The organism is Achromobacter sp. JCM 18799, assembly GCF_055395645.1.
Window position 1 is genome coordinate 1,899,135 of the sequence record NZ_AP043866.1, and the last position, 225,020, is coordinate 2,124,154.

Annotated in this window: 203 protein-coding genes, 1 pseudogene and 2 riboswitches (2 of these 206 cut by a window edge); of the genes and pseudogenes, 91 read left to right on the top strand and 113 right to left on the bottom strand. The window is 66.6% G+C overall.

Going from position 1 to position 225,020, the window contains the following annotated elements; all coding sequences use genetic code 11:
- Nucleotides 1-685, bottom strand: partial view of a GntR family transcriptional regulator gene (locus ACZ5YA_RS09040; protein WP_280016631.1) — the 5' portion only. 17 nt of this gene lie to the left of the window's left edge; 685 of the gene's 702 nt are visible here — the first part of the coding sequence; its start codon is at nt 683-685; its stop codon lies beyond the left edge, outside the window.
- A gap of 129 nt (nt 686-814) precedes the next feature.
- Here ACZ5YA_RS09040 and ACZ5YA_RS09045 point away from each other — a divergent pair, with 129 nt between their 5' ends.
- The 3 genes from ACZ5YA_RS09045 to ACZ5YA_RS09055 are packed head-to-tail and all read left to right on the top strand — an operon-like array spanning nt 815 to nt 3,933.
- Nucleotides 815-1,810 (top strand): Bug family tripartite tricarboxylate transporter substrate binding protein, encoded by a 996-nt coding sequence (locus tag ACZ5YA_RS09045; protein ID WP_118932833.1) that lies wholly within the window; start codon nt 815-817, stop codon nt 1,808-1,810.
- Nucleotides 1,811-1,860: 50 nt separating this feature from the next.
- Nucleotides 1,861-2,661, top strand: a complete 801-nt coding sequence (locus ACZ5YA_RS09050; protein ID WP_464092392.1) for an enoyl-CoA hydratase/isomerase family protein — start codon at nt 1,861-1,863, stop codon at nt 2,659-2,661.
- Between the two features lie 21 nt (nt 2,662-2,682).
- Nucleotides 2,683-3,933: a CaiB/BaiF CoA transferase family protein gene (locus ACZ5YA_RS09055; protein WP_059380468.1), complete on the top strand. Its 1,251-nt coding sequence runs from the start codon at nt 2,683-2,685 to the stop codon at nt 3,931-3,933.
- Between the two features lie 598 nt (nt 3,934-4,531).
- Here ACZ5YA_RS09055 and ACZ5YA_RS09060 read toward each other — a convergent pair.
- From ACZ5YA_RS09060 to clpS, 14 genes are all read right to left on the bottom strand, one after another.
- Complete coding sequence (locus tag ACZ5YA_RS09060; RefSeq protein ID WP_059379867.1) at nt 4,532-5,266, bottom strand: ABC transporter ATP-binding protein; 735 nt, start codon at nt 5,264-5,266, stop codon at nt 4,532-4,534.
- Nucleotides 5,263-6,063 (bottom strand): ABC transporter ATP-binding protein, encoded by an 801-nt coding sequence (locus tag ACZ5YA_RS09065; protein ID WP_059379868.1) that lies wholly within the window; start codon nt 6,061-6,063, stop codon nt 5,263-5,265. Before ACZ5YA_RS09065 ends, ACZ5YA_RS09060 begins: the two co-directional genes overlap by 4 nt.
- The gene (locus ACZ5YA_RS09070) at nt 6,060-7,148 is read right to left on the bottom strand and encodes an ABC transporter permease subunit (RefSeq protein WP_059379869.1); all 1,089 of its coding nucleotides are present in this window, start codon (nt 7,146-7,148) and stop codon (nt 6,060-6,062) included. Before ACZ5YA_RS09070 ends, ACZ5YA_RS09065 begins: the two co-directional genes overlap by 4 nt.
- Entirely contained in the window at nt 7,145-7,996 is an 852-nt protein-coding gene (locus tag ACZ5YA_RS09075) for a branched-chain amino acid ABC transporter permease (protein WP_373429145.1), read from the bottom strand. The genes ACZ5YA_RS09070 and ACZ5YA_RS09075 overlap by 4 nt, the downstream gene beginning before the upstream one ends.
- A 61-nt stretch (nt 7,997-8,057) precedes the next feature.
- On the bottom strand, nt 8,058-9,137 hold the full coding sequence (locus ACZ5YA_RS09080) for an IS630 family transposase (protein WP_005801445.1): 1,080 nt from the start codon (nt 9,135-9,137) through the stop codon (nt 8,058-8,060).
- A gap of 276 nt (nt 9,138-9,413) precedes the next feature.
- A complete protein-coding gene (locus ACZ5YA_RS09085) occupies nt 9,414-10,559 on the bottom strand; it encodes a branched-chain amino acid ABC transporter substrate-binding protein (RefSeq protein ID WP_059379871.1) in 1,146 nt (381 codons plus the stop codon).
- Nucleotides 10,560-10,796: 237 nt separating this feature from the next.
- Nucleotides 10,797-14,618, bottom strand: coding sequence for a trifunctional transcriptional regulator/proline dehydrogenase/L-glutamate gamma-semialdehyde dehydrogenase (gene putA / locus ACZ5YA_RS09090; protein ID WP_464092393.1), 3,822 nt, complete (start codon nt 14,616-14,618; stop codon nt 10,797-10,799).
- Nucleotides 14,619-14,774: 156 nt separating this feature from the next.
- Complete coding sequence (locus ACZ5YA_RS09095; RefSeq protein ID WP_251881662.1) at nt 14,775-15,482, bottom strand: PqiC family protein; 708 nt, start codon at nt 15,480-15,482, stop codon at nt 14,775-14,777.
- 5 nt (nt 15,483-15,487) lie between these two features.
- Nucleotides 15,488-17,152, bottom strand: coding sequence for a PqiB family protein (locus ACZ5YA_RS09100; protein WP_059379874.1), 1,665 nt, complete (start codon nt 17,150-17,152; stop codon nt 15,488-15,490).
- 39 nt (nt 17,153-17,191) lie between these two features.
- The gene (locus ACZ5YA_RS09105) at nt 17,192-18,508 is read right to left on the bottom strand and encodes a paraquat-inducible protein A (RefSeq protein ID WP_059379875.1); all 1,317 of its coding nucleotides are present in this window, start codon (nt 18,506-18,508) and stop codon (nt 17,192-17,194) included.
- A gap of 8 nt (nt 18,509-18,516) precedes the next feature.
- Nucleotides 18,517-20,829 (bottom strand): ATP-dependent Clp protease ATP-binding subunit ClpA, encoded by a 2,313-nt coding sequence (clpA, locus tag ACZ5YA_RS09110; protein ID WP_059379976.1) that lies wholly within the window; start codon nt 20,827-20,829, stop codon nt 18,517-18,519.
- Nucleotides 20,830-20,884: 55 nt separating this feature from the next.
- Nucleotides 20,885-23,107 (bottom strand): penicillin-binding protein 1C, encoded by a 2,223-nt coding sequence (gene pbpC, locus ACZ5YA_RS09115; RefSeq protein WP_118932829.1) that lies wholly within the window; start codon nt 23,105-23,107, stop codon nt 20,885-20,887.
- Complete coding sequence (locus tag ACZ5YA_RS09120; RefSeq protein WP_464092394.1) at nt 23,104-28,299, bottom strand: alpha-2-macroglobulin family protein; 5,196 nt, start codon at nt 28,297-28,299, stop codon at nt 23,104-23,106. Before ACZ5YA_RS09120 ends, pbpC begins: the two co-directional genes overlap by 4 nt.
- A gap of 164 nt (nt 28,300-28,463) precedes the next feature.
- A complete protein-coding gene (clpS, locus tag ACZ5YA_RS09125; protein WP_006383989.1) occupies nt 28,464-28,778 on the bottom strand; it encodes an ATP-dependent Clp protease adapter ClpS in 315 nt (104 codons plus the stop codon).
- 225 nt (nt 28,779-29,003) lie between these two features.
- On the opposite strand from clpS, the gene ACZ5YA_RS09130 reads away from it, so the two are divergent.
- Nucleotides 29,004-29,249 carry a cold-shock protein gene (locus ACZ5YA_RS09130; RefSeq protein WP_006220277.1) on the top strand — a complete coding sequence of 82 codons (246 nt, stop codon included), beginning with the start codon at nt 29,004-29,006 and terminating at the stop codon, nt 29,247-29,249.
- A gap of 92 nt (nt 29,250-29,341) precedes the next feature.
- Nucleotides 29,342-29,857, top strand: a complete 516-nt coding sequence (locus ACZ5YA_RS09135) for a DUF192 domain-containing protein (protein WP_059379877.1) — start codon at nt 29,342-29,344, stop codon at nt 29,855-29,857.
- Nucleotides 29,858-29,944: 87 nt separating this feature from the next.
- Here ACZ5YA_RS09135 and pcaF read toward each other — a convergent pair whose 3' ends face one another.
- The 5 genes from pcaF to xseA all read right to left on the bottom strand — a co-directional run bounded on the left by pcaF (nt 29,945) and on the right by xseA (nt 36,878).
- Nucleotides 29,945-31,150: a 3-oxoadipyl-CoA thiolase gene (pcaF, locus tag ACZ5YA_RS09140; RefSeq protein WP_059379878.1), complete on the bottom strand. Its 1,206-nt coding sequence runs from the start codon at nt 31,148-31,150 to the stop codon at nt 29,945-29,947.
- A 174-nt stretch (nt 31,151-31,324) separates the two neighbouring features.
- Entirely contained in the window at nt 31,325-32,719 is a 1,395-nt protein-coding gene (locus ACZ5YA_RS09145; RefSeq protein ID WP_059379879.1) for a chloride channel protein, read from the bottom strand.
- A gap of 71 nt (nt 32,720-32,790) precedes the next feature.
- Nucleotides 32,791-34,482, bottom strand: a complete 1,692-nt coding sequence (locus ACZ5YA_RS09150; protein ID WP_059379880.1) for a methyl-accepting chemotaxis protein — start codon at nt 34,480-34,482, stop codon at nt 32,791-32,793.
- Nucleotides 34,483-34,765: 283 nt separating this feature from the next.
- Entirely contained in the window at nt 34,766-35,344 is a 579-nt protein-coding gene (sodB, locus tag ACZ5YA_RS09155) for a superoxide dismutase [Fe] (RefSeq protein ID WP_013394768.1), read from the bottom strand.
- Nucleotides 35,345-35,510: 166 nt separating this feature from the next.
- The gene (gene xseA, locus ACZ5YA_RS09160; protein ID WP_464092395.1) at nt 35,511-36,878 is read right to left on the bottom strand and encodes an exodeoxyribonuclease VII large subunit; all 1,368 of its coding nucleotides are present in this window, start codon (nt 36,876-36,878) and stop codon (nt 35,511-35,513) included.
- Between the two features lie 351 nt (nt 36,879-37,229).
- Between xseA and ACZ5YA_RS09165 the strand changes: the two genes are divergently transcribed.
- The 10 genes from ACZ5YA_RS09165 to rpsT all read left to right on the top strand — a co-directional run bounded on the left by ACZ5YA_RS09165 (nt 37,230) and on the right by rpsT (nt 45,356).
- Complete coding sequence (locus ACZ5YA_RS09165) at nt 37,230-37,853, top strand: MotA/TolQ/ExbB proton channel family protein (protein WP_059379882.1); 624 nt, start codon at nt 37,230-37,232, stop codon at nt 37,851-37,853.
- Nucleotides 37,850-38,263, top strand: coding sequence for an ExbD/TolR family protein (locus ACZ5YA_RS09170; protein ID WP_059379883.1), 414 nt, complete (start codon nt 37,850-37,852; stop codon nt 38,261-38,263). The genes ACZ5YA_RS09165 and ACZ5YA_RS09170 overlap by 4 nt, the downstream gene beginning before the upstream one ends.
- Complete coding sequence (gene lpxK / locus ACZ5YA_RS09175; RefSeq protein ID WP_118932826.1) at nt 38,260-39,300, top strand: tetraacyldisaccharide 4'-kinase; 1,041 nt, start codon at nt 38,260-38,262, stop codon at nt 39,298-39,300. The genes ACZ5YA_RS09170 and lpxK overlap by 4 nt, the downstream gene beginning before the upstream one ends.
- 64 nt (nt 39,301-39,364) lie before the next feature.
- The gene (locus ACZ5YA_RS09180; RefSeq protein ID WP_059379885.1) at nt 39,365-39,547 is read left to right on the top strand and encodes a Trm112 family protein; all 183 of its coding nucleotides are present in this window, start codon (nt 39,365-39,367) and stop codon (nt 39,545-39,547) included.
- 10 nt (nt 39,548-39,557) lie between these two features.
- The gene (gene kdsB, locus ACZ5YA_RS09185; protein ID WP_059379886.1) at nt 39,558-40,322 is read left to right on the top strand and encodes a 3-deoxy-manno-octulosonate cytidylyltransferase; all 765 of its coding nucleotides are present in this window, start codon (nt 39,558-39,560) and stop codon (nt 40,320-40,322) included.
- Nucleotides 40,323-40,413: 91 nt separating this feature from the next.
- Entirely contained in the window at nt 40,414-41,070 is a 657-nt protein-coding gene (gene adk / locus ACZ5YA_RS09190) for an adenylate kinase (RefSeq protein ID WP_059379887.1), read from the top strand.
- A gap of 133 nt (nt 41,071-41,203) precedes the next feature.
- The gene (locus ACZ5YA_RS09195) at nt 41,204-41,962 is read left to right on the top strand and encodes a 3-hydroxyacyl-CoA dehydrogenase (protein WP_059379888.1); all 759 of its coding nucleotides are present in this window, start codon (nt 41,204-41,206) and stop codon (nt 41,960-41,962) included.
- 152 nt (nt 41,963-42,114) lie between these two features.
- Entirely contained in the window at nt 42,115-43,674 is a 1,560-nt protein-coding gene (murJ, locus tag ACZ5YA_RS09200) for a murein biosynthesis integral membrane protein MurJ (protein WP_464092396.1), read from the top strand.
- A gap of 191 nt (nt 43,675-43,865) precedes the next feature.
- Nucleotides 43,866-44,834, top strand: a complete 969-nt coding sequence (locus ACZ5YA_RS09205; RefSeq protein WP_059379890.1) for a FecR domain-containing protein — start codon at nt 43,866-43,868, stop codon at nt 44,832-44,834.
- 258 nt (nt 44,835-45,092) lie between these two features.
- Nucleotides 45,093-45,356, top strand: a complete 264-nt coding sequence (gene rpsT, locus ACZ5YA_RS09210) for a 30S ribosomal protein S20 (protein ID WP_006396042.1) — start codon at nt 45,093-45,095, stop codon at nt 45,354-45,356.
- A gap of 150 nt (nt 45,357-45,506) precedes the next feature.
- Here rpsT and ACZ5YA_RS09215 read toward each other — a convergent pair whose 3' ends face one another.
- The gene (locus ACZ5YA_RS09215; protein WP_118932824.1) at nt 45,507-46,415 is read right to left on the bottom strand and encodes a LysR family transcriptional regulator; all 909 of its coding nucleotides are present in this window, start codon (nt 46,413-46,415) and stop codon (nt 45,507-45,509) included.
- Nucleotides 46,416-46,586: 171 nt separating this feature from the next.
- Between ACZ5YA_RS09215 and ACZ5YA_RS09220 the strand changes: the two genes are divergently transcribed.
- The 3 genes from ACZ5YA_RS09220 to ACZ5YA_RS09230 are packed head-to-tail and all read left to right on the top strand — an operon-like array spanning nt 46,587 to nt 50,569.
- Entirely contained in the window at nt 46,587-48,152 is a 1,566-nt protein-coding gene (locus ACZ5YA_RS09220) for a GMC family oxidoreductase (protein ID WP_464092397.1), read from the top strand.
- A 2-nt stretch (nt 48,153-48,154) separates the two neighbouring features.
- Nucleotides 48,155-49,627 carry an aldehyde dehydrogenase family protein gene (locus ACZ5YA_RS09225; RefSeq protein WP_464092398.1) on the top strand — a complete coding sequence of 491 codons (1,473 nt, stop codon included), beginning with the start codon at nt 48,155-48,157 and terminating at the stop codon, nt 49,625-49,627.
- A gap of 42 nt (nt 49,628-49,669) precedes the next feature.
- Nucleotides 49,670-50,569 carry a catalase gene (locus tag ACZ5YA_RS09230; RefSeq protein WP_464092399.1) on the top strand — a complete coding sequence of 300 codons (900 nt, stop codon included), beginning with the start codon at nt 49,670-49,672 and terminating at the stop codon, nt 50,567-50,569.
- Here ACZ5YA_RS09230 and ACZ5YA_RS09235 read toward each other — a convergent pair.
- On the bottom strand, nt 50,527-51,480 hold the full coding sequence (locus ACZ5YA_RS09235) for a LysR family transcriptional regulator (RefSeq protein ID WP_464092400.1): 954 nt from the start codon (nt 51,478-51,480) through the stop codon (nt 50,527-50,529). The two genes, ACZ5YA_RS09230 and ACZ5YA_RS09235, sit on opposite strands and share 43 nt — an antisense overlap.
- A 115-nt stretch (nt 51,481-51,595) precedes the next feature.
- Between ACZ5YA_RS09235 and lysA the strand changes: the two genes are divergently transcribed.
- Nucleotides 51,596-52,831, top strand: coding sequence for a diaminopimelate decarboxylase (gene lysA, locus ACZ5YA_RS09240; RefSeq protein ID WP_059379896.1), 1,236 nt, complete (start codon nt 51,596-51,598; stop codon nt 52,829-52,831).
- Nucleotides 52,832-52,837: 6 nt separating this feature from the next.
- Here the strand turns inward: lysA and garL are convergent, their stop codons facing one another.
- The 6 genes from garL to ACZ5YA_RS09270 all read right to left on the bottom strand — a co-directional run bounded on the left by garL (nt 52,838) and on the right by ACZ5YA_RS09270 (nt 59,454).
- Complete coding sequence (gene garL / locus ACZ5YA_RS09245; RefSeq protein ID WP_041655817.1) at nt 52,838-53,605, bottom strand: 2-dehydro-3-deoxyglucarate aldolase; 768 nt, start codon at nt 53,603-53,605, stop codon at nt 52,838-52,840.
- Between the two features lie 73 nt (nt 53,606-53,678).
- Entirely contained in the window at nt 53,679-54,674 is a 996-nt protein-coding gene (locus ACZ5YA_RS09250; protein WP_118932819.1) for a Bug family tripartite tricarboxylate transporter substrate binding protein, read from the bottom strand.
- A gap of 47 nt (nt 54,675-54,721) precedes the next feature.
- Nucleotides 54,722-56,467 (bottom strand): L-arabinonate dehydratase, encoded by a 1,746-nt coding sequence (araD, locus tag ACZ5YA_RS09255; RefSeq protein ID WP_118932818.1) that lies wholly within the window; start codon nt 56,465-56,467, stop codon nt 54,722-54,724.
- Nucleotides 56,468-56,514: 47 nt separating this feature from the next.
- Nucleotides 56,515-57,555: an Ldh family oxidoreductase gene (locus tag ACZ5YA_RS09260; RefSeq protein WP_251881929.1), complete on the bottom strand. Its 1,041-nt coding sequence runs from the start codon at nt 57,553-57,555 to the stop codon at nt 56,515-56,517.
- Between the two features lie 115 nt (nt 57,556-57,670).
- Nucleotides 57,671-58,444: a FadR/GntR family transcriptional regulator gene (locus ACZ5YA_RS09265; RefSeq protein ID WP_118932816.1), complete on the bottom strand. Its 774-nt coding sequence runs from the start codon at nt 58,442-58,444 to the stop codon at nt 57,671-57,673.
- Nucleotides 58,445-58,524: 80 nt separating this feature from the next.
- Nucleotides 58,525-59,454: a dihydrodipicolinate synthase family protein gene (locus ACZ5YA_RS09270; protein WP_306636803.1), complete on the bottom strand. Its 930-nt coding sequence runs from the start codon at nt 59,452-59,454 to the stop codon at nt 58,525-58,527.
- Nucleotides 59,455-59,678: 224 nt separating this feature from the next.
- Here ACZ5YA_RS09270 and ACZ5YA_RS09275 point away from each other — a divergent pair, with 224 nt between their 5' ends.
- From ACZ5YA_RS09275 to ACZ5YA_RS09285, 3 genes are all read left to right on the top strand, one after another.
- Nucleotides 59,679-60,692 (top strand): Bug family tripartite tricarboxylate transporter substrate binding protein, encoded by a 1,014-nt coding sequence (locus ACZ5YA_RS09275; RefSeq protein WP_059379979.1) that lies wholly within the window; start codon nt 59,679-59,681, stop codon nt 60,690-60,692.
- Between the two features lie 74 nt (nt 60,693-60,766).
- The gene (locus ACZ5YA_RS09280) at nt 60,767-61,753 is read left to right on the top strand and encodes a Bug family tripartite tricarboxylate transporter substrate binding protein (RefSeq protein WP_059379900.1); all 987 of its coding nucleotides are present in this window, start codon (nt 60,767-60,769) and stop codon (nt 61,751-61,753) included.
- A gap of 103 nt (nt 61,754-61,856) precedes the next feature.
- Nucleotides 61,857-62,813 (top strand): 2-hydroxyacid dehydrogenase, encoded by a 957-nt coding sequence (locus tag ACZ5YA_RS09285; protein WP_059379901.1) that lies wholly within the window; start codon nt 61,857-61,859, stop codon nt 62,811-62,813.
- Nucleotides 62,814-62,960: 147 nt separating this feature from the next.
- Here the strand turns inward: ACZ5YA_RS09285 and ACZ5YA_RS09290 are convergent, their stop codons facing one another.
- The 3 genes from ACZ5YA_RS09290 to radA all read right to left on the bottom strand — a co-directional run bounded on the left by ACZ5YA_RS09290 (nt 62,961) and on the right by radA (nt 65,588).
- On the bottom strand, nt 62,961-63,200 hold the full coding sequence (locus tag ACZ5YA_RS09290; protein WP_054452411.1) for a hypothetical protein: 240 nt from the start codon (nt 63,198-63,200) through the stop codon (nt 62,961-62,963).
- A gap of 162 nt (nt 63,201-63,362) precedes the next feature.
- Nucleotides 63,363-64,142, bottom strand: a complete 780-nt coding sequence (locus ACZ5YA_RS09295; protein WP_464092401.1) for a sulfite exporter TauE/SafE family protein — start codon at nt 64,140-64,142, stop codon at nt 63,363-63,365.
- A gap of 84 nt (nt 64,143-64,226) precedes the next feature.
- Nucleotides 64,227-65,588 carry a DNA repair protein RadA gene (radA, locus tag ACZ5YA_RS09300; RefSeq protein ID WP_059379903.1) on the bottom strand — a complete coding sequence of 454 codons (1,362 nt, stop codon included), beginning with the start codon at nt 65,586-65,588 and terminating at the stop codon, nt 64,227-64,229.
- Between the two features lie 415 nt (nt 65,589-66,003).
- Here radA and ACZ5YA_RS09305 point away from each other — a divergent pair, with 415 nt between their 5' ends.
- Nucleotides 66,004-66,636 (top strand): hypothetical protein, encoded by a 633-nt coding sequence (locus tag ACZ5YA_RS09305; protein ID WP_059379904.1) that lies wholly within the window; start codon nt 66,004-66,006, stop codon nt 66,634-66,636.
- 98 nt (nt 66,637-66,734) lie between these two features.
- Nucleotides 66,735-67,199 carry a homoprotocatechuate degradation operon regulator HpaR gene (gene hpaR, locus ACZ5YA_RS09310; RefSeq protein WP_118932812.1) on the top strand — a complete coding sequence of 155 codons (465 nt, stop codon included), beginning with the start codon at nt 66,735-66,737 and terminating at the stop codon, nt 67,197-67,199.
- Here the strand turns inward: hpaR and hpaD are convergent, their stop codons facing one another.
- The gene (hpaD, locus tag ACZ5YA_RS09315) at nt 67,200-68,051 is read right to left on the bottom strand and encodes a 3,4-dihydroxyphenylacetate 2,3-dioxygenase (protein ID WP_464092402.1); all 852 of its coding nucleotides are present in this window, start codon (nt 68,049-68,051) and stop codon (nt 67,200-67,202) included.
- A 37-nt stretch (nt 68,052-68,088) separates the two neighbouring features.
- Nucleotides 68,089-69,555, bottom strand: coding sequence for a 5-carboxymethyl-2-hydroxymuconate semialdehyde dehydrogenase (gene hpaE, locus ACZ5YA_RS09320; protein ID WP_118932811.1), 1,467 nt, complete (start codon nt 69,553-69,555; stop codon nt 68,089-68,091).
- 201 nt (nt 69,556-69,756) lie between these two features.
- Between hpaE and ACZ5YA_RS09325 the strand changes: the two genes are divergently transcribed.
- Genes ACZ5YA_RS09325 through hpaI form a run of 4 tightly spaced genes read left to right on the top strand, consistent with a single transcriptional unit; the run spans nt 69,757 to nt 73,214 of the window.
- Entirely contained in the window at nt 69,757-70,797 is a 1,041-nt protein-coding gene (locus tag ACZ5YA_RS09325; protein WP_464092403.1) for a fumarylacetoacetate hydrolase family protein, read from the top strand.
- Nucleotides 70,798-70,812: 15 nt separating this feature from the next.
- Nucleotides 70,813-71,562 carry a fumarylacetoacetate hydrolase family protein gene (locus ACZ5YA_RS09330; protein WP_118934905.1) on the top strand — a complete coding sequence of 250 codons (750 nt, stop codon included), beginning with the start codon at nt 70,813-70,815 and terminating at the stop codon, nt 71,560-71,562.
- 33 nt (nt 71,563-71,595) lie between these two features.
- Nucleotides 71,596-72,399 carry a 2-oxo-hept-4-ene-1,7-dioate hydratase gene (gene hpaH, locus ACZ5YA_RS09335; protein ID WP_059379909.1) on the top strand — a complete coding sequence of 268 codons (804 nt, stop codon included), beginning with the start codon at nt 71,596-71,598 and terminating at the stop codon, nt 72,397-72,399.
- A 14-nt stretch (nt 72,400-72,413) separates the two neighbouring features.
- Nucleotides 72,414-73,214 (top strand): 4-hydroxy-2-oxoheptanedioate aldolase, encoded by an 801-nt coding sequence (hpaI, locus tag ACZ5YA_RS09340; RefSeq protein ID WP_059379910.1) that lies wholly within the window; start codon nt 72,414-72,416, stop codon nt 73,212-73,214.
- On the opposite strand, the gene ACZ5YA_RS09345 is transcribed toward hpaI, so the two are convergent.
- The 3 genes from ACZ5YA_RS09345 to ACZ5YA_RS09355 all read right to left on the bottom strand — a co-directional run bounded on the left by ACZ5YA_RS09345 (nt 73,208) and on the right by ACZ5YA_RS09355 (nt 75,940).
- Nucleotides 73,208-73,984 carry an alpha/beta fold hydrolase gene (locus ACZ5YA_RS09345; RefSeq protein WP_464092404.1) on the bottom strand — a complete coding sequence of 259 codons (777 nt, stop codon included), beginning with the start codon at nt 73,982-73,984 and terminating at the stop codon, nt 73,208-73,210. The genes hpaI and ACZ5YA_RS09345 overlap by 7 nt on opposite strands.
- A 10-nt stretch (nt 73,985-73,994) precedes the next feature.
- Entirely contained in the window at nt 73,995-74,972 is a 978-nt protein-coding gene (locus tag ACZ5YA_RS09350) for a Bug family tripartite tricarboxylate transporter substrate binding protein (protein WP_464092405.1), read from the bottom strand.
- 74 nt (nt 74,973-75,046) lie between these two features.
- On the bottom strand, nt 75,047-75,940 hold the full coding sequence (locus tag ACZ5YA_RS09355; protein ID WP_013394808.1) for an MBL fold metallo-hydrolase: 894 nt from the start codon (nt 75,938-75,940) through the stop codon (nt 75,047-75,049).
- Between the two features lie 109 nt (nt 75,941-76,049).
- Between ACZ5YA_RS09355 and ACZ5YA_RS09360 the strand changes: the two genes are divergently transcribed.
- The gene (locus ACZ5YA_RS09360; RefSeq protein ID WP_176088235.1) at nt 76,050-77,003 is read left to right on the top strand and encodes a LysR substrate-binding domain-containing protein; all 954 of its coding nucleotides are present in this window, start codon (nt 76,050-76,052) and stop codon (nt 77,001-77,003) included.
- 16 nt (nt 77,004-77,019) lie between these two features.
- On the opposite strand, the gene ACZ5YA_RS09365 is transcribed toward ACZ5YA_RS09360, so the two are convergent.
- Nucleotides 77,020-77,400 (bottom strand): tautomerase family protein, encoded by a 381-nt coding sequence (locus ACZ5YA_RS09365; RefSeq protein WP_059379914.1) that lies wholly within the window; start codon nt 77,398-77,400, stop codon nt 77,020-77,022.
- An 81-nt stretch (nt 77,401-77,481) separates the two neighbouring features.
- Between ACZ5YA_RS09365 and ACZ5YA_RS09370 the strand changes: the two genes are divergently transcribed.
- The gene (locus ACZ5YA_RS09370; RefSeq protein WP_306636787.1) at nt 77,482-78,339 is read left to right on the top strand and encodes a LysR substrate-binding domain-containing protein; all 858 of its coding nucleotides are present in this window, start codon (nt 77,482-77,484) and stop codon (nt 78,337-78,339) included.
- Nucleotides 78,340-78,356: 17 nt separating this feature from the next.
- Here the strand turns inward: ACZ5YA_RS09370 and ACZ5YA_RS09375 are convergent, their stop codons facing one another.
- Nucleotides 78,357-79,076 carry an SDR family oxidoreductase gene (locus ACZ5YA_RS09375; RefSeq protein WP_042794220.1) on the bottom strand — a complete coding sequence of 240 codons (720 nt, stop codon included), beginning with the start codon at nt 79,074-79,076 and terminating at the stop codon, nt 78,357-78,359.
- 154 nt (nt 79,077-79,230) lie between these two features.
- Nucleotides 79,231-80,358, bottom strand: coding sequence for an alanine racemase (gene alr / locus ACZ5YA_RS09380; RefSeq protein WP_118934915.1), 1,128 nt, complete (start codon nt 80,356-80,358; stop codon nt 79,231-79,233).
- 129 nt (nt 80,359-80,487) lie between these two features.
- Here alr and hpnC point away from each other — a divergent pair, with 129 nt between their 5' ends.
- From hpnC to hpnE, 3 genes are read left to right on the top strand one after another with little or no spacing between them, the layout of a single operon-like run.
- Nucleotides 80,488-81,318, top strand: a complete 831-nt coding sequence (gene hpnC / locus ACZ5YA_RS09385) for a squalene synthase HpnC (RefSeq protein ID WP_059379918.1) — start codon at nt 80,488-80,490, stop codon at nt 81,316-81,318.
- A gap of 1 nt (nt 81,319) precedes the next feature.
- Entirely contained in the window at nt 81,320-82,183 is an 864-nt protein-coding gene (hpnD, locus tag ACZ5YA_RS09390; RefSeq protein ID WP_059379919.1) for a presqualene diphosphate synthase HpnD, read from the top strand.
- On the top strand, nt 82,180-83,502 hold the full coding sequence (hpnE, locus tag ACZ5YA_RS09395) for a hydroxysqualene dehydroxylase HpnE (RefSeq protein ID WP_306636785.1): 1,323 nt from the start codon (nt 82,180-82,182) through the stop codon (nt 83,500-83,502). Before hpnD ends, hpnE begins: the two co-directional genes overlap by 4 nt.
- A gap of 16 nt (nt 83,503-83,518) precedes the next feature.
- Here hpnE and crcB read toward each other — a convergent pair.
- Both crcB and ACZ5YA_RS09405 read right to left on the bottom strand, forming a co-directional pair.
- A pseudogene (gene crcB, locus ACZ5YA_RS09400) lies at nt 83,519-83,912 on the bottom strand (fluoride efflux transporter CrcB).
- Between the two features lie 6 nt (nt 83,913-83,918).
- The gene (locus ACZ5YA_RS09405) at nt 83,919-84,473 is read right to left on the bottom strand and encodes an HdeD family acid-resistance protein (RefSeq protein ID WP_054452451.1); all 555 of its coding nucleotides are present in this window, start codon (nt 84,471-84,473) and stop codon (nt 83,919-83,921) included.
- 188 nt (nt 84,474-84,661) lie between these two features.
- Between ACZ5YA_RS09405 and ACZ5YA_RS09410 the strand changes: the two genes are divergently transcribed.
- The 5 genes from ACZ5YA_RS09410 to ACZ5YA_RS09430 are packed head-to-tail and all read left to right on the top strand — an operon-like array spanning nt 84,662 to nt 89,068.
- Entirely contained in the window at nt 84,662-85,288 is a 627-nt protein-coding gene (locus ACZ5YA_RS09410) for a PepSY-associated TM helix domain-containing protein (RefSeq protein WP_059379922.1), read from the top strand.
- A 28-nt stretch (nt 85,289-85,316) separates the two neighbouring features.
- On the top strand, nt 85,317-85,832 hold the full coding sequence (locus tag ACZ5YA_RS09415; protein ID WP_059379923.1) for a DUF2271 domain-containing protein: 516 nt from the start codon (nt 85,317-85,319) through the stop codon (nt 85,830-85,832).
- A gap of 20 nt (nt 85,833-85,852) precedes the next feature.
- Nucleotides 85,853-86,653 carry a DUF4198 domain-containing protein gene (locus ACZ5YA_RS09420; RefSeq protein WP_059379924.1) on the top strand — a complete coding sequence of 267 codons (801 nt, stop codon included), beginning with the start codon at nt 85,853-85,855 and terminating at the stop codon, nt 86,651-86,653.
- 14 nt (nt 86,654-86,667) lie between these two features.
- A complete protein-coding gene (locus ACZ5YA_RS09425) occupies nt 86,668-87,693 on the top strand; it encodes an FAD:protein FMN transferase (protein WP_464092406.1) in 1,026 nt (341 codons plus the stop codon).
- A gap of 4 nt (nt 87,694-87,697) precedes the next feature.
- Nucleotides 87,698-89,068: a sulfite reductase subunit alpha gene (locus tag ACZ5YA_RS09430; RefSeq protein WP_464092407.1), complete on the top strand. Its 1,371-nt coding sequence runs from the start codon at nt 87,698-87,700 to the stop codon at nt 89,066-89,068.
- Between the two features lie 15 nt (nt 89,069-89,083).
- Here the strand turns inward: ACZ5YA_RS09430 and ACZ5YA_RS09435 are convergent, their stop codons facing one another.
- Both ACZ5YA_RS09435 and ACZ5YA_RS09440 read right to left on the bottom strand, forming a co-directional pair.
- Nucleotides 89,084-90,043 (bottom strand): tripartite tricarboxylate transporter substrate binding protein BugE, encoded by a 960-nt coding sequence (locus tag ACZ5YA_RS09435; RefSeq protein WP_165867952.1) that lies wholly within the window; start codon nt 90,041-90,043, stop codon nt 89,084-89,086.
- 32 nt (nt 90,044-90,075) lie between these two features.
- Nucleotides 90,076-91,545, bottom strand: a complete 1,470-nt coding sequence (locus ACZ5YA_RS09440) for an N-acyl-D-amino-acid deacylase family protein (RefSeq protein WP_464092408.1) — start codon at nt 91,543-91,545, stop codon at nt 90,076-90,078.
- Between the two features lie 126 nt (nt 91,546-91,671).
- Between ACZ5YA_RS09440 and ACZ5YA_RS09445 the strand changes: the two genes are divergently transcribed.
- Nucleotides 91,672-92,637, top strand: a complete 966-nt coding sequence (locus tag ACZ5YA_RS09445) for a LysR family transcriptional regulator (RefSeq protein ID WP_059379928.1) — start codon at nt 91,672-91,674, stop codon at nt 92,635-92,637.
- Between the two features lie 16 nt (nt 92,638-92,653).
- Here the strand turns inward: ACZ5YA_RS09445 and ACZ5YA_RS09450 are convergent, their stop codons facing one another.
- The 3 genes from ACZ5YA_RS09450 to ACZ5YA_RS09460 are packed head-to-tail and all read right to left on the bottom strand — an operon-like array spanning nt 92,654 to nt 95,207.
- Nucleotides 92,654-93,097, bottom strand: coding sequence for an SRPBCC family protein (locus ACZ5YA_RS09450; RefSeq protein ID WP_059379929.1), 444 nt, complete (start codon nt 93,095-93,097; stop codon nt 92,654-92,656).
- A 56-nt stretch (nt 93,098-93,153) separates the two neighbouring features.
- Nucleotides 93,154-93,984 (bottom strand): phosphoenolpyruvate hydrolase family protein, encoded by an 831-nt coding sequence (locus ACZ5YA_RS09455; protein ID WP_118934313.1) that lies wholly within the window; start codon nt 93,982-93,984, stop codon nt 93,154-93,156.
- A gap of 11 nt (nt 93,985-93,995) precedes the next feature.
- Entirely contained in the window at nt 93,996-95,207 is a 1,212-nt protein-coding gene (locus ACZ5YA_RS09460; RefSeq protein WP_464092409.1) for a Tm-1-like ATP-binding domain-containing protein, read from the bottom strand.
- A 147-nt stretch (nt 95,208-95,354) separates the two neighbouring features.
- Between ACZ5YA_RS09460 and ACZ5YA_RS09465 the strand changes: the two genes are divergently transcribed.
- A complete protein-coding gene (locus tag ACZ5YA_RS09465) occupies nt 95,355-96,026 on the top strand; it encodes a TetR/AcrR family transcriptional regulator (protein ID WP_464092841.1) in 672 nt (223 codons plus the stop codon).
- An 8-nt stretch (nt 96,027-96,034) separates the two neighbouring features.
- On the opposite strand, the gene ACZ5YA_RS09470 is transcribed toward ACZ5YA_RS09465, so the two are convergent.
- The 6 genes from ACZ5YA_RS09470 to ACZ5YA_RS09495 form a co-directional block, all read right to left on the bottom strand.
- Nucleotides 96,035-96,685 carry a GntR family transcriptional regulator gene (locus ACZ5YA_RS09470; RefSeq protein WP_059379932.1) on the bottom strand — a complete coding sequence of 217 codons (651 nt, stop codon included), beginning with the start codon at nt 96,683-96,685 and terminating at the stop codon, nt 96,035-96,037.
- 73 nt (nt 96,686-96,758) lie between these two features.
- Nucleotides 96,759-97,805, bottom strand: a complete 1,047-nt coding sequence (locus ACZ5YA_RS09475) for a hydroxyacid dehydrogenase (RefSeq protein WP_118934309.1) — start codon at nt 97,803-97,805, stop codon at nt 96,759-96,761.
- The gene (locus ACZ5YA_RS09480) at nt 97,802-98,479 is read right to left on the bottom strand and encodes an RraA family protein (protein WP_464092410.1); all 678 of its coding nucleotides are present in this window, start codon (nt 98,477-98,479) and stop codon (nt 97,802-97,804) included. The genes ACZ5YA_RS09475 and ACZ5YA_RS09480 overlap by 4 nt, the downstream gene beginning before the upstream one ends.
- A 34-nt stretch (nt 98,480-98,513) precedes the next feature.
- Nucleotides 98,514-99,479 carry a Bug family tripartite tricarboxylate transporter substrate binding protein gene (locus tag ACZ5YA_RS09485; protein ID WP_464092411.1) on the bottom strand — a complete coding sequence of 322 codons (966 nt, stop codon included), beginning with the start codon at nt 99,477-99,479 and terminating at the stop codon, nt 98,514-98,516.
- A 66-nt stretch (nt 99,480-99,545) separates the two neighbouring features.
- Nucleotides 99,546-100,421 carry an NAD(P)-dependent oxidoreductase gene (locus ACZ5YA_RS09490; protein ID WP_464092412.1) on the bottom strand — a complete coding sequence of 292 codons (876 nt, stop codon included), beginning with the start codon at nt 100,419-100,421 and terminating at the stop codon, nt 99,546-99,548.
- Between the two features lie 282 nt (nt 100,422-100,703).
- A complete protein-coding gene (locus tag ACZ5YA_RS09495; RefSeq protein WP_118934303.1) occupies nt 100,704-101,522 on the bottom strand; it encodes an IclR family transcriptional regulator domain-containing protein in 819 nt (272 codons plus the stop codon).
- Nucleotides 101,523-101,662: 140 nt separating this feature from the next.
- Here ACZ5YA_RS09495 and ACZ5YA_RS09500 point away from each other — a divergent pair, with 140 nt between their 5' ends.
- From ACZ5YA_RS09500 to ACZ5YA_RS09540, 9 genes are all read left to right on the top strand, one after another.
- Nucleotides 101,663-103,240, top strand: coding sequence for an alkaline phosphatase family protein (locus ACZ5YA_RS09500; RefSeq protein WP_419340544.1), 1,578 nt, complete (start codon nt 101,663-101,665; stop codon nt 103,238-103,240).
- A 49-nt stretch (nt 103,241-103,289) separates the two neighbouring features.
- Nucleotides 103,290-104,258 carry a Bug family tripartite tricarboxylate transporter substrate binding protein gene (locus tag ACZ5YA_RS09505; RefSeq protein ID WP_280015064.1) on the top strand — a complete coding sequence of 323 codons (969 nt, stop codon included), beginning with the start codon at nt 103,290-103,292 and terminating at the stop codon, nt 104,256-104,258.
- 71 nt (nt 104,259-104,329) lie between these two features.
- Nucleotides 104,330-104,824: a cupin domain-containing protein gene (locus tag ACZ5YA_RS09510; protein ID WP_059379938.1), complete on the top strand. Its 495-nt coding sequence runs from the start codon at nt 104,330-104,332 to the stop codon at nt 104,822-104,824.
- A 36-nt stretch (nt 104,825-104,860) separates the two neighbouring features.
- Complete coding sequence (locus ACZ5YA_RS09515; RefSeq protein WP_059379939.1) at nt 104,861-105,880, top strand: hypothetical protein; 1,020 nt, start codon at nt 104,861-104,863, stop codon at nt 105,878-105,880.
- 33 nt (nt 105,881-105,913) lie between these two features.
- The gene (locus ACZ5YA_RS09520) at nt 105,914-107,374 is read left to right on the top strand and encodes an aldehyde dehydrogenase family protein (RefSeq protein WP_464092413.1); all 1,461 of its coding nucleotides are present in this window, start codon (nt 105,914-105,916) and stop codon (nt 107,372-107,374) included.
- A gap of 9 nt (nt 107,375-107,383) precedes the next feature.
- Entirely contained in the window at nt 107,384-108,256 is an 873-nt protein-coding gene (locus tag ACZ5YA_RS09525; RefSeq protein WP_464092414.1) for an intradiol ring-cleavage dioxygenase, read from the top strand.
- A complete protein-coding gene (locus ACZ5YA_RS09530) occupies nt 108,231-108,593 on the top strand; it encodes a Rieske (2Fe-2S) protein (RefSeq protein WP_118934296.1) in 363 nt (120 codons plus the stop codon). The genes ACZ5YA_RS09525 and ACZ5YA_RS09530 overlap by 26 nt, the downstream gene beginning before the upstream one ends.
- A gap of 126 nt (nt 108,594-108,719) precedes the next feature.
- A complete protein-coding gene (locus tag ACZ5YA_RS09535; RefSeq protein ID WP_464092415.1) occupies nt 108,720-109,910 on the top strand; it encodes an NAD(P)/FAD-dependent oxidoreductase in 1,191 nt (396 codons plus the stop codon).
- Nucleotides 109,907-110,335, top strand: a complete 429-nt coding sequence (locus ACZ5YA_RS09540; RefSeq protein ID WP_464092416.1) for a DUF1641 domain-containing protein — start codon at nt 109,907-109,909, stop codon at nt 110,333-110,335. The genes ACZ5YA_RS09535 and ACZ5YA_RS09540 overlap by 4 nt, the downstream gene beginning before the upstream one ends.
- A 93-nt stretch (nt 110,336-110,428) precedes the next feature.
- Here the strand turns inward: ACZ5YA_RS09540 and clpB are convergent, their stop codons facing one another.
- Nucleotides 110,429-113,035 carry an ATP-dependent chaperone ClpB gene (clpB, locus tag ACZ5YA_RS09545; RefSeq protein WP_054452508.1) on the bottom strand — a complete coding sequence of 869 codons (2,607 nt, stop codon included), beginning with the start codon at nt 113,033-113,035 and terminating at the stop codon, nt 110,429-110,431.
- Nucleotides 113,036-113,172: 137 nt separating this feature from the next.
- Between clpB and ACZ5YA_RS09550 the strand changes: the two genes are divergently transcribed.
- From ACZ5YA_RS09550 to ACZ5YA_RS09585, 8 genes are all read left to right on the top strand, one after another.
- Complete coding sequence (locus tag ACZ5YA_RS09550; protein ID WP_059379945.1) at nt 113,173-113,607, top strand: gamma-glutamylcyclotransferase family protein; 435 nt, start codon at nt 113,173-113,175, stop codon at nt 113,605-113,607.
- Between the two features lie 97 nt (nt 113,608-113,704).
- A complete protein-coding gene (locus ACZ5YA_RS09555; protein ID WP_013394848.1) occupies nt 113,705-114,433 on the top strand; it encodes a helix-turn-helix domain-containing protein in 729 nt (242 codons plus the stop codon).
- A gap of 14 nt (nt 114,434-114,447) precedes the next feature.
- Complete coding sequence (locus ACZ5YA_RS09560; RefSeq protein ID WP_464092417.1) at nt 114,448-115,632, top strand: hypothetical protein; 1,185 nt, start codon at nt 114,448-114,450, stop codon at nt 115,630-115,632.
- 162 nt (nt 115,633-115,794) lie between these two features.
- Entirely contained in the window at nt 115,795-117,099 is a 1,305-nt protein-coding gene (locus tag ACZ5YA_RS09565) for an MFS transporter (protein WP_059379946.1), read from the top strand.
- Between the two features lie 61 nt (nt 117,100-117,160).
- Nucleotides 117,161-117,613, top strand: a complete 453-nt coding sequence (locus ACZ5YA_RS09570) for an ArsR/SmtB family transcription factor (protein ID WP_251881735.1) — start codon at nt 117,161-117,163, stop codon at nt 117,611-117,613.
- Nucleotides 117,499-117,963 (top strand): SRPBCC family protein, encoded by a 465-nt coding sequence (locus tag ACZ5YA_RS09575; RefSeq protein ID WP_118934291.1) that lies wholly within the window; start codon nt 117,499-117,501, stop codon nt 117,961-117,963. Before ACZ5YA_RS09570 ends, ACZ5YA_RS09575 begins: the two co-directional genes overlap by 115 nt.
- A gap of 54 nt (nt 117,964-118,017) precedes the next feature.
- The gene (locus tag ACZ5YA_RS09580) at nt 118,018-118,719 is read left to right on the top strand and encodes a DUF899 domain-containing protein (RefSeq protein ID WP_059379949.1); all 702 of its coding nucleotides are present in this window, start codon (nt 118,018-118,020) and stop codon (nt 118,717-118,719) included.
- Entirely contained in the window at nt 118,670-119,155 is a 486-nt protein-coding gene (locus ACZ5YA_RS09585; RefSeq protein ID WP_464092418.1) for a hypothetical protein, read from the top strand. Before ACZ5YA_RS09580 ends, ACZ5YA_RS09585 begins: the two co-directional genes overlap by 50 nt.
- Here ACZ5YA_RS09585 and ACZ5YA_RS09590 read toward each other — a convergent pair.
- From ACZ5YA_RS09590 to ACZ5YA_RS09600, 3 genes are all read right to left on the bottom strand, one after another.
- Nucleotides 119,136-119,471 (bottom strand): 2Fe-2S iron-sulfur cluster-binding protein, encoded by a 336-nt coding sequence (locus ACZ5YA_RS09590; protein ID WP_059379950.1) that lies wholly within the window; start codon nt 119,469-119,471, stop codon nt 119,136-119,138. The two genes, ACZ5YA_RS09585 and ACZ5YA_RS09590, sit on opposite strands and share 20 nt — an antisense overlap.
- A gap of 24 nt (nt 119,472-119,495) precedes the next feature.
- Nucleotides 119,496-120,083, bottom strand: coding sequence for an NUDIX domain-containing protein (locus ACZ5YA_RS09595; RefSeq protein ID WP_059379951.1), 588 nt, complete (start codon nt 120,081-120,083; stop codon nt 119,496-119,498).
- Between the two features lie 93 nt (nt 120,084-120,176).
- On the bottom strand, nt 120,177-121,196 hold the full coding sequence (locus tag ACZ5YA_RS09600; protein ID WP_280015071.1) for a zinc-dependent alcohol dehydrogenase family protein: 1,020 nt from the start codon (nt 121,194-121,196) through the stop codon (nt 120,177-120,179).
- Nucleotides 121,197-121,396: 200 nt separating this feature from the next.
- Between ACZ5YA_RS09600 and ACZ5YA_RS09605 the strand changes: the two genes are divergently transcribed.
- Complete coding sequence (locus tag ACZ5YA_RS09605) at nt 121,397-122,317, top strand: LysR substrate-binding domain-containing protein (protein WP_464092842.1); 921 nt, start codon at nt 121,397-121,399, stop codon at nt 122,315-122,317.
- A gap of 5 nt (nt 122,318-122,322) precedes the next feature.
- On the opposite strand, the gene ACZ5YA_RS09610 is transcribed toward ACZ5YA_RS09605, so the two are convergent.
- The 13 genes from ACZ5YA_RS09610 to ACZ5YA_RS09670 all read right to left on the bottom strand — a co-directional run bounded on the left by ACZ5YA_RS09610 (nt 122,323) and on the right by ACZ5YA_RS09670 (nt 133,035).
- Entirely contained in the window at nt 122,323-123,576 is a 1,254-nt protein-coding gene (locus ACZ5YA_RS09610; RefSeq protein WP_059379952.1) for an Hsp70 family protein, read from the bottom strand.
- A 65-nt stretch (nt 123,577-123,641) separates the two neighbouring features.
- Nucleotides 123,642-124,820 (bottom strand): RhtX/FptX family siderophore transporter, encoded by a 1,179-nt coding sequence (locus ACZ5YA_RS09615; protein ID WP_464092843.1) that lies wholly within the window; start codon nt 124,818-124,820, stop codon nt 123,642-123,644.
- A 20-nt stretch (nt 124,821-124,840) separates the two neighbouring features.
- Entirely contained in the window at nt 124,841-125,275 is a 435-nt protein-coding gene (locus tag ACZ5YA_RS09620; RefSeq protein WP_118934325.1) for a cupin domain-containing protein, read from the bottom strand.
- Nucleotides 125,276-125,331: 56 nt separating this feature from the next.
- Nucleotides 125,332-127,380, bottom strand: a complete 2,049-nt coding sequence (locus tag ACZ5YA_RS09625; RefSeq protein ID WP_464092844.1) for a TonB-dependent siderophore receptor — start codon at nt 127,378-127,380, stop codon at nt 125,332-125,334.
- A 190-nt stretch (nt 127,381-127,570) separates the two neighbouring features.
- The gene (locus ACZ5YA_RS09630) at nt 127,571-128,449 is read right to left on the bottom strand and encodes a helix-turn-helix transcriptional regulator (protein ID WP_306636757.1); all 879 of its coding nucleotides are present in this window, start codon (nt 128,447-128,449) and stop codon (nt 127,571-127,573) included.
- A gap of 101 nt (nt 128,450-128,550) precedes the next feature.
- Nucleotides 128,551-128,880, bottom strand: coding sequence for a hypothetical protein (locus ACZ5YA_RS09635; RefSeq protein WP_059379954.1), 330 nt, complete (start codon nt 128,878-128,880; stop codon nt 128,551-128,553).
- Between the two features lie 179 nt (nt 128,881-129,059).
- Nucleotides 129,060-129,284 (bottom strand): DUF3820 family protein, encoded by a 225-nt coding sequence (locus ACZ5YA_RS09640; RefSeq protein WP_059379955.1) that lies wholly within the window; start codon nt 129,282-129,284, stop codon nt 129,060-129,062.
- Between the two features lie 5 nt (nt 129,285-129,289).
- Nucleotides 129,290-129,841: a cysteine hydrolase family protein gene (locus ACZ5YA_RS09645; RefSeq protein ID WP_464092419.1), complete on the bottom strand. Its 552-nt coding sequence runs from the start codon at nt 129,839-129,841 to the stop codon at nt 129,290-129,292.
- A 23-nt stretch (nt 129,842-129,864) separates the two neighbouring features.
- Complete coding sequence (locus tag ACZ5YA_RS09650) at nt 129,865-130,422, bottom strand: GNAT family N-acetyltransferase (protein ID WP_464092420.1); 558 nt, start codon at nt 130,420-130,422, stop codon at nt 129,865-129,867.
- A complete protein-coding gene (locus tag ACZ5YA_RS09655) occupies nt 130,403-131,332 on the bottom strand; it encodes a sigma-70 family RNA polymerase sigma factor (RefSeq protein WP_464092421.1) in 930 nt (309 codons plus the stop codon). Before ACZ5YA_RS09655 ends, ACZ5YA_RS09650 begins: the two co-directional genes overlap by 20 nt.
- Nucleotides 131,333-131,343: 11 nt before the next feature.
- Nucleotides 131,344-131,790 carry a carboxymuconolactone decarboxylase family protein gene (locus ACZ5YA_RS09660; protein WP_059379958.1) on the bottom strand — a complete coding sequence of 149 codons (447 nt, stop codon included), beginning with the start codon at nt 131,788-131,790 and terminating at the stop codon, nt 131,344-131,346.
- Between the two features lie 112 nt (nt 131,791-131,902).
- Nucleotides 131,903-132,550 (bottom strand): glutathione S-transferase family protein, encoded by a 648-nt coding sequence (locus ACZ5YA_RS09665; protein WP_059379959.1) that lies wholly within the window; start codon nt 132,548-132,550, stop codon nt 131,903-131,905.
- A gap of 11 nt (nt 132,551-132,561) precedes the next feature.
- Nucleotides 132,562-133,035, bottom strand: a complete 474-nt coding sequence (locus ACZ5YA_RS09670) for an OsmC family protein (protein ID WP_118934336.1) — start codon at nt 133,033-133,035, stop codon at nt 132,562-132,564.
- A gap of 162 nt (nt 133,036-133,197) precedes the next feature.
- Between ACZ5YA_RS09670 and ACZ5YA_RS09675 the strand changes: the two genes are divergently transcribed.
- Nucleotides 133,198-133,623, top strand: a complete 426-nt coding sequence (locus ACZ5YA_RS09675; RefSeq protein ID WP_059379961.1) for a copper resistance protein NlpE — start codon at nt 133,198-133,200, stop codon at nt 133,621-133,623.
- A gap of 84 nt (nt 133,624-133,707) precedes the next feature.
- Nucleotides 133,708-134,445, top strand: a complete 738-nt coding sequence (locus tag ACZ5YA_RS09680) for an ABC transporter substrate-binding protein (RefSeq protein WP_118934338.1) — start codon at nt 133,708-133,710, stop codon at nt 134,443-134,445.
- 70 nt (nt 134,446-134,515) lie between these two features.
- Here the strand turns inward: ACZ5YA_RS09680 and ACZ5YA_RS09685 are convergent, their stop codons facing one another.
- The gene (locus ACZ5YA_RS09685) at nt 134,516-134,848 is read right to left on the bottom strand and encodes a zinc ribbon domain-containing protein (RefSeq protein ID WP_118934339.1); all 333 of its coding nucleotides are present in this window, start codon (nt 134,846-134,848) and stop codon (nt 134,516-134,518) included.
- A 10-nt stretch (nt 134,849-134,858) separates the two neighbouring features.
- Entirely contained in the window at nt 134,859-136,088 is a 1,230-nt protein-coding gene (gene fmdA, locus ACZ5YA_RS09690; protein WP_059379964.1) for a formamidase, read from the bottom strand.
- Nucleotides 136,089-136,428: 340 nt separating this feature from the next.
- On the opposite strand from fmdA, the gene ACZ5YA_RS09695 reads away from it, so the two are divergent.
- Nucleotides 136,429-137,517 carry a glycosyltransferase family 9 protein gene (locus ACZ5YA_RS09695; protein WP_464092422.1) on the top strand — a complete coding sequence of 363 codons (1,089 nt, stop codon included), beginning with the start codon at nt 136,429-136,431 and terminating at the stop codon, nt 137,515-137,517.
- A 37-nt stretch (nt 137,518-137,554) separates the two neighbouring features.
- On the top strand, nt 137,555-137,914 hold the full coding sequence (locus ACZ5YA_RS09700) for a hypothetical protein (protein WP_118934343.1): 360 nt from the start codon (nt 137,555-137,557) through the stop codon (nt 137,912-137,914).
- Nucleotides 137,915-137,942: 28 nt separating this feature from the next.
- Here ACZ5YA_RS09700 and ACZ5YA_RS09705 read toward each other — a convergent pair whose 3' ends face one another.
- Nucleotides 137,943-139,427: an aminotransferase class V-fold PLP-dependent enzyme gene (locus ACZ5YA_RS09705; RefSeq protein ID WP_059379967.1), complete on the bottom strand. Its 1,485-nt coding sequence runs from the start codon at nt 139,425-139,427 to the stop codon at nt 137,943-137,945.
- A gap of 108 nt (nt 139,428-139,535) precedes the next feature.
- Here ACZ5YA_RS09705 and ACZ5YA_RS09710 point away from each other — a divergent pair, with 108 nt between their 5' ends.
- Complete coding sequence (locus ACZ5YA_RS09710; protein ID WP_054452588.1) at nt 139,536-140,009, top strand: Lrp/AsnC family transcriptional regulator; 474 nt, start codon at nt 139,536-139,538, stop codon at nt 140,007-140,009.
- Nucleotides 140,010-140,215: 206 nt separating this feature from the next.
- Complete coding sequence (locus ACZ5YA_RS09715; RefSeq protein ID WP_118934345.1) at nt 140,216-141,373, top strand: porin; 1,158 nt, start codon at nt 140,216-140,218, stop codon at nt 141,371-141,373.
- A 145-nt stretch (nt 141,374-141,518) separates the two neighbouring features.
- Here ACZ5YA_RS09715 and ACZ5YA_RS09720 read toward each other — a convergent pair whose 3' ends face one another.
- The 18 genes from ACZ5YA_RS09720 to ACZ5YA_RS09805 all read right to left on the bottom strand — a co-directional run bounded on the left by ACZ5YA_RS09720 (nt 141,519) and on the right by ACZ5YA_RS09805 (nt 170,974).
- On the bottom strand, nt 141,519-141,881 hold the full coding sequence (locus ACZ5YA_RS09720) for a winged helix-turn-helix domain-containing protein (RefSeq protein ID WP_118934348.1): 363 nt from the start codon (nt 141,879-141,881) through the stop codon (nt 141,519-141,521).
- Nucleotides 141,882-141,907: 26 nt separating this feature from the next.
- Entirely contained in the window at nt 141,908-142,216 is a 309-nt protein-coding gene (locus ACZ5YA_RS09725) for a DUF4148 domain-containing protein (RefSeq protein ID WP_306636745.1), read from the bottom strand.
- Between the two features lie 132 nt (nt 142,217-142,348).
- A complete protein-coding gene (locus ACZ5YA_RS09730; protein ID WP_306636743.1) occupies nt 142,349-143,011 on the bottom strand; it encodes a class I SAM-dependent methyltransferase in 663 nt (220 codons plus the stop codon).
- Between the two features lie 326 nt (nt 143,012-143,337).
- Nucleotides 143,338-144,771, bottom strand: a complete 1,434-nt coding sequence (locus ACZ5YA_RS09735; protein WP_464092423.1) for an energy transducer TonB — start codon at nt 144,769-144,771, stop codon at nt 143,338-143,340.
- A gap of 4 nt (nt 144,772-144,775) precedes the next feature.
- Nucleotides 144,776-146,506 carry an Hsp70 family protein gene (locus tag ACZ5YA_RS09740; RefSeq protein WP_464092424.1) on the bottom strand — a complete coding sequence of 577 codons (1,731 nt, stop codon included), beginning with the start codon at nt 146,504-146,506 and terminating at the stop codon, nt 144,776-144,778.
- A 113-nt stretch (nt 146,507-146,619) separates the two neighbouring features.
- Complete coding sequence (locus ACZ5YA_RS09745; RefSeq protein ID WP_118934354.1) at nt 146,620-147,294, bottom strand: class I SAM-dependent methyltransferase; 675 nt, start codon at nt 147,292-147,294, stop codon at nt 146,620-146,622.
- Nucleotides 147,295-148,205: 911 nt separating this feature from the next.
- Nucleotides 148,206-148,985: a hypothetical protein gene (locus ACZ5YA_RS09750; protein WP_124260403.1), complete on the bottom strand. Its 780-nt coding sequence runs from the start codon at nt 148,983-148,985 to the stop codon at nt 148,206-148,208.
- A gap of 288 nt (nt 148,986-149,273) precedes the next feature.
- Nucleotides 149,274-149,648: a hypothetical protein gene (locus tag ACZ5YA_RS09755; protein WP_124260404.1), complete on the bottom strand. Its 375-nt coding sequence runs from the start codon at nt 149,646-149,648 to the stop codon at nt 149,274-149,276.
- Nucleotides 149,649-149,724: 76 nt separating this feature from the next.
- The gene (locus ACZ5YA_RS09760) at nt 149,725-150,273 is read right to left on the bottom strand and encodes a hypothetical protein (protein ID WP_191295330.1); all 549 of its coding nucleotides are present in this window, start codon (nt 150,271-150,273) and stop codon (nt 149,725-149,727) included.
- 100 nt (nt 150,274-150,373) lie between these two features.
- On the bottom strand, nt 150,374-150,940 hold the full coding sequence (locus ACZ5YA_RS09765; RefSeq protein ID WP_118934358.1) for a hypothetical protein: 567 nt from the start codon (nt 150,938-150,940) through the stop codon (nt 150,374-150,376).
- A gap of 442 nt (nt 150,941-151,382) precedes the next feature.
- A complete protein-coding gene (locus ACZ5YA_RS09770; RefSeq protein WP_118934360.1) occupies nt 151,383-151,598 on the bottom strand; it encodes a hypothetical protein in 216 nt (71 codons plus the stop codon).
- A gap of 1 nt (nt 151,599) precedes the next feature.
- Nucleotides 151,600-152,244 carry a hypothetical protein gene (locus ACZ5YA_RS09775; protein WP_464092425.1) on the bottom strand — a complete coding sequence of 215 codons (645 nt, stop codon included), beginning with the start codon at nt 152,242-152,244 and terminating at the stop codon, nt 151,600-151,602.
- Nucleotides 152,245-152,610: 366 nt separating this feature from the next.
- Nucleotides 152,611-153,075, bottom strand: a complete 465-nt coding sequence (locus ACZ5YA_RS09780; protein ID WP_464092426.1) for a hypothetical protein — start codon at nt 153,073-153,075, stop codon at nt 152,611-152,613.
- A 282-nt stretch (nt 153,076-153,357) separates the two neighbouring features.
- A complete protein-coding gene (locus ACZ5YA_RS09785) occupies nt 153,358-153,798 on the bottom strand; it encodes an SMI1/KNR4 family protein (RefSeq protein WP_464092845.1) in 441 nt (146 codons plus the stop codon).
- 246 nt (nt 153,799-154,044) lie between these two features.
- Nucleotides 154,045-154,452 (bottom strand): hypothetical protein, encoded by a 408-nt coding sequence (locus tag ACZ5YA_RS09790; protein ID WP_464092427.1) that lies wholly within the window; start codon nt 154,450-154,452, stop codon nt 154,045-154,047.
- A gap of 345 nt (nt 154,453-154,797) precedes the next feature.
- Nucleotides 154,798-155,202 (bottom strand): hypothetical protein, encoded by a 405-nt coding sequence (locus ACZ5YA_RS09795; protein ID WP_464092428.1) that lies wholly within the window; start codon nt 155,200-155,202, stop codon nt 154,798-154,800.
- Nucleotides 155,203-155,214: 12 nt separating this feature from the next.
- Nucleotides 155,215-169,212: a hemagglutinin repeat-containing protein gene (locus ACZ5YA_RS09800; protein WP_464092429.1), complete on the bottom strand. Its 13,998-nt coding sequence runs from the start codon at nt 169,210-169,212 to the stop codon at nt 155,215-155,217.
- Between the two features lie 55 nt (nt 169,213-169,267).
- The gene (locus ACZ5YA_RS09805; RefSeq protein ID WP_280015090.1) at nt 169,268-170,974 is read right to left on the bottom strand and encodes a ShlB/FhaC/HecB family hemolysin secretion/activation protein; all 1,707 of its coding nucleotides are present in this window, start codon (nt 170,972-170,974) and stop codon (nt 169,268-169,270) included.
- Between the two features lie 445 nt (nt 170,975-171,419).
- Here ACZ5YA_RS09805 and ACZ5YA_RS09810 point away from each other — a divergent pair, with 445 nt between their 5' ends.
- From ACZ5YA_RS09810 to ACZ5YA_RS09840, 7 genes are all read left to right on the top strand, one after another.
- A complete protein-coding gene (locus ACZ5YA_RS09810) occupies nt 171,420-171,932 on the top strand; it encodes a winged helix DNA-binding protein (RefSeq protein ID WP_059372716.1) in 513 nt (170 codons plus the stop codon).
- A 9-nt stretch (nt 171,933-171,941) separates the two neighbouring features.
- Nucleotides 171,942-173,795, top strand: coding sequence for an ABC transporter ATP-binding protein (locus tag ACZ5YA_RS09815; RefSeq protein ID WP_059372713.1), 1,854 nt, complete (start codon nt 171,942-171,944; stop codon nt 173,793-173,795).
- Nucleotides 173,796-173,850: 55 nt separating this feature from the next.
- Nucleotides 173,851-175,383, top strand: coding sequence for an ABC transporter substrate-binding protein (locus ACZ5YA_RS09820; protein WP_251881796.1), 1,533 nt, complete (start codon nt 173,851-173,853; stop codon nt 175,381-175,383).
- 210 nt (nt 175,384-175,593) lie between these two features.
- Nucleotides 175,594-176,517 (top strand): ABC transporter permease, encoded by a 924-nt coding sequence (locus ACZ5YA_RS09825; protein ID WP_054452620.1) that lies wholly within the window; start codon nt 175,594-175,596, stop codon nt 176,515-176,517.
- A 5-nt stretch (nt 176,518-176,522) separates the two neighbouring features.
- Complete coding sequence (locus tag ACZ5YA_RS09830) at nt 176,523-177,392, top strand: ABC transporter permease (RefSeq protein ID WP_118934718.1); 870 nt, start codon at nt 176,523-176,525, stop codon at nt 177,390-177,392.
- A 34-nt stretch (nt 177,393-177,426) separates the two neighbouring features.
- The gene (locus ACZ5YA_RS09835; RefSeq protein WP_464092430.1) at nt 177,427-179,166 is read left to right on the top strand and encodes a M14 family metallopeptidase; all 1,740 of its coding nucleotides are present in this window, start codon (nt 177,427-177,429) and stop codon (nt 179,164-179,166) included.
- A gap of 63 nt (nt 179,167-179,229) precedes the next feature.
- On the top strand, nt 179,230-179,667 hold the full coding sequence (locus ACZ5YA_RS09840; protein WP_059372691.1) for an acetyltransferase: 438 nt from the start codon (nt 179,230-179,232) through the stop codon (nt 179,665-179,667).
- 7 nt (nt 179,668-179,674) lie between these two features.
- Here ACZ5YA_RS09840 and ACZ5YA_RS09845 read toward each other — a convergent pair whose 3' ends face one another.
- The 6 genes from ACZ5YA_RS09845 to ACZ5YA_RS09870 all read right to left on the bottom strand — a co-directional run bounded on the left by ACZ5YA_RS09845 (nt 179,675) and on the right by ACZ5YA_RS09870 (nt 185,054).
- Nucleotides 179,675-179,860 (bottom strand): oxidoreductase-like domain-containing protein, encoded by a 186-nt coding sequence (locus ACZ5YA_RS09845; RefSeq protein ID WP_054452636.1) that lies wholly within the window; start codon nt 179,858-179,860, stop codon nt 179,675-179,677.
- A gap of 9 nt (nt 179,861-179,869) precedes the next feature.
- The gene (locus ACZ5YA_RS09850; protein ID WP_059372686.1) at nt 179,870-180,442 is read right to left on the bottom strand and encodes a GNAT family N-acetyltransferase; all 573 of its coding nucleotides are present in this window, start codon (nt 180,440-180,442) and stop codon (nt 179,870-179,872) included.
- 108 nt (nt 180,443-180,550) lie between these two features.
- Entirely contained in the window at nt 180,551-181,153 is a 603-nt protein-coding gene (locus ACZ5YA_RS09855) for a class I SAM-dependent methyltransferase (protein WP_118934713.1), read from the bottom strand.
- Nucleotides 181,150-182,775: a lytic murein transglycosylase gene (locus ACZ5YA_RS09860; protein WP_187774099.1), complete on the bottom strand. Its 1,626-nt coding sequence runs from the start codon at nt 182,773-182,775 to the stop codon at nt 181,150-181,152. Before ACZ5YA_RS09860 ends, ACZ5YA_RS09855 begins: the two co-directional genes overlap by 4 nt.
- Before the next feature lie 131 nt (nt 182,776-182,906).
- Complete coding sequence (locus ACZ5YA_RS09865) at nt 182,907-184,292, bottom strand: MATE family efflux transporter (RefSeq protein ID WP_223283495.1); 1,386 nt, start codon at nt 184,290-184,292, stop codon at nt 182,907-182,909.
- A 54-nt stretch (nt 184,293-184,346) separates the two neighbouring features.
- Nucleotides 184,347-185,054, bottom strand: coding sequence for a hypothetical protein (locus tag ACZ5YA_RS09870; protein WP_464092431.1), 708 nt, complete (start codon nt 185,052-185,054; stop codon nt 184,347-184,349).
- 177 nt (nt 185,055-185,231) lie between these two features.
- Here ACZ5YA_RS09870 and ACZ5YA_RS09875 point away from each other — a divergent pair, with 177 nt between their 5' ends.
- The 4 genes from ACZ5YA_RS09875 (at nt 185,232) to ACZ5YA_RS09890 (ending at nt 189,616) form a co-directional block, all read left to right on the top strand.
- Nucleotides 185,232-186,167: a LysR family transcriptional regulator gene (locus ACZ5YA_RS09875; protein WP_464092432.1), complete on the top strand. Its 936-nt coding sequence runs from the start codon at nt 185,232-185,234 to the stop codon at nt 186,165-186,167.
- Nucleotides 186,168-186,225: 58 nt separating this feature from the next.
- Complete coding sequence (locus ACZ5YA_RS09880; protein ID WP_059372676.1) at nt 186,226-187,176, top strand: adenosine deaminase; 951 nt, start codon at nt 186,226-186,228, stop codon at nt 187,174-187,176.
- Between the two features lie 147 nt (nt 187,177-187,323).
- Entirely contained in the window at nt 187,324-188,592 is a 1,269-nt protein-coding gene (locus ACZ5YA_RS09885) for a carboxylesterase family protein (protein WP_464092433.1), read from the top strand.
- Nucleotides 188,593-188,665: 73 nt separating this feature from the next.
- On the top strand, nt 188,666-189,616 hold the full coding sequence (locus ACZ5YA_RS09890; protein WP_464092434.1) for a Bug family tripartite tricarboxylate transporter substrate binding protein: 951 nt from the start codon (nt 188,666-188,668) through the stop codon (nt 189,614-189,616).
- Between the two features lie 51 nt (nt 189,617-189,667).
- Here the strand turns inward: ACZ5YA_RS09890 and ACZ5YA_RS09895 are convergent, their stop codons facing one another.
- On the bottom strand, nt 189,668-190,300 hold the full coding sequence (locus tag ACZ5YA_RS09895; RefSeq protein WP_280015096.1) for a TetR/AcrR family transcriptional regulator: 633 nt from the start codon (nt 190,298-190,300) through the stop codon (nt 189,668-189,670).
- Nucleotides 190,301-190,443: 143 nt separating this feature from the next.
- Between ACZ5YA_RS09895 and ACZ5YA_RS09900 the strand changes: the two genes are divergently transcribed.
- The 4 genes from ACZ5YA_RS09900 (at nt 190,444) to ACZ5YA_RS09915 (ending at nt 195,548) form a co-directional block, all read left to right on the top strand.
- Complete coding sequence (locus ACZ5YA_RS09900; protein ID WP_059372665.1) at nt 190,444-191,937, top strand: MFS transporter; 1,494 nt, start codon at nt 190,444-190,446, stop codon at nt 191,935-191,937.
- A 144-nt stretch (nt 191,938-192,081) separates the two neighbouring features.
- On the top strand, nt 192,082-193,470 hold the full coding sequence (locus ACZ5YA_RS09905; protein WP_059372662.1) for an amidohydrolase: 1,389 nt from the start codon (nt 192,082-192,084) through the stop codon (nt 193,468-193,470).
- Between the two features lie 147 nt (nt 193,471-193,617).
- On the top strand, nt 193,618-194,595 hold the full coding sequence (locus tag ACZ5YA_RS09910; protein ID WP_464092435.1) for a Bug family tripartite tricarboxylate transporter substrate binding protein: 978 nt from the start codon (nt 193,618-193,620) through the stop codon (nt 194,593-194,595).
- On the top strand, nt 194,592-195,548 hold the full coding sequence (locus tag ACZ5YA_RS09915) for a BMP family ABC transporter substrate-binding protein (protein ID WP_464092436.1): 957 nt from the start codon (nt 194,592-194,594) through the stop codon (nt 195,546-195,548). Before ACZ5YA_RS09910 ends, ACZ5YA_RS09915 begins: the two co-directional genes overlap by 4 nt.
- On the opposite strand, the gene ACZ5YA_RS09920 is transcribed toward ACZ5YA_RS09915, so the two are convergent.
- Complete coding sequence (locus ACZ5YA_RS09920) at nt 195,521-196,018, bottom strand: GNAT family N-acetyltransferase (protein WP_251881816.1); 498 nt, start codon at nt 196,016-196,018, stop codon at nt 195,521-195,523. The genes ACZ5YA_RS09915 and ACZ5YA_RS09920 overlap by 28 nt on opposite strands.
- 176 nt (nt 196,019-196,194) lie before the next feature.
- On the opposite strand from ACZ5YA_RS09920, the gene ACZ5YA_RS09925 reads away from it, so the two are divergent.
- Nucleotides 196,195-196,998, top strand: coding sequence for an aspartate dehydrogenase (locus ACZ5YA_RS09925; RefSeq protein WP_059372649.1), 804 nt, complete (start codon nt 196,195-196,197; stop codon nt 196,996-196,998).
- A gap of 18 nt (nt 196,999-197,016) precedes the next feature.
- Here ACZ5YA_RS09925 and ACZ5YA_RS09930 read toward each other — a convergent pair whose 3' ends face one another.
- Entirely contained in the window at nt 197,017-198,873 is a 1,857-nt protein-coding gene (locus ACZ5YA_RS09930; RefSeq protein WP_118934603.1) for an ABC transporter ATP-binding protein/permease, read from the bottom strand.
- A gap of 198 nt (nt 198,874-199,071) precedes the next feature.
- Between ACZ5YA_RS09930 and ACZ5YA_RS09935 the strand changes: the two genes are divergently transcribed.
- The gene (locus tag ACZ5YA_RS09935; protein WP_059372645.1) at nt 199,072-199,452 is read left to right on the top strand and encodes an RNA-binding S4 domain-containing protein; all 381 of its coding nucleotides are present in this window, start codon (nt 199,072-199,074) and stop codon (nt 199,450-199,452) included.
- Between the two features lie 54 nt (nt 199,453-199,506).
- On the opposite strand, the gene ACZ5YA_RS09940 is transcribed toward ACZ5YA_RS09935, so the two are convergent.
- Genes ACZ5YA_RS09940 through ACZ5YA_RS09950 form a run of 3 tightly spaced genes read right to left on the bottom strand, consistent with a single transcriptional unit; the run spans nt 199,507 to nt 203,241 of the window.
- Complete coding sequence (locus ACZ5YA_RS09940; protein WP_464092437.1) at nt 199,507-200,940, bottom strand: aldehyde dehydrogenase family protein; 1,434 nt, start codon at nt 200,938-200,940, stop codon at nt 199,507-199,509.
- 4 nt (nt 200,941-200,944) lie between these two features.
- Nucleotides 200,945-202,021, bottom strand: coding sequence for an alcohol dehydrogenase catalytic domain-containing protein (locus ACZ5YA_RS09945; RefSeq protein ID WP_251881825.1), 1,077 nt, complete (start codon nt 202,019-202,021; stop codon nt 200,945-200,947).
- Nucleotides 202,018-203,241, bottom strand: coding sequence for an ABC transporter substrate-binding protein (locus tag ACZ5YA_RS09950; protein ID WP_118934597.1), 1,224 nt, complete (start codon nt 203,239-203,241; stop codon nt 202,018-202,020). The genes ACZ5YA_RS09945 and ACZ5YA_RS09950 overlap by 4 nt, the downstream gene beginning before the upstream one ends.
- Before the next feature lie 181 nt (nt 203,242-203,422).
- On the opposite strand from ACZ5YA_RS09950, the gene ACZ5YA_RS09955 reads away from it, so the two are divergent.
- Genes ACZ5YA_RS09955 through ACZ5YA_RS09965 form a run of 3 tightly spaced genes read left to right on the top strand, consistent with a single transcriptional unit; the run spans nt 203,423 to nt 206,912 of the window.
- A complete protein-coding gene (locus tag ACZ5YA_RS09955) occupies nt 203,423-206,119 on the top strand; it encodes a LuxR C-terminal-related transcriptional regulator (RefSeq protein WP_464092438.1) in 2,697 nt (898 codons plus the stop codon).
- A 57-nt stretch (nt 206,120-206,176) separates the two neighbouring features.
- Nucleotides 206,177-206,539 (top strand): translation initiation factor Sui1, encoded by a 363-nt coding sequence (locus tag ACZ5YA_RS09960; RefSeq protein WP_059372849.1) that lies wholly within the window; start codon nt 206,177-206,179, stop codon nt 206,537-206,539.
- Between the two features lie 19 nt (nt 206,540-206,558).
- A complete protein-coding gene (locus tag ACZ5YA_RS09965; protein ID WP_059372634.1) occupies nt 206,559-206,912 on the top strand; it encodes a DOPA 4,5-dioxygenase family protein in 354 nt (117 codons plus the stop codon).
- Nucleotides 206,913-206,916: 4 nt separating this feature from the next.
- Here the strand turns inward: ACZ5YA_RS09965 and ppk2 are convergent, their stop codons facing one another.
- The gene (gene ppk2 / locus ACZ5YA_RS09970; RefSeq protein ID WP_118934623.1) at nt 206,917-207,915 is read right to left on the bottom strand and encodes a polyphosphate kinase 2; all 999 of its coding nucleotides are present in this window, start codon (nt 207,913-207,915) and stop codon (nt 206,917-206,919) included.
- A 458-nt stretch (nt 207,916-208,373) separates the two neighbouring features.
- On the opposite strand from ppk2, the gene ACZ5YA_RS09975 reads away from it, so the two are divergent.
- On the top strand, nt 208,374-208,835 hold the full coding sequence (locus tag ACZ5YA_RS09975) for a hypothetical protein (protein WP_464092439.1): 462 nt from the start codon (nt 208,374-208,376) through the stop codon (nt 208,833-208,835).
- Here ACZ5YA_RS09975 and ACZ5YA_RS09980 read toward each other — a convergent pair.
- The 7 genes from ACZ5YA_RS09980 to ACZ5YA_RS10010 all read right to left on the bottom strand — a co-directional run bounded on the left by ACZ5YA_RS09980 (nt 208,810) and on the right by ACZ5YA_RS10010 (nt 215,657).
- Nucleotides 208,810-210,000 (bottom strand): trans-sulfuration enzyme family protein, encoded by a 1,191-nt coding sequence (locus ACZ5YA_RS09980; protein WP_059372628.1) that lies wholly within the window; start codon nt 209,998-210,000, stop codon nt 208,810-208,812. The genes ACZ5YA_RS09975 and ACZ5YA_RS09980 overlap by 26 nt on opposite strands.
- A 23-nt stretch (nt 210,001-210,023) precedes the next feature.
- Complete coding sequence (locus ACZ5YA_RS09985; protein WP_054452712.1) at nt 210,024-210,680, bottom strand: methionine ABC transporter permease; 657 nt, start codon at nt 210,678-210,680, stop codon at nt 210,024-210,026.
- Nucleotides 210,661-211,767, bottom strand: a complete 1,107-nt coding sequence (locus tag ACZ5YA_RS09990; RefSeq protein ID WP_464092440.1) for a methionine ABC transporter ATP-binding protein — start codon at nt 211,765-211,767, stop codon at nt 210,661-210,663. Before ACZ5YA_RS09990 ends, ACZ5YA_RS09985 begins: the two co-directional genes overlap by 20 nt.
- Before the next feature lie 15 nt (nt 211,768-211,782).
- The gene (locus ACZ5YA_RS09995; protein WP_464092441.1) at nt 211,783-212,598 is read right to left on the bottom strand and encodes a MetQ/NlpA family ABC transporter substrate-binding protein; all 816 of its coding nucleotides are present in this window, start codon (nt 212,596-212,598) and stop codon (nt 211,783-211,785) included.
- Nucleotides 212,599-212,753: 155 nt separating this feature from the next.
- Nucleotides 212,754-213,179 carry a CopD family protein gene (locus ACZ5YA_RS10000; protein WP_464092442.1) on the bottom strand — a complete coding sequence of 142 codons (426 nt, stop codon included), beginning with the start codon at nt 213,177-213,179 and terminating at the stop codon, nt 212,754-212,756.
- Nucleotides 213,180-213,272: 93 nt separating this feature from the next.
- Complete coding sequence (locus ACZ5YA_RS10005) at nt 213,273-214,133, bottom strand: DUF2242 domain-containing protein (RefSeq protein WP_464092443.1); 861 nt, start codon at nt 214,131-214,133, stop codon at nt 213,273-213,275.
- A gap of 147 nt (nt 214,134-214,280) precedes the next feature.
- Complete coding sequence (locus ACZ5YA_RS10010; protein WP_464092444.1) at nt 214,281-215,657, bottom strand: spinster family MFS transporter; 1,377 nt, start codon at nt 215,655-215,657, stop codon at nt 214,281-214,283.
- A gap of 149 nt (nt 215,658-215,806) precedes the next feature.
- Between ACZ5YA_RS10010 and ACZ5YA_RS10015 the strand changes: the two genes are divergently transcribed.
- From ACZ5YA_RS10015 to ACZ5YA_RS10025, 3 genes are all read left to right on the top strand, one after another.
- Nucleotides 215,807-216,790 carry a cupin domain-containing protein gene (locus tag ACZ5YA_RS10015; RefSeq protein WP_464092445.1) on the top strand — a complete coding sequence of 328 codons (984 nt, stop codon included), beginning with the start codon at nt 215,807-215,809 and terminating at the stop codon, nt 216,788-216,790.
- A gap of 117 nt (nt 216,791-216,907) precedes the next feature.
- Nucleotides 216,908-218,005 carry an NAD/NADP octopine/nopaline dehydrogenase family protein gene (locus ACZ5YA_RS10020; RefSeq protein ID WP_464092446.1) on the top strand — a complete coding sequence of 366 codons (1,098 nt, stop codon included), beginning with the start codon at nt 216,908-216,910 and terminating at the stop codon, nt 218,003-218,005.
- A gap of 7 nt (nt 218,006-218,012) precedes the next feature.
- Nucleotides 218,013-219,017, top strand: a complete 1,005-nt coding sequence (locus tag ACZ5YA_RS10025) for a 3-hydroxybutyryl-CoA dehydrogenase (RefSeq protein ID WP_165867969.1) — start codon at nt 218,013-218,015, stop codon at nt 219,015-219,017.
- Between the two features lie 17 nt (nt 219,018-219,034).
- Here ACZ5YA_RS10025 and ampC read toward each other — a convergent pair whose 3' ends face one another.
- The gene (ampC, locus tag ACZ5YA_RS10030) at nt 219,035-220,195 is read right to left on the bottom strand and encodes a class C beta-lactamase (RefSeq protein ID WP_410469176.1); all 1,161 of its coding nucleotides are present in this window, start codon (nt 220,193-220,195) and stop codon (nt 219,035-219,037) included.
- 128 nt (nt 220,196-220,323) lie between these two features.
- Nucleotides 220,324-220,416, top strand: a riboswitch (glycine riboswitch).
- 1 nt (nt 220,417) lies between these two features.
- Nucleotides 220,418-220,509, top strand: a riboswitch (glycine riboswitch).
- 44 nt (nt 220,510-220,553) lie between these two features.
- Here ampC and ACZ5YA_RS10035 point away from each other — a divergent pair.
- The gene (locus ACZ5YA_RS10035; protein WP_464092447.1) at nt 220,554-221,783 is read left to right on the top strand and encodes a D-amino acid dehydrogenase; all 1,230 of its coding nucleotides are present in this window, start codon (nt 220,554-220,556) and stop codon (nt 221,781-221,783) included.
- 150 nt (nt 221,784-221,933) lie between these two features.
- Nucleotides 221,934-222,116, top strand: a complete 183-nt coding sequence (locus ACZ5YA_RS10040) for a hypothetical protein (protein WP_124260413.1) — start codon at nt 221,934-221,936, stop codon at nt 222,114-222,116.
- 141 nt (nt 222,117-222,257) lie between these two features.
- On the opposite strand, the gene ACZ5YA_RS10045 is transcribed toward ACZ5YA_RS10040, so the two are convergent.
- A complete protein-coding gene (locus ACZ5YA_RS10045) occupies nt 222,258-223,565 on the bottom strand; it encodes a metal-dependent hydrolase family protein (RefSeq protein ID WP_464092448.1) in 1,308 nt (435 codons plus the stop codon).
- A gap of 66 nt (nt 223,566-223,631) precedes the next feature.
- Nucleotides 223,632-224,414, bottom strand: a complete 783-nt coding sequence (locus tag ACZ5YA_RS10050; protein WP_059372587.1) for an alpha/beta fold hydrolase — start codon at nt 224,412-224,414, stop codon at nt 223,632-223,634.
- Between the two features lie 258 nt (nt 224,415-224,672).
- Here ACZ5YA_RS10050 and ACZ5YA_RS10055 point away from each other — a divergent pair, with 258 nt between their 5' ends.
- Nucleotides 224,673-225,020 carry the beginning of a helix-turn-helix domain-containing protein gene (locus tag ACZ5YA_RS10055; protein ID WP_464092449.1) on the top strand. 507 nt of this gene lie beyond the right edge of the window, so the window shows 348 of its 855 coding nt (coding positions 1-348); it begins with the start codon at nt 224,673-224,675; its stop codon lies off the right edge, out of view.

Consider the following 225,020-nt stretch of genomic DNA (forward strand, 5'->3'; position numbering starts at 1 on the left):
CGCCCGCGCGTCCGCGCAAGTTGTAGGTCTTCTTGCTGCCCACATGCTTGCGGATGAGCGACTCCGCAAGCTCGCCGTCGCGCTGCATCAGCGCCTGCACAAAGGCCTCGTGGTCGGCCACCGCCGCCGTCCATTCGTCGATATCGAAATTCGACTTGTAGCGCAGCGCCTGCACCTGCAGGTTCAAGCGATCGTAGGAATGCGTCAGCGCCGGGTTGTGCGCCGCCCGGTTGATGGCGATATGCGTGCCCATGCTGGCCGCGAAATACGCGCGGATGTCGCGCTGTTCATACCCTTGCAGCATCTGCGCGTGCAGTTGCGCGATATGCGCCAGTTCCGCGTCCGTCGCGCGCTCGGCGGCGCTGCGCACCGCCAGCCCCTCCAGCACCGACAGCACGTCGAAGATGTTCTCGACGTCGTCTGTCGACAGCTCGATCACCATCGCGCCGCGCTTGGGCTGCAGGGTCACCAGGCCGTCGGAAGCCAGCATCCGGTAGGCCTCGCGCAGCGGCGTGCGTGAAATCTTGAGCTGATCGCACAGGTCCCGCTCGTTCAGCCAGGTGCCCGGCTTGAAGGTGCCGTCAATGATCAGCTGCCGCAGTTTTTCCGCCACCACGGCCGGCAGCGTCGGGTGATGGATGGCCAAATCGGGGACGGACTGGTCCATAACTTCAGGGTTAGCCATGAGTTGTTGCCACTCGCTAATTCGACTATTTTTGTATCTGGTATACCAAACACCAAAGGCATACCAACCTGACCCCATCATAGAGCAAGCAACACGCGGGCAGGCTGACAACCACCAAAGGAGACCCACATGCACAAGCACGCTCGCGCCTGCGCCGGCGCCCTGGCGCTGACCGCCGGCCTGGCCGCCGCCAGTCCCGCCCTGGCGCAGGACGCATCCAAATGGCCGGAACGGCCGGTACGCCTGATCGTCGGCTTCGTGCCCGGCGGCGGCACCGACGTGTCTGCACGCATCCTGTCCGCCCGCCTTTCGGCGTTGCTGGGCCAGCAGGTCGTGGTCGAGAACAAACCCGGCGCTTCGGGACTGATCGCGGCCGACTTCGTGGCCAAGGCCGATCCGGACGGCTACACCCTGCTGCTCGCCAACATGCAGTCGACCGTCGCCGCGCCCTATGTGGTGCAGTCCAACGTCGACCCGATCAAGGACTTCACGCCGGTGCGCTACATCGGATCGGTACCCAACGTGCTGGTGGTGAATCCGACCAAGCACAGCTACGCCAGCGTGCAGAACCTGGTGGACGACGCTCGCGCCAAACCCAAGCAGCTGACCTACGCGTCTTCCGGCATGGGCAGCCCGCAGCACCTGAGCGCCGCGCGCTTCTCGCAGATCGCGGGCGTCAGCATGGAGCATGTGCCGTACAAGGGCAGCGGCCAGGCCATGACCGATCTGCTGGGCGGCAGCGTGGACATGAACTTCGACACCCTGCCCGGCGCCATCAACCAGATCCAGGCCGGCAAGCTGCGCCCGCTGGCCGTGACCAGCACCGAACGCAGCAAGCGCCTGCCCGACGTGCCGACGCTGGCCGAGTCTGGCATCAAGGGCCTGGACATCGTGCAGTGGTACGCGGTGCTGGCGCCGGCCAAGCTGCCCAAGCCGGTGCTGGACAAGCTCGACCAGGCGCTCAGCCAGACGCTGGCCGATCCCGAGATCAAGGCCAAGCTGGCCGACCAGGGCATGGAACTGGGCGGCGGCCCGGCCACCCCCGCGGCCTTTGCCAGCTATGTGCAGGACGAATGGAGCAAGTACGGCAAGCTCACCGCCAGCCTTGGCCTGACCAAGCAGTAAGCCCGCAGCAACCCGGCGGGGGTGCGCCCCCGCCCACGCAAAGGAACACCATGAGCGCTACCCCCACTTCCGACGCATCCCCCATCCTGTGCCAGCGCGACGGCGACATCGCGACCGTGGTGCTGAACCGCTCTGAAAAGCTCAACGCCTTCACCATAGACAGCTGGCGGCTGCTGGGCGACGCCTTCCTGGAGCTGGACGCCGACGACAGCGTGCGCTGCGTGCTGCTGCGCGGCGCGGGCGAGAAGGCCTTCTCTCCGGGCAACGACATCAGCGAATTCGAGACCGCGCGCAGCAACAAGCGCCAGGCCATCGAATACGGCGCCGTGATGCGCCGGACCATAGAAGCCATCGGCAATTGCCGCCATCCGGTGGTGGCGCAGATACACGGCATCTGCGTGGGCGGCGGACTGGAGATCGCCAGCCTGGCCGATATCCGCATCTGCGGCGAGAGCTCGCGCTTCGGCGTGCCCATCAAGAACCTGGGGCTGGTGATGTCGTACTCGGAACTGGCGCCGCTGGTGCGCCTGGTGGGTCCGACCGCCGCGCTGCAGGTGCTGCTGGAAGGCACCATCTTCGACGCGCAGGAAGCGCTGCGCCTGGGCGTGGTCACGCGCGTGGCGCCCGACAGCCAGGTCGCCTCCGAAGCCCAGGCCGCCGCCCGCCGCATCGCCGACGGCGCGCCGCTGGTGGCGCGCTGGCACAAGAAGTTCATCCGCAACCTGGTGAACGGCAAGGCCTTGACCGACGCCGACCGCGACGAGGCCTTCGACTGTTTCGACACCGAGGATTTCCGCACGGGCTACCAGGCCTTCCTGGCCAAGGCCAAGCCGCAATTCAACGCCCGCTGAACCCCATTGCAAGGAGGACTCATGCATAACGATACCCAGGGCGATACCCCGCGCCCCGCCGGCGCGCTCGCCGGCATGCGCGTGATCGAGCTGTCGCAGATCATGGCCGGCCCGACCTGCGGCATGATGCTGGCCGACATGGGCGCCGACGTCATCAAGGTCGAAAAGATCGACGGCGGCGACGACTCGCGCCAGTACCGCGACCCGCAGATCAACGGCATCTCGGCGCCCTATCTCATGCTCAACCGCAACAAGCGCGCCATCGCGCTGGACTTGAAGCACCCCGAGGGCAAAAAGGTGCTGCTGCGCATGATCCGCGACGCCGACGTGGTGACCGAGAACTTCCGCAAGGGCACCATGGAAAAACTGGGCCTGGGCTACGACCGGCTGCGCCAGGAGAACCCCGGCCTGATCTACTGCGCGGTGTCGGGCTACGGCACCACCGGCCCCTATGCCGACAAGGGCGGCTTCGACCTGGTGGCGCAGGGCTTCTCCGGCCTGATGGCGATCACCGGCGAACCTGGCGGGCCGCCGCTACGCACCGGCAACTCCGTCGCGGACATCAACGCCGGCCTGCTGGCGGCCTTCGGCGTGCTGGCGGCCTATCAGCACAAGCAGCGCACCGGCGAAGGCCAGATCGTCGAAACGTCATTGCTTGAAGCCAGCCTGCAGCAGCTGTACTGGCATGCCGCCATCTACTTCGGCAGCGGCGTGTCGCCCGGCCCCACGGGATCGGCGCACGTGCTGAGCGCGCCCTACCAGGCCTTCCCCACCGCGACCGACTGGATCATCATCGGCGGCGCCAACGAGAAGAACTGGCAGCGCATCGCGCAGGCGCTGGGCAAGCCGGAGTGGGCGGACGATCCGCGCTACGCCCGCAACCGCGACCGCATGAATAACCGCGAAGAGCTGGTGGCGGACATGTCGGCCATCCTGGAGACTCGCAGCGCGCAGGAATGGCTGGACGTTTTCGACGAGGCCGGCGTGCCCGCCGGGCCGGTGCATTCGATCGCGCAGGCGCTGTCGCATCCGCAGACGCTGGCGCGCGGCATGGTGGTGGAACAGGATCACCCGGTGGCCGGCAAGGTGCGCACCGTAGGCATGCCCGTGAAGCTGTCGGCCACGCCCGCGCAGTACCACCGCGCGGCGCCGCGGCTGGGCGAGGACACCATCGCGATTCTGGGAGAGTTCGGCTATGGCCAGCAAGAAATCGACGCCTTGATCGAAGCCGGCGTGGTCACGGCCGTGGACCGGGAACGCGCGCCGGTTTAGAGCATTTTGGGCTGGATTGCTGGCGTTTGGTTTTGTGAGGTGGGGTTCTTGAGTCGCCGGCGTCCGGACTGCGGGATTCCGATGCTCGCCCCGGTGGGGCTGCGCTTCGGATCCCTCCGTCCAGCCACCGGCTTACGGCATCTGCCCATGAACGGGGGCTGAAACCAATGCGTTAGGCGACTGTCAGCCGAGGCGGCCCGGAGCCATCCGAAGCGCAGCCCCATTGGGGCGAGCATCGGAATGGCGCAGGGCTGCCTTGGCGGTTAAAGAACCCTGACATCTGCAAGCTCGAAGCCCTGCCGCTTCGGTTTTGTGAGACGGGGTTCTTGAGTCGCCGGCGTCCGGGCTGCGGGATTCCGATGCTCGCCCCATTGGGGCTGCGCTTCGGATCCCTCCGCCCTGCCACCGGCTCACGGCATCTGCCCGTGAACGGGGCTGAAACCAATGCACTAGGCGACTGTCAGCCGAGGTGGCCCGGAGCCATCCGAAGCGCAGCCCCAATGGGGCGAGCATCGGAATGGCGCAGGGCTGCCTTGGCGGCTAAAGAACCCTGACATCCGCAAACTCAAAGCCCTGCCCCCGGGATCCTGGCCGCGCCCTACTCGGACTCGCCCAGATAGGCCGCACGCACCTTGGGGTCGTGCAGCATGTCGCCGGCGGGACCGGACAGGATGATCTCGCCCGATTCCATCACGTAGCCGCGATGGCTGTTTTCCAGCGCCAGGCGCGCGTTCTGCTCGATCAGCAGGATGGTCACGCCTTCGCTGGCGATGGTGCGCACCACCTCGAAGACCTTCTCCACCATCAGCGGCGCCAGCCCCATCGAGGGCTCGTCCAGCAGCAGCAGCTTGGGGCGCGCGATCATCGCGCGGCCCATCGCCACCATCTGCTGCTCGCCTCCGGACAGCGTGCCGGCCGCCTGCTTGCGGCGCTCGGCCAGGCGCGGGAACAGCGTGAAGACGCGATCGGTGTCCTGGCGGATCTGGGCCGCATCGCGACGGATGTAGGCCCCCATCGCCAGGTTTTCCTCGATGGTGAGCTGGCCGAAGATGCCGCGCCCTTCCGGCACCATGACCAGGCCGCGGCGCACCAGCTCATGCGACTTCTGGCCGCCGACGGACTGGCCGCCGTAGACCACTTCGCCGCCCGCCAGCGGCACCAGTCCGCAAATGGCGCGCAGCGTGGTGCTCTTGCCGGCGCCGTTGGCGCCGATCAGGCAGACCAGCTCGCCTTCGTCCACGCGCAGGTCGATGCCGCGCACCGCGCGGATGCCGCCGTATGAAACCTGCAGGCCCCGCAATTCCAGCAGGGGTTGGGATGCTGCTGCCGTCATGCCGGGCGCTCCTGATGAATCTGCGGATCCTGCGCGGCGCCGGCGCCCAGATACGCTTCGATGACCTTGGGATCGCGCTGCACCTGGGCGGGTTTGCCCATGGACAGCACCTTGCCGTATTCAAGCACCAGCACGCGGTCGCACAGGCCCATGACGAGCTTCATGTCGTGCTCGATCAGCAGCACGGTGATGCCGTCGGCGCGGATCTTCTCGACCAGCTTGCGCAGCACCACGGTTTCCGATGCGTTCATGCCGGCCGCCGGTTCGTCCAGCGCCAGCAGCTTGGGATCGGTGGCCAAGGCCCGCGCGATCTCCAGGCGCCGCTGGTCGCCGTAGGGCAACGAACGCGCCACGTCGTTGGCGCGATGGCCGATGCCGACATAGTCCAGCAGCTCTTGCGCCCGCGCTTCGGTGGCGGCCTCTTCGGCCCGCGTGCCGCGCGTGCGCAGCACGGCGCCGAACACGCCCGACTTGGTGCGCATGTGGCGGCCGATCATCACGTTCTCGATCGCGCTCAGGTTGGCGAACAGGCGGATGTTCTGGAAGGTGCGCGCCAGGCCCGCGTAGGCGACTTCATGCGGCTTCTTGCCGGACATGGATTCGCCATTGAAGGTGCAGCTGCCCTCTTCCGGGATGTACAGGCCGGTGAGCACATTGAACAGCGTGGTCTTGCCCGCGCCGTTCGGGCCGATCAGGCCGTAGATCTCGCCCTGCTCGATGTCGAAGCTGACGTCGGACAGGGCCTGCAGGCCGCCGAAGCGCTTGCCCAGTCCCTGGGCTTGCAGCAGTTTGCTCATGCTCCGCCTCCCTGGGTCTTGGTTGCGAGTTCACGCTTGCGCACCGCCGACGGCCACAGGCCGGCCGGACGGAACAGCATCACGCAGACCATGGCCAGGCCGAACAGCAGCATGCGTATGCCCTCGGGGTCCAGCACCACGGCGCCGAACAGCATGTGTTGCACCGGTTCGACCACCGCGCGCAGGAATTCGGGCAGCGCGGCCAGGATCAAGGCGCCCAGGATGACGCCCGGGATATGGCCCATGCCGCCCAGCACCACCATGCACAGGATGGAGATGGATTCCATCAGCGAGAAGCTCTCGGGGCTGACGAAGCCCTGCATCGAAGCGAACAAGGCGCCCGCCACGCCGCCGAAGGACGCGCCCATCGCGAACGCCAGCAGCTTGATGTTGCGCGTGTTGATGCCCATGGCCTTGGCCGCGATCTCGTCTTCGCGGATCGCTTCCCAGGCGCGGCCGATGCGCGAATTCTGCAGCCGCACGCAGACCACCACGATGATCAGCGTCAGCGCCAGCAGCAGGTAGTAGTACTTCTCCGGTCCGGTCACGCGGATGCCTAGCAGGCTTTCCGTGCGGCCGAAGGCGAACTCGCCCACCTTGAACGTGTCGATGCGGTTGATGCCCTGCGGTCCGTTGGTGATGTTGACCGGCGCATTCAGGTTGTTCAGGAAGATGCGGATGATCTCGCCGAAGCCCAATGTCACGATGGCCAGGTAATCGCCTCGAAGCTTGAGCGTGGGCGCGCCCAGCAGCACGCCGAACAGGCAAGCCACCGCCAGCGCGATCGGCAGGATCGCCCAGAACGGCAGATGCAGGCCGAAATGCGGCGAAGCCAGCAGCGCCCAGGTGTAGGCGCCCACCGCGTAGAACGCGATATAGCCCAGGTCCAGCAGGCCCGCGAAGCCCACCACGATGTTCAGGCCCAGCGACAGCATCACGTACAGCAGGGCGAAGTTCAGGATGCGCACCCAGCTTTGGCCGGCCATGCCGATCACGAAGGGCAGCACCGCCAGCACCACGCCGATCAGCGCGATGCCGATCAGGTTGCGGGTCGAAAACCCGCTGCTTTTCAGGGTTGCGTTCATGCCCGGTCTCCCACGCGTTCGCCCAGCAGGCCGGACGGACGGAAGATCAGCACCAGCACCAGCACGAAGAACGCGAACACGTCCTGATAATGGCTGCCGAGGAAGCCCCCGGTCAGGTCGCCGATGTACCCGGCGCCCAACGACTCGATGATGCCCAGCAACAGGCCGCCCGCCATGGCGCCGACCAGGTTGCCGATACCGCCCAGCACCGCGGCCGTGAAGGCCTTCAGGCCCAGCATGAAGCCCATGGTGTACTGCGACACGCCGTAATAGGTGGCGACCATCATGCCGGCCACCGCGGCCAGCGCCGAGCCGATCAGGAAGGCCGCCGAAATCACGGTGTTGATGTTCACGCCCATCAGCCCGGCCACTTCGCGATTCTGCGCGGTGGCGCGCATCGCCGTGCCCAGGCGGGTCTTGTGCACCACGGCCAGCAGCCCGCCCATGATCAGCGCCGCGATCACCACGATGGCGATCTGCAGCGAGCTGATGCGCGCGCCGGCAATCTCGAACACCTGCGGCGACAGCACCTGCGGGAAGTTCAGGTAGTTGCGGCCCCAGCCCATCATGGCCACGTTCTGCAGGATGATGGACACGCCGATGGCGGTGATCAGCGCTGCCAGGCGCGGCGCGCGGCGCAGCGGCCGGTAGGCCACGCGCTCGGCGGTCCAGCCCACGGCCATGCACAGCGGCACGGACACCAGCAGGCCGACGCCCAGCACCACGAAGGCGGACGTGGAAGGATCGCCGCCCACCAGCGAGATGGCGATGGTGGTCGCCGCCATCGCGCCTATCATGACGACGTCGCCATGGGCGAAGTTGATCAGCCCGATGATGCCGTACACCATGGTGTAGCCCAGGGCGACCAGGGCGTACACGCTGCCTAGTGTGGTGTCTCAAAAGTAATCATCAAATAATGGTACTCGCTGCCCGCGCCACAGATGCCAAGATGGTGTCCGCACTTTTATGCCACACGAACGGCTTGGGATCCTCGTTGTGACGATCAATGTATTCCCGTATGGATTGCTCCAGCTGAGCAACGCTGGTGTGGGCGCTGCGCTTGATCCACTGCTCGCTGATCTGGCTAAAGAAACGCTCGACCAGATTGAGCCAGGACGCTGAGGTGGGCGTGAAGTGAACGTGGTAGCGAGGATGGGCTGCTAGCCAGGCCCGCACTGCCTGCGTCTTGTGCGTGCCGTAGTTGTCCATGATCAGGTGGATGTCTTGTTCGCCAGGCACCGCTGCATCGATGGCTTTGAGGAACTGCAGGAATTCCACACTGCGGTGACGGCGCTTGAGCTGTCCTATGACTTTGCCAGTGGCCACATCCAGCGCTGCAAACAGCGACGTTGTGCCATGGCGCTTGTAATCGTGCGTGCGCGTGCTGGGTTTGCCAAACGTCAGTGGTAACCCTGGTTGGGTGCGATCCAGAGCCTGGATCTGGCTCTTCTCGTCCACGCACAGCACCAAGGCGCGATCGGGTGGTGCCATATACAGCCCCACCACATCCCGTACCTTGTCCACGAAATGGGGATCCGTCGATAGCTTGAAGGTTTCTTGCAGGTGCGGCTTCAGCCCAAAGGCATGCCAGATGCGCTGCACCGTCGCGGGCGATACGCCAGCGTGCCGACTCATCTGGCGCACGCTCCAGTGCGTGGCGTTGTCAGGCTTGCTCTGGCGAACCTTGTCCACAATGAGCTGAACCTGCTCGTCGCCCACACTGCGCGGGCGGCCAGCGCGCGGGGCATCGGTCAAACCCGCCAGACGATACGCCCGGTAGCGCCGCCGCCACTTGGAGACAGTTTGCACCGTCGTGCCCAAGCGTTGGGCAATCATGGTGCCCGACTCCCCATCTGCGCAGCCCAGCACGATTCGCATGCGCAGCTTCTCGTCCTCGGGCGCTTTGCGTACGCGCAGTCGCGCATGCAGCTCTGCGCGCTCGGCATCGGTGATCTGCAGCTTCGTGGCGGGGCGTCCAGGGTGGGCCATCAGCGTAGTCTCCTATAAGGAAGCTGATTCGACCAACACCGGTCAAAATAGTTCTATCTATTTTTGAGACACCACACTAGCGTGACGCCGTTAATCAGTTGTTGAATGAAGATATCCATAGGGGCCGCTGAATAAGCCTGGAAAAATCGCGCGTATCTTGCGGTGACGGCCCTAGGCCTGCCACGGCGCCGCGCGTGGCGCGCGCCTGACGGCGCGCACGCTGCAATACGGGCGGGACGCGGCGCGCAGCCGCCTTCCCGCCCCGGTCCAGCCGCCTTAGTTGGCCTGGCTGACCATCGTCTCAACCATCTCCCACTTGCCGTTCTTGACTTCGTAGATGGTGACCGAGATTTCCTTCAGGTCGCCCTTGGCGTCGTAGGAAATGTGCTCGCTGGTGGCGCCCTTGCGGTTCAGCTTGGCCAGCGCCGGCAGGTACTTCTCGGGCTTGGCGGAGCCGGCCTGCTCGATGGCGGTGATCATGTTCCAGGCGCCGTCATAGGCGTAGGGAGCATAGACGCCGGGGGCCTTCTTGAAGCGGGCCTGATAGCGCTGCTCGAAGTCCTTGCCGGCGGCCATCTTGTCCAGCGGCACGCCGGCCAGCGAGGCGTAGGTGCCGTCGGCGGCGTCGCCGGCCAGCTTGATGAAGGTGTCGCTGCGGGTCATTTCGCCCGAAACCAGCGGCGCCTTCAGGCCCAGGGTGGCCAGCTGGCGCTTCATCGGACCGGATTGCGCGTCCAGGCCGCCGTAGAAGATGGCGTCGGGCGCCGAGCCCTTGATGTTGGTCAGGATGGCGGTGAAGTCGTTGGCCTTGTCGGTGGTGTACTCGCGGCGCACGACCTGGCCGCCTGCGGCCTTGACCGCCTTCTCGACCTCGTCGGCCAGGCCCTGGCCGTAGGCGGTGCGGTCGTCGATGATGGCGACCTTCTTGGCCTTCAGGCTTTCCACCATGAACTTGCCGACCGCGGCGCCCTGCTGGGTGTCGCTGGTCATCATGCGGAAGGTGGTTTCGTAGCCTTGCTTGGTGTACTCCGGCGAGGTCGCCATGGCGATCTGGGGCAGACCGGCTTCATGGTAGACGCGCGAGGCGGGGATGGTGGTGCCCGAGTTGAAGTGGCCCAGGATGCCGACCACGTCCTGGTCGACCAGCTGCTGGGCAACCTGCACGCCCACGCGCGGATCGGCCTGGTCGTCGCGCGACACCAGCACGAACTTGGCGGTTTCGCCGTCGACCTTGATGCCCTTCTTGTTGGCTTCTTCCAGGGCCAGGTTCAGGCCGTTCTGCATGTCCTCGCCATAGTGCGATTGCGGGCCGGTGAGCGGTGCGGCAAAACCGAACTTGACGTCGGCAGCCTGCGCGGAGGCGGCCATGCCGGCGGCGGCGATGCTGGCGGCGAGAAGCTTCAAAGTGGTGCGGAACTTCATGGGTATCCTCCGAGTGTCGGACTTAAGACCTTGTTATACCTGAGCTTTTAGCCAGGCTTTTGGTTTTTCACTACGGCAAGCCCGATGTAGCGGGAGCTTGCGCACGCATATTCTGCAAAATCCGGAAGCCGGGTTGCGACTTCCGGATTTAAGGTGCGACCGGATTTTCGTTCCAGTGCAACCCCGCCCGATATTGGAGATAACCCTTGGATGCCTGAGGGTTGTCCTATATCAGACTCAACCTATGGTCATGAGGCTAGCATTGCCGCCTGCCGCTGCCGTATTGACGCTGACGGAGCGCTCCGCCAGCAGGCGTTCCGGCACGTAGCCGGCGCCCGCCGCGATCGCGTCGGGGGTCAGGCCATGGACCGACAGGATGGCGCCCGGGCGCTGTGCGATGCGCTGGTTCAGCGCCTGCAGCGCGTCGCCATCGCCTTCGAACAGCACCGCCTGATAGTCCGCCTGGTCGACCTCATCGTCGGCCAGGATGCCCGCCTGCTCCTGCTGGCCGGCGTCCAGCGACGCCAGCAGCGCCTGCGCCGCGGGCGTGTCCGCGAACCAGGCATGGTTGCCGGTCAGCTTGGCGACGGACCACTGCGCCCGCGCGCCCGCTTCGGTGGCGGCCACGCAATACACGGCGCCGCGCGGCTCCACCACATAGGTATTGGTCTCGCCGGTCGGCCCAGGCAGCGCAATGCGCTGCGGCAGCGCCGCCGCCGCGTCCAGCGCCGGCGGCAGACCGGCCGGCCGCGTGCCCAGCAGACGGTGCATATAGAGCGGACCGCCGGCCTTGGGGCCGGTGCCGGACAAGCCTTCGCCGCCGAAGGGCTGCACGCCCACCACCGCGCCCACGATATTGCGGTTGACGTAGACATTGCCCGCATGGACCTGGCCGGTCACGTGTGCGATGGTCTCGTCGATGCGGGTGTGCACGCCGAAGGTCAGGCCGTAGCCGGTGCCGTTGATGGCATCCAGCAAGGCGTCGAGCTCATCGCGCTGGTAGCGCACCACGTGCAGCACGGGCCCGAACACTTCGCGCGTCAATTCGCTGACGTGGTCGATTTCGATGATGGTCGGCGGCACGAAGGTGCCGTGGCGGCATTCGCCGTTGAGTTCCACCTGGTCCACGCGATGGCCCGCGGTGCGCATCGTTTCGATGTGCCGCTGGATGCCGTTGCGCGCTTCCGTATCGATCACCGGCCCCACGTCCACCGACAGGCGGTCGGGGTTGCCCACGCTCAGTTCGCGCATCGCGCCGCGCAGCATGGTCAGCACGTGGTCGGCGTTGTCTTCCTGCACGCACAGCACGCGCAGCGCCGAACAGCGCTGCCCCGCCGAATCAAACGCGGAGGTCAGCACGTCGAACACGACCTGTTCGGACAGGGCCGAGGAATCCACCACCATGGCGTTCTGGCCACCCGTTTCGGCGATCAGCGGAATGGTGTGGCCGGCGTCGTCCAGGCGGTCCGCCAGCGTGCGCGCGATGATGCGCGCCACATCGGTGGAGCCGGTGAACATCACGCCGCGCACGCCGGGGCTTGCGACCAGCTGCGCGCCCACGGTTTCGCCGCGGCCCGGCAGCAGCTGCACGGCGCCGGCAGGCACGCCGGCCGCGCGCAGGATGGCCACGGCTTGCGCGGCGATCAGCGGCGTCTGTTCGGCGGGCTTGGCCACCACCGTGTTGCCGGCGGCCAGGGCGGCCGCGACCTGGCCGGTGAAGATGGCCAGCGGGAAGTTCCAGGGGCTGATGCACAGCACCGTGCCCAGCGGCCGGTGCGTGTCGTTGCTGAATTCCGTTTCGGCCTGGTCCGCGTAATAGCGCAGGAAGTCCACGGCCTCGCGCACCTCGGCGATGGCGTTGGGCAATGACTTGCCGGCTTCGCGCACGATCAGGCCCAGCAGGGTCTGCATCTGCTCTTCCAGCAATTGCGCGGCGCGGCGCAGGCACTGGGCGCGTTCGGCCACCGGCGTGGATTGCCAGATGGGAGCGGCATTGGCAGCGGCGCGCAGCGCGATCTCCGCCTCGTCTGCCTGCGCTTCGACCACGTGGCCCACCACGTCGCGCAGATTGGCGGGGTTGCGGACTTCCATGGCGCGCGAGGCATCCCAGGCCCCTTCGCCCTCGCCCAGCATGGGGCCGGCGCGCCACGGCATGGCGGCGCTGGCCAGCAGGGCCGCGGACAGCGAACCCAGCCGATGCTCGTTGCTCAGGTCCAGGCCCGCCGAGTTGGCGCGGGCGCCCTCCTGCGGGTCGCCATAGAGTTCGCGCGGCAGCGGAATCTTCTCGTGCGGCGCGCCCAGCGGCGCGATGCGCGCGGCGGCTTCCACCGGGTCAGCCACCAGTTGCTCGACCGGAATGCTGTCGTCGCCGATCAGGTTCACGAACGAGGTGTTGGCGCCGTTTTCCAGCAGGCGGCGCACCAGGTAGGCCAGCAGCGTTTCATGCGTGCCGACCGGCGCGTAGATGCGGCACGGACGGTTGAGCTTGCCCTGCGACAGCGCGCCCACGACTTCGTCGTACAGCGGCTCGCCCATGCCGTGCAGGCATTGGAACTCGTATTGGCCCGGGTAATAGTTCTGCCCCGCCAATTGGTAGATCGCGGACAGGGTGTAGGCATTGTGCGTGGCGAACTGCGGGAACACCGCTTCCGGCGCGCCCAGCAGCTTGCGGGCGCAGGCCAGGTAGGCCACGTCCGTGTAGACCTTGCGGGTATAGACCGGATAGCCTTCCAGGCCGTCGACCTGGGCGCGCTTGATCTCGCTGTCCCAGTACGCGCCCTTGACCAGGCGCACCATCACGCGATGGCGGCTGCGGCGGGCCAGGTCGATCACGTAGTCGATCACGAAGGGCGCGCGCTTCTGGTAGGCCTGGATGACGAAGCCGATGCCGTTCCAGCCGTCCAGCTCGGGCTCGAAACAGAGCGCCTCCAGCAGGTCCAGCGAGATCTCCAGGCGATCGGCTTCCTCGGCGTCGATGTTCAGGCCGATGTCGTAGCTGCGCGCCAACACGGTCAGTGCCTTCACGCGCGGCAGCAGCTCGGCCATGACGCGTTCGCGCTGGGCGCGCGAATACCGCGGATGCAGCGCCGACAGCTTGATCGAGATGCCCGGGCCTTCATAGATGCCGCGGCCGGCCGCGGCCTTGCCGATGGCATGGATGGCTTGCTCGTACGAGGCGTAATAGCGGTCGGCGTCCTCGGCCGTGGTCGCGGCCTCGCCCAGCATGTCGTAGGAATAGCGAAAGCCGCGGGCTTCCATCTTGCGGTTGTTGGCCAGGGCTTCGGAAATGGTCTGGCCCGACACGAACTGTTCGCCCATCATGCGCATGGCCATGTTCACGCCCTTGCGCACCAAGGGCTCGCCGCCCTTGCCGATCAGCCGGGTCAACGCCTTGGACAGCGACTGTTCGCTGCTCACGGCCACCAGCTTGCCCGTGATCATCAGGCCCCAGGTGGCGGCGTTGACGAACAGGGATTGCGAGCCGCCCATGTGCGACTTCCAGTCGCCGCGAGCCACCTTGTCGCGGATCAGCGCATCGCGCGTGGCGCGGTCGGGAATGCGCAGCAGCGCTTCGGCCAGGCACATCAGCGCCACGCCTTCCTGGCTGGACAGCGAGAACTCCTGGATCAGCCCTTCCACCCCGCCGCCGCTGCGCTTGCCGCGCAGCTTCCGGACCAGATCGGCGGCCATGGCGTGGATCTTTTCCAGATTGGGCATGCGGGCCTGGCCCAGCAGCAGCGGCACGCACTCGGGCTCGGGACGCCGGTAGGCGGCGGTGATGGCCGCGCGCAGCACCGACTGCGGCTGCACGTCCTGGCCGAATTCATAGAACGGCGGCGTGGGCGCGGAATGGCCCTCGCCCGCCTCGTCCTCGCCGCCCGCGTCCATGCCCAGGTGCGACATCTCGGCGGGCAGGTGGCCGCGCTCGATCTTGTCCAGGTAGGAAAGGATCGCCTGCTTGTGCAGCCAGTGCGGCGTGCAGTTGAGCTTTTGCGCGGCGGCCTTCAGCCGGTCGCGGAGCGCGTCGTCGACTTTAACGCCTAGGGTCGTGCTGGCCATAAGAGATTGCTTCCTGTCGCATGGCAAAGGTAGTACCGGGTCCTTGCGGGACCCGGCATGGGTAGGACCGTATGCTAGACAGGTTGCAACTTGCTTTGCACTATGGTTAACCCTAGGTTAACCATTTGAGATCAGGCGGGATTTTTGGCTGGACGATCAATCCTTGAGCGCCGCGCAGCCCAGCATCTGCACCGAGCCCGATCCCGCCGGGGTCTGCCCCCGTATGGCCGAGGCCATGGCGCCGGCCAGGCTGACCACGGCGCGCTGCTGCGCGGCGATCATGGCCGGCACGCCCTCTTCCGTCACCGGTTCCGTCACCACGCTGCGGCAAAGCAGGCCGGAACCCTTCATGTTGACCGGCCGCACGCGCCAGGTCGCATCGAGCTGGGCCATGCGGCCCGGCTCCAGCTCGAACCGCTGCACGTCGGTCTGCACGCGCCAGACCGCGGCGCCCGGCCCGGGCTTGACCAGTTGCACGTCCAGGGCGCCCAGCTCACGCTTCAGCGCGTCCGACAGTGCGCCGCGCAGCTCGTCGCCCAGCGGCGAACTCCAGCGCTCGGAGTACAGCGCCGCCAAGCTGCCCTCGCCGCTGCGCACCATCAGCTGCGGCTGGTCCGCCTGCGTCGAAATGTTGACCGGTTGCACCTCGATCAGGAAGCTGGCGGGCGCCACGCCGGCGGCCGGCGCCTGGGCCGCTGGCGCCTGCAAGGTGTGATAGTGCACGGGCGCAGACGCTCCGCAGCCAGCCAGCGCCGCCGACAAAGCCAGCAAGGACAGGAGCGGACGCAAACGGGGGGCCGCGGATCGCGGCTGCTCGGAACTCGGAGTCGCCTGGCGGGCGCGGGGGAATGGGCGTCTATTCATGGGGTTCAGTTCCTGACAGGACCGGCGCCGGGGATCGGGTCTGGGCCGCGGCCGCGCAACAAGGCCTCGGGGTTGGCTTGCAGGAAGTCGGCCAGGGCGCGCAGCGAACGGGCCGCGCGGCCCAGTTCCTGCATCGCCTTCTCCGTGTTGACCGGCAAGGACGCATCGGAGGCCAGCAGCGCGTTGACCTGCGCCATGGATTCCTTGGCCTGCTTGAGCATGTTCTGCGCTTCAGGCGCGACCTGCTTGTCCAGGCGGTTCATCAGCTTGGAGGTGCTGGCCAGCGTGGTGCGCAGGTCCTCGCCGATCTTGTCGAACGGAATCTTCTCGATCTTGGCGACGATGTTGCTGATCTGCTGCTGCAATTGGTCCAGGTTGCCGGGCACCGTCGGAATCATGGCCGGATCCGAGACCTTGAACTCAACCGGCTTGGCGTTCGGGAAGTCGTCCAGCGCCACGTACAGCTGGCCGGTCAGCAGGTTGGCGGTGCGCAGCTGCGCGCGCAGGCCGTGCTTGATCATGCCGCCCAGCAGGCGGTTGCCGGCAAGGTCGCCATCCTTGGCTGCGCGATCGCGCACTTCTTCGAACACGCGCCCCAGGCGTTCCGGATACAGGGTGGCGTCCACCAGCGAATAGAAGCGCTTGGCGATCGGATCGAAGTCCATGTTGATCTGCGTGACGTTGCCCAGCGTGATGCCGCTGAAATCGATGGGCGCGCCCACCGTCAGGCCGCGGATCGACTGGTCAAAACGCATGCGGATCGGGAAGGCCTCGCCGTCCGGATTGGCCTTGGCGGCCGCCTCGGTCGCGTACAGGTCGAACTGGGCGTCGGCCTGCGCCTGCTTGCCCGAATCGCGCGTGGTCAGGACCGGTTCGAAAGCGACGCCCCCCACCGCCATCGACACCAGCGATTGCGTGCGTACCTTGAGTCCGTCGGCGTTGACGCTGAAGTCGACGCCGCTGGCGTTCCAGAAGCGCGAGCCTTGGGTCACGAACTTGTCGTTGGGCGCGTCCACGAACACCTCGACGTTCACGGCCTTGCCGGTTTCATCCAGCGCGTAGCCGATCACGCGGCCCACGTTGATGCGGCGGAAGTACACGGGCGAGCCGATATCGAGCGAGCCCAGATCAGAGGCCCTGAGCTTGAAACGCTTGCCGGCGCGGTCATGCGTAACCGCCGGCGGAACCTCCAGGCCTTCGAAATGCAGCTTGGTAGCCTTCTTGGAACTGTCCTTGCCTTCGGCCGCGTCCACGCCGATATAGGCGCCGGACAGCAGCGTGCCCAGGCCGGACACGCCGCTCACGTCCAGACGCGGGCGCACCACCCAGAAGTTGGTGCCTTCGCGGGCCAGATCGGAAACATCCTTGGACAGCTCGGCCCGCACCACCACCTTGGTGCGGTCTTCGTTGAAGCCGATGGACTTCACCGCGCCGATGTTCACGTCCTTGTAGCGCAGCTGGGTCTTGCCGACTTCCAGCCCTTCTGCAGTATTGAACGAAATCGAGATGTCGGGCCCCGCCTGCATCCAGGTCCGCACGACCAGCGACAGGCCCATCAGGGCCGCCACGATGGGCACCAGCCAGATCCATGAAATCCGGCTCTTCTTCTTGCGCGAGATCGCGGGTGACGCGAACTTCTCTTCACCGGATCCGGGTGCTTGCTCGGACATCTACTCTTCCTTGTTCGTGGACGGAAGCCGCGGAGCTTCCTAGCCCATTTCCTTGCCGGCAAGAGACGCCGGCTGGCGCCCGCCTTCCACTGGCGGCGATTCTATTTCACTTTGTCCTTCCAGATCCCAACTGCGGCGCAGGTCGAAACTCATGGCAGACAACATGGTCAGGATCACTGTCAGCCCGAACGCCGCCGCACCCGCGCCGGCGCTGATTTCCATCAAGCCCTGGAAATCCGCCAACGCCGCCAGCAATATAACGACAAAAACATCCAGCATCGACCATTGACCGATGAACTCGACCATTTGATACAGGCGCGTGCGCGGGCGCAGGTTGGTGGTGCTGCGCCACTGTTCCGTCAACAGCAACAGCATGAGCGCCAGCAGCTTGGTCAGCGGCACCGCCACGCTGGCGATGAAGACGATCAGCGCAATATCCCAGGAGCCCATATCCCACAGTTCAACCACGCCGCCCAGGATGGTATGGGCGCTGTCGCCTAACACCGACCTGACCTGCATCACCGGCAGCACGTTGGCCGGGATATAGAACACCACGGCTGCCAGCAACAGCGCCCAGGTGCGTGCCAGATGATCGGGCTTGCGGAAATGCACCAGGGCGTCGCAACGCACGCAGTGGTGGTGTTCTTCCGGGTCGGCCGCGCGGGGCAGCGCCTGCACCTGACCACAGACATGACATCCGGTCAGTACCGTGTCCGGCGCAGTCTGGGGTATATGCACCGGCACCACGCCCACACTCTCGGCGTAGCGCCACAGCACATGCGGCGACAGCCGCCCCAGCATCGTCAACAGGATGGTCAGGATGCCGAACGCGACCAGCCCGATGCCTGGAGTCACGGCGGCCATGCCCGCCAGCTTCACCACAGCCACCAGCACGCCCAGGAGGAACACCGGAACCATGCACCAGGGCCGCAGAAAGCCCAACAGGCGCATCGCGGTACGGAAGCCCAGGGGCTCGCGGCCGCGCGAAAGCGGCCCCAACACCCACAGCAACACGGAAAGCTGCAGCATCGGCAACGCGAAGCCCGCCATGCCGGTCATGATGGCGACGACCCAGTGGTCCTGCCGCCAGGTGATGAAAATGGCGTCCAGCAAGGACGCCTGCTGCACCATGCCCTGCACGGACATCGAAGCGACGGGATAGGCGTTGGCCACCCCGAACACGATGAGGGCGGCAATGGCGAGGGCCAGCCAATTGGACAAAGTAAGCCCGCTGTAACGCCACAAGGTGGCGCCGCAGCGGGCGCAATTGGCGGTCTCGCCAGGTTCAAGCTGATGCCGGCGATAGATGCTTGCGCAGTGCTCGCACTCGATCAGCGGCTGGCGGTCCGCGGTCATTGAGTCGCCTAGTCGACCAGTTCGACTTCCTGTTTGTCAGGCGCATCCGACGAGGGCGGCTTGCCGTTCTCGTCGAAGTCCAGCTTGACCTTGCCTTCCTCGTCCAGGTCGACCGTGACCGTGCCGCCATCGACCAGCTTGCCGAACAGCAGCTCGTCGGCCAGCGCACGCCGGATGGTGTCCTGGATGAGGCGCTGCATGGGACGTGCGCCCATGAGCGGATCGAACCCTTCCTTGGCGAGATGCTCGCGCAGACTCGTGGTGAAGATGGCTTCCACGCGACGCTCGTGCAGTTGGTCTTCCAGCTGCATGAGGAACTTGTCCACCACGCGCAGGATGATTTCGCGGTCCAGCGGCGCGAACGGGATGATCGCGTCCAGGCGGTTGCGGAACTCGGGGGTGAACATGCGGCGGATTTCCGCCATTTCGTCACCCACCACGCGCGAATTCGCGAAGCCGATCGACGGACGGTTCAGGGTTTCGGCGCCCGCGTTGGTCGTCATGATGAGAATGACGTTGCGGAAGTCCGCCTTGCGGCCGTTGTTGTCGGTCAGCGTGCCGTGGTCCATGACCTGCAGCAGGATGTTGAACACATCCGGGTGCGCCTTTTCGATTTCATCGAGCAGCAGCACGCAGTGCGGCTGCTTGGTGATGGCCTCGGTCAGCAGGCCGCCCTGGTCGAAACCGACGTAGCCCGGAGGCGCGCCGATCAGGCGCGACACCGCGTGCCGCTCCATGTATTCCGACATGTCGAAACGCAGCAGCTCCACGCCCAGCGTGAAAGCCAGCTGGCGCGCGACCTCGGTCTTGCCCACGCCGGTGGGACCGGAGAACAGGAAGGCGCCGATCGGCTTTTCCGGCTTGCCCAGGCCCGAGCGCGCCATCTTGATGGCGGCAGACAGGGCTTCGATGGCGTTGTCCTGGCCGAAGACCACGGTCTTCAGGTCGCGGTCCAGCGTCGCGAGCTTGCTGCGGTCGTCGTTGGAGACGGACTGCGGCGGAATGCGCGCGATCTTGGACACGATGTTCTCGATGTCCACCTTGCCGATTACCTTCTTTTGGCGCGAGCGCGGCAGCAGGCGCTGCGCGGCGCCGGCCTCGTCGATCACGTCGATGGCCTTGTCCGGCAGATGGCGGTCATTGATGAAGCGCGCCGACAGTTCGGCCGCGGCCGACAGGGCGGCGGACGAGTAGCGCACGCTGTGGTGCTCTTCGAAGCGGCTCTTCAGGCCGCGCAGGATCTGCACGGTCTGTTCGACGCTAGGTTCGGCCACATCGATCTTCTGGAAACGGCGCGACAGCGCGTGGTCTTTTTCAAAGACGCCGCGGTATTCGGTGTAGGTGGTCGCGCCGATGCACTTGAGCTGCCCGGAAGACAAGGCGGGCTTCAAGAGGTTGGACGCGTCCAGCGTGCCGCCCGATGCCGAGCCGGCGCCGATCAGCGTATGGATCTCGTCGATGAACAGGATGGCGTCGGGGTTGCCGCGGATCTGCTTGAGCACGCCCTTCAGGCGCTGCTCGAAATCGCCGCGGTACTTGGTGCCCGCCAGCAAGGCGCCCATGTCCAGCGAAAAGACCTGGGCGGCCTGCAGGATTTCGGGCACTTCGCCGCGCGTGATGCGCCAGGCCAGGCCTTCGGCGATCGCGGTCTTGCCCACGCCGGCCTCGCCGACCAGCAGCGGATTGTTCTTGCGGCGGCGGCACAGCACCTGGATCACGCGCTCGACTTCGTGCTCGCGTCCGATGAGGGGATCGATGCGGCCCGCCAACGCGGCGGCATTCAGGTCGGTGGCGTACTGGTCCAGTGGCGACTGACGCGATTCGCCCTGCTCTTCACCATTGGTCTGCTGCTCTTTCTGCACGGCGGCGGACTCCACCTGGGGCTGTTTGGTAATGCCATGCGACAGAAAATTGACAACGTCCAGCCGCGTCACGCCCTGCTGCTGCAGGTAATACACGGCGTGCGAATCCTTTTCGCCGAAAATGGCCACGAGCACATTGGCGCCGGTAACCGGCTTCTTGCCGGTGCCTCCCGCGGATACATGCATGATGGCGCGCTGGATCACACGCTGGAATCCCAGCGTGGGCTGCGTGTCGACCTCGGCGCCGCTCGGGATCACCGGGGTGTTCTCCGAGACGAACTGGCGCAGATTGCGGCGCAGGTCGTCCAGGTTCGCGGCGCAGGCGCGCAGCACTTCAACGGCCGAAGCGTTGTCGAGCAACGCCAGCAGCAGATGCTCGACGGTAATAAATTCATGCCGGGCCGAACGGGCCTCGACGAAAGCCATATGCAGGCTGACTTCAAGCTCTTGAGAAATCACGCTTCCTCCGTAACGCATCGAAGCGGGCAAATACACGATTCATATTCTATGCCGATCATGGCGTAACGCCAGAGATTTCAAAAACCACTCTGTCGTGACGGCCTTGCGCATCCATGACGGTAAGCGTATACCGGCCGTCCATGGCCAACACTAATTTAAACGGATGACCCGACGCGCCGTGGCCAACCACGCGCCCGTCCAGCATCCACCATACTTCGCCTTCTGTTCCCTGCACATCCACATCCAGCGCCACTTCGCGCCCGCCCGGCACGGGCCGCAGCACCGAGCCGCTGGCCACGCCGCCCAGACGCAGCGGTCCGCGCGAGGCATCGGCGTAGCCGGCAAAGGACGGCGGCGCCGTTTCATTCAGCACCCAGGCCGCGCGCTGCTCCGGACATTCGCCGGACGGCACGCTGCCGAGCTTGTAACCCAGGGGCCAGCATGTCACCGCGGCCTGCACCGTTTCGGGCCTGACGCGGACCTGCTGAGCGCCTTCCGGCAAGGCCGCCACGATATCCTGCAGTAGCGGCGCCGCCACGTTTGCCCCGAAAAATCCGGGGTTGGGCGTACCATCCGGACGGCCGACCCAGACGCCCATCGTCCACCTGTCGGTCACTCCAACGGCCCAGGCGTCGCGGAATCCGAAACTGGTCCCGGTTTTCCAGGCCAGTTGCCGCGCCGGACTGCCCGACTGGTAGAACGGCCGGTCAGGATGGCCGCCGCTCTCCAGAATGTCACGGACGATCCAGGCCGCCCCAGGGCTCATCATACGGGACTCGACCCGCGGCTGCTCCGGCCGCAGCCGGGGCCGCCCGGAGACGCCCCCGCGGGCCAGGGCCCGGTAAGCGCCCACCAGTTCTTCCAATGTGGTGCCGCCCCCGCCCAAAATCAAGCTCAAATTCGGTTCCGCGCCCGCGGGCAAACGTAACCGCACCCCGCCGGCCAGCATGACCGAGGCAAAACTGCTGGGCCCGACGCGATCCAGCAGGTCCACCGCCGGCACGTTGAGCGAACGCTGCAGGGCCTGCGCCACGCTGATCGGGCCGGCGAACGCGGCCTGGAAATTGCCCGGCGCGTAGCCGCCGAACGACATCGGCGCGTCGATCAGCAGGCTTTCGGAGTGGATCAGGCCTTCGTCCAGCGCCTGCGCGTACAGAAAGGGTTTGAGCGTGGAGCCCGGCGAACGCACGCCGCGCACCATATCCACGTGGGCGGCCCGGCTTTCGTCGGAGAAGTCGGCGGAGCCGGCATAGGCCTTGACCTCCAGCGTATCGTTGTCCATCACCAACACGGCCATCGATACCTTGGGCGGCAGGCCGTCCACCCGGTCCTGCAGCATGCGCTCCACCGCCGCCTGCATGTCCGCGTCCAGGGTGGACGTGACCACGGCGGGCCGCTCGCCCGGGCGCCGGCCGGCCTTGCGCTGGCTGCCCGCTTCCTGCAGCAGGCGCTGCGCGGCCAGGGGCGCCAGCCAGCGCGCCCGCAGCGGCGGCGCAACCACGTTCTCGATCTTGGCGTCGGCCACCTCGGCCGGGGTCCAGCGGCCCAGTTCGACCATGCGGTCCAGCACCTTGTCGCGCGCGGCCTGCGCGGCCTCGGGATGACGGTCCGGCCGCAGGCGCGACGGCGCCTGCGGCAAGGCGGTCAGCATCGCCGCCTCCGCCGGGCTCAGGTCGCGCGCCGGCTTGCCCAGCCACAGGCGCGAGCCCATCTCCACGCCTTCGACGATGCCGCCCATGGGCGCGTGGGTCAGGTACAGCGACAGGATCTCGTCCTTGCTGTAGTGCATTTCCAGCTGGATGGCGCGCCAGGCCTGCCGCAGCTTCGCCGACATCGAGCGCGAGGGCTTGCCGGCCAGTTCCGGATCGATCAACCGCGCAACCTGCATGGTCAGGGTGGAGCCGCCCGACACGATACGGCGGTTGGTGGCCCACTGCCAGCCGGCGCGCGCCATCGCCACCGGGTTGACGCCCGGGTGCCAGTAGAACCAGCGGTCCTCGTAGGTCAGCAGCGTTTCCAGATAGCGTTCGGACACCTGGTCGGGTTTGACCGGATAGCGCCAGATGCCGTCGCGGCTGGGATAGTTGCGCAGCGGCGTGCCGTCCGCGGCCACGACCACGGCGGCGCCGCCCGAATCCACGGGCGGCAAGGGATAGAGGCGGTCCAGCGTGAATAACAACGCGGCCAGCGCAAACAACGCGCTGGCCGCGAAGATTCCGCGCCGCCGCCAGCGGCGGGCGCGCGAGGCGCCCGCCACGGGGGTGGCGGCGGGGGTCAAGGACGCTTGGCGCCGCGGTCGCGGATCTCTACCGTGCTCCATTGCTCGCCTACGCCCCGGATTTCAGGCCGGTACATATCTTCGGCCACCGTCGACGGCACCGCGTAGCGGCCCGGCGTCACGACGCGCACCAGATAGAACACGTCCACCTTGCCGCGGCCCAGCGACACCGCGGCCACATAGCGGTCGTCGCGGAACTCGCGGTGCTTGATGTTGGGATCGGACATGGCTTCGGCCACGCGGCGTCCGCCGATCGTCCATTCCTGCATCTCGGGGCTTTGCGACAGGTTCAGGTTTTCGACTTCAAAACCCGCCGGCACGCGGTCCACCAGCAAGCCATCCGGAATGTTCTGGTTGGCGCTGGCCTGCACCCACACCACCAGCATATCGCCGGTCTGCAGGCTGCCGCCATCCCACGGACGGCCGTCCGGACGGTACCAGCCGCGCTTGAGCTGGATCACATCGTTGCGCGGCGCGGGCGCGGTGGTCGGGCTGCCCTGGATGTCGTATTCGACGAACAGGGACTGGTTGCCGGTGTTCAGCAGCTGCGCGCCGGCCAGGTCGGCCGCCGACAGCGACACGGTCTGGTCGCTGGTGCCGCCGGCGAGCGCCTTGGTGGAACCGTTGACGGTCAGCGTGGCGGACCAGGGCGTGGCCTTGTCGCCGCCCAGGGCGCGGGCGGCCAGCAACAGCGACATCTGTTCCTGCGTCGACAGGTACGAACGGTTGCCCAGGCGGCTGGCCAACTGCGTCAGCAGGTTGTCCAGGCGCTCGTGGCGCAGCTCGTACTTGTCGGCGATCGCAAAGGCCAGCGCGTAGTCGCGCACGCCGCTGCCGTAGTCGCCCAGCCATTCGTCGTAATAGCCGGAGTTGCGGCGATTGTTGAGACCGTACTCGCGCGCCACGGCCTGGTCGAGCGCGCTCTTCATGCGCCCTTCATCGCCCATGAGCTTGAACGCAGCCGCCAGCTGGATCAGCGGCAGCGGCGAACGCGCGCGCTCCTGGTAGTTGTCGTACAGCTGGCGCACCGTGGACAGCGGCGCCTTCTTGTCGCGCGCCAGCGCCAGCGCGGCAGTGGCCAGGCCGGCGAAGCGGCGGTGGTCCTCACGCAGGATGTTGGCGTCGCTGGAATCGTAGCGTCCGGATTCGACGCCGCGCTTCAGGTTGGCCGACCAGGTGCCGAATGCGCCGGAACTCTGCTGCACCTGCTCCAGCAGCCACTGGCGCGAACGGTCCAGCGAGGCCTCGGGCACTTCGAAACCGTTGTCGCGGGCGTCCTGCATGAAGCCGACGGCGTAGGCCGTCAGCCACACGTCGCGCGAGGACGAACTGCTCCACAGGTTGTACGAACCGACGGCATTGCGCATGCCCGCCAGGCGGCCGATCGCGCCGGCCACCTTGGCGTCGCGCTCGGCCTTGGTACGCGGCTTGAGGCCGAACTGCTTGGCCGCGGCCTCATCCAGCATGACCCACGGCAGGGTCGCGCTGATGGTCTGCTCGGTGCAGCCGTAGGGATAGTTGAGCAGCCCTTCGACCAGGCGGTTGACGTTAATCGGCGGACGGTTCGAAACCGTCATGCTGACCGTGGTCGAGTCCGGATAGTAGGAAGCGATCCACGACGCCTGCGGCGCGTTGGCTTCGCCCGGATTCAGGCGCAGGCGGCGCACCTGGCGCTCGGCCGCGTAGGCCGGTTGCACCTGCAGCACGGATTCGCGCACGATGCGCACGGGCTTGCCGCCGCCCTGCCCGTCGACGGTCAGGCGCATCAGGCCCAGGCCGTACGAACCGGTGGTGGTGGCGGTGAAGCGCAACGTGGTGCGCTGCTTGTCCTTCAAGGTCACGGTCTTGACGCCGTCGACGATGGCCAGCGGGTCCAGCGCTTCCAGCTTGACCGTCACCTTCTGTTCGGCGCCGCTCAGGTTGGTCACGTCCAGCGCGATCGCTGCCTGGTCGCCCGGAGTAATGAAGCGCGGCGTGTTCAGCTCGGCCACGATGGGCGCCGCCACCACCATTTCGGTGTCGGTGCTGCCGTAGTTGTCGGGCGTGAAGGCCACCGCCATCAGGCGCAGCGTGCCGTTGAAGTCGGGCAGGTCCAGCGGGATGTCCGCCTCGCCCTGCTCGTTCAGCTTGACCGGACCGGAGAACAGGTCCACCAGCTTGACCTTCTTGGGCAGGCTCTTGCTGTCGCCGCGCATGGCGGCGTCGCCGCCCCACTTCAGCTTGCCCTTGGTGCCGTCCATTTTCTCGATCAGCTTGCCGTACATGTCCAGCAATTCGGGCGCGTAGCGGTGCTTGCCGAAGAAGTAGTCCAGCGGGTCGGGCGTCTTGTACTGATTGATGTTGAGGATGCCCACGTCCACCGCCGACAGGGTCACGGTGGCCTGCTTGCCCGAAGCGCCGTCGACCTTGACGCGCACGGTCGCCTTGGTCTCGGGCACCGCCTTGGGCGGCGCCGTCAGCTTCACGTCCAGCTTGCGGTCGGCGCTGGCGATGGGCAGGAAGGTCAGGCCCAGCGCGCGCGCCGGCGTCACGCGGTCGCCCTCGCTGCCGGGACGGAACACGGCGGCTGCAATGTACAGGTCGTGGCGCTTCCAGCTCTTGTCGACCGGAATCTCGACCTGCGTGCCGGTCGCTTTCACGGCCACCCAGGTGGACCACAGCATGCGGTCGCCTTCCACGGTGATGAGCGCCTGGCCGTCATGCGGCGGCGTCAGAGTCAGCTTGACCGTGTCGCCCGGCTTGGCCGGCACGCCTTCGAGCTTCATCTGCACGCGGTCGGGACGATTGCCCATGGCGTCGGAGTCCTGCGCGTTCCAGCCCGCATAGAAGCGGTAGCGCAGGGTCTGGCCGGTTTCGGGATCGGCGATTTCCAGGCGATAGCGGCCCCACTTCACGGGCACGGTCAGCTGGGAGCGGTCGTTCAGCGCGATCTCGCGCGAATCCAGCAATTCCTCGGTTTCGGTGTAGCCGCTGTTCCAGCCGCGCTGGTCGTCGAAACGCCAGTAGTACTGGCGATCTTCACGGTACAGACGCATCTGCGCCTGCGCCAGCGGCGCAATCTTGCCCTGCGCGTCGACGCGCAGCACTTCAAAACCGGCGGGCGCGCCTTCGCGGGCCACGTCGCCGTCGAATTGCGGACGCACGGCGATCAGGCGGTCGGCGGGCCAGACGCTGCGCTCGATCGAACGCACCACCGGACGGCCGCCGGATTCCAGCAGGCTGGCCGACACCCTCACCTTCATCGGCGAACGCGTGCCGCCGGTGCGCGGATCGACCTCGAGCTGGCCGCGGCCCTTGTCGTCCAGGGCCGTTTCGGGCAGTTCCTCGAAATGGCGGCGGGCATCGTCGGCAACGTCGCCGAAGATGAAGCCAGGCCATTGCTGGGGCAGCGCAAAACGGTCGCGCTTGACCTGGAAGCTGGACAGCAGGCGGTTGCCGGCGGCGGGCGCGCCGTAGAGATAATCGCCCTGCACGTCCACGGTCAGCGTTTCCTCCGGCGACAGCACCTCCTGGTCGGAGGTCAGCGCCATCTTCATGCGCTCGGGCAGGAATTCCTCGACCTGGAACTTCCAGGACGCGTCCGGCGCGCGCGACGCGGGGTCCACGCGCAATTCCAGCAGCCACGTGCCGGTCTGCGCGTCCAGCGGCAGATCGATGCTGCGCTCGAGATAGCCGGGCAGATCCTTTTGGGGTTGCCACAAGGTGCTCAGCACCGTACGGCCGTCGGGGCGCTTGATGGTGGCGGTCAGGGGCGACGGCGCCAGCATGCGGCCGTCCAGGTCGCGCGGCAGGACCGAGACGTTGAAGGTTTCGCCGGGGCGGTACAGGTTGCGGCCGGCGTAGACGAACAGGTTGTTGGGGCGGGAAACATGGCCGCCGGTGTCGAATTCGGACAGGTCGAGGGCGGGTTCGCCCAGGGCCAGCACCGTCATTTCCTTGTCGCGCGAGGCGCGGATGACGCGCGCATTGGCGAAACTGCCGTCAAAGCGGACATGGCCCTGGCCGTCGGCCGCGGCCTTGGCCAGCGACTTGCCTGCGCCGTCCACCAGTTCGAACACGGCGCCCGAGATGGCGGTGCCGCTCTTCAGGGATACCGAATAGGCTTCGATGCGGTCGCTGTAGCGGCGCGCGTGCAGGCCGATGTCGCTGACGTAGAAATACGTCACCTGGTACTCGTAGCGGAAACGGCCGGGCTGGCTCATCACCGCGATGTAGATGCCGGGCTCCTGGAGTTCCTTGATGCCTTCGACCGGCAGGAACGTGACATGGCGGCGGTTGGGCTTGTCGTCGGTAACGAAACGGCCTTGATAGACGCTGGTCGTCAGCGAGTTCAGGCGGTCCAGGTCCCAGTTGCTGACCGAGCCCTTCAGGCTGCGGTTGTCGGAATAGCGCCAGTTGTCCTCTTCGTCGCCGCTGTCATCCTCTTCTCCGGAGCCGGTGCTGCGGCCGATGCCCAGCACGGTGTCGAACAGTTCAGGCACGCGCTCAGGCGATACGCGCAGGAACTGCACGTCCACTTCGGAGACGTTCACCGTGGCCACGGGCAGGCCGCCATTCTGGCCGGCCGGCAGCACCACGCCGCGGCTGGCGAAATAGAACGACGGCGGCATGGCCTGCGTGTTCACCTCGCAATTCGACGCTTCCGCCAGCTTGATGCCGCCCGCGCCGGGCAGCCCGGCACGCACGGAGATCGCGTAGGAACGCTGCGGTTGCACGTAGGGGAAATAGACCATGCGGGGGTTGTCGCCCACCACCCAGTTGCCCTTCAGGATCTTGCCCTTGGGCGCCGAGTCGCCCGGCCGGACCGAGGCGGGCTGGTCGCCGTTGCTGGCGGCCGATTCGCTGTCCTTGTCGGAAGCCGAGCCCGTGTCCGTCACTTGCAGATAGCTGTCCAGGTCGGACTTGGCGTCCACCGGCTGCGTGAAGGTCACCGCCAGCGCCAGCGTATCGTTGTACTGGCGCGGCTGGCAGGAAAGCGCGGCAAACGGGTCGGCCGCGCCGACCACCGCGCTGGCGGGCAATGCCGGCTTGGCATCGCCGCCACCCGCCGTGGCCGCAGGCTGCGACACGACGGCTGGCGCCGGATTGGCGGGCTGACGCTCCTTGCCCATCCACCAGCCCACGCCGATGGCGCCGGCCAATACAACGACCCCGGCTGTCGCCAGCCAGGCCTTGCTTATCTTTCCACTCACGGTAAATCTCCCGCTTACTCAAATGCAGACGCACCGCTCCTAAGCGGCGGAGCTGCCGACCTGATCATTCCGCGCGCTTCTCGGGTACGCGGATACTGCCTATCAAAACAAAATAACCGGACAACACAACGCCGCCATGACAGGCGGCGCATTGATTCTGGGGTTCAGACGGGTTCCATCACGCATTGCAGGGGGTGCTGGCGCGCCCGCGCGTATTGGGCCACTTGCGCAATGCGCGTGGCGGCGAGGTCCCGGGGATAAACCCCGCATACACCACGCCCTTCGTGATGCACCTGCAACATGATCCTCGTAGCCTCTTCGTGATTCTTATTGAAGAACTTTTGCAGTACTTTCACGACGAACTCCATTGGGGTGTAGTCGTCGTTCAGCAGCAGGACCTGGTACATCGGAGGCGGCGCGGCGCGCGCCGGAGCCTTCTCGACGGCCAAATCATGCTGGGTATCCAAGGTAGAACTCATAGGGCCGCTATTCTATTTAAACGGGGGACGGCTAGCGTGTAACTTACGGAAAATTACACGTAGAAATGCGTAGTTTCCATACTTGACGCCGCAAAGAAAAGCGGCGCATTATCCACGCATTCTGGGGTTTTCAAAGCACCGAAAATCTGCCAGGAAGCCGGAGGGGGGACAGGGGTCTAGGCCGCGATGCCCTTCGTCAACATACGATTCAATGAGGCAGTCCGCATGTCTGATACGACCGCAACCGCCGTCCAAGGGGACAATCCCAAATCGACGGGCACCGTCAAATGGTTCAACGATGCAAAGGGGTTCGGCTTCATTACGCCCGACGACGGCGGTGAAGATCTGTTCGCCCATTTTTCGTCCATCCAGATGAATGGTTTTAAAACCCTGAAAGAAGGCCAGAAAGTGGCCTTCGAGATTATTCAGGGGCCCAAAGGCAAACAGGCGCTTAATATCACGGCTGCCTGAGTTACCCTTAAAGCGCAACGGTAAGGTTGCGCCATTATTCAGGCGGGGCTTTCGGGCCCCGCCTTGTTATTTTTCATTCATTGCGCCAGGTCATGCCCAAGAACGCCGTTTTAAATCCTGTCAGCCTCACGTTGTTCAAGACAGCGTTCTTCAGAAACCTCCTGCCGAAAGCCCTGGCTCCCGCCCTGGCAGCCATCGCAATGGCGCTGCCCGCAGCGGCCGGCGCGCAGCAGACAGGCCCGCAAGCCCCGCTACCCACCACCCAGCTTTCGGCCGGCATCCATATTATCCGCGCAGAAGTCGCGAACACGGAAGCGACCCGCCGCGACGGCCTGATGTTCCGCAAGGAGCTGCCCGGCAACGACGGCATGCTGTTCGTCTTCGAACAGCCCGACGTGCAGTGCTTCTGGATGCGCAACACCATCCTGCCGCTCTCGATTGCCTTTATCGCCGACGATGGCACGATCGTCAACATTGAGGACATGGCGCCACAGACCGAAGACCCGCACTGCGCCAAGAAGCCCGTGCGCTACGCATTGGAGATGGCTCAGGGCTGGTTCGAACGGCACGGCATCCAGGCCGGCAAGAAACTGGACGGCCTGCCCTGAGGCAAGCCTGCCGGCAGACATGAAAAGGGAGCCTTGCAGGCTCCCTTTTCGTTCCAGCGCGCAGCGTAGCCGCTGCGCGCCAGGCGATTACACGCGTTCGATGATCAGCGCGATGCCCTGGCCCACGCCGATGCACATGGTGCACAGCGCGTAGCGGCCGCCGGTGCGGTGCAGCTGATTGATTGCGGTGGTGGCCAGGCGTGCGCCGCTGGCGCCTAGCGGGTGGCCCAGGGCGATCGCGCCGCCGTTGGGGTTCACGCGCGGGTCGTTGTCGGCGATGCCCAGCTGGCGCAGCACGGCCAGGCCCTGGGCGGCAAACGCCTCGTTCAGTTCGATGACGTCCATTTGCGCAAGCGTGAGGCCGGTCTGGGCCAGCACCTTCAGCGTGGCGGGCGCCGGGCCGATGCCCATGATGCGCGGCGCGACGCCGGCCGTGGCCATGCCGACCACGCGGGCGCGCGGGGTCAGGCCATGGCGGGCGGCGCCCTTTTCGTCGGCCAGCAGCAGCGCTGCGGCGCCGTCGTTGACGCCCGAGGCGTTGCCGGCGGTGACGGTGCCGCCTTCGCGGACCACGCCCTTCAGCTTGGCCAGCGCTTCCAGCGTGGTTTCACGCGGGTGCTCGTCCTTGCTGACGATGATCGGGTCGCCCTTTTTCTGGGCAATCGACACCGGCACGATCTCGGCGTCGAAGAAGCCTTCCTTCTGTGCGCGCGCGGTCTTCTGCTGGCTGGCCAGCGCGAACAGATCTTGGTCTTCGCGGTTGATCTTGAAATCGTCGGCGACGTTCTCGGCCGTTTCGGGCATCGAGTCCACGCCGTATTGCGCCTTCATCAGCTTGTTGATGAAGCGCCAGCCGATGGTGGTGTCATAGATGGCGGCGTTGCGCGAAAACGCGCTGTCGGCCTTGCCCATGACGAAGGGCGCGCGGCTCATGCTTTCCACGCCGCCGGCCAGCATCAGGCCGGCTTCGCCGGCGCGGATGGCGCGGGCGGCGCCGCCGATGGCGTCCAGGCCCGAACCGCACAGGCGGTTGACGGTGGCGCCGGGGACTTCGATCGGCAGGCCGGCCAACAGCGTGGCCATGCGGGCCACGTTGCGGTTGTCTTCGCCCGCCTGGTTGGCGCAACCCATGATGGCGTCGTCCAGTTCTTCCCAGCGCACGCCGGGATTGCGCGCCACCAGCGCCTTGATGGCTACGGCAGCGAGATCATCGGGGCGCACGGAAGCCAGCGCGCCGCCGTAGCGGCCGAAGGGGGTGCGGATCGCATCACAAATGAAAGCATGCACGGTCATGGGAAGCTCGAAGTCAGTGAGAAAAAATCCGGATCGGCCGATCTTAACGCAGCGCTTTCGCGCCAAGTTGGTGCGCACGCGGGATGTCCGCTGCACGGACAGTGTCCAACGGCTGTTCACCACCCCGGTGCGCGCCGCGTGCACCGCGGCAAGGCGCGGACCTGGCCTGCGGACTCACGCCGCAGGCGGCCTGGCGGCACGCCCGGCGTCGACGATGGCCTGCCTGCGGAAACGCCCGGCGGCCATGTGATAGAACGGTTGCGGGCAGAATTGGCGCGACACGCCCGAGGCCAGCAGGGAGCCCACCAGCAGCCAGAACAGCATGGGCTGGCTGCCCGTCATTTCCATGACCACCACGCTGGCGGTCAGTGGCGCCTGGGTCGCGGCGGCCAGGAAGGCGGCCATCGAAATCAGCACCAGCACGCGGTGGTCCACGCCCTCTCCCGCCAATTGCCAGATGTGATGGCCGATGCCCGCCCCGGTGGTCAGGGCCGGCGTGAAGATGCCGCCCGGTATGCCCGCCCAATAGGAGGCGACCGTCGCGGCCAGCTTGGCCAGGCCGAAGCTGGCGGGCGCGGTGTCCTTGCCCGACAACAGATCCGCGGCCACGCCATACCCCGTGCCGTAGACGCTGCCGGCAGTAGCCAGCCCGATCACGGCCAGGATCAGGCCCATGATGAAGGCCGTCCAGATCGGATGCGCGCGGATCCAGGCGCGCCAGGACTGGGGCGCGCTGCCGGCCGCCCCCTTGCCCAGCAGGCGCGCGAATATGCCGCCCAGCGCGCCATTGAGCGCCGCGCAGATGGCCACCCACATCACCATGCCATGGGTCAGCGGCGCGCCGCCGAACACGCCGAAGTACGGGTTGTTGCCCACCACGGCCACGACCAGGAAGCCCGAGGCCAGCACGCCGATCAGCACCAGCCGTTGCCAGCGCAGCACGGTGCCGCGCCCGAGTTCCTCGATGGCGAAAATGACGCCGGCCAGCGGCGCGTTGAAAGCGGCGGCCAGGCCGCCCGCGGCGCCGGCGGCGATCAGTTCATTGGCGTGAAAGCCGCGCAGCTGCACGCCGCGCCGTTTCCAGAAGTCGCCCCAGGCCAGCATCAGCGCGGCGCCAACCTGGACCGACGGCCCTTCGCGGCCGATCGAGGCGCCGGCCAGCATGCCGCCGAACGCGAGAGGAATTTTCCAGAGGGTCTGCCCCAGCGCCACCAGGCTGTTCTGGCTGGCGCCCGGCGGCAGCGACAAGGCGCCGATGACCTGGGGAATGCCGCTGCCGGACGCATTGGGCGCAAAGCGCAGGGTCAGCCAGCGCAAGGCCGCCAGGCTCAGCGGCAGGACCAACAAGGCCAGCCAGCCGTTGTAGGCGACCCACTCGCGGTTCCATTCCAGCGCCTTGTCGGCCAGATAGGCGAAGCCCAGCGACATCAGCGCCACCAGGCCGGCGCCCCCCAGCAGCAGCCCCATCTGCACGCTCTTGCGCGACAGGCGGTTGATCTGGCGCACCTTGCGATGCGCCCATCGGCGCGGGCCGGCCAGCAGCCGGCGTAGGGGGTCGGGCAGGTTCATGGGCGAAGCCGGCGCGGTTGAAAGTGGCTAACCTTACCACTCCCACCTGACCGGCAGCCCACACCGCGGGATCAGAAGGTCGACCAGTCGTCGTCCGAGGCCTGCGCCAGCGCGGGACGCGCCGCGGGCGCGGCCGTCTTGCGCGGCGCCGCGGGCACCGCCTGCACCAGACGGACCTGGGCTTCGCGCGCCGATCCGCCGCCTGCCTCGACCTTGAAGCGGCGCACTTCCTGGGCCAGGCGGGTGGCCTGTTCCTGCATGCTGGCCGCCGCGGCGGCCGCCTCTTCCACCAATGCCGCGTTCTGCTGGGTCACGGTGTCCATCTGCGCCACGGCCTGGTTGACCTGGCCGATGCCGGCGGATTGCTCTTCCGAAGCGCTGGCGATTTCGCGCACCAGCGTGGCGACCTGGCGCACGCTGTCCACCACTTCGCGCATGGTGCGGCCAGCTTCGTCGACCTGGCGCGTGCCGCCCTCGACGCGCGTGACCGACTCATCGATCAAGGCCTTGATCTCCTTCGCGGCCACCGCCGAGCGCTGCGCCAGCGTGCGCACCTCGCCCGCGACCACCGCGAAGCCGCGGCCCTGCTCGCCCGCGCGCGCCGCTTCCACGGCGGCGTTGAGCGCCAGGATGTTGGTCTGGAAGGCGATGCCGTCGATCACGCCCGTGATGTCGGCGATGCGGCGCGAGCTGTCGGAAATCGCGCTCATGGTCTGGACCACGCCCTCCACCACTTCGCCGCCGCGCACGGCCACGCTGGAAGCCTGGTTGACCAGGCGGTCAGCTTCGCTGGCGTTGTTGGCGTTCTGCTGGACGGTGCTCGTCAGTTGCTCCATCGAGGCCGCGGTCTCCTCCAGCGACGAGGCCTGTTCCTCGGTGCGTTGCGACAGATCAGCGTTGCCCTGGGCGATCTGCGAAGACGCCGAGGCGATGCTCTCACAGCCATCGCGCACGTCCTTGACGATGCGCGCGAGGCTCGCGTTCATGGTCTTGAGCGCGCCCATCAGGTCGCCGGTTTCGTCGCGCGTGGCAACCTGGATGTCGGTCGTCAGATCGCCGGCCGCGACCTGGCGCGCGGCCATCACGGCCTGTTCCAGCGGACGCACGATGCCGCGCGTCACCAGCCAGCCCAGCAGCATGCCGATCGCGACGCCGGCCACGGCGAGGACGATCATGACGGCGCGCAGCGTTTCATACAGGTCCGTGCCCGCCTGCACGCTTTGCGCCGCGACGTTTTCCTTGGCCTTCGCCAGGGTCGTCATCAGATCATCCAGCTTTTGCGACGAGGCGATCACGCGCGCCTCGATCGCGGCCACTTGCGGGTCGGCCTGGGTCAGCGGCCGGGCCTGGGCGGCGGCGAAGAAAGCGGCGGATTCGCGCTTCCAGACCTGCTCGGTCTCGGTGAACTGTGCCAGCAGGCGCTTGCCCTCTTCCGAATAGAAGTTGGCGGCGGCCTTTTCGCGCAAGTCGTCCATGGTTGCAACGGCGTCGTCGAACTGCTTGCGCAGCGACTGGCGTTCCTGGTCCGTGGACGCGGCCAGGTAGCCCGTGCGGGCGCGGCCAGCGTAGATCAGATTGATGTTGGCTTCCTTGATGTCCGAGATGCCGCGCAGCTCGGTGTCGTAAAGCCGGTCATTCATTTCATTGATGCGCGCCAGGCCCCAGACCCCAAAGCCTCCTATCGCACCGCCTATCACCGCCACCAGCAAAAACGCGCCCGACAGGCGCGCGCCGATGCGCAAACCCGAAAATAACCGCAACATGCTTCCCTTCCCTGTAAGTACCACGGTTTATCGCGGGCATGCCGCGGCCGTGGACCCCGTGGTTCAGTCGCCGACCGGGGCCAACGATAGTGGTTGGCAAACCTAGGGATTACCCGGAAGAAAAGCCGGTTTGTTCGTTATTTCCCCGCAATGAATTCGACAATCGACAGGGATTTCGCAGGCTGAATTTTTCCTGAACAAAAAAAGAAAACCCCACGCTTGCGCGAGGGGTTGCTCAGCAGGAGCCGCGACGCTGACGCCGCGGCGGGCCTGGCTTTGCCTATCAGGCGAAGTTCTTGGCCGCGAATTCCCAGTTCACCAGCGCCCAGAAGTTTTCCAGGTACTTGGGACGGGCGTTGCGGTAGTCGATGTAGTAGGCGTGTTCCCACACATCACAGGTGAGCAGCGGCTTGTCGGCCGTGGTCAGCGGGGTGGCGGCGTTGCTGGTATTGACGATGTCGACCGAGCCGTCGGCCTTCTTGACCAGCCAGGTCCAGCCCGAACCGAAGTTGCCGGCGGCCGACTTGTTGAAGGCTTCCTTGAAAGCGTCGAAGCTGCCCCACTTGGCGTTGATGGCGTCAGCCAGCTTGCCGGTCGGAGCGCCACCGGCCTTGGGAGCCAGGCTGTTCCAGTAGAACGTGTGGTTCCAGATCTGGGCGGCGTTGTTGAAAATGCCACCCGAGGACTTCTTGACGATGTCTTCCAGCGACAGCGTTTCGAATTCCGTACCCGGGATCAGGTTGTTCAGGTTCGTGACGTAGGTCTGGTGATGCTTGCCGTAGTGGAACTCCAGCGTTTCCTTGGAGATGTGCGGAGCCAGTGCGTCCAGTTCGTAAGGCAGGGGGGGAAGAGTATGTGCCATGTGAGGTTCCTTCTGTTGAGTGCACGATCAAGCCGTTCAATTGTATCGGCAACTACTGAGGATACCGCGTTAACCCCCCGCCCGCGCGGGGTTAAGGGACGCATCTGCTCATTACCTGAAGCATGTGCTCATGGCAGCGGCCTCAAGGGCGCGCGACCGCCCTCTTTCAGGAAGCCTCGCGCGTCTCGCGGCTGCGCGTGACCGCGACTTCGGCGCCGCCTTGCGCGAAGCTCAGGTCCAGCGCCTGCCCCGCCGTCAGCGCGGCCCCGTCCCGCACGATGCGGCCTTGTTCGTCGCGCGCGATGGCGTAGCCGCGGGCCAGCGTGTTGCCCGGATCCAGCGCGCGCAATTGCGCCGTGGCAGACGCCAGCCGGTTGCGCCGCTGCACCAGCAACCGCGCATGCGCCTGGCCAAGCTGGCGCGCCGCGCCCGCCAGGCGGTCGGCGGCGCGGCCGGTATCGGGCACGCGATGCGCCAGGCGCTGCGTCAGCAGGTTGACGCGCGCCGCGCGCCGCTCCTGGGGCCCGGACCAGGCGGTCGCCAAACGGAAGCGCAGGCTGTTCAGGCGCTCGCGCTGATGCTCCAGGCGCTGGGCCGGGGACACCAATTGCGCGGCGGCGCGGTCCAGCCGCTGCGCCGCGCGTTCCAGGCGGCGCTGCTGGCCGCGCGTCATGGCCTCTGCCGCCTGCATGACCCGGCCCAGCAGTTCCGAGCGCGGCACGCAGGCCAGTTCGGCGGCCGCGGTCGGTGTGGGCGCACGCACGTCGGCAACGAAATCGACGATGGTGAAATCCGTTTCGTGCCCCACCCCGCTGATGACGGGAATGGCGCTGGCCGCGACTTCGCGGGCCAAGGCTTCGTCGTTGAAACTCCAAAGATCCTCGATGCTGCCGCCGCCACGCACCAGCAGCAGCGTATCGACCTCGGCGCGCTGGTTGGCCATGCGCACCTGGGCGGCCAGCCGCCCGGCGGCGTCCGCCCCCTGGACCGGCGCCGGGTAGATGAACACGGGCACCTGGGGCGCGCGCCGCGCGAGCGCCGACAGCACGTCCCGCAGCGCCGCGGCATGCAGGGACGTCACCACGCCGATCGCCCGCGGCAGGCGCACGGGTTCGCGCTTGGTGGCCGGATCGAACAGGCCTTCGGAAGCCAGTTGCTCCTTCAGGCGCAAAAACGCCTCGTACAGATTGCCTAGTCCAGCCCGCCGCATGGCGTCAGCCTGCAGCTGATAGTCGCCGCGGGGCTCGTAAAGGGACACGCGGGCCCGGATTTCGACCTGGTCGCCGGCGCGCGGCGTGAAACCCACCGCACTGGCGCGGCTTCTGAACATGACTGCCCGCACCGAGGCCCGGCTGTCCTTGAGCGTGAAGTACCAATGCCCGGAAGCCGCCGCCGTGAAGTTGGAAATCTCTCCGCGCACCCACAGCGCCGGGATGCTGCGCTCCAACAACTGCCCCACAGCTTGATTCAGCTGGGCAACCGTCAGGATATCCCGCGCGAATACGTTGTTTGTGACTGTAGATTCAATTGTCATGGGGCTTTCCGATGCATACCTGTCCACAGGAGCCGCGTAGCGGGCCGCAATCATACCGCGTCCCAGCAGATTTCCCCCAACCGGCCCGAAAGCCAGCAAATTAGAACCAAGTCATTGTTTTTTATAAGAATTTATTGAAATCCAAGCTGCTCGAAATTGAAGCAAACAAGTGCAAGCCCTGTGCCCACAAGCAATTCCGGGAAGTTTTGCACAGAATTATCCACAAGATCTGTGGATAGATTGGGGGTCGTACCGACTTGCCACACCCCCGCCGCACCGTTACAGTTTCGGCTTGATCAGATGCCGGTCCGCGCCGCCTTGCGTACCGGTTCCCCCCGGGAGTTGAACGCTTTGCTTTCCATACTGCGCGAGGCCGGCTGGCCGATCTGGCCCCTGCTGGCGACATCCGTCCTGGGCCTGGCGCTGATCTTCGAGCGCTTCCTCTCCCTGCGCCGCGGCCTGGTCATGCCGCGCGGCCTGAGCGACCAAGTGGCTGAAATGCTGCGCAACCGCCAGGACACGCCCGACGCGATCAACCGCCTCGAGCGCAACTCGCCGCTGGGCCGGATCCTGGCCGAAGTGATGCGTCACCGTCATCTGCCGCGCGAGGAACTGCGCAACGTGGTCGAGGACACCGGCCGCGCCGTGGCCCACGACCTCAGCCGCTACATCTCCGCCATCGGCACCATCGCCGTGGTCGCGCCCCTGATGGGTCTGTTCGGCACCGTGGTCGGCATGATCGAGATCTTCGGCTCCTACACACCCGGCGGCGGCGATCCCGCGCAACTGGCGCGCGGCATCTCGATGGCACTGTACAACACCGGCTTCGGCATCCTCATCGCCATTCCCGCCATGATCGCGCACCGCTATCTGCGCGGCCGCGTGGACGGCTACCTCAGCGCCATGGAGCAGACCGCGTCGCGCCTGGTGCGCGCGGTCGCCCCCGGCTCCGCCACGCGCGAGGGCCGTTCATGAATTTCCGCGGCCCCCGCGGCGAGCGCGATGAGCTGGACATCAACCTGATTCCGCTCATCGACGTGCTGCTGGTCATCCTGATCTTCCTGGCGGCAACCACTTCCTTCGCGCGCTTCACCCAGCTGAAGGTGACGCTGCCCCAGGCCTCGATGGAACAGGACACGCCTCCGGCGCTGGAAGTCGCCGTCAGCCAGGACGGGCGCTACGCGCTCAACGGCACGCTCATCGACGTCTCCACGCCCCCCGAGATCGCCGAGGTCCTGCGCCAGGCCGCGGCCGGCAAGACCGAACCACTGGTCGTCATCAACGCCGACGCCCAGGCCACCCACCAGTCCGTGATCAACGTCATGGAAGCCGCCCGGCTGGCTGGCATCGGCCGCGTCAACTTCGCCGCGCAGACCACCCGGTGACCGCCAAGCGTGCCTCGACGCTGCTGGCGCGCCAATGGCAGCGCGGCGGCTGGCTCTCCAATCTGCTGCTGCCGCTGTCCAGGCTGACCGCCTGGGAAGTGGCGCGCAAGCGCCAGCGCTACCTGGACGGTACCCGCAGCTCGTACCGCGCCCCGGTTCCCGTCGTGGTGATCGGCAATGTCTACGTCGGCGGCACGGGCAAGACCCCCATGGTCATCGCCACCGTCGAAGCGTTGCGGGCCCGCGGCTACACCCCCGGGGTCGTCAGCCGCGGCTACGGCGTCAAGGTCGGCCCGCACGCCCGCGTCGGGCTGGGCGAGCTCGAAGCCGCCCGCTTTGGCGATGAGCCCGCGCTGATCGCCCGCGCCACCGGGGCGCCGGTTTCCGTGCACCCGAAGCGCGCCCTGGCCGCCCAGGCCCTGCTGCAGGCGCACCCCAAAGTGGATGTGATCGTCTCGGACGACGGCCTGCAGCATCTGGCGCTGGCACGCGATGTCGAAATCGTGGTGCAGGACGAGCGCGGCGTGGGCAATGGCCGCCTGCTGCCCGCGGGCCCCTTGCGCGAACCTGCCGAACGGTTGCGGGAGGTCGACGTGGTCGTGACGAACATCGGCACGCCCGACGGCCAGCCGCAAGCCGCTGGCAGCGGCCGGCCGCGGCAAGTCCGCATGTGGCTGGAGCCGGGCGATACGCGCCAGGTCTCGGGCCGCGGCACGCGCCCCCTGGCGGCCTTCGCCGGCCAGCCGCGCATCGCTGCGGCGGCGGGCATCGGCAATCCGGAACGCTTTTTCACCACGCTGCGCGGCGCCGGCATCCAGCTGGAAACCGCGCTCGCCCTGCCCGATCATCACGATTACGCCGAGTCGCCCTTCCAGGCGCTCACGGCCGAGGCCATCCTGGTCACGTCCAAGGACGCGATCAAATGCGCCGCCCTGGACGATCCGCGCCTGTGGGAAGTGCCCGTGCGCGCCGGCTTTTCCGACCCCCAGCTATTCGACTGGCTGGCGCAGGCGCTGCGCCAGCCGGCCCGGGCCTAGCAAACCGTCCGCCTGGTAGCGCCGCGCGGCCCGGCCCCCGGCAAACTGCTTTAGAATTCCGGTCATGGAATCCCGCCTACTCGACATCCTCGTCTGCCCGCTGTGCAAGGGCCGCCTCGAACACGACCGGCAGCAAGCCGAACTGGTTTGCCGTGCCGACCGCCTGGCCTTCCCTGTGCGCGACGGCATCCCCGTCATGCTGGAATCGGAAGCCCGCGCGCTGGACGACGCCCCCGCTGCCCACTGAACCGCCGCGCATGAGCTTCATCGCCCTGATCCCGGCGCGCACCGCCTCGACCCGGTTGCCCGACAAGCCGCTGGCCGACATCGCCGGCAAGCCCATGGTCGTGCGCACCGCCGAACGCGCGGCGCTGTCCGGCGCCTCCCGCGTCTATGTGGCCACCGACGACGTCCGCGTGCAACAGGCTGCGCAGGCGCACGGGCTGCAGGCGCTGATGACCCGCGCCGACCACCCGACCGGCACCGACCGCCTGGCCGAAGCCGTGGAGCAGCTGGGCCTGCCCGACGACGCCATCGTGGTCAATGTGCAGGGCGACGAACCCCTTATCGAACCCGAACTCATCGATGCCGTGGCGGCCAAGCTGCAAGCCAGCCCCGAGGCAGACATCGCGACCTGCGCCTGTCCCCTGGCCAACGCCGAAGCGCTGTTCAACCCCAACGTGGTGAAGCTGGTCTGCGCCGTGAACGACCGCGCGCTGTACTTTTCACGCGCCCCGATCCCCTGGGCCCGCGATGCGCTCGCCTCCGGCGAACGCGTGCTGGCGGAAGGCCTGCCGGCCTGGCACCACATCGGCCTGTACGCGTACCGGGTGTCGTTCCTGCGCCGCTATCCGGCCCTGCCGCAGGGCGCGCTGGAACGTTTCGAATCCCTGGAACAGCTGCGCGCCATGGAACACGGCCACGTCATCGTCGTCCATCGGGCGTCCCACCCTCCTGCCGCAGGCGTAGATACCCCGGCGGATCTGGAACGCGTCCGACAGGTCTACAGCAAGCAGATATAAGGGTTATTTCCTATGGCGCGGCTCCGCATCGGCTGCTGCATTGCGGCATAATTCCCCGGATCACAAAAAATACACCCCTTCAGGAGCACTCATGCGTCTCATCTTGCTCGGACCTCCCGGCGCCGGCAAAGGCACCCAGGCCGCGTTTCTCACCCAACACTTCGGCATCCCCCAGATTTCCACCGGCGACATGCTGCGCGCCGCGGTCAAAGCGGGCACGCCGTTGGGCATTGAAGCCAAAAAGGTCATGGATGCCGGCGGTCTGGTTTCCGACGAGATCATCATCGGCCTGGTGCAGGACCGTCTGAAGCAGCCCGACTGCGCCAACGGCTACCTGTTCGACGGCTTCCCCCGCACCATCCCGCAGGCGGACGCGCTCAAGAGCGCCGGCGTCAAGCTGGATTACGTGGTGGAAATCGAAGTCCCCGAAGAAGACATCATCGAACGCATGAGCGGCCGCCGCGTGCACCAGCCCAGCGGCCGCAGCTACCACGTGCGCTTCAACCCGCCCAAGGTCGAAGGCCGTGACGACGTCACCGGCGAAGAACTGATCCAGCGCGACGACGACCGCGAGGAAACCGTGCGCAACCGTCTGGCCGTGTACCGCGACCAGACCCGCCCCCTGGTCGACTACTACTCGTCCTGGGCGCAGCAGAATCCCGCCGACGCGCCGAAGTACCGCAAGATCTCCGGCGTCGGCGCGGTCGAGGAAATCAAGGCGCGCCTGTTCGCAGCCGTCCAAGGCTGATCGGCGCCTCGATGGCTCACAGGCCTTCGGCGCCGGCACCGGAACGCATCGCGTCCGGCCGGCCCCGAAGGCCTAGTCATATCCGGCGCCTGCCGCGCCGCTTTCATCCCTAGAACTCACTGGTGGTAGACACATGGAAATCGCGAACAAGGTATTCATCGTCACGGGCGGCGCGTCCGGACTGGGCGCCGGCACGGTGCGCATGCTGGTCGAAAATGGCGCCAAGGTCGTCATCGCCGACGTGCAGGACGAACCGGGCTCGGCCCTGGCCAAGGAACTGGGCCAGCGCTATGTCCACTGCGACGTGACCCAGGAAGCCGACGGCAAGAACGCCGTGGCCGCCGCGCTCGAACTGGGCTCGCTGTTCGGCCTGGTGAACTGCGCCGGCGTCGCGCCCGCCGCCAAGATCGTGGGCAAGAACGGCGCGCATCCGCTGGAACTGTTCCAGAAGGTCGTGTCGATCAACCTGATCGGCAGCTTCAACATGATGCGCCTGGCCGCCGAGGCCATGAGCGCCAACGCGCCCGAACCCACCGGCGAACGCGGCGTGCTGATCAACACCGCCTCCGTCGCGGCCTTCGACGGCCAGATCGGCCAGGCCGCCTACGCCGCCTCCAAGGCGGGCGTGGCCGGCATGACCCTGCCCATCGCGCGCGACCTGTCCAAGACCGGCATCCGCTGCATGACCATCGCCCCGGGCATCTTCGGCACGCCCATGATCTTCGGCATGCCGCAGGAAGTGCAGGACTCGCTGGCCGCCAGCATTCCCTTCCCCGCCCGCCTGGGCCGTCCGGAAGACTATGCCAAGCTGGTCCACAGCATCGTCACGAACGACATGCTCAACGGCGAAACCATCCGCCTGGATGGCGCCATCCGCATGCCGCCGAAATAATGCCCCCACGCTTCGCCCGCTACGCGGGCTCTCTGCCCCCCGAGGGGAAAAGACGCTCCGGCCTAGAGAAAAAGCGTCGGGCGAAGCGTTGTCCCACTCAAGGGGCAATGTTGGTCATGGGGCCTATCGGCCCCCTTTTTACGTAGTCATCCATGAGCCTGTTTCGTTCGGCGGCCACGGTCAGTAGCTTCACCCTGCTGTCCCGCATTTCCGGCCTGATCCGCGACATCCTGGTGGCCCGCGCTTTCGGCGCCGGCCCCATCACCGACGCCTTCTGGGTCGCTTTCCGCATTCCCAACCTGCTGCGCCGCCTGTTCGCCGAAGGGGCCTTCGCCCAGGCCTTCGTGCCCATCCTGGGCGCCGCGCGCAACAACCGGTCCGAAGCCGAAGTCCGCACCCTGCTGGACCGCGTGGCGCTGCTGCTGACCGCGGCGCTCATGCTCATCACGCTCATCGGCATCGTCGCCGCGCCCTGGGTGGTATCGGCCATGGCCAGCGGGCTGCGCGGCGCCGCCCGCGACACCGAATTCGGCGCGGCGGTCTGGATGACGCGGGTGATGTTCCCCTACATCTTCTGCATGTCGCTGATCGCCTTCGCCTCGGGCGTGCTCAATACCTGGCGGCGCTTTGCCGTGCCGGCCTTCACGCCGGTGCTGCTCAACCTGGCCATGATCGCCGCCTGCATCTGGCTTGCCCCGCGCATGGACGTGCCGGTCTATGCGCTGGCCATCGGCGTCATGATCGGCGGCGTGGCGCAACTGGCCGTGCAATGGATCGCCCTGGCCCGGCTCGGCCTGACGCCGCGCTTCACCCTGCGGTTCCGCGAGGCCTGGGGCGACCCCACGGTGCAGCGCATCCTCAAGCAGATGGCGCCCGCCACCCTGGGGGTCTCGGTCGCGCAGATCTCGCTCTTGATCAACACCAACATCGCCACCTGGCTCACGCCGGGCAGCGTCACCTGGCTGTCCTTCGCCGACCGCCTGATGGAATTCCCCACGGCGCTGCTGGGCGTGGCGCTGGGCACGGTGCTGCTGCCCAGCCTGTCCGCCGCCCATGCCCGCGACGACCACGGCGGTTACAGCGGGCTGCTGGACTGGGGCCTGCGCCTGGTGCTGCTGCTGGGCCTGCCGGCGGCGGTGGGCATGGCGCTGCTGTCCGATGGCCTGGTCGCTACCCTGTTCCACTACGGCGCCTTCGCCGCCCAGGACGTGAGCCAGACCCGCCTGGCGGTGATTTCCTACTCCGCCGGGCTGATCGGTCTGCTGGCCGTGAAGATCCTGGCGCCCGGCTTCTACGCCAAGCAGGACATCCGCACGCCGGTGAAAATCGCCATCGGCGTGCTGATCATGACGCAACTGATGAACCTGGTGCTGGTGCCGCTGATGGCGCATGCCGGACTGGCCCTGGCGATCGGCCTGGGCGCCTGCCTGAACGCGCTGGCCCTGCTGATCGGACTGCGCCGCCGCGGCGTCTACCAGCCCGGTCCCGGCTGGACCGCGTTCGCGCTGCGCCTCCTGCCCGCCCTGGCGGCGCTGGCGGCCTTTCTCTGGTATGCGGACGGGCGCATCGACTGGATCGCCCTGCAGGCCCATTCCTGGCAGCGGGTGGCCTGGCTGGCCGGCGTGCTGGCAGCCAGCGGCGCGGTCTACTTCGGAATGTTGTTACTGTTTGGCTTCCGCCCTAGGGACTTTGGCCGACGTCCGGCGCGCTAAGTTCGGACAATCTGCCTATATACACGTCAAAAGCCGGTCTAGTACCGGCTTTTTTGCATTAGATTCGTCAAGAATTGACAATCAGCCGGTAATCTTTGGTAAAAAACCTTTATTATTTACAAATTGCCATCGAAAGGATCCCCCTTGAAGCACTGCGGGGACATGAAGTGAAGTACGCCCAAGGACAACCCATGGCGGACCAGGTAATCAATTGGCTGCTGTTATTGCGCTCCGGCAAGGCGACCGCCCAGGACTATAACGACTTCCTGGCGTGGCGCGCTGCCGACCCAGCCCACGAAAATGCCTGGCAGCAGCTGACCGGCTCGCTGGAAGGATCGACGTTCGGCCGGCTTGGCGACGCCTATCCCGCCGGTTACGCCACCGCTGGCCCCGCCATCCCGCCTCTCGCGGCCCCTCTCGGCCCCGCCATTGCGCCCCCTCGCCGCCGTTTCTTGGCCGGCGCGCTGGCGCTCGCCGGCACCGGAGCCTGCGCCGCCTACGTCGGCAATGCCTTCTATCCCCTGGGCAACGTGGCGGCGGATGCCGCCACCGCCACGGGCGAACGCCGCCGCTACGTGCTGTCCGACGGCAGCCAGCTGCTGCTGGACGCCCGCAGCCGCGTCAACCTGGACTTCACGCCTGCCTACCGCCAGGTCCGCCTGCTGGACGGCGCCGTGACGGTGTCCGTGGCGCCCGACGCGCGCCGCCCTTTCCTGGTCCAGACCGCGGAAGGCACGGTCCGCGCACTGGGCACCCGCTACATGGTGCGCCAGCAAGCCCAGCGCACCCTGGTGGTGGTGCATGAGCACGAGGTCGAGGTCGAAACCATGTCCGGCGCCCACGGCACCGTCCGCGCCGGCACCGGCGCCCGGTTCGACGCGGCCCGCATGGATACCCCGCGCGCCGAACTCATGGCCGAGGCCGCCTGGGAAGCCGGTTGGGTCGAAGCCCGCGGCCGCCCGCTGGCCGAAGTGATCGCCGCCCTGCGTCCCTACCGCAGCGGCACGCTGCGCGTGTCCATGGCCGCAGGCGGCCTGCCGGTATCCGGCCACTTCCCGCTGGATGACACCGATGCCGCGCTCGATACGCTGCGCGAAATCATGCCCATCCACGTCCGCCGCTTCACGCCCTGGTTCGTCTCCATCAGCGTCGCCACCTGACAACGCCGGCGTCCGCGCCGTGTCGCCAGAGCGGCTTCGTTGTATACTAAGCACGGTGTTTTTATCCAGTAGGCGCCACGGGTTTTCCTCAAACACATGAGGACCATCCGCAAGGGCTTTCCAGCCCAGGGAATTCCTCCCGCAGCGCCCCCGCCCGGTTGACGGGCGCTCCATCGGCTGATCAAACATTAAAAGCTTGCATTCCCGTAGGGACTTGCTACAATGTTCGACTTTGCCGAATTCAACTTATATAGCAACATGGCCAATACCGCCCAAGCCCGCAAGCGCGCTCGCCAATCCGTTGAGCGCAACAAGCACAATTCCAGCCTGCGCTCGATGCTGCGCACCGCCATCAAGCGCGTTCGCCAATCCATCGCCGCTGGCGACAAGGCTGCGGCTGGCGAAGTGTTCCAGAAGGCCTCCAGCGTGATCGATCGCGTGGCTGACAAGAACATCATCCACAAGAACAAGGCCGCTCGCCACAAGAGCCGCCTGGCTGCCGCCATCAAGGCGCTGGCCTAAGCCATTCTGCCGCCCTGTTTTCAGGGCGTCACGAATACGGCAAATGAAAAAGGATGCCCTTGGGCATCCTTTTTTGCATTTCCGCCCACCGCAAAGCCTCTAGTTTCCTGCGCCCACATCCATTCTTTGGACGCCCCGCTCCCGACGCAGCTACAGCCGCGCCGCGATCCGCTCGGCGAAGAAATCGATGAATGCGCGCACCCGGGCAACCTCTGCCGAACGGGGCGGCCATAGCAGCGAAACGCTGCCCCGGTTTTCCGTGTAGTCCTCGAGCACCGGCCGCAGCCGGCCCGCCGCCACGTCTTCCTTTACCAGGTAACTGGGCACCTGCACGATCCCCAACCCGCCGATCGCCGCGGACGCCAGGGCCTCGCCATCATTCAATATGCTGGACGGCTTGAACGTCCTGCCCGACGGCTCTCCCTTGAAGGCCCAGGTTTCCGTCCTGCCCGTAGTTGGAAACCGATAGTGGATGCAGCAATGCTCACTGAGATCCGCGGGCGTGCGCGGCGTGCCGCGCTGGGCCAGATAAGCAGGCGAAGCGCAAGTCGTGAACGCATGCGGGCCGATGTTGCGGGCCTGCAGTCTTGAATCCTCCAGCTCGCCCAAGCGCAATACGAGGTCGTATCCGTCCTCGATCACGTCGACGATCAGGTCGTCCAGGTTGATGTCCACCATCACCTCGGGAAAGCGCAAGTGGAAGTCGCTGAGCGCCGGCAACACGATCCTGCGGCCCATCACCGTGGGAACGCTAACCTTGAGCCGGCCCCGCGGCGCGTTCTGCACCAGCTGCAATTCCCGCTCCGCCTCCTGGAGATCCTTCAGGATCTTGCTGACATAGCGGTACAGAACCTCGCCTTCGCCCGTCGGCCCCAAAGAGCGGGTACTGCGATGCAACAACCGCACGCCCAGCTTTAGCTCCAGCCTTTCCACCGCCTTGCCCGCCGCTGAAGCGGACAAACCCAGCTTGCGCCCGGCCGCGGCAAAACTGCCGGACTCCACCGTGGCCGCGAAGGCCACCATTCCACTGAACGATTCGATCGAAAAGGTTCCGGACATATGTTCGCGACTCTAAAGACCGACACCCGTCTTCTGCCGGCGGCGGTACCGATGAATGATGCACCCAAATGGATGGCGAGCTGAACGCTGGCTCCAGCTGATCCGATCAGCCGTCGATGCGCTTGAACCTCCGATCCTGACACAAGCTCGGAATTCTTATGGGAGACCACAATGAATACAGGACTACGCCACCCTTTGGAGTCGGAAAATTCAGACTTCGAGCATGCTGCCTTCGACATCATCGTGGTGGGAGGCGGCTCGGCTGGAGCCGTGCTGGCCAGCCGCCTGAGCGAAGATCCGACCCGCCGAGTGCTGCTGATCGAGGCCGGCCGCGCCTATCCGCCCCACGCTTACCCCGACGCCGTCCGCGCCCAGAACATCATCGGCGGCGATGCCAGGCACGACTGGGGATATGCATCCCTGCCAGGCTGGGGCGGAAAATCCTTCCCGGTTCCGCGGGGCAGGGTGCTGGGCGGCTCCTCGGCCGTGAATGCCGGCGTCTGGATGCGGGCGCCCGCAGCCGACTTCGAGCGCTGGACCCGGGCAGGACTGCCACATTGGTCCATCGCCGACGCGCTGCCGTTCTTCCGCGGCAGCGAATGGACCGCCTCGGGCGCGGACCAATGCCACGGCCGCTCCGGCCCGGAACCGGTGCACCAGCTGCACGACGACGAGATCTCCGACATGCAGCACGCGTTCGTGGTGTCGGCCCAGATGGCGGGTCACCCCCGCGTCCAGGATTTCAATGGCGACTCGCCTTTCGGCGTCGGCCCCTACCCGATGAACAACCGCATGGGCCAACGGCTGAACACGGGCATGACCTACCTGTCGGACCTGGTGCGCGCCCGGCCCAACCTGACGATCTACAGTGAAACGCTGGCTGACCGCGTCGATATCAGCGATGGCCGGGCGCGGGGCGTGATCCTGGCCGATGGCGAGCGGATCGAAGCCGGCGAAGTCGTGCTCGCGGCCGGAACGTATGGATCGGCAGCCATCCTGCTTCGCTCCGGCATCGGGCCGGCGGCGGACCTCAAGGCCCTGGACATCCCCGTTATCGCCGATCTGCCGGTCGGCCTGCGGCTGCAGGAGCATCCCTTCTACTACACCGTCTGGGCCGCGCATCCCGAACGGCTGGGGCTTCCCATCCCGCCGGTCGGCGCCATTCTGTGGACCCAGTCATCCGAAGCCGGCCCGGGCGACGGCGACCTGCACGTCAGCGCCGTGCACTACGGCGATCCCGCCGACTCGCCCACCGGCGCGATCTTCATGCTGGCCCTGGCGCTGACCCGTCCCAGCTCCACTGGCACCCTCAAGCTGCGGGACCGCGATCCCCGTACCGCGCCGCTCATCGACCTCAACATCCTCGGGACCGCGCGCGATCGGGAACTGATGGTCGAAGGCATCCAACTGATCCGCCGGATCGCGAGCCAGGGTCCGCTGTCCGAGATCATCGCCCAGGAACTCATACCCGGCCCGGCCGCTGCGGACGGCGCCGCGCTGGAAGCCGCCCTCCCTGCGGCGCTGGACATCTATCACCACCCGACCTCGACCGCCCCCATGGGCGGCGACGGCGATCCCGCCGCGGTAACGGACTATCAGGGGCGCGTGCGCGGCATCGCCGGCCTGCGGGTCGCGGACGCTTCCTGTTTCCCGGACATTCCCTCGGTCGCCACCAATCCCACCGTAGTCATGCTGGCCGAGCGCATCAGCAACTGGATCAAGAACACGGAGACCTGACCATGAACGATGCCGCAAACACCGCCTGGTCCCGCAAGGCCTACAACTGGATCGGAGGCGTCCAGCTCTCCGAAGGCGCCTTGAGGGAATCGATCGACCCTGCCACCTACAACATCATCGGCCACTACCCCGACAATGGCCTGCAAGCGGCAAGTTCGGCCGTCGCGGCCGCCGTGCGCGCCTTCCGCACGACGCCGTGGGCGCATGACCACGAACTGCGCGCCCGCGTCCTGGAGCAACTGGCGCGCGCCTTCGAGCGCAACCGCGACCGGCTGCTGGATATCCTCTCGCTCGAAAACGGCAAGATCAAGGGCGAAGCCGGCTTCGAACTCGACATGATTCCAAGCAAGCTGCGCTACGCGGCCGCCGCCGCCCTGCTCGAAAGCGGCCGGGCGCTGACGCCCAGGCCTGGCAGCATCTCCATGGTCCTGCGCCAACCCATGGGCGTGGCGGCCGTGATCGCGCCCTGGAATTCGCCGGCGGTGCTGACGATACGGTCGCTGGCGCCGGCCCTGGCGGCGGGATGCACGGCGGTCGTCAAGCTGCCCGGCCAAGTGGCGCAGACGGCCAGCTTCATGGCAGAAATCATGTCCGAAGCGGAGGACCTCCCGGACGGCGTGGTCAATCTGTTCTTCGAAAGCGGACCCGAAGGCTCCGCCTATCTCGTGGACTCGCCCGAGGTTCCCGTCATCAGCTTCACCGGCTCCACCCGCACCGGCCGCGCGATCAGCGGCGCCGGCGCCAGGCACTTGAAGCGCTTCGGCATGGAACTCGGCGGCAAGACTCCCATGATCCTGTTCGATGACGCGGACGTGGACGCGGCGTTGCCCGTGCTTGAAAAGGCATTGACTGTCTTCAGCGGCCAGTTCTGCATGACCGGCTCCCGCTTGCTGGTTCAGGACGGCATCTACGCGGCGGTCCGCGACGGACTCGCCAACCGGCTGCGCCAGGTCAAGGTCGGCCCGGCTGCCGATCCGGACAGCGATATGGGTCCGCTGATCGACCGCGCCAGCGTCGAACGCGTCGACCATGCGGTCGTCCTTGCGATGGCAGCGGGCGCCACGGCGGTCGAACGCGGCGGGCCGGTGAACAGCGGCCCGCTGGCCAGCGGCGCCTTCTACCGCCCCACCCTGCTGGAAGTGACCGACAACAGCCTGGCCATCGTCCAGCAAGAAACCTTCGGCCCGGTGCTAACAATCCAGCGCTTTGCCAATGAGGCCGAAGCCATACGCCTGGCCAACGACAGCGAGTACGGCCTGGCCGCCTGCGTCTGGACCCGCGACGTAGAGCGGTCGCTGCGCGTCGCGCAAGCCATCGACGCGGGTTCGGTATGGATCAACGACTGGGCCAAGGTCTACGACGGCACCGAGGAAGGCGGCTTCAAACAGTCCGGACTGGGACGCCTGAACGGCGTGGCCGCGCTGGAAGACTTCATCGAGTACAAGCACATCGCACTCAAATCCGGCCTCGGGTAATGCCGACGAACCGGAACATCCATTAGAAGAAAGGAGGCAACCATGCCGGATTCCACCGCCGCAAAGCTGATCGACGCGCTCCATGCGGGCGCGGAGGTCCCGCCAGGCTGCCGCGTCAATCACGCGCGCGGACTGCTTGTTGAAGGCAGATTCCTTGGCGTGCCCCGGGCAGCGCAATTCTGCGCTTCGCCCATGTTCAACGACGCGGAGCAGCCGCTCCTCGTCCGGTTCTCAGACTCCGGCCCCGACCCGCGGATCCGCCAGGACAGTCCGCAAGCCGAACCGCGCGGCCTGGCCGTGCGTATCGGGCAGGATTCCCAGTTGGTGCTGGTCGGCCACTCGATCGAAGGCTTCCCCGCGCAAGACCCGCAGACGTTTCTTGCATTCATACAGGCCTTGAACACGCAGCACGCGGCCCCTGAATCGCTGCAAGCCCACCTGGCGGCCAATGTGCGGGCGCAACGCTTCGGCCAACTGCAGCAAGACACCCTGCCCACGGGCTACGCCTCCCGCAGCTATCACATGCTTCATTCCTACCGCCTGACCGCCGCGGATGGCGGGACGCGAACTGGCAGGCTGACGATCCGGGGCAGGAACGCCGATGGCGCTCACAAGGCCCTGAACGGTCGGAACTGCATGGACGAGGCCTTGCGCCACGCAATGGAGGCGGGCCCGGTGGCGCTGGAACTGGCGTTCACCCCGGCGCCGGAAGGAGGCGCGACGAACGACCCGTCCGCTGGCTGGCCCGAACACGGCGGCTCGATGCTCCTGGGATACCTGATGCTGGAACGCCTTGCGCCAGATCAGGACGCGCAACGCACCCTGGTGTTCGACCCATCCATCCTGCCTGCAGGCATCGAGTTCGTGGGCGACCCGCTGCTGAAGGCGCGCCTGCTGGCCTACCGGTTGGCGGCAGAGCGACGACTGCGCGGTATTTCCTGATCCAGGCCTGACGCCAGGCGGCTCCGGGCTGCCGCTGCCGCCTCGCGCAATGACGCCATCAGCCCGCCCACCAGCGGATTGCCTGGCCGATGCTCAGGAAACACCACGCTGACCCGGAACGGAAACGAGCGCGCCAAGGGACGGATATGCAGGCCCCGGCCGGCAAAGTCCAGCGCGGTCAGCGGATTCACGATGGCCAGGCCCAAGCCCTGCCGCACGAAGGTGCACACGGACACGGCGGTCGTCGTCTCGACGATGGACCGCCGCAGCACGCCGGCTTCGGCAAAGGCCTCGTCGATCTGGATGCGGTAGGGATCGCTGGAAGACAGGCTGACGAACGCCTGCCCTGCGAAATCCGCCAGTTCTATGCGCTGCCTGCCCAGGAGCGCATGAGCATCGGGCAGCACGCAGACCTCGTCCACTTCCAGCAACAGCTCCACGCGCGTGCCGGCCGGCGCCGCATCGTGTTCGGTCAGGCCCAGGTCGTAGCGCTGGGCGCTCAGCCATTCCTCCAGGAAGGGTGATTCCTGCGTTTCCAGCATCAGGCTCACCCCGGGATGGCGCTCGTGGAAGCGCCGGAATGCATCCGGCAGGATGGAATGGGAAAAGACCGGCAGCGCGATCACCGACAACTGCCCGCCCTGGTAGGCCCGCAGGCGGGCGGCAGCCGAGGCCACCCGCTCCAGGCCCGCGTAGGACTGACGGACCTCGTCGAACAGCGCCAAGCCCGGCATGGTGGGCCGCAGCCGCCCCGCCACGCGGTCGAACAGCGTGAAGCCTATGCCCTGCTCCAGGCGCGCCAGCTCGCGGCTGACGGTCGGCTGGGACGACCCCAGCAGTTCGGCCGCCTTGGTCACGCTGCCGGCGATCATGACCGCGCGGAAGACTTCGATTTGCCGGTGCGTCAGCATCGCCTACTCATATCAAAAATGAATCGATCAAGGAAATTTAAGCATTTTACTGGATGACCAAAGCCGGGCATCATGCCGCCTTGTTTTCACTTCCACCAACAAGGTTTCGCCCGCCATGGCCTTCGATCCGCGCCAACTCACCCAACTCGCCGCCGAGCACGGCACGCCGCTCTGGGTGTACGACGCCGCCGTCATCCGTGAACGCATCGCGCAACTACGCCGCTTCGATACCATCCGCTATGCGCAGAAGGCCTGCTCCAACCTGCACATCCTGCGCCTGATGCGCGCCGAGGGCGCCGTGGTGGACGCCGTCTCGCTGGGCGAGATCGAGCGCAGCCTGGCCGCCGGCTTCCAGCCCCAGGGGGAGCCGGAAGGCATCGTCTTCACCGCGGACCTGATCGACCACGCCACGCTGGCCGCCGTGCTCAAGCACGGCATCACCGTCAACGCCGGTTCCCTGGACATGCTGGCCCGCGTCGGCCAGGCCTCGCCCGGCCATCGCGTCTGGCTGCGCATCAACCCGGGCTTCGGCCACGGCCATAGCAACAAGACCAACACCGGCGGCCCGCAGAGCAAGCACGGCATCTGGATCGGCGACGTGGCCGCAGCCATGGCCATCGTGCGCCGCCACGGCCTGAAGCTGGTCGGCATCCACATGCATATCGGCTCGGGCGTGGACTACGCCCACCTGTCCAGCGTGTGCGACGCCATGGTCGACGTGGTCGCCTCGCTGGACCACGACATCGAAGCCATTTCCGCGGGCGGCGGCCTGTCCATCCCGTACCGCGAAGGCGATGCCCGCATCGACTGCGACCACTACTTTGAACAATGGGACGCGGCGCGCCGCCGCATCGCCGAGCGCCTGGGCCATGAGATCCGCCTGGAAATCGAGCCGGGCCGCTTCCTGGTCGCCGAGGCCGGCGCGCTGGTGTCGGAGGTGCATTCGATCAACCGCCGTCCGGAGCGCGATTTCGTGCTGGTCGACGCCGGCTTCAACGACCTGATGCGTCCGGCCATGTACGGCAGCTATCACCAGATTTCGGTGCACGCGCCCGACGGCAGCCGGCCGCAAGGCGCGGCCGAGACCCGCATCGCCGTGGCCGGCCCGCTGTGCGAATCGGGCGACGTGTTCACCCAGGACGCCGGCGGCGTGGTGTCGGACCAGTTGCTGCCGCAGCCGCGCATCGGCGATTTCCTGGTGTTCCACGACGCGGGCGCCTATGGCTCGTCGATGTCCTCGAACTACAACAGCCGCCCACTGGCGCCGGAAGTGCTGCTGGACAACGGCGCGGCGCGGCTGATCCGCCGCCGCCAGACGATAGGCGAGCTGCTGGCGCTGGAAGAGGCCTGAGCCTCGTCAGGTCGGGAACGCCTCGCGCAAGGCGAAGGTCGCCTGCTTGAACACGCCCAGGTCGGTGCCCACCGCCACGAAGTGCATGCCCATGTCCAGGTAGCGCCGCGCATCCGCATGCACCGGCGCCAGGATGCCCACGGCCTTGCCCTGGGCCGACACCCGCTGGTACAGATGGCGGATGGCCTCCTGGACTTCGGGATGGCCGGGATTGCCGATATGGCCCAGCGCCGCGGCCAGGTCGGACGGTCCGATGAACACGCCGTCCACGCCCTCCACGGAGGCAATCTCGTCCACGGCATCGATGCCCGGGCGGCTTTCTATCTGCAGCAGTACGCAGATGTTGTCGTTGATGGTGTGCAGGTAGTCCGGCACCGTGCCATAACGGTTGCTGCGCTGGGCGCCCGCCACGCCGCGCATGCCCTGCGGCGGATAGCGCGTGGCGGCCACGGCCCGGCGCGCGTCCTCTTCGGATTCGATGAACGGAATCAACAGGTTGTAGAAGCCGATATCCAGCAGCCGCTTGATCTCCACCGGGTCGTTCCACGACGGCCGGCCCACGGCAGCGCTGGCGCTGCCCTGCAGGGCCTGCAGCTGCTGCAGGAACATCGGCACCTCGTTGGGCGAGTGCTCGCCGTCCAGCAGCAGCCAGTCGAAATTGGCCAGCCCCACGAGCTCGGCCGTGATGTGGCTGGACATGCACATCCAGAATCCGATGAGCCGTTCGCGCGCCAGGATGCGTTGCCGGAAACGGTTGGGTAAGGGTGAGTTCATTGCCGTCTTCACTTCATCAAAAAAACAGGTCAGGCCGGGCCCGCAAGCCCGGCCGCGCATTCAATCCACGCATTCAATCCATTTTTGCGCCCGAGGCCTTGGCCGCCTTGCCCCACTTCGCGATCTCGTTATCCACGAACGCCGAGAACGACTTCGGGTCGTCGGCCACCACCACGAACCCCACGCTCTCCAGCTTCTGCCGGATCTCGGGCGAAGACAGCGCCTTCACCGTCGCCTGGTTCAGGCGCTGGATCACGGCGGGCGGCGTCTTCGCCGGCGCCGACAAGCCAAACCAGGACTCGGCCGAAAAACCCGGATAGCCCGATTCCGCCACCGTCGGCGTATCGGGATAGGCGGGATTGCGCTTGGCGCTGGCCACGGCCAATGCGCGCAGCTTGCCCGAAGTGACCTGCGGCAGCAGCGTGTCCTGATTCAGGAACATGACCTGCACGCGGCCCCCGATCATGTCGGTGATGGCGGCAGCGCCGCCCTTGTAAGGCACGTGCACCAGATCGATCTTGGCGTCCTGCTTCAGCATCTCCATGGCCAGATGGCCCGACGAGCCGCTGCCCGAACTCGCATGCGTGTACTTGCCCGGGTTCTCGCGCGCCAGCTTGATGAACTCGGCGAAGGTCTTGCCCGGAAAGTCGTTGTTGGCGACCAGCACATTGGGCCCGGTCGCCAGCAGCGAGATGTGCGCGAAGTCGCTGTCGCGGTAAGGCATGTTCTGGTAGACCGCATAGCTGATGGCGTTGGAGCCCACGCCCGACAGCAGCAGGGTGTAGCCGTCAGGCTCGGCCTTGGCCACCATGTCGGAGCCGATATTGCCATTGGCGCCGCCCTTGTTCTCCACCACCACGGTCTGGCCCAGTTCCTTGGACAGCTCGGCCGCCAGCAGGCGGCCCACCGAATCGGTGCTGCCGCCCGCCGGAAACGGCACCACCAGCTTGATTTGCTTGGCGGGCCAGTCCGCGCCCTGCGCCATCAGCATGCCTGGCAGCACGGCCAGCGCCCCCGCGGCCGCCAGGATGGCCAAGCGTGCGCGCGCCGCCGGTTTCTTCTGTTGCATGGTTGTCTCCTCTGTGGGTTTTTTAGTATGTGCGCCCGGTGTCCGGGTCAGTGGATTTCAGGCTCGCCCGCGGCCGGAGCGCGCGTTTCAGTCTGAAGAAAATCGAAATCGCAGCCCGTGTCGGCCTGGCCGATGTGCTTGAGGTACAGCACGCCGTAGCCGCGCTCGAAACGCGGCGGCGGCGCCTGCCAGGCGGCGCGGCGCGCGGCCAGCTCCTCGTCGGACACCAGCAGCTCCAGGCGCCGCGCCGGCACGTCCAGCGTGATGCGGTCGCCGTCCTGCACCAGCGCCAGCGGGCCGCCCACATAGGCTTCGGGCGCCACGTGCAGCACACAGGCGCCGTAACTGGTGCCGCTCATGCGCGCGTCCGAGATGCGCACCATGTCGCGCACGCCCTGCTTCAGGAGCTTCTGCGGAATCGGCAACTGGCCCCATTCCGGCATGCCGGGCGCGCCCTGCGGCCCCGCGTTCTGCAGCACGATGACGCTGTCGGCGTCCACGTCCAGATCGGGGTCGTCGATGCGCGCGGCCATGTCGTTGTAGTCCTTGAAGACCACCGCCCGGCCCGTGTGCACCTGCAGATGCGCCTCCATCGCGGGCGGCTTGATCACCGCGCCGTCGGGCGCCAGATTGCCGCGCAGCACCGCCAGCCCGTCGCGCTCGATCAGCGCCTGCGCGCGCGGCCGGATCACGTCTTCATTGAAGATGCGCGCGCCCGCGATGTTCTCGCCCAGCGTGCGGCCGTCCACGGTGCGCTGGGTCGTGTCCAGCAGGTCGCCCAGCTGCACCAGCATGGCGCGCAGGCCGCCCGCGTAATAGAAGTCTTCCATCAGGTACTTGCCGGCCGGCCGCAGATTGGCCAGTACCGGCGTGGTGCGCGCCAGGTGATCGAAGCGGTCCAGGTCCAGCCCGAAGCCGCTGCGGCGCGCCATGGCGATCAGGTGCACCACTGAATTGGTCGAGCCGGACAGCGCCAGCACCGTGCGCACGGCGTTGTCGAAAGACGCGGCGGTCAGCAGGTCCGACGGCTTCAGGTCTTCCCACACCATCTCCACGATGCGCTTGCCGGTCAGGCTGGCCATCTGCGCGTGGCGCGAGTCCGGCGCCGGGATCGACGAGGCGCCCGACAGGCACAGGCCCAGCGCTTCGACCGCGCCCGTCATGGTGGACGCCGTGCCCATGGTCATGCAGTGGCCGGGCGAGCGGGCGATGCCGTCCTCCACGCCTTGCCAGTCTTCCTCGGTGATGTTGCCGGCGCGCAGCTCGGCCCAGTACTTCCAGGTGTCCGAGCCCGAGCCCAGGGTGTTGCCGTTCCAGTTGCCGCGCAGCATGGGGCCGGCCGGCATGAAGATGGTGGGCAGGTCCATGGACACCGCGCCCATCAGCAGCGCGGGCGTGGTCTTGTCGCAGCCGCCCATCAACACGCAGCCGTCCGCGGGGTAGGAGCGCAGCAGCTCTTCGGTCTCCATCGCCAGCAGGTTGCGGTAGAGCATGGTGGTCGGCTTCTGGAAGGGTTCCGACAGGCTCATGGCGGGCATTTCCACCGGGAAGCCGCCCGCCTGCCAGATGCCGCGCTTGACCTCTTCCACGCGCTGCTTGAAATGGCTGTGACAGGGGTTGATGTCGCTCCAGGTATTGATGATAGCGATCACCGGCTTGCCGGCGTAGTCCGAGCGGTGATAGCCCATCTGCGCGGTGCGCGAACGGTGGCCGAACGAGCGCAGGTCGCGCACGCCGTACCAGCGGTGGCTGCGCAGTTCTTCGGGTTTCTTGCGCTTGGTTGAATTGCTCATGTCTCTGTTCCTGTGCTCTTGGGCAAGGGTTTATAGGGAAAACGGGATCACGCCGCGTCCAGCAGATAGGGCGTGCCGGCGCGCTCGCAGATGGCGCGCAGGCGTTCGGCCAGCGCGACAGGGATGGGGATGCCCTCGCGCAGCCGGCGCGCGCGCTCGGCGGCCTCGGGCTCGCCCGCCACCAGCACCGGCTCGTCGGGATGGGCGGGCGGCGTATCGTGCATGGCGTCGATCATGTCGTCCATGTCGGACTCGAACGAGCCCGCCGCGCGAAAGGCGTCGGGGTTCAGGGCCAGGAAGAAATGGCCCACGTCGTCGGGTTCGCCGGGACGGCGGGTCGGGGCGCGGCGCGCGGCGAAGGCGCTGCCGCTGAGCGTGCCGCCCAGGATCTGCGCCATCATCGCCAGGCCGTAGCCCTTGTGGCTGCTCATGGCGGCAGTGCCGCCCAGCGGCGTCAGGCCGCCCTCGGGATGCTTGAAGATGAATTGCATGGCGGCCGCCGCATCGGTGACCGCGCCGCCCTGCCCGTCCACCGCCCAGCCCGGCGGCAGCGGCTGGTCAAGGAAGTCGTAGACCTTGACCTTGTTGGCGGCGACGGTGGTGGTCGCCATGTCCAGCAGAAAGGGTTCGTTGTAGGCCGCCGGCGCGCCGAAGGCGATGGGGTTGGTGCCCAGCATGGGCATGGCGCCGCGCGTGGGCACCATGATGACGCCGTTGGCGCTGCTGGTCACCAGTCCGACCACGCCGCGCTCGACCGCGATGCGCGCATAGACCCCGGCCGCGCCGAAGTGATGCGAATTGCAGACCGACACGGCGCCCACGCCGTGCTCCAAAGCCTTGTCCACCGCCAGGTTCATGGCCTGCGCCGCCACCGGATAGCCCAGGCCGCCCATGCCGTCGATCAGCGCGCTGGCGCCGCCGTCGCGCAGGATGCGCGGCCTGGCGTCCAGCCGCAGGGTGCCGGCGCGCAGCTTGTCCTCGTATGCCGGCAGCATGGAGATGCCGTGCGAATCGATGCCCAGCAGGTCGGTGCGCGCCATCAGGCCCGCAGTGACGTGCGCCAGGTCCTGCGCCATGCCCCAGGCCATCAGCACCTGCAGGATCTGCTCGCGGACCTGCTCCACCGGCGCTTGCACCGCGATATTCCCTTGCACTCTGGTCTCCTGTAGTTTTGATTCGATCGCAGCGGGCAGACGGAAGGGATCAATCGCGCTCGCGGTCCACCAGCCGGTGCCGCGCCTGGCCCAGATGGAACTGCATGGCGACGCGGGCTCGCTCGCTGTCCTGTTCGCGAATGGCGTCCAGGATCGCGGCATGCTCGTCCACCACGCGCTGCGCACGCTGGCGCGAGCCGGTGCGGGTCAGGTTCAAGGTGAGCCGCATGAAGCCGCTGATGGATTCGTGGATGCTTTCCAGCACGCCCAGATAGAAGTCGTTGCCGCTGGCTTCGGCGATGCTGGCATGGAAGGCCAGGTCGGCCTCGGCCGACACCTGGCCGCGCGCCAGGCTGTCGGCGAAGGCCGCGTGCGCGTCCGCGATCTTCCTGAGCTGCTCATCGGTGCGGCGCAGCGCCGCCAGGCGCGCGGCGTCGCCCTCCAGCGCCACCCGGACCTCCTGGGCGCGCAGGTAGGCGCTGACGTTCTGCACGTCGTTGAAGGTCTTCAGGCGCGGCGCGGGCGCATGGCTGACAAAGGTGCCCAGCCCCTGGTGCGCGGTGATCAGGCCGTCGGCGCGCAGGCGCAGCAGCGCTTCGCGCACCACCGGACGCGAGACGCCGAAGCGTTCGGAGATTTCGTTCTCGGATGGCAGCTTGTCGCCCACGTTCAGCCCGCCGGAGACGATCTGCTCGAAGATCTGGCCGTACAGCTGATCCGCCAGCCGCACCCGGTGCCCGCGTTCGAGCACCAGCGCGCCCGCGGCATCGTGTTCGGCGGGCGCCTGCGGCGCGGGCGCGGGTGTTGCTTTGGGTCGGGCCACGAAACCTCCTCGATGCTATGGCGCTGCCCGCGATGGCGGGACAGCGCTCATCGTACCGTCAATGCGCGGCGCCAGTGCGCTCACGCGGCGGCCGCCTCCCGGTCCCAGGCCGCCAGGGCGCGCGCCACCGGCGCCACGCGCTCGCGCTCGGCGGCGGAGATGCCGGTCAGCAGGGGCAGCATCGGCCCCATGTCCGCCACGCCCGACAGGGTCACGGCATCGTGCAGCACGCGGATTGGGCTGATGCCGTCGCGGCAGTCTTCCAGGCCCAGGTACTGCTGACGCACGGCCTCGGCTTCGTCATAGCGGCCGTCGCGCAGCAGATGCAACAGGCGCATCGAGCCGCGCGGCGCCACGCAGACCGAGCCGGAGGTGAAGCTCTTCAGGCCGAAATCGCGGTAGTGCACGATGGCCGGGCGTTCGCCGATGCCGCTGACGATCCAGCGCGCATCCACCGCCTGCAGCAGCGACGACAGATAGGCGTCCTGCGACGGATCGTCGCGCACGACGGCGTACTTGAACGCCACGATGCGGCCCTCTTCGATCAGGCGCGCGGCGCTTTCCGGCGCCAGGTAGCCGGACGACTTGATGTAGATCACCGCGGGCTTGCCCAGCGCGTCCGTGAAGCGGCGCACGCCTTCTGCCAGGCCCGCATCCGTATAGGGAAAGGACATGGGCAGCAGCATGGCCGTGGGAAACGCGCGCGTACGCAGGATCGCCGCCTGGTCCATCATCTTGCCGTAGTCGGGCCCCACGGAAGGCAGGATCCACGTATCCGCGCCTGCCAGCCCGGCCAGCATATCGACGATGCGCGCGTATTCGCCCACGCCCACGTTGTAGAAGTTGGCGTTGCCGCCATACATCACGTTGCGCACGCCGCCCGCTTCCAGATGGCCGAGCAGGGCCTTGTTGGCCGCCTCGTTCAGGGAAAGATCGTCGTGGCGCGCCAGCGGCGGCACGGCGATGACCGAACGCTGCAAGTCCTGCGCGGTGACCGGGGAGGTTTTCATGGGCGGGGCTCCTGGCTGATCCTGCTATCGGGTGTGTGGGTTCGAAAAAGTATACTTGGTTGACAAGCACAAGCTCAATACATATATTTGTTTTACAAGTAGTCAGGCAGCAAAACGCAGGGCGCCGCGGGGCGCCATGCGGCTTCAAAGCCTCGGGCCATGCCAGGGGCGGAATACCCCCAGAAACGATGCGCGGCCACGCGCACACCGAGGAGACGAATTCCATGCATGCAGCCCCTGCGCGAGGCCGGTCCGCCTTGGCCGTTCTTTGCACCGCCGCCCTGGCGGCGGCCGCCTTCCTGTCGCCGGCCGCGCCGGCGCGGGCAGACTACCCCGAACGGGACGTCAAGATCATCGTGCCCTTCCCGGCCGGCGGCACCACCGACATCGCGGCCCGCATCGTCGCCGCCGAACTCGGCAAGACCTGGAACAAGGCCGTGGTGGTGGACAACAAGGCAGGCGCGGGCGGCAACGTCGGCACGGCCGAGGCCGCGCGGGCCGCGCCGGACGGCTACACGCTGCTGATGGGCACGGTCAGCACGCACGCGATCAACCAGTCGGTCTATGCCAAGCTGCCCTATGACCCGGTCAAGGACTTTGTGCCGGTGACGCTGGTGATCCCCGTGCCCAACATCCTGGAGCTCAACCCCGCGTTTGCCGACAAGCACGGCATCCGCACGGTGGCCGACCTGATCAAGTACCTCAAGGCCAACCCGGGCAGCGTCAACATGGCGTCCACCGGCAACGGCACTTCCACCCATCTGTCGGGAGAGCTGTTCCAGAACATGACGGGCACGCGCATGACCCACGTGCCCTACAAGGGCAGCAGCCCCGCGCTGACCGACGTGATGGCCGGTTCCGCCGACCTGATCTTCGACAACCTGCCGTCCTCCATGGGGTTCCTCAAGAGCGCCAAGCTGCGCCCGCTGGCCGTCACGACTGCCCAGCGCTCGCCCGCCCTGCCCGACGTCCCCACCATGGCGGAAGCCGGCGTGCAAGGCTATGAGGCGTCCAGCTGGTTCGGCCTGCTGGCGCCGGCCGGCACGCCGCAGGCTGTGGTCGACAAGATCCAGCGCGACGTGGCCGCCGCTCTCAAGCTGGAATCCGTGCGCGCGCAGCTGCAGGCGCAGGGCGCCACCCCATCCGGCAACACCCCGGCCCAGTTCAAACAGTTCATGGCGCAGGAATCCGTCAAGTGGGCGGAGGTCGTGAAGAAATCCGGCGCCAAGGTCGACTGACCTCAAGCCGATCCGGGCCCGTCCGCAACGCGTGGGCGGCGGGCTCTTCATCAGCACGCGAACCAGGAGACACCATGAACAAACTGATGAGCGCCGCGGCCGTCGCAGCCGCCGTCGCCGCAGGCGCCGTGCTGCCCGGGATGCCCGCGGCGCAGGCTGCCGGCTATCCCGACAAACCCGTGACGATGATCGTGCCCTTCGTGCCGGGCGGCTCCTCCGACATCACCGCGCGCTCGGTCACGCCGGGGCTGACGAAAATCCTGGGGCAGACCTTCGTGGTCGAAAACAAGCCGGGCGCCAACAGCGCCATCGGCGCGCAGGCGCTGGCCCGCTCCACGCCCGACGGCTACACCATGATGGTCGGCTCCATCGGCACCTTCGCCATCAACGAGGCGCTCTACAAGAACCTGTCATACAACCCCAGCAAGGACTTCGAGTACCTGACGCAGGCCGTGCGCAATCCCAACGTGCTGGTGGCCGCGCCCGCGTTTCCGGCCAGCACCGTCGCCGAGCTGATCGAGTACGCGAAGAAAAATCCGGGCAAGGTGTCCTATGCCTCGTCGGGCACGGGTTCTTCGGACCATCTGTCCGCCGTGCTGTTCCGCCAGCGCACCCAGAGCACGGGCGTGGACGTGCCCTACCGCGGCGGCGGCGCGGCCATCGCCGACCTGATCGGCGGGCAGGTCAACGTATCGTTCCAGAACCTGGGCGCGGTCCAGACCCACATCAAGGCCGGCAAGCTCAAGGCGCTGGCCATCACCGGCGACGCGCGCGCCGCCGACCTGCCGGACGTCCCCACGCTGGCCGAAGCCGGCATCAAGGACATGGTGGTGTACTCCTGGCAAGGCTTTGCCGTGCCCAAGGGCACGCCCGCGCCCGTCGTCCAGCAATTGTCCAAGGCCTTGCAGACCGCGCTGCGCGATCCCCAGACCGAAAAGACCCTGCAGGGCCTGGGCTTCGAGGTCGTGGCCAACACGCCGCAGCAGTTCACGGCGTTCCAGCAGGCCGAGGTCAAGCGCTGGAAGGACGTCATCCAGAAAGCCAACATCCAGCTCGAGTAAGGCCGCGATCAGGACGCGGGATGCCCCCGTCGGGCATCCTGTCAGCCTGCATCAAGGCCGGATCAAGTAGCATCAACGTTTTGCCACCCACCTGTACGACAACATGACCACCAAGCATCGCATCATCCAGGTCGGCTCGCTGGCCGGTTCCCCCTACGCCAACAAGACGCTCGCCGACCGCTACGACGTCGTCGAACTATGGAAGTACCCGGACCGCAAGGCGGCGCTGGCCGAGCATGGCAAGGGCGTCACCGCCGTCGTCACCTCCGCCACCTATGGCGCCAACGCCGAACTCATCAACGCCCTGCCCGACCTGAAGGCCATCTGCAGCTGGGGCGTGGGCTACGAGACCATCGACGTGCAGGCCGCCAAGCAGCGCGGCGTGCAGGTCAGCAACACGCCTGACGTGCTGACCGATTGCGTCGCCGATCTGGCATGGGGCCTATTGATCGCCGGCGCGCGCCACATGGGCCAGGGCGAGCGCTTCGTGCGCGCAGGCCAGTGGGGCCAGGTGCACGGCGGCATTCCGCTGGGCCAGCGCGTCAGCGGCAAGAAACTGGGCATCGTCGGCCTGGGCCGCATCGGCGAAGCCATCGCCCGCCGCGGCATGGGCTTCGACATGGATGTGCGCTATCACAACCGCCGCAAGCGCGATGACGTGGAATACGGCTACGAGGCCTCGCTCACCGACCTGGCCAAGTGGGCGGACTTCCTCATCGTGGCCACCGTCGGCGGACCCAGCACGCGCCATCTGGTCAACCGCGAAGTGCTGGAAGCGCTGGGCCCCACGGGCATCATCGTCAACATCGCGCGCGGCCCCGTCATCGACGAGACCGCGCTGGTCGCCGCGCTGGAAGCCGGCAAGCTGGGCTGCGCCGCGCTCGACGTGTTCGAACACGAGCCCAAGGTACCCGAAGCGCTGCTCAAGACCGATCGCGCGGTGCTGCTGCCGCACATCGGCAGCGCCACGCTGGAAACCCGCTTGGCCATGGAGAACCTGATGCTGGAAAACCTGCAGGCGTTCTTCGAGACCGGCCGTGTAATCACCCCGGCGGAATAAGCCCGCTCTGCGCTGCGGCCCTGGCCGCGGCGCGCCCATGAAAAAGCCTCTCGGCGCCCATACCGAGAGGCTTTCGACTTTCCGGCCCCCGCGGGAATCGGAAGTCGTTTGCGCAAAGGAACTACCAGGCCGCAAGGCCCTCAGTGCTTACTTCGCTGGTGCCGCAGCGCCGGAATGATCCGTCTTCGCGGCCCCGCCCGATTTGGCCGCCGCCGGCTTGGCGGAGGTCTTGTCGGATTTGTGGTGCTTGTGCTGCGCCTGGGTCTTGGTTTCACCCGTCTTGGACGTGGCATCGGCGCCCGCCGCAAACGCCGAAGGCGCGGCAGCAAGACCGAGGCACAAGGCCGAGGTGGATAGGAACGCAGCAATACGGGAGTGAGTCGTCATTTCATGAACTCCTGAATGTAAAAGGACCGAGGTCCTTTATTCGACACGGGGCGGCAACATCGCCGCTTTACCCGTTCCCGTTTGAACCGGGCCCATCCAGAAGGTTCAGCGCGGAACCAGAAAATTTCGGTCGCTAACGCTTCGAAATATTGTGCGGGCGGTTCAGCTCTCGAATGCCAGCAAGGCCACGGTGGCGAACAGCATCAATGCGAAGCAGGCTCTCAGCTTGCGTTCAGGCAGACGGTACGCGAGCTTCACGCCCACCGGCACGAACAGCAGGCTGCCTATCGCCAGCGGCGCGCCAACCAGCCAATCCGCCTGTCCCGCCCAGGAGTAGGTGATCAACGCGATGAAAGAGCCCGGAATCACCATGCTCAGCGCCAGCGCCTGCGCGGTGGTCTGCGGCAACCTGAACACGGACGTGATGATGGGCACGGCCAGCACCGCGCCGCCCACGCCGAAGAAGCCGCCCAGCGTGCCGCACAGGATGCCCAGCACGCTGGCGCGGCGCGGCGTGAAGACGGGCGGCGCACCCTTGGCCGCCGGCTTGCGCGCCGCAGCGGGACGCGATGCGCGCCAGGTCTGCCACACGTAGAACAGCGCAATGAAGCAAAGGAAAACGGCGAAGCTGCGGCGCAGGATGCCGGAATCTATGCCTAGCGCCAGCTGCGCGCCGACCCAGGTGAACACCACGGCCCCGGCCGCGCCCGCCAGCGCCACGCGCTTGTCGATGCGGGTCTGCTGGTTGTACTTGCGCACCGCCATCATGATGGTGGGCAGGACCATGATGAGCGCCGTGCCCTGCGCCAACTGCTGCGACATGCCCATCAACAGCACCAGCGCGGGAATCGCGATCAGGCCGCCCCCGATGCCCAGCACGCCGCCCATGAAACCGATCAGGCCGCCCGCGGCCAGGCACGCGGCGATAACTAACAGACTCACTTCTTGCTCCAGCAGGCCCGGCCGGTTGCAGGCCGGGCAATCAGAATACCGATATGAAACCGCCGCCGACCGCCGCTGTGGGCGTCAGCGCAACTTGTCCAGCGCGGCGTCCAGCCGGTCCACCGCCCAGATCTCCAGCCCTTCGATGGGCTGGCGCGGCGCGTTGGCCTTGGGGATCAGCGCAATCGAAAAGCCCAGCTTGGCCGCTTCGCGCAAGCGTTCCTGTCCGCGCGGCGCGGGCCGGATCTCGCCCGCCAGGCCGACTTCGCCGAAAGCGATCAGGCCGCGCGGCAGCGGCTTGTCGCGCAGCGAGGACATGATGGCCAGCAGCACCGGCAGGTCGGCCGCGGGTTCCGTGATGCGCACGCCGCCCACCGCGTTGACGAACACGTCCTGGTCAAAGGTGGAAACGCCGGCATGCCGGTGCAGCACCGCCAACAGCATCGCCAGGCGGTTGCCTTCCAGGCCGACTGTGAGCCGGCGCGGGTTGGGCGCATGCGAACTATCCACCAGCGCCTGGATCTCCACCAATAGCGGACGCGTGCCTTCCTGCGTGGCCATCACGCAGGATCCCGCGACCTGCTGTTCATGCTGCGACAGGAACAGCGCGGAGGGATTGGCCACGCCGCGCAGCCCGCGGTCCGTCATGGCGAAGACGCCCAGTTCATTGACCGCGCCGAAACGGTTCTTGAAGGCGCGCACCAGGCGGAACGAGGAGTGCGTGTCGCCCTCGAAATACAGCACGGTGTCCACGATGTGCTCCAGCACCCGCGGCCCGGCCAGCGCGCCGTCCTTGGTGACGTGGCCGATCATGACGATGGCGATGCCCGTCTGCTTGGCCAGGCGCGTGAGCTGGGCCGCGCATTCGCGCACCTGCGACACCGACCCCGGCGCCGCGGTCAGTTCGCCGCTGTACAGGGTCTGGATCGAGTCGATCACCGCCACGGTGGGCTTCTGCTCCGACACCGCCGCCTGGATCGACTCCAGCCGGATCTCGGCCAGCAGATTGACGTTGCCCGTCTGCAGGCCCAGGCGGCGCGCGCGCAGGGCGACCTGTTCGGCGGATTCCTCGCCCGTCACGTACAGCACGTTGGTGACTTCGGACAGCGAAGCCAGCGCCTGCAGCAGCAAGGTGGACTTGCCTATGCCGGGGTCGCCGCCGATCAGCACCACGGCGCCGGCCACCAGGCCGCCGCCCAGCACGCGGTCGAACTCTTCCAGCCCGGTAGGCTGGCGCGGGGTTTCGCGGGCTTCGATTTCAGACAGGCTGCGCACCGGGCTGGCGGCCGCCAGCGGCGCATAACGGTGGGAGGCAGCGGCCGGCGCCGACGACTCCACGGTTTCTTCCAGCGTGTTCCAGGCGTTGCAATGCGGGCATTTGCCCTGCCACTTCGGGGTGGTGCCGCCGCAATCGGAGCACACGTATACGGTTCGGGATTTGGCCATGCGCGAAAGTGTACCGGCAAGGCAGGGAGGCATGCGCGCGCAAACGCGTGCTTTTGTCCTTGCGCGCCCCATGCTGGTGCTGCTATCTGTCATTCTGCTTTCAAAAACAGGGACGCGCTGAAGTTACATGATGCAAACTCAAGAAATTCTCTGGCGGATTTCTCCAAATCGCGCATAATCATCAGGTGCAGCGCATTGACGAACCGCCCGGCCCAGGGCGGCATACCTGCAGCCAGACGCCCCCAGGGGCGCGGCGGCGGGAATCGCGGCGCAATCACCCGCGGCTTTCCAGGAAGCCGCCTAAACCGGAACAGGACCCGAGCTACGACGAGACCGCCGGACCACCGGCGCGGCGTGCGCAGAGGTCAGACGCGGATGCGCCTTGCCACCAGGCGCATCCGCGAGGAGTACGCGCATGAGCATTACCTACCGCCCCCCTTTCGACGAAGACGATGAACGGGATCTGCGCGCCTTGTATCGCAGGCACGGTCCCGGCGCCAATCCCGAATTGGACGCGGCGGTGCGCCGCCGTTGGCATCCCGGCCATAGCTGGCACCCCGCCTGGGGCGCTGCTGCTTGCGCGGCCATGGTCTTCGGCCTGTTCGCCTGGACCGAGATGCGCGAAGCCCAGGACTTTGCCGAGCAGAACACGCCTGTCATCGCCCCCCACGAAATAGGGACAAGCTCGGAACGCGCGCCCGCGCTGCTGTCCACGCCGGCGCAAGCGCCCGCCGAACAGGCCGCGCCCGTCACCGAACGCGTGGCCGCGCCGCCGCAGGAAGCGGCGCCGCAAGCCGCTCCTGCCCAGGAAGCCGCCCCCGTCCAGGAAGCCGCGCCTGCGGAACAGCCGGCCGCCGAACCCGCCGCACCGGAAACGCCCGCCCTCAGCGACCAGGACATCGAAGCCCGCGTGACCCACATCCGGGCGCTGGTGCGCGAGGAACAGCAGGAAGAGGCCGTGCAGGCGCTGCGCGAATTGCAGCAGGCCGCGCCCGACCTGACCCTGCCCGACGACCTGCAGGAACTGGCCCAGCAGAATCCCGCCTGACCGCCGCCTCCCATCGGCGCCGCGCCCGGCGCGGACCGATGGGCGTGCGCGTCCGATTTCGCTGCGGCGCGGCTCGGCTTCTTGCTAACATAGCCGCCATGAGTCCGAGCTTCCACCACCGCAATCTCCCCCATCTGCTGCTCTACGCGCGTGAAACGCTGATGGCGCACTTCCGCCCCATCCTGCACGCGGCGGGCGTCACCGAACAACAATGGCGGGTGCTGCGCACGCTGAGCGAAGTGGGCTCCATGGAACCCAACCAGATCGCCCGCACCTGCCAGATCCTCAGCCCCAGCCTCACGCGCATGCTGGCGGGCATGCAGGAACAGGGCCTGATCAAACGCACGCGCTCCAGCGCCGATCAGCGGCGCCAGGAAATTTCGCTGACGCCCAAGAGCAACAAGCTGATCGACCGCATGCGTCCGCAAGTGGACGCGAAGTACCAGGAAATCGAGGCCCGGATCGGCAAGGAATTGCTCGACCGCCTGTATCGCGACGTCGACACCATGGTCGACCTGATCAAGCGCGAGCCCGCCGACGCGCGCGCCTCCGAAGACGAATGATCAGGCCGGCACCGGGAAGATCGCGTTGATCTGTCCCGTGCCGGAACTGGCGAAGTAGTCGGTCACGATCTCCACCGGCTGGTCATAGCCGTCCCAGCCCAAGAGGCCCAGCAGCATCGCGGTATCGTGCATGCCGCCCTCGCCCACGCACAGGTCGGCGTATTCGGGCAGCATGGCGCAGAAGGTCTTCCAGTCGCCTTGGCGCCACAACTCCACCACGCGCAAGTCCACCTGCCGGAAAAACTCGCGGCTGATCTGGTGCATGGCGGCCTCGGGGCTGCCGTTGTCGTTGAAGCGGTGCGACAGCGAACCGCTGGCCAGCACCGCCACGCGGCTGTCGCTGGCCTCGATGGCCTGGCGCAGCGCCGCGCCGAAGCGGCGGCTCTCGTCCAGCGAGTGCCAGGCGCACCAGGCGGCCACCGACACCACGTTGAAGCGCCCGTCGCCATTCATGTAGCGCATCGGCACCAAGGTGCCGTACTCCAGTTCCAGGCTGTCGATTTCATGCGAACGCGTGCCCACGCCCGCGGCATTGGCGCATTCGGCAATGCGCCGTCCCAGTTGCGGATTGCCGCGGTAGGCGTAGTCCATGTCCTTGATGAAATGCGGCAGCTCGTTGCTGGTGTAGCGGCCCTTGAAGCCGCTGTTGCAGTTCACGTGATAGCCGCCATTGACCAGCCAGTGCACGTCCAGCACCACGATGCTGTCCACGTCCAGGTCGCGGCACCGCTGGCCGATGATGCGGTGTCCCTGGATCGCGGCCTCCCTGCAGCCCTGGTGCTTGCCAGGCAGTTCCGAAAGATACATGGACGGCACATGCGTTACCTTGGCCGCCAGCGCGAGCTTGCCCATGGTGCTAGTCTCCTCGTTCTTGTGGTCCGGGCCGGATTCAAACGCCCCATCTGGGGATGTGGTGGCTGCCCATGGACACGCACACGTTCTTGATCTCGGCAAAGACCTCGTAACTGTATTCGCCGCCTTCGCGTCCCGTGCCCGATTCCTTGGTGCCGCCGAAGGGCTGGCGCAGGTCGCGCACGTTCTGGCTGTTGATGAACACCATGCCGGCTTCGATGCCGCGGGCCAGGCGGTGCGCCCGGCCGATGTCGCGGGTCCAGATGTAGGAGGCCAGGCCATACTTCACGTCGTTGGCCAGCGCCAGGCCCTCGGCCTCGTCCTTGAACGGCAGCAGGCAGGCGACCGGTCCGAAGATCTCTTCCTGCGCGCAGCGCATGCGGTTGTCGACGTCGGCCAGCACCGTGGGGCTGACGAAATTGCCGCCCGCCAGATGGGCCGGCAAGCCTGCGGGCCGGTCCGCGCCGCCCGCGAGTATGCGCGCGCCTTCCTGCTCGGCCAGGCGGATATAGCCCGTGACCTTTTCCCAGTGCTGGCGCGTGATCATCGCGCCCACATGGGTATGGTCATCGGTGGGGTCGCCCACGGCCAGGCGCTGCGTGCGTTCGGCAAACCTGCGCACGAAATCGTCGTAGATGGATTGCTGGATGAAGATGCGCGAACCCGCGGTGCAGCGTTCGCCATTGAGCGAAAAAATGGTGAACAACGCCGCGTCCAGCGCGCGCTCCACGTCCGCGTCGTCGAAGATCAGCACCGGCGACTTGCCGCCCAGTTCCATCGAGTATTTCTTGACGCCGCCGGCGCTGGCCAGGATCTTCTTGCCCGTCACGGTACCGCCCGTGAAGGAAATCGCGCGCACGCCGGGGTGGCGCACCAGCGCGTCGCCGGCGGTGGCGCCATAGCCCTGCACCACGTTCAGCACGCCGGCTGGAATGCCGGCTTCCAGCGCCAGCATGCCCAGCTGGTCCGCCGTCAGCGGCGAAAGCTCGGACATCTTCAGCACCGCGGTGTTGCCCAGCGCCAGGCACGGCGCGGTCTTCCAGGTGGCGGTCATGAACGGCACGTTCCAGGGCGACACCAGCGCGCACACGCCCACCGGCTGGTACAGCGTGTAGTTCAGCATCTGGTCGTCCACCGGGTAGGTGTGGCCGTTCATGCGCGTGCAGACCTCGGCGAAGAAATTGAAGTTTTCCGAGGCGCGCGGGATCAGCTGCTTGCGGGTCTGCGAGATCGGCAGCCCGGTGTCGCGGGTTTCCAGTTCGGCCAGCTGAGGCACGTTCTGGTCTATCAGTTCGCCCAGCCGGCGCATCAGGCGGGCGCGTTCCTTGGCGGGCGTGTTGGCCCATTTGGGAAAGGCCTCGGCCGCGGCCGCAACTGCCGCGTCGACTTCGGCCTGCCCGCCCGCGGCGACCTCGGCGATGGCCTCGCCCGTGGCGGGGTTGCTGGTGATGAAGCGGTCGCTGCTGTCGACCTGCTTGCCATTGATCCAGTGCTTGATGCTCACGCGCGGCTCCTCGTCCCGTCTGCGCCTGATGGTGCGGCGCCAATTTAATTAACAGGTTAACGTTATGCTTGCCTGACCGGGCTGTCAACGTCGGGAAACCCCCAGGCGGAACGGATCCCGACAGCCCTCTGGCCGATTGTTGTCACCGCGGTTTTTCATTAAACTAGTTAACATGATAATTACATCATGCGGAGCAAGGCCATGCCCCATATCTGGATCGAATACTCAGGCAATCTGGCCCTGGATACGCAGGCGCTGATGCGGACCGTGCAGGATGCCGCCGTGGGCGACGGCAGCCTGTTCCCGCTGGCCGGCGCGCGCACCCGCGCGCTGCGCGTGGATGATTGCCTGATCGTCGACGGCCATCCCGACAATGCCTTCGTCCACGTGGTGCTGCGCATCGGCCACGGCCGCAATGCCGAACAAAAAACCGCCCTGGGCGAACGGGTGTTCCAGGCGCTGACCGCCGCACTCGCGCCGCAGATGGCGGTGCGCCCGCTCGGCATCTCGATGCAGATCGAGGAAGCCGACCCGGTGCTGAACTACAAGCTCAACAACTACCGCGAGCACCTGGCCGCGCGCGCGGCCGCGGCCGCGGCGCCGTGGCCGCGGACCGTGGTGGGCGCGGCGCTGAATACGCGCCAGGCGCTGGCCGCGCTGGGCGACGCCGTGGACGCGCCCCCTTACAAAGCCGCGCCGAATGCGCCCGTGCTCTACATCAAGCCGGCCAATACCTACGCCCGCAACGGCGACGTCATCGTCCTGCCCGCCGACGTGGACGAGGTCGAAGTGGGCGCCTGCCTGGGCGTGGTGTTCGCCCGCCGCGCGACCCGCGTGAGCGAAGCCGAGGCGCTGGATTATGTGGCGGGGTACCGCGTGGTGGCGGACCTGTCCGTGCCGCACGCCAGCTACTTCCGCCCCGCGCTCAAGCAGAAATGCCGCGACGGCTTCTGTCCCATCGGCCAGGATCTCGCCCCCGTGGCGGCGGTCTGCGACCCGGACGCGCTGGACATCGAAGTACGCATCGACGGCCAGGTGGCGCAGCGCGCCAGCACCGCCGACCTGATCCGTCCCGTGGCGCGGCTGATCGCCGACGTGACCCAGTTCATGACGCTGGAAGCAGGCGACATCCTGCTGGCCGGCACGCCCCACGGCGCGCCGCGCGCACGCGCCGGGCAGCGTTACGACATCAGCATTTCCCGGGTCGGCACGCTGGGCAATGCGCTGGCCGCCGCCCGATAAGCACAGGAGCCCGCCATGAAACATGCCCGCATCTCCCTGGACGGCGTCATCCATGCCGCCACCGAAGCCGGCCCCGGCCAGGTCCGCCTGGCCGACGGACGCGTGTATGCCGAAGACGCGGTGCAATGGCTGCCGCCCTTCGAGCCGCGCACCACCTTCACGCTGGCCATCAACTACGCCGACCACGCCAAGGAACTGGCGTTCAAGGCGCCGGACGAGCCGCTGGGCTTTCTCAAGGCTGCCAACACCTTCGTGGGCCACCGCGCCCAGACTTTCCGCCCCGCCGACGTCGCCTTCATGCATTACGAATGCGAGCTGGCGGTGGTGATAGGCAAGACCGCCAGCAAGGTCCGCCGCGCCCAGGCCTATGACTGCGTGGCCGGCTACACCGTGGCCAACGACTATGCGCTGCGCGACTACCTGGAAAACTGGTATCGCCCCAATCTGCGCGTCAAGAGCCGCGACACCTGCACGCCGCTCGGCCCCTGGCTGGTGGACCGCGACGACGTGCCCGACCCCATGAACCTGAACCTGCGCACCACCGTCAACGGCGTGGAGACGCAGCGCGGCAATACCCGCGACATGGTGTTCGACGTACCCGCGCTGATCGAGTACTTCAGCAGCTTCATGACGCTCTCGCCCGGCGACCTGATCCTGACCGGCACGCCCGACGGCATCGTCAACGTGCAGCCCGGCGACGAAGTCGTGACCGAGATCGAAGGCGTGGGACGGCTGGTCAACACGCTCGTCCCCTTCCCCCATTGATTCCACTCCAACCCAATTACACCTGGAACTCCGATGCTAGATAAAGATACCGTGCGCGCCATCGCCGCGCGCCTGCACGAAGCCGAACGCACCCGCCAGCAGATCCGCCAGATTTCGCTCGAGTACCCCGACATCACCATTGCCGACGCCTATGCCATCCAGCGCGCCTGGATGGACATCAAGCTGGCCGAAGGCCGCATCAAGCGCGGCCACAAGATCGGCCTGACTTCACGCGCCATGCAGCAGGCCTCGCAGATCGACGAGCCCGACTTCGGCATGCTGCTGGACGACATGTTCTTCAATGACGGCGCGGACATACCCGCGGGCCGCTTCATCCTGCCGCGGCTGGAAGTCGAACTGGCCTTCGTGCTGGGCAAACGCCTGCAAGGCCCCAACGTCACGCTGTTCCAGGTCTATGACGCGGTCGACTACGTGATCCCGGCGCTGGAGATCATCGACGCGCGCTCGCACAGCATCGACCCCGACAGCAAGCGCCCGCGCAAGGTGTTCGACACCATCGCCGACAACGCCGCCAATGCCGGCGTGGTGATGGGCGGACGCCCGGTGAAGATCGGCGAGCTGGACCTGCGCTGGATCGGCGCCATCCTGTCGCGCAACGCCGTCATCGAAGAAACCGGCGTGGCCGCGGGCGTCTTGAACCATCCGGCCAATGGCGTAGTATGGCTGGCGAACAAGCTGGCCGCCCACGACGTGGCGCTGGAAGCGGGAGAGATCATCCTGTCGGGCTCCTTCACCCGGCCGGTGCTGGCCCGCCCTGGCGATACCTTCAACGTCGATTACGGCGTGCTGGGTTCCGTCAACTGCCACTTCATCTGACCACGCCACCATCCATGGACATATTGACCAACACCTTCAAGCAGGCCCTGCGCAGCGGCAAACCCCAGATCGGCCTGTGGGCGGGCCTGGCCAGCGCCTACTCCACCGAGATCATCGCTGGCGCCGGTTTCGACTGGCTGCTGATCGACGGCGAACACGCGCCCAACACCTTGCAGACCACGCTGCAGCAGCTGCAATCGATGGCCGCCTATCCGGTCGCCCCGGTGGTACGGCCGGCCTGGAACGACGCGGTGCAGATCAAGCAGATCCTGGACACCGGCGCGCAGACGCTGCTGGTACCCATGGTGCAATCCGCCGAAGAGGCTGCCGCCGCCGTGGCCGCGGTACGCTATCCGCCGCAAGGCGTGCGCGGCGTGGGCAGCGCGCTGGCCCGCTCGTCGCGCTGGAACCGCATCCCTGACTACCTGCGCCGCGCCAACGACGAGATGTGCGTGCTGGTGCAGATCGAAACCCCGCGCGGCGTGGACGCGCTGGAAGAGATTCTCGCGGTGGACGGCGTCGACGGCGCCTTCATCGGCCCGGCCGACCTGTCGGCCAGCATGGGCTACCTGGGCCAGCCGGAGCATCCGGAAGTGGTCAAGGCGATCGACGACGCGATCCTGCGCATCGTGCGCAGCGGCAAGGCGGCCGGCATCCTGCACAGCGGCGTGGACCGCGCCAAGCACTATCTGTCGCTGGGCGCCACCTTCGTGGCGGTGGGCGTGGACGCCACCTTGCTGGCGCGCGCGGCCGAACAGCTGGCGGGCCAATTCAAGAGCGCGGCCGCGCCCGTGGCGGCCAAGGGTCCCTACTGACCCGCAGGCCGGGACGCGCCGTCCCGGCCCGCCAGAAACTCACGCACGGCGGTGTTGAACAATCGCGGGCGCTCCAGGTGCGCGGCATGCCCGCAGTCCGGCAGCACGCACAGGCTGCCGTGCGTCAAGGCCGCGCGCAAGGCCAGCGCCGATGGCAGCGGATGGCTGCGTTCGTGTTCGCCCGATATGACCAGCACCGGCGCGCGCACCGCCGCCAGCGCCTGCGTGTAGTCCACGCCCGCAACCGCCGCAATCATCGACGCCGCGCCGGCCGCGCTCATGGACATGCCGTCTTGCAGGCAGGCCGCGTAGGCCGGCGCCTGCTCCCCCCGCTGGAACCAGGCGCCCAGCACGCGCCTTGCCGTGGCCCGTGGGCCGTCCGCGCGCAGGCGCGCCAAGGTCTGGTCCATGGGCTCGAAGCGCGCGGCGGCATCGACCCTCAAGCCCGCGCCATACAGCACGGCACGGCCCACGCGCCCCGGAACCGCGCACAGCAACTGCTGCGCGACGAAGCCGCTGAAAGAATGGCCCAACACGTCGAAGCTGCCTATACCCAGCTCGTCCGCCAGCGCGACGAGCGCGTCCGCATAGGCCGGCAATCCCTGCAAGGGAGCCGCTTGCGCGCCGCGCCCGAAGCCCGGCCAATCCACGGCGATCACGTCATGCTCATCGGCCAGCACACCCGCCAGGCCGTACCAGATCGCGGACGATGAACAAAAGCCATGCAGCAGGAACAGCGGGCGGCCTGAACCGCGGCGCGTGTACTCCATGTCCAGCTCCTCAGTTCTCCAGCACCACGCCGGATTCGCGCACCACCGCCTGCCATTGCGGCGCTTCGCTGCGCCACTCGGAGGCGAACGACGCAGGCGTGTCCTGCCCCGGCACGAAGCCCCCCGCCAGGAAGGCCTGGCGGACCTCCGGCAAGGCCAGCACCTCATGCAGGACGCCGGCAAAGCGCGCCACCCGCTCCGGCGGCGTGCCCTTGGGCGCGGCAAAGCCCCACCAGTTGCCCTGCACCACGTCCGGCATGCCAGCCTCGCCCGCGGTAGGCACGTCGGGCAGGCCGGCGAAGCGCTCGGATGCCGCCACCGCCAGGGCCCGCACCTTGCCCTGCGGCACGTAGGCCGCGGCAATGCTGTAGCCGCCGATGTACATCTGGATCTCGTTGGCCAGCAAGGCCTGCACTCCCGGCGAGGAACCGCGGTAGGCAATGTGCGTCATGCCCGCGCCCATGGCATGCGACAGGCGGTAGCCGGAAAGATGCGGCGTGGTGCCCATGCCCGGCGATCCGTAGTTCAGCTTGCCGGCCTGCGCGCGCGCATACTGCGCAAACTGCGCGTAGTCCTGCGCCGGCACCAGCGCGCTGACGTAGACGAAGGCCGGCACGTCCGCCAACTTGCCCACCGGCTCCAGGTCGGCCAGCGGATCGAAGCCCAGCTTGCGGTACAGGAACTGATTGATGACGAAGTTGTTGGTGGCGCCCAGCACCAGCGTGTAGCCGTCGGGCTTGGCGCGCGCCACCTCCAGCGCGCCGATGTTGCCGCCGGCGCCAGTCTTGTAATCGACGATGAGAGGCTGGCCCAGGCGCTTTTCCAGCAGGGGCTGGATCTGGCGCATGGCCACGTCGCCCGCCGCGCCCGGCGCGTACGGCAGGACGATACGGATGGGGTGATCGGGATACTGCGCCCGGGCGGCCAGCGGCGATGCCGCCAGGCCCAAGGCAAGCAAAACGGATACGGCGCAAGTCCGGTACGTCATGGTGTTCTCCCTGGCTGGCGGGCCACGCCCGCGCACGCGCCGGCCCGGCGGCCGGCAGGTATTCCCCGCGGATGCTACAGGTCGATGCGCATCAGGTCGTGCGCCAGCCGCAGCGGGCCCGAGTAGTTCTTGCGGATGTCGGCCACGATCTCGTCCATCAGGTGCGGTCCCATCAGTTCCACCGGCAGATGCTTGGCCGCGGCGCGCTTGATCACCGGGCTGGTCGAATCGAAATGGCCGAAGTGCGTCGCCACCAGGCTCTTGACGCCGGCACGGCTGGCGATGATGCCCAGGTCCGTGGGGCTGGTGTGCGCATAGGTGCCCACCCCTGTCTTGGCGCGATGCGCGATGAACGATTCGGGAAAGGTGCACTCATGAATCAGCAGGTCTGCGTCCTGCGCCAGGCGCACCATGGCTTCACAGGGCGCCGTGTCGCCGCTGAACGCGATGACCTTGCCTTCGGCCTCCACCCGCACGCCGAAGCATTCGCAGACGTCGCGCGGAATGTGCTCCACCCAGTCGACCGAAATGCGCACCCTGCCGTCGTCGAACACCGGGCCAGGGCTGACTTCCCGCACCTCGGGGCGCATGGCTTCCAGATTGGCCTGGCGCACCGGATAGGCGCTGCGCGCCTGGTAGTCGGTGTGGTAGGCGCCGTTCTCGAACAGATGGTCGACGAAATGGCGCGTGCCCTTCGGCCCCAGCACCAGCGGCGCGCCGGTCTTGTTCAGCATCCAGCTGGAAATGACGAAATAGGGATAGTCGCAGATGTGGTCATGGTGCAGGTGCGTCAGGAACACGAAGCCCACCTTCGCAGGATCCACGTTGGCCCGCACCATCTGCCGCGTGGCGCCCTCGCCGCAGTCAAACAGGTAATGGGTATCGTCATCCAGGGTCAGCAGGATGGCAGACTGGCCCCGGTCGGGATCGGGCAGCGCGGCTCCGGTTCCCAGCATCGTGATCTTCATGTTTTCCCCTTTTGCACAGGTCGTTGAACTGCGATCCAGTATAGGTATGGGGTGCATACAATCTAATCAATTATTAGAATGCTGTGATAACCAACAGGAATTCCACAAAATGCCAGCCACGCCCCGCATTCCAGAGCTGCACCACATCGGCGGGCGCCTGCGCATGCGCCACCTGGACCTGCTGCGCGCGCTATACGCGCTGGGCAGCGTGCACAAGGCCGCGGCCGAGCTCGGCATGACGCAGCCCGCGGCCAGCAAGCAGCTGCTGGAACTGGAAGACATGTTCGGCGTGCCGCTGTTCCAGCGCACGCGCCGCGGCATCGTGCCCACGGGATTTGGCCATGCGCTGGCGCGCAAGGCCGATGTGCTCTGGTCCGACCTGTCCGGCGCGCGCAACGAGATCGCGGCGCTGGCGGCCGGCGCCAGCGGCCGCATCCGCGTTGGCGTGCAGCAGGTGGCCCTGCCCGTGCTGGTGCCGCGCGCCTTGCAGCGCCTGCGTGCCGACCATGCCGGCGTCACCGTCATGCTGCAGGAAGGCGCGCACGACGCGCTGCTGGCCGGCCTGGCGCGCGGCGAACTCGATTGCGTGCTGGGCCGCCTGATGCTGGACGCCACGCAACCCGTGTTCCGTACCGAGGTCCTGTACGAAGAACCCATCTGCGTGGTGGCGCGCATCGGCCATCCGCTGGCCAAGTCCACCCGCATCACCGCCGCCGCGCTGGCGCGGCAGGACTGGATCCTGCCGCCGCCCCAGGCGCCGCTGCGCCAGCGCATCGACTCCTACTTCGCCGAACAGGGACTGACGCTGCGCGCACCCATGGCCGAATCGGTATCGCTGCTGGCCAACGAGGTGCTGTTGCGCAGCAGCGACCTGCTTTCGGCCATGCCGCGCGCGGTGGCGCAGCACTACGCCGCGCTGGGCGTGCTGGCCATCCTGAGATTCCGCCCCGACTGGAACCTGCCGCCGGTAGGCGTGGTGCAGCGGGCGCAGGTGGAAGCAGCGCCGGCGCTGCAGCGCTTTCTGGACGCTCTGCGGGTGGAAGCCGGCGCGCTGGGCGCGTAGCGCCCCCTTTCCGGTCTCAAGCGTATTGCGCGAGACCGTGTCCGAAAGACCAGTTCTCTTTCGCCACTTCCACCAGGTTCACGAACACGTCCTCGGGCCGCAGGCCTGGGTCATCGCCCAAGCGCTGCGCGATCCGCTGGAACAGCGCCTTCTTCTGTTCCAGGCTGCGCGTGTTGTTCGCCGTGATCTGGATGTACACGAGGTCGTCGCTGCGCGCCACATCCATGTAGGTCGGGCTGTAGCGGAAGTTCGACGCCTCATGCTCGGACATGGTCATGAATTGGTCGTCTTCGGGAACATTGAACGTTTCGCGCATGGCCAGATAGATATTGTCGAAGATGGCCTGGCGATAGGCTTGCGGCTTGCCAGCGCGCAATGAGACATGGACTAGCGGCATGGTGGTTCTCCGTGGTTGTGCCATGCCATGTTAGCCATTCTGATAAGCTATGGCTCTATATTTCAATGATAAGAATCTGAAATGATTGAACGCCCACTGGACGTCGCTGCCGTAAGGGCTTTTGTCCGCATTGCCGAGCTGGGCAGCTTCACGCGCGCCGCCGAAATCCTGCAGACGACGCAAGCGGCCATCAGCCTGAAACTCAAGCGGCTCGAGGACCGGCTTGGTTTCCGCCTGATCGAACGCACGCCGCGGTACGTGGAGCTTTCGGCGCGGGGCGCCGCCTTTCTTGGACAGGCGCGCGAACTCCTGGCGGCGCACGACCGCGCGCTATCCGCGGCCGCCGAGGGCAGGCAGCGCCTTGCCGTCGGCATCAGCGAACACGTGGCGGGACCGGAACTGCCGGCGCTGATCGCACGCATGAACGCGGCGGATCCCCAGTTGCTGATCGAGATCCGGATTGCCTCGTCCGGCGATCTGCTCCAGAGCTACGACCGGCGCGAACTCGATACGGTGATCGTGCGCCTGCATGCGGGACGCGACGACGGCCAGGTCCTGACCAAGGAAAAATTCGGTTGGTTCGCGGCGCCCGACTGGCAGCACCGGGCGGGCGAACCGCTACCCCTGGCCACCATGGCGCAACCTTGCGGCGTGCGCGCCATCGCCGAACAACTGCTCGACGAATCCGGCATACCGTGGGCGGAAGTCTTTGTGGGCGGCGGCGTGATGGCGGTCGCGTCCGCCGTGATGGCGGGACTCGGCGTTGCGGCGTTGTCTCCGCGCATGCTGCCTTTCGGCGCGGTCGACGCGGGCCCCAGGCTGGGACTGCCTGCCCTGCCGCAACTACCAGTCCTATTGCACACCAGGGTCAGGGATGGCCGCGCGCGCGAGGCGCTGACGGCCCTGGGCGCGGCGTTCCGCAGCGCAGTGAAAGGCTGAAAACAAGGCTTGAAACTTCAGGAACGGCCGCCCAGGCTGCCGCCGCCGTCCACCCCCAACACCTGCCCGGTAATGAAGCCGGCGTCGTCCGACAGCAGGAAGGCGATCGCGGCCGCCACTTCGGCGGGCGTGCCCAAACGCTTCATGGGCACCGAGGCCAGTGCGCGCTTTTCGGCGTCGCTGCCGGCCGGCCGCGTGGCGCGGAACATTTCGGTTTCGATCGGGCCGGGGGCCACCGCATTGGCGGTGACGCCGTATTCGGCCAGTTCCAGCGCCCAGGTGCGCGTGCAGCCCACCAGCGCGCTCTTGGCGGCCGAATAGGCGGTGCGCTCCAGGCCGCCATGGATGGCGCGGCTGACCACGTTGACGATGCGCCCGGCGCGGCGCACCTTCATGGATTCGATGAAGGCCTGGGTGACTTGCACCGCCACGCGCACGTTCAGGTCGAGCACGTTGTACAGCGTGGCCAGGTCGATCTCGCCCAGCGGCTGGGGCGAGACGATGCCCACGTTGTTGACCACGGCATCGACCGGGAATTTCTCGCGGATCTCGCGCAGCACCTCTTCGGTGCGGCCGGCGTCCGCCAGGTCACAGGCATAGAGGTAGCCCGGGAAATCCACGTCGGTGGTGTTGCGCGCGATGCCCACCACATGACATCCCATGTCGGACAGCCGCTGAGTAAGCGCCCAGCCTATGCCTTTGGTGGCGCCCGTGACGAGCACGCATTTGTCCTTCATGGGTTGAAACCTCGCTTCTGTTTTCTTGGTAAAAAACGGGCGCTTGGGCGCCCGGTCTTCCAAGTAGACACCATCCGGCGTCACCTGTCTTGTAAATTGCGTAGCAATTCTTGCCTGCCGGACAGCCTGCCCGGCAGCCAGGAGCCGGCGCGTTTCAGACGTCCCGGGTGACCGGAACGCGTGGCGCCAGGGCGCACAGCAGCTCGTAGCCGATGGTGCCGGCGGCCAGGGCCACCTCGTCCACGGAGGGGCCTTCCTCGCCCCAGAGCGACACGGGCGAGCCAACGCCGGCGGCGGGGACAGGCCCCAGATCGACGATCAGCATGTCCATGGAAACACGGCCCACCAATTGGGTGCGGATGCCGGCCACCACCACCGGTGTGCCGGTGGTCGCGTGGCGCGGATAGCCGTCGGCATAACCGCAGGCCACGATGCCGATGCGCATGGAGCGTTCGGCGCGGAAGATGGCGCCATAGCCGACCGAATCGCCGGCCTTCAGATCCTGCACGGCAATGATTTCCGAGCGCAGCGACATGGCCGGTTTCAGACCGAAGGAAGAGGCTTCGGCGTCCGCGAACGGCGACGCGCCGTACAGGCAAATGCCCGGGCGCACCCAGTGCGCCTGGTTTTCCGAAGCGACCGCGATCTCGGCGAAGCGCAGCGTGGCAGCCGAATTGCAGACGCTGATGGCGCCCGGCATCTTATGCGTCACCGAATTGAACACCGCCAGTTGCTCGTTCACGCCCTGGGGGCCGTCGGCGCAGGCGAAATGGGTCATCTTGCCCACCGAGCCCAGCACGCCCTGCTGCTGCAACAGCATGGCGCGCTCATGCGCCGCGGCGTAGGCTGCGGGGCTGAAGCCCAGGCGGTTCATGCCGCTGTTCAGCTTGAGCATGATGTCGACGCGGCGCGAGAAGCGCGCGCGGGCCAGCATGTCCAGCTGCTCCCGGCTGTGCACCGTGGTGCTCAGGTGGTAGCGGTCGACGATGTCCAGGTCGGAGGGTTCGAAAAAGCCTTCCAGCAGCAGGATGGGGCCGCCCCAGCCCGCCTCGCGGCAGCGCACGGCTTCGTCCAGGTCCAGCATCGCCAAACCTTGCGCCTTGGAAAAGCCGGCCACGGCCTGCTCGATGCCGTGCCCATAGGCATTGGCCTTGATCACTGCCCAGATGGAAGGCGGCAGGCCGGAAGCGGCGGCCGCCGTCTGGTCCAGGTGGCGGCGCACGGCCGCAAGATTGTGCGCAAGCGCGGAAACGGAGACGGTGGCGGATATGGGACGCGGCATGGTGTGGGATCCTGTGGCGCTTAAGTCTAACTGATCCGCGTCCCGCACGGCGTCGCGCCATGCCACCTGGATGCGACTACTCTAAAATGGATCGGTCCAGGCCCCCGGGCCAGATCCGCAAGTCCAAATATGCCCATCGATCACTACGAGAACTTTCCCGTCGCCTCGCTGCTGCTGCCGCGCAGGCTGCGCGGCGCCGTGACCGATATCTACCGTTTCGCCCGCGCAGCGGACGATATCGCCGACGAAGGCAGCGCCACCGACGCGCAACGGCTGAGCCAGCTGGCCGCGTTCCGCGCCGAGCTGCACCGCATCGGCGCCGAACCCGGCGCCACGCCCGCGCCCGGCTCGCCCGAACTGGCCGGCATCTTCGTGCCGCTCGCGGCCACCATCGCGCGCCACCAGTTGCCCATCACGCCGTTCTACGACCTGCTGTCCGCCTTCGAACAGGACATCAGCGTCAAGCGCTACGAAGACTACGCCACGCTGGCGGATTACTGCACCCGCTCCGCCAATCCCGTGGGCAGGCTGATGCTGCATCTGTTCGAAGCCACCAATCCGCACAACGTGACCGAGGCCGACGCCATCTGCACCGGCCTGCAGCTGGTGAATTTCTGGCAGGATGTGCGGGTGGACTGGCACAAGCAGCGCGTCTACCTGCCGCAGGAAGACCTGCGCCGCCATGGCGTGACGGACGAGGACCTGGCCGCCTGCCGGTTGACGCCCGCCTGGCGCGACCTGATGGCCTTCGAAGTCGAACGCGCCCGCGCACTGCTACACTTCGGCGCTCCGCTGGCGCGCCGCCTGCCGGGCCGCATGGGCCTGGAGCTGCGCCTGGTGGTGCAAGGCGGGCTGCGCGTGCTGGAGCGTATCGAGGCGGGCGGCTACGATGTATTCATGAATCGCCCCGAATTGGGCGCCAAAGATTGGGCCATCATGTTGTGGCGCGCAATTACCTGATATGACCCCTGACGAATATTGCCAGGAGAAAGCCGCCAAGAGCGGTTCCAGCTTCTACTACTCGTTCCTCTTCCTGCCGCCCGAGCGGCGGCGCGCCATCACGGCCCTGTACGCGTTCTGCCGCGAAGTGGACGACGTGGTGGACGAGTGCACCGACCCGTCGCTGGCCCGCGTCAAGCTGGCCTGGTGGCGCACGCAGGTCGACCAGATGTACAACGGCAATCCGGACCACCCGGTGACGCGCGCCCTGCAGCCGCACCTGCAAAGCTGTTCGATCACGCGCGAACGCCTGCTGGCCGTCATCGACGGCATGGAAATGGACCTGGACCAGACCCGCTACCTGGACTGGCCGGGCCTGCGCAAGTACTGCTGGCACGCCGCCGGCGTGGTGGGCGAACTGTCGGCCGGCGTCTTCGGCTATTCCGACCCCAAGACCCTGGTCTACGCGGAGAAGCTGGGCCTGGCGTTCCAGATGACCAACATCATCCGCGACGTGGGCGACGACGCCCGCCGCGGCCGCATCTACCTGCCCGTCAACGACATGCAGCAATTCGAGGTCAAGGCCTCGGACATCCTGAACGGCGAATACTCCGACCGCTTCAGCGCGCTGATGAAGTTCCAGGCCGAGCGCGCCCGCGGGCTGTACCGCGAGGCCATGAGCAACCTGCCCGAGGCCGACCGCCGCGCGCAGCGCCCGGGCCTGATGATGGCGGCCATCTACCACGCGCTGCTCGACGAGATCGAACGCGACAACTGGCAGGTGCTGCACCAGCGCATCTCGCTCACCCCTTTGCGCAAGCTGTGGCTCGCCTGGAAGACCTGGGTGGGCGGCGGACGCGGACTGGTCCGCCGGTTGGCGCGGTGAAGGCCGCGGTCATCGGCGCCGGCTGGGCTGGCCTGGCAGCCAGCGTCGCCCTGCGCGAAGCCGGCGCCAAAGTCACCGTCTTCGAAGCCGGCCATACGCCCGGCGGCCGCGCCCGGCGCGTCTTCCACACCGATTTCGACGCGCCGCTGGACAACGGCCAGCACCTGCTGTCGGGCGCCTACAAGCACACGCTGGCGCTGATGCGCCGCGTCGGCCGCAACCCCGACGCCTTGCTGATGCGCCGGCCGCTGCAGTTGGCCAGCCTGGACGGCCGCTTCCGCCTGGCCGCGCCGCGGCTGCCGGCGCCGTTGCACATGGCGGCGGCGATCCTGCGCGCGCGCGGCCTGGCCTGGAAGGACCGCCTGGCGACCCTGCGCCTGATGCGCGGCCTGAAAGCCATGGCCTGGACGCCGCCGCGCGAATGGACCGTCCTGCATCTGCTGCACTACCACGCGCAATCGGATGCGCTGATCCGCCAGGTCTGGGAACCGCTCTGCCTGGCCGCGCTGAACACGCCGACCGCCACGGCCAGCGCCGCGCTGTTTGCGCGCGTGCTGCGCGACAGCCTGACCGGCAACCGCGAAAACAGCGACATGCTGCTGCCCTGCACCGACCTGTCCGCGCTCTGGCCCGACGCCGCCGCGCGCCAGGTGACCATGCGCTACGGCAGCACCGTGCGCCAGCTCCGCCCGTCGGCTGAAGGCATCGACATCAACCAGGAACGGTTCGATGCAGCCGTGCTGGCGGTGCCTCCCACCTTTGCCGCGCGGCTGCTCGACGCGCCGTTGCGGGAAGCCGGCGCCACCGGGCTGCTGGATGCGCTCAAAGCGTTCGAATACATGCCCATCGCCACGCTGAACCTGCGGCTGCAGGATCCCTGGCGCCTGCCCGAACCCATGATGATGCTGCGCGAGGAATCCGCCCGCGACCACTACGGCCAATGGCTGTTCGACCGCGCGCAACTGGCCGGCGACACCAAGGCCGGCGAACTGGCGGTCGTGACCAGCGCGGCCACCGGCCTCGCGGAACGCAACCGCCGGCAGCTCATCGAGGCGCTGATCGACCAGGTGGCCGAACAGGCGGCGCGCCATCCCGCGCGCCTGCCGGCCATGCCGGAGGTGGCGGCCGCCGAACTGTTCATCGAAAAACGCGCGACCTTCGCGGCGGTGCCGGGCCTGACACGGCCGCTGAATACCACGCCCTGGCCCACCCTGGCGCTGGCCGGCGACTGGACCGACACGGGCTATCCGGGCGTGCTGGAAGGCGCGGTGCGCAGTGGCCTGCAGGCCGCTCGCGTGCTGAATCCGGCAGCGGCCTGAACGCCGCCCGCAGGCCTTAGCGCAACAGGCTGGCGGTGGCCAGGCCGGCCGCCGTCAGCAGCAGCGACCCGATCAGGCTGAACCCCGCATAGCCCAGCGCGCTGGCGTAGGCGCCGCGCTCCAGCATGGCCACCGTCTCGGCCGAAAAGGTCGAAAACGTGGTCAAGCCCCCCCATGAAACCCGTGATTGCGCCCAGCCGCACCCAGGCCGGCCATTCCGGATGCCCGGCCACCAGCGCCAACGCCAGCCCAACCAGATAGCCGCCGGCCAGGTTCACCACGAAGGTGCCCCAGGGCCAGGACTCCACGTTGAGCCACATGCTGACCAGCCAGCGGGTCCAGGCGCCGAACATGGCGCCCAGGCCCACGGCCAGGAAATTCAGGGGAATCAGGGTTTGGTATGCGGACATCGGATTTCAGGACGCCTTGTGCTGTTTGAGGCGGAAGGAAAAGACCAGCAGCAGTATGCCGAAAAACACGGCGTAGGCGCCGATGACCCAGACCAGCGCCAGCGCGCCCGCGCCGGGCTGCATGATCAGCATGCCGCCGAACAGGATGGACACCAGGCCCGAGAGGCCCAGCAGCCACTCATTGCGGATGTCCTTGCGGAAACGGATCGCCGCCACGACCTGGAATATGCCGGACACCAGCGCCCAGATCGCAATGATATAGAGCAGGACCAGCGCGGTCAGGCCGGGATAGAGGAAGGTGACGATGCCGGCCGCGATCCCCAGCAGGCCCACGATGATGAGCGCCCACAGGGGTTTGCCGTTGTCGCGGATGCGCACGCCGGCGACCAGGGCCAGCACGCCGTCCACCAGCGCGAAAGCGCCCCACACCAGCACCAGCGCGGACAAGGTGATGGCGGGCATGAGCAAGGCCATGAGCCCGAACAGGATGGCGACCACGCCGCGCAACGCCACCCAACCCCAATGACGACCGATCTGATCCACGACTTGCTGTTCAAGCATGACGACCTCCGGTGTTTGTAACGGGTGGCCTATCTTATCGCCGCTGGCAGACAGGCGCCACGACGCCCCCGCCCTGCCGCGACGCGCGGCCCGAAATCGATTGAAATTTCCTCGGGCGGGCAGACGCAACATTTATAAGAGTCATTCTCATTAAATGTTAGAATCCGCGGGCTTTCACCCTATACCCCATGGACAGTCAACCCACTCCCCGCCGCCGTGCCTATTGGCTCAAGACACTGCACCAATGGCATTGGATCAGCTCGGCGCTGTGCCTGCTGGGCATGCTGTTGTTCGCGGTGACGGGCCTGACCCTGAACAACGCCTCGCACATCGAGGCCCGGGCGGTCGTGACCAGCCGCGAGGCCCGCATGCCGGACGCCGTGCTGCAGCAATTGTCCCCTCCTCCCGCGCAAAAAAAGGCGCCGTTGCCCGCGCCCGTGGCGCAATGGCTGGACCAGACGCTGGACGCCTCCGCCGCCGGCAAACCCGCCGAATGGTCGGCCGACGAGGTCTACCTGTCGCTGCCGCGCGCCGGCGGCGACGCCTGGCTGTCCATCGACCTGGCCAGCGGCGACGTGGAATACGAACGCACCGACCGCGGCTGGATCTCGTACCTGAACGACCTGCACAAGGGCCGCAACACCGGCCTGGCCTGGAGCTGGTTCCTGGACATCTTCGCCGTCGCCTGTCTGGTCTTTTCGCTGACCGGGCTGGTGCTGCTCAAGATGCACGCCGGCAACCGCAGCGCGACCTGGCCCATGGTCGGCCTGGGCGTGGTGATCCCGGTGGTGCTGGCCCTGCTTTTCATACATTGATTCCAACGATCCGCCCCTGGAGATTTCCATGCGCAAGCTGTTGTTGTCGGCCCTGCTGGCCGGCCTGATCGCCCGAACGGCCCAAGCGGCCGACATCGGCCTGTCCATCGAGATCCCGCGCCTGGACGTGGCGGAATACCACCGTCCCTACGTCGCGATCTGGATCGAAAACCCGGATCAGAGCGTCGCGACCGACCTGGCCGTCTGGTACGACGTGGCCAAGAAGAACAACGAAGGCACGGAATGGCTCAAGGACATGCGCCAATGGTGGCGCCGCAGCGGCCGCAATCAGCAGTTCCCGGTGGACGGCGTCAGCGGCGCGACCAAGCCCGTGGGCAAGCACGCGCTGAGCTTTGACGCGGCCAGCAAGCCGCTGTCGGGCCTGAAGCCTGGCCAGTACGCCGTGGTGGTCGAAGCCGCTCGAGAAGTCGGCGGCCGCGAGCTGCTGCGCATTCCCTTCCAATGGCCGCCGCAAAAGGCCGGGCAATTGACCGCGCGCGGCGAACACGAACTGGGCGCCATCGCGCTCGACCTGAAACCTTGAGATCTCCTAGGAGCGCAACGATGAAATCCGCCGCCAAACTGGCCGCCGCCCTGGCGCTGTGCCTGCCCTTCGCCTCCCAGGCGCATGACGTCTGGATGGTGCCGTCCTCGACGGTGCTGTCCGGCGTCGACAGCTGGGTCACCGTCGACGCCGCCGTCGGCAACGACAAGTTCTATTTCAACCACGCCCCGCTGCGCCTGGACGGCCTGGCCGTGACGGCTCCGGACGGCAGCGCCGCCGAAGCCGAAAACGTCAATAAGGGCAAGCTGCGCAGCACCTTCGACCTGCAACTGAAGCAGGCCGGTACCTACCGCGTGGCCGTGGTCAACGACGGCGTGTTCGCGCGCTGGAAGGAAGACGGCAAGAACAAGCGCTACTTCGGCAAGCCCGAAGGCCTGGCGCAGGCCGTGCCGGCCAAGGCCGATGAGCTGGAAGTCTCGCAAAGCCTGGGCCGCGTCGAAACCTTCGTGACTGCCGGCAAGCCCTCGGCCGTCAAGCCGGTCGGCCGCGGCCTGGAACTGGCGCCCGTGACCCACCCGAACGACCTGTTCACCGACGAGCCCGCCACCTTCCAGATGCTGCTGGACGGCAAGCCCGCCGCCGACCTGGAAGTCAACGTGGTGCCCGGCGGCAGCCGCTATCGCGACAAGGTCGGCGAAATCCAGCTGAAGACGGACAAGGATGGCAAGTTCTCCGTGAAGTGGCCGCAGCCCGGCCTGTACTGGATCGAGGCTGGCATGGAAGACGCCAAGGTCAGCGTGCCGCAAGCCAAGAAGCGCCGCCTGTCCTACGCAGGCACGGTCGAAGTGCTGCAGCCCTAAGCCGCCGCAGGCGCATGGCCAACTCTCCTTCCTACGCCCAGCGCGGCGCGCCGGCTGCTGCCGTGCGCGTCGCCTATGGCGCCATGCCCGCAATGCCGGCAGCGCCCGCGGCGCTGGCCGGCGCCACCATGGGCACCACCTGGTCGGCGCGCATGGCGCTGCCGGCCGGGCGCACGGAAGCCGCGGCGCGCCATGCCATCCAGGCGGCACTGGACGAAGTGGTCGCCCAGATGAGCACCTGGGAAGCGGATTCCGACATCACGCGCTACAACCAGGCCGCCGCTGGCTGGCAGGAATTGCCGGCGGGATTCTTCCATGTGCTGAGCCACGCGCTGGCGCTGGCCGGGGACACTGGCGGCGCTTATGACCCCACGGTGGGACCGCTGGTGAACGCCTGGGGGTTCGGTCCGCACCAGCGCGCCTTCGAGCCGCCCGCGCCTGCCGCCATCGAGGCCGCGCGCGCCCGCTGCGGCTGGCGCCGCGTGCAGCTGGACACCGACCGCCGCGCCGCGCTGCAGCCGGGCGGCGCCTATCTGGATCTTTCCTCCATCGCCAAGGGTTACGGCGTGGACCGCGCCGCGACGGCGCTCGATGCGCTGGGCATCACCCAATACCTGGTCGAAGTCGGCGGCGAATTGCGCGCGCGCGGCAAACGGCCCGACGGCCAGCCCTGGCGCGTGGCCATCGAAGTGCCGGACGCCAGCGACGACCATGCGCTGGCGCTGCCGCTGTCCGACCGCAGCATCGCCACCTCGGGCGATTACCGCCGCCACGCGGGCAGCGGCGACGAGCGCTACGCCCACACCATCGATCCGCGCACGGGCATGCCGGTGCGCAACAATCTGGCCTCGGTCACCGTGCTGCATCCCGGATGCATGCAGGCCGACGCGCTCGCCACCGCCCTGACCGTGCTGGGCGCAGACGAGGGCCTGGCCTATGCGCGCCGCCACGATCTGGCGGCCTTGTTCATCCTGCGCGAGCGCGACGCCTGGCGCGTCGTTGCCACGCCCGCATTCCAGGCGCTGGCCGCCATAGCCTGACGACATGCCAGCAACCCGGTTGATCGCGGCAGCATGCGTGGTGGGAGCCTGGTTGCTCCTGTGCCTCTGGGCCCGCCGCCGCGCCAAGCGCCATGAGGCGCAAAGGGCGCTGGCACTGCAAGCCCTGCAAGCGCCCGTCCCCGAAGACACCTTGCTGGTCGCCTACGCCACGCAGACCGGCTACGCCGAATCGCTGGCGGCGCAGACCGCCGAATCCCTGCGCGCGGGCGGCCTCGCCGTGCGCGTGGCGGCGCTGGAACAACTGGACGCCAAGCGTCTGGCGGCGTATCGCCGCATGCTGTTCGTGGTCAGCACCTATGGCGAAGGCGATCCGCCCGACGCCGCCGCGGCCTTCGCCGAACAGATGCAGCTGGCGGCCCCGGCGCTGGCCGGCGCGCACTACGCGGTGCTGGCGCTGGGCGACAGCGAATATGCCCAGTTCTGCGGCTTCGGCCATCGCCTGGACGACTGGCTGCACGCCCAGGGCGCAACGCCGTTGTTCGACCTGGTTGAAGTCGACAACGGCGACCCCGCCGCCCTGCGCCATTGGCAGCATCACCTGGGCCTGCTGGCAGGACGCAGCGACCTGCCCGATTGGCAGGCGCCCGTCTACGAATCGTGGCGCCTGGCCGCGCGCGAACAGCTCAATCCGCACAGCCAGGGCGGCCCCTGCTATCTGCTGACGCTGACGCCGCCAGCCGATGGCGTGCGCGGCTGGCAGGCCGGCGACATCGCCGAGATCGGCCCGCGGCGCGAAGCCGGCGGCCCCTTGCTCGCGCACCGCGAATACTCGATCGCATCGCTGCCGGAAGACGGTTCGATCCAATTGCTGGTGCGCCAGATGCGCGGCGCCGATGGCGCGCTGGGCCTGGGCAGCGGCTGGCTCACCCATATCGCGCAGCCCGGCGACGCGATCGACCTGCGCGTGCGCGTCAACCGCAATTTCCACGCGCCTGCCGACGACCGCCCGCTGCTGCTGGTGGGCAATGGCACCGGCCTGGCCGGCCTGCGCGCGCTGATCAAGGCGCGCCGCGCCGCGGGCCAGCGCCGCAACTGGCTGGTGTTCGGCGAACGCAACGCGGCGCACGACTGGTTCTGCCGGGAAGAGATCGACGCCTGGCGCAATGACGGCACGCTGGAACGCGTAGACGCGGTGTTCTCGCGTGACCAGGCCGAGCGCCGCTACGTGCAGCACCATCTGCGCGAACAAGCTGAAGCCGTGCGCGCCTGGGCCGACGCGGGCGCCGCCATCTACGTCTGCGGCAGCCTGCAAGGCATGGCCGGCGGCGTGGACGCCGCCCTGCAGGACATACTGGGCGCCACGCGCCTGCAGGCCATGCAGCGCGACGGCCGCTACCGCCGCGACGTGTATTGAACGCGTCCGCTGCGTTTACTGCAGCTTGATGTCGGCCTTCTCGATCACGGTCTTCCAGCGGTCGCGCTCGGCGCGGATCTGCTGGCCGAACTCGGCCGGGGTATTGCCCAGCGGAAATGCGCCCGTCTCTTCCATCTTGGCCGCTGTCGCCGGATCGCGCACGGCGCGGGCGAAGGCGTCGGCCAGCTTGTCGCGCACGTCGTCAGGCATGCCGGCAGGTCCCACCACGCCGTACCAGGCCGTCACGTCGTAGTCCTTGTAGCCCTGCTCCGCGAACGTCGGCACGTCCGGCAGACGCGGGTTGCGCTGGGCGCCGGTGATGGCCAGGGCGCGCAGGTGATTGCTCTTCAGGTAGGGCAGCGACGACGGGAAGTTATCGAAGATCACCGGCACCACGCCGCCCACCGTATCGGTCAGCGCGGGCGCCGAACCGCGATAGGAAATGCTGTTCATCTTGCCGCCGATGATCTGCAGGAACCAGATCATGCCCAGGTCGTTCACGCCGCCGGCGCCGGCGTTGGCATAGCCGTCCTTGTTGGGATTGGCGCGCACGTGCTCGACGAACTCGCCCAGCGTCTTGGCCGGGAACTGCGGATTCACGCTGAGGATGTTGGGGCTGGTGACCAGATTGCTGACGGGCGTGAAATCCTTGACCGGATCGTAGGTCAGCTTCGGGAACAGGTGCGGCGCGGTGCCGTGCGTGCTGACGGTGGCCAGGCCCACGGTGTAGCCGTCCGGCTTGGCGCGCGCCGTGGCGGTCATGCCTATGGTGCCGGACGCGCCCGTGCGGTTCTCCACGACGATCTGCTGGCCCAGGATCTCGCCCGCCTTGGCGGCCGCGAGCCGGCCCACGATGTCGGTCGGGCCGCCCGCCGGGAACGGCACGATCAGCGTGATGGGATGGTCGGGAAAAGCCGCGTGGGCGGCGGGCAGCATGGCGGCCAGCGCCAGGGCTACGCAAGTCTTGCGCATCATGGGTATGTCTCCTGTAGGGATGGTTGGAATTCTTATGCGGCCGCGCCGGCGGCGGCTTGCGCCATTGCTTCACGGCGCAGGATCTTGCCAGGCCGCGCCATGCCGGCTTCAGCCGGGTAGACCTGCTGGCCGTTGACCAGCACGTGCTCCACGCCCGCGGAGGCCAGCGTCGGCGCCTCCCAGGTGGCGCGGTCCTCGACCGTGTCGGCGTCGAACACGACGATGTCGGCCCAGGCGCCCTCGCTCAACTGGCCGCGCCCGGCCAGGCCGAACACGCGGGCCGGCAGGGAAGTCATCTTGGCGACGGCGGTCTCCAGCGTCATCAGCTCGGCCTCGCGCACGTAGCGGCCCAGCACGCGCGTGAAGCTGCCCCACAGCCGGGGATGCGGATGGGCGTCGTTGGGCAGGCCGTCCGAACCCACCATGCAGCACTCGTGCTGGAAGATGCGCTGTACCTCGGCCTCGTCCATGGCGAAGTAGATCGCGCCCGCCGGACACAGGCGCTGCGCCGCGGTGGTCTTGTCGCAGCCCCAGCGCGCCGCAATGTCGCTGAGGAATTGGCCGCCGCATTCGGGATGCGGCGTGGACCAGGTGATACGTATGTCCTCGATGGTTTCGGCGCGCTCCGGAATCAGGATGGTGGAGCTGCCGGGGTACGGGTAGATGTCCAGCGCCACCTCCACGCCCTCGCCGCGCGCGCGGTCGATGTTCGCCAGCGTAGCGCGGCTCTTGCCCCAGTTCTGCGGCATCATGCATTTGTGGTGCGACAGCACGGTGGCGCAACCCGTGTTGCGCCCCACCGAGAGCACCTCGTCGACGGCTGCCTCGACCTCGTCGCCCTCGTTGCGGATATGGCTGGTGTGCATGGCGCCACGCGCCGCCGCCACCCGCGCCAGGCCTTCCAGTTCAGCGGGACGCGCCGCGCCGCCAGGCTGGTAGGCCAGGCCGGTGCTGAAGCCCACCGCGCCCGCGGCCAGGGCTTCGTCCAGCATGCGCTGCATGCTTTCCTGCTCCTCGGCCGTAGGCTGCGCCGCCGGGTCGCGCATGGCGGCCAGGCGCAGGTTGGCGTGCCCCACCAGGGCCGCCACGTTGATCATGGGCTGCTGCGCGCGCAGCTCGCCGAAATAGGCCTGCATGTCAGCGAACAAGGGCGTTTCCCCCAGCAGGGCCAGCGCCGCGGCGGTATTGCCCGGCAAGGGCGCCGGCGCGCCGCTCACGCCGCAATTGCCCACCACCACCGACGTGATGCCTTGCGTGGTCTTCCATTCCAGGCCAGGCCGCTCCACGAACATCAGGTCGTCATGGCCGTGCACGTCGATGAAGCCGGGAGCCACGATCTTGCCGCGCGCATCCACCCGGCGCGCGGCCGCCTTGCCCGACAGGTCGCCGATGGCGGCGATGCGCTCGCCCGCCACGCCCACGTCGGCGCGCCGCCTAGGGCCGCCCAGGCCGTCGATGACCCATCCGCCTTCAATGATCAGATCCAGAGGTTCCTGCCGCATGGTGCTCCTGCCTTGAGGGTCTTGTCGGCGGATACGCCAGGCCAGCGGACGCCGAAAGGGTCTAGTATCGTCCGCCCGATCAATCTGGGAAAATTGTTTTTATTGATCTATCTATCGTGATTTGAAATGAATCGTCTACCCAAGCACGTCACCCTGAAGCACCTGACCGCCTTCGTCGCCGTGGCCCAGGAATCCAGCTTCACGCACGCCGCCAAGCGCCTGTTCCAGACGCAGTCGTCGGTGACCAGCCTGGTGCGGCAGCTGGAGGACGCGCTCGCCACGCAGCTCTTCGCGCGCACCAGCCGGCGCGTGCTGCTGACGGCGGCGGGCGAGGAATTCCTGCCGCGCGTCATGCGGCTGCTGGCGGATTTCGATGGCGTGATAGACGACGTGCAACGCTATGGCGCACTGGAACGCGGGCGCGTGGGAGTGGCGGCGGCACCGTCTGCCATCACGCAGATCATCGCGCCCGCCGCCGCGGCCTTTTCCGCCCGCTACCCGGCCGTGCGCCTGTATCTCAGCGACGACAACTCCGGCCGCATCCAGCGCAAGGTCGCCGCGCGCGAAGTGGACTTCGGCCTGACCAGCCGCTGGGCCGACGCGCCCGGCCTGCAGTTCGACGCCCTGCTGGAAGACCGTTTCGGCGTGTTGTACCGGGAAGACGACGCCAGCCTGCGCCCCGCGCGCGACGGCACGATGCGCTGGTCGGACCTGGCCGGCCGCAAACTGGTGGGGGTGGTGGACGAGACCGGCATCATGGCGCTGTTGCGCGCCCGCGCCGACTTGCCGATAGAAGCCGGCGCGCCGTTCTACGAAGCGTCCAGCACCACCTCGCAGGCGGCGCTGGTCCAGGCCGGCCTGGGCGTGGCGCTATTGCCGGCGCTGGCCGCGCAGCGGGTGATGGAGCCGGGCCTGGCCTACGCGCTGCTGGCCCGTCCCACGGTCATACGCACGGTCTGCATCATCCGGCACAAGGAATACCCCTTGAGCCCCGCCGCGCAGGCGCTGATCCGCGCGATCCACGACTACCTGCGCACCGCGCCGCTGCCGGCCGGCTGCAAGCGCATGCCGGCCAAGGGTTTGAAAGCCTGAAGGATACCCGGCGCGGTCAGGCCCCGCGCAGCTTCTCATCCAGCGCCGCCAGCCCCGCCGCGAACACATTGCGGCCCACGGCGTTGGCCACGTCGCTCAACTCCGCGCCCTCGACGCGGAAATCCGCCCACCACTCCACCAGCGTGTGGCCGCCTTCGGTGATGGCATGCAGCGCCACGCCGGCGACATAGTCGCGCATGGGCAGATCGGTTTCGATGATGGAATAGCGCAACGCCGTGCCCGGATCGTCCAGCATCAGCAGTTGCTCGCGCACGAAGCCGGAAGGCTTGAGCGACAGATGCCGCACGCTGCCTACGGCGTCGTGGCGGCCGCCCTCTTCCAGGCGGCTTTCGGCGATGCCGGGATGCCAGGCGGCCAGGCCGTTGAAATCTCGGAAACTGGCCCAGACCTGCTGTAGCGGCGCGTGGATGATGGCGCTGACGTGTACGGTATGCGGCATGCGGACTCCTGCGGGCGCGCGGCCCAGGGATTGGGAAAACGTCGGAAACGACGGAATCAGAACGTCAGGCTCTTGAACTCGCGGGTCGCCGCGGTCAGCGCCTGTTCGGTGGGCAGCCGCTCCATCGAGCTTGCGCCATAGAAGCCATGGCAATGCTTGCACGCGCGCAGCACGTAGGCCGCGTCCTCGGGCGTGGCGATGGGGCCGCCGTGGCACAGCACGATGATATCCGGCCGCACCGCCAGCGCGGCCGCGGCGATGCGGTCGATAGCCGCCACGCAGCCGTCCAGCGTCTGCGCGGTCTCGGCGCCGATCGAACCGCCGGTCGTCAGGCCCATATGGGCCACGATGATGTCGGCGCCGGCCTTCGTCATGGCCACGGCGTCGTCCTCGTTGAACACGTAGGGCGTGGTCAGCATGCCCTTCTTGTGCGCCAGGCGGATCATGTCCACTTCCAGCGCGTAGCCCATGCCGGTCTCTTCCAGGTTGGCGCGGAAGGTGCCGTCGATGAGGCCCACGGTGGGGAAGTTCTGCACGCCGGCAAAGCCCTGGCGCTTGAGGTCGTCCAGGAACACGTCGAAATCGCAGAACGGGTCGGTGCCGTTGACGCCGGCCAGCACCGGCGTCTTCTTCACCACCGGCAGGACTTCGCGTCCCATGTCCACCACGATCTCGTTGGCGTTGCCATACGCCAGCAGCCCCGCCAGCGATCCACGGCCCGCCATGCGATAACGGCCCGAGTTGTAGATCACGATCAGATCGATGCCGCCCGCTTCCTCGCACTTGGCCGACAGGCCGGTGCCCGCGCCACCGCCGACGATAGGCGTGCGCGCGCGCACCATGGCGCGATACTTGTCCAGGAGTTCGTTGCGGTCAAAGCGCGGCATGGCGGCGGTCCTCAGTGTGTAGCGATTTCAAGAAATTGGTCGACCGCGGTCTGGGCGAAGAGCGGGTCGTTGATGTGGCAAGGCACGCGCACCAGGCGGCGGTCGGCGGTCTGCACCAGGTTTTTCTCCAGCGCCGCGAACAGCGCCGCGTCGGCCTGCGGATCCCAGAACGCCTGCCCCGGCGCGTCCAGCGCGGAGACGCCGCCCTCCGGAATCAGGAAGCGCACCGGACCCTGGCATTGATTCAGCCTGGCGGCGATCCACTCGCCCTGGCGGGTGTTTTCTTCCACGGTGGTGCGCATCAGCGTCACCTGCGGATTGTGCGGATAGAACTTGCGGCCGCGGTAGCGTTCCGGAACAGTGTCCATGGCGCCGAAGTTCACCATGTCCAGCGCGCCGCAGGAGCCCACGTATGGCAGGCCGGTGCGGGCCACGGCGCCGAAACGGTCCTCGGTGCAGGCCAGCACGCCGCCGAACAGGAAGTCGCAGACTTCGGTGGTGGTCAGGTCCAGCACGCCGCCCAGCAGATGGCTGTCCAGCAGCTTCTCCATCGATTGCCCGCCCGTGCCGGTGGCATGGAACACCAGGCAGTCGTAGCGGGACTCCAGCAGCGGCGTCACCTGCTGCACGCAGGCGGTAGTGACGCCGAACATGGTGATGCCCACGGCGGGCCGGCCGTCATCGGCCGCGGCGCTCGCCGCCTGCTTGAAGGCGCCGCCGATTGCGCCGGCGGCATTGGCCAGCACCCGGCGCGAAATGCGGTTCAGGCCCGCGACGTCGGTCACGGAATACATCATGGCGATGTCCGAGGGTCCGACATAGGGCGCGACATTGCCCGAGGCCATCGTCGACACCATCAGCTTGGGCGTGCCGATCGGCAGCGCGCGCATCGCGGGCGTGATCAAGGCGGTGCCGCCGGAGCCGCCCAGTCCCAGCAGCGCGCCGATCCCGGCGTTGCCGGCCGCATAGCGTTCGAACGCCAGCGCCATGGCCGCGATGGCCGTGCCCCGGTCGCCGGTGAAGACCGCGCCGGCGCCGTCCGGATGGCTGGCGGCCACTACGCTGGCCTGCACCTGCGCCGCGCTGGCGGCGCCGGAAGTGGACACGTCCACCGACACCGGATCCAGTCCGTCCCGGCGCAGCAGGTCCATCACATATTCAGCCTCTTGGCCCTTGGTGTCGTAGGTGGCGGCCACGTAGACCCGCCGGTTCGAATGCGTCATGACTCCTCCGCGGGCGGCTACACTCGGTGCGCGCCTCGATATGTGAGGCCGCGAGGCCTGTAGAATCTAGAAATGAGACGAAAGAATCATACTGAGACACCTGTCTCACGTCAAACTCCCGCCCCCTCCACGGCCGGCACGGCGCGCCTGATCGCGCCCGCCAGCCCGCAAGCCGCCGCCAGCGGCGAACCGCCGCATGGGCCGCGCGCGCGCATGCGCAAGATCCTGCTGGATGCGGCGCAGCGGCTGATGGCCCAGGGCATCACGCCGTCGGTGGCCGAACTGGCCGAACACGCGCAGGTATCGCGCGCCACCGCCTACCGCTACTTCCCCAGCCAGAGCGCGCTGATCGCCGCCGTGGTAGACGAGAGCCTCGGGCCCATCCTGGCCTGGGACTCCGCCGCGCCCGACGCCGCCGAACGCGTCGACGAACTGCTGCGCTTCGCCTACCCCCGGCTGGCCGCGCACGAAGCGCCGCTGCGCGCCGCCATCTTGGTGTCGCTGCAGCAGCACGCCGAAGCCAGCGCCGGACGCGCCGCGACCGAGCCCCGGCTGGTGCGCGGCCATCGCGTCGACATCCTCAGGCGCGCCATCGCGCCGCTGGCGCCCGAGCTGACGCCGGCCCAACTGGACCGCGTGGCCCAGGCCTTGTCGCTGGTCTATGGAACGGAGGTGTTCCTGGTGTTGAAGGACATCTGGAAACTGGAGCTGCCCGAACTCACGGACGTGGCGCGCTGGACCGCCCAGGCCATCATCGCGCAGGCGCGGGCCGAGGCCCGATCCGAGAAGAAACAACCGGGAAAGCGCGTTCGGGAGTAAGCCCTGGGCTACTGGCCCGGCTTGCGGTGGCTGCGGAACAGCAGATGCGTGGCAGCCAGGTGGAAGCGCATGGCGATCTGCGCGCATTCCGCATCGCGCGCGCGCAGCGCCGCGATGATCTGGCGATGATGCTCCACGCTGCGCAGCATGTCGTCCTTGGTGTAGAAGTAGAACGAGCCGATGATGATGGGCATGTCCAGCAGGTTTTCCACCATGGAACGCACCCGCGCGGACTGCGCCGCGTCGAGCAGCGCGTGGTGGAACTGGTTGTTGTAGTGCTGCACCTGCGCCACGCTGTCGGGCGCATCGGCGTTGATGGCATCGAGCATGCACTGATTGATGCGCTCGAGTTCGAGTATCTGCTCCGGGCTGGCCCGTTCGGCGGCCGCCTTGGCGGAATACGGTTCAAGCAGCATGCGCAGCTCGAAGGCTTCATCGATGTCCCGGTCTTGCCAGCCCAATACCACCGCTCCGCGCCGGCCTTCGTGCTTGACCAGGCCGTCCGTCACCAGGCGCTCGATCGCGCTGCGCACCGGCGTCCGGCTGACGGAAAGCTCGGCCGCGATGTGCTCTTCGCGCAGCCGTTCACCGGGCATGAAAGAGCCTGCCATCAAGCGGCGGCGCAGCTCTGCATAGACGTAATCGCGGGCGCTCGACATGATGGCGCATGACTCCTGATCCGGGTTCCCGAACTATACCGGAAGGCTGTCCCGGCATTCGCGCCTGACCGCGTCAACGCTGGCGTTGCGCGAGGCGCTCCAGGAACCTGGGCCAGACCTCTGGATTCAGCAGCCGGGCGGGACGGCGACCGGCCAGCATGTCGATGATCTGGCTGGCGGACCCTTGCGCGACCTTGCGCCGGCCCTCGTGCGTGACGCCTCCCGTGTGATAGGTTGCCACCACATCGGAACGCAGCAGCAGACCATGCCCGGGCGAAGGAGGTTCCTGGCTCCAGACATCCAGTCCCGCTCCCGCCAGCCGTCCGTCCTGCAAGGCGGCAAGCAGCGCCTGCTCGTCATGGATGCCGCCGCGCGCGGTCGAGATGAATAGCGCACCGGCACGCATCCTGGCGTACGCTTCGGTCCCGATCATGCCCCGCGTGTCGTCATTCAGCGGACAATGCAGGCTCACCACGTCGGCCTGTTCGAGCAACTGCGCGAGGCTCACGGGTTCGGCGCCGCGCGCCCGGATTTCCTCGGGAGGCAGCAGCGGGTCGCAGGCAATCGCCCGCATGCCAAAGCCAGCGGCAATGCGCGCGACTCTGCGGCCGATTTCACCGATGCCCACGATGCCCAGCACGCGTCCGTCGATCTCGCGCCCCATCAGGGCCTCGCGCGTAGCGGCGGATCCCGCTTGCAGCGCGGCCTGGGATTCGCGCAGGCGCTTGACCAGCGACAGCAGCAAGGCGAACGTCATTTCCGCCACCGACGCGGCATTGGCGCCTGCCTGGTTCACCACCGCCACTCCGGCCCGCGTGCAGGCGGCGACGTCCACGGTGTCGTAGCCCGCGCCGCCCGAGGACACGCAAAGCAATTCCGGACACTGCGCCAGCAGGCTTTCCGTTACCTGCCAGCGCGCGGGGACTTCGTCCTTGGCCGCGCTGACATGATACGCATCCGCGCCGGCCAGCCCCGCCGCCGTGATCGCGTCGCCCTTCGCAGGCAACACTTCGATGCTCAGGGCCGGCTCGCGCCCGAGGCAGGCGTCGAACGCAGGATCGATCCAGAGGTCCAGCCGGACGACGCGCATCTTGTCCGCCAGCCGCGCCGTCAGGCTCACGGCCGCGCCTCCGCGCAGCCCAGTTGCTTGAGCCGGGCATCGACCCAGGACGTGTCCAGCGAACCCGCCGCGATATCCGCCAGCATCTTCGTTTCCAGTTCGTGCTTGGACTGAGCGGCCAGGTAAACCGCTTCCGTCTGCTCGAACGGAATCGACAGCAGGCCGTCCTCGTCGCCCAGGATCAGATCTCCCGGCGCAATCGTCATGCCATTCAAGGCAATGACGCAGTTGATCTCGCCAGGCCCGTCCTTGTAGGGCCCGCGGTGGGTCACGCCGGCCGCGTAGACGGGAAACGTGCCGCGGCGGATCGTGCCGCTATCGCGGATGGCGCCGTTGATCACGATGCCTGCGATGCCGCGCGTCTGCGCGTAGCTGGTCATGATTTCGCCGATGATGGCGTTGGTCAGGTCGCCGCCCGCGTCCACCACGATCACGTCGCCGGGCTGCGCCAGATCAAGCGCCTTGTGCACCAGCAGGTTGTCGCCAGGACGGGTGCGCACGGTCAGGGCCGGACCGGCCAGCGGGCTGCCGTCGTGCATGGGTTGCAAGGGCGCGCCGCCGGCCGTCATCCGCGACATGCAGTCGCTGATATTGGCGACCGGCACGCCTTTGAACTTGTCCACGGTTTGCTTGCTCACCGCGCGCTTGCGGGCATGGATCTCGAAACCGATCATTTTTGCTCCTGTCGGGAATTGCAATGCGTTGCCATTACTGCTTGGGAATGCCGGCGTCCTGCACCACCTTGCCGAAGATCTCGTGGTCCGCCCGATGCTGGCGGGCCAGATCCTCGGGCGTGCCCTTGAGCACGCTATAGCCGGCGTCCTCCAGTTTCTTCACCAGCTCGAGCTGGGACTGGACTTGCTGCAGAGCCTTGTTCAGCGCGGCAACCACGTCGTCCGGCGTCTTCGCGGGAGCCATCAGGCCCCACCAGATCGATTGGTCTATCGTCTTGAATCCGCTTTCCGCGAACGTGGGCACGTCGGGCAAGGCCGGCGCGCGCTCCTTGGCAACCACGGCCAGCGCGCGGACCTTGCCGCCGCGGATCTGCGGCAGCAGCGAAGCCACCGAGCCCACATACATGTCGATGCGGCCGCTGGCCAGGTCCGGGAACGCCTGGCCCCAGCCGCGGTACGGCACGTGCATCAATTCGATGTTCGCCGCCTTGCGCCAGAGATAGCCCGTCAGGTCGCCAGTGCCGCCGATGCCGGGAATCCCCAGCGACACCACGCCGGGGCGGGCCTGTGCCGCCTTGACCACATCGCCGACCGTCTTGAACGGCGATTCGGGCAGCACCACGAAAACGCTCGGCGACGTGGCCACCGGGCCGACCGGCTTGAAATCCTTGAACGTGTCGTAGCTGAGCTTGTTGTAGAGCCAGGGATTCAGCACGATGTTGTCGGTCTGGGCCATCACCAGCGTATGTCCATCCGGACGCGCGCGGGCGGTGGCGTCCAGCGCCAGGTTGCCGCCGGCGCCCGGCTTGTTCTCCACCACCATGTTCCAGCCCTGGTCCTGGCCGATCGCGCTGCCGATCATGCGCGTCAGCGTATCCGTGCCGCCTCCGGGCGGGAACGGGGAAATGAGCGTGATGGGCGCCGTGCCCATATCGGCCGCGTTCGCGGCGGCGCAGCCCAGCACGAGCGTGGCGGCCAGGAGTTTCTTCAGGACCTTCATTGTCTTCCTCACACAGTTGGTTTTTGTTGGATATGCCGTCCGCGGCATCGCGTTGCGGTACGACGTTCAGCGTTCGCGCGCCAGCGTCGTGAGCCAGGCCAGGCGGGCCTCGACGGAGTCCGGCAGCGTGAAATCGCCATCCGCCCGCGCATCCTGGATACCTCTGCTGGTGCGGCCAAAAAGCCGTTCGACGCCGTCGAGAACCAGCGGCTCCAGACCCGCCTCCAGCAGCTGCTCGCGGGCCTCCTGGACTTCCGCCTGGCGGCGCTGCGCATGCAGCACGTGGGATCGGACGAACGAATCCATGAAGGCCGTAAGCGGCGTCTGGTCGATATCCGCCAGCACCTCGTACAGCGAGGCTCTCAATCCCATGGACTCGGCTGCCACCAGGCATTCCACGGCCAGGCTTTCCATGCCCTTGGTCATGATGCTGCGCAGCAGCTTCAGGCGCACGGCATCGCCCGCCGCTCCTTGTATGGCGCGCGCCGGCGCCCCGCCGCTCTCGGCCAGCCGCAGCACGGTGTCCGTGCCGGTCCCGGCGCAGAGCAAGGGCGTGCGTTCCGCCAGCAGGGCAATGGCGCCCATGATCGCGACGTCGGTGAAGTCGATGTTCTGTGCGGCGGCGGCGGCCGAAGCGGCCTGCATGTCCGGCGCGCTGGCTGTCGTGAAGTCGGCGTAGACCGCGTCCTGGCGCATGTGCGGGAAGCTCTGCCGCGCCATCTCCAGCGCCGCATGGCCATACACCGCCGACACCACGATGTCCGCCTCGCCCAGCCACGCCCCCGGCTCGGCATGCAATCCGGCGCCATGACGCCGGGCACGGCCCGCCATTTCCAGGTCCTGCCGCAGCTCGCAGATCCCGACCAGCGCATGCCCGGCGGCGCTCCAAGCCTGCGCATAGCAGGAACCAACCTCACCGCAGCCCATCAGAGCAATTTTCATCTCTATAAATACAATAAAAAAACAATGAGGCTTTATAGAATGAAAATATTGCCGATATTATTCGTATAAACCCTAGTATTTGTCTATTTTTGAGTACATCGAAAAAACAATCCATGAATCAAGCGATGAGAACCAGACAGACGTGCAAGGGCCGCGCCACGCAGGATGGGCGCCGGATTGGCACGTGTGCCTACGAAGGTTTGCGGTTGCTTGAAGAGGCGTGACGGGGCGCGATCCGCGCGGCCGCCCTGGAGCAAGGCGCGGCAGCGCCTACCCGGCGCTTCAGGCGCGCCGGTTCATGCCGGCGGAGATGGCGCGCGCCGTGCGGCACAGCGGCTCCAGGCACTGCTCCACCATCTGCTCGGTCGAGCGCACGCCCTGGATCCACACGATGTTGACGCAGCCGTAGAGCCGCCCCGGCCCGGCCATGATGGGCAGGGCGATGGCCTCGAGCCTGTCGTTCTGGTCCTTGCGGGTCTTGTCGTAGTCGCCGCCAAAGCGCTGTTCGCGCAGGCCATAGCCCTGGCGGCGCGTCTGTTCCAGCATTTTCTCCACGGCGGCGCAATCGTGGGCCAGCGCGTCGCCCTCGCGGCGGCTGCGGCGCAGCGCGGCCAGGATCGAATCGCGCTCTTTCTCGGCGCAGAACGCCAGATAGGCGCGCCCCACCGCGGAGCGCAGCATGTTGATCTGGAAGCCGATGTTGTCGCGGCGGATGGTGAAGTACGACTGGCTGCGGTTGGTTTCGCGCACGATCATGGCATTGCCGCGGCGCACCGTCAGGTCCGACGGCCACAGCACCTGCGCCTGCAGGCGGTCCAGTTCCGGCGCCGCGCACTGGCCCAGCAGATCCAGCACGCGCGCGCGCCGGCTGGGCTCGTTGAGCGAGCTGGCGGGGCAGAAATAGTCGTCCGCGATCCGGCGCCAGATCAGGCCGCGCAATTGCAGCGTCGCCAGAATGCGCAGCAGCGTGGCCTTGGCGTAGCCGGTGCGCAGGTGGAGTTCCTGCAGGCTGGCGCCCTGCGTGGCGCGCACCTCGTCCAGCACGATCAGGCCGCGCTCCAGCGCGTCTATGGTCTTCACCTTCGGCGTCCAACGGCTCATTGCGCCCTCTCTTTCCGCATCGCCATAAATTTCACTGAGTGAAACTCTAGCAAAACCTGCTTGAGCCGCCCAGTCCCGGCGAAATATCGTGGCGTCTAACGCAAGCCGTGGTGGCTGGCGGAACGGGAAGAGAGGCGGGAATGAGCGGACAGGCTGTACGCAATGTGCTCTGGATCATGTGCGACCAACTGCGCTGGGACTACCTGTCCTGCTATGGACACCCGCGCCTGCACACCCCCAATATCGACCGCCTGGCCGCCGAGGGCCTGCGTTTCGACAATGCCTTCGTGCAGGGCCCGGTATGCGGGCCGTCGCGCATGTCCTATTACACCGGCCGCTATGTCACCAGCCACGGCGCGGTGTGGAACTTCGTCCCCATGCCTGTCAGCGAAATGACGCTGGGCGACTACCTGCGCCCCTTGGGCGTGCGCGTGGCGGTGGCGGGCAAGACCCACGTGGAGGCCGACAGGTCCGGCATGCGGCGCCTGGGCATAGACCCGGCAAGCGCGAGCGGCCTGCTGGCCGCGCAAGGCGGATTCGAACCCTACGACCGCGACGACGGCATCTGGCCGCCGGGCTTCAGCGACGAATCGCACCACTACACGCAATACCTGCGCAAGCAAGGCTACGACGGCGGCAATCCCTGGCACGACCACGCCAATTCGGCGCTGGGCGCCAACGGCGAGATCCTCTCCGGCTGGAACATGCGCTATGCCGGCCTGCCGGCGCGCGTCGCGGAAGCCGATTCCGAAACGCCCTACATGACACGGCGCGCGATCGAATTCATGGAGCAAAGCGGCGAGCAGCCCTGGGTGCTGCATCTGTCCTACATCAAGCCGCACTGGCCCTATGTCGCGCCGGCGCCCTATCACGCGATGTACTCGGTCGACGACGTGCCCGCCGCGAAGAGATCCGCTCGCGAACTGGACAACGCGCATCCCGTATTGCAGGGCTTTCGCCAGGCCGAGGTCAGCAGGAACTTCTCCTGCGACCAGGTGCGAGAGACCGTGATACCCACCTACATGGGTCTCATCAAGCAGGTCGACGACCAGTTGGGCGTGCTGTTCGACTACCTGCGGCGCAGCGGCCGCGACCAGGACACCATGGTCATCTTCTGCAGCGACCATGGCGACTACCTGGGCGATCACTACCTGGGCGAGAAAGAGCTGTTCCACGATTGCGTGGCCAAGGTGCCGCTGATCGTGCGCCTGCCCGGTGACGGCGCACGCCGCGGCGCGGTGGAATCGCGGCTGGTGGAAGCCATCGATCTGGTGCCCACCATCCTGGACGCCCTGGGCGCCGAGATCCCCGACCACATTCTCGAAGGCCGCTCCCTGCTGCCGCTGCTGCGCGGCGAGCAGCCCGCCGACTGGCGCCGCGCCGTGTTCTCGGAGAACAACTACGCGTTCCGCGACTTCGTTCGCGAACCGCTGGGCCGTCCCGCCGACGGCTGCCACACCATCATGGTGCGCGACCACGACTGGAAGTACGTCCATTTCGAAGGCCTGCGTCCGCAGCTGTTCGATTTGCGCGCCGACCCGGACGAGTACGACGACCTGGGCGCGGATCCCGCGCACGCGTCCGTGCGGGAACGCTACCAGGCCATGCTGTTCGACTGGCTGCGCAACCGCAGGATCCACCCCACCGTCAGCCACGCCGCCATGACGGGATGGACACGCAAGGAGGACTCGGTCGGCATCCATATCGGCAGGTGGTAGCGCAGCGCGCCCGGACCAGGGCGCCTGAAAAATAAACTCAGGAGACAGCATGAAACCGCAATTACTTGCGCTGACAGCCTGTATGGCCGCCAGCACGGCGTCGCACGTCCAGGCGCAGGAGGAGTGGCCCGCGCGCGCCATCCGCATCGTGGTCGCCTTCCCCGCGGGATCGCCGGGCGACACCGCCGCGCGCATCGTGGCCGACGCCGTGGGGCAGTCGCTCAAGCAGCCCGTCATCATCGAGAACCGCCCCGGCGCGGGCGGCAACATCGGCGCCGAAGCGGTGGCCCGTGCTCCCGCCGACGGCTACACCTTCCTCGAAGCGCCCGACACCGTCGTCACCATCAATCCCGCCATCTACCGCAAGCTGAATTTCAAGGCCGACGACCTGACGCCGGTGGTCGCGCTGGCGAACTTCAACCAGATGCTGGTGTGCTCGGCCGCTTCGGGCCTGCGCACGCTGGCGCAGCTGGACGCGCAGGCCAAGAAAACGCCCGGTGCCCTCAGCTATGCCTCCGGCGGCCAGGGCGTGCCTGGCCATCTGGCAATGGAGCTCTATTTGTCGGGCGCCGGCCTGGACATCCTGCACGTCCCTTACAAGGGGCCGTCGCCCGCCACGCAGGACGTGCTGGCCGGCCAGGTGCCCTGCGGCTATCTGGCCTCGCCGGTGGTAGCGCCCTACGTCGCGGCCGGCAAGCTCCACGGGCTGGCAGTGTCGGGCAGCGCGCGCTCGGTCCAGGCGCCGGACGTGCCGACCATGCAGCAGGCCGGCGTGGCTGGCTACGACGCCACCTTCCGCGAAATGCTGTTCGCGCCCAAAGGCACGCCGGCCGCCATCGTGCAACGCATGAATACCGAGGTGGCGCGCGCCCTGGCGCTTCCGGAAGTGAAGCAGAAGCTGCAGGGCAACGACCTCGATCCGCAGCCAGAATCGCCCGACGCCACGGCGCAGCGCTTGCGCGACGACGCCGCCAAATGGACCGGCGTCATCCGCAAGATCAATCTCAAGGTGGACTGACACGCCCACCCCGCTCCCCACGTCCGCGCCACCCCGCCGCGCGGCCAGCAGTACCCGACACAGGAGGCTCCATGAACACCGCAACACCGACCACCGTCTTCGGCTCGCTGAAGGACTACCGCAAGGGCTCCATCGAGATCACGCAAGGCTCGCCGCGCCACTACGTCTTTTCCAACATCTTCGAGGTGGCCGCGAACTCGGCGCCCTACGAAAAGGTCGTCGTCGGCAAGAACCTGGAATACGTCATCGAAACGCTGCGCGCCGAAGGCGTGTCGCCCTGGTACGCCTGCAGCCACGACGAGTTCGCGATCCTGATGGACGGCCAGGTCGAGGTCGAGTTCCTGGCGCTGGACCAGCCCCCCGCAGCCGCGGACGGCACGGTGCTGGCGGGCGCGGCGCCCGCCGGCAAGGCCATGGGCCGCGTGCTGCTGGGCCGCGGACACCAATGCCTCTTGCCCGCCGGCTGCGCCTACCGCTTTACCGCGCCGTATCCGGGCGTGCTGCTGGTCCAGACCCGCGCCGGCGAATTGTCCGTCGAGAAGTGGGCGGACATCTGCCTGCAGTAAGCCGCTACCCCCTCATCCCCTTTCAGGAGTACCGATATGGCCATGCTGGACACCCCCGCTCCCGCCGCTTCCTTTGCCGCCGGCAAAGTCGCGGCCAGCTCCGCCGACGCCGCCACCGGCTACAAGCGTTTCGATCTCGGCGCGTTCACCTTCACCCGCGACGAGTACTTCGTCAAGGTGCACTGGCCTTCCAAGGGCCAGACACGCACCCACGCGATCGCGGCCGATGCGTTCCTGCGCGCATTGATGCGCGACGTGGCCTGGGGCTTCTTCTACGGCTGGGTCAACTTCGACCACGTGTTCGGTACGCGCAACCACTACGGCAAGGTGGACGTCTACGCCGGCTCGTTCAACGGCGTCATGAAGGCCGCGGGCGTGGACTACACGGAGACTTTCGAAACGCCGCTCATCATGGCCACCTTCAAGGCCATGCTGCACGACTGGACCAACGAAGGCTTCGACCCCTTCGCCGCGCCCGAGGAAACCGGCTCCGCCTTCGGCCGCAAGCACGGCGACAACATCGCCGCCATCGAGCGGTCGCGCATCGCCACCCGCCGCATGCCAGGCCTGCCGGAAGACTCGCCGCTGCGCGACGACCTGCCCGTCAACCGGGCCTTCGCCGACGTAACCCAGGATGAGCCGCAGATCCAGGCCGAACCCGGCTACGAAGGCGCGCTGCATGCGTTCAGCCTGTTCAAGTACCTGTCGCGCTCCGACGTCACCTGGAATCCCTCCGTCACTTCCGTCTGCGGCGCCAGCCTGTTCTGCCCCACCACCGAGGAATTCATCCTGCCGGTGTTCCATGGCAACGACCGCGTCGAATGGTTTCTGCAATTGTCCGACGAGATCGTCTGGGACATCGGCGACAAGGACACCGGCGCGCCGCGCGCCCGCATCACCATGCGCGCCGGCGACATCTGCGCCATGCCCGCCGATATCCGCCATCAGGGCTATTCGACCAAGCGCTCGATGCTGCTGGTCTGGGAGAACGCCACCCCCGACCTGCCCCAGCGCTACGAAAGCGGCGAACTCGCGCCCTACCCCGTCGAGTTCTGACCCTCCCTTCCCACTCAACACGTATCCAGAGCCATGCAGAACAAACTCTTTATCGACGGCCGCTTCGTGGACGCGGCCGCAGGCGGCACCATCGACGTGCTCAACCCGCACGACGCGACCCTCATCACCGCCATCGCCGCCGCCGAAGCCGAAGACGTGGACCGCGCCGTAGCGGCCGCGCAACGCGCCTTTCCCGCCTGGTCGCGCATGGCGGCGGCCGAACGCGGACGCCTGCTGCTCAAGCTGGCCGACCTGATCGAAGCCAACGCGGAAGAACTGGCGCAGCTGGAAACGCTGGACACCGGCCATCCGATACGCGACACGCGCGGCCTGGACGTGCCGCGCACCGCCGGCTGCTTCCGTTACTTCGGCGGCATGGCCGACAAGCTGCAGGGCAGCGTCATCCCGGTGGAAGCGGGCTTTCTCAACTACGTGCAGCGCGCCCCCATCGGCGTGGTCGGGCAGATCGTGCCGTGGAACTTCCCGCTGATGTTCACCAGCTGGAAGCTGGGCCCGGCGCTGGCCGCTGGCAATACGGTGGTGCTCAAGCCGTCCGAACTCACCCCGCTGTCGACCCTGCGCATCGCCGAACTGATGGCTCAGGCGGGCTTTCCGGAAGGCGTGGTCAATATGGTCCCCGGCTACGGCCACACCGCTGGCCAACGCCTGGCCGAGCATCCCGGCGTGGGCAAGATCGCCTTCACGGGGTCGACTGCCACCGGCCGCCGCATCGTGCAAGCGTCCCAGGGCAACCTCAAGCGCGTACAGCTGGAACTCGGCGGCAAGGGCGCCAACATCGTATTCGATGACGCCAACCTCGACGCCGCCGTCAATGGCGCGGCCTGGGCCATCTTCCACAACCAGGGCCAGGCCTGCATCGCGGGCTCGCGCCTGATGCTGCATGAGAAGATCGCCGATGCCTTTCTGGAGCGCTTCACGGCGCTGGCGAACTCCATCCGGCTGGGCGACCCGCGTTCGCCCGACACCGAAATGGGGCCGTTGACCTCGGCGCAGCATCGCGACAAGGTCCTGTCCTACGTGGGCATCGCCGCCGAACAGGGCGCGCGCCTGCTGGCTGGCGGCAAGGCGCCCGGCGGCGAGCTGGCCCGCGGCTACTACGTCGCGCCCACCATCGTCGAGGCCCGGCCGCAGGACCGCGTCGCGCAGGAAGAAGTCTTCGGCCCCTTCGTCACGGTGCTGCGCTTTGGCAGCGACGAGGAGGCGCTCTCCATCGCCAACGCCACCGACTACGGCCTGGGCAGCGGCTTGTGGACGCGCGACCTGGCGCGCGCCCACAAGCTGGCGGGCGCCATCCATGCCGGCATGTGCTGGATCAATTGCTACAAGCGGGTCAATCCCGGCAGTCCGTTCGGCGGCGTGGGCCAGTCCGGCTATGGACGCGAAATGGGCTTCGAAGCCATGCATGACTACACTGAGGCCAGGTCCGTGTGGGTCAATGTGGACGCCGCCGTGCCGCCGCACTACAAGCGCTGAGGAGCCGCCATGAACCCTGCCATGCCGAACGCCGAAACCGCCTTGACCGACACGGTCGCCGCCGCCTTTGCCCAAACCCCGGATCCCAGGCTGCGCCAGCTGATGCAGTCCCTGGTGCGGCATCTGCACGCCTTCGTTGCCGACGTCGAGCCCACCGAGGCCGAATGGATGGCGGCGATCCGGTTCCTGACCGAGACCGGCCAGATCTGTGACGGCGCGGTGCGGCAGGAGTTCATCCTGCTGTCCGACACGCTGGGCGTGTCGATGCTGGTGGACGCGATCAACCACCGCAAGCCGGGCCAGGCCACCGAGAGCACGGTGTTCGGCCCCTTCTACATGGCCGGCATGCCCGAGCGCGCGGCGGGCGAGGACATGGCGCAAACGCCGGGCGAACCCGCGCTGGTGCACGGGACCGTGCGCGACACCCAGGGCCGGCCGCTGGCCGGCGCGGTTCTCGACGTGTGGCAGACGGCCGCCAACGGCATGTACTCGGGCCAGGACCTGAACCAGCCGCACGGCAATCTGCGCGGCCGCTACCGCAGCGGCGAGGACGGCAGTTTCGCGATCCGCAGCATCCTGCCAGTGTCCTATCCGATCCCGGGCGACGGTCCGGTCGGCCGCATGATGGCGGCGACCGGCCGGCACATCTTCCGGCCCGCGCACCTGCATTTCATGATCGACGCGCCGGGGCACCAGCGGCTGGTCACCCACCTGTTCAATGCCGGCGATCCCTATCTCGCGTCGGACGCGGTGTTCGGCGTGAAGCCGTCGCTGGTGCTGCAATACAGTCGGCAGGCCGCCGATTCGGCGATCGGCAAGCACTATGGCTTCGAGTCGGACTTCCACGAGGGACGCTATGACTTCGTGCTGCCCCGCGCCTGAAGCAGCCGCCGGAGCGGCGCTGTGCCGGATCGAGGACATACCGGATGGGGGATCCCTGACGGCGGCAATCGGCGCGCGGCCGGTGATCCTGCTGCGCCGCGGCCAGGCGGTATGGGCTTACTTGAACCGCTGTCCGCACTTCTCGGTCACGTTGGACGCGGCACATGGCGCCGTCCTCACCTATGACGCTCAGGTGCTGATGTGCGCGCATCACTCGGCCCTGTTCCGCTTCGAGGACGGGCTCTGCATCGAAGGCCCTTGCCAGGGCGCGGCGCTGGATCCGCAGCCGCTGCGCGTGGACGCGGGCCGCGTCTACGCGGCCGATTCGAGCCAGTAACCGGCCCGAACCCCAAGCCCACGCGGCAATGGGATATTGATTGAAAGGTTGACGCCGCCGACAACAGTTGTTACACACACAGACGCACTGCACTTGCCCTCAGGATCTCTCCACAAGAGGTGGTTTATGAACAAGCGTATTGTTGTCGTAGGCGGCGGCGTAGGCGGCACCATGCTCGCCAATCAGCTCGCCGGAAAGCTCTACCCCGAAATCAGCCGCGGTGAAGTCTCCATCACGCTGCTCTCGGACACGCCGGATCACTGCTACAAACCGGCATTCATGTACGTGGCCTTCAACCTCTTCTTCCAAGAGGAATTGAAACGGCCGGAACGTTCCCTGCTGCGCCCCGAAATCGAGTTCCGCGTCGACAAGGTCACGCGGTTCCACTTCGACCGCCAGGAAGTCGCCACGCAGAGCGGCAAGCGTTACGGCTATGACTACCTGGTCATCGCCACCGGCTGCGTGCCCTCGCCCGAGCGCATCGAAGGCCTGAAGGAAGCCGGAGACCACTTCTACCAGTACGCGCCCGCCAGGCAGCTGGCCGACCGCCTGTCGCGCATCGAGCGCGGGCGGGTGTTCATCAGCGTCACCTTCCCCAAGACGCCCAACGTCCCGCACCAGTGCGGCATCGCGCCGATCGAAACCACGCTGATGCTGGACGACTACCTGCGGCGGCGCGGCGTGCGCGACAAGGTGGAGATCATCTACACCTACCCGACCACCTCGCAGCTGCTACGCAACTGCCTGTTCCTGCAACGGCCGACCTGCGAAGTGCTGCCCGCCATCTTCGAGCAGAAGGGCATCCAGTTTCAACGCGGCTTCACCTTGTCGCGGGTCGATCCCGACCGGCGCATCGCCTACTCGGAGGAAGGCGGCGAGCAACCCTTCGACATCCTCATGGCCACGCCGCCGATCCGCGCGGTGGACGTGGTGCTGGAGTCCGGCGTGTCGCAAGCCGAGAACAACGAAGGCTGGCTGCCGACCGACCACGAGACGCTGCAGGTCTACGGGCTGCAGAACGTCTACGTCATCGGCGACACCGTCGACCTGCCGGTCAGCAAGGCGGGCGGCTCTTGCCATAACCAGGCGCCAGTCATCGCCAACAACATCGCCGGCGAGATCCGGCTGGGCCGTCCGTGCAGCGCCTATGACGGCCGGGTGCAGGCGGTGGCCCAGATGGGGCTGAACGCCGGCATGCCGCTCTGGTACGACTACACCCATGACGTGCTGCCCACGCCGCCCACCAAGCTCGGCGGCCTGCTGCGCCACGGGTTCAACCGCGGCCTGTACTGGGCCGTCGCAAGGGGAATGCTATGAACGCGCCGCACGAAGCAAGCGCCACGCAGGCCGCCGACGCGGCCGCTCCGTTCCTGGGCGGCGGCCCGGGCGCGCGCGCCCTGGCCGACAGGCTGGGCCTGCTGGCCGAAGCGGGACGGCTGGACAACATCGCCGACCTGCTGTCGCTGGCGTCCGACCTGGTGGACCTGCTGGACCAGTCCATGGTGGAAAAGCTGGCGCTGCTGTCGGAACAGGCCAGCAGCGCGGCCTGGACCGCCGCCAACACGCTGCGCGATGCCCACGCGCGCACATTGCAGGAGGCGCGTCCTCCGAGCCTGACAGGCCTCATCGGCCTGATGCGCGATGAGGACACCCGCCGCGGCATGGCCGTGGTGCTGCGGGTGCTGCAAACGCTGGGCCGGCAGATGGCGGCGCAGCGCAAGGACTACGCCGACGCGACCTGAAGGCCCACGTAAAAACCCCCGCAAACTGGATGTCAGTCCAGCTTCCGGGGGTTGTTTTCATGCGCGGCTTGGATCTCGCCGCGCCGGGTCCGTTTACTGCAGGGTCCGCGTAAAGACGAACTGCCCGTCCTGCCAGTCCACCGGCACCACGTCGCGCGGGCCGAAGCGGCCTTCCAGGATCAGGCGCGCCACCGGGTTCTCGATCTGCTGCTGGATCGCGCGCTTCAAGGGGCGCGCGCCGAACACCGGATCGAAGCCGGAGCGGGCCAGTTCCGCCAACGCGGGTTCGCTCACTTCGAGGCGCATCTCCTGCTTTTCCAGGCGCTCGCCCAGGCGGCGCAGCTGGATGCGGGCGATGGACTCGATGTGCTGCGCTTCCAGGCCATGGAACACGACGACTTCGTCGATACGGTTCAGGAACTCGGGGCGCAGGGTCTGCTTGAGCTCGTCCCACACCACTTCCTTGACCACTTCGTACGGCTTGCCGGCCAGGCTCTGGATATGGTGCGAACCCAGGTTGGACGTCATCACGATCACCGTGTTGCGGAAGTCCACCGTACGGCCCTGGCCATCGGTCAGGCGGCCGTCGTCCAGCACCTGCAGCAGCACGTTGAAGACGTCCGGATGGGCCTTTTCGACTTCATCCAGCAACACCACGCTGTACGGCTTGCGGCGCACGGCCTCGGTCAGGTAGCCGCCTTCTTCGTAGCCCACGTATCCCGGCGGCGCGCCAATCAGGCGGGCCACCGAATGCTTCTCCATGAATTCGCTCATGTCGATGCGGATCATGTGCTCTTCGGAATCGAACAGGAACTCGGCCAGCGCGCGCGTCAGCTCGGTCTTGCCCACGCCCGTGGGGCCCAGGAACAGGAAGGAGCCATAGGGGCGCGACGGGTCCGCCAGCCCGGCGCGCGAACGCCGGATGGCATCGGACACCAGGCGCACGGCCTCGTCCTGGCCCACCACGCGCTTGTGCAGGTATTCCTCCATGTGCAGCAGCTTCTCGCGTTCGCCCTGCATCATCTTGGACACCGGAATGCCGGTGGCGCGCGACACGACCTCGGCGATTTCCTCGGCGCCGACGCGGGTGCGCAACAGGCGCGGACGCCCTTCGCCGCCCTCGGCTTCCTCGGCCGCTTCCGCGGCGCCCACTTCGGCCGCCTTCAGGCGCGCTTCCAGGTCAGGCAGCTTGCCGTACTGCAGCTCGGCCAGTTTGTCGAACTGGCCCTTGCGCTGCAGTTCCGCCATTTCGGCGCGCACGCTGTCGATTTCTTCCTTGATGGCCTGCGTGCCTTGCACCGCGGCTTTCTCGGCCTTCCAGATTTCCTCGAAGTCGTTGTACTCGCGTTGCAGCTTTTCGAGTTCGTCCTCGATCACGCCCAGGCGGCGCTTGGAAGCGTCGTCGGATTCCTTCTTGACGGCTTCGCGTTCGATCTTGAGCTGGATGATGCGGCGGTCGAGCTTGTCCATCACTTCCGGCTTGGAATCGATTTCCATGCGGATGCGCGCGCCGGCCTCGTCGATCAGGTCGATGGCCTTGTCGGGCAGGAAGCGGTCGGTGATGTAGCGGTGCGAGAGTTCGGCCGCGGCCACGATGGCCGGGTCGGTGATCTCGACGCCGTGGTGGATTTCATAGCGTTCCTGCAGCCCGCGCAGGATGGCGATGGTGGATTCCACGTCGGGTTCGTCGACCAGCACCTTCTGGAAGCGCCGCTCCAGCGCCGCGTCCTTCTCGATGTACTTGCGGTATTCGTCCAGCGTGGTGGCGCCGATGCAGTGCAGCTCGCCGCGCGCCAGCGCAGGCTTGAGCATGTTGCCCGCGTCCATCGCGCCTTCGGCCTTGCCCGCGCCCACCATGGTGTGGAGTTCGTCGATGAAGACGATGTTGCTGCCGTCGTCCAGCGACAGCTCCTTCAGCACGGCCTTCAGGCGTTCTTCGAATTCGCCGCGGAACTTGGCGCCGGCCAGCAGCGCGGCCAGGTCCAGCGACAGCACGCGCTTGCCGCGCAGGGTTTCGGGCACTTCGTCGTTGACGATGCGCTGCGCCAGGCCTTCGACGATGGCGGTCTTGCCGACGCCGGGTTCGCCGATCAGCACGGGGTTGTTCTTGGTGCGGCGCTGCAGGATCTGGATGGTGCGGCGGATTTCGTCGTCGCGGCCGATCACCGGGTCGAGCTTGCCCTGGCGGGCGCGCTCGGTCAGGTCCATGGTGTACTTGGACAGGGCTTCGCGGTTGGATTCGCCTTCCGCGCCGGAGACGTTCTCGCCGCCGCGCACGGCGTCGATCGCGGCCTCCAGGGCCTTTTTCTGCAGGCCCGCGTCGCGCAGGATGCGGCCGGCATCGCCCTTGTCGTCCGCCAGCGCCAGCAGGAACAATTCACTGGCAATATAGGTGTCGCCACGGCGCGCGGCTTCCTTGTCGGTGCGGGTCAGCACCGCCTGCAGATCGCGGCCGACCTGGACGTTGTCGTCGCCCTGCACCTGCGGCAGGGACTTCAGGGCGCTGTCGATGGCCGACTGCACCCGGTTGACGGCCACGCCGGCGCGCGCCAGCAGGCTGCCCGCGCCGCTGTCGGAATCCGACAGCAAGGCGGAGAGCACGTGGATGGGCTCGATGTAGGGATGGTCGTTGCGGGCGGCCAGACTTTGAGCGTCGGCCAGGGCTTGCTGGAACTTGGTAGTCAGTTTGTCGAATCGCATAATGGTCGTTTGGCTTGTTGGGGAGCCTGACCGATACGTGCCGGCTGGCTCGATATCCTGAATATGCGGCCGGATGCGAGAATTTCAACACCCTGCCCGCGCCATGGTTTTTTCGACGTGCAGCAACAACCTGACTTATGAGCATATACGTTTTTGTCTACGGCACCCTACGCGCGGGCGAAATCAATGATCTGGCTCAAGCCGCCGCCCGGCGCGGCCTGCCCGCGGCCCGCCATGTCGGTCCGGCCAGCGTGCCGGGCCGGCTGGTGGATTTCGGCGACTGGCCCGGCCTGATCCCGGCGGACGACGGCCGGCGCGTGCGCGGCGATGTTTTCCAGGTGGAACCGGCCCTGGTGGCGCTGATGGACGAAATCGAAGAGTACGAGCCCGGCAAGCCCTGCTGCTTCGTGCGGCGCGAGGTCGTGGCGCGCCTGGAACCGCCCGCGCAAGCGTCGGAACTGCGCTGCCAGTACTACCCGATAGACCCCGCCCTGCGCGGCGCGGCGGTCGATATTGCCTCCGACGACTGGGTCGCGTACCGCCTTGCCCGCCCTCTATCGGACGACCCGTAAGACGCCCGTAGTAACAACGGACTACAATACAGCTTGTCTTAAGCTTTATACCCATTCCGGCAACCGTCCGCGCAATGGGCACTATAGAGGTCATCGTATGCAAAAACGGGTCCCCGTTGCCCCTGATGCCGCCCATTGCTCCACATGCATGCTGGGGCATGTGTGCGTGCCCGTGGGCATGGCAGCCGCCGAAGTGGAAAAGCTGGACGAACTGGTCAGGGAACGCGTGCGCCTTGAAAAAGGCAAGCCGCTCTATTCGTTGAACCACCCGCTCGACGCGGTCTACAGCGTGCGCTTCGGCAGCCTCAAGACGCAGTTGGAAGACGCGACCGGCCAGATCCAGGTCACCGGCTTTCATCTGCCCGGCGAAATCGTCGGCATGGACGGCATGCTGGACGGCAAGCACGTCTCGACCGCCGTGGCGCTGGAAGATTCCGAGGTCTGCGTCATCCGCCTGGCCGATATCGACCGGGTCGCGGCCCACCTGCCCTCGCTGCAGCAGCAATTCCGCCGCCTGATGAGCCGCGAAATCAACCGCTCGCACCAGATGCTGGCATCGCTGGGCTCCATGCGCTCCGAGCAGCGCCTGGCCGCGTTCCTGCTGAACCTGTCGCAGCGCTACGCGTCGCTGGGCTATTCCTCCACCGAATTCGTGCTGCGCATGAGCCGCGAGGAAATCGGCAACTATCTCGGCCTGACCCTGGAAACGGTCAGCCGGCTGTTCTCGCGCTTTGCGCGCGACGGCCTCATCAAGATCAACCAGCGCGAGGTCCGCATCCTGGACCTGCCCGCGCTCAAGCAGTTGCTGGGCCAAGAGAGCTGCTGAATCTCCGCCGCGCCATGCGCCGCGCCCTCATCCTCCCCTTGCTTCAAGCGCGGCCGGACCGCATGTGCGGCCTGGCTGCGTTATTCGCCCTGGCGGCGCTCGCGCCGCTGGCCGCGCGCGCCCAGACGCCCCTGCCCGACCCTTACGACTACAGCGAGACCGCACCCGCGCCCAAGCGCGCGGCGCCCTTGCGCTGGCAGTCCGTGGAACTGGGCAAGCCCGGCCACCGCTACAAGATGCCGGTCTACGCCAACCGCGACCTGGCCAAGGACGACCTGCGCAACATCAAGCAGGTCGTGGTCGTGATCCACGGCGTCAAGCGCGATGCCGACCGCTATTACGAATCGGTCGCCACGCTGCTGGCGCACAACCCGGAGCGGGCGCGCGACACCCTGATCCTGGCGCCGCGCTTCTCGGGTTCGATCGATTCGGGTTTCGGCGGCATGGCGGCCTGGCGCAAGGCCAGCTGGGAAGAAGGGGAAGACAGCGTGCAGGCCGCGGGACGCCCCGCGCCCGTCAGCTCGTTCCAGGTGCTCGACGACCTGCTGCGCAGCCTGGATGACCGCAAGCGCCTGGCCTCGCTGACCGGCATCGTGCTGGCTGGCCACTCGGCCGGCGGGCAATTGGTGCAGCGCTACGCGGTGCTGAACAATATCGACGGCACGCTGCGGCGCGACGGGCTGGCGCTGCGCTACGTGGTCGCCAATCCCTCGTCCTACCTTTACCTGAGCAACGAGCGCCCGCGCGCCGACGGCAAGGGCTACGCGCCCTACGAGCGCGGCATCTGCCCCACCTACAACCAGTACAAGTACGGCCCGGACAAGCTGCCCGCGTACTCGCGCGAGACCGACGAATCCAAGCTCTTCGTGCGCTACGCGGCGCGCGACGTCACCTATCTGCTGGGCGGCGCCGACAACAATCCCGAAGACCGCCTGCTGGACAAGACCTGCGGCGCGGAAGCCCAGGGCGCGACCCGGCTGGCCCGCGGCACGGGCTACGCGCAATACGAACACGTGCTGGCCGCCCGCGGCGCCAAACCCGTGGCGCTGCACCGGCGCGCCTTCGAAGTGGCCGGCATCGGCCACAACAGCAAGGGCATGTTCGGTTCGGTCTGCGGCGCGCAGGCGCTGCTGGGCGACGAGGCCAAGGCGGCCGACGGCGCCGCGCCTTGCGAAGTCATCAAGCCGCGCGGCAAGTGAGCCGGCGCGGCCCGACCTGACAAAAAGCTGAACAAGAAGCGCTATTGATACGCGTGCATTTCCGCGCGCACAGGCGCAACATAACGCAATGCATGTTCCATTCGCGGCCCGCCCGCGATCGCGTGTCCGGCGTCCCCCGACAAACGCACCCGAAGGATGGATATGACACAAGCGCATCTCGACATCCCCGACGCCAAGCGCCGCATCAAGGCGATTTTCATCGGCTCCATGGGCAATCTGGTGGAGTGGTATGACTTCTACGCCTATACCGCTTTCGCGCTGTACTTCGCCCCCGCCTTCTTCCCGTCGCACGACCCGGTGGTCCAGCAACTGAACGCGGCCACGCTGTTCGCGGCCGGCTTCATCGTGCGCCCGCTGGGCGGCTGGCTGTTCGGCCATCTGGCCGACCGCCATGGACGGCGCCTGTCGCTGATGGTGTCGGTGGGGATGATGTGCGTGGGCTCGCTGATCATCGCGGTCACGCCCACCTACGCCACCATCGGCCTGGCCGCGCCCGCGCTGCTGGCCCTGGCGCGCGTGGTCGAAGGCCTGAGCCTGGGCGGCGAGTATGGCGCCAGCGCCACCTACCTGACCGAGATCGCGGACCCCGAGCATCGCGGCTTCTATTCCAGCTTCCAGTACGTCACGCTGATCGGCGGCCAGCTCTGCGCCATCCTGGTGCTGCTGCTGTTGCAGAACGTGTTCCTGACCCACGAGCAGCTGGTGGCATGGGGCTGGCGCATCCCCTTCGTGATCGGCGCCATGCTGGCCATCATCACTGCCCTGATGCGGCGCGACATGCCCGAGACGGACTCCTACAAGGAAGCCCAGAAGGCGCCCAAGCCGCAGACCAGTTCGCTGCGCGGCCTGCTGAAGTATCCGCGCGAAGTCGCGATCGTGGTGGGCCTTACCGCGGGCGGCACGGCGGCGTTCTATACCTTCACCACCTACATGCAGACCTTCGTGCGGCAGACCTCGGGCTTCTCCGACATCGTCACGACCTACATCATCGCCGGGTCGCTGATCTTCGCGCTGATCCTGCAGCCGGTCTATGGCGCGCTGTCCGACAAGATCGGGCGCAAGCCGTTGCTGGTGTTCTTCGGCGTGGCAGGCGCGGCGCTCACGGTGCCCATCCTGATGACGCTGTCGCATACGCGTTCGCCCTTCATGGCCTTCCTGCTGATCTGCGGCGCCTGGGTGTTCACGGCCGGCTATACCTCCATCAACGCGGTAGTGAAGGCGGAGCTCTTCCCCACCAACATCCGCGCCACCGGCGTGGCCGTGCCCTACGCCGTAACGGTGTCGATCTTCGGCGGCACGGCGCCGGCCATCGCCCTGTTCTTCAAACAGCAGGGGCATGAGGAGTGGTTCTACTACTACCTCGCCGGCATCATCTTCCTGTCGCTGCTGGTGTACGCCACCATGCGCGACACCAAGCACCAGTCGGCCATGCACCAGCACGCCTGATTCCTTTCGCGCCAACTTTGTTGCTTGACAGTCCGGCGGCTTCGGCTTAATACTTAACCCTATGGTTAAGTTTAAAGACGATACGCTGGACAGCATCTTTTCGGCGCTGGCTGACGGCACGCGTCGCCGGGTGCTGGCCGACCTGGAACAAGGCGCGGCCTCGGTCAGCGAGCTGGCCCGGCCGCACGCCATGTCCCTGCCCGCTTTCATGAAGCATCTGCGCGTGCTGGAAGACGCCGGCCTGATCGCCCGCGCCAAGGACGGCCGGGTCGTGAACTGCACGCTATCGCCCGAACCCATGCGGGCGGCATCCGACTGGCTGGCCCGCTACGAGAAGTTCTGGAACGGGCAGTTGGATTCGCTGGCGCGGTACCTGTACCACGAGGAAGAGGTCCACCCATGGAAAAACGAAGCACCCGACACGAAGCAGCTCCCATCGAACTCCGGCTCAAACGCCGCTTCGACGCCCCCATCGAACGCGTCTGGCGCGCCTGGACGGACCCGCAAGCGCTGATGCGCTGGTTCGGTCCCGCCGAAACCCGCAAGGTGCTGCGGGCGGAAACCGACGTGCGCGTGGGCGGGGCCTACCAGGTGGGCTTCGCCACCGAGGACGGGCTGGAGCACCACGCCAGCGGCCACTACCGCGAAGTCGAGCCGCAACGCCGGCTGGTGTTCACCTGGGCCTGGCGCGACACGCCCGCGGAAATCTCGCTGATCACGCTTGAGTTCAGCCCCGCGGACGGCGGCACGGAGCTCGCCTTCCTGCAAACCCCGTTCGTCGACCAGGCCACCCGCGACAGCCACCAGCATGGCTGGCTGGGCGCGCTGGAGCGGCTGGCGGCCCATCTGGCGAAGCCGGCCTGAATCCCTGCCGTTCGCCCTATCCGGGCCTGCCGGCCCGATCCAAGGAGACACACGATGCAGACCGATCACCCCGTCGTATCCCGAGCGCAATGGGACATCGCGCGCGAGGCGCTGTTGCGGCGCGAAAAAGAACTGACGCGGGCCCAGGACGCCCTGGCCCGCGAGCGCATGGCCCTGCCCTGGGTCAAGGTGGACAAGCCCTACCGCTTCCAGGGCGCCGCCGGCTCCGTGGATCTGGCCGGACTGTTCCAGGGCAGGAGCCAGCTTATCGTCTACCACTTCATGTTCGGCCCGGACTGGGAGGAAGGCTGCGTGGGCTGCTCGTTCCTGGCCGACCACATGGACAGCGCGATCATGCACCTGCGCCAGCATGACGTGACGGTGGTCGCCGTGTCGCGAGCCCCCTACGCCAAGCTGGAGGCATTCAAGCGACGCATGGGCTGGCAGTTTCCCTGGTACTCGTCCGAAGGCAGCGACTTCAATTTCGACCTGCAGGCTTCCGTACCCAAGGCCGACGGCAGCATGGAGGAAAACTCCGGCGCCAGCGCTTTCTTCCGCGACCCGGACGGCGAGATCTTCCACACCTACTCAAGCTTCTCGCGCGGCGTGGAAAGGCTGGCCGGAGCCTACAACTACCTGGAATTGGCGCCCCTGGGCCGCAACGAGAACGGCCCGCACTTCAACCTGGGCGACTGGGTACGCCACCATGACCGCTACGACGACGCCCGGGCGCACGCCTGCCACGCCTGCGGCTAGGCGCAAGCCCGGCCGCGCCGTCAGCATGGCCTCCGACGCGGCCTTCCTGTGGCTGGCCTGCACCGCGGCCATGGCCGCGGGGTTGTGGGCGGACACGCTGCGCACGCCGGCGGCGCTGCTGGCCAGCCTGTGCGGAGCGTCCGGCGGGCTGCTGGAACAAGCGTGGCGCCATGCGGCCCTGATGCCCGCCAGCAGCGCAGCCATGCTGATTGCCGCGCTATTGCCGCTGCCGGGCGCGCCCCGCCTGGCCGCGCGGCTGGCCTGCGCGCTGGCGATGGGACTGGGCATGCTGGCGGGGGCTCAATGGGGCATGGCGGCGGCGCTGGCCGCGGGCGCCGCGCCGTTCGGCGGCATGGCTGCCGGCATGGCGCTGGGAATGGGCCTCGCCACGGCCGCCGCGGCGCTGATTGCAGGCGCTAGCGCCGCGCCCCGGTGAGCGGGCGCGGCTGTGCCTGAGGCGCGGCCTCGATCGGCGCGGCCAGCGGCGCCTGGATTTCCAGGGCCGATTCCGCCCGCGCCACGCAGGGCAGGATCCAGCCCTCTTCCTTTTCGTCGCGCGACAGCCCCGGCCACTCGATGCGGTACGAGATCTCGCCTTCCAGCAACAGGCACATGCAGGCGCGGCAAGTGCCGTTGCGGCACGAGCTGGGCAGCTTGATGCCGGCCGCCTGCGCCGCCAGCAACACGGAGGTATCGGCCGGCGCGTCGAAGCGCAGGCCGGCTGGCAGCACCAGAACGGGAAAAGCGGACATGGCTGGACAGATCCCGCGCGGGCCTCAGCCCGCGTTGTCCTGCCAGTCCAGCTGCCAGGCGCCGGACAGCACGTTCTGCATCCACAGCACGCAGGTCAGCGTCTTGGCGTCGGTGACCTCGCCCTTGGCGCAGGCGGCGATCAGTTCGGCGGGGTCCGCGCTGATCACATCCAGGAATTCGTCCTGGTCCAGTTGGCGCGGCCCGGCGCGCAGGCCGCGGGCGAAGTAGATGTGGATGATCTCGGTGGAATAGGCGATGGCCAGGTGCAGCGCCCCCGCATGCGCCCACTGATCCGCGGCATAGCCGGTTTCCTCCAGCAGCTCGCGCTTGCCGCAGGCCAGCGGATCCTCGCCCGGATCCAGCTTTCCGGCCGGGAACTCGGTCATCACGCGTCCGATGGGATAGCGGAACTGCCGCTCCAGCAGGACCCGGCCATCGTCCAGCAGGGGGATCACCACCACCGCGCCCGGATGCACCACGTACTCGCGCGTGGCCGTGTTGCCGTTGGGCAGGCTGACCGTGTCGCGGCGGATCTTCAGGAAGGCGCCGTTGTATGGCGCCTCGCTGGCGACGAGTTTTTCTTCGAGATGGGAGTCGGGCTTGCGGGTCATGGCGGGTCGGATACCTCAAGGGACGCGCGGATGATGGCCAGTCCGCGCGGGCAGCCCGAGCTTACCATCGCCGCCCGCCTCCCCCGATGACGCCTACTCCGCGACCCGGATGACGAGCTTCCCGAAGTGCCGGCCCGACGCCAGGTGCTCGAACGCCTCGCGTGCCTCGGCAAAGGGGTAGACGCGGTCGATGACGGGCGCGATGCGCGACACGTCGACGAAACGCGCCACGTCCTCGAGCATCTTGCGGCTGCCGACGAAGATGCCTTCCAGCCGCTTGACGCCCGCGATCAGGGCCAGGGGCGCAACCGGCACGGCTGCGAAGCCGCTGACGCCGCCGATGACCGCAATGGTGCCGCCCATGCGCGCAGCCGCCACGGAACGTTCGAGCGTGCCTTCGCCGCCCACTTCCACCACCACGTGCGCGCCCTCGCCGCCGGTCAGGCGCAGCACTTCGTCCTGCCATTGCGGCGTTTCGCGGTAGTTGATCGTCAGGTCCGCGCCCAGTTCGCGCGCGCGGGCCAGCTTGTCGGCGCTGGACGAGGTGATGATGGCGCGCATGCCGGCCGCCTTGGCCAGTTGCAGGCCCCAGATGGAAACGCCCCCGGTGCCCAGGAACAGCGCCGTCTGGCCCGCCTTGGCGCGTCCGGCGACGAACAGCGCGTTCCATGCCGTGACGGCGGCGCACGGCAGGGTCGAGGCCTGCTCGTCGCTCAAGGAGGCCGGGGTGGCGACCAGGGCATGCTCGGCAAAAATGCTCTCGGTGGACAGCAGGCCGTCGGTGGCGGCGCCGGGCGCCAGCGCCACCGTGGCGGGAGTGGGCTCGCCGTCGATCCAATCCGGCATGAACGCGCCCATGACGCGGTCGCCGACCTTGAAGCGGGTCACGCCCGTCCCTACCTCGATCACCTCGCCGGCAGCATCCGAGGCGGGAATGACCGGCTCGCCCGCAGCCTTCAGATAATTGCCGCGCGCCACCATCAGGTCGCGATAGTTCAGCGACACGGCCTTGATGCGCACGCGCAGCTCCAAGGGACCCAGGCTGCGCGGCTGGCGCGTAACGCGCTCCAGCGAAGCGATGTCCTTGCCGCTGGTGACGGTGTATGCCTGCATGTTGTTTCTCCTGTATCGATTCAAGAATGGCCGCCCCGCTGCGCCTTCGGCTTGCAGCCCCTCGGGGCTTTCTTGCCTTGAGACGGCTACCCGTGGCGGCCAAGTACCGATAAGATATATGGGAATCAATTTCCCTAGTGGCGAATATTTTTCATTTCATCGGATCGCCATAGGAACCAATAACAAACAGGGAGTCCATGATGGCGACCGCGATCACGTATGACCGCCTGAGCGGCATCGAAGTCTTCGTGCAGGCCGTGGAAGCCGGCAGCTTCGCGCTGGCGGCGGAACGCCTGAACCTCACGCGCTCCGCGGTGGGCAAGTCCATCGCACGGCTGGAGGCGCGGCTGGGCGCCAGGCTGTTCCACCGCACCACCCGCCAGCAAAGCCTGACCGACGATGGCCAGGCCTACTACGACCGTTGCGTGCGCGCGCTGGCCGAACTGCAAACCGCCGAGGCCGAGCTGGACAGCGGCCGCCGCGAGCCCCAGGGGCGTCTGCGGGTCAGCGCGCCGCTGGTGTTCGGCCGGCATTGCGTCGCACCCGTGCTGCGCGAACTGGCGCTTGCGCATCCGCAGCTGCAGGTCGAGATTTCATTCAACGACAGAGTCGTCGATCTGATCGAGGAAGGCTACGATCTGGGCGTCCGCGTGGGCGAACTGCCCGATAGCGCCAGCATGGCCGCGCGCAGGCTGGGCATGCAGACCATGGGCATAGGGGCCGCGCCCGCCTACATCCAGGCGCATGGCCGTCCAACCACCGTGGACGAGCTGCGGCAGCATGCCGCCATCGTCTACACGCGCAACGGCGTGGACAAGGCCTGGGCGCTGAATGGGCCGGACGGCCAGGAGCTGGAGCTGCGCCCGCGCCCCAGCCTGCGCGTGGACGACCTGCAAGCCATTGCGGATGCCGCCATCGCTGGCGCAGGACTCGCCTGGCTGCCCTGCTGGATGCTGACGCACTATGTGCGCACCGGCGAACTGGACGTGCTGATGCACGGCGATCGCCTGGCCGCGCAAGAGGTGCACGCCGTTTGGCCGCAAGCGCGCTATCTGCCGTCCAAGACGCGCGCCGCCATCGACGCGCTGGCGGCGCGCGTACCCTCGATGCTGGCCGCCTGAGCGGCTCAGCCGAACTTGCGGCGGGCGTCCAGCGCCAGGCCGGCGCCGATGCTGCCGAACAGATCGCCTTCGACGCTGCGCGCGCCCGGCACCAGGGCCGAGACGGATTCGCGCAGACGCGGCACGCGGCTGGAACCGCCGGTGAAGAACACCGTGTCCACATCCGCGGTCGATACGCCGGCGTCGCGCAACAGCGCGCCCACCGTGGTCTCGACCTTTTCGATCAGGCGGCCCACGCAGGCATCGAACGAGGGGCGCGTCACGTCCACGCCCAGCTCCGGCGCGATGCGCGACAGGTCGATGCGCGCGGCGGGCGTCTCGGACAGCGCGATCTTGGCCTCTTCGACCTGCACCGCCACCCAGTGGCCGGCGCGCTGTTTGACCAGATTCAGCAGCAGATCGATCTTCTCGCGGTCGCCGGCCTCGGCGCGGATGTAGGCGAAGTGTTCGGCGGCCTTGCGGGTATAGGCCTGGTTGATGGTGTGCCAGCAGGCCAGGTTGCCGTATTGCGTGGACGGCACGTCCTTGCCGCTGCGCAACTGGCTACCCAGCCCCAGCATGGGCATCACGTGCGCCAGGCTGAGCTGCTTGTCGAAGTCCACCCCGCCGATGTGCACGCCGCCGTAGGCCAGGATGTCCTCGCGGCGGTCGGCCTTGTTGGCGCGGCCGGGCCCCAGGCGGATCAGCGAAAAGTCGGAGGTACCGCCGCCGATGTCGATGACCAGCACCAGCTCTTCGCGGTCGATCTGCGATTCGTAGTCGAATGCGGCGGCCAGCGGCTCGAACTGGAATTCGATATCGGTGAAGCCGACGCTGCGCGCGATCTCGCCCAGCGTGTCCTGGGCGGTCTGGTCGGCGGCCGGATTGTCGTCCACGAAGAACACCGGCCGGCCCAGCACCGCGCGCGTGAAGCCGCGCCCCGCCGCCGTTTCGGCGCGGCGCTTGAGTTCGGCGATGAAGCGCGTGAGCAGGACGCGGAACGGAATCGAACGGCCCTGCACTTCCGTCGAACCGTCGATCAGCGAGCTGCCCAGCAGGCTCTTCATCGAGCGCATCAGGCGCCCGTCGTAGCCCGCGAGATAGTCGGAGATGGCGGCGCGGCCATAGCTGACTTCGGCGTCTTCGTCATGGAAGAAAATGGCAGAGGGCAAGGTGGTCTTGCCGTCTTCCAGGGCGAGGAGCGCGCGCTGATCGGGGCGGCTCCAGCCGACGGTGGAATTGGACGTGCCGAAGTCGACGCCGCATGCGGTGGAAATCATGGGGAATTCTGGTGCTGAAAGCAAAACGGCGCACAAGTGTAGCCGCAACCGCCAGAATCGCCATATCAGCCCGTGCGCGCCAGCGCCCTGGCCGTGAACGCCAGCGTCGCGGCCGCCACCAGCAGGCCGCTGGCAAAGCCCCCGACGTAGCCGACCTGGGCCGCCAGCCCGGTCATGAGGGACGAGGTCAGGATCTCGCCCAGGTCGCGCGCGCTTTGCACCGCGGTCATGTCGGTGCCGGCCTGCTCGCCGCGGCTGGCAAAGCGCATGGCCAGCGTCATCAGGGCCACGGACGCGGCGCCCGCGCCGAACGCCCCCAGCGCCTGCGCGCCCAGGGCCGTGCCCGCCTGCGCCAGCATCCAGCCCTGGGCCTGCGCCATCCAGGCCAGCGCAGCCGCGCCCGAGGCGGCCAGGCCCAGCGCCAGCACCGCGCGCGCGCCCAGCCGGCCGATCAGCCAGGCGCCGCCGCCGCAGCCCAGCAGCACCGTCACCACGCCGCCCGCCATGCCGACGCGCCCCACGGCCTCGACCGCCCAGCCCGCATCCACCAGGAACAACTTGGACAGGCCATAGCCCGCCACCGCCGTCATGGCCGACAGGAACGCGGCTGCGGCCAGAGCCCAGGCGCCGGGGCGGCGCACGAAGGCGCCCAGCGTGGCGCGCCGCCTGGCCGCGGACATGGCCAGTTCGGTTTCACGCCAGGCGGCCGCCAGCAGCAGGCTGAACGCCACCACGGCCGCCAAGGTCAGCAGCGCGCCGGTCTGTCCGATATGGCCCGCCAGCATCAGGCAACCCGGTCCGCCGAAGAAGAAGCCCACCATGGTGCCGCCCACCTGCACGGCATTGGCGCGCGCCAGATCCTGCCCCTGGAAGCGCTCGGCCGTCAGGCCGTCGGTGGCGATGTCCTGCGTCGCGCTGGCCAACGACGCCAGCGCCATCAGGGCGACCACCCAGGCCGCCGCCGCGGCATCGATGCCCAGCCAAGACAGCGCCAGCAGGCAGGCCAGGACCACGGCCTGCATCGGCAGGATCCAGCTGCGCCGCCGGCCCAGGGCGCGGGTCCAGCGGTTGTCGACCACGGGCGCCCACAGAAACTTCAGCACCCACGGCAGGCCGACCAGCGGCAGCCAGGCCAGCGCGTGCAGGTCCGCGCCGTCGCGGCGCAGCAGCGTGGGCAAAGCCTCCATGGCCACGCCCAGCGGTATGCCTTGGGAAAAATACAAGGCGCCTATCATCACGAACATGCGTGCGTTTGCAATACGGTTCACTTCAGATTTCCTTCGACGAGGGGCTGCGGGATTGCGGCGGCATCCGCGCGGCGGTGTTCGCTGCCCTGCCCCGGCGTCACGAACAGGATCTTGCCGGGACAGGCGACGTGCAGGCGGTGCCACACGCCGCGCGGCACAATGGCGCTGCGCCGGGTATCCAGCAGCATGTCGGTCTGGGCGCCGTCTTCCGCCATCAGTGTGACCACCACGCGCCCTTCCAACACGCAGAGCATTTCATCGCCCGCCGGGTGGCGCTCCCACACATCGCCATGCACGTCGGCGTCGCTGGCCACGGCCTTGATGCCGACCAGCCATTCGTCCTGCGGCGCGAGCCGGCGCAAACGCCCCACATCGCGCATGGCGCCCTCGCGCCCCAGCGCCACGAAGTGGTCCAGCCAGTCGAACACCGGTCCGGTATCGGGTGCACTCATCGATCTCTCCTTCTGGTTGCCGGCGGGCGCGCGCGGACGGCGCCCGCCGCGGGTCATCAGTATTCGGCGCGCAGGGTCAGCATGACGTTGCGGGGCTCGCCGTAGCGGTTGTTCCAGGCCGTACCCGACAGGCTCTGGTAATAGCCGCGGTCGAACAGGTTGTTGACGTTGAGCGCCGCGGTCACGTGCTTGTCCACCCGGTACGCCATGCGCAGGTCCACCAGCGCATAGCCGCCCTGGCGCAGCGTGACGGGACCGGACACCGTGGAGTAGCCCGACTGCACTTGCAGCCCGCCGCCCACGCTCAGCCGCCGCTCCAGGCCGGGCAAGGCATAGTTGGTCCATACGCGGAAGATGTGCTTGGGCGTGAAGCGCGCGAACGGCTGTCCGCCGGATTCCGAATCCGTCAGGTACTTGCTGGTGTTGAAGGTGTAGCCCGCGGCCACTGTCCAATAGGGCGTAATGCTGCCGGAGGCTTCGGCCTCGACGCCGCGGCTGCGCACTTCCCCGCCCGAGATGTAGTAGCAGTTGCGGCCCACGCACGGCCAGGCGGGGTCCTCCTGCGCGCGGTTCTTCTGCTGGATCTGAAACACGGCCAGCGACACGTTCAAGGCGCCGTCCGCCAGCTCGCCTTTGACGCCGGCCTCGTAGTTGGTGCCGGTAATGGGATCCAGCGGCTTGCCGTCGCGCGTCAGCTCGCCCTGCGGCTGGAAGACCTGCGCATAGCTGCCATATAGCGACCACTGACGGTCGAGGTCCACGATCAATCCGCCATACGGCGTGAACTCCGGATCAATGCGCTGGCGCGCGCGAGGCGCGCTCTGGTTCCACCAGCTCATGCGTCCGCCCAGCACCAACGTCACCGGATCGGCCAGCGAAAAGCGGCCCATGCCGTAAACGCCCTGCTGCTTGAGCCGCGTTTCGCCGGGCGAGGTGTATGGCCCCACGCCAGGCTCGGGCACGCTGTGCGGATCCCAGTCGAAGACGTTGACCGGCACGTTCGGATAGGGCGTCAGGTCCGCGCTGTATTGCTCGGACGTAGTGCGCTGGGCATTGCCGCCCAGCAATAGTTCATGGCGCCGGCCGAACAGTTGCACCGGGCCGCCGACATAGGCGTCCACGCTGGCCTGCGTGTTGTCGAACTTGTAGGCCGCGCCCATCAAGGAGGCACCCAGCCCGGTCTGGCGGTCTATCGCGCCATATGCGCCTGCGTACTTCAGGTTGCTGTCCGCAGTCAGGTAATTGGCGCTGATCTTGGCGCTCCAGCCTTGGCCGAAGCGATGCTCCAGGTCCGCGAACACGCGCGTCGTATCCCAGTTGAAGCGGTCCCAGGCCACGTCCAGGTAGGTCGAACGCTTCAGGCCGATATCGCCGCCGTCCTTGTAGCGCGGCACGCCGGCCATGTTGGTAGTAGAGCGGATGCGTTGGGTCTGCAGGCCGGCGGACAGCACCGTGTCCGGCCCCAGGTCCACCTCGCCTATGGCGTAGAGCAGGGCCGACTGCTGATCCGCGACGTCATAGAAATAGCCGCGGTCCTCCATGGCGCCGACGATGCGGCCGCGCACGCTGCCGCTATCGTTCAACGGACCGCCCAGGTCGGCCTCCGCGCGGTAGCGGTCCCAGCTTCCCGCGCTGAGGGAACCGCTGAACGAGAACTCGCGTTGCGGCCGCTTGCGCACCAGGTTCACCGTGGCGGCGGGATTGCCCGCGCCATGCATCAGGCCGTTGGCGCCGCGCAGGATCTCCACGCGTTCGTACACCGCCATGTCCTGAGGCGATGCCGCCATGTTGCCCATCAGCACCGGCACGCCGTCCTGCTCGAACGAATCCACCTTGAAGCCGCGCGCGTAGTACGCGGTGGTCAGCAGCTGATAGGGCTGCACCGTGATGCCGGTGGCGTGCTGCATCACCTCGTCCAGGCTTTGCAGGTTCTGCTCGCGCATCCGCTCCTGCCCGATCACCGTCACCGACTGCGGAATCTCGCGCAGCGTCAGCGGCAGCTTGCCGAGGGTCGCCGTGTCCTGCGCCACGCCCTCGCCGCTGACCGTCACCGCCGGCAGCGACGCGGCCTCCTGCGCCTGCGCTGGCGCCACCGTCACCGCCACCGCCAGCCACAGCGGCCAATGCTGCGCCCGCGCCGCGTTCCTGCGCGGCGCCCCCGTTTTCACCTGTTTTTGCACTGCCTGTCCTCTTAGAACTTTATTGAGAATAATTCTCAAGTAATTCTAGGAATGACGGCAGCCGTGCGCTGGCGATTGCGGAAGTCTTGCTGGCGATTGCGGAAGTTTTGACGCCTCAGCGGCCCGGCCCGACGCTGCTGGGCAGCACGCCGTAGCGGCGCAGGAACGCCTTGGTGAAGTGCGAATCGGTATAGCCGCAGGCGTAGGCCGCCTCGGATACGGTATAGGCGCCTTCGGCCAGCAGGACCTGGGCCTGCTCCATACGTCGTTCACGCACGTAGGCGTAGACGCTCTGGCCAAACAGCTTGCGAAAGCCGGTGGTGAGCTTGTTGACGTTCACGCCCGCGCGCCGCGCCAGTTCGGGCAGGGACGGCGGATCCTGCAGGTTCGCCGCCACCAGGTCGCGCGCGTATTGCAGGCGTTCCACGTCGGCGCGCGTCAGGCCGCGAATGGGCGCGACCTGCTCCGCCGGCTGCAGCGCGCCCAGGGCCAGCGCGGCCAGTTCCAGCGCCTTGGCCGAGAGGTACATGCGCTTGAGCGCGCCCTGCACCGGGCAGGCCAGCATCTGGTGGCCCAGGGCCTCCAGCTTGCGGTCCGCCCGCATATTGGCCTCGGCGTAGGCGCCTACGGCCCGCGGCGCGCACAGCAGGCCCGCCAAGTGGGCCGGATCCACGGAAAAGGCCTCGCGCAGATGGTCCAGGCCCGTGCGCAAGGACACGAAGCGCAAGGACTGATGCGCGCCGAACTCATGCTCCATGCCCATGGCGTCCTGGCACACGCTCAGGTGCAGCGCGGGCCCGCTTACGCGGGTGGGCGCGGCGCCGCGCACGCTGTAGCGCAGGTCCCCGTCCAGCACGAGCACCAGCTTCAGGCCCGGCTCCAGGCGCTCCTGCACGCGCTCGTCGCGACCGAAGCGCAGCGTGCCGCCCGCCAGCGACATGGCGGGCGTGGCGGCCGATACGGTCCAATCAGGTTCGGGATGGGCGGCGGTCAAGATGGCGGCTCCGTCGCGGCGGGCAGCGCTGTTGATGAGATTGAATATTATTACCGTTTGACCAGAACGGAAAGCCGCCCGTTGGGCGGCCTGTGTAGTTCTTACTGCTGGCGGCGCTGCTCCAGCTCTTTCAGGCACTGCGCCACGCCGGCCTGCATCTGCGCGTTCGACACGGCGGCGCGGTCCGATACCTCGCGGCAACGCACGTACTGGGCCTGGCTTTCCGGCGTGTCGCGGATGACCGCGGGCGCGGAGCCGGATTCGGGCGTGACCGTCATGCGCAGCGTGGAAGGCGGCGACAGGCTGCCATCCTTTGAGCGTACGCTGGGGTACTGGTATTCCTGCGTGACGGGCGCCGCATTCTGCGCCTGCACGGCGCCGGCCGCGCACAGGGCGGCAAGCAGGAAGGCGGAAATGTGGAGTTTCTTCATGACGACCTCTTTTCAATGAACTGACATCCAGGACGCGGACCGCAGCCCTGGACACGCCGCCCTATCGTATCCCCGGCCGCCAGAGTGCGGCGTGCCAAGACGCTACACAATCCGCCACAGTTGTTTCCCGCGGTTTCCCCGCCAGGCCGCCCTACGCGGGCCGCCCTACGCGGGCCGCCCTACTTCCTCGGCGCGGATTGGCGCAGCGGCGCCAGCAATGACGAAAGCCCGTTGTGGTCCAGCTCGTGCATCAGGGCCAGCAGGCGCCCCAGCTCGCCCGGCGGAAAGCCCTTGCGCGCGAACCAGGCCAGATATGGTCCGGGCAGGTCGGCGATCAGGCGCCCCTGGTACTTGCCGAAAGGCATGGTGCGCGTGACCAGCAGCGACAGCAGCTCGGGATCCATGGAGCTCACCGCGCCGTCGCGGCGCCGAAGACGATGTCCGCCGCGGGCACGGCGGCGATCTTCACGCCGAAACTGGAGATGGACGACAAGGTCGCGTTGTGATGCGCGCGGATCTGCGCACCCGGCGCATGCGGCTTGTCCTGAGTGGTGTGGGCGTCGGCGGCCAGCTTGACGGGGTAGCCCAGCGCCGCCGCGCGGCGCACGGTCGTGTCCACGCAGAACTCGCTGGCGTAGCCGCACACAACCAGTTGCGTGGCGCCGGCCTGAGTCAGCGCATCGCCAAGACCGGTGCGCAGGAAAGAGTCCGGCGTAGTCTTGCGCACGCGGACGTCGCCATCCGCTGGCTGCAGCCGCAAGTCCAGCTGCCAGCCCGGCAGGCCGTGGTCCATGGCGCTGCCAGGGCTTTCGTGCTGCACGTAGATGACGGGCGCGCCTGCTGCGCGGGCGCGTTCGGCCAGCGCATTGATGCGCGCCAACACGGCCTCGGCATCGGCGGGCGCGGGAGTCGTCTCGAACAGCGCGCGCTGCACGTCTATCACGATCAAAGCGGTTGTCATGGGTTCCTCAAAATGATTGGGCTTCAGCCCTGCGCGGCGTTGACGCGCGCGTACATCCAGAAATCGCGAGGTTCGCCGCGCACCAGGCGGTAGCGCCGCAGCAGCCCTTCGCGTTGAAAACCGCAGCGCTCCAGCACGCCGGCCGACGCCACGTTCGTATCCAGCACGGTGGCCTGGATGCGCGCAAAGCCCAGCTCGCGCAAGGCCCACTCGGTCAATGTCACGCAGGCGCGCGTGGCGATGCCACGCCGCCAGTAAAGCGGCGCGACGTCATAGGCGATTTCCGCGCGCCGCGCGGACGCAGCGATCTCGTTCAAGCCTATGGTGCCTGCCAAAGCGCCGCCCCCCGTGACGATGGCCAGGCGCAGGCTGTGCGATGCCGCCGGCTGACCATAACCGCGGATCAGGCGGACCAGCGTATCCGGCCCGTCCAACTGCCAGCTGGTATGGCGCGTGACCGCCTCGTCGCGCAGATACGCATGCCAATCGTCGGCGTCCGCTTCCCGCAATGGGCGCAGCCGCAAGCCATCAAATCCCAGTTCGGGCAGGTCCTGCGGGTAGTCAGTGAGGTGCGGAATCATCCTGGGGCGCGGCCGGCTGCGGCGCCAGCGCCGCGACATGGCGCAGCTTATCAGGGTTGCGCACGATATAGATGGCGGCGATCCTGCCGTCGCGCACCTCCAGCGTGGTGGACCGCGGCAGGCCGTCCAGTTCGGTCGCCAGCACGCCCGGCATGCCGTTCAATTGGGTCACCACGGCGTCCAGGAACTGGCCGCTGGGTTTTTTCGCCAGGCCGGCGAAAAAGCGCGCGATCTTGTCGCTGCCCAGGATGGGTCTGAATACGGCCAGCTTCTTGCCGCCGCCGTCGGCATGCAGCACGGCGTCCTGCGCCAGCAGGCTGCGCAGGGCGTCCACATCGCCCGCGCGCGACGCCTGCCAGAATGCATCGGCGATGCGCGCGCCTTCCCGTTCCGTCACCGCGAACCGCGGGCGCGCATCGCGCACGCGGCTGCGCGCCCGCGCGGCCAACTGGCGGCAGGCGGCCTCGTTGCGGCCCAGCGTCGCCGCAATCTCCGCGAACGGTATGTCGAACACATCGTGCAGCAGGAAAGCGGCCCGTTCCAGTGCGGACAGGCGCTCCAGCGCCAGCATCAGCGCCACCGACAGATCGTGCGCAATCTCCCCCGCCCCCGGCGCGTCATAACTGCCCGCATCAGGCAAGGGTTCCGGCAGCCATGGCCCCACGTACTCCTCGCGCCGCACGCGCGCCGACTTCAGCTGGTCCAGGCACAGCCGCGTGACGGTGCGCGAGAGGAAGGCGCGCGGCGTCTCGACTTGAGCGCGGTCCGCGTCGCGCCAGCGCAGCCAGGCGTCCTGCACGATGTCCTCGGCCTCTGCCCATGACCCCAGCATGCGGTAAGCCAGGCCCTGCAGGTGCTTGCGATGGGGCTCGAAATCGGCCACGGCACCAGGAATGGCGGACGCGCTCATACAGCCGGGCCTCAGTGCTTGGGATGCTGCGAGCGGAACCCGACGGCGATGCGGTTCCAGCTGTTGATCATGTTGATGGCGACCGTCAGGTTGACCTGCTCTTCCTCGCTGAAATGCCTGGCCATTTCGGCATAGTCGGCGTCCGGCGCGCGGGTGTCGGCAAGCCGGGTCAACGCCTCCGTCCACGCCAGCGCGGCGCGCTCGCGTTCGCTGTACAGCGAGGATTCGCGCCAGGCATCCAGCAGGTACAGGCGCATTTCGCTCTCGCCCTGCTTGCGGGCATCGGTGGAATGCATGTGCAGGCAGTAGGCGCAGCCGTTGATCTGCGAAGCGCGCATCTTCACCAGTTCAAGCAGGCTGTGTTCCAGGCCGCAGCCCTCGACAAAGTCGTTCAGGGCGATCATGGCCTTCATGGCCTTGGGCGAGGCGGTGTAGGCGTTCAGGCGGGCGGTGCTCATGGCGTGTCTCCGGCAAGGCAGGCATGCGCCGCGGGATGCGGCGCCATTACCCCTAGGACGAGACAGCCTGCCACGATGTGACATCGCCCGCCGGAAAATTTGTAAATCCGGCCTAGAAAGCCAGCCGCCCGCGCAATTCCCCGAACGGCACCATCACATGTTCGCGATAGGCGGGACGGGCCTGCAGGCGCTCGTACCAGGCCTGCAGATGGGGCATGGACGGATGCGGAATGTCCACTTCGAAGTAGCGGTAGAGCGTGGTGCCGGCGGGAATGTCGGCCAGGCCCAGGGTTTCGCCACCCAGATACGGGCGGTCCGCCAGCGCGCGGTCCAGTTGCCGCAGGCAGGCATGCGTGGCGGCGATGGCGCGCTCGATGGCCGCCGTGTCGCGCTGCGCCTCGGGGGTGCGGTAATAGCCCCAGAACACGCCGGTCAGAAAGGCAGGCTGCAAGGCGGTCTGGGCCCAGTCCATCCAGCCGTCGGCGCCGGCCCGCTGCGCGGGGTCGTCCGCCCAGAAGCGGCCGGCGCCGTCGCGCGCGGCCAGATAGCGCAGGATGGCATGGGACTCCCAGACCGTGGTCGCGCCATCGCGCAGCAGCGGCACCTTGCCGTGCGGATTCATGGCGCGGAACTCGGCCGTGTCCAGCAGCCCGTGCTGGCCGCCGGCCAGCACATGCTCGTACTCCAGGCCCAGCTCTCCCGCCAGCCACAACACCTTCTGCACATTGAACGAGCTACGACGCCCCCAAATGGTCAGCATGACGATAGTCCTCAGGCAGCGTGCACGATGCGCGGCTCGCAACGCACCGGGAAGTTGACCGAATTGGCGATGAAGCAGAAATGGTGCGCGCGCTCGTGCAGTTCGGCCGCCAGCGCCGCGTCGTCGCCAGCACGGATGGTCACTTCGGGACGCAGGGTGACGGCGCTGAAGGCGCCGCCGCGCTGGCGGTCCTCGACCATGACGCCTTCGGCCTCGTCGCGGTAGGCCTCCACCGTCACCCCTTCGACCGCGCAGAAGTGCAGATACCAGAGCTTGTGGCACGCGGACAGCGACGCCACCAGCATGTCCTCGGGATTCCAGCGCGCGGGATCGCCGCGAAAGGCCGGGTCGGACGATCCCGGCACATCGGGCTTGCCCGCCGCTCGGATCAGGTGGTCGCGGGAATAGGCCGCGTAGCTGGACGTGCCCGAGCCGGTGTTGCCGGTCCAGTCGACGGTGACGTTGTAACGGTGTTCGCCTTTCATCGGAATCGTCCTGTTCAAGAGGGAGGCCCGGGCGGGTGCGCCTGGAAAGTAAGGTAGCGTAGCGCATGCGCGGCCGCGACCGGCCCTTGCGCTTTACATCCCGTTTCAGCACAGCCCCGTTACCGTCCGTATCGTGACCGGTTTGCCAAACAGGAGCTCGCCATGATGAAAACCACCCTGACCTGCGCCCTGACGCTAGCCCTGCTCGCCGGCTGCGCGCCCACCCGGCCCGGCGCCGGCGGTTCCGCCCCCGTCGACAGCCACACCGCCCGCGATTCGCTGGACTGGGCCGGCAGCTACGAGGGCACCCTGCCCTGCGCCGACTGCCCGGGCATCCGCACCCGCCTGACGCTCGAACAGGACGGCCGCTACCAAAGACAGACCCAGTATTTGGACCGCCAGCCGCAACCCGAGGTCGTCACGGGTTCATTCAGCTGGGAGTCCGACGGCAGCACCATCCGTCTGGATGCGTCCGGCGACAGCCAGCGCTACTTCGTCGGCGAAAACCAGGTGACCATGCTGTACCGCGACGGCACCCGCCCGACCGGCCCGCTGGCCCCCCACTACGTGCTGCGCCGCGCGCAATAAGGCATCGCGCAACGCGCGCGCTTGCGGCTATGCTTGCCGCAACATCCGCGCCCACGCGCGGGGCCCTCTCCGCCCAAGGAAACCATGAAGACCGACCACGAGCTGCTTTCCGCCTTCGCCCCCACCGGCGCGCTGCGCGCGTCCATCAACCTGGGCAATCCCATCCTGGCGCACGCCGACCCCGTCACCGGCCAGGCCGGCGGCGTCTCGGTCGACCTGGCCACGGAACTGGCGCGGCGCCTGGACGTCCAGCTGGAGCTGGTGGTGTTCAAGTCGGCCGGTGAATCCGTCAACGCCGTGGCTGCCGAAGAGGCCGACGTGGGCTTCTTCGCCATCGATCCGCTGCGCGGCGCGCAGATCGCCTTCACCGCGCCCTACGTGGTGATCGAAGGCGCGTACCTGGTGCGCCAGGACTCGCCCATCGCGAGCATGGACGAGGTGGACCGCAAGGGCCAGCGCGTGGTGGTCGGCAAGGGCAGCGCCTACGACCTGTACCTTACGCGGGAACTCAAGCAGGCGGAGATCTTCCGCGCGCCCACCTCGCCCGCCGTCGTCGACACCTTCATGCAGGAAAACATGGAAGTCGCCGCAGGCGTGAAGCAGCAGCTTGAAGCCGACGCGCAGCGCCTGGGCGGTCTGCGCCTGCTGGACGGCCACTTCATGCTGATCCGGCAGGCCATGGGCGTGCCCAAGAGCCGCGGCGACAAGGCCAGCGCCTACCTGGCCGCCTTCGTCGAGGCCATGAAGAAATCGGGCTTCGTCGCCGAAGCCCTGGCCCGCCACAAGATCCAGGGCGCCGCGGTGGCGCCGCTGCAAGCCTGAGCCCGCTGCTCCCGCCCCGCAAAAACAAGGCCCCGCGCAAGCGGGGCCTTTGCACGCCGGCGGCGCGTCCTCAGTGGCTGATCATCCAGGGCCTTGCGCCCGCGAACGATTTCGCCCCATCCGGCGTGGTGCGCGTCTTGCCGGCCGCCTTGCCGCCGGAACAGCATCCGCAGTTCATGCCATGGCCGGAGCGCGAGCTGCGCGGTTCGTGGGCGCTGCGCTCGTTGACCGCGCGCGCCCGGTTCACGGCGGACGACAGCGCCGAGATCGCCGGCGCTCCCCCCAGGATGCGGCCGCACATCACGCCGCATTGCGGGCAGGCGGCGGGATCGCGCCACCTGGCCAGGGGCACCAGCGCCGCAAACTCGCCGCAATCGCCGCAGGCATAGTCATACATGGGCATGGGATGGCTCCTAGCGGTCGCGCGACAGCGGCATGTCCACGCCGCCCTGGATGTGCTTGACGGGGCCGGACGCCGACGGCTGGATGTCGAAGTCGAAGATCTCCGTCGGCAGCCACAACGTGGCGCAGGAGTTGGGGATGTCCACCACCCCGCTGATATGCCCCTGCACCGGCGCGCAGCCCAGCAGCGAATACGCCTGGGCGCCCGAATAGCCGAACTTCTTCAGGTACTCGATGGCGTTAAGGCAGGCTTGCCGGTACGCGACGTTGACGTCCAGGTAGTGCTGCTTGCCGGACTCGTCCACCGAAATGCCTTCGAAGATCAGGAAGTCCTTGTAGGCCGGCGTGATCGGGCTGGGCTTGAAGATCGGGTTCTTGATCGCGTACTTCTCCATGCCGCCCTTGATCAGCGACACGCGCATGTGCACCCAACCCGCCATTTCAATGGCGCCGCAGAACGTGATCTCGCCGTCGCCCTGAGAGAAATGCAGGTCGCCCACCGACAGGCCGCCGCCCTTCACGTAGACCGGGAAGAACACCCGCGCGCCGCGCGACAGGTCCTTGATGTCGCAGTTGCCGCCATGCTCGCGCGGCGGCACCGTGCGCGCGCCCTCGCCCGCCGCCTTGTCGCGCGCCGCGCCCTGCATGGCGCCCATGTGCGCCGTCTTCGGCGCGGGCGGATTGGCCAGCGGCGGCACGCGGTTGGGATTGGTGTCGATCAGCGCCTGTTCGCGCCGGTTCCAGGTGTCCAGCAGCTTCTTGTCCGGCAGGCAGCCGATCAGCCCGGGATGGATCAGCCCGGCGAAGTTGACGCCGGGAATATGGCGCGACGAGGTGAACATGCCATGGAAATCCCAGATGGATTTCTGCGCATGCGGAAAATGCTCGGTCAGGAAGCCGCCGCCGTTGTTGCGGCTGAAGAAGCCATTGAACCCCCACAGGCTGTCCGGCTTGGCGCCGATGTCCAGCAGGTCCACCACCAAGAGGTCGCCGGGCTCGGCCCCTTCCACGCCCACCGGCCCCGAAAGAAAGTGCACCGTGGACAGGTCCACGTCGCGGACGTCGTCGGCGCTGTCATCGTTCTTAATCGCGCCGCCGGTCCAGTCATAGGTTTCCAGCACGAAGTCATCCCCGGGCTTGACCCACACGGCCATCGGAATATCCGGATGCCAGCGATTGTGGATCTGCGCGTTCTCGTAGGGGGATTGGGCCAGGTCGACCTTGATGAGGGTATCGGTCATTCTCTTTCATCTCCAACGTAACTTGTTGATAAAACAGAAATTTATATCGACGACCGTGTAATTCGATGGCGCCGTGCAGCGCTTGTAAGTCGTTGATATGTAAAGCACAGTAGGCGAGTTTTAGATAACCGTAAACTGGGTATCCGACCAGTAGCCTTGGCGTCGGACGCAGGCGGCATGGGGCGCTTCCCACACTCACCGCAACCCATGTACCATCACCTCATCCGGGCGCCATCGCGCATAACTTTTTCGAACATTTAATACAAAACACTACGCGACCAATAAACATACCTCCACCAGACTAATAGATTCGAAGTTCGATATCTTTTTTGAAAATGCAGTGAGCGTATTTTTATTGGATGCCATGCCTGCCGCCTCTTCCGTCTCCCGTAGTACAGCGCGAAATTGTGCGATTTATATTTCCGGCGGCATCGGCGACGGAGTGCTCAGCATGGTTTTTGTCCGAGCGCTGGCCGAACAAGCCGGAGGGACCGTTTCATTGCTGATGACTCAAAATGAGTCATCACAGGAACTGTTCCGCGCTCAGCCGTACGTGAAGGAAGTCATCTCTCTGCGTTCGGAGAACCGTTTGCGAGGTTGGGAGCGCATCACGCGGGTGAAACAGATACTGGCGGACCGCGCCTACGACAGTCTGTTTCTCTTTACCTTCCGTACTCACATTGCGTTGGCGGCCCGCCTGGCGGGAATTCCGCAACGTATCGGTTTCGTACGCATGCACCAGCCGCATCTTGCAGCGCTGCTCACGCATCGCATTTGGGTACGCCGCAAAGGGACCCCGCACCCTGACATCTATACATGGCTGCCGTTGCTGTATGCGAAGGCAGGCTATCAGTTTGAACCGCGCTATCCCTCGCTGTTCTGTACGGATTCGGCGAGCAGCAAGGCCATGCAGTTCTGCCATGCGCAATCCCGCACGATTGGATTCGGCTTGAATGGTTCGATACCCTGTAAACGCTATAGCGGCAGGGCTTTTGCGCAAGTGGCGCGCATCTTGCATGCGCGGGATGGCGGACTGCGTTTTGTATTGGTGGGCGGCAGCGATGTCCAGGACATTGCACAAGAAATTCGCAGCTTGCTACCCGAATCCATAACTTTGTTGGATGCGACGCAACAGGCCAAGGACATATGCGATAGCCAGGCACTGATCGCGAGCTGTTCGGTGTTTGTCTCCAACGACAGCATGGGCATGCACATTGCAGCGGCCCACGGAATCCCGACGATAGGACTGTTCGGCGCCACTCCCGCATTGCGGTACGTACCCTGGTTGTACCCGGTAGAGGCCACAGTAAAAGGCGACATGGCCACCATCGCGCCGCAGACAGTGGCCGAGGCGATCTGGAAGCATCTGGCGACAACGGATTCGCACGGAGCTGCCGCTCCGGCGGGCCGATGCTCCCCCCAGTTATGATGCTGCCCATTCAGTCGCATTCCCAAGGTATCCCCGCATGGCCGTTCTTGACCGCCGCTCCCTCGCCATCCTGCTCCTCTGCGCCGCCAGCGCCCCCGCCGTCGCGCAAGACTGCGTTGCGCAGGTCCAGGCGGAGCAGGCGCGCATCGACCGCGCGCAGGACGTGCAGCGCACGCGCGAAGCATCCAACGATCTGCAATTGAATCGCGAGCTGTGCCAAGGCCGCCTGGACCTGCTGGATGCCAGGTACGCCCTGGTCGACGACTTCGAGGCCTGCCGCCGCAAAGGCGTGGAGTTCCCGGCAAAGATGGCGCGCGCGCTAAGCGACGCGTCCGAGGAATTGGCCGACAAAAAGGCCGCATGGATCAGAACCTGCGGCCTGCACATGAAAGACTGAGCGGCCCGCCAGGCGGCGGGCGCATGGCTCAGGCGGCCTGCTTTTCGGCGCTGTGCGGGAAGAAAATCGCACGGCTCGGATCGAAACCGTAGCGATGCTCGAACTCGGTCGCGTCCGCGGCCAGCGCCAGCACCGAATCCAGGATGAAATCGGCCTTCTCGTCCGGCAGCAGCACGCTGAAGTTCAGGCGGATGAAGCCTGGCTTTTCCATTTCCCGGCCATCCAGGATGGCCTGGCGCATCTGCTGCGACTCATCCGCGCCGATATCCAGCAGGCGATGCACATAGGGTCCCGCGCAGGCGCAGCCGCCGCGCGCCTGGATGCCGAAGCGGTCGCTCAGCATGCGCGTCACCAGTTGCTGGTGCACGAAACCGCCGCGGCCGTTGCGCACCCGGAACGAGAAGATCGGCAGGCGTGCCGCCGTCAGCGAACCCAGCAGCTCCAGCTGCTCGGCGCCCTGCCACCTGGCCAGCGCGCGCTCTACGAAGTGTTGATTGCGCTGGCGCATGAACTCGGCGCCCAGGGCTTCCTTCACCAGCAGCACCAGCGCCGCGCGGATATCGCCCACCACGTTGGGCGTGCCCGCTTCCTCGCGCGCTTCCAGGCTGCCGCTGTAGTCGTGGCCCGCGGGCGAAACGAAGCGCACCGTGCCGCCGCCGGGCCAGGTGGGCTTGGTGTCCAGCACCGCGTCGCGGCGCACGATCAGCACGCCCGACGCGCCCGGACCGCCGATGAACTTGTGGGGCGAGAAAACAATCGCGTCGATCGCCGCGTCGGCAGCAGGCGTCATCCGGATCGTCAGATAGGGCGCGCCGCCTGCGTAGTCCCACAGCATCTTCGCGCCCGCGGCCTTGACGCGCCGGGTCACTTCCGCCACGTCCGCCACGATGCCCGTCACGTTCGAAGCCGCCGACAGCGCGCAGATGACCAGCGCGCCCTCCCCGGCTTGCAGCGCCGCGTCCAGCTGCGCCAGGTCGGGGCCGCCTGCCGGGCTTTCCGCCAGCTCGACGATTTCCGCGCCGCATTCGCGCCACGGCAGGATATTGGAATGGTGTTCGTAGGGGCCGATGATGACGCGCACCTGGCGGCCCGCGGCGATGGCCTCGCGCACGCCGAACAGGTGCACCAGCCGGTTGATGCCCGCCGTCGCGCCCGACCCCGCAAAAATCACGGCGTGCTCATCGCTCGCGCCGCAGCACCGCGCAATCGCCGCGCGCGCCTCGCGGCGCAACCGGGTAATGAAGCCGCCGCAGTAGGAAGCCTCGGTATGCGAGTTGGCGTAGTACGGCAGCACCTGCTCAAGAATGAAACGCTCGACCTGCATCAACGCCCGGCCGGACGCCACGTAATCGGCGTACACCAGCGGCTTGACGCCATAGGGGCCATCGACCACCGCATCCTTGCCGATCAGCCCTTCGGCCAGCGCCGCGGCGACGTCGGCCGTCTTCAGGCTTTCTAGGAATTGCTGCAACGGCGTGATCTTGGCGGGGGTCGTTTTGGTAGGCGTATTCATGTCGGGGATGTTCCTGGGCACACCGAAATATCATACGATGGAAAGAAATTTGAAACCTCACCTAAATTTTGCCGAAAACCTCATAAATTGGGTCATTTGATCTTTTAAATGGAAAAAATAGATAAATTTGATCTGAATATCATCTCCTGCCTGCAAAAGGATGGCGCGCTGTCGCAGCGCGAGCTGGCCGATCGCGTCGGGCTGTCGCAAAACGCCTGCTGGCGCAGGCTGCAGCGCCTGAACGCCTGCGGCATCATTCGCGGCACCCGCGCCGAGGTCAATCTGGTCGAACTGGGGCTGGACCTGACGGTATTCGTAATGATCCGCACCAGCCACCACGCCAAGGCCTGGGCCGACGGATTTCGCCAGCACGTGGAACGCCTGCCCGAAGTGACAGAGTTCTATCGCATCGGCGGAGACTGGGACTACCTGATCAAGGTGGTCTGCCGCGGCATGGCCGGGTACGACCGCTTCTACCAGAAGCTGATCACGGATTTCGAGCTTTCCACGGTGACGGGGTTCTTCAGCATGGAGGCCATCATCGAGAACCGGCCGCCGGATCTGGGGGGATTGGAGGGATAAGGCAGGCGAGCATGGCGCACGGGACGCCCGACCCATGCGGACATGACAGAACCGTGACGGCGGGACGATCGGATTTGTAATTCCAATGACCGCGGATTGTCGGGCGACGGCCTGCACACTGGCCCCGCCAATCCGCCAGAAGACATGGTTCCCGTGGCTTCCGGTCGGTAGACGCATATCGATCTTCCCCGCTCACGGAGTCCCCCATGAAAAAGCTATATGCCGCGGCGGTCGCCACGGCACTGTCCGGCGCCGCCTATGCGCAGCCCTCTTCCGTCACGCTCTATGGCCTTATCGACACCGGCATCGGCTATGCCAACGTCGATGGCGCCTACACCGATCCCGCCACCGGCAACCGCACCCGCGTCGACAGCAGCCGTATCGGATCCACCACCGGCACCACCGCCGGTTCGCGCTGGGGCCTGCGCGGCAAGGAAGACCTGGGCGACGGCCTGTACGTGCTCTTCCAGCTGGAGTCCGGCTACGACAGCCGCAACGGCAACTCGTTGCAAAGCGGCCGCCTGTTCGGCCGCGAAGCCACTGTGGCCCTGGGCAGCGCCGACTGGGGCGGGGTACGCCTGGGTCGGCAATACAACATTGCCTCGCGCTACTTCACCGGCATGTTCGGCTCGTCGTTCGGCGGCGGCTTCAATCAGTTGAACACCGGCGCAGGCCTGGGCTTCAGCTCGGCCAACTTCGTGCGCTACGACAACCTGGTCGTCTATGAAACCCCGTCGATGGGCGGCTTCACGGGCGCCATCGGCTACGCCTTCAACGCCGACGACCGCCGCCTCGCCCAGACCGGTTTCGCCACGGCCGACAACACCCGCGCCATCTCGGCCGGCCTGCGCTATGACAACGGCCCCATCATGGGTTTTGCCACCTACGACCAGCTCAATGCCTCGAACAAGCTGAGCCCAAGCCAGACCGACGCCACGCCGCGCTCCTACATCGTCGGCGGCTCCTACGACTTCGAAGTCGTCAAGGTGGCCCTGGCCTACAACCGCATGAGCGATGGCTGGTTCGCAGGCAAAGGTTTCCCCAATGGCGGCAGCATCGGCGGCTTTACCGGCACACCTTCCTACGCCTTCGTGAAAGGCTTCCGCTCGAATGCCTACATGCTGGCTCTGGCCGTTCCCGTCGGCAGATCCGGCGGCGCATTCGCGTCATGGCAGCGCGCCGACGCCAACAGCAAGCAGCTCACGGGCGGTGACGCCGCCAGCAACACCTATAGCCTCGGCTACAACTACAACCTGTCCAAGCGGACCGATCTCTATGCCGTGGCGTCCTACACCACCAACTGGGCGTTCCAGGACAACGTCAAGGCGACTGAAGTGAACATGGGCATCCGCCACCGGTTCTAACGCAAGGTTTCATAAGACGCTGTATGCAGGGAATCCCTTGATTGCGCCCCCTCCGCGAAGGGAAGGCCAGATGATCGCCGCGCGCCCTTCCGGCGCGCGCTTTTTCTGATGCCGCGCGGTTGCCGGGCTCGCATGCGTGCGCTGATCACAAGGGCCGCGCCGCCAGCATGTAGCTGCCGCCCCGCATCGTGTGCAGCAGCTTGGGCCCCGGCCCTGCGTCGACCTTCCTGCGCAACCTGCGCATCGCGACCGCAACCGCATGCGACTTGAAATTGCGTTTGTCTTGGATATGCAGCTTCATTTTCCAGACCTGCTCGGCCAGCTCCCATTCCACGCACACGACCCCGGGCCGCTGCATCAGAAAAGCCAGCAAACCGAATTCCTTGGGCGTGAGCTGCAGGAACTGCCGGCCACGGTAGGCGCGGCAGCGCAATAAGTCCAGCTCCAGGTCGGCAAGCTGCAACCTGGGGCTGGACTCGGGGGGATTGATCACGGAGGATTCAGCCACGCCGGGCTCGCCTGCCGCGCCGGCGGCTATCGCCCCGACGCGTTCTGGCGTTGTACTTCAGCCTGGTACTCCGGCCCCGAACGCAGGCGGAAATACTCCGTAAATGCGGCCTTGTACTGCGAGCTGTAAATATCCGGCGTCTCTTCGCCGCGCCAGAACCGGTCCACGCCCGCGCGCTTCCAAAGCGCCAGGTCGGCCAGCACTTCGGCGCGCGTCAACGAGGGCCCATAAGGATTGGCCAACCCAGCGGGCGGCGGCGCGGACTGCGCCAGCGCCGTGCCGGTAGCGGCGGCCGACAGCGCCAGGATCAATGCGGCTTTGCGGATAATCTGCATGTTTGTTTCCTATGTATCGTGGAGGGGACTGCACGATCAAATTCTAGGAAAGCGATGCGGACAGAAAGCGGATAGCGGGATTACGTTTTTGAAATGGCGGGCCGGCCTGACGCAGCCCCGCGCTTTCCGCCCCTACCAGGCCAGCCCCTGCTGCGCCAGTCCAAGGCGCCGCGGTCTCAAGAACACATAACAATGCTGGAACCCGTCCGCCACGACGTGGCGCGCGCCCGTCATCCCCGTTATGCCGGGCTCGAATGTCTTGAAGACCTGAAAGCCCTTGGCCTGCTCGACCTTGAAGCTCAGGCGATCGGGCTTGTCGTTATAGCCGAGCACCAACATCCCATCGTCGGCCAGCACGTGATGGCATTCAAACATCAACTGATTGAATGCGTCTTCCGTATCCAGGCCGAAGCCGATCAGTCCGTTAGCGAACACCACATCAAAGCCATGCGGCGGATAGTACGAAGACAGTTCAGTCGCCGAACCCACCACGTGCCTGTTGGGCGGGCCGTAGGCGGCGTTGCGCGGATTCAGGTCTATCGAATAGAAGTCCAGATCCAGCAATCGGTCATAGTGCCAGTTGTGCTTGTCCAGACCGATGAAAAGGCACCTGGCCGCCGGCGCCGCCGCGCCGCGCCGGAAATGTTCATTGACGTAGTCGAAGACCTCTTGCTCCATGAACATCCGGCTAGGCACCCGCAGCCGGAAATCGACGCCTAGCGTCTTGGCAAGAGCTGGAGAAACCCGGAAAGCCGCGCGCTTCAGGGCATATGATATTTTTTTGATGAACTTCATGATCCCCAAAACCCGAATAACGCCAATATCCGAGTGGCCTTCCAGCAGGCCATCAGCCTCATTTTTTTGAATTCTAGGTTGGGGCTTTTTCTTCTATCCTGAGTTTTTCTGGACTCGTATTAACCTATTCTTGTAGCGGCATCAGATCGCAGGTCCGGACCTGCAAGGCAAGGCTCAAGGCGTCCATGAGTCCTGGCGTCCGGCATTCACGTGTTGCGTACTGACTTGGCGTCGCCGGTCGTGAATTGGCCGTCCCAGGGTCGATGAGACCGATACTGTCAATCTCCTTTTTTCATCGCAATCTGAACTGCACGTCAGTACCGGATTCAGGGAGCGGCGATCTCATAGCTGAACACAAGCACCGCCTGGCTCGGTACGGCGTTGCCATCCTGGATTGCGGGCATCATTCGCACCCCGCTCGAGGCTACGACGGCGGCCTGATCCAAGGTGCTGTTCCCTGAGGGGAAAATCAGCGCGCTACGCAGCACCTTCCCCTGAACATCCAGCATCACACGTACCCAGACTGTGCCCTTGGCCCCAGCCGACTTGGCCTGCGGCGGATAGGAGAGCGCGGGAGCTCCGGTAATGAACAGCGCCTTGGGCATGGCCATCGGCCATGGCTCAGGCGAGGCCTGACCCGTCTGCGCCGCGGGACATCCCAGCGGTGGCGAAAGCGGAGATCGCACCTGGCACGGCTGAACTTCGGGCGCCGCGCGTTGCGCATGCACGGTCACCAGGCCATTTGCCAATTGCTCCCGGGTCGGCCCTGGCTTCTCGTAGGTGGTGCCGTCGCGCGCGTCCCGGTACATCAAAACCAATCCCATGACGCAAATCGCCGCAAGCACCATCTTCAGCTTGTTGGCCGCCAACCACCGCAACGCGTTCCGGCCGCCGTCAAAGCGCGCGGAAGCCGCGCGCCATGCCTCGATGCGCGCCCATCCCAGGTCCAACACCGACAGATGAGGCGCAATGCTCAACAACTGTGCGAAATCCCTTCCATGCCAGTACGCCTGTACAAGATTGGGTTCAGCCCACCTGTGCGCCAACCTCAGGACTGCATCCAGGCGCACACGCAAGGCCGGCGGCAGCTGGCTGTACTGCTCCATCTGGTCCAACAGCATGTCGACCCAATCGGATAGGTCCTGGTCATGCGGAAATGGCGCGCTCAGGCCGTTCCAGTCGAACGCCCGGCGCGCGCCATTGAAGAGCGCCAGGCGGCCGTCCGGCTGCAGGCGCATCGCCCGGGCCAGGCTCCAGGCCAGAGCGTCCCTGGCCTCCAGATGGTCTAGCCGGCGGTCAGCCAGGGCGCTAGCGAGCATCTGCGCAACCTCATCATCGGGCGCCAGCATCAGACGGCGGGTCCAGTGCTCGATACCTGCTTCCAGTTCCTCTCGGGATGGCGGAAACCATTCTGCTTGAACCGCTGGCCCTGGCTCCTGCGCATGCGCTGGCGGTGCTTGCCTCGGGACCGCTTCCATCCCGGACTCGGGCGCGAACTCGGGCGTGTCCCCCGGCGCTGCGTCAGGTCCCGCTTGCGGCGCGTCGGACAAAGGCAACGCACTGCAAGCGGCGGATTCCCCTTCCTCGATCTGTATCTCGGCCCAGGATCTCGCATGCTCGTATGCGCCGCGCAGGATGGCAAAGCCTTCCGGGTCAGCGGCCTGGTCGATCCGCTTGAGCGCCGCCGCATAGGCGCGGCGGATGGCCTTCTGGTCGCTGGTGGGCTCAATGCCCAATCTGGTAAAGCTCGCTGCTGCCACGGTACTAGTCCTGTTGCGTGGGATCAAAGCCTGGAGCAAACACGGCGGCCCGTTCAAGCACGTCGACCACGCGACGCAGCCGCTCTGCGGCACGCACGGCAAGCCGCTCCTCCTGGGTTTCCAGCGCCTGTTCAAACAGCACTATTTCGTGGGCGAGCAGTTCGCGGTCATCGCCACGCAGCACCTGGTAGACGCGCTCGGCCCGCGCCACCAAGGCGCGGTTGACCGCCAGTTCCCGAGGATGGATCTTCAACTCGGCCAGTTCGCCCAAGCGGCGCTGGATATCGGCGTCGCTCATCTGCGCGCCGCCGCCCTGGATCACCAGACGTTGTGCCGCGCCGCCTCGCGCCAGCGCAGCCTCGACCTCCAGCAAGCCATTCACGTCATAGGTAAAACGCACGTTGATGGCGCTTTCCAGACGCGACAAGCGCGGCAACGACATGTTCAGAGTGCCTAGCAGGATGTTGTCGCGGACAAGGCGGGACTCCCCCTGGTAGATGTGCAGCTCGACCTCGCCCTGGCCGTCTTCCATCGGCATGTATGTTTCCTGGCGGCTGACGGGCACGATGGTGTTGCGTTCGATGATGGGTGCAAACTGGCCTGGCAGACGCTGTCCGGACGAGGTGGTGCGCGTGGTACTGATGCCCAGCGTGTAGGGGCATACGTCGGTCATCACGACCTCTTCCAGCGCCTGGTCCTTCATCTTCAGTCCCGCCATCACCGCAGCGCCAGCCGCCACCACTTGATCGGGATCCATCTCGGCATTCGGAAAGCGGCCGAACATGCGCGTGACCAGCTGGCGCACCAGCGGCATGCGCGTGGCGCCGCCCGCCAGCACCACGGTAGCAATGTCCTGGCTCTTGATGTTGGCGTCGCGCAATGAGCGCTCAACCGGCATGCGCAAACGCGTCAGCAGCGGCGCGCACAACTGCCCAAGCAGTTCCTGGCTCAATTCGAGCGCATATTCTTCGCCGCGCCAGTCCAACGCAATGCGGGCGGCAGGTTGGGTCGACAACTGGCGCTTGGCGCTTTCAGCCTGCGCCAGCAACCGTTGCATGAAGCGCCGGTCCTCGCGCGCGGCCGCGGCCCGCGCATGGGTATCGAAGAACTTCTGAACGATCTCATTGACGAAATCCTCGCCGCCAAGGAAGTTGTCGCCAGCCGTGGCGCGCACCTCCATCACGCCTTCGAACAGTTCCAGCACCGACACATCGAACGTGCCGCCACCAAGGTCAAAAACCAGGAACTGGGTCTCGTCCTCGCTCTGGTGCAGGCCATAGGCCAGCGCGGCCGCGGTGGGTTCGTTGACCAGACGTTCGACGGTCAGGCCCGCCAACTTCCCCGCGTTGCGCGTTGCCTTGCGCTGCGAGTCGGAAAAGTAGGCCGGTACGCTGATCACGGCCTCGGTAACCGGGTGGCCCAGCACGGCTTCGGCGTCTGCCTTCAGCGCGCGCAGCACCAGCGACGATAGTTCTTCCGCCCGGAACTCCTGGTCGCCCAACTGGAACAGCTTGTCGCTGCCCATGTGCCGCTTGAACAATGCAGCGGTGCGCTCGGGATGCGTTTGAAGACGCTCTTGAGCGGCCTGCCCCACCAATACGCGGCCATCTTCATCCAGGCTTACGCAGGAGGGTGTCAGAAAGCTCCCCAACGGATTGGGCACCAGGCGCGCCCGGCCGTCCTGCCACAGCGCCGCCAAACTATTTGTCGTACCCAGGTCGATACCGATGATCATGAGAAAAGCCTGTTTCGGTTCCAATAATGCGGGCGCTCCGCGCAAGCGCGAAACGCCCCATGGACCTACGATTAACGGCCAGGAAGGAGAGAAATGTAGCGGGCGGGGCCAGGTCAGGCCGCAGCAACCAGATCCATCTGGCCCGCCGCATGACCCAAACGCCGCGGTCGCAGAAACACATAGCAATGCCGGAACCCGTCCTCCACGATGTGACGCGCGCCAGTCATTCCTGTTATGCCAGGCTCAAAAGTCTTGAAAACCTCAAAACCCGCGGCCTGTTCAACCTTGAAGCTCAGGCGGTCGGGTTTGTCGTTGTAGCCAAGCACCAGCATCCCGTCGCTGGCCAAGACGTGATGGCATTCGAACATCAACTGATTGAACGCTTCCTCGGTATCCAGGCCGAAACCGATCAGCCCATTCGCAAAAACCACATCGAAGCTGTTCGGCGGATAGTGCGAAGACAATTCGGTCGCCGAACCTACCACGTGTCTGCCGGGCGGGCCGTAGGCCGCATTGCGCGGATTCAAATCTATTGAATAAAAGTCGAGGTCCAGCAACCGGTCGTAATGCCAATTGTGCTTGTCCAGGCCGATGAACAAGCACCTCGCCGCCGGAGCGGTCGTTGCGCGCCGGAACTGCTGATTGACATACTTGAAGACCTCTTGCTCCATGAACATCCGGCTAGGCACCCGCAAGCGGAAATCAAGGCCTAGGGTTCTGGCAAGAGCCGGAGACGCGCGAAAAACGGCGCGCTTCAGCGCGTAAGGTATTTTTTTGACGAACTTCATGATCCTCCAGAACTTCAAAAACAAACCCGTATGGCACCAAGTACCAAAGCAGCCCCCGCGGGCCGCCAGCCTCACTTGCTTTTTGTGAGGTCCATTCTTTATTCGAATTCTTCCTTGACCTTGCCGACAGCCGACGAATCGTAGCTATCTCAGCCCGGATATTATTTATTCGAAGATTTTTCAGTCCGATACCGCTATGCCAGCCGCAAGCCGCGCCGCGCCCGTCCAGAGCCTTGGACATGAACGCATTGCGTGGAGAGGATCCTGGCTGGGCCGCCCGATGGATGGCCGTTTATTGGTTCACCTGTCCAGCGTTTCCCCAATGCATCGCCCCGCAGCGCTGCATTGAGACAGGATCTTTGCGTCCTACCGTTCCAGATGGAAGCCAGACGCTGCGCCCCATCTACTTATTTCTAACGGCTAGGTACGACCATTCTTAATGGCGCTCTTATTTTTTTATTTTTGGTCGAATGGCGCCAAAAATAAACACCGTTTTACTAGTTTTCATGCATACAACATCATGCCGACTAACGGACATTGACAAGACAGTCGCGCCACTCCGACTACCTTGCCGCCCCTTCAGGCAACGCAAGAAGGCCATTCAACTCCAGGCCGCCGCCTTGGTTGGTGCTACCTGCCGAGGTCTATACATGCCTCCCAGCAACCTCTAAAGGGAGCATCAGGAGCGACCAATCGCCACAGTTCACGCGAGGCAACACACTGAAACCACCGTTCTTCCAGACCGAAAATCTGGTACCGGCTTTGCACGGCAACCTCGACTGCCAAACCTGCGTCTACCTGTACCACAATCCACTTCAGAAATCTCTCGTACTCGTTTAGAGAGAAAAATCCATCAATCTTCTCCCATGGGCAATCGGTCATCGCGCTATCCATGGCGAATCACCTGAAAATCAATCCGCACTACACGCTGCGAGCGAGGAATTCGCGCGTTCTTCCGAGGGCGTCAAAGCCAGCGTCCGATAGCTGACGGACATCGAAGTCACGGAAACCAAAGTAAAGGCGAATGTGGAAATGGCGGTGTACAGATAAAACGCCACGCCTGGCGCCCGCGGCATCTGTAGCAGAAAGATCCGGACAGCCTCTAGCAAGAGCAATAGCGGCACTGGCAACATGGCCACCGCCAGCAGGCGTAACCGGTTGCCCTTCACCAGCCCCGCAATCCGCGACAGGTCCAATCTGCCGGTCAAGGCCGCGTGCGGCAACGCCAGAAAGAAATATCCCAGGAAAATGCACGGCGACAATATCAACAACAGCACCAACACCATGCCAAGCCAATGCGGGCCGGCTGGCCCCTTGGAGAACAGCATCACGATGTAGGCCAGAAGCGCAACCACGAACGCTAACGCGGCACTCACCAACAGTACGATGAAATACATGCGTTCGGGCTTGCCTGCCACGGGGCGAGGCGCAGGAGTTTCGTTTAGAAGGATGCACCGATGCCAAGCCACCGCCGCCAGGACTGGGGCGGCGGTACTCACCATCCATCCGGCCAGCTCCAGCAGTTTGCTCTGCTCGACATATGCCATGTCGTTCAGATACATGCCCAAGACCACGCCACCTAGCAGAATCAGGATCAATAGCGGCGATGCGCCGATCAGCCGTCCGCCATGGTCGCCTAGATAATCCAAGGTCTGGCGGATGACCCGCAGTATGGGGAGTTTCTTCCGCATGTATTGCTCCATGATGTGCGTTGGCCGTCGCTGCTTCGCAAGGGCTGCTTTATGGCAGACCAAGCGTGGCCTGTTCAGGATCTTTGCAGCCCAATCGGTCAGGAACTTGGCTGTAGTTCCTCTGATTAATAACGGCGGGTCATGGAGTTTCTTAATTCTAAATGTAGTCTGACAATTCTTTTGAACGCAAAACACGTTCGACGTATCGCCCGGATTACACCTAATCTCTTGATGGGCGTAACGGTATTTTTTCGCCAACAGAATTCCGAGATAGTTCAGCCTGACACCCTATTTTTCTGACTCATGCCAAAGAGAAAAATCAAGCAAGTACTTCTTCGAGCTCGGCCCAAGCTCTAGATAAACATTATTTTTAATTTCCAAATTGCCAGAAATAGAATTATCCAGAGCTTCCAACAGTCCCGTGGCAACTGCTGTGCAAAGCTCATCATCAGGGGAATTAATTCCCTCCTCTATCAGATGAAATATTCTTGACCGAGAAGACGGTGAAAGCTGTGCAAAATTTTCCGCCATTCCTTTTCCAAGAATGGAAAAAAGCACAGTCATTGGAATATCTTCCCCCCAATCTTGCACGGCAGAATTTCTCGCCTTTTGCAAGAAAGAAAACTCCATAAACTGATTAACGAACCTCATCGAAAATTCCATATTCTATTTCCCCAAAAAAGGTGTCAGACGACACTTTCATATTCGGAAAATGTTGTCTGACACCTTTTTACGGTTCTTAACTTCCGTTGACCGCACAGGCCTTCGTTGGAGTGAGTTCAATGAGTCGGTTGGCGCTGTCTACGCCTAGCTCTTCGACGATTACTTTGCGATCCCGCACATATATCTCGTAGTTCGCGCCAGCTATCGGAGTGAAATAGCCTGCGTCACGCGTTTCGTGCTTATAAATGGAGACGCCCGGCGAATGATACGTACCACCGACCTGACCATATATGGTCAAAGGAATGCCGGCCTTTATGATGAATTCATCGAAGACAGCATCACCACGCCTTGAAGTGGGAGGCATGCCAACACTGCGACTACCCTGATAATGGCTACGCTGCATGGTCTCCAACCCTTCCCCATGCCCCAACAGGCCAGGACTGGTGTAGCAGGTACGATCAAAATCCAGGCGAATTCGGTCGGCGGTGTAGACAAAAACACGGACGCGTGAATTTTGGGTCCCATCATAGCTATTGAGAACATTAGGATTGGTTGCTGAGCAACCTGAGAGCCCGCCAGAAATCACTAATACAGGGACCACTATTCGAAACACAAAATTCGACACTTCACGAACCTCGGCGCAAGATAGATTTTGATGCTTGCATCAAGCGGAGACTATGGTTTCAGCTGAAAAAAACTAGTCCGACGCCCTGCTAATTGATACATTATTTCCCGAATGCATCGCGAGGTTCCGCGAAACGCAGCAGACCGGTCTTGTGGCATTGGTATGGGTACTTTTCGGCGCACCGCTGTACCATGGAGCGCGCCAGTTTATTCGCGACATCCGCCGCAATCCGCTGTCCCTCGGCATTCGGCCCACGATTTGAAAAATCACGCAGAGAGATCCCATACGTATCCTCGGCCATGCCACGGTACTCGCCCGACTCTGCGTCATACAGACGGATACCCACCGACACACTGGCAGGATACTGTTGAGAACCCTCGAATGCGCGCGGCTCGCTCACAGCAACCACATATTTGACACCTGCCGCCAACGCATCCTTGTTCATCGTTTCCGGCCTGGCCGTCTTGAGATCGAACTTGCGCAACTTGAATACAGCCTTAACTCCCGCTGCGTCCATGGCACCTGGCAGTTCGGCATTCAATGCGTTGCATACTGATTCGGCAGCGTAGGTCGCAGGATAGGCTGTTCTGGCACCTATGAAACCGACACTCTCGATCTTCTTTTTAAAATCGCAATCGGTGGTGTAGATCAGCACCGGACTGATCATCTTGCGAGGTTCCGGGTTCGTTGCCAAGGCTGCCGGCGGCGAGCCCATGATGAAGGAGCAGCCTGCGGAAGCGAATAGCGAGGCGAGTGTCAATATGAATCTACAGAAAAGCATAGTCTTCTTATTCTCTGATTTCTAAGAAATTCACCTAAAAGAGCTTCCACCCGGAATCGACCATCATCCCTGGACATTTACACACTCACTCGTCATCAGCTGATTGACGCCTCTGTGTCAGACTAAATTTAGATAGCCAGAAAATCTAGCCTGATATCTTATTTAGACACGTTATTTATGTAGTCTGACTATCTTATTTATGGAAGCCGTCATTGCGATCAATTTTAGCCCGCACGAGAATTTCTCCCGTTTTCCGTGATTTTCTACTCGACCAAAAAAATACCCGACGCTCATCTTTTCGAGCCCCTGAACGCAATAACCTTAAAATTCAGTACTTCCCTTTTTCCCTGAAGGGCTTGACATTAACCATAGCGGCCTTCGCTGCATACATACCCACGCCCCCAATAACCACGCCGATCAGGGCCAAAAAATAAAGATCAAACCGCAATCCAAGCAGGGCCAAGACAACCCCGACCCAAATTAACAATCCTCGGAACCAGCGCTTGAAATTTCCTTCCGCGATTATCACGCCATAGAAACTCATGTTATCTCCTACCAACACTATTCAAATAACCATTGCTCTTTACCAACTCCGCAAGCTCATTAATAGCGGGCGCAAGCACTGGATATCTATCTGACGCAAAAGCGCCTACCATATCAACGGTCGAATCACTTACAGATTTTTTCCAATTTGGCCTCACCATTTGCTCGAACAGACTACTTGCAGCACCTATCGCGGTGGCGGCACCAGCAACTGGGGCATTTCCCGCGGCAGTTGCTGCAGCAGCGATTCTCCCGGCCATACTCGACACCCAAGCGGCGTTATCTGCAGCTCGAATCGCCTGTTGAACATGACCCAGCTGAGTCATGTTCGGAGTCAAACCAGCTACACATTCGGCTGTTGCGCAGTACCTAGCCACAGTATCATCAATTGGAATATAGCCTGTTCGTGGACTAGTATCACGAAAAATCGGAGCAGGCACATACTGGGCCATATATGGAATTTCACTTTTATTTACGAAATCAGCTATGAATGCCTGAATAGCCGGATCCACCTTTCCCGCTTTCTGAACATAGACAACCGAGCCAGCCTCATTTGACCATACGGCTCCCGAGTCAGTTTGCGTCACACCACCAATCTGAACATCAGGTACCCCAGGATAAGTCGTGCCTCCGATCACGAAACTCATCCATCAAAAAAAGGTGTCAGACTACATTTTTAGATATGGAAAATGTAGTCTGACACCTTTTCTCACCCTAAGCGTTAGTCCAAGCAGGGTCAGGAAAATCCCAATCCAAATTAAAAGTCCTCGAAACCAGCGCTTGAAATTTCCTTCAGCAATGATTGCGTCATAGAAACCCATATTATCTCCCACCAACACCAGCCAAATGATCACTGCTTTCACCGCAAAAAAAGTGTCAGACTACATTTTCACCTGTGGAAAATTTAGTCTGACACTTTTTTTACTGCGGATTACGCCTAATATCTCGACGGGCAAGACGGCATATTTTTCCCATCCTGACACCATACTCCCTGGCAATTCCAGCCTGACGCCTTAATCTGATAACTTATATTTTTTCTCAAGCTCTTTGCGAACATGTTCAGCCAATCCCAACATATCTTTATACGCTTTCAACGCAAAGTCAGGATAATGCTCCGACATAAAATCTTGTGAATTCCCTACATCCCCTCCCGCCATTGCAACCGCTTCGTCAACAAAAGCAGGACGAATCACCCAATTGACATCCGGAAACATCAATCTTTGGTGCGGAAACATCTTCCAAACCATATCTCCCTCGTAGCCCTCTACTGCCTTTCGCAGTTCTTCGACAAATTCTCGATTTTCACTCCTAAATCTAATTGTTGTAAACGGAGGGGCTTTGGAATTATCTCTCTGATAGACCCCTCCCCCTTTCAATCCAATCATTACCATTCTCGTCTGGAACTTTCTCCATTCCAAATCGGAAAATTCTTCTATTACTTTATATAGTTCATCACCATCAGCCAGACTCTTATTCATGCCGCCCCCTACTTAATCTTTGAAATTGAAATTCCGTCAGGATTGGTCCCTTTCATCAATTGAAGCCAATCACCTTGCGGCACCGGTCGTGACGACACTCGTGGATCGTATACGTACTGCCCATCGGAGTAAACTTGATGGTAAGTTTGCCTTTTTTCTAATACTCCATTTTCCAGAACGTTCAGGTTATTTCGCAGCAATCAAAAAGGTGTCAGACTACATCTTCAGCGGTAGAAAATGTAGTCTGACACCTTTTTTCAGAGTCTGATACCTTTTTTTGACCTAGTCAGCAGCCTTAAAAAAATGCTTATCTAGATCGGCAGGAGGGAATTGACCAGGTAGAATTTTTGACGAAATGTCCCTACCAAGAAGCCCTAAAAGAAACTCAACACAGCCACAACTGTAGATTTCTTCTTCCCCTTGATCGGAGCTATGAATAGCAACTCTCCACGAATCTGGCTCTCCATCAATCAACCAAACAAACGTTTCTCCATTATCTGTCACTGCCCAAGGAAGAAAAGAACCTTTCACAGGATAATCTGGCCTTGGACAGTCCGATAAAAACTCCTGCCGCATTACAGCGTACGCACCTATAAAGTACTTACTTTTCTCAAAATTCAAATTTGAATTTTTTGAAAAAGGATCCAGCACCCATACAAAATCGTCTATTGCTCCACATCCGTAAATTGAAATAAATTCTTTAAAATCATTGGGCAGCCGCAGGTTCTCCTACGTTTCAAAATTTGCCCAAACAGTCTTATCAAAGGCTCGCGGAGAGGGTGGCGGAAGAAGGCTAATCAGCTTATTTATCATTCCTACTTCACCCCACTTATGTTCGGGATTGATACATCAAGAGTAAAACCACCTGACCCAAATAAAAAAGGTGTCAGACTACATTTCCAGCGGTGAAAAAAGTAGTCTGACATCTTATTTTTGACAGGCTGACACATTTTTTAATTTGAGAACCCTCTACCCACACTTCCCTCCTGGATACGCCATAATTATCTGAAATATTCCAGACCCATTAAGCCCAGGTGGTATTAAATCGTATTGTTCCCGGCCTTTGCAGTAGAGAATAGTCTTTTCATCCTCAATTTTCGAAGCCCCTACACTCTGGAAAAGCCTTTCGTTCATCTCTTTAACTCCTTCACTCCAACCAGAAGAAGAGAATTCCATCATAATGAGACCAGCCCCCGATTTTAACGATCTATCGTCCATCAGGGCATTGCCATTTATTTTATAAACATCAGGAATCAGGTCTATCATTTTTTTGTAGACCACAGCCACATCCCCCGGCGATCTGATGATCACAAAAATCATCAAAACCATCCATATCGGAATAATTAATAAAGCCCACCTTCCCACGCTCAATTTCATCCTTTTTTCCTCGACTCTTCAAATAAAAAAGGTGTCAGACTACATTTCCAGCGGTGAAAATGTAGTCTGACACCTTTTTCTTTCGAGCGGCTGGTTTTCGGGCTTGGATTTATCCATGGGACACCTCCTTCAAGTATTATCTACTTCTTCGGGTGTCCGGAAAACCCGAGCTAACTCAGACTATATTTCCAGATTTGAAAAATGTAGTCTGACACCTTTTCTATATCTAGACTACATTTTCAGCGATGGAAAATGCAGTCTGACACCTTATATCAACTGCCTATTGAGTCGGAGTATTTAGCTTCATCGTTGGCGTTCTATACACACGTATCCTCTTTTAGCAGGCTACTCGAAGATAATAGACAGTGCCTCACAAATTCCGTATTTCAGCTTGTATTTTACAAGCACTTCCTCCACTAACTTCGATACTATCTTGGCGGCGAGAACACCATCAACACCATTCAGATAAATTGAAAAAACGCAACCTTGAGGACCACCTTTCCAAGAAACAAAAACGTCATCCTCAGGCGTACTCCAGAACTGAATATTAGTTATATTTCCATCGAATACCTCGGAGAGGAAATTCCCAAATGGAATATTTTCCTGGTCTCCAGAATCACTCCAAGTAGTAATCTTGAAGTTATAGGGATTTTCAACTTTTAGACCGCACTCCCCAAATAGCTCGACGACCACGGGAAACGCCTGCTCCAACACATCAGGAATGAGAATTTTTAAAACCGGCCAAGCCATCACTCATCTCCTTTAGAATTTCTTGACGTTATTTTCACCAAGAATTTTCGTAGCCAGATTAATCACTGACTGTGGGGTACCTTCGGCAAAGTAGGCTTCGGCGGAAACTCCGCGTTGCTCCGCTATTGCTTTGTAGATTCGAAGTTCTTGACCAAGCTTCCCTAGATTGCTGGCCTTTGCCGGACCACCTACCGCAACCAAGTTGCCGTTAGATGCCACAACGTCGATATCCGTCGAGCCAAGGCCGAGTATGGCAACTTTCTCGCCAGAGACCGATCCATTAACCATACTTGCTACTGCAGCCTCACGTTCCTGCCCGATCAGCCTCGCCGTCTCACCCGCCGGACCTTTGTAGCCTTCCCCCTCGTTGTATATCAACCCCGGCCCCTGCTCCTCCGGCAACGGCGTAGTAGTCGTAGTCCCACTCGCAGGCCCATTATTCTTCTGCCCCGGCACCGCAATCGACCCGACAGCCTCACCCGGCCAAACCGGAATCTCCGAACCAAACGTCTCCTGCTCAGAAGGCAGCGGCGGCAGCATTTCCACGCGCACCACTTCTCCAGGCTTACCCGGCAATGCCGTCTCTTGCCCCACTGCGCTGCCCACGAACTCCGCCACCCAGTGCCCGACGGCATCCGACGCAGCGGTAATTCCCACCAGCGCAGCCGTTCCGACATAAATGGCGCCGTCCTTCATTTGCACTGCAACGTAGACGGTCTTGTCCGACACATAGGTCACCGCCCGCTGGCAGCTCGGCGTCGTCGCGCACTTCGAAGCCGCCGCGCCGACAACGGGGATTGCCAGCTGCGCCCAGTTCTGAGACGTCTCCAGCGCCGCCGCCGTACCCGCTGTTGCCGCATCCGCTCCCGCAGCGCTCGCAATGCCGGCCACCAGACTTGTGACCAGATTTCGACGCGCTTCGACTTGCTCGGGGGTTAGGCCCTCGGGCGAACCCATCAGGCTGTTAAGGATGCTGCCCGCGCTCGCGCCCAACGCGCCCGAGGCGCAGGCTGCGCCTTGACCGGCAGCGCCCGCGCATCCCACGATGCCGTGCAACGCTGCGCGCGCCGCTTCCGCTTGCGGATCCGTGCCCAGGCTATCGGCAATCTGCTTCACCTGGGCCGCCGCCAGGCCCTGCAGGTAGTTCACCGCAGCCGACTGCACGAATGCGCTCGTCGATCCCGTCACGTTTGCGCCAGCCGCGCCCGTCAACGCCACCAAGACCAGGCCGTACTTGCCACCCGCACTCCAGTCCTGAGCGTGCTGCACCTCGTCCATGAGCGCGCTCATGCTTGCCGCGTCGCGGGCTTCGCCTGTCTTGATCGCGTTCGATAGCGCCGACTCTGCCGCCTGCCTTTCCTTCGCCCGATTCGTCAAAAACTGCCCCACCTGTCGCTGGGCTTCCGACGCAATCTCAAACCCCGCCTCGATCTTCTCCTTATCAAAAATCGGCTTCAGCGCATTCAAGGTATCCGAGGTATCCCGGTTCAACGCCGCGATCGTTTCCGCCGCCGTCATCCCGCTCAGATCCTGCTGCGCAGCCACGTCACGAATCACGACCGTGCCACCGCTGATGGCGCTTTGCGTGGTCGAGTTGCCGCTGCCCTTGGCGCCCACGACGATGGGCGTGCCCATGCCGAAGCCGCTGCTGCCGGTGGCGATGGACGTGGCATGGTCCTTGCTGGCGCCGCCTGCCACCTGGCCGTCCTTGGTGGTCCCCAACCCGGGATCCGCTCCCTTGGATCCGCCGAAGCCGAAGCCCCCGCCTATCGAGACCTGGCCGCCGCTGTACTTGGCGCTGTTCTTGATGCTCTCCGTGATCAGTGTGCCGGTGTCGAGCTTGTTCAGCCCGTCCGCCACGGCCTGGTCGCTGCTGGCGATGACGCTGCCGATCAATGTGGTGTTGTTCTTGACATCGATCTGGAAGCCGCCATCGCCCGCCCGCAAGCCCGTCTGCTCCATGACGGACTTGAAGTTGCTGTTCATCTTGCCGGTGCTGGCGTTGGCCGAGAAACTACTGGCCCCGGCGCAGAACGGCGGGATGCACAGGCTCAGCCCGAAGCCGGCGCTCTTGTTCTTGGAGTCGTACTTGCTGCTGTCCTGCAGGCTTTCCAGCAGCAGGTTGCCGCCCACGGACGCGATGATGCGATCAGCCTCCCCTGTCGCGCCCTTGAGCGTGGTGTCCCCACCTGACTGGATCGCCAACACGTTGCCTGCCGTGACATGGCTGTTGGTCCAGCTTTCGTCCTTGCCGTTGGCCGTACCCCGGCCAACCGAGGCGCCCAGTTCCAGCGTGAAGCCGTTGCGCTCGCCGCCGGTCGAGAAGCCGATGCCGATGCTGCCGCTGCTGCTCTTGCTTTCGGTCTTCTGTTCGAAGGCGTTGCGCGCGGCCTGCAGCACTACGTCGCCTTCGGCCTTGAGCACCACGTTGTTGCCCGCCGACACATTCGAGCCTGTGACTGTGATGTCCGAGTCCTTGCCCGCGCCTTGCGCAACGATGGTCAGGTCCTTGCCGGCAGTGACGGTCGAACCGTAGGCGTTGGACGAGCTGCGGTCGGTGGTGCTGGTGCTCTTGCTAGTGCCCAGGCTAAGCTTGATGCTGACACCGCCTACCTGGTCGATCTTGTTGCTTGAACCAGGCTCGGCCAACTCCGCCGCTTGGGCGGCCAGGGCGGACTTGCGGACGGCGTCGTAGGCGTTGACGCCCGCGATGCCGGTGGTTACCCCGGCGAGACCCTTCATGACGGTGTTGTCCGTCTTGCCTGCCGCGTCGGCCATGCGCGCGCCGGTCTGCACGGCACTGACCAAGGGGTTGCTGGCAGTGAGCGTCAACCCAGTCTGCTTGATCTCATGGAACTCCTTCTCGCGCGCGGTATCGAGCGCCGCGGCGATGTTCACCTCCTTGCCGATCAGCGTCATGTCGCCCTGGCGCGCCAGGAGGTTGCTGCCCGTGATGTTCAGCGCTTCACCGGCCTTGATCAGCACATCGCCTTCGACGCTGCCCACCGTGCTGGCGGTGTTGAAGACTTTCTTGCCGTCGATCCAGTCGGTCTGCTTGCTGCTGCCGTAGCTGATGCCGCCCATCGCGCCGAAGCCGGACTTCTTGACCATCTTGTAGTTGTAGCTGTCCTCGGCGTTCTGGCCAGGCAGGATGTTCACGTCGCGCTCGGCGGACATGACCAGGTCCTTCTGCGCGGCGACATTCGACCCCACCACATTCAAATCCCGCCCCGCCATCAACACCGCCGTATCGCCGGTAAAGGTCGACCCCTTGGCCTGTTCCCAGTCGCTGGAGGTGATGGTGTGCGTGGTCTTGGACGACAGGAAGCTCTTGGTCTTGTAGCGGACCTCGTCGTAGGCCGAGCCGGTTTCCACCCCTGCGACCAGATTGATGTCACGTCCCGCGCCCACCGCCAGCTGCTTGCCTGCGGTGACTTCGGCCGCGCGCGCATTGACGTCCTGCCCCGCGACCAGCGTGAGGTTTCCGCCCGCCGCGATGCTCGAACCGACTTCGGAGCTGGTGCTCAGGTCGTGGCGGTTGTTCTTCTTCAGAACCAGCGATTCGCCATGGCTCTCGGTAAGCGTCTCCAGCGCGATGTCGCGCCCGGCCTGCAGGCGCGCGTCGTCCTTGACCGAGACTTGCGCAGCGGTCAACGTGATATCGCGGCCGGCCTGCATGTTGAGGTTGCCGGCATCGACGCGGGCCACGCCGCTGACGTGCGTGCCCCAGGTGCTGCCGAAGTTCTCGGATGCCGCGGTGGACGTCAGGGCGATGTCGTTCCCCGCCTTCAGGGCGACGTTGTCGCCCTTGATCAGCGATACCAGGTTGGTCAGGTCCTCGCGCGCGGCGAGGTCGACGGTGGAACCCTGGATCAGCCCGCCGCCCTGGTTGACGATGTTGCCGGCGGTCATGACGGTGGCTTCGCGTGCGCCGATGGTGCCGCTGTTGACGATGTCGCCTTCGGCCTCCAGCTTGACGTTGCGGCCGGCCATGAGGGTGCCGTCGCCCTTCAGGTCGCCTTCGCGCACCAGCAGGTAGACCTGCGGGACCAGCACGGTCTCGGTGGTGCCGTCGGGCAGCGTGACGGTCTGTTCGACCAGCCAGACCAGGTCGGTGGTGAGCTGGCGCTGTTGCGCCTCGGTCAGCGCGACGCCGAGCTGGATGCCGTTGTCGCGAGCGAATTGCGCGCCGGCTGCGAGCAGGGCCTTGTACTGGCCGTCGTTGTCGCTGTACTTGTCGAGGAAGCGCTGGCCGGTGGTGGCAAGGATCTGGTCGGACACGAGCTTCTGTTCATAGAAGCCGTCTCCCAGGCGCTTGGGTTGGCCCGAAGGCGTCAGGAACTTGGCGCCTGCGGGCACCAGGGAATCCCAGCTGCCCAGGCGCGCGCCGGACAGGTTCTGGCCGTCGACCGCGGCGGTGGCGCCGCTGGCGGAGAGCGAACCGCCCGCGCCGAACGCGGCGCCGGCGGGGCCGGATACGCCTTGCGCGTCCAGGCGCTGGCCGTCCAGGCCGCCGCTGGAGCCGACCGTGGCGCCGGCCTGGCCCGCGTTCGAGACCGAACCCGCACCGACGCCCGCATTGACCGTGCCGGCCGCGCCGGGCTGGTCGTTGCGTTGGCCTGCCAGGCCGCCGCCCGAGCCGGCGCCGTTGCCGATGGTGGTGCCGGGCAGCGCGCCCGGCTGGCTCAGCAGGTCCAGCAGGTAGTCGCTGGAGACGGTTGGACGCTGGCCGACGAAACGCGGATCGGTGGCGACGACGTAAGGCGCATCCGGCCTGCCGTTGACGGTGTAGAGCTGGCTGTCCGGAATACCGGCAGGATTGGAGACGGTGCGCACCACCGTGCCGCCGGGCAGGCCGACGCTGGCGACCAGCACCGGTCCGGGCGTGGCGCCGCCATTGCTGGCGCCGGGCTTGGAGCCGTTGAGTTGGACGGCGACATTGCCGCCGGACGTGCCGACCGGCAGTTCGATGGGCTGGCCGGCCAGGGTTGCGTTGTAAGCGCTGGAATATTCCTTGCGATCACGCGAACGCGCCTGGGTGACGGTCATGGTCCCTGTGCGCGTGATGGTGCGCTCGCCGCCCGCGCCGATGTTGTTGATGGCGGGACCGTTTACCGAGAGCGTGCCGCCTGCGGCGATCTGGCTCTTGTCGTTGGTGACGGCGCCGGTGAGCGTCATGGCCCCGCCCGACAGGATCTTGCCTGGATCGGAGGACAGGGTGCGGGTTTCGGTGACCGTCTCTTGCACCCGGTAGTAGGTGAAGGTGCCCACCAGGCGGTTATTGAAGTCGGCGTTGAACTCGCGGATGCGCGCTTCCAACTCCATGTGCGGCGCCTTGTACGCGGCGTAGGCGTCTTCGTAGGCCTTGCGGCGCGCGTTCTCGGCAGCGCAGCCATCGATGATCGCGCAGTTGTCGTAGAGCGGCGGCACCCAGACCGGCATCGGGCCGGACGGTGGCGTGACACCGAAGACAGCCCAGATACGCTCTCCGGAACCGTAGAGGAACTTCTCCGGCGTGTCCCAGCAAAGATCGGCCGCGTCGCCGCCGCTGCAGCCGACGTCACGCGGGGTATAGGTCGGCGTGATAGGCGACGTCTCGCCACCCCTGCCCTTCTTGCTAGGCGCGTAATCAAACGGCGGCCCATACCGCGACGCCGGATACTTGGTGGACGGCAGCAGGAACATGCGTTCGGGATCGTCGTCCAGCCAGGCCGGATCCTTGCTGCACATCGGCGTCACTTCGTCGCACAGCCAATTGGTCTCGGCGTCGTACATGTCGGTGGTGCCGGCCGGGGTGAAGTACACCTTGGACGTGCTGGACACCTGCACCGTTTCGCTGGTGTAGCGGTCGTTCTGATTGCGGATGGACGCGGCCGAGATGTCGGCATTGCCTGCCGCTTCAATGGTGGCGGAGGCGTTCAGCAGCGAACCGGCCTGGCCGATGGCGCGGCCGGCGGCATCCAGCGCGCCGCCGATGCGCAGGTCGGCGCCCGAGTAGATCAACGCGTGGTCGCGGTTGATGAGCGATCCCACGCCCAGGTCCATGTTCGCGCGCGATGCGATGACGGCGCCGCCGCCCGCGCCCGCGCCGTTGACCAGGGCGCCTGCCTGGATCGACACGGCATCGCCGTAAATGCGGCCGGTGTTGTCGACGCGGCCCGCGGTGATGCGGGTGGAACCTCCGTCGATGAGGCCGGCGTTGGTCAGGCCCTGCGTCACCGTGATGCGGTTCTGGCCGCCGGCCAGCAATTGGCCGGAGGCCTGGTTGTTCAGCGAGTCCGCCGAGATGCTCAGGTCGCGGCCGGCGCTGATCTTGGCGCGGTTGTCCATCGCGCCGCCGACCGACAGGTTGAGGTCGCGGCCGCTGGAGATGTCGCCCTCCTGGTTCAGCGGGCCCGCATACGTGAACGACAGGTCGCCCGCGGATTGCAGCACGCCCAGCCCTTGCAGCGCCTGCGCGATGACGGTCAGGCTCTTGCCCGCCTGCAGCGTGCCTTGGGTGTTCTTGAGCATGTCCGCGACAATGCGCGCGTTGCCTTGGGAAGCGACTGTGCCGCCCGTGTTGTCCAGTTCCTTGGTGGTAAGGGTCAGGTCCTCGATCGCCTCGATGGAGCCGCCCTGGTTGTTGACGCGGTCGGCCATGATGGAGACGACCTTGCCCAGCACGCCCTTGGGCGGTGTGCCGGCCGCGGTCAGCGTGCCGCTGTTGTCCAGGCTGGCGGCGTTCAACGTCAGCACGTTGTCGGCCTGGATCAGGCCGCCGCGGTTGTCCACCGCGCCCGTGGCCGTGACGGTCAGGTCGCGAGCTGCCAGCGTGCCGTCGCGGTTGACGATGCTTGCGGCTTCGATGCGCGCATCGCCGGCGGCGGCGACCACCCCGCCGGTGTTGTTCAACGCGCCGCTCAGCTTGATCGCGGCATCGCCCGTGGACGTCAGTTTGCCGCCCTGGTTGTGAAGATTGGCGGCGGCGATATCCAGGGCGCCGCCCTGCACGACCGCGTTGCGGCTGTCGATATCACCCGGCGTGGCCAGCGCGACCTTGCCGATGGCGGACAGCTTGCCGCCCGCCAGGTTCAAACTGCCTGCCGACAGGCTCAGATCGCGGCCGGCGAGGCTGGTGCCGCCATGAACGATGGAACCCCCGGTCAATCTGATGCTGCCCGGCTGGCTGAGCGCGCCGTCGGCGCCCACGCCCGCCACGAAGCGGCCAGCATTGGAAAGTTGGCCCAAGGCGGTGGCGATGAGATCGCCGCCAGCCAGCACCGAGCCGGTGTTGTCCAGCGTGGATCCCGCCCACAGCTTGGCATTCGTACCCGCGGACGCGATGCCCGCGTTGAGCAGCGCGCCGCCCGCGCTCAGGTCCAGCGCCGCGCCGGACTGCAAGCGGCCGTCCGCCGTGACGGTGAGTTTGCCGCCGGCGCTAGCGGCCAGGTCGCCTGCCTGCGTGGCGGCGATGCCGCCCAGCGTCGCGTCCGTGCCGGCCCGCAAGGTCATGCCTTGTTCCGCGGCGGCCGAGCCGAGCGCGGTAAGCGCGCCCCCCGCCTGCGCGGTCAGCGCGCCCCCTGCCTGCAGGCGCGACGCCGCGCCCAGCGCGATATCGCCGCGCTGCGCGGTAAGCGCCAAGTTGCCTTGCAAGGCGGCCACCGTGCCGTCGACCGTGATCTTGTCGCCCGCCGTCAAGGTTTGCGAGCCGCCGGCCAGCATGCGCCCCGCCGCCTGCAGCACGCCTTGCGCGGTGGCGGTCAACGTGCGGCCGGCCTGCGCCAGCCCGGCCGCGCCGACGGTCACGTCGCGGCCCGTCAGCGTCAGATCGGCATCGGTGGCGGCAGTGCCGTCCACTCGCGCGTCGCGCGCGGCGGCCAGCAGCATGTCGCCCACCGAACTCAGCGCGCCCGTTGCGTACAGGTCGCGATCCGCGCGGGCAGTCAGCGTGCCTGCGGCTTGCAGTTGGCCGTTCTGTTTGACGATGAGATCGCGTCCCGCCGTGATCGAGGCATTGCCCGCCGCGCGTTCGCCCAGGGCGGCAGCAAGGCCGCCCAACAGGACGTCTCCACTTGCGGCGAGCGTCAGGCCGCCGCCCGCGGCAATGACGCCGTCTGATCCCAGGTTGCCGCCTGCGCGTGCGCTCAGCCCGTCGAAGGCCTGCATCCTGCCGCCTGCGCCGACGAGCAGGTTTCCGCCCGCGTCGGCCGTCAGGCCGCCTTCCAGCGCCGTGGCGATGCCGTCGATGCGGATGTCGCGCTGCGCGCCCAGGACGATGGGCGAACCGGCGGTCACCGTGCCCGTGATGAACAGGTCGCGGCCCGCCTGCGCCTGCAAGCTGCCGCCCGCGGCGCCGGCGCCCGTGGCGGTGCCCGCCGTGCCAGCAATGCGCAAGTCCTGGCCCGCGCCCAGCAGCAACTTACTGCTGCCCTGGGCCAGGCCGGCCTGGCCGATGCTCAGGTCCCCGGCCGCGTCTGCGCGCAGCGTGCCGTTGGCGACGGTCTTGCCGTTCAGTTCGGCGTCCGTGCCCGCCTTCAGCGTAATGTCCTGCTCGCCCGAAATCGTGCCGTTGGCCAGCAGCTTGCCGCCCGTCTGCGCTTGCAGCAGTCCGCCCGCTTGCAGCGCGCTGGCGCCGCCCAGTGTCATGGCGCCGCCGCTCTCCACCGTGAGCGCGCCCGCGTCGGCCAGGACCGTGCCGTCTATCGCCAGATCCTTGTCGATCCGCAGCGTCGCGGCTTGCCCGGCCACCAGCGTGCCCGCCAAGGTGGCGCTGTCGGCCAGCACATCGACCGAGCCATCGGCCTGCAGGCGCGCGTTCGCACCGGTGGCCAAAGCGCCGCCCGCCTGTAGGGTCAGGTTGCCGGCGGCCAGGTTCTGGCCGTCGAGGCTGATGTTGGCGACCGCGTCCAGGATCAGATCGGCCAGCGAGGAAATCGTGCCCGCCGCCGTCAGCGAACCGCCCGCGCTCGCCTGCAGCGCGCCGCCAGACAGCGCGCGGCTGCCGGCCGCCAGAGCCAGGTCTTCACCCGCTTTCAGGTCCAGGGCGCCGTTGGCGGATGCCGCCGTGCCAGACATATCCAGGCGACCTCCGGCATCCAGGCTTGCGCCCTTGTCGCCGCGCACGACGCCGGCCATCTCCAGGTTGCCCGCAGCCGCAATGCGCGCCTGATCCGCGGCGTCCAGTTGCGCCGCCGCGCCGATGCGCAGATTGCCCCCGGCGCCAAGATCCAGCGCGCCGTCGGCGCCCAGCTTGCCGTCCACGCGCGCATCGCGCACCGCCTGGAGTTCCGCGCCGGCGGTGGACACCAGAACGCCGCCCAGCGCCAGGTCGCGCCCGGCGTCAGCCTGCACGCCCTTGCCTTGCAGCTGGCTGCCCGCGCCCAGCAGCAGGTCATTGCCGCTCTTGAGCTGCAGCGCTCCGCCATAGGCGAGTGCATTGCCGTCCACGCGCAGGTCGCGCGATGCGTCCAGCGACATGCCGCCTTCGGCCAGCGCCGTGCCGGCGAGGTGCAGATCCTGCCCGGCCGCAAGCGTCATCGAGGCGTCGGATTGCAGGTGCGAGCCGCCTGCCGCCGTCAGCGTCTGGCCTGCCTTCAGGTCCAGGCCGCGCGCCGCGTAGACCTGCCCCGCCACGGCCGCGTTGCGCGCGGCCTGTAGCGTCAGGGCGTCCAGCGAACTGAGCGCGCCCGCCACGCGGAGATCGCCCAGCGTCGTGACGTTGACCGCGCCCTTGGCCGCGACCCGCGCCAGTTCGCCCATCGACAGGTCGCCGCCGGCGTTCAAGCTCAGGCCGCCGGCGCTGGCGGCAAGCGTGCCGTCCACGGACAGCTTGCCCGCGGCGTCGATGTTCATGTCGCCGTTGCCGCGCCAGGCGCCGGCCAGCGTCATGTCCTGGCCGGCCTGGGCGCGCGACGCGCCTTCGACGTCCCATTGCGCCGTCTTGCCCATGACAAGGTCACGCGCGGCAATCAGCGAGGTGTTGCCGGTGGCAGCGGCCTTGCTGTCAATGCGCGCGTCGCGTCCCGCGCTCAGGAGAATGTCGCCACGCGCGGCCATGGCGCCGCCCGCCAGCAGATCGCCCATGGCGCGCGCCTCCACGCCCACGCCCTGCGTGCGGCTGGCGTCGCCCAAGCGCAGGTCCTTGCCCGCGTTCATGGCCAATTGGCCGCCGTAGGCCAGCGCCGCGCCATCCACCTGCAGGTCGCGCCCGGCATCCAGCGTCACGCCCTTGTTGGCTTCCGCCTCGCCGGCCAGGACCAGGTCCTGCCCCGCGCGCAGGGCCACTGCGTCTTCGGATTGCAGACGCGCATCCGCGCCGGCCTGCAAATGTCCTATCGCCTCCAGCAGCAGCGGGCCGCCGGCCAGCAGCTTGCCTGTGACCGTTGCATCGGTTCCCGCTTGCGCCGTCAAGCCGGCTAGCGAGGACACTGTGCCCGCCACGTTCAGCGCGCCCTTCGCGACCATGGACAAGGGGCCGCCGGATTGGGCGTTGCCGCCCACCGTCATGTCGCCGACCGAGGCCAGAGTCAATGGGCCCGAAGCCGCGCCGGCCGTGCCGCTGAGGTCCAGCGTGCCTCCCGCCCGCAGTTCCGTGCCTTGGTTGCTGAGCAGGCTGCCCGACAGCGCCACGTCGCCGCCGGCTTGCAGGCTGGCCGCGCCCGTCGCTTGCAGTTCGCCCGTGACCTTCGCCGATTCCTGCGCGCGCAGCGTCAGGTCGCCGTCGGCGCCGAGCTTGGCGCCGAACACCGCGTCGCGGCCCGCCGTGAGGCCGGCTGATCCCGCCGCCACCATTTCACCGGCGGTGATGAGGTCGCGCCCGGCTTGGGCCGTGACGCCCTTGCCCTGCGTCTTGCTGGCCGCGCCCAGCAGCAGATCGCTGCCGGCGTTCATGGACAAGCCGCCGCCGTAGGCCAGCGCGCTGCCGTCCACGCGCAGCTCGCGTGTGGCGTCGATCGCGATGCCGCCATCGCTCAGGGCAGCGCCCGCGAGGCTGACGTCCTGGCCCGCGCTCAACGTCATGTTCTTGGACGATTGCAGCTGCGCCGTCTGTCCCGTGCGCAGGTCCTTGCCTGCCCGCAACGACAAGGCGTCGCCGGACAGCAGCTTGCCGTCCACCATTGCGCCGCCCACCGATACGAAGGTCAACGCGCCCTGGCCGGCCAGTTCGCCATCCACGCGCAACGCGCCGCCGCTTGCGCCGCTGAGCGCCCCGCCCGCGTATGCCTTGCCCTGCGCGCCCACGGACAGGTCGCCGCCTGCGAGCAAATCGATGGCGCCCGCGACAGACGAAGTTTCTCCGTCCAGCCGCAGCTTGCCGGCGGCGTCGATGCGTATGCCCTGATTGGTGCGCACAGCGCCGGCCAGCGTGGCGTCCTGCCCCGCCTGGATCTGCGCGGAACGTTCCGCTTCCAGCTGCGCGCCCTGCGCAATGGCCAGATTGCGTCCGCCCTTCAGCGTCACGTCGTTGGTGGCGACCGTCTTGCCGCCGAGCTGCGCATCGCGCCCCGCGGTCAACGCGATATCGCCGCGCGCGGCCATCGCGCCGTCCGCCTGCAGGTCACCCCCCGCGCGCGCCGACACGCCCTCGCCCTGCGTGCGGCTGGCATTGGTCATACGCAGATCCTGGCCCGCATCCATCGACAAGACGCCGCCATAAGCCAGCGCCGCGCCGTCCACGCGCAGGTCGCGGCCCGCGCCCAGCGTCAGGCCGGCATTGGTTTCCGCCACGCCGGCCAGAAGCATGCTCTGGCCGGCGCGCAGCTGCATGGCGCCGTCCGATTGCAGACGCGAGTCCGCGCCCGCCGCCACCTGGCCTATCGCTTCCAGCAACAGCGGACCGCCGGCCAGCAGTTTGCCGTCGACCGCGGCATCGCGCGCGGCCTGGGCCGTCAATCCGGCCAGCGAGGAGACCGTACCCGCCACGTTCAGCGCGCCCTGCGTGCTCAACCTGACCGGGCCGCCTGCCTGCGCGCTGCCGCTGACCGACAGGTCGCCGCCGGAAGCCAGCGTCAGTTCACCCGCTGCCGCGCCCACCGCGCCGCTGATGGCGAGCGGACCCGCCGCGCGCATGTCCACGCCCTGATTCCCGCTCAGGCTACCCGCAAGCGAAATGCCTGCTCCGGACTGCAGCCGCGCGCGGCCCAGCGTTTCCACCTGTCCGGTGACAGCCGTGGCGCCTTGCGCGCTCAGGGCCAGATCGCCGCGCGCCAGCACGCGGGCGTCCACCGCAGCCTCGCGTCCGGCCTTCAGTTCAGCGGCCGTCTCCGACACCAGTTCGCCATCGGCCCGCAGATCGCGCGCCGCATCGATTCCAACACGCTTGCCCTGCGCCTTGCTGGCCGCGCCCATGCGCAGATCGCCGCCGCTCTTCAGGTCCAGCGCGCCGCCATAAGCCAGCGCGCTGCCGTCCAGGCGCAGGTCGCGCGTGGATTCGACCAACATCGCGCCATCGGTCAAGGCCGCGCCGGCCAGCGTAACGCCTGAACCCGCGCGTAACGCCATGCCGCCTGCCGACTGCAACTGTGCGCCGGCCTCCGACACCGCGTCCGCGCCCGCCTGCGCCTGCAACACGCCGGACGCATACACCTGGCGCGACAACAGCATGTCGCGTCCCGCCTGCAACGTGACGCCTTCCTTCGCGGAAACCACGCCGCCCGCCGTGGAAACGCCGCCACTCGGTTCGCCCGGCGCGGCCGGGTCGGGAGTCTTGCCGGGTTCGCCGCCGGTAGCCGATCCAGATCCAGTCCCCGACCCGGAGCCGGAGCCCGAACCATTGCCGGTTCCCGCACCGGCGCCGGTCCCGCCACCCGTGCTCCCGCCTTGCCCAGGCTGCGGTGCGACCGTCCGGCCCGCCACCTTCAGGTTGCGTCCGGCTTGCGCACGCACGTCCTGATCCGAAGTCAGCAGGTCTCCCGACAAGGAGATATCCTTGCCCGCCGCCACGCGCAGGGCGCCTTGCGTGCGCAGGCTGCCCTGCGCGCCGACAGCCACGTCGCCGCCAGCATCGAGCGTCAAGGCGCCACCGGCGCCGGCCGCGCCCTGCACGGAAACGTCGCGCGCAGCCACAAGCGCCGCACTGCCGCCGGCCTGTGCCGCGCCTTGGACGGCCAGATCGCGGCCGCTGTCCACACGCAGATTGCCCGCTGCCTGCGCGGTGCCGCGCGGCGCAATGCGGACGTCGCCCGCGGCCGTAACCTGCAGGTCGCCGGTCAGCGCCACCAGGTTGCCGCCGATGTTCACGCCCACGCCGGCCTCGGTGCCGATCAGGCGCACGCTGTTGGCATACATGCCGCCCAGCGCCGCGGTATCCAGCGCCACCTCGGGCGCCGCGCCTTCGCCCGCCTGGGCGGACACGGCTCCCGTGGCGTAGTCGACGCGCGCCGCGCCTGCGGTCACGTTGAGCTTGTCGGCCCATACGTCCGCGTTGATCTCCAGCGTGCGCGCCAGCAGGTCCACCTGGCTGAGGTTGGAGCCGTTCAAGCCGGCGCCTTCGACGCGGATCTTGCCCGAGGCAATATCGAAGCCGATGCTGCCGTCCGGTCCGACCTGGGGCTTGCCCGTGGTCAAGGTGGCGCGGTCCGCGTTCAAAAAACCGCAGCCGTTGCAGGTGATGCCCGCCGGGTTGGCGACGATCACGTTGGCGCGGTTGCCGGCCACCTCCATCGTGCCCAGCAGTTGCGACGGGTTGGGCGCGGTGACCTGGTTGAGAATGGTGCTGGCGCGCTGATTGCCCAGCATGGGGTTGCCGCCGACCTGCCCCGCCAGTTGGGTCTGGCTGGCGCCGCCGCTGTTGTTGAGCACCGCGCCGGACGGGCCGACGTTGAATTGCGTGTAGCGGTTGTTGGACACGCCGCCCGCCGACGGCGGCGCGATGTTGATGACCGGCACGCCGTTGCTGACGCCGACGGAGGGCTTCGCTCCCGCCACGCTCTTGTCCACCGAGATCGGCAAGGTCTGCGCCAATACTGGCGACCAAACCTGGGTGAAGACGACGGACCAGACTATGAGGGAGCGAAGCTTGGACATCATGCGTATCCGGTGGGACTAAGGGTGGACTGCGGTTTCGCGGCGCAAGGCCGCCGGATCAGAACTCGAACATCAGCACCGCCGCGAACACGGTCGAGGCGGTTTTCAGGGACTCGGGCTTTTTCAGCGGCCAGCCGGCAGACAGGTCATAGCTGGCGTTGACATAGGGCATGGCGAGCCGTCCGCGCAGCCCGGCCACGGCGCCGACCAATGTGCGGCCGGACAGCGACGCCGCCGACGGGCCGCCCACCCGGCCCACGTCCAGGCCCGTGTACAACTGGTGGCCAGGCACGCGCAGCAGCTTGTCCAGGCCCAGCGACAAGTCGTTGCGCAAGGTCCAGCCGTCCTCGGCGGCCAGCGTCATCTGGCCGTCGAAACCCCGCACCGCATAGCGGTTGCCGATGGTGAAGTAGTCGGACGGCACGATGGGGGTCTTGGCGTGCTGGATCTGCCAATTCAGCTGGTAAGCCCAAGGCTGCTCCGCCAATTCGAACGGCAGATACAGGCCCGCATTGGCCGACACTATGGTGCTGCGCCCGTTCCAATCCGGATCGCCATAGACGTAGCCCGGCCGGTCGGACAGCCCGGTCAGCGTGCCGCGCACGCCCCCGCCGACGTCCAGCGCGGCGCGGCCCAGATAGTGGCGATGCCCCAGGTTGAACTCGTAGCCGGTGACGTCGCGCCGCTGCACCTCGATGTCCACGTCGTTGAGCGTGCTGGTGGTGCGCTTGCGCAGCAGGGTCAGCGATGCCGTGCCCTTGTAGGTGGCGCTGCGATACGGCACCACCGAGACGCCTGCCTGCACCTGCTTGGTGGTGCCGCCGTAGATGATGGGTTCATCGAAGCCGGCCACGGTCTGGCGGTAGGTGGATTTGCTGGCGCCGGCGAAGAAGGTCCAGTAGCCGAAAGGAATGCTGTAGTTCAGGGAGGCGGCGCGCGTGTTCGACTCGGCGTCGCGCCAGCGCGCATTGCTGTTCCACGACACCGACAGCTGGTCGTACAGGAACAGGGGCGAGTCCAGGGTCAGGCCGGCGTTGACCTGGTACTTGCCGATGGCGTCCATGCCGGCGTTGTCGCCGCCGATGTACCCATGCCAGCGCTTGCCGGTGCCGGGACGGATGAGGATGTCGGAATCGCCCAGCTCCGGCCCGGGCGCGACGTCGATGGACGCGTCGGCCTGGCTGCCCAGCCTGCGGATGTTTTCCAGCGCCTGGTCCAGGTCGCGCTGGTTCACCTCACCGCCCGGCCCCGTGGGCAAGGCCGTGCGCCACCAGCCGATGGCGCCCTCGCCCTTGACGGCGGATATGCGGCCCGGCAGGTAGCGCAGCGTCAGCGTGCCCGCGGCCAGGGATTGTTCCGGCACGACCACTCGCGCGGTGACGAGTCCGCGATCGATCAGCAGGCCGATCAGATGTTCCTGCAAGGCCCGCAACCCCAGGCCGCCCACGCAATGGCCAACGACGGCGTCGGCTGCCCGCGCCAGCGATTCGGCAGGCTGCGCTCCGTCCCAAACCACTTCCTTCAGGGCAAAGCAAGGCGTTTCGACCGGCAGGACCAGGCCGCCGGCTACCGGCGCGGCGGGCGACAGCACGTCCGGCCGTTCGGCCGCTCGGGCGCGCTGCGCCCCAAGTTCCTGCTCTTGGCGACGTTCGATTTCGGTGGCGCGCACTGCTGCCTCGGGCAGAGATTGCGCGCCGGATCCAGCCGGGAAAAAGCCAGCCGCCAACATGCCCGCGGCCATGCGCAGGCGCCAATAGTGATTCATGCCGGTATGGCGCCTGCGGACGTGCGCGGCGCTCCTTGTTATCGCTTTGTGAAACCAAATGTTTTCCGAGTTTGCCTTAAAGCACAATTAATAACAATAAATATCTGAATGTATAAGCTCATAAATTAACGGAATTGGTGGAACTTAGAGCATAAAGAAGCGCAAATTGATGCGTGAATGCCATAGTTCCGCAGCCCGGAACTATCACGATCGCAGCAGGAGCGGTTTGATGTGAAACAAATCGCAAGCAGCTCGAAGCCCGCGAGCCGGCAGTGTTTTTTACGCGGACACGCGTCGCGGGCAAATAGGAGAAGTCCGAAATCTGGCGGCAAAACCTAGGACCGGCCGCTTGCACACGGGTTATCCCCGATACGGACATATCAACAAATCGTCAATAATTCGCCAACGTTTTATCGCCGATCCGTCCCCTTCCCCCTGCCAGCCCATGCCTGTATCCGTCCGGGACGCCATTGTTTCCTCCTCCCATCTGGCCTCTTCAGCCCCCGAGCTTTCCGAAGTCGAATTCGGCCTGATCATCGCCTCGCACGCGTTCAACCGCTGGATGGTGCGCTGCATGGCCTGCGCCGGACTGCCCGAGCTGACCTCGCTGGACATCCTGGTGCTCAACCACGTGTTCCACCGCGGCCGGGGCAAGAAATTGGCGGACATCTGCTTCACGCTCAACGTCGAAGACACCCACCTGGTGAATTACTCGTTGAAGAAGCTGGAGCGCCTGGGCGTGGTTCAAAGCGCCAAGACGGGCAAGGAAGTGATCTACACGGCGACCGACGCTGGCGCGGCCGCCATCCAGCGCTACGCTGAAGTGCGCGAGCAATGCCTCGTCAAACCCTTCATCGACTCCCCCACGGCGGACGACGCCAGCCATCAGCTGGCCAACACCCTGCGCGCCCTCTCGGGCCTGTACGACCAGGCCGCCCGCGCCGCCACCTCCCTGTGAGAATCCACGTTGTCTAGCACCACCGCATCTTCTTCCGCTCCGCTGCTGTCCGTGCGCGGCGTGTCGGTCGACTTCAATACCGAAAATGGCGTGTTCCGCGCCGTCGACAACCTGGATTTCGAGGTGCGCCCCGGCAGGACGCTGGCCATCGTCGGCGAGTCGGGCTCGGGCAAGTCGGTCACGTCCATGGCCATCATGCGCCTGACCGACTACACCAGCGGCCGCATCGCCACGGGACAGATCCTGTTCCGCGACGACTCCGACCGCGAGATCGACCTGACCGCGGCTTCCGATGAGGACATGCGCGCCATCCGCGGCAACGACATCGCGATGATCTTCCAGGAACCGATGACCTCGCTGAACCCGGTGTTCACCGTCGGCGACCAGATCGTCGAGGCCATCATGCTGCACCAGCAGCTGTCGCGCTCGGCCGCGCGCCTGGCGGCGCGCAAACTGCTGGAGAAGGTGCGCCTGCCGGACGCCGAACAGATGCTGGACCGCTACCCGCACCAGCTGTCGGGCGGCATGCGCCAGCGCGTGATGATCGCGATGGCGCTGTCGTGCCAGCCGCGCCTGCTGATCGCCGACGAGCCGACCACCGCGCTGGACGTCACCATCCAGGCGCAGATCCTGAACACCATCCGCGAACTGCAGCGCGACCTGGGCACCGCCGTGATCTTCATCACGCACGACATGGGCGTGGTCGCGGAAATGGCCGACGACGTGGTCGTGATGCTGCGCGGCAAGAAGGTCGAGCAAGGCACCGTGGACGAGATCTTCAACGCGCCCAAGCATCCCTATACCCGCGCGCTGCTGGCGGCGGTGCCGCGCCTGGGCAGCCTGACCGGCCGCGACCTGCCGCTGCGCACGCCGCAGACCGTGCTGGAAGGCGACACGCTGCGCGAAGTGGGCGAGACGCGCGAGCAGGACACCGCGCGCTACGACGAGCCCGTGCTGCGCGTGGAAAAACTGACCACCCGCTTCGACGTGGGCCACAACTTCTTCGGCCGGGTCACGCACCGCGTGCACGCCGTCGAGGAAGTGAGCTTCGACGTCTATCCCGGCGAAACGCTGGCGCTGGTGGGCGAGTCCGGCAGCGGCAAGTCCACCATCGGCAAAACCTTGCAGCAGCTGGTGGCGCCGACCTCGGGTGCCGTACGCTACAACGGCCAGGACATTTTCTCGATGGACAGCGCCGGCCGCCAGCGCCTGCGCCAGGAGATCCAGTACATCTTCCAGGATCCCTACGCCTCGCTGGATCCGCGCAAGACGGTGGCGTTCAGCATCGCCGAACCGATCCGCACGCACGGCCTGTTGACCAGCGAAGACGCCATCGCCCGCCGCATCGGCGAACTGCTGGAGCAGGTCGGCCTGAAGCCCGAACACGCCAAGCGCTACCCGCATGAATTCTCGGGCGGGCAGCGCCAGCGCGTTTGCATTGCGCGCGCACTGGCCAGCAATCCCAAACTGATCATCGCGGACGAATCCGTGTCGGCGCTGGACGTGTCGATCCAGGCGCAGATCCTGAACCTGCTGATGGATCTGCAGAAGGACCGCGGCCTGTCCTATCTGTTCATCACGCACGACATGGCGGTGGTGGAGAAAGTCAGCCACCGCGTCGCGGTCCTGTACCTGGGCCAGATCGTCGAACTCGGCACCCGCCGCCAGATTTTCGAATCGCCGCAACACGCGTACACGAAGAAGCTGCTGGCCGCCGTGCCGGTGGCCGAACCCGGCCGCCACATCGACACCTCGCTGATCGAAGGCGAGATCCCCAGCCCGGTGCGGCGCGTCGGCGACGAGCCCGCCATCATTCCCCTGGTTGAATTCGCGCCCGGCCACCAGGTGGCCCGCGCGGCTTGAGCCGCAACCCCTTTTTCACGTCGGCCCGCCCGGCTTCCCGTTCCTGGAGTTGAACATGCTCTCCCTACGCAAAACCTACACCGCCACCGCCCTGGCCCTGGCGCTGGGCGGCGCGCTGCCCGCCGTCTTCGTGACCGCTCACGCCGCCGGCACGCTCAATGTCGCCATCAACCAGGACCCGGGCAGCTGGGACCCGATCGACACCTTCGTGACCTTCTGGGGTTCGGTGGGCAGCAACCTGTATGACGGCCTGACCATGCGCGGCGCCGACCTGAAGCTGCAGCCGGGCCTGGCCACCAGCTGGGAATACCTGGACGACAACAAGCGCCTGCGCTTCAAGCTGCGCGAAGGCGTCAAGTTCCACAACGGCGAACCCTTCAACGCCGAAGCCGTGAAGTTCACCTTCGAGCGCCTCCTGGGCGCGGAAGGCGCCAAGGGCCCGCAGAAGTCCAACTACGACTCGATCGGCGAGATCAAGGTGGTGGACGAATACACCGTGGACTTCATCCTGAAGCAGCCCGATCCCGTCCTGCTGACCAAGCTGGCCGGCTATGGCGCCATGATCGTGCCGCCCAAATACATCAAGGAAAAGGGCGAAGACAACTTCAACACCAACCCGGTCGGCACCGGCCCGTTCAAGTTCGAAAGCTACCAGCCCAAGGTCAACGTGACGCTGGCGCGCAACGACGACTACTGGGGCGGCAAGCCCAAGCTGGACAAGGTGGTCTACCGCTTCATCGGTGAGCCGGGCACGCAAGTCGCCGAACTGCAGGCCGGCCGCATCGACGTCGCCACCCTGATTCCGCTGGGCCTGATCGAAACCGTGAAGAAGTCCGGCAACGCCGACGTCATCTCCACCGGCGGCCCGGTCGCTTTCGCGCTGCGCTACAACACCAAGAGCGGCATCACGCAGAACCGCGACGTGCGCCGCGCGCTGATCATGGCCGTGGACCGCGACGCCATCGTCAAGCAGCTGCTGCTGGGCCAGGCCAAGACCATCGCCAGCTTCCAGGGTCCGCAGTCCTTCGGCTACAACCCCGAGCAGAAGCCCCTGCCCTTCAACCCCGCCGAAGCCAAGAAGCTGCTGGCCGCCGCCGGCGTGAAGCCGGGCGCCACCGTGCAGATCGACGTGCGCGGCAGCGATTCGAACTTCCGCGAAGTGGCCCAGGCCGTCTCGGGCTACCTGCAAGGCGTGGGCGTGCGCGCCACGATCAAGCCGTATGAAACCGGCGTGCTGCTCAACGACATCATCCCCGGCGGCAAGACCGGCGAAATGTGGCAGAACCAGTGGGGCGGCTGGACCTACGACTACGACAACACGGCCTACCTGATGTACCACACGGGCCAGAAGTGGAACCCGTACGACAACGACGCCAAGCTCAACGGCATGCTGGAAGCGCAGCGCACGGTCTACGACGTGAAGAAGCGCGAAGCCATGCTGCAGGAGATCGCCGGCTACGTGGCCGACCAGGCGCTGGAAATGCCGCTGTACAGCCTGAACACGATCGTCGGGGTGAACAAGCGCGTGAAGGATCTGGAAGTGCCGGGCGACATCCGCTTCCGTTTCCTGAACGCTTCTGTGGACTGACGCCCCCCCCGAAGCGCTGCGCGCTTCCCCCCAGGGGGCATGCCTGCGGACCGGCAGAGCCCGGATCCGCGGCATCCCGCTGGGGGAGGACTGGTTGCTCATGGTGCGATGGCGCTATGAACAACTAAAGAGTTTTTCTGAAATGCTTTGGGCGCTGCCTTGACGCATTAACCCCACCGACCGTTCCGGCGTAAGCCGGGACGGCGACTTATGACCGGATTTCTCATCAAACGCGTGTTGCAGGCCGTCTTCGTGATCGTGGCCGTGACGCTGCTCGTCTCCTATGCCGTGCGCCTGACCGGCGACCCCGCGCTGATGCTCAGCCAGGGTTCGGGCAGCGTCACTGAGCAGGACCTGGCCAATATCCGCCAGGCGCTGGGCCTGAACCGCCCGTTCTACGAGCAGTACCTGTCCTATATGCAGGGGCTGCTGCATGGCGATTTCGGCCGCAGCTTCATGGGCGGCACGTCGGTCGCCAAGCTGATCGGCGATGCGCTGCCCGCCACGCTGATGCTGGCATTCACCTCGCTGCTGGCGTCGATCCTGATCTCGCTGCCGCTGGGCATCCAGGCCGCGATCAAGCGCGGCAAGACCACGGACCAGGCGATCCGCATCCTGTCGCTGGTGGGACTGTCCTTTCCCAATTTCTGGCTGGCGCTGATGCTGGTGCTGCTGCTGTCGATCACCTTCCCGCTGCTGCCGCCGTCCGGCTGGAGCGGGCCCGCCAGCCTGGTGCTGCCGTCGCTGACGATGGCCATCATCCTCAGCGCCACCAATATCCGCCTGGTGCGCACCACCATGCTGGAAACGCTGTCGGCGCAATACATCATGGTGGCGCGCAGCAAAGGCCTGAAGGAACGCGTGGTGCTGTACAAGCACGCGCTGCGCAACTGCGCGATTCCGCTCATCACCTACCTGGGCCTGCAATTCGGCGGCCTGATCGGCGGCATCGTGGTCATCGAAATGGTCTTCAACTGGCCCGGCCTGGGTACGCTGGCGTTCGACGCCATCTCCGGCCGCGACTACCCGGTGCTGCAGGGCACGGTCACCGTGCTGGCCTCCGTCATCGTCCTGGTCAACCTGATCGTCGACATCGCCTACGGCATCGTCGACCCCCGCATCCGCACGCGCTGAGCCTTATGCAGACTACTACCCCCACCGCCGCCGCCCCCAAGGCGGCCAAGCCCCGCAGCCGCTACCGCTCGCTGGAATTCGTGCTGGGCGCGCTGCTGACCGGCACCATGATCGTGCTGGTGCTGACCTCCGGCTGGCTGTTCCCCGACGGCGGCGAAGCCATGGACCTGGCCGCCCGCCTGATGGCGCCCTTCACCTCGGCGGCCCACCCCTTCGGCACCGACCCGCTGGGCCGCGACGTGCTGGCCCGCGTCATCGTCGGCGGCAAGATCTCGCTGACGGTGGGCTTCGCCTCGGTCGTCGGCGGCGCGCTGCTGGGCATCGTCATGGGCCTGATCGCCGGCTACTACCGCGGCTTCTGGGACATGATCGTCATGCGCTTTGCCGATGTGCAGCTGGCGCTGCCGTTCATCCTGGTGGCCATCACTTTCATCGCCATCCTGGGCGGCGGGCTGTTCAACGTCATCTTCTTCATGATCGTGTCGCAGTGGGTGCAGTATGCGCGCCTGGTGCGCGCCCAGGTCCTGGCCCTGCGCGAGCGCGAGTTCGTGCTGGCCGCCCGCGCCTTCGGCGTGCGCGACCTGGCCATGATCCGCCACCACATCGTGCCCAACCTGCTGGGGCCGCTGGTCATCCTGATGACGCTGAACGTCGCCAACAACATCCTGCTGGAAAGCAGTCTGACCTTCCTCGGCCTGGGCGTGGATCCCATGATCCCGAGCTGGGGCGGTATGCTTGCCGACGGCCGCACGTATATGCAGACGGCCTGGTGGGTCAGCGTCTTTCCGGGCCTGGCCATCATGCTGACGGTGCTGGGCCTGAACCTGCTGGGCGACTGGCTGCGCGACCGCCTGGACCCGACCGGCAAGGTCTGAAGCCGCCCCGGTCCGTCTGAAAGGAATATCGAGTATGTCTTTGCTGGAAAAAACATTCGACCGCACGCTGGACGCCTGGACCCATGCCTACATGGCGCCGGCCTGGCGCGGCGCGGTCGTGGAAGGCTGGCTGTTCGAAGGCGTGGAGGCGCGCCGCGCGGCCCAGGAGCGCCTGGCGCAAGCCGGCGTCACCGCGCGCTTTCGCAGCGCCTACAAGCCGCTGCTGCACTACTTCCTGGAAGAGGTCGAGCGCGAAGGGCTGGCGTCCGTCGTGGTGCGCTATCCGCTGCACGAACACGCCCAGGCCAAGCGCTTCACCCTGGAAGCCTATCCGCTCATCGCGCTGCTGCAAGGCGTGGAAGTCGCTATGCAGCCCGGCGCCGACGATCTGCACTACGACGTCAGCCTGCGCTACGCCGATGGCCGCAAGCTCGATACCCGCGTCTATGCGCCCAACCAGGTCGGCTACGCCCAGGATGGCACGCCCGAGCTGTCGCCCACCGGCTGGCTGCGCGTGCGCGACGCCGAAGGCGTGCTGCAGACCGATGCCGCCCAGGCCACCGAATACCAGCAGGCGTTCCGCGCCATCGTGGACACGGTGCGCAGCCATGCCTGGGGCGCGCACGAGCCCTATTTCGAGCGCCTGGAAATCCGCGTGGATTTGCCGGGCATCGACTTCGCCCTGCCGGTGGACGAGGAAATCGTCAGCACCTTCGAAGCGCTGCACGAAGACATCTATTTTTCGCTGCTGGAACACTTCCAGAAGCACTCGGGCCGCCCGTCCGGCGACCGCGGCCTGCAACCCGGCCAGATCATTCCCGACATCCGCCGCCACGACGGCGCAGCGCGCGTGCTGATATCGCTGGAGCATTTCGACGCCTTGGCGCCCGTTGCGCCCGCGCCGCTCGATGCGCCGCTGGCCCAGGTCCGCGAACCGCTGTCGGCCGGCCAGATCGCCAGCTGCATGGCGGCGTTCGGCGGCGATACCTTCCAGGCCGTATCGCGCCAGGGCCGTCCGGTGCTGGGTACGTACCTGCGCGGTCCCGGCCCCGCAGTGTTCATCTCGGGCGCGCAGCACGCCAATGAAACTTCCGGCGTGGTCGGCGCCCTGCGCGCCGCGCAGACGCTGGCCGAGCGCGGCGACGCGCATTTCGCCCTGATCGCCGCCGAAAATCCGGACGGCTACGCGCTGTTCAACCGCCTGCGCGCGCACCATCCGCGCCACATGCTGCATGCCTCGCGCTACAGCGCGCTGGGCGACGACATCGCCTACCGCGAACGCGCCCCGTTCTTCGAACGCGAAGGCCGCCACCAGGCGCACGCCATCAGCGGCGCTCAGCTGCACATCAACCTGCACGGCTATCCCGCCCATGAATGGACCCGGCCGCTATCCGGCTACCTGCCGCGCCATTTCGAGCCGTGGACCATCCCCAAGGGCTTCTTCCTGGTGCTGCGCCATCACCCGGGCTGGGGCGACCGCGCCCGCCGCCTGATCGAGGGCGTTACCGCCAGGCTGGCCCGCAACGTTCCCGGCCTGGTCGAGTTCAACGCGCGGCAACTTGAACTATTCCAGGCGCACGCGCTCGAAACCGGATTCGACGTACTGAACGGCATCCCGGTGCAGATCAGCGAAAGCGACCGCGAAGACTTGCCCATGGCGTTGATTTCCGAGTTTCCGGATGAAACCGTCTACGGCGACCGCTTCGTTTTCGCGCATACTGTACAGATGGAAACCGTCCTGGCGGCGACCGAGCTCTACCGCGCAGGGCTCTAGCGGCAAAAAGACCGGCGTAGCCAAGGACCGCGCCGGCACCCGACCTGTAAAACCATTAGAAAAATGAATATCCGAGAACGCAACCACGGCGATGACCTGGCCCTGGTGGACATCTGGCTCCGTTCGGTACGCGCCACCCACACGTTCCTGACGGAAAAGGAAATCCAGGCCATGTACCCGCAGGTGCTGAACACCGACCTGCCTTCGGTGCGGGTCTGGGTCTGTGAGGACGATGCCGGCGAAGTTGCCGGCTTCATGGGCCTGAACGGCAACAAGGTCCAGATGCTGTTCGTGGATGCCAACAAGCGCGGCAAGGGAGCGGGCCGGCGCCTGCTGAACTTCGCGCGTTCGCTGCACGGCACCCTGCTGGTGGACGTGAACGAACAGAATCCCCAGGCCCACGGCTTCTACAAGCACTACGGTTTCGAGGACGTGGGCCGCTCGGAACAGGACGACGCGGGTCGCCCTCGTCCCATCATCCACATGAAGCTGGCGGGCTGACGGGCGCCTAGCCCTTGGACTGTTCCGGATGCCTGGCCCGCCAGGCTTTCAGCGCTTCCCGGTAATCGTCCATGGCTTCGTTATAGGTGTCATAGACACAGGGGATGCAGCCGCTGTTGCAACACTCTTCGGGTTCGGGCGCGACGGGCGGAACGGGCTGCGGGTCGTCGTCGGGGATCTGCTTGGTGCTCATATCCCAATCTTAGCGCCGATGGCCGGCGCCGGCCGCCGCGCCCGCGTCCGGCAGCGGCCATTCGGCGCGGCGGATTTCGTAGAGACGCTTGCCCGCGCCGCCCGCTCCCGCACCGCCAATCTGGCGCATGCCGCATTTTTCCAGCACCCGGCAGGACGCGGCATTCTCTTCCAGCGCCACGGCCGACAGCGCCTCGACCGGCAAGCGGCCGAATCCCAGCGCCAGCAGCGCATGGGCGATTTCGGTGGCGTATCCCATGCCCCAGCTCGCGGGCAGGAAGGCATACGCGACCTCGACCTCGTCGCGGCCCCGAGATTGGGTGCGCTTCAAGCCCGCCCGGCCCGCCAGCGCGCCGCTGGCGCGGTCGGCCAGCACATACATGCCGTAGCCCAGCTCGGTCCAATGCTCGACGTTCTGCAGCAGATAACGGCGGCTGGCCGCGTCTGTCCGGGTGCCGCCCATGGTGGCCATGAGGCGCTCGTCCGCATGCATCGCGGCAATGAAGGAATAATCGGTTTCGTCCATGCGCCGGGCTTGCAGCCGGGCGGTCTGGAAAGTGTCGGGGAGCAGTGCGGCGGACATGGAAGGCTGAAGAAATGGCGTGGCGGACATGATACCGGCGGACGGCCCGCCGGCCCATCGTCCAACGGACGAATCCCCCAGGCCGAGTCCGGCCCCGGGGCATGGCTTTCAGGTGCGGCGCAGGCCCAGGAAACTCCAGCGCACGTCGGCGCGGTCCAGCATGTCTTCGCGCGAACTGAGATGGTGCGAGGACAGGCCGTGGCCGGCCGCCAGCGTGATCGTTTCCTGCGCGGACACGTCGAACATGCGGCGGCCAGGAGGCACCGGGCCGTGCCGCAGCGACATCAGGATCTGGCCCTGCGGCGCCAAGAGCGCGGCCAGCGCCTGCATGCCCTGGCGGCGTTCGTCGGCATCCAGGTGCATCCACACGGCCGTCAGCATGATCACGTCGAACGCCCGGTCTTGACCGCGCAGCACGGCCAGTTCCGGCAAGGCGTCGTCGATCCATTCCAGGTTGGGCAGCGCATGGCGGCGCTGACCCTCCTGGCGCAGCCCGGGCGTGGGCTCGGCCGCCACCACCGAATGCCCCATCCGCGCCAGCGCGGCGGCGTCGCGCCCCGATCCCGCGCCGATGTCGGCGATGCGCGACGGCGCCGCGGGGATCAGGTGCGCCACGTCGCGGTGCACGTCCGCGAACGCGATGCTCTCGTACTGGTCTGCTAGGGCCGCGGCGTTTTCACCGTAGCCCTGCGTGCCGGAAGCCCCTGTCATTGCTGGGCTGTCGGCCGAACCTGGATCGCCGCGGGCGGCCAGGTGGCCTTGATGGCGTCGTAGATGCGCTTGCCCACGCGGCCGTCTTCCGGCAGCTTGCGCTTGACCTGCTCTTCGCGCACGGCGTCGCGGGTCTTGCTGCCCGGAATGCCGTCGGCCACGCCCACGTCATAGCCCAGGCCGTAGAGCATCTCCTGCAGCTCCTTGATCTGCGCGCGCGACAAGCCGGGGTCGTCCGTGGGCCAGGCCGCGACGAGATCGGGCCCGCCCTGCAGGCGATTGAGCAGCATCGATACCGCCAGGCCATAACGGCGCGACTGGTTGTAATGCAGGATGGCGTCGAAATTCACGGTCGCCAGGAACACCGGGCCGGCGGAACCCGTGGGCGCGAACAGATAGGCCTGCTCGTCGTTGCCCGACGCCAGCTTCAAGGCCGAACCGTTGCCCTGCTTCACGCCGGCCTGGGCCCACTGGGCGATCGTGCGGCGATCCTGCGAACCCACGTATTCGGCTTCGGGCGAGGCCGGAATGGCGGCGGCCAGCTCGGCCGGCACGCGCACTTCGATCACGGCGGGCAGGCTGTGCGTCCACTTGGCACGGCGCTTGCGCAGGTGATTGGCAGTCGACGCCAACGCGTCGGGCAGCGAGTTGTAGAGATCGATCTTGCCGTTGCCGTCGCCATCGGCGGCCAGCTCATAGAACGAGGTCGGGATGAACTGCGTCATGCCGAAAGCGCCGCTCCAGGAGCCGACGAAGCTGTCCGCCGGCACCACGCCGTCGCGCAGCAGGCGCACCGAGGCGTAGGCGTTCTTTTCCCACAGCGGCTTGTTCTCGGTGCAGGCGCGCGTCAGCCAGGCGTCCAGCACATTGGTCTTGCCGACCTGCCGGCCGTAGTTGGTCTCGATGCCGAAGATCGCGACCAGCGTGGCCGGATCCACCTGGTATTGCTGGCTGATGGCCGACAGCTGCGGACCATATTTGGCGAGCACGCCCAGGCCGTCGCGCACGCGCTCCTCGTCCACGGTCTTGGCGATGTAATCCCACCAGGCCTCGCGCCCCTCGGGCTGGCCCTTGGCGGATGCGACCGTGGTGGGCAGCAGCTTGGCGTTGGCGGTGTACTTGTCCCAATCGGCCACGGTCAGGCCGTTGGCCGTGGCGCCCTTGCGCAGCTTGGCGATGCAGGCCTTGGTGTCGAGTTCGGTCGGGATGATGACCGTGGGAGCGGGGGTGGCGGTGGCGGCGGGCGCAGCGGTGGCGGCGGGCGCAGCAGGCGCTGCGGTCGCTGCCGGGGCTGCCGTGGCCGCAGCGGGTGCGGGCAAGGCGGCGGGCGCAGGCAGGGTTGCCGGCGCGGGCGCCGCCGACCTGGGAGGCAGCGCCTGCCCGGCGCGGTCATCGACCGGAGCCGCCGGCGTGTTGGCGGCAGGCGCGGGAGTGTCGTCGAAGCTGCGCTTGGGCGTCAGGGCCGGCAGGGTCTGCACCGGCACCGCGGGCTGGGCGCGCGATCCGGTGGCGGAAGCTGGTCCCTGCGCCTGCGCGGCGCCGGCAGCGGCGGCGGTGACGGCCGCGGCCAGCAGCACGCGGGAGAAGGTGTCGATTCGAAGGCGTACGGAACGCTGACGCATGGCAATCCTGAAAAATCGAAGTCAGCCGGGATCGTACCGCGACCGGGCGTCAAAATCGAACGGCCCGCAGGGCGGGTCCGCCAGCACTGCCACTCAAACGCCCTGCAGGCTGGAAGCGGCTTCGCAGCGCCCTAGGCTGCCTGCCGCGCTTGCACCGCCACGCTCGCGGGCGGCGCACGCAGCACGCGTCGGCACAGCAACATGGCGATCAGGCTGAACAGGGCAAAGCCCGCGGTCTGCCCCGCCAGCACGCCTTCCGGGCCGCCGTAATGCGCGCCCAGCCAGACAAAGGGCAAGGTGCCCACGGTGGCGCGCAGCCAGCCGATCGCGGTGGAGTACGCGGCATAGCCCAGATTGTTGAACACCGCGATGGCGACGAAATACAGGCTGTTGAGCGCCCACGCGAAACTGCCGTAGCGGCAGAAGAAAACGATCAGGTCGCGCCCCGGCCCGCTCACCTGGAACAGATCCGGCATCCAGGGCGCCAGCACGGCCAGCACGACCGCCACGCCGAAGCCGTACATCAAGGACCAGCGCGCGGTCAGGCGCGCCGTCTCCTGCACGCGGTCCCACTGCCCCGCGCCCAGGTTCTGCCCAAGAATGGGCCCGATGGCGCCCGGCAGCACGAAGAACAGCGCATAGGCTAGTTGCAGCACCCGGTCCACCACGGTGGCGCCCGCCATCACGCTGGAGCCAAAGCCGGCGTAGGTGGACAGGGTGAAAATGACCGCCGCGGGCGTAGCCAGCGTGGTCAGCGCGGCAGGCAAGGCGATCCGCCCGATTGCAGCCAGGTGCGCGCGCAGCGCCGCGCCGGCCGGCCAGGCCACCAGGCGATGCTTGCCGAACACCAGCCAGGCGCCCAGCGCCACCGTGACCAGACGGCCCACGCCGCCGGCCCAGGCCACGCCCTCCATGCCGCCGTCCAGCACGAAAATGACCAGCGGGTCCAGCGCCGCGACCGTCGCCGTCCCCGCCAGCAGCACCCACATGGACTGGCGGCCACGGCCCGCGGCGCGCAGCAGGTTGGACAACATCATGCCCACGCCCATCACGACCGCGAACGGGGTCGTAATGAGCACGTAGGACAGCAGATGCGCGCGCACGTCCTCTGCCAGGTCGATGGCCGCCGTGTAGGGGCCGATCACGGCCAGGAACAAGGCGCCGGACACGAGCGCGGCGGCGGCCATCAGGACCAGCGAGGCGCCCGCCAGCGCGCGGGCGCGCGGCGCATCGCCCGCCCCCAGCGCGCGCGACACCAGGGCCGTGCCGCCCACGGTCACGCCTATGCAGACCGAGATGATGGTGAACTGCGTCATCGATCCGAAGCCCACCGCGCCCAGCACCGCCTCGTCCTTGAGCGTGCCCAGGTACAGCAGCGACAGGAACTCCACCGCGAACACGGCCAGCATGCTGGCCCAGCCGGTCAGGACCATTTCCAGCACATGCGGACCCATCGGCCCCGAGACGAAGCGGGCGCGCGGATCGGAAGCGGCGGAGGACGAGTTTTCAGACGTCATGAGGCTGTTGGATGGAACGCGGCCAAGGCCGCGCGAAAGTTGCCGGGTCCGCGCTCAGCGGCCCGCGGGCGCGAACCAATACTGGTACACGCTGCCGTCATTCGAATACCAAGGCAGCAGGCCGATGGTGTCGGATTCACGCTGCACGGTCACCAGCAGGCCTCCTGCCTGGGGCCGCAGCAGCGCCACGTGGCGCCGCACTCCCATGGACTCGTACTGGCGCCAGTCGTGCCGCACGCTGATCCACAGCCGGCCCTGCGTGCAACCGCCTAGGCGCCGGATGCCGTCCGGCCTGGAGGGCCGGGCCGCGCCAGGCAGGGCGGCAGGATCCGGCATACCGTTCAACTGCGGCAGGCGGCCGGAAGCGCGCGCGCCCTGTCCGTCCAGCGCCAATATCTCCCATCCGTCCGCGGCGGCCGTGAAAGCCACGGTGGCCTCGGGTCCGGAGCGCCATTCCGGCAACGGGTTGTCGCCCATGCCCGGTAGGTCCAGGGGATATTGCAGGAAATTGCGCAGGTCCATCGATGCGCCGGCCTCGCGGTCGCCAGACACGAACTCGCCTTGCGCCCGATAGACGCCGGCCAGATCCGGGCATTGGGCCGGATCCGTTGGCAACGCCGCAAGCGTCCCGTCTCGAAAGGGAGGCCAGGCAACGGACACGCCGTCGACCCGGGATGCGCCGCAGCCACTCAAGGCCAGCGCAGCCAGCGCCGCCGCCGCAAGCCTGCCCACTCTCCACGCGCCACGCACCGCTGTCTTCATGCCTGCCCTCTGCTCTTGCCGGCCGTCGCGCTGGCCCAGGCGGCGCCTCCGACTATCGGTCTGGCGCGAACTATATCCGAAACCCGGCCGGCCGAAACCTGCGCGGCCCTAACCCGCCCCGCGTTGCCAAGCACGCGCCGGGAGAGAATAATCGGCATCTCCCTTCCGACCCGCGCCATGACACCGTTCCGAGGCAAGCTCCGCATCCGGCATCTGGAAATCGTGCTGACCGTCGCCGAATTGGGCAACCTGTCCAAGGCCGCCGCGCAATTGCACAGCACGCAGTCGGGTCTGTCGCGCGCCATCGCCGAGATCGAAGAACTGGTGGGCGCGCGGCTGTTCGAGCGCACTGCCAAGGGCACCACCTGCACGCCGCTGGGCGAGACCATGTGCCGCCATGCCCGCCTGCTGCTCACCGACTTCCGCAAGGCCGAGATCGATCTCGCCGCGGTCTCGCGCGGCGACGAAGGCAGCCTGACCGTAGGCTGTTTTTCGATGTTCGCGGGCTGGCCGGTGGCCGAGGCCGCGCGCGCCTACCGCCAAGCCTATCCGCGCATCACGCTCACCATCGAGATCGGCACGCATGAACGGCTGATCGAGGACCTGGACGCCGGCGCGCTGGACGTGCTGATCAGCCGCTTCTCGTCCACCGTCAATCCGCAGATCTATCGCTCCACCACGCTGCTGGAGGATCCCGTGGTGCTGGCCTGCGCCACGCATCATCCGCTGGCCGGCCAGCCTGGCGCCACGCTGGCCGACTACGTGGCCTATCCCTGGATCACCGCCCTGCCCGGCAGCCGCATCCGCGGCGAACTGGAAATGTCGCTGCGCCAGGCCGGCCTGGCGATTCCGGATATGATCGGCGCCCTGTCGCTGGAATTCGGCCGCGAAATGCTGCTGGACGGCCTGTACCTGTGGATGCTGCCCGGCAGCGTGGCCGCTATCCGGCAGGCGCGCGGCGAGCTTGTAGTCCTGGCCGACAGGCCGGTCCTGCGCAAATCGCCGCTGGCCGCCATCTGGCGCCGCGACCGTCCCAGCACACGGCAGGCGCGCGCCTTCGCCGCCCAGCTCCAGCTCGCCATCCAGGCCGACGCGGTCGCATTGGCGGCCTGAGCCCGCCGGCGCGTTGCGCGTTATTCTGGACAGGCAACACTTTTTGATCGGAGCACCCATGTACGACTGGCTCAACGCACTGCCCAAGGCGGAATTGCACCTGCACCTGGAAGGTTCGCTCGAACCCGAGCTGCTGTTCCGGCTGGCGCAGCGCAACGGCGTGGCGCTGCCGTGGCCGGACATCGAGTCCCTGCGCGCCGCCTACGACTACGGCAATCTCCAGGAATTCCTGGACCTCTACTACCGCGGCGCGGACGTGCTGCGCACCGAGCAGGATTTCTACGACCTGACCTGGGCCTATCTGCTCAAGTGCCGCGAGCAGAACGTGGTGCATACCGAGCCGTTCTTCGACCCGCAGACCCATACCGACCGCGGCGTGCCCTTCGAGGCTGTGCTGGCCGGCATCAGCCAGGCGCTCGAAGACGGCCGCAAGCAGCTGGGCGTGAACAGCGGACTGATCCTGAGCTTTCTGCGCCATCTGCCCGAAGAGCAGGCCATGCGCACGCTGGAAGCCGCCCTGCCCCACCGCGACGCCTTCATCGCCGTGGGCCTGGACAGCAGCGAAATGGGTTTTCCGCCGCGCCTCTTCCAGCGCGTGTTCGACCGCGCCCGCGCCGAAGGATTGCCAGGCGTCGCGCACGCCGGCGAGGAAGGCCCGCCGGAATACATCTGGGAAGCGCTGGACCTGTTGAAGGTGCTGCGCATCGACCACGGCGTGCGCGCCGCCGAAGACCCCAAGCTGATCGGACGCCTGATCGACGAGCAGATCCCGCTGACGGTCTGTCCGCTGTCCAACACCCGGCTGCGCGTGTTCCAGCACATGCGCGACCACAACATCCTGTCGCTGCTGGACGCGGGCGTGAAGGTCACCGTGAACTCCGACGATCCCGCGTATTTCGGCGGCTACGTCAACGAGAACTTCCACGCGCTGTACGAGCATCTGGGCATGTCGCGGGCGCAGGCCCAGGCCCTGGCGGACAACAGCCTGGACGCGCGCATCCTCAAGTAGCCGGCGCGCCCCGCCGCCAGCCATGCGGATTGCGCATGGCAATGTTCAAAACCTGCATGCCTGGCGCGGCCCATTCCTCCCTACCATAGTCCGACCGCCGCGGCGCCTGCCGCGGCCGGGCCACAGACCAGAAACAGGGGGCAGGATATGAGTCAGTTCGTGGAAGCGTCGCTGCAGGCAGGCACGCTGACCGGCGTGCTGGAAGGCGGCGTGTGCCGCTACAGCGCCATTCCCTATGCGCAGGCGCCGATCGGCGCGCTGCGTTTCGCACCGCCGCAACCGGCCGCTTGGCGCGGCAGGCTGGACGCCACCCGGCCGGGACCGGTCGCGCCGCAACTGCCCTCGCGCCTGCGCGGCGCCATGGGCGACTTCGACGCCGAACAATCCGAGGACTGCCTGCACCTGACCGTGTGGACGCCCGCCGCCGACGGCAAGCGGCGGCCGGTGGTCGTGTGGCTGCACGGCGGCGCCTGGCAAAGCGGCGGCGGCGCGCTGGACTGGTATGACGGCGCCAACCTCGCGCAGCGCGGCGACGTGGTGGTGGTCGCGGTCAACTACCGGCTGGCCGCGCTGGGCTGGCTGTACGTACCCGGCCAGACGGCCAATTCGGGCCTGCTGGACCAGGAGGCCGCCATCGATTGGGTGCTGGCCAACATCCAGGACCTGGGCGGCGATCCCGGACAAGTCACCGTCATGGGCCAGTCGGCGGGCGCGTCCTCGATCTGCGCCATGCTGGCGCGCCAGCCGCGCTTCTCCCGTGCCATCCTGCAAAGCGCGGCGCTGGGCCGGGGGTTTCGCAGCGCAAAGCAGGCCGATGCGCTGGGACAGGCCTTCCTGCGCGCCGCGGGAGCCGATTCCCTGGAAGCCGCGCGCGAGCTGCCCGTGGCGGCCTTGCTGGCGGCGCAGCAGGCGCCCGCCGTCGCCGCAACGCTGCGCGCCGAGGGCAGCAGCCGCAGCCAGTTCGCGCCGGTGCTCGACGGCCAGGTGCTGCCACATGACATCGCGCCCGCGCTCAGGCGGGCGTCGTCCCGCGCCGACGTGCTGGTCTGCTACACGCGCGACGAAATGGCCGCCTTTCCCGGCAATGGCCGCAGCGCCGCCGACCAGGACCTGGGCGACGAGGTATTCGGCGCGCCCTCGCGCCAGTGGGCCGCCGACGCCGCGGCCCAAGGCCGCCAAGCCTGGCTGGCGCGGTTCGACGTGGCGCCCACGGCGAACTTCGGCGCCTGCCATTGCATCGAACTGCCCTTCGTCTTCGACACGTTGCCGGCGTACGCCAGCGCGCCCATGCTCGCCGGCCTGCCCGCGGAACAGGCGCGCCAGCTTGCACGCGCCACGCAGCAGGCATGGATCGCGTTCATCCGCGGCGACGCGCCAGGCTGGCCGGCGGCGCCGCACATGCAGATCCTGGCCTAGGCCGGGACGGCATCTGCGGGGCCGCGGGCGGATGCCGCCCGCGCATCAAACACACCAAAACAAGGGGAATTCCATGTTCAAGCAAACCGCGCTCGCGCTGGCGCTGCTGGCGCCGCTGGCGGCCACCGCCGCCTATCCCGACAAGCCCGTCAAGATCATCGTGTCCAACCCGCCCGGCGGCCCCGTGGACGTCATGCTGCGCGTGCTGGCCAGCAAACTGGGCGCCGCCTGGGGCCAGCCCGTGGTGGTGGAGAACAAGCCCGGCGCGTCCGGCATCATCAGCACCGGCGCGCTGGTCAAGTCCGCGCCCGACGGCTACACGCTGGGCATGGTGGTGGCCTCGTCCGTCACCATCGTGCCCTTCGCCGTGGACAGCCTGCCGTTCGACACGCAAAAGGACCTCAAGCCGATCTCGCTGGTGGCGCGCACGCCATTCATCTTCATCGTACCCAAGGACAGCCCGCTCAAGACCTGGGAAGACTTCGTGCGCGAAAGCAAGGCGCGCAATCTCAGCGTAGGTTCGTTCTCCATCGGCACGGCGTTCCATCTGGTCTGGGAACAGACGGCGCGCCGCGCCGGCATCAAGGCCTTGTACGTGCCCTCGTCCTCGTCGGGCAAGACGCAGAACGACTTGATCGGCGGCCAGCTCGACGTGGGCCTGGACGCGCCTTCGAGTTCCAAGGGCCTGATCGACAGCGGCCGGCTGCGCGCGCTCGCGATCACCAGTCCGGAACGCTTCGGCGGCCTGCCCGATACGCCCACGCTGAAGGAGTCCGGCTTGAAGGACTACGCGCCGCAGCCCTGGATCGGGCTGATGGCGCCGGCGGGCATTCCGGACGACCGCGTGGCGCTGATCCAGAAATCGGTGGCGGACATCCTGAAGGAACCCGCGATGCGCGCGCAAATGGAAACCCTGGGCATGATTCCCATCGGCAGCACGCCAGAGGAACTGGCCGCGACCATCGAGGCCGACCGCGCCGACATCGGGCCGCTGATCAAGGAGCTGGGCATCAAGCTGCAATAGCGGCGCTTGCAGCGGCGCGGGTTTACCGCCGCGCCCTTCAGGCCACGTGCCTCAGCCCGCGCCCAGCGTGCGCAGGAACATCGCCGACAAGGGGCCGGACAGCGCTTGCACGTCCCGCCGGCCCTGCGCGATGGCAGCGTCCACCGCGCCATGCATGCCGTGGTACAGGACGATGGCGGCCAGCGCCGCGTCGTCCAGCTTCCAGCAGCCTGCGCGCGCGCCGGCCTCGAGTATCGCTTCCAGCTGTTCCAGCACGGCGCTCTTTTCGGCCACGCCGCGGTCGGGATGCTGGGCATCGTGGAACACCACGTCATGCAGTTCGTAGCCGTCGAAGTAGGCCTCGACGCCGGCGCGGGTCCAGGCGCGCAGCCGCGCCACGCCGTCGTCCGGCGCACAGGCCCGCACCTCGCGGTCGATATGGTCCAGGAACCCCTGCGAGAACTTGGCCCGCAGCGCCGCCAGCATGTCGTTCTTGGACGTGAAGTAGTGATAGAAGGTGCCCTTGGCCACGCCGGCGCGCTCGACGATCTCGCTGATGGTGGTGGCCTCGACGCCCTTCTGGATGAAGAGCGCTTGCGCGGCCTCCATCAACTCATCCAGCCGCACGGCGGCCGGCTTGGTGCGGGGCTTGGAAGCGGCGTCCGGGCCAGGCGGGGAAAGCGGGTCGGCGGGAACAGCGGGCATATCGTCCAGGGTCAGTTCAGCAGCAAGGCGCCAGTGTAGAGGAGGCGCAGGGCTGGGGCCAAAAGCTGAGAATCGTTCTTCTTTTCATTGACCGACGGTCGGTCGATGCATAGAATACCCCTTCCCCCACTCTGCGTCCCGCCATGCATCCCGCACGCCGCCGCGCCCTGGTCCTTGCCGTCAACCTGGGCAGCTTCATCACCATCCTGGACATCAGCATCGTCAACGTGGCGCTGCCCACCATGCAGGCGGCCCTGCGCATCGACATGGCCGGACTGCAATGGGTGGTGGACGCCTACGCCCTGTTCCTGTCGGCCTTCATGCTGTCCGCCGGGCCTTTGGGCGACCGTTATGGACGCAAGCGCTCCTGGCTGGCGGGCGTGCTGCTGTTCACCGCGGGCTCCGCGCTGTGCGGCCTGGCGGACAACCTGACGGCGCTGCTGATCGGCCGCGCCGTGCAGGGCGTGGCCGGCGCCCTGCTGGTGCCGGGCGCGCTGTCGCTTCTGACCCAGGCCTTTCCCGATCCCAAGGAACGCGCCCAGGCCATCGGCATATGGGCCTCGTGCAACGCGATTTCGCTCATCGTGGGACCCATGCTGGGCGGCGTGCTCGTCGCTCACTTCAACTGGCAGAGCATCTTCCTCATCAACCTGCCGGTAGGCGCGCTGGCCATCGCGCTGGGTGCCTGGAGCATCACGGAAAGCGCCCATCCCGAACACGCGGCCTTCGACCCCGCCGGCCAGGCGCTCAGCGTGCTGTGGCTGGGCGCGCTGACCTATGGTCTGATCGCCGCCGGCGAACATGGCTGGGCTGCGCCAGAAGCCACGGTCGCGCTCGCCATTGCCGCCGCCGGGCTGCTCGCCTTTCTGTGGGTCGAGCACCGCGCCGCGCGGCCCATCCTGCCGCTGGGGCTGTTCCGCGACGCGGGCTTCGCCATCACCAACTTCGCGTCCTTCGTGCTGGGCTTTTCCGCCTACAGCAGCCTGTTCTTCTTTTCGCTCTACCTGCAACACGTGCAGGGACTGTCGCCGCTGGCCACCGGCTGGCAACTGGCGCCGCAGTTCGCGGCGGCCGGGCTGGTGTCGCTGGTCTTCGGCCGGCTCAACCTGCGCTTCGGCCTGCCGCGCCTGATGATCGCGGGCTTCGCCTTCATCGGCCTGGCCATGCTGGGCATGACGCGCTTCGAAGCGCACACGCCTTATCTCGTGTCAGGTTCGCTGCTGGTGCTGCTGGGCCTGGGCACCGGCCTGGCCGTGCCTTCGACCAGCATGGCCGTGATGGCCACGGTGCCGCGCGAGCGTTCCGGCATGGCCTCGGCCACCATGAACGCGCTGCGCCAGACCGGCATGACGATAGGCATCGCGCTCTTGGGCGCGCTGATGAGCGGACGCGCCATCGAGGCACTGACGGGCTCGCTGTCTCGGCTGGGCGCGCCCGATGCGCAAGCCCTGGCGCGCGCCGCCATCACCCTGCATGAACTGCCCGCGCAGCCCGCCAATGCGGCCGAGCTGGCCGCCGCGGCGCTGGCCGGCGGCTTCCATGCCGCCATGCTTTTCGCAGGCGCCGCATCGCTGCTGGCGGCACTGTTGCTGCTGTTCCTGGCACGCGGCGCAAAGAACGTCCTGCACGCCGCATGACCTCCGGATTCCGGCGCGCGGAATTCCATCGGCCGGAATCAAAACAGCCTGTTTTTAAGCGTTGGTAACAAACGCTCGCGCCGTCTTGCGCTTCGGTAAGATCCTCGTCCAATAACAGGTTAACAACCACGAGGAGAGCAAAGCATGCCTTACCGCAAACCCCTGTTCCGCCTGGCCCCGCTGGCGCTCGCCGCCCACCTGCTGATGGCGGGTCCGGCCGCCGCGCAAAGCGCGCCCGGCACGCAAGGCCCGCTGGTCCCCGCGCCCAATCCGGCATTGGCCGCGCAGATCGATCAACGCGCCAAGGCCATCGAAGACAAGCTCATCGCCTGGCGCCGCGATATCCACGAACACCCCGAACTGGGCAACCAGGAAAACCGCACCGCCAAGCTGGTCGCCGACCATCTGCGCGCGCTGGGCATGGAAGTGAAAACCGGCGTCGCCGGCACCGGCGTGGTCGCCGTGCTCAAGGGCGGCAAGCCCGGTCCGGTGGTGGCGCTGCGCGCCGACATGGACGCGCTGCCCGTCAAGGAACAGGTAGACCTGCCCTTTGCGTCCAAGGCAAAGGGCACCTACCTGGGCAAGGAAGTGGACGTGATGCATGCCTGCGGCCACGACACCCACACCGCCATCCTGATGGCCACGGCCGAAGTGCTGGCCGGCATGAAAGACGAGCTTCCCGGCAGCGTGAAATTCATCTTCCAGCCCGCGGAGGAAAGCCCCGCCGACTTCGAACCCGACGGCAAGAAGATCTGGGGCGCCAAGATGATGGTGCAGGAAGGCGTGCTGGAAAATCCCAAGGTGGACGCCATCTTCGGCCTGCACGTGTCCAGCGCCTATCCCGCCGGCAAGCTCAGCTGGCGCAGCGGCCCCGCCATGGCCGCCGCCGACCAGTTCTGGATCGACGTCACCGGCAAGCAGACGCACGGCGCGCGGCCCTGGTCCGGCATCGATCCCATCGTGGTCAGCTCGCAGATCATCCTGGGCCTGCAGACCATCCCCAGCCGCCAGATCAACAGCATGCTGGAGCCGGCCGTCATCACCGTGGGCGCCATCCACGGCGGCAACCGCATGAACATCGTGCCGGACAACGTGGCCATGACCGGCACCATCCGCACCTATGACGAAGGCATGAAGAAGGACATACATCAACGCATCGCGCGTACCGCCGACATGATCGCGCAGAGCGCGGGCGCCAAGGCGGACGTGCGCGTGGTGGAGCTGTACAACGCCACCGTCAACAATCCCGCGCTGACCGAGCAGATGGGCCCGACGCTGCGGCGCGTGGCGGGCGAAGGCAACTACGGGCTGCAGCCCAAGTCGACCGCGTCGGAGGACTTCTCGTTCTATCAGGAGAAGGTGCCGGGCATGTTCTTCTATTTGGGCGTGACGCCCAAGGGCACCGACGTCGAGAAGGCTGCGCCGAACCATTCGCCGCGCTTCTACGTCGATGAGTCCGGCCTCATCAACGGCGTGCGTGCGTTGTCGAACCTGACCGTGGACTACATGGCGCAGGCGCAGAAAGGCAGCTGATCCGCGCTCCCCGCGCGCGTTTGAAAAATGCCCGCCGCGCGATGCGGCGGGCATAAGCAAACGGCTACAAATTCTTTGTCAGGCCCGGCCTGGCTTTCTACAGTACGCCCTTTTGCCGCCCCGCGGCAGCCATGTAGAAGCCACGCCATGCCGATCTCCCGTCGAACCTTCATGCTTGCCGGCGCACTGGCGCTGCCGTTGGCGCGGCCGCGCATCGCGCGCGCAGCCGCCTGGCCCGAGCGTCCGATCCGGCTCGTCGTCACCTTCCCGCCCGGCGGCGCCAGCGACATCGCCGCGCGCCTCATCGCGCCCGCGCTGGCCGAACGGCTGGGCCAGCCCATCGTCATCGAAAACAGGCCCGGCGCGGGCTCGACCATAGGCGCGAGCCTGGTCGCGCAAGCGCCCAACGACGGCTACACGCTGCTGATGTCGAACTCGGCGCCGCTGTCCATTTCGCCTGCCCTGATGCCGCAAGGCGGATACGACGCGCTCGCCAGCTTCGACCACATCGCCTACCTGGGCGCGGTGCCCACCGTGTTCGCGGTCCACCCTTCCGTGCCGGTGTCCAGCTTCGCGGAGCTGACCGCCTGGATCCGCGCGCAGGACCAGCCGGTGCAGTACGGCAGTGGCGGACTGGCATCGGTGGGCCAGATCGTGGGTGAGCTGTATTCGCGGCAAACCGGCGCGCGCCTGCAGCACATTCCGTACAAGGGCTCGGGCGCGATGCGCAACGATCTGCTGGGCGGTCAGATCCGCTTCGCGGTGGATGCGCTGCCGCAGAACCTGCCGTTCCTGCGGTCCGGCCAACTGCGCCTGCTGGCGGTCACCACCGGCAAGCCGGTGCCACAGGCGCCCGACATCCCGGCGGTGGGCGAGCTGGGCTATCCGGGCCTAATCGCCGAAAACTTCGTCGGACTGTCCGGACCCGCCGGCCTGCCCGCGGCGGTCTCGCAGCGCTTGAACGACGCCATCGCGCAGACGCTGGCCAGCGCCGACATCCGCGCCAGGCTGGAAGGACAGGGCTTCGTCCTGTCGCAAAAATCCCCCGCCGAGTTCACCGATTTCGTCCGTCGTCAGGCCGAAGCCTGGGGACCGGTGGTGCGTTCCACGGGAGCCAGCCTATGAGCGCCCGCCGCATGCTTGTGCTGTTCGGCCATCCGGGCCGCGGCGGCTTCAACGAAGCGGCCGTCCGTGGCGCGGAGCGCGCCGCGCAAGCGGGCCAGCCCTTGCAGCTGGAATGGATCTCCGACCACGACTCCGTCGCGCGCGCCGGGCGCATCGCGCAACTATGCGACGCCGGCCCGGAGCTGGTCATCGTGCATGGCGGCCAGGGCGATGCCCCCGTGGCCGAGGTGGCGCCGCGCTACCCGCGCACGCAATTCGCCATCACCCAGGGGCACCACACCGCGGCCAACGTCGCGTCATACGAGATCCAGCAGGAGCACTCGGCTTTTCTGGCCGGCGTGTTGGCGGGCCTGCGCGCGGCCAACGGGCGGGCCGCCCATCTGTCCGGCGAAAAAGTGCGGCCCGGCCTGAAAGGCCGCGCCGCCTATGCCGATGGCGTGCGGCGCGTCACGGGCCGGGATCCGCTGACCGCCTTCTGCGGCAACCAGCACGATCCGGCGCTGGGCGCGGCCTGGGCCCGCGCGCTGTCCGCCCGCGACGCGCGCGTGCTGTTCGCCATGATGGACGGCGGCCGCGACGGCGTGACGCGCGTGTGCCGCGAAACGGGCGTCTGGCAGATCGGCAATGTGCTGGACTGGGTGGCGCGCGACCCGCAGGTCTATCTGGCATCGGCGCTGGCCGATTCGGGACTGTGCGTGCAGCGCGCCGCCGCGGACCATGCCGCGGGCGCGCTGGCGGTGGGTCGCGTGACCCGTTACGGCCTGGAGGAAGCCGCGTCGCTGCGGCTGGTGCTGGGCGCGAAGGTCGGCGCGGAAGAACGCCGCGTCCTGGATGAATGGGCGGGGCGGCTCGCAGCGGGAACGCTGGACATCGCCTCTGACTACAGCGGGCCGGAATTCACGCTGCCCGCGCCGCCTCCTGCCCGCTACGCGGTCGCTTCGAACGCCTTGTGATAGGCCACGTCTCCTTGCGCCGGGCGCGTGTAGGCCTGCGCCATGAAGTACTCGGGCGGCACCCCGGGATAGGTCAGCGCGGGCGTCTGCGCAAAACCGAATCGCGTGTAGTACGCCGGATCGCCCATCACCACGCAGCCCGCCGCGCCCAGCGCCTCAAGGCGCGCCAGGCCGTCCCGGATCAAGGCCGCGCCTATGCCCCGGCCTTGCAGTTCCGGCAGCACCGCGACCGGCCCCAGACCGTACCAGTCCGCCGAGCCGTCGCTGATCGCCACCGGAGAAAACGCGATGTGGCCCGCGACGCGCCCGTCCACCCGCGCCACCAGCGACAGCGTCAGCGCGCCGGCCTCGCGCAGCGCGTTCGTGATGTAGCCTTCGGTCTGCTGGCTGTGGGGATTGTCCTTGAACGCAGCCTGCGTCAGCGCGAAGATCGCCTCGCGGTCGTTTGGTGTTTCGGGAAGGATATGCATGCCTCGACTCCTGTAGGCTCAGGCGCAAAGTGTAGCCGGGCATGGTCGCCATTCCGCATTGACGCCTGCCGGCACGGTGGCTACAGTGGCCGGCAGTCCGGCGCCGCGTCATCGCGGCGGCGTGCAGCCCCTTTCCGAACCGCCCGCGGCGCGCCGCGGCCCTACTCTGGACCCTTATGAACAGCTACCGTGTCGGCATCGCCGGCTTCGGCGCCATCGGCCAGGCCGTGGCGCAATCCCTGGACGCCGGCCTGCCCGGCCTGACGCTCGCGGCCATCGCGGTGCGCGATCCCAAGGCCCCGCCGGCCTTCGCCTGGACCCAGGCCGCGCCCGCCTACACCACCATCGATGCGCTGCACGAACACTGCGACGTGGTCGTGGAATGCGCCCCCGCCGCAGTGTTCCGCGACATCGCCGAGCCCGTGCTGCGCGCCGGCAAGAAGATGGTGGTGCTGAGCTCGGGCGCGCTGCTGCGCCATGACGACCTGATCGAACTCGCCCGCCAACACCATGGCCAGATCCTGGTGCCTTCGGGCGCCATCCTGGGCCTGGATGCCATCACGGCGGCTGCCGAGGGCGTCATCCATTCCGTCACCATGATCACCCGCAAGCCGGTGCGCGGCCTGCTGGGCGCGCCCTACCTGACCGACAACAACATCGATATCGCGGACATCACCGAACCGCGCCTGATCTTCCGCGGCTCGCCGCGGGAAGCGGCGGTGGGCTTTCCGGCCAATCTGAACGTGGCGGTCAGCGTGTCGCTGGCCGGCATCGGCCCGGACAAGACCACGCTGGAAATCTGGGCCGATCCCTCGCTCGAGCGCAATCTGCACCGCGTCGAGGTCGTGTCCGACTCGGCCTCGTTCTCGATGGAAATCCAGAACATCCCCTCGGCCAATCCCAAGACCGGCCGCATCACCGCGCAAAGCGTGGTCGCCGCGCTGCGCAAGCTGACCGGTCCGCTGCGCGTGGGTACCTGAATCGCGGCGGGCGCGGCGCTAGGCCGCCGCCCGCTGCGGCCCGTCCGCCGGGCGCAGGCGCTCACCTGCAGCGCCCGCCCGCGCCATCGGTCCCACCCGCCAGTTCCCCGCGCCATCCAGGTCCAGCCTGTGCGTATGGAACACGTCCAGCGTGCTGCGATGCCCCACGCTGACCAGCATGCATGACGGCAGCGCCTCGCGCAGCAGGCTGTACAGCGCATGCTCCAGCCCTTCGTCGGTAGCGGACGTGGCCTCGTCCAGGAACACGATGGCGGGCCGGTTGTAAAGCACGCGCGCGAACGCCACGCGCTGCTGTTCGCCGATGGAAAGCATGCGCGACCAATCCGCGACTTCATCCAGGCGCCCGGTCAGATGCCCCAGATTGACCCGCCGCAAGGCGTCGGCCAGGCGCGCATCGTCCTCGGGCTGTGCCAGCCCCGGATACGCGACCGCGCCGCGCAAATCACCCAGGGGCAGATAGGGCCGCTGCGACAGGAACAGGGCAGAGGCGCCCTGCGGCCGGCGCACCGAGCCCTGCGCATAGGGCCACAAGCCCGCCAGCGCGCGCAGCAAGGTGGTCTTGCCGCTGCCCGAAGGCCCTTTGATCAGTAGCGCCTGGCCCGGCCGCAAGCTCAGGTTCAGGTCGCGCAGCAGCACCGTGCCGTCCGGGCGCGCCACCTGCACCGATTCGATATCCAGGCCGTCCGGCAGGCTCTCCGTCTGCACCGCAGGCAGCGCGCGCGCGGCCTCGTTGGCGTCCAGAAAGCCATTCAGCCGGTCCAGCGTGGCGCGGTACTGCGCGAAGGTGTCGTAGGAGGTGCGGAAGAACGACAAGGAATCCTGCACCTGCCCGAAGGCCTGCGACGTCTGGATCACGTCGCCCAGCTTGATCGCACCGCTGAAAAAACGCGGCGCCTGAAGGATGAACGGAAACACCACGGCCACCTGGCTCACCGACAGGTTGAAGCCGTCGAATTTCAGCCCCCGGTACACGCGCGCCCACAGGTTGGCGATGTAGGCCGAGAAACGCGTCCACAAGGTGGCGCGCTCGACGTTCTCGCCCTGATAGAACGCCACGTTCTCGGCGTTCTCGCGCAGGCGGACCAGCGCGTAACGGAAGTTCGCCGTCAGGCGCTCGGACAGGAAATTCAGCTTGATCAGCGGGCGCCCGATCTTGAACGCGAACAGCGTTGCCACGATGACGTACAGGTACACCATGAACACCATGGCGCGCGGAATCTCCACCCCCGCCACCGTCAAGGCGCCGGACAGTCCCCAGAGGATGGACGTGAACGCCACCAGCGAGACGACCGCGCTCAGCGCGCCGATCGCCAGCGTGCGCGAACCCGTCACGAACATGGCGATGTCCTGTTCGATGCGCTGGTCGGGGTTGTCGACCGGGGCATCGACGAAATGGCCGCGGTAGTAGGCGCCCGCGCCCAGCCAGTCGCGGGTCAGCCTGTCGTTGAGCCACACGCGCCAGCGGATGTCGAAGGCCTGCCCGGCATAACTGTCGGCCAGGGTACGCACCACGTGCACACAGGCCAGCACCGAAAAGATGCCCAAAAAGCGCCAGAACGCGCTCTGGTCCAGCGCCTGCAACGCGCTGTAGAAGCCGTTGTACCAGAACGAAAACAGCACCGTCATGCGCACGGCGAACATCGCCAGGAACAACAGCAGCGCCAGCGTCAACAGGGGCTGCCAGCTGCGCCTGGGATCGAGATACGGCCGCGCCAGCCGCCAGAACTTGCGTCCCCAATCCGTGTAACGCGCAAGCAGGCCCCCGACCAGCATCAGCGCGATGGCCGAAATGCCGAACGCACGCGCCAGCCAGAGCCCGCTTTCCGCTAGTTGCTGCTGCCAGTTCAGGTCCATGAGTCGATTGCCCTCCGATACGCGCTTCTGGTTAGACGGGACGCGCGCATCGAGTTCCGGCGCGGGGACCGTTTTAAGCCAGGCTTAAGCGTTGCAGCTGGGTGATCGAAAGCCATCTGACAGCCAGCGCGCCGCGGCAAGGCGGCGTACGGCGGCTATCATGGACGCCTGAGCAGCAATACCGGCAGGTAAGGAACCATGGACAAGATCCGGCTAGACAAGTGGCTATGGGCCGCGCGCTTCTACAAGACGCGCAGCCTGGCCGTGCAGGAAATCGGCAAGGGCCGGGTATTGGTGAACGACCAGCCCGCCAAGCCCGCGCGCGAAGTCGCGCCAGGCGATCTGGTCACGGTGCGCAAGGAAGACCCGGCGCTGCATGTGCGGGTGATGGCGATCAGCGGCGTGCGCGGCCCCGCCCCCGTCGCGCGCCAGCTATACGAGGAAACGCCCGAGAGCGCGGCAGCGCGCGAGCGCGCAGCGGAAATGCGCCGCCTGGCGCCCGAGCCCGCGCTGGGCATAGAAGCCGGACGCCCGACCAAGCGCGACCGGCGGTTGATAGACCAGATGCGGGGCAAGTAGAGCCTCCGGGGCCGCCGGGGCGCTTACGCATGTCCCGGCCGCATTCCATAACGCTCAAGCGCCATCGTCCGCCAACACCGCCACCGTCTGCACGCTGGTGTATTCCAGCAGCCCTTCCAACCCGTTCTCCACGCCCAGACCCGACTGCTTGCGGCCGCCGAACGGCACGTCCGGCGACATGGCGTGGATATGGTTGATCCATACCGTGCCGGTTTCCAGGCGCCGCGCGATGGACCGCGCCAGCGCCAGGTCCTTGGACCATACCGACCCGCCCAGCCCGTAGTCGGAGTCATTGGCGCGTTGGACAACGTCGTCGATGTCCCGGTATTTCAGCAAGGGCAGCACCGGTCCGAACGCCTCTTCCACCACGCTGCGCGCGTCGTCCGGCGGATTGTCCAGGATGGCGACCGGCACGAAATAGCCCTTGCCCTGGGGCACATCGCCGCCCGCCAGAAAGCGCACGCCGTTGCGATGCGCGTCGGCGATGAGATCCTTGACCCGCTCGTACTGCGGACGGTTCTGGATCGGACCCAGACCGGTCCCCGGCTGCGCGCCATCGCCCATGACGACGCCCCTGGCGTGTTCCACCAACGCCGCGGCGAACTCGTCATAGATGGATTCGTGCACATACAGCCGCTTGGTGGCCAGGCAGAACTGCGAGGAATTGCGGAATGCTCCCCAGAACAGCTTGGCGGCCGTGTCGCGCACGTCCACATCCGGCAGCACGATGGCCGCATCGTTGCCGCCCAGCTCCAGCGTGATGCGTTTGAGCCTGCCGGATGCGCTCTGCATGACGCGCCTGCCCGTCGCGGTCGAGCCGGTAAAGGCGATCTTGTCGATGCCCGGATGCTCGGTCAGCCAAGGTCCCACCCGGTCCCCGCCGCACACCACGTTCAGCGCGCCTGGCGGCAGCAGGTCGCGAAACAGCTCGCCCATCTTCAATGAAGTCAGCGGCGTGAACGGCGACGGCTTCAACACGACGGTGTTGCCCGCCAGCAAGGCCGGGGCGATCTTCCAGATGGCCAGCGTCATCGGGAAGTTCCAAGGTGCGATCGCCGCCACCACGCCGATAGGCACATGGCGCGTCTCGAACACGCGGCCCGCGCCGTCGTCCTGCCGCGCCGCAGGCAGATCGCGCGCCGCGGTCGCACGCAGCCAGGCGACGCAACGGCCGACCTCGGCGCGCGCGTCGGCGTGGGGCTTGCCCTGCTCGCGCGTCAGCAGGCGCATGAAGCCTTCGGTGTACTCCTCCAGCCTGTCTGCCATGGCAAGAAGCGCGGCCTGGCGCCGTGCCAGGGACGTCTCGCTCCATGGCGCAAAGGCGCGCCTCGCGGCCGCGACTGCTTCGTTCAACTGCGCCAGCGACGCGTCCGGCACGGTGGCGATGCGTTCCTCCGTGGCGGGGTTGAGCACATCGAAGGTTTGCACCGACGTTTCCGCGCGGCCATCCACCGTCATGGAATAGCCGGAATCCAGATTCAGCTGCATGGTTCTATGCCTGTTTCGCGTTGGGTTGATCGGGACAGAGGACCTGGCGCCCCACCACGCGGCCGGCCGCCAGATCGAGAAGCGCTGCCTGAGCCTCCTGCAGGCAGCGGCAGGAAATCGGAATGGCGCGCGGCCCCCGCTCCCGCACCAAGGCCATGAGTTGCTGCAGTTCGGCCAGCGTGCCGATGTAGGATCCTTCGATGCTGATGGCGCGCATGGGCACCAAGGCCGTCGACAGCGGCAACTCTCCGCCGAACAGCCCGATCAGGATCAATTGCCCGCCCTTGGCCAGCAGATCCATGCCCTGCTTCACCGTGCTTGCCGCGCCCACGCAATCGATCACCGCCCAGACCTCGCCCGCGGCGCGCCGAACCTCGTCCAGCGCGCTGGCGGCGTGCGCGTCCACGGCCAGGCTGGCGCCGGCGGCCAGCGCGGCGCCCCGGCGCGCGCCATCGGGTTCCAGCACGATCACCCGCGGGCATCCCAAGGCGCGCAGCAAGCTCACGCACATGAGGCCCAGGCCGCCTGCGCCGACCACCACGACCGCCTCCGCCTGCAGCACCTCCGGCGCAATCTTGCGGATGGCGCTATAGGACGTCAGGCCCGAACATGCGTAAGGCGCGGCCTGCTCGGGCCGCAGGTCGCCGATTTCGATCAGGTAGCGGGCGTCCGGCACCAGGATGTGGTCGCTATAGCCGCCCGGCCGGAAGATCCCCAGGAAGCGCGGCGCGGCGCACAGGTTTTCGCGCCCGCGCCGGCAGACCTTGCAGTCGCCGCAACCGATCCACGGATACACCAGATAGCGCTGTCCCGTGGTCACCCCATTCGCGTCTGGCCCGGCGGCGACCACCACGCCTGCCGTCTCATGGCCCAGGGTCAACGGCAGCGTGACGCCGCGCTGCTCCACGCGCAGGCGCTTGTCGCCGCCCAGGTCGTAGTAGCCCTCCCACGTATGCACGTCGGTGTGGCACACGCCCGCGGCAAGCACCCTCAGCAATACCTGCGCTCCCTGCGGTTCGGGCGCCGGGCGCTCGATCGGAACCAGCGGCTGGCCAAAGGCGGTTACGTCGTAGCTGATCATCGCATCACCTGCTTGATCAAGGGGCAGCCGCCGCGGTCCTCTGGCCGGAATGCGACGTCGCCCGGGATGACCGCAACCTGCTTATACAGATCCCACTCGCTGCGGGATTCCTCCGGCTTCTTCACTTCGAACAGGTACATGTCGCGCACCACCCGCCCGTCCGCGCGCAACCGTCCGTTGCGCGTCATGAAATCGTTGATGGGCGTCTCCCGCATCTTGGCCATGACGGCGTCGGCGTCCTTGGTGCCGGCCGCCTTGACCGCGTTCAAGTAATGCAGCACCGCGCCGTAGGTGCCGGCCTGGGTCATGGTCGGCTTGCGTCCGACCTTGTCCTGGAAGCGTTGCGACCAGGCCCGCGTGGCGTCGTTCTGGTCCCAGTAGAACGCCTCGGTCAACAGCAGCCCCTGGCCCAAGGGCAGCCCGATGGACTTCACGTCCGACAGGAACGCCAGCAGCGCCACCAGCTTCTGCTGGCCGCCCGGCCGGCCAATGCCGAAGTCCGCCGCCTGCTTGATCGCGCTGATGACGTCGTTGCCGCCCAGCGCCAGGCCGATGATGCCCGCTTTGGAAGCCTGCGCCTGCAACAGATAGGAACTGAAGTCCGGCGTATTCAGGGGCGACCGCACCGCCCCCAGCACCTTGCCGCCGTTCTTCTCGATGACCGCGGAGGCATCGGCCTGCAGCGCGTAGCCGAACGAGTAATCCGCGGTCATGAAATACCATTTCTTGCCGCCCTGCGCGGACACCGCCGCGCCCGTGCCGTTGGCCAGCGCGTAGGTATCGTAGGTCCAGTGGACGGTATAGGGCGAGCACGCCTTGGCGGTCAGCTCCGACGTCGACGCGCTCGTCACCATGACGATCCTTTTCTTCTCGCGGCCGAGTTCGCTGATGGCCAGCGCCAGCGCCGACGTGGGCAGATCGGTGACCATGTCCACGCCATCCTGGTCGAACCAGCGCCGCGCCGCCGCGCTGGCGACGTCGACCTTGTTCTGGCCATCGGTGTACACCAGTTCGACCGGCTGGCCCAACACGCTGCCGCCGAAATCCTGCACGGCCATGCGCGCGGCCTCCACCAGCCCCTTGCCGCCGATGTCGGAGTACGCCGAGCTCATGTCCGCCATGACGCCGATCTTCACTGGGCCGCCGGCAGGCTGCGCTTGCACGCCTGCCGCAACGAGTGCGGCGCCCGCCAACGCGTACACCGTTTTCACGATTGCCATCGATATGTCTCCGTTATGAGTAAACGCCATTTGCGCAGCAACTGGCCTATTGCCCCGGCACGAGTCCTTTTGTATCGTAGGCACGCATTTTTCAGCTTCGTCCAAAGCGACGATTTTCGTGTTGCTTGCGGGTTTCCCCGAGCCGGCGGCGCGCAATCGTTCCTCACCCAACAGGCAGATCATGCGCCCTATGTTTTCGCCCGGACATGCGCTGGCCAGCGGCAAGCTCGGCGTCCCCGCTGCCCACCCCGACCATATCCCGCGTGTATCGCTGTGCGCGCAAATCTGCGCGCCTGGCAGCCCCAGGGTCGTCCTCGCGCGCGGCCCCGCCGGCTACGGCAAGACCACGCTGCTGGCCCAGTGCCAGACCCGGTTGAGCGCCCAATCCGTGCACGGCGCCTGGCTGACGCTGGACCGCGGCGATAACGATCTGCCGCGCTTTCTGCGATGCCTGACCGCCGCGCTGGAGCCCCTGGCCGCGCCGCCCGGGACGCTGGCCGACCTGGAGGCCGACGACGCGCTGGCGCTCGCCCTCATCGAAGCCATCGCCACGCAGACCGCTCCCTTTGCGCTGGTGCTGGACGAGTTCGAGGCCATCGTCGCGCCAGGCGTGCTGGACTTCGTGCAGAACCTGATCAACCGCCTGCCGCCGCAGGGCCGGCTGCTGATCGGCTCGCGCCATGCCACCGGCCTGGAACTGGGACGCTTGCGGGCCGACGGCCGGTTGCTCGAAATCGACGCTGCCCAGCTCTGCTTTTCGCTGGAGGAGACCACCCTGTTCTTTGCCCGGCGCAACCCTGTGGTCACACGCGCCGAAATCGGCCAGCTTCACCACAAGACCGAAGGCTGGATCGCCGCGCTCTGGCTGGCCTGCGCCTCGCTGGCGCGGCAGGACTCCGCCGCGGCGTTCATCGAACGCTTTTCGGGCAGCGACCAGTCCGTCTCCGACTATCTGGCCCAGGATGTTCTTGCCGGACAGACGCCCGAGTTGCGGCGCTTTCTGCTGCGCACCAGCATCCTGAAGCAACTGAACGCGGCGCTATGCCAAGCGTTGCTGCCGGACCTGGACTGCGGTCGCATCCTGCGCGAACTCGAGGACGGACAGGTCCTGCTGTCGCGCTCCTCCGCGGACGCGGCTCAATACCGCTACCACGGCCTGTTCGCGAGCCATCTGCAATCCACACTGCGGCAGCAGGATCCAGCGGACATCCCCGCGCTGCATCTGGCGGCGTCCCGCTGGTACGCCGAGCAAGGCCGTCCCGTTCCTGCCATCGATCACGCCATCGAAGGCGGCGACTTCGAGCACGCCCTTGCCTTGCTGGGTACAAACGCGGAAGCGTTGCTGGCCGAGGGGCGCATGCGGCTGCTCTCCCGCTGGTTCGCGCAGTTGCCAGCGGCCGTCCTGGCCCGCCGCCCGGCCCTGCAGGCGGTGCAGGTATGGGCAACCTGTTTTACCCGGGGCGCCAGCGAGGCGTCGTTGCAGCTGGACGAGTTGAGACTGGCCCGCAGCCCCGATCCCGACGTCCGCGCGCACGTGCAGGCGCTGCGGCCCTTGCTGCTCTCCATGACCGACCGCCACGAAGAGGCCTACGCGCTAGGCATGCCTGGCATCGCCGCGGCGGCGAACGCGTCCACCTTCGCGGCAACCGCCCTGGCCAACGCCATGGCCAACGTCGCCGCCGTGCTTGGCCGCTACCAGGAAGCGCAACGGCTGCTGGACGCCGCCCGCCGCGCGCAGAGCCTGGCCGCCAGCGCTTTCAATCAGATGTACTCCGAAGCGGTGGAAGGCATCATCGATCTGCAGGAGGGGCGCATGCGCCAGGCTGGCGCGCATTTCCGAATGGCCGTCCACGCCACCCGCAAGGGCGCGTACGGCCAGGCCAACGGCAACGCCTGGGCCGGCGTGCTGTACGCGGCCGGGGTTTACGAAGCCGGCGATCTGGAGCAGGCCGCCCGGCTGTTGCGCGTCTACGTGCCTCTTGGGCGGGACACGGGACACCCGGACCACTTGATACTCGGCTATGTGATGCTGGCGCGCATCGCATTTCTGTCGGGCGACATCGTGCAGACCTTCTATCTGCTGGGCGAACTGGAATACCTCGGCCATCAGCGCCGCCTGCCCCGGATCGCCGGCAGCGCGCGCGTGGAGCGCGCGCGCGTGCTGCTGCTGCAAGGACATCCGCAGGCCGCGCAGGACGAGCTCAAACGCGCGGAAGACAACGATCTGTGGGCTCGCATCGAAACGCTGCGCCTGCCCTCCAACGACTTGCTGTACCCGCGGCTGGGGATGCTGCGCGTGCAGTCCTACACGGGCAAGCCCGAGGATGCGTTGCGCCAGCTGGATGCCGACATTGCGTGCGCCGTATCGTCCCGCCGCATCCGGCGCGCCTACAAATTGCAAATGTTCCGCGCCGTCGCCCTGGCGCGCGCAGGTGAAGAGGCGCAGGCCCACCAGCAGTTGGCAACCTTGCTGGACACCGCGCAGGCCGAGGGGCTATGCCGTGTGCTGGCTGACGAAGGCAGCGCCTTTCTCTCGCTGCTGCCGCGCTTCTTTTCGTCGACAGACGGCTGCGCATGGTTGAATGGCTGCGCGTCGGCCCAAGCCTGGCTCAACCGCTTCCAACGCCATGCCGGGATGCCCGCGGACTCCAGCCCGGCCAAGCCAGCCGCCGAGCGCGCGCCGGCCGAGGCTTTGACAGCCAAGGAACTGAACGTGCTGCGCCTGGTTGCGGACGGCCATTCCAACAACGCCATCGCCCAGCGCCTGTTCGTATCCGAAAGCACCGTGCGCACCCATCTGCGCAACCTGAACGTAAAACTGTGCGCCGACAGCCGCACCCGCGCCGTGGCCCTGGCGCGCGAAGCCGGTCTGCTGTAGGGCCGGGACTGGCTGGCCTGCCGGCGATTAAGATAGGGACTTTTGCGCGTGTCCATCATGAAAAGCAGTTCTACAGGCGGCCTGGTCTACTCCACCGACGGCGGCCGCATGTGCCCCGAATGCCGCAAGCCGCTGGCGCAGTGCCTGTGCAAGCAGACCGCCCGTGCGGCCCCCGCCGGCGACGGCGTGGCCCGCGTGTCGCGCGAAACCAAGGGCCGTGGCGGCAAGAGCGTCACCGTGGTCAAGGGCGTGGCGCTGGACGGCGCGGCGCTGAACGCGCTGGGCAAGCAGCTGCGCAACGCCTGCGGCTCCGGCGGAACGGTAAAGGACGGCGTGATCGAGATCCAGGGCGACCACTGCGAACGCGTCATGGAAACCCTGCAAAAACAAGGCATCCGCGCCAAGCGCGCGGGCGGCTGACACCGACGGAGCAACAGCAATGACCGAATCCCAAACCAGCGCCGTCGCCAGTTGGCACGCCCATGTGTATTTCGACGCCGCCAGCCGCGACGCCGCGCACGCCCTGCGCGAACGGATCGCCGCGCGCTTTGCCGGCCAGATGGAGCTGGGGCGCTTCCATGAGCGCCCCGTCGGCCCGCATCCCCAGTGGAGCTACCAGATTGCCTTCACGCCCGAGCGCTTCGCGGAGATCGCCACCTGGCTGACGCTGCACCACGGAGCGCTGGATGTCTTCATGCATCCCAACACCGGCGACTCCCTGCGCGACCACCGCGACTGCGCCGTGTGGATCGGCCGCAGCCACACCCTGAACCTGCAGGCGCTGGGCGCCTGAACCGCTACAGCGCGCGGCCCACGATCAGCGAATCCAGCGCCATCATGGGATCGCTGCTCTTGCCTTCATATGGCAGGCGGCTGAGCACGTAGCGCATCGCATTGATCCGCGCGCGCTTCTTGCAGTCGGACTTGACCACCACCCAGGGCGCGTCGGCCGTGTCGGTGTGCGCGAACATGGCTTCCTTGGCGCGGGTGTAGTCGTCCCACTTGTCCAGCGAGGCCAGGTCCACCGGGCTGAGCTTCCACTGCTTGAGCGGATGCACCTTGCGCTGCAGGAAGCGGCGGCGCTGTTCTTCCTGGCTGACCGAGAACCAGAACTTGATCAGGTGGATACCGCTGCTGACCAGATGGCGCTCGAAATCCGGCACCTGGCGCAGGAAGTCCAGGTATTCGTTCTGGGTGCAAAAGCCCATCACGCGCTCGACGCCGGCGCGGTTGTACCAGGAGCGGTCGAACATGACGATCTCGCCCGCAGTCGGCAGGTGCTGCACGTAGCGCTGGAAGTACCACTGACCCTTTTCCGTGTCGGAAGGCTTTTCCAGCGCGACCACGCGCGCGCCGCGCGGGTTCAGGTGTTCCATCATGCGCTTGATGGTGCCGCCCTTGCCGGCGGCGTCGCGGCCTTCGAACAGGATCACGACGCGCTGGCCGGTGGCCTTGACCCAGGCCTGCAGCTTCAGCAGTTCGACCTGCAGGCTGTACTTCTGCTTTTCGTAGTTACGGCGCAGCATGCGGTGGCGATAGGGATAGATGCCTTCGCGCCAGTCCGCGGCCAGCTCATCGTCGGGATTGCGGCGCGTGCGCGGCGCCGCCGAATTGGCTTCCAGCAACGCGCGGTGCACGGCCTGCGCATCGTCCGGCGACAGTTCCTCGATGACCGAGCGCAGCGCCTCGCGCGCCTGGGCCGGCGCGCTGACGTTGTAGCGACGCGCGATGTCGGCCAGCACGGCGACGGTTTCCTGACGCGCGGCGTCCTGACGGGCGACGACGCGTTTGCGCACATCGAGAGCCGGCTCGGCGGCGGCCGCGGCCGATACGGGGTCAACCGGCGCGGGAGCGCCCGCCGCGAGATCGCCCGCCGCGGGAGCGCCCGCCGCGGGATCCACCGCGGCAGGCGCCTTGGCCGCGCGCGGCCTGCGGCTGGTGGTTACCGGCGTGACGACCGTCTTGACCGCCGGCCTCTTGGAGGCGCTGGCGGTCCGCTTGGCCGCGCGCTTGCGCGGCGTGTCGGCTACGGCTTGTTCGGTGGCTGGGGGGGGTCTTGTCTGTCATCGATCCTGTCCTCGCTGCGCTGATCGTCCTGTCCGCGCCGGCCAGGCTTGCGCCTGCGGCCTCAGTCGGGAAAAGCGCAAACGCTACTCCGAGCCCTGCCCCGCGGATTTGACTTTGATCAAACGTTGTAACATTTTTGCAGCAACGAAGGCCGCTACACTGGCCTCCCTACACCCGCCCCTGCGCCATGTGGTCATTCATCAAACGGCTGCTAGCCGGCCCGACGCCGCCCGAAGATCCCCTGCGCGAAACCGTGAGCTTCGATGAAGCCGGTTTCACGCGCAGCAGCGAACTGGCTCGCGCCCTGGGCCAGCAGGAATTCTGGCCCTGGAGCGACATCCATGAATTCGGCTTCCGCTACACGCAGGCCGTCTTTCCCGATCCCTGGTCGGGCGACTACATGGAAGGCCTGTGGTTCCTGCGCGTACCCAGCGACGGCGGCGGGCTGATGGCCATGGAATTCGACGAGGCCACGCTCGACGCCGAACGACTGCCTGCCGCCCTGCTGCGGAACATGCCGGGCCTGGACATGGACGCGCTGCGCGCGGGGCTGGCCGCGGCCGCGCGCGGGCCGCGCAACTTCGAGGACCATGGGGAATGGGTGGCGTGGCGGCGCGTGGCCACTACGCCCGATCCAGGCCCTGCTTGAGGTCGGCCAGGATGTCCTCGGGCGTCTCCAGGCCCACCGACAGCCGCAGTAAGCCCTCGGACAGTCCATAGCGCTCGCGGTCCTCGGCAGAGTAGCTGGCATGCGTCATGGACGCGGGATGCTGGATCAGGGTTTCCGGATCGCCCAGGCTGACCGCGATGCGCGCCAGCTTCAGGCTGTTGAGCAGGCGGCGCCCCGCCGCCAGTCCACCCTTGAGTTCGAACGCGACCAGGCCGCCGCCGGCCGATTGCTGGCGGCGCGCGATCTCCGCGCCCGCCGTATCCGCCAGGCCCGGATAGAACACGTCTGCCACCGCGGGATGCTCGCGCAGCAGCTTGGCCACCTTCAGCGCGGATTCGCTGTGGCGCGCCACGCGCAGCTCCAGCGTCTTGATGCCGCGCAGCACCAGGAAGGCGGTGAAGGGCGACAAGGTCGCGCCGGTGAAGTAGCGCAGCCCTTGCAGCCGGATCGCATCGATGTGTTCCTTGCGCCCCAGCACCGCCCCCGCCAGCAGGTCGCCGTGGCCGCCCAGGTACTTGGTGGCCGAGTGCAGCACGACGTCGGCGCCATGCTCCAGCGGACGCTGCAGCACCGGCGTGGCGAAAGTGTTGTCGACGATGGTCAGCAGACCCTTGCCGCGGGCAATGGCGGACACCGCCGCGATATCCACCAGGCGCAGGTTGGGATTGGCCGGCGTCTCGAAGTAGACCGCGCGCGTGTTGGGGCCGATGGCCGCCGCCACGGTCTCGGGGCGGGTGAAATCGGCAAACACCGCGCGCACGCCAAAGCGCGCCAGGCCTTGCGTGAACAGGGTGAAGGCGGTGCCATACACGATCTGGTCCACGACGATTTCATCGCCGCTCTGCAATAGCGAGAACAGGGTCGCCGAAATCGCCGCCATGCCGGAGGCGGTCACCACGCCGGCCTCGGCGCCTTCCAGCGAGGCCAGGCGCTCTTCCAGCAGCGCCTGCGTCGGATTGCGCGTGCGGCCGTAGACGTAACCCTGCTTTTCGCCCAGGCGGATCTGGTCGAAGGATTCGATGCTGTCCTGGGTGTAGGTGGAGGTCAGATAGAGCGGCGGAGCCAGGGCGCCCTGCTCGTCCAGCGGGTCATAGCCCAGGTGGATGGCGCGCGTGGCAAAACCGTGTTGCGAGGAGTCGGACATTTCAGCGTTCCTGTGTTTTCGGGTCAGCGTTTGTGGTCGGCGCGGCGCGACAGCCATTCGCCGGTGAATTGCACAATGGAGACCAGCGCGATCAGGATCACGATCACCTCGAACATCACGCGGGTCTCGTAGCGTTCGTAGCCGTAGCGGATGGCCAGATCGCCCAGGCCGCCCGCGCCTACGGCGCCCGCCATGGCCGAAGCGTTGATCATCGCGATGACGCTGACGGTCATGCCGCCGATGATGCCCGGCAAGGCTTCCGGCAACAGCACGTGGCGCACGATGTGCCAACGGCGGCAACCCATGGCCCTGGCCGCCTCCACCAGCCCGTGATCCACGTCGTTCAGGCTGACCTGGGCGATGCGCGCGAAGAACGGCACCAGATTGGCCGATAGCGGCACGATGGCGGCCCAGGTGCCCAGTGTGGTGCCCACCAGAAAGCGCGTGAACGGCAGCATCGCCACCAGCAGGATGATGAAGGGGATGGCGCGGAAGGTATTGACCGTCACCGACAGGACCTTGTTGAAGCGCGGCCGGGGATACAGATTGCCCGGCGCGGTGACGGTCAGCACCACGGCCAGCGTCAGGCCGAGAACGATGGCGATGACGGCGGACACGCTCACCATCGCCAGGGTCTGCAGGAAAGCCTGCAGGTATTTATCAAGCATTGGCAGCGACATAACCCAGCACCTTGATCTGATCGGCCACCAGCGCGGCGCGCGCGGCCTCTTCCTGTAATGCGCCCGCGGGCACGGACACCAGCAGGCTGCCCTGCGCATGGCCGCGCAGGCGGTCCAGTCCGCCGTGCAGCAGCGTCGCGCCGGGGCCGAGCGCGGCCAGCGCCTGCAAGGACACGCCGTCCGGACGCCCCTGCCCCGTAAAGCGCAGCCGCAGCACGGCTACGCCCGCGCGGCCCTGCAGGTCAGGCACCAGCCTGCTGGCGAGATCGGGCGGCAAGTCGTGCTGCAAGGGCCGCAGCAAGGCGCGCGTGGCGTCGGCCTGGGGATTGCCGAACACGCGCCAGACCTCGCCTTCCTCGACCTTGCGGCCGCCGTCCAGCACCAGCACCCTGTGGCAGACCTCGCGGATCACCGCCATGTCGTGCGTGATCAACACCACCGTCAGGCCCAGCTTGCGGTTGATGTCCAGCAACAAGGCCAGGATGGCCTGCGTGGTTTCCGGGTCCAGCGCCGACGTGGCTTCGTCGCACAGCAGGATCTCCGGTTCATGCACCAGCGCGCGGGCGATCCCCACCCGCTGCTTTTGGCCGCCGGACAGTTTTGCCGGATAAACATCGGCCTTGTCGCGCAGCCCCACCAGCTCCAGCAGTTCCTCTACCCGCGCCCGCGCCGCGGCGGGCTTGACGCCCGCCACGCGCAAGGGCAAGGCCACGTTCTCGGCCACCGTCTTGGCCGACAGCAGATTGAAGTGCTGGAAGATCATGCCGATGCGGCGGCGCAGGCCCACCAGCGCGTTTTCGTCCAGGCCGCCCGCGTCCACGCCGCCCACCAGCACGCGGCCGGCGCTGGGCCGCTCCAGCATGTTGATGGAACGCAGCAGCGTGGACTTGCCCGCGCCGCTGCGGCCGATGATGCCGTAGACCTCGCCGCGGGCGATGGCGAACGACACGTCGGACAGCGCGGCCACCGGCCCCTGCGCCCCCTCGTAGCGCTTCTGCAGCCCTTCGAACACGATGTGCGCATCTGCGGCCTGGGTTCGCGGCGCGGCATCGGCCAGCGTGGCCATGGAGAATTCGTGTTGCATCATTGCCCGGCTCCGATCTCAGAAAACCGGAATCACCGAGCCTTCGTACTTGCTCAGGATGAACTGGCGCACTTCCTCGGAGTGATAGGCCTTGACCAGTTCAGGCACCCAGGGCGCGTTCTTGTCCTGTTCGCGCACCGCGATGATGTTGACGTAAGGATTGTTTTCCTTCTTCTCCACCGCGATGCCGTCGCGCGTGGCGATCAGCCCGACCTGATAGGCGAAGCTGTTGACGATGGCCGCGGTGTCCACGTCCGGCAGCGAACGCGCCAGCACCACGGAAGCGCTTTCCACGAAGTTGAGCTTCTTGGGGTTGGAGGTCACGTCCGCCAAGGTCGCCGTGCCGGTGGCCGGATCGAACCCGTCCTTCAGCGTGATCAGGCCGTGGTCGCGCAGGATGACCAGCGCGCGCGTCTGGTTGCTGGGGTCGTTGGGAATGCCGACGCGGGCGCCTTCGGGCAGCTCATTGAGCGACTTGTACTTCCTGGAGTAGAACGCGATGGGCGAGATCAGCGTGTTGGCCACGGACACGAGCTTGTAGCCGCGCTGCTTGATCTGGTCGTTCAGGAAGGGAATGTGCTGGAAGGCATTGGCGTTCAGGTCGCCGTTGTTGAGCGCCTCGTTCGGGCTGGCGGTGCCGGTGATCACCACGGGCTCGACCGCCAGGCCGTTCTTCTTGGCGACCTGGGCCACCACTTCCCAGATCTGCTCGTCGACGCCGCCGCGCACGCCCACCTTCAGCGGCTTGGGATCGGCCGAAAAAACCGGGCCATGGAACATTGCCGCCGAAGCCAGCACCGCGCCCAGCAGGCGCTTGAAGAAACGGGAAGTCATGTTGGAATCGCCTCTCAGGCTATGCGGTTATGAGAGAAACGATTCTAGGGAGGGGGACGGACCCGGCGAACGAATAGTTCGTTGAGTCCTTATTACAGGGGCGTTTGGTTATGGCGGCTGGGCATATGGTCCCGGCACATGCCCCGCCGCGCGGATCAGAAGGGCTTGACGACCACCAGCGTCACGATGGCCGCGGACGCGATGACGGTGAAGGGCGCGTACAGATCCACCAGCGGCGGACGCTGGGCGCTGCCATTGGCCATGCGCCGCAATGCCGCGCTCTGGATGCCGAGCAGCGCCGACAGCGCCAGCGCGAAGCCCACCTTGATCCAGATCCAGGTCATGGCGAACCAGCCGAAGGTCATGGCCAGGTGCAGGCCGACCAGCCACGTGAGCACCATGGCCGGCGTGGTCACGTAGAGCGTCCAGCGGCGCAAGGCGCCCAGCATCTTGCGTTCCTTGGGCGCTTCTTCACTGTCCTGCGGCTGCGAGGACAGCAGGAACAGGGACACGAACAGCGATCCGCCCAGCCAGGCGACCACGGCCGCCACGTGTAGCATTTTCAGGAGTTGATAGGTCATGATGACCGCGATTATCGCCGGATGCGGACCGCGCCGTGTATCGGCACGGCGTATCCGTTTGCGCTACGGCAAGCGGCGCCCGGCAACGCAGCCTTACTTGGCCGCCTCGGGGCTGGCCGGGGCGGCGGGCGCGGGAGTCGATGCGGGCGCGCTGGATGCGGGGGCAGCAGATGCAGGGGCAGCAGATGCGGGCGCGGAAACTGCGGGTGCAGGCGCCGCCGGCGCGGGAGCCGCAGCGGCGGGCGCGGCCGGCGAACTGGAGCCTCCCGCGGCAGGTGTTTTCGGCGTTTCGCTGCCGCCGTTGGCCGCGGCCGGATTCAAGGTATCGGCGGGCTTGTCGGGAGATTCCGCCGGCTCGGCCGGCGCGGCCTTGGGTTGCGCCTTGGCCCGGCCGCCTGCGGGCGCATGCGGCGCGGCGGCGGCCTGCGCGTCCGGCAGGAAACGCTGTAGCAGCTGGAAGAAGCCTTCATAGAACTTGGGCCGCGCAACCGTCTGGCTGCCCGTCTTCACCAGCGAATCGTCGCTGGACCCGAACGGCATGGACACCTGGCCCAGCACGCTCACGCCCACGCTGGCCGAGCTATTGGTGCGCTTGATCGAATAGCGGTCCTGCACGGCGTTGGCAAACACCGTGGCGCGCTCATTCGCGCTGCCATCGGAGGCGCATTCGATGTTGAAGGCAATCTGCGTATGCTGGCCGTTTTCGTCCTGGAAATTCTTGTGCCCCGTGACCCGCGAACCCTCGAACTTGTCGATGTTGTAGCCCTGGCTCAGCAAGGCGCGGCGGCCCGCGTCGCAGGCGGCGACGTTACTCGCATCGACGGTGCGCGAGTAAGTGTTGTTCTGGGTGAAGTCTTCTTTTTCGAACTCTGGCTTGGGGGATGAGCATCCCGCCAGAACGCCCACCAGGGCAACGGACAGGGCCAGCGACGGACTGCGGGGAAAACGGGGCATGAATTGGGGGAACAGTAATGCGTCAAGCGTCCGTTATAGCGCATCCCCGGCACCATTTCTTTTACGAGGAATGTGCAGTTCAACGGAGAGGTAACAGAGTTCAAAAAAAGGGCCGCATCGCGGCCCGGGCAGCCCTGGCTGCCTCGTTCAGGGCGACACGCGCGCAGGCGCGAGCGGCGGCGCCTCCTGCGCCTCCAGGTTCAGGCTGCGCGGGTAATGCTTGCAGCCCGCGGCCAGCAGGCCGATGCACAACACCGTGGCCACGCCAACCAGGACCGACATGGACTGCCCTACCGCTGCCGGGTTCTTGAACAGCCGGTCCGTCAGCATGGCCACGGCGGTGGTGCCCAGGCCCAATCCGATCAGGTTCGAGATCAGCAGGAACAGCGCCGATACCTGGGCGCGCAGCTGATTGGGCGGCAGTATCTGCATCGCGGCGGTCGAGGTCGGCATCGGAAACGAGGCGAAGAACATGGCTGGCAGCAGCAAGCCCACCGACCACCACAGCGAATCGACCTGGGTGAAGACCACCGCAGGCAGGGCCATGCCGGCCGCGCCAATCACGCCAGCGCGCAACGGCGCATCGCTGTAGCCCCGCTTGGCCAGCCAATCCATCAGCCAGCCGCCGCAGAACACCCCGGCGGTATTGGCGACCAGCACCACCACGCCCAGCATGTAGCCGGCTTCCGAGGGCGACATGCCGAACTTGCGCATGTAGAACGCCGGCGTCCAGCCCAGCAGTGCGAACAGCACCATCGCATAGAACGAGAAGCCCAGGTAGTGGCAGAAGAAGGTGCTGCGATGGCGCCCCAGGAAGCGGAAGGTATCTTCCATGGCGGGCTTCTGCACCTGCCCCGAGGCATTGCGCCGCAAGCCCAGCCGCTGCGGATCGCGCACCGTCAGCAGGATCAGCAGCGCAATCAGCAGGCCAGGCAATCCCACAATGAAGAAGGTCACCTGCCACGGCCGCATTGCGCCTATCCACGGCAAGGCAACCGTATCCACGCTCTTGAGCAGGTTGATGACGTAGCCGCCGATCAGGAACGCCATGCCGCCGCCGATGAACGAGCCGATCGAATAGATCCCGACGGCGCGCCCCAGCTTCTCGCGCGGGAACATGTCGCTGAGCATGGAGTACGTGGCGGGCGAGAGCGCCGCCTCGCCCACGCCCACGCCGATCCGCGCGAGAAACATCTGCGCGAAATTGCGCGAAAGGCCACAGGCCGCCGTGGCCAGGCTCCAGAACGCCACGCCGATCGCGATGATCCGGGGCCGCGAATAGCGATCCGCCAGCAAGGCTATCGGTATGCCCATGAAGGCGTAGAACAAGGAGAACGCCAGCCCGTGCAGCAAGCTGAATTGCGTGTCGGACAGCTGCAGGTCGTGCTTGATGGGTTCGATCATCAGCGCCAGGATCTGCCTGTCGACGAAGGAAAATATGTACGCTAGCATGCATATCACCACGACGTACCACTCGTAGGCGTAGCTAGGTTTTGATCCGTGCCGCGGGCTGCCGTCAGTCATGGTTTGTTTCCCTTGTATGGTGGTGAGATCTGCCCATGCCCAAGGGCCGGGTTGTGTCTCACTTGCTTGCAGGCCCATCTTTTGTAGGTCTTTGCGCAGCCAGCCTCTATACGCCTGACGCAACGACTGTTCCCGCTGCGCAGGAAAGCATGTTCAACGACACCAATCCGCTGGACCGCCATTGCTTGCTGGACTCGGGCAACATCGCCGAGATCAAGGACCAGGTCAGCCAGCACCTATGGTCGCACCGCATGTGCGTTCCCCCGGGAAAACCCCTGCAATCGCGCCTGTACGGCGTCTTCTTCGGCAACGCAGCCTTGTTCGACCTGCACTATGGCGCGGAAGTCGAGATCGACGCCGGCGACATCGCCAGCTACTACCTGATCCGCATCACGCTGCAAGGCTCCGGGCTGATCACGCTGGGCAAGCGCAGCGCGTCGATGAACGCGGGTAGCCTGACCATTTCCTCGCCGTCCGAGCGCAGCGTGATCCGCATCGGCCGCGACTGCCGCAACCTGATCCTGCGCATCGAGCGCGAGGCGCTGGAACGCCAGTTGCAGCGGCTGCTCGAGCGCCCCGCCAAACAGGCGCTGGTGTTCGACCTGCAAATGGATGCCGACGCGCCCGGACCGGTGGCAGTGCGCGAAACGCTGGACTATCTGTGCCGGCTATACCGCCATCCCGCCATCGAAGGCGTCACGCAAACGCTGGCCGCCGGCTTTTCAGACTACCTGTTGACGCTGCTGCTGACCCAGCTGCCGCACAACTACTCCGAGGCCTTGCAGGCAGACCGCCGCCAACCGCTGCCCCTGCATGTGCGGCGCGCGCGCGATTACATAGAAAGCCATCTGGACCAGCCGCTATCGCTGACGGACCTGGCGGCCCACTGCGGCGTCTCCGTGCGCACGCTGCAAAACGGCTTCTCGCAGTTCCTGAAGCAAAGTCCCAGCGACTACGTGCGCAACCAGCGGCTGGCCCAGGTGCACGCGGCGCTTGCGCAAGCCGGCGAAGGCGACAGCGTCACCGACATCCTGCTGCGGCACGGCATTTCCAGCTTCGGGCATTTCGCCATCCACTATCGCAAGCGCTACGGCTGCCTGCCGTCGGACACCCTGCGCCAAAGCAGGCATTAGGCGTTGCACGGCAGCGCCAGGATTCGCTTGCCGGATCGGAACGCCGCTTGCGCGTTCGGCGCAGCCCCGCCAGCGCGCCGCCGCTAGGATCAAGGCTCCATCAGACGGAGCTTGACCATGAGAATCAGCGTCATAGGCGGCGGCCACGGCTGCTACGCGGCAGCGGCCGAGCTGTTCGAGAAAGGCCATCACGTGCGCTGGTGGCGCCGGGACTGGACGGCCTTCCAGGACTTGCGGGATGCGGGCGCGCTGACGGTCACCGACTATCGCGGCAGCCGCCAGATTCCGCTGGGCGACGGCCCCCGCCAGTTGCAGCTGGTGCGCGACCTGGCCACTGCCGTGGAGAATGCGGAGCTGCTGGTCATTCCCCTGCCTTCCACCACCCACGAAGCGCTGGCCCGGGAATTGGCGCCGCTGCTGCGCGACGGCCAGGTCGTGTTCCTGCCGCCGGGCACCTTCGGCTGCTACGTCTTCGCCCGCGCCATGAAAGAAGCAGGAAATGCCGCGAACACGGCCTTCGCCGAGACCGGCACCCTGCCCTACCTGGCCCGCAAACATGGCGAAAAAGTCGTGATCAGCGGCTACGCCACCCGCCTGCCCACCGGCGTCTTTCCGCGGCGGCTGTCGGAGCAGGCGCTGGCCGTGGTCCATCGCGCCTACCCCAGCATCGAACCGATAGAGGACGGGCTTTCGGGCGCGCTGATGAACGCCGGCCCCATCATCCATCCGCCGCTCATCATGATGAATGCAGGGCCGCTGGAACACTTCGACAAATGGGACATCCACAACGAAGGCACCCAGGCCTCCATACGGCGCGTGACCGACGCGCTGGACGCGGAGCGCATCGCCATCCGCGTGGCCCTGGGCTATGCCGCGCCGCACTTCCCGTTGGCCGACCACTATGCCGCCGAAGGCGATGAATGGATGTACGGCCGCGGCGCCCATGGCAGGCTCACCGACAGCGGCGACTGGCGCGAGGACATAGACCTGCACACGCACCGCTACATGCTGGAGGACACGCGGCTTGGCCTGTCATTCCTGGTGTCCGCCGGCCGCTGGGCGGGCGTGCCGACGCCTGTCGCACAAGGCCTGCTGAGCCTGGCCAGCGCGGTCACGGGACGCGACCTTTACGCCGAAGGACGCACGTTCGAACGCCTGGGCCTGGACCGCCTGTCGCGCGCGGACATGCGCCAGCTTCTGGCCAAAGGCTGCTGACACGGAGATGCAAGCCATGAACGAAAGACTCTGCGTAATCGGCGCCGGCCGCATGGGCGTGGGCATCACGCTGTCATACATCCATGCCGGACTGGACGTCACGCTGATAGACATCAAGCCGCGCCCGCCCGCCGAGCAGGCCGATTACTTCGCACGCGTGCGGGACGATCTGCGCCGCGAACTCGGCATCCTGTGCAGGCTGGGCTTGCTCGATGCCGCGCAGGCAGAGGTGGCGCTGGCGCGCATCCGCCTATGCACGCGCGAGGATGCCGAAGCAGATCTGCGGCAGGCGCGCGTGGTGTTCGAAGCCGTGCCTGAACGCCTGGACGCCAAGCGCGATGCCTTTCTGTGGTTGGGAGCGGCCTGCGCGCCGGACAGCATCATCGCGTCCACCACGTCCACCTTTCTGGTCACCGAACTGGCGGAGCTGGTGCAAGGTCCGCAGCGCTTCCTGAACGCGCACTGGCTCAACCCCGCCTACCTGATACCGCTGGTGGAAGTGAGCCGCGGCCCCCAGACCAGCGAGGCCGCGACGCAAGGGCTGCTGGCAGCGCTGCGCCTGGCGGGCAAGAAGCCCGTGCAGTGCGCCCCCGCTGCCGGCTACATCGTGCCCCGCATCCAGGCCCTGGCCATGAACGAAGCGGCCCGCATGGTGGAGGAAGGCGTGGCCAGCGCCGAAGACATCGACACGGCCGTGCGCCTGGGCTTCGGCCTGCGGTTTTCGGTTCTGGGGCTGCTGGAGTTCATCGACTGGGGCGGCGGCGACATCCTCTACTACGCCTCGCGCTACCTCGCCGATGCCATCGATCCGCGCTTCGCCTCGCCTGCCGTCATCGCCAGCAACATGGAACAAGGGCGCAACGGGCTGCGCGACGGCCAGGGCTTCTATGACTACGCCGGCATGGACGTAAATGCCTACAAGATGGAGCGGCTGGCGCAATTGTGCAAGCGTCTGGAAGTGATGGACCTGTTGCCCCGCCACAACGCGGCAAGGCAGCCGCCCGCGCGATAGCGCGCCGGCCTGCGCGCCTACTTTTCCAATTCGCCCAGGATCCGGTACGCCAGCCGGACCCTGGCCTCGTTCGGATAGTTGCGGTTGGCCAGTATCACGATGCCCAGCTTCTTCGACGGCACGAATGCCACATAGCCGCCGAAGCCGTTGGTCGAACCCGTCTTGTTGATCCACACGGCCTCCTGCGGCGGCAGCGGCGGGTTCAATGCGGTCACGGGCTGGCTCTGGCTGTTGTAGTTGCCGGCATTGGCCGTCAGCAACGCGTCCAGCGTCGCCGGATAGCGCAATTGCTCCCAGGCCAGGTCCTGGGTCATGTCGCCCAGCTGGTAATAGCCGACGTGCGTCTGCGCAATCGCGCCGCGCAGTTCGGCATCGGCAAGGTTCAAGCCCATGTTCGCGTCGACGAAGCGGATCAGGTCGCGCGCGCTGGTCTTCACGCCATAGGCTTCGTCGGCCAGCACGCCCGGATTCACGCGCACGGGCGCATCCTGCTTGTTGTAGCCCTGCGCGTAGTCCGCCATCCTGGCGGCCGGCACGTCGATGTAGGTGCTGGTCAGGCCCAGCTTGGGAAACAGGTCCCGCTCCATGGCCGCCTTGAACGGCCGGTTCAGGCTCTTGGCCGCAACCACGCCCAGCATGCCGATGCTGGGGTTGGCGTAGGTGCGATACGTGCCAGCGGCATGCTCGGGCTTCCAGGCCTTGAGGTAAGCCATCATCTGCGCCTGGTTCGTGACCGCGTCGGGCACCTGCAAGGGAAAGCCGCCGGTCGTGTGCGTCCCCAGGTTGATCAGGCTCAGTTTGGCGAAGTCGCTGCCGGCGAGCTCGGGCAGATACTTGGCCGGGCTGTCGCTCAGCGCCAGGCGGCCGCGCGCCTGTGCGTAGGTTGCCAGGGTTGCCGTGTAGGTCTTGCTGATGGAGCCGATCTCGTACAGCGTGTCGCTGTCGGCCCGCCTGCCGGTTTGCCTGGATGCCACGCCATAGTTGTAGAAATGTTGCGTCCCGTTGCGGGTCACGGCGATCGACATTCCCGCAATGCCATGTTCGCGCATGACGGCCTGGACCGCCTCGTCGACCTTGCTGTCGGTCTCCGCCTGTCCGGCCTGCGCCAGCCCGCAGCCTGCGGCCATCAGCGTAAACAATCCCGTGCGCAGCATGCTGTTCAAGCGCATTCTCGTCATTCCCTGTCGTGTCGGATCGGTGGCGCCGCGACGGCGGCGCGCAAGCATCGTAACGCGGCGCGGCGCCTTATTGGTACTAACCCTTGGTCTCATTCTGGGGGATTTTGGCTATCCTCGCCTCGTCGATCCAAAACCCCGCAGAAGAGACCTGCCCCCCGCGGCAGGCGCCGACGGAGCAACCGCCCCGGAAACTCTCAGGCAAACAGGACTGCGCGGTCTAGACAATCTGGAGAGAGGCGCGGATTGCGCCCACCGAAGGGGAACCCGCCGCCGCCTGCGCCGCGGGTGAAGCTCTCAGGTACAGAGACAGATGGGGTGCTGCGGCCGGGTGGCCGCGGCCACTCAATCTGGAGCCATCATGCCCCGCATCGCCATCATTGGCGCCGGTATCACCGGCGTCACGTCCGCCTATGCCCTGAGCAAACTGGGATACCACGTCACCGTCTACGACCGCCAGCGCTATCCGGCCATGGAGACTTCCTACGCCAACGGCGGCCAGCTATCGGCCAGCAACGCCGAGGTCTGGAACAGCACCGCCACCATCATGAAAGGCCTGCGCTGGCTCGGCCGCCACAACGCGCCGCTGCTGCTCAATCCCCGCTTCAGCTGGCACAAGTACTCCTGGCTGGCGCAGTTCATCGGACAGATCCGCAACTACCGCCGCAACACCATCGAGACCACGCGGCTTGCCATTGCCGCGCGCCAGCACCTGTACGCCATGGCGGAAGAAGAAGGCATAGATTTCGACCTGGAGCGCCGCGGCATCCTGCACATCTACCACGACGCCGCCAGCTTCGAGACCGCGCGCCGCGCCAATGCCCTGCTGCAGGAAGGCGGGCTGGAACGCTACGCAGTGTCGCCCGAGGAAGCGCGCAGCATCGAACCCACGCTGCAAACCCCTTGCCATGGCGGCTTCTACACGCCCTCGGACGCCACCGGCGACATCCACAAGTTCACCAGCGGCCTGGCCCGCGCCTGCGAGCGCCGCGGCGTGCGCTTCGCGCAGGACGCCGACATCCGCAACATCAGCGTGGACGGCGCGCCCTACGTGCTCGACGTCGCGCGCGAGGGCGGCGCGCGCCGCGAGCAGCACGAGGCCGACGCCATCGTCGTCTGCGCCGGCGCCGTCAGCCGGCAGTTCGCCAGGCAGCTGGGCGACACGCTCAACATCTACCCGGTCAAGGGCTATTCCATCAGCGTGCACCTGGACGACGCCGCCAGCCAGGCGGCCGCACCGCACGTCAGCCTGCTGGACGAAGCCGCCAAGATCGTCACCAGCCGCCTCGGCGACCGCTTCCGCGTGGCCGGCACGGCCGAGTTCAACGGCTTCAACATGGACATCCGCGCCGAACGCGTGCAGCCGCTGGTGGACTGGACCCGCAAGCACTTCCCCGGCATCCGAACTTCGCGCGTGGTGCCGTGGTGCGGGCTGCGCCCCATGACGCCGAACATGATGCCCCGCGTCGGCCCGGGCAGGCGGCCGGGCGTGTTCTACAACACGGGGCATGGGCATCTGGGCTGGACCTTGTCGGCGGCGACGGCGCAGATGCTGGCGGCTAGCGTGAGGGAGGGGGTGGGAGAGGCTTGAGTTGAGGCGAGCAAACCCAGCATTGATGCAACCAGGTTTGCTCGTACCGCTTCGCCTACTTTCTGTCCGAATAATGGGATAAAAGCCGGCGGATAAGTGAACTCCAGTCTACAGTTGCACCTGTCGGTACTTGCACTGGAGGCCCATGCCGTGAAACGCTCGCATCAAGACCAGGCGATTCCATACTGCAATCGCAGCGGGGATAAGGCGGAAGCCTATGCCCTGCTCAAGCTAATCGATCGAGGCCGGCGCGAAATATCGCAGGGAAACGTCATTCCTGCGGGCCACGTCTTTGCCCAATTTGAAGCAATGGACAAAGATGCCGAGGAATGACACTCCCGATTGCATTTCTTCCGCCCGTGGTGAATCTGTTCGCGGAAATTGATCTGCAAGCTCAATAATGCAAGCTCGCTACCAATGCTCAGGTCCCGACGCTGCGCGCTCCAACTCCTTGTGTGTGTAACGCCGCGTCGGTCAATGTACTAAGGCCGCATCCCTGTCTTCGGCAGTCAGCAGTTCCGCGTCCGCATCGTGCCGGAGACTGTCCTTGCACACCTCCCCATCCTTCACAACCAGCAAGATCCTCTCCGGATCCACCAGCAGCGACAGATCCTTCAGCGGATCCCCGTCGACCATGACCACGTCCGCCAGATAGCCGGGACGCAGCATGCCCAATTCGTGCGGGCGTTGCATGATCTCGCCGCCCAGCCGAGTGGCGGACACCAGCGCTTCGGTCGGGGTCATGCCGATGTAGTCCACGAAGTATTGCAGGTCGCGGGCGTTGGTACCATGCGGCATCCAGGCAAAGCCGTAGTCGCCGCCGGGCAGGATGCGGATGCCCCGCTTGTGCATCTTGCGCAGCGACTCCGAGGCGATTTCCAGTTCGCGCTTGTAGCCCATCTGCTCGGCGATGGCGGGCGTGATGCCGTACTCGGACGCGTTGAAGGCCGTCCTGATCAGCCAGCCTATGCCCGGCGCGACGAAATGGCTGTCTTTCCTGGCTTCCAGCATGTCGAGCGCCTCTTCATCGGCAAAGCTGGCGTGGTAGATCATCTCGATGCCGTGGCGCACGCATTGCTTGACCGACTCGCTGGAACGCGCGTGCGCCGCGACACGCTTGCCATAGCGCTTGGCCTCGTTCGCCAGCATGGCGATCTCGTCTTCTGCGAACGGCGACATCTCGGCCGGCAGCCCGGCGATGTACTCGCCGGACAGATTTATCTTCAGGTGATCGACACCGTATTTGATGAAGGTGCGCGCCGAGCGCCGGATCTCTTCAGGGCCACAGCACACGCTGCCGAAGCTAAGCTCGTCGAACGGCATGTGCGGCAGCGAGTTGTCGCCCAGCGCGCCTATGGTGGTGATCTCCTGGCTGCCCGCCAGGTAACGCGGCCCCGGGCATTCGCCGGCGTTGATGGCGTTACGCAGCACCACGTCCAGGCGCGGCTTGGCCGCGGCCGCGCCGATGGCCGAGGTCCAGCCCATTTCCAGATAGCGTTTGGCCACGCGCACGCACCAGAGAATGTGCTCTTCCGGCGGCATGAACTGGATCGCCGCCAGCGTGGGCTGGTCGTTCCAGGAGAAATGCGTGTGCGCTTCCGTCATGCCGGGCATCAGGAAGCGGCCGCGCCCGTCGATGAGGCGCGCGCCCTCCCGGCTCACCTGCTCAGGCGCGCGCGCGACCTGCGAAATGCGCGCGCCGTCGATCAACACCTCGCCTTGAAAAGGCTGCTCGCCGCTGCCATCGAAGATGGCGACATTGGTAATGGCAATTTTGGACATGACAGGTCTCCTCCGGCCCGCGTCGAGGGGCCGATTTCTTATGTTGAAACGCCTGGAAAACGTGGCCTAGCGCAGCGCCGCGTGGAACTCCCGCAGAGCCTGCATGCAGGCTTGGGGCTTTTCGTAGGTGGTCCAGTGGCCGCATCCGTCCAGCACGATGCGGCGGCTGCCCGCGATGCGCGCGGCCAGGGCGTCAACGTTGGCGGGCGGCGCCACGCCGTCCTGGTCGCCGGTAATCAGGACAGCCGGTACGCCTATCGTTTCCGCGGCGGCCGGCTGTGCATCCGCCAGCGCCTCGCAGCTTTGCGCGTAGCCTTCGGGCGGCTGGCGCATCACGCTTTCGCGCACCAGCGCCAGCACGGCGGGCTGATCCTGCCTGGTCTGGGCGCTGGTCGCGCCCTTGACGATGGCGTCGGCGATCTCCTGCATGGCCGCATCGCCGCCGCGGGCCAGCGCCGCCCGCGCGCGGATGCCGGGCCGGCCCGCGTCGGGCGGCGCGGCCAGCGGGCCGAACAGGGCCAGCGACTTGACCCGGCCCGGATGCGCCACGGCAAGATGCTGGGCCACGATGGTTCCGAGCGAATGGGCGGCGACATGCGCCGCATCGACGTCCAATGCGTCCAGCAGTCCGGCCAGCGCGTCCACATAGACAGCGATGGACAGGCGCTTTTCGCCCAACGCCGAGCGCGCGCTGCCCGGCAGGTCGGGACGGATCACGCGGAAGCCGTCGAAGGCGCCCATGACGGGCGTCCAGGTATTCGAGGAACCGCCCAGGCCGTGTATGCACAACAGTGCCGGCCCCTCGCCGTCGATCTCCACGGCCATGCCGTTGACGTGTTGCGTGCTCATGCCGCCGTCTCCCTTTATCTGAACAGTCGCTGTCTGCATCGGCATTGCGCCGACGATTTTTCAGGACTGTATCGGCGCAGGCGGCGGCGCGCTTATCGCCGGGTGCGCGGACTTATCGCAGAGTCAGATTTTGTGCCTAGTGAATACACCTAGCGTGGAGAAGCGCGCAAACGCCCATAAAATTCCCGGAGCGCCGCACCCGCCCGCACGCAAGCCCAGGCTTGCGCGGCGAGGCGATAAGAAAAACGGGAGACAGAGATGCAGGAGACCTACGCCTTGCACGAAGGCGCGTTCGGCCGCGCCGTCGTGCTGGAACTGCGCGACGACCTGATCGCGCACGCGCATGCGGAAGTGCAGCTGGCCCTGTGGCTGGGCGGCGCGCGCGTGCTGGGGCATGTCGGCCAGACTCCGGTCCCCTACAGCGAACATCTGGCGCTAGGCACCAATACGTACGAATCGCACGACGCCAGGCTGCTTGAACGGTCGGGCCCGGCCATTTTCCTGGTGCTCTACATCGCCAAGCCCTGGCTGGACGAACGGCGCGCCGCCACGGGCCGCCCCTTCCACTTCGCGGCGCCGGGCGTGCCCATCGACGCGGCGGTGCGC

What these genes read in the sequence shown, in the direction of transcription:
- ACZ5YA_RS09045 (WP_118932833.1), top strand. Translation starts at nt 815, where the DNA reads ATGCACAAGCACGCTCGCGCCTGCGCCGGCGCCCTGGCGCTGACCGCC.
- ACZ5YA_RS09050 (WP_464092392.1), top strand. Translation starts at nt 1,861, where the DNA reads ATGAGCGCTACCCCCACTTCCGACGCATCCCCCATCCTGTGCCAGCGC.
- ACZ5YA_RS09055 (WP_059380468.1), top strand. Translation starts at nt 2,683, where the DNA reads ATGCATAACGATACCCAGGGCGATACCCCGCGCCCCGCCGGCGCGCTC.
- ACZ5YA_RS09060 (WP_059379867.1), bottom strand. Translation starts at nt 5,266, where the DNA reads ATGACGGCAGCAGCATCCCAACCCCTGCTGGAATTGCGGGGCCTGCAG.
- ACZ5YA_RS09065 (WP_059379868.1), bottom strand. Translation starts at nt 6,063, where the DNA reads ATGAGCAAACTGCTGCAAGCCCAGGGACTGGGCAAGCGCTTCGGCGGC.
- ACZ5YA_RS09070 (WP_059379869.1), bottom strand. Translation starts at nt 7,148, where the DNA reads ATGAACGCAACCCTGAAAAGCAGCGGGTTTTCGACCCGCAACCTGATC.
- ACZ5YA_RS09075 (WP_373429145.1), bottom strand. Translation starts at nt 7,996, where the DNA reads ATGGTGTACGGCATCATCGGGCTGATCAACTTCGCCCATGGCGACGTC.
- ACZ5YA_RS09080 (WP_005801445.1), bottom strand. Translation starts at nt 9,137, where the DNA reads ATGGCCCACCCTGGACGCCCCGCCACGAAGCTGCAGATCACCGATGCC.
- ACZ5YA_RS09085 (WP_059379871.1), bottom strand. Translation starts at nt 10,559, where the DNA reads ATGAAGTTCCGCACCACTTTGAAGCTTCTCGCCGCCAGCATCGCCGCC.
- putA (WP_464092393.1), bottom strand. Translation starts at nt 14,618, where the DNA reads ATGGCCAGCACGACCCTAGGCGTTAAAGTCGACGACGCGCTCCGCGAC.
- ACZ5YA_RS09095 (WP_251881662.1), bottom strand. Translation starts at nt 15,482, where the DNA reads ATGAATAGACGCCCATTCCCCCGCGCCCGCCAGGCGACTCCGAGTTCC.
- ACZ5YA_RS09100 (WP_059379874.1), bottom strand. Translation starts at nt 17,152, where the DNA reads ATGTCCGAGCAAGCACCCGGATCCGGTGAAGAGAAGTTCGCGTCACCC.
- ACZ5YA_RS09105 (WP_059379875.1), bottom strand. Translation starts at nt 18,508, where the DNA reads ATGACCGCGGACCGCCAGCCGCTGATCGAGTGCGAGCACTGCGCAAGC.
- clpS (WP_006383989.1), bottom strand. Translation starts at nt 28,778, where the DNA reads ATGAGTTCTACCTTGGATACCCAGCATGATTTGGCCGTCGAGAAGGCT.
- ACZ5YA_RS09130 (WP_006220277.1), top strand. Translation starts at nt 29,004, where the DNA reads ATGTCTGATACGACCGCAACCGCCGTCCAAGGGGACAATCCCAAATCG.
- ACZ5YA_RS09135 (WP_059379877.1), top strand. Translation starts at nt 29,342, where the DNA reads ATGCCCAAGAACGCCGTTTTAAATCCTGTCAGCCTCACGTTGTTCAAG.
- pcaF (WP_059379878.1), bottom strand. Translation starts at nt 31,150, where the DNA reads ATGACCGTGCATGCTTTCATTTGTGATGCGATCCGCACCCCCTTCGGC.
- ACZ5YA_RS09145 (WP_059379879.1), bottom strand. Translation starts at nt 32,719, where the DNA reads ATGAACCTGCCCGACCCCCTACGCCGGCTGCTGGCCGGCCCGCGCCGA.
- ACZ5YA_RS09150 (WP_059379880.1), bottom strand. Translation starts at nt 34,482, where the DNA reads ATGTTGCGGTTATTTTCGGGTTTGCGCATCGGCGCGCGCCTGTCGGGC.
- sodB (WP_013394768.1), bottom strand. Translation starts at nt 35,344, where the DNA reads ATGGCACATACTCTTCCCCCCCTGCCTTACGAACTGGACGCACTGGCT.
- xseA (WP_464092395.1), bottom strand. Translation starts at nt 36,878, where the DNA reads ATGACAATTGAATCTACAGTCACAAACAACGTATTCGCGCGGGATATC.
- ACZ5YA_RS09170 (WP_059379883.1), top strand. Translation starts at nt 37,850, where the DNA reads ATGAATTTCCGCGGCCCCCGCGGCGAGCGCGATGAGCTGGACATCAAC.
- ACZ5YA_RS09180 (WP_059379885.1), top strand. Translation starts at nt 39,365, where the DNA reads ATGGAATCCCGCCTACTCGACATCCTCGTCTGCCCGCTGTGCAAGGGC.
- kdsB (WP_059379886.1), top strand. Translation starts at nt 39,558, where the DNA reads ATGAGCTTCATCGCCCTGATCCCGGCGCGCACCGCCTCGACCCGGTTG.
- adk (WP_059379887.1), top strand. Translation starts at nt 40,414, where the DNA reads ATGCGTCTCATCTTGCTCGGACCTCCCGGCGCCGGCAAAGGCACCCAG.
- ACZ5YA_RS09195 (WP_059379888.1), top strand. Translation starts at nt 41,204, where the DNA reads ATGGAAATCGCGAACAAGGTATTCATCGTCACGGGCGGCGCGTCCGGA.
- murJ (WP_464092396.1), top strand. Translation starts at nt 42,115, where the DNA reads ATGAGCCTGTTTCGTTCGGCGGCCACGGTCAGTAGCTTCACCCTGCTG.
- ACZ5YA_RS09205 (WP_059379890.1), top strand. Translation starts at nt 43,866, where the DNA reads ATGGCGGACCAGGTAATCAATTGGCTGCTGTTATTGCGCTCCGGCAAG.
- rpsT (WP_006396042.1), top strand. Translation starts at nt 45,093, where the DNA reads ATGGCCAATACCGCCCAAGCCCGCAAGCGCGCTCGCCAATCCGTTGAG.
- ACZ5YA_RS09215 (WP_118932824.1), bottom strand. Translation starts at nt 46,415, where the DNA reads ATGTCCGGAACCTTTTCGATCGAATCGTTCAGTGGAATGGTGGCCTTC.
- ACZ5YA_RS09220 (WP_464092397.1), top strand. Translation starts at nt 46,587, where the DNA reads ATGAATACAGGACTACGCCACCCTTTGGAGTCGGAAAATTCAGACTTC.
- ACZ5YA_RS09225 (WP_464092398.1), top strand. Translation starts at nt 48,155, where the DNA reads ATGAACGATGCCGCAAACACCGCCTGGTCCCGCAAGGCCTACAACTGG.
- ACZ5YA_RS09230 (WP_464092399.1), top strand. Translation starts at nt 49,670, where the DNA reads ATGCCGGATTCCACCGCCGCAAAGCTGATCGACGCGCTCCATGCGGGC.
- ACZ5YA_RS09235 (WP_464092400.1), bottom strand. Translation starts at nt 51,480, where the DNA reads ATGCTGACGCACCGGCAAATCGAAGTCTTCCGCGCGGTCATGATCGCC.
- lysA (WP_059379896.1), top strand. Translation starts at nt 51,596, where the DNA reads ATGGCCTTCGATCCGCGCCAACTCACCCAACTCGCCGCCGAGCACGGC.
- garL (WP_041655817.1), bottom strand. Translation starts at nt 53,605, where the DNA reads ATGAACTCACCCTTACCCAACCGTTTCCGGCAACGCATCCTGGCGCGC.
- ACZ5YA_RS09250 (WP_118932819.1), bottom strand. Translation starts at nt 54,674, where the DNA reads ATGCAACAGAAGAAACCGGCGGCGCGCGCACGCTTGGCCATCCTGGCG.
- araD (WP_118932818.1), bottom strand. Translation starts at nt 56,467, where the DNA reads ATGAGCAATTCAACCAAGCGCAAGAAACCCGAAGAACTGCGCAGCCAC.
- ACZ5YA_RS09260 (WP_251881929.1), bottom strand. Translation starts at nt 57,555, where the DNA reads ATGGCCTGGGGCATGGCGCAGGACCTGGCGCACGTCACTGCGGGCCTG.
- ACZ5YA_RS09270 (WP_306636803.1), bottom strand. Translation starts at nt 59,454, where the DNA reads ATGAAAACCTCCCCGGTCACCGCGCAGGACTTGCAGCGTTCGGTCATC.
- ACZ5YA_RS09275 (WP_059379979.1), top strand. Translation starts at nt 59,679, where the DNA reads ATGCATGCAGCCCCTGCGCGAGGCCGGTCCGCCTTGGCCGTTCTTTGC.
- ACZ5YA_RS09280 (WP_059379900.1), top strand. Translation starts at nt 60,767, where the DNA reads ATGAACAAACTGATGAGCGCCGCGGCCGTCGCAGCCGCCGTCGCCGCA.
- ACZ5YA_RS09285 (WP_059379901.1), top strand. Translation starts at nt 61,857, where the DNA reads ATGACCACCAAGCATCGCATCATCCAGGTCGGCTCGCTGGCCGGTTCC.
- ACZ5YA_RS09290 (WP_054452411.1), bottom strand. Translation starts at nt 63,200, where the DNA reads ATGACGACTCACTCCCGTATTGCTGCGTTCCTATCCACCTCGGCCTTG.
- radA (WP_059379903.1), bottom strand. Translation starts at nt 65,588, where the DNA reads ATGGCCAAATCCCGAACCGTATACGTGTGCTCCGATTGCGGCGGCACC.
- ACZ5YA_RS09305 (WP_059379904.1), top strand. Translation starts at nt 66,004, where the DNA reads ATGAGCATTACCTACCGCCCCCCTTTCGACGAAGACGATGAACGGGAT.
- hpaR (WP_118932812.1), top strand. Translation starts at nt 66,735, where the DNA reads ATGAGTCCGAGCTTCCACCACCGCAATCTCCCCCATCTGCTGCTCTAC.
- hpaD (WP_464092402.1), bottom strand. Translation starts at nt 68,051, where the DNA reads ATGGGCAAGCTCGCGCTGGCGGCCAAGGTAACGCATGTGCCGTCCATG.
- ACZ5YA_RS09325 (WP_464092403.1), top strand. Translation starts at nt 69,757, where the DNA reads ATGCCCCATATCTGGATCGAATACTCAGGCAATCTGGCCCTGGATACG.
- ACZ5YA_RS09330 (WP_118934905.1), top strand. Translation starts at nt 70,813, where the DNA reads ATGAAACATGCCCGCATCTCCCTGGACGGCGTCATCCATGCCGCCACC.
- hpaH (WP_059379909.1), top strand. Translation starts at nt 71,596, where the DNA reads ATGCTAGATAAAGATACCGTGCGCGCCATCGCCGCGCGCCTGCACGAA.
- hpaI (WP_059379910.1), top strand. Translation starts at nt 72,414, where the DNA reads ATGGACATATTGACCAACACCTTCAAGCAGGCCCTGCGCAGCGGCAAA.
- ACZ5YA_RS09345 (WP_464092404.1), bottom strand. Translation starts at nt 73,984, where the DNA reads ATGGAGTACACGCGCCGCGGTTCAGGCCGCCCGCTGTTCCTGCTGCAT.
- ACZ5YA_RS09350 (WP_464092405.1), bottom strand. Translation starts at nt 74,972, where the DNA reads ATGACGTACCGGACTTGCGCCGTATCCGTTTTGCTTGCCTTGGGCCTG.
- ACZ5YA_RS09355 (WP_013394808.1), bottom strand. Translation starts at nt 75,940, where the DNA reads ATGAAGATCACGATGCTGGGAACCGGAGCCGCGCTGCCCGATCCCGAC.
- ACZ5YA_RS09360 (WP_176088235.1), top strand. Translation starts at nt 76,050, where the DNA reads ATGCCAGCCACGCCCCGCATTCCAGAGCTGCACCACATCGGCGGGCGC.
- ACZ5YA_RS09365 (WP_059379914.1), bottom strand. Translation starts at nt 77,400, where the DNA reads ATGCCGCTAGTCCATGTCTCATTGCGCGCTGGCAAGCCGCAAGCCTAT.
- ACZ5YA_RS09370 (WP_306636787.1), top strand. Translation starts at nt 77,482, where the DNA reads ATGATTGAACGCCCACTGGACGTCGCTGCCGTAAGGGCTTTTGTCCGC.
- ACZ5YA_RS09375 (WP_042794220.1), bottom strand. Translation starts at nt 79,076, where the DNA reads ATGAAGGACAAATGCGTGCTCGTCACGGGCGCCACCAAAGGCATAGGC.
- alr (WP_118934915.1), bottom strand. Translation starts at nt 80,358, where the DNA reads ATGCCGCGTCCCATATCCGCCACCGTCTCCGTTTCCGCGCTTGCGCAC.
- hpnC (WP_059379918.1), top strand. Translation starts at nt 80,488, where the DNA reads ATGCCCATCGATCACTACGAGAACTTTCCCGTCGCCTCGCTGCTGCTG.
- hpnD (WP_059379919.1), top strand. Translation starts at nt 81,320, where the DNA reads ATGACCCCTGACGAATATTGCCAGGAGAAAGCCGCCAAGAGCGGTTCC.
- ACZ5YA_RS09405 (WP_054452451.1), bottom strand. Translation starts at nt 84,473, where the DNA reads ATGCTTGAACAGCAAGTCGTGGATCAGATCGGTCGTCATTGGGGTTGG.
- ACZ5YA_RS09410 (WP_059379922.1), top strand. Translation starts at nt 84,662, where the DNA reads ATGGACAGTCAACCCACTCCCCGCCGCCGTGCCTATTGGCTCAAGACA.
- ACZ5YA_RS09415 (WP_059379923.1), top strand. Translation starts at nt 85,317, where the DNA reads ATGCGCAAGCTGTTGTTGTCGGCCCTGCTGGCCGGCCTGATCGCCCGA.
- ACZ5YA_RS09420 (WP_059379924.1), top strand. Translation starts at nt 85,853, where the DNA reads ATGAAATCCGCCGCCAAACTGGCCGCCGCCCTGGCGCTGTGCCTGCCC.
- ACZ5YA_RS09425 (WP_464092406.1), top strand. Translation starts at nt 86,668, where the DNA reads ATGGCCAACTCTCCTTCCTACGCCCAGCGCGGCGCGCCGGCTGCTGCC.
- ACZ5YA_RS09430 (WP_464092407.1), top strand. Translation starts at nt 87,698, where the DNA reads ATGCCAGCAACCCGGTTGATCGCGGCAGCATGCGTGGTGGGAGCCTGG.
- ACZ5YA_RS09435 (WP_165867952.1), bottom strand. Translation starts at nt 90,043, where the DNA reads ATGATGCGCAAGACTTGCGTAGCCCTGGCGCTGGCCGCCATGCTGCCC.
- ACZ5YA_RS09440 (WP_464092408.1), bottom strand. Translation starts at nt 91,545, where the DNA reads ATGCGGCAGGAACCTCTGGATCTGATCATTGAAGGCGGATGGGTCATC.
- ACZ5YA_RS09445 (WP_059379928.1), top strand. Translation starts at nt 91,672, where the DNA reads ATGAATCGTCTACCCAAGCACGTCACCCTGAAGCACCTGACCGCCTTC.
- ACZ5YA_RS09450 (WP_059379929.1), bottom strand. Translation starts at nt 93,097, where the DNA reads ATGCCGCATACCGTACACGTCAGCGCCATCATCCACGCGCCGCTACAG.
- ACZ5YA_RS09455 (WP_118934313.1), bottom strand. Translation starts at nt 93,984, where the DNA reads ATGCCGCGCTTTGACCGCAACGAACTCCTGGACAAGTATCGCGCCATG.
- ACZ5YA_RS09460 (WP_464092409.1), bottom strand. Translation starts at nt 95,207, where the DNA reads ATGACGCATTCGAACCGGCGGGTCTACGTGGCCGCCACCTACGACACC.
- ACZ5YA_RS09470 (WP_059379932.1), bottom strand. Translation starts at nt 96,685, where the DNA reads ATGTCGAGCGCCCGCGATTACGTCTATGCAGAGCTGCGCCGCCGCTTG.
- ACZ5YA_RS09480 (WP_464092410.1), bottom strand. Translation starts at nt 98,479, where the DNA reads ATGATCGGTTTCGAGATCCATGCCCGCAAGCGCGCGGTGAGCAAGCAA.
- ACZ5YA_RS09485 (WP_464092411.1), bottom strand. Translation starts at nt 99,479, where the DNA reads ATGAAGGTCCTGAAGAAACTCCTGGCCGCCACGCTCGTGCTGGGCTGC.
- ACZ5YA_RS09490 (WP_464092412.1), bottom strand. Translation starts at nt 100,421, where the DNA reads ATGAAAATTGCTCTGATGGGCTGCGGTGAGGTTGGTTCCTGCTATGCG.
- ACZ5YA_RS09495 (WP_118934303.1), bottom strand. Translation starts at nt 101,522, where the DNA reads ATGAGCCGTTGGACGCCGAAGGTGAAGACCATAGACGCGCTGGAGCGC.
- ACZ5YA_RS09500 (WP_419340544.1), top strand. Translation starts at nt 101,663, where the DNA reads ATGAGCGGACAGGCTGTACGCAATGTGCTCTGGATCATGTGCGACCAA.
- ACZ5YA_RS09505 (WP_280015064.1), top strand. Translation starts at nt 103,290, where the DNA reads ATGAAACCGCAATTACTTGCGCTGACAGCCTGTATGGCCGCCAGCACG.
- ACZ5YA_RS09510 (WP_059379938.1), top strand. Translation starts at nt 104,330, where the DNA reads ATGAACACCGCAACACCGACCACCGTCTTCGGCTCGCTGAAGGACTAC.
- ACZ5YA_RS09515 (WP_059379939.1), top strand. Translation starts at nt 104,861, where the DNA reads ATGGCCATGCTGGACACCCCCGCTCCCGCCGCTTCCTTTGCCGCCGGC.
- ACZ5YA_RS09520 (WP_464092413.1), top strand. Translation starts at nt 105,914, where the DNA reads ATGCAGAACAAACTCTTTATCGACGGCCGCTTCGTGGACGCGGCCGCA.
- ACZ5YA_RS09525 (WP_464092414.1), top strand. Translation starts at nt 107,384, where the DNA reads ATGAACCCTGCCATGCCGAACGCCGAAACCGCCTTGACCGACACGGTC.
- ACZ5YA_RS09530 (WP_118934296.1), top strand. Translation starts at nt 108,231, where the DNA reads ATGACTTCGTGCTGCCCCGCGCCTGAAGCAGCCGCCGGAGCGGCGCTG.
- ACZ5YA_RS09535 (WP_464092415.1), top strand. Translation starts at nt 108,720, where the DNA reads ATGAACAAGCGTATTGTTGTCGTAGGCGGCGGCGTAGGCGGCACCATG.
- ACZ5YA_RS09540 (WP_464092416.1), top strand. Translation starts at nt 109,907, where the DNA reads ATGAACGCGCCGCACGAAGCAAGCGCCACGCAGGCCGCCGACGCGGCC.
- clpB (WP_054452508.1), bottom strand. Translation starts at nt 113,035, where the DNA reads ATGCGATTCGACAAACTGACTACCAAGTTCCAGCAAGCCCTGGCCGAC.
- ACZ5YA_RS09550 (WP_059379945.1), top strand. Translation starts at nt 113,173, where the DNA reads ATGAGCATATACGTTTTTGTCTACGGCACCCTACGCGCGGGCGAAATC.
- ACZ5YA_RS09555 (WP_013394848.1), top strand. Translation starts at nt 113,705, where the DNA reads ATGCAAAAACGGGTCCCCGTTGCCCCTGATGCCGCCCATTGCTCCACA.
- ACZ5YA_RS09560 (WP_464092417.1), top strand. Translation starts at nt 114,448, where the DNA reads ATGCGCCGCGCCCTCATCCTCCCCTTGCTTCAAGCGCGGCCGGACCGC.
- ACZ5YA_RS09565 (WP_059379946.1), top strand. Translation starts at nt 115,795, where the DNA reads ATGACACAAGCGCATCTCGACATCCCCGACGCCAAGCGCCGCATCAAG.
- ACZ5YA_RS09570 (WP_251881735.1), top strand. Translation starts at nt 117,161, where the DNA reads ATGGTTAAGTTTAAAGACGATACGCTGGACAGCATCTTTTCGGCGCTG.
- ACZ5YA_RS09575 (WP_118934291.1), top strand. Translation starts at nt 117,499, where the DNA reads ATGGAAAAACGAAGCACCCGACACGAAGCAGCTCCCATCGAACTCCGG.
- ACZ5YA_RS09580 (WP_059379949.1), top strand. Translation starts at nt 118,018, where the DNA reads ATGCAGACCGATCACCCCGTCGTATCCCGAGCGCAATGGGACATCGCG.
- ACZ5YA_RS09585 (WP_464092418.1), top strand. Translation starts at nt 118,670, where the DNA reads ATGACCGCTACGACGACGCCCGGGCGCACGCCTGCCACGCCTGCGGCT.
- ACZ5YA_RS09590 (WP_059379950.1), bottom strand. Translation starts at nt 119,471, where the DNA reads ATGTCCGCTTTTCCCGTTCTGGTGCTGCCAGCCGGCCTGCGCTTCGAC.
- ACZ5YA_RS09595 (WP_059379951.1), bottom strand. Translation starts at nt 120,083, where the DNA reads ATGACCCGCAAGCCCGACTCCCATCTCGAAGAAAAACTCGTCGCCAGC.
- ACZ5YA_RS09600 (WP_280015071.1), bottom strand. Translation starts at nt 121,196, where the DNA reads ATGCAGGCATACACCGTCACCAGCGGCAAGGACATCGCTTCGCTGGAG.
- ACZ5YA_RS09605 (WP_464092842.1), top strand. Translation starts at nt 121,397, where the DNA reads ATGGCGACCGCGATCACGTATGACCGCCTGAGCGGCATCGAAGTCTTC.
- ACZ5YA_RS09610 (WP_059379952.1), bottom strand. Translation starts at nt 123,576, where the DNA reads ATGATTTCCACCGCATGCGGCGTCGACTTCGGCACGTCCAATTCCACC.
- ACZ5YA_RS09615 (WP_464092843.1), bottom strand. Translation starts at nt 124,820, where the DNA reads ATGTTCGTGATGATAGGCGCCTTGTATTTTTCCCAAGGCATACCGCTG.
- ACZ5YA_RS09620 (WP_118934325.1), bottom strand. Translation starts at nt 125,275, where the DNA reads ATGAGTGCACCCGATACCGGACCGGTGTTCGACTGGCTGGACCACTTC.
- ACZ5YA_RS09635 (WP_059379954.1), bottom strand. Translation starts at nt 128,880, where the DNA reads ATGAAGAAACTCCACATTTCCGCCTTCCTGCTTGCCGCCCTGTGCGCG.
- ACZ5YA_RS09640 (WP_059379955.1), bottom strand. Translation starts at nt 129,284, where the DNA reads ATGGATCCCGAGCTGCTGTCGCTGCTGGTCACGCGCACCATGCCTTTC.
- ACZ5YA_RS09645 (WP_464092419.1), bottom strand. Translation starts at nt 129,841, where the DNA reads ATGACAACCGCTTTGATCGTGATAGACGTGCAGCGCGCGCTGTTCGAG.
- ACZ5YA_RS09650 (WP_464092420.1), bottom strand. Translation starts at nt 130,422, where the DNA reads ATGATTCCGCACCTCACTGACTACCCGCAGGACCTGCCCGAACTGGGA.
- ACZ5YA_RS09655 (WP_464092421.1), bottom strand. Translation starts at nt 131,332, where the DNA reads ATGAGCGCGTCCGCCATTCCTGGTGCCGTGGCCGATTTCGAGCCCCAT.
- ACZ5YA_RS09660 (WP_059379958.1), bottom strand. Translation starts at nt 131,790, where the DNA reads ATGAGCACCGCCCGCCTGAACGCCTACACCGCCTCGCCCAAGGCCATG.
- ACZ5YA_RS09665 (WP_059379959.1), bottom strand. Translation starts at nt 132,550, where the DNA reads ATGCTGACCATTTGGGGGCGTCGTAGCTCGTTCAATGTGCAGAAGGTG.
- ACZ5YA_RS09670 (WP_118934336.1), bottom strand. Translation starts at nt 133,035, where the DNA reads ATGAAAGGCGAACACCGTTACAACGTCACCGTCGACTGGACCGGCAAC.
- ACZ5YA_RS09675 (WP_059379961.1), top strand. Translation starts at nt 133,198, where the DNA reads ATGATGAAAACCACCCTGACCTGCGCCCTGACGCTAGCCCTGCTCGCC.
- ACZ5YA_RS09680 (WP_118934338.1), top strand. Translation starts at nt 133,708, where the DNA reads ATGAAGACCGACCACGAGCTGCTTTCCGCCTTCGCCCCCACCGGCGCG.
- ACZ5YA_RS09685 (WP_118934339.1), bottom strand. Translation starts at nt 134,848, where the DNA reads ATGCCCATGTATGACTATGCCTGCGGCGATTGCGGCGAGTTTGCGGCG.
- fmdA (WP_059379964.1), bottom strand. Translation starts at nt 136,088, where the DNA reads ATGACCGATACCCTCATCAAGGTCGACCTGGCCCAATCCCCCTACGAG.
- ACZ5YA_RS09700 (WP_118934343.1), top strand. Translation starts at nt 137,555, where the DNA reads ATGGCCGTTCTTGACCGCCGCTCCCTCGCCATCCTGCTCCTCTGCGCC.
- ACZ5YA_RS09705 (WP_059379967.1), bottom strand. Translation starts at nt 139,427, where the DNA reads ATGAATACGCCTACCAAAACGACCCCCGCCAAGATCACGCCGTTGCAG.
- ACZ5YA_RS09710 (WP_054452588.1), top strand. Translation starts at nt 139,536, where the DNA reads ATGGAAAAAATAGATAAATTTGATCTGAATATCATCTCCTGCCTGCAA.
- ACZ5YA_RS09715 (WP_118934345.1), top strand. Translation starts at nt 140,216, where the DNA reads ATGAAAAAGCTATATGCCGCGGCGGTCGCCACGGCACTGTCCGGCGCC.
- ACZ5YA_RS09725 (WP_306636745.1), bottom strand. Translation starts at nt 142,216, where the DNA reads ATGCAGATTATCCGCAAAGCCGCATTGATCCTGGCGCTGTCGGCCGCC.
- ACZ5YA_RS09730 (WP_306636743.1), bottom strand. Translation starts at nt 143,011, where the DNA reads ATGAAGTTCATCAAAAAAATATCATATGCCCTGAAGCGCGCGGCTTTC.
- ACZ5YA_RS09740 (WP_464092424.1), bottom strand. Translation starts at nt 146,506, where the DNA reads ATGATCATCGGTATCGACCTGGGTACGACAAATAGTTTGGCGGCGCTG.
- ACZ5YA_RS09745 (WP_118934354.1), bottom strand. Translation starts at nt 147,294, where the DNA reads ATGAAGTTCGTCAAAAAAATACCTTACGCGCTGAAGCGCGCCGTTTTT.
- ACZ5YA_RS09750 (WP_124260403.1), bottom strand. Translation starts at nt 148,985, where the DNA reads ATGCGGAAGAAACTCCCCATACTGCGGGTCATCCGCCAGACCTTGGAT.
- ACZ5YA_RS09755 (WP_124260404.1), bottom strand. Translation starts at nt 149,648, where the DNA reads ATGGAATTTTCGATGAGGTTCGTTAATCAGTTTATGGAGTTTTCTTTC.
- ACZ5YA_RS09765 (WP_118934358.1), bottom strand. Translation starts at nt 150,940, where the DNA reads ATGATCAGTCCGGTGCTGATCTACACCACCGATTGCGATTTTAAAAAG.
- ACZ5YA_RS09770 (WP_118934360.1), bottom strand. Translation starts at nt 151,598, where the DNA reads ATGAGTTTCTATGGCGTGATAATCGCGGAAGGAAATTTCAAGCGCTGG.
- ACZ5YA_RS09775 (WP_464092425.1), bottom strand. Translation starts at nt 152,244, where the DNA reads ATGAGTTTCGTGATCGGAGGCACGACTTATCCTGGGGTACCTGATGTT.
- ACZ5YA_RS09780 (WP_464092426.1), bottom strand. Translation starts at nt 153,075, where the DNA reads ATGAATAAGAGTCTGGCTGATGGTGATGAACTATATAAAGTAATAGAA.
- ACZ5YA_RS09790 (WP_464092427.1), bottom strand. Translation starts at nt 154,452, where the DNA reads ATGAAATTGAGCGTGGGAAGGTGGGCTTTATTAATTATTCCGATATGG.
- ACZ5YA_RS09795 (WP_464092428.1), bottom strand. Translation starts at nt 155,202, where the DNA reads ATGGCTTGGCCGGTTTTAAAAATTCTCATTCCTGATGTGTTGGAGCAG.
- ACZ5YA_RS09800 (WP_464092429.1), bottom strand. Translation starts at nt 169,212, where the DNA reads ATGATGTCCAAGCTTCGCTCCCTCATAGTCTGGTCCGTCGTCTTCACC.
- ACZ5YA_RS09805 (WP_280015090.1), bottom strand. Translation starts at nt 170,974, where the DNA reads ATGAATCACTATTGGCGCCTGCGCATGGCCGCGGGCATGTTGGCGGCT.
- ACZ5YA_RS09810 (WP_059372716.1), top strand. Translation starts at nt 171,420, where the DNA reads ATGCCTGTATCCGTCCGGGACGCCATTGTTTCCTCCTCCCATCTGGCC.
- ACZ5YA_RS09820 (WP_251881796.1), top strand. Translation starts at nt 173,851, where the DNA reads ATGCTCTCCCTACGCAAAACCTACACCGCCACCGCCCTGGCCCTGGCG.
- ACZ5YA_RS09825 (WP_054452620.1), top strand. Translation starts at nt 175,594, where the DNA reads ATGACCGGATTTCTCATCAAACGCGTGTTGCAGGCCGTCTTCGTGATC.
- ACZ5YA_RS09830 (WP_118934718.1), top strand. Translation starts at nt 176,523, where the DNA reads ATGCAGACTACTACCCCCACCGCCGCCGCCCCCAAGGCGGCCAAGCCC.
- ACZ5YA_RS09835 (WP_464092430.1), top strand. Translation starts at nt 177,427, where the DNA reads ATGTCTTTGCTGGAAAAAACATTCGACCGCACGCTGGACGCCTGGACC.
- ACZ5YA_RS09840 (WP_059372691.1), top strand. Translation starts at nt 179,230, where the DNA reads ATGAATATCCGAGAACGCAACCACGGCGATGACCTGGCCCTGGTGGAC.
- ACZ5YA_RS09845 (WP_054452636.1), bottom strand. Translation starts at nt 179,860, where the DNA reads ATGAGCACCAAGCAGATCCCCGACGACGACCCGCAGCCCGTTCCGCCC.
- ACZ5YA_RS09850 (WP_059372686.1), bottom strand. Translation starts at nt 180,442, where the DNA reads ATGTCCGCCGCACTGCTCCCCGACACTTTCCAGACCGCCCGGCTGCAA.
- ACZ5YA_RS09855 (WP_118934713.1), bottom strand. Translation starts at nt 181,153, where the DNA reads ATGACAGGGGCTTCCGGCACGCAGGGCTACGGTGAAAACGCCGCGGCC.
- ACZ5YA_RS09860 (WP_187774099.1), bottom strand. Translation starts at nt 182,775, where the DNA reads ATGCGTCAGCGTTCCGTACGCCTTCGAATCGACACCTTCTCCCGCGTG.
- ACZ5YA_RS09865 (WP_223283495.1), bottom strand. Translation starts at nt 184,292, where the DNA reads ATGACGTCTGAAAACTCGTCCTCCGCCGCTTCCGATCCGCGCGCCCGC.
- ACZ5YA_RS09870 (WP_464092431.1), bottom strand. Translation starts at nt 185,054, where the DNA reads ATGAAGACAGCGGTGCGTGGCGCGTGGAGAGTGGGCAGGCTTGCGGCG.
- ACZ5YA_RS09875 (WP_464092432.1), top strand. Translation starts at nt 185,232, where the DNA reads ATGACACCGTTCCGAGGCAAGCTCCGCATCCGGCATCTGGAAATCGTG.
- ACZ5YA_RS09880 (WP_059372676.1), top strand. Translation starts at nt 186,226, where the DNA reads ATGTACGACTGGCTCAACGCACTGCCCAAGGCGGAATTGCACCTGCAC.
- ACZ5YA_RS09885 (WP_464092433.1), top strand. Translation starts at nt 187,324, where the DNA reads ATGAGTCAGTTCGTGGAAGCGTCGCTGCAGGCAGGCACGCTGACCGGC.
- ACZ5YA_RS09890 (WP_464092434.1), top strand. Translation starts at nt 188,666, where the DNA reads ATGTTCAAGCAAACCGCGCTCGCGCTGGCGCTGCTGGCGCCGCTGGCG.
- ACZ5YA_RS09895 (WP_280015096.1), bottom strand. Translation starts at nt 190,300, where the DNA reads ATGCCCGCTGTTCCCGCCGACCCGCTTTCCCCGCCTGGCCCGGACGCC.
- ACZ5YA_RS09900 (WP_059372665.1), top strand. Translation starts at nt 190,444, where the DNA reads ATGCATCCCGCACGCCGCCGCGCCCTGGTCCTTGCCGTCAACCTGGGC.
- ACZ5YA_RS09905 (WP_059372662.1), top strand. Translation starts at nt 192,082, where the DNA reads ATGCCTTACCGCAAACCCCTGTTCCGCCTGGCCCCGCTGGCGCTCGCC.
- ACZ5YA_RS09910 (WP_464092435.1), top strand. Translation starts at nt 193,618, where the DNA reads ATGCCGATCTCCCGTCGAACCTTCATGCTTGCCGGCGCACTGGCGCTG.
- ACZ5YA_RS09915 (WP_464092436.1), top strand. Translation starts at nt 194,592, where the DNA reads ATGAGCGCCCGCCGCATGCTTGTGCTGTTCGGCCATCCGGGCCGCGGC.
- ACZ5YA_RS09920 (WP_251881816.1), bottom strand. Translation starts at nt 196,018, where the DNA reads ATGCATATCCTTCCCGAAACACCAAACGACCGCGAGGCGATCTTCGCG.
- ACZ5YA_RS09925 (WP_059372649.1), top strand. Translation starts at nt 196,195, where the DNA reads ATGAACAGCTACCGTGTCGGCATCGCCGGCTTCGGCGCCATCGGCCAG.
- ACZ5YA_RS09930 (WP_118934603.1), bottom strand. Translation starts at nt 198,873, where the DNA reads ATGGACCTGAACTGGCAGCAGCAACTAGCGGAAAGCGGGCTCTGGCTG.
- ACZ5YA_RS09935 (WP_059372645.1), top strand. Translation starts at nt 199,072, where the DNA reads ATGGACAAGATCCGGCTAGACAAGTGGCTATGGGCCGCGCGCTTCTAC.
- ACZ5YA_RS09940 (WP_464092437.1), bottom strand. Translation starts at nt 200,940, where the DNA reads ATGCAGCTGAATCTGGATTCCGGCTATTCCATGACGGTGGATGGCCGC.
- ACZ5YA_RS09945 (WP_251881825.1), bottom strand. Translation starts at nt 202,021, where the DNA reads ATGATCAGCTACGACGTAACCGCCTTTGGCCAGCCGCTGGTTCCGATC.
- ACZ5YA_RS09950 (WP_118934597.1), bottom strand. Translation starts at nt 203,241, where the DNA reads ATGGCAATCGTGAAAACGGTGTACGCGTTGGCGGGCGCCGCACTCGTT.
- ACZ5YA_RS09955 (WP_464092438.1), top strand. Translation starts at nt 203,423, where the DNA reads ATGCGCCCTATGTTTTCGCCCGGACATGCGCTGGCCAGCGGCAAGCTC.
- ACZ5YA_RS09960 (WP_059372849.1), top strand. Translation starts at nt 206,177, where the DNA reads ATGAAAAGCAGTTCTACAGGCGGCCTGGTCTACTCCACCGACGGCGGC.
- ACZ5YA_RS09965 (WP_059372634.1), top strand. Translation starts at nt 206,559, where the DNA reads ATGACCGAATCCCAAACCAGCGCCGTCGCCAGTTGGCACGCCCATGTG.
- ACZ5YA_RS09975 (WP_464092439.1), top strand. Translation starts at nt 208,374, where the DNA reads ATGTGGTCATTCATCAAACGGCTGCTAGCCGGCCCGACGCCGCCCGAA.
- ACZ5YA_RS09980 (WP_059372628.1), bottom strand. Translation starts at nt 210,000, where the DNA reads ATGTCCGACTCCTCGCAACACGGTTTTGCCACGCGCGCCATCCACCTG.
- ACZ5YA_RS09985 (WP_054452712.1), bottom strand. Translation starts at nt 210,680, where the DNA reads ATGTCGCTGCCAATGCTTGATAAATACCTGCAGGCTTTCCTGCAGACC.
- ACZ5YA_RS09990 (WP_464092440.1), bottom strand. Translation starts at nt 211,767, where the DNA reads ATGATGCAACACGAATTCTCCATGGCCACGCTGGCCGATGCCGCGCCG.
- ACZ5YA_RS09995 (WP_464092441.1), bottom strand. Translation starts at nt 212,598, where the DNA reads ATGACTTCCCGTTTCTTCAAGCGCCTGCTGGGCGCGGTGCTGGCTTCG.
- ACZ5YA_RS10000 (WP_464092442.1), bottom strand. Translation starts at nt 213,179, where the DNA reads ATGACCTATCAACTCCTGAAAATGCTACACGTGGCGGCCGTGGTCGCC.
- ACZ5YA_RS10005 (WP_464092443.1), bottom strand. Translation starts at nt 214,133, where the DNA reads ATGCCCCGTTTTCCCCGCAGTCCGTCGCTGGCCCTGTCCGTTGCCCTG.
- ACZ5YA_RS10010 (WP_464092444.1), bottom strand. Translation starts at nt 215,657, where the DNA reads ATGACTGACGGCAGCCCGCGGCACGGATCAAAACCTAGCTACGCCTAC.
- ACZ5YA_RS10015 (WP_464092445.1), top strand. Translation starts at nt 215,807, where the DNA reads ATGTTCAACGACACCAATCCGCTGGACCGCCATTGCTTGCTGGACTCG.
- ACZ5YA_RS10020 (WP_464092446.1), top strand. Translation starts at nt 216,908, where the DNA reads ATGAGAATCAGCGTCATAGGCGGCGGCCACGGCTGCTACGCGGCAGCG.
- ACZ5YA_RS10025 (WP_165867969.1), top strand. Translation starts at nt 218,013, where the DNA reads ATGCAAGCCATGAACGAAAGACTCTGCGTAATCGGCGCCGGCCGCATG.
- ampC (WP_410469176.1), bottom strand. Translation starts at nt 220,195, where the DNA reads ATGACGAGAATGCGCTTGAACAGCATGCTGCGCACGGGATTGTTTACG.
- ACZ5YA_RS10035 (WP_464092447.1), top strand. Translation starts at nt 220,554, where the DNA reads ATGCCCCGCATCGCCATCATTGGCGCCGGTATCACCGGCGTCACGTCC.
- ACZ5YA_RS10045 (WP_464092448.1), bottom strand. Translation starts at nt 223,565, where the DNA reads ATGTCCAAAATTGCCATTACCAATGTCGCCATCTTCGATGGCAGCGGC.
- ACZ5YA_RS10050 (WP_059372587.1), bottom strand. Translation starts at nt 224,414, where the DNA reads ATGAGCACGCAACACGTCAACGGCATGGCCGTGGAGATCGACGGCGAG.